The 165821-nt window shown below is 62.3% G+C and carries 145 protein-coding genes, 2 rRNA genes and 2 pseudogenes; 69 read left to right on the forward strand and 80 right to left on the reverse strand.

Annotated elements, in window-relative coordinates:
- Together HHL24_RS17740 and rrf are read left to right on the forward strand one after the other, a co-directional pair.
- Nucleotides 1–167 (forward strand): 23S ribosomal RNA (locus HHL24_RS17740); the annotation flags it as partial.
- A gap of 206 nt (nucleotides 168–373) precedes the next feature.
- A 5S ribosomal RNA gene (gene rrf / locus HHL24_RS17745) occupies nucleotides 374–486 on the forward strand.
- A 134-nt stretch (nucleotides 487–620) separates the two neighbouring features.
- Here rrf and HHL24_RS17750 read toward each other — a convergent pair.
- Nucleotides 621–1622: a LysR family transcriptional regulator gene (locus HHL24_RS17750; RefSeq protein WP_169486741.1), complete on the reverse strand. Its 1002-nt coding sequence runs from the start codon at nucleotides 1620–1622 to the stop codon at nucleotides 621–623.
- Between the two features lie 199 nt (nucleotides 1623–1821).
- Here HHL24_RS17750 and HHL24_RS17755 point away from each other — a divergent pair, with 199 nt between their 5' ends.
- The 3 genes from HHL24_RS17755 (at nucleotide 1822) to HHL24_RS17765 (ending at nucleotide 6080) form a co-directional block, all read left to right on the forward strand.
- A complete protein-coding gene (locus HHL24_RS17755) occupies nucleotides 1822–3987 on the forward strand; it encodes an FUSC family protein (RefSeq protein ID WP_169486742.1) in 2166 nt (721 codons plus the stop codon).
- Between the two features lie 164 nt (nucleotides 3988–4151).
- Nucleotides 4152–4364, forward strand: a complete 213-nt coding sequence (locus tag HHL24_RS17760) for a hypothetical protein (RefSeq protein ID WP_169486743.1) — start codon at nucleotides 4152–4154, stop codon at nucleotides 4362–4364.
- 201 nt (nucleotides 4365–4565) lie between these two features.
- Nucleotides 4566–6080, forward strand: a complete 1515-nt coding sequence (locus HHL24_RS17765; RefSeq protein WP_169486870.1) for an acetyl-CoA hydrolase/transferase family protein — start codon at nucleotides 4566–4568, stop codon at nucleotides 6078–6080.
- 65 nt (nucleotides 6081–6145) lie between these two features.
- Here the strand turns inward: HHL24_RS17765 and HHL24_RS17770 are convergent, their stop codons facing one another.
- On the reverse strand, nucleotides 6146–6400 hold the full coding sequence (locus HHL24_RS17770; protein ID WP_007176844.1) for a GlsB/YeaQ/YmgE family stress response membrane protein: 255 nt from the start codon (nucleotides 6398–6400) through the stop codon (nucleotides 6146–6148).
- Nucleotides 6401–6562: 162 nt separating this feature from the next.
- The gene (locus tag HHL24_RS17775) at nucleotides 6563–7270 is read right to left on the reverse strand and encodes an MgtC/SapB family protein (RefSeq protein WP_169486744.1); all 708 of its coding nucleotides are present in this window, start codon (nucleotides 7268–7270) and stop codon (nucleotides 6563–6565) included.
- Nucleotides 7271–7678: 408 nt separating this feature from the next.
- Between HHL24_RS17775 and HHL24_RS17780 the strand changes: the two genes are divergently transcribed.
- On the forward strand, nucleotides 7679–8458 hold the full coding sequence (locus tag HHL24_RS17780; protein ID WP_407947513.1) for a hypothetical protein: 780 nt from the start codon (nucleotides 7679–7681) through the stop codon (nucleotides 8456–8458).
- A gap of 124 nt (nucleotides 8459–8582) precedes the next feature.
- Here the strand turns inward: HHL24_RS17780 and HHL24_RS17785 are convergent, their stop codons facing one another.
- Nucleotides 8583–9746, reverse strand: coding sequence for a metallophosphoesterase (locus tag HHL24_RS17785; RefSeq protein ID WP_169486745.1), 1164 nt, complete (start codon nucleotides 9744–9746; stop codon nucleotides 8583–8585).
- A 369-nt stretch (nucleotides 9747–10115) separates the two neighbouring features.
- Here HHL24_RS17785 and HHL24_RS17790 point away from each other — a divergent pair, with 369 nt between their 5' ends.
- Nucleotides 10116–10445, forward strand: coding sequence for a hypothetical protein (locus tag HHL24_RS17790; protein WP_169486746.1), 330 nt, complete (start codon nucleotides 10116–10118; stop codon nucleotides 10443–10445).
- 23 nt (nucleotides 10446–10468) lie between these two features.
- Here HHL24_RS17790 and HHL24_RS17795 read toward each other — a convergent pair whose 3' ends face one another.
- Nucleotides 10469–11053: a malonic semialdehyde reductase gene (locus HHL24_RS17795; RefSeq protein WP_169486747.1), complete on the reverse strand. Its 585-nt coding sequence runs from the start codon at nucleotides 11051–11053 to the stop codon at nucleotides 10469–10471.
- 157 nt (nucleotides 11054–11210) lie between these two features.
- Here HHL24_RS17795 and HHL24_RS17800 point away from each other — a divergent pair, with 157 nt between their 5' ends.
- The 5 genes from HHL24_RS17800 to yjfF all read left to right on the forward strand — a co-directional run bounded on the left by HHL24_RS17800 (nucleotide 11211) and on the right by yjfF (nucleotide 17315).
- Nucleotides 11211–11810, forward strand: a complete 600-nt coding sequence (locus HHL24_RS17800; protein ID WP_169486748.1) for an alpha-ketoglutarate-dependent dioxygenase AlkB family protein — start codon at nucleotides 11211–11213, stop codon at nucleotides 11808–11810.
- 562 nt (nucleotides 11811–12372) lie between these two features.
- Nucleotides 12373–13359 (forward strand): ABC transporter substrate-binding protein, encoded by a 987-nt coding sequence (locus HHL24_RS17805; RefSeq protein ID WP_169486749.1) that lies wholly within the window; start codon nucleotides 12373–12375, stop codon nucleotides 13357–13359.
- Nucleotides 13360–13582: 223 nt separating this feature from the next.
- Complete coding sequence (locus HHL24_RS17810) at nucleotides 13583–15193, forward strand: sugar ABC transporter ATP-binding protein (RefSeq protein ID WP_206002906.1); 1611 nt, start codon at nucleotides 13583–13585, stop codon at nucleotides 15191–15193.
- Complete coding sequence (locus tag HHL24_RS17815; protein ID WP_169486750.1) at nucleotides 15190–16221, forward strand: ABC transporter permease; 1032 nt, start codon at nucleotides 15190–15192, stop codon at nucleotides 16219–16221. The genes HHL24_RS17810 and HHL24_RS17815 overlap by 4 nt, the downstream gene beginning before the upstream one ends.
- Nucleotides 16218–17315 (forward strand): galactofuranose ABC transporter, permease protein YjfF, encoded by a 1098-nt coding sequence (yjfF, locus tag HHL24_RS17820; RefSeq protein WP_169486751.1) that lies wholly within the window; start codon nucleotides 16218–16220, stop codon nucleotides 17313–17315. The genes HHL24_RS17815 and yjfF overlap by 4 nt, the downstream gene beginning before the upstream one ends.
- 22 nt (nucleotides 17316–17337) lie before the next feature.
- On the opposite strand, the gene HHL24_RS17825 is transcribed toward yjfF, so the two are convergent.
- The gene (locus HHL24_RS17825; protein ID WP_169486752.1) at nucleotides 17338–18639 is read right to left on the reverse strand and encodes an MFS transporter; all 1302 of its coding nucleotides are present in this window, start codon (nucleotides 18637–18639) and stop codon (nucleotides 17338–17340) included.
- Between the two features lie 78 nt (nucleotides 18640–18717).
- The gene (locus HHL24_RS17830) at nucleotides 18718–19497 is read right to left on the reverse strand and encodes a putative hydro-lyase (protein WP_169486753.1); all 780 of its coding nucleotides are present in this window, start codon (nucleotides 19495–19497) and stop codon (nucleotides 18718–18720) included.
- 172 nt (nucleotides 19498–19669) lie between these two features.
- Here HHL24_RS17830 and HHL24_RS17835 point away from each other — a divergent pair, with 172 nt between their 5' ends.
- From HHL24_RS17835 to HHL24_RS17845, 3 genes are all read left to right on the forward strand, one after another.
- Nucleotides 19670–20608, forward strand: a complete 939-nt coding sequence (locus HHL24_RS17835; RefSeq protein WP_169486754.1) for a LysR family transcriptional regulator — start codon at nucleotides 19670–19672, stop codon at nucleotides 20606–20608.
- Nucleotides 20609–20732: 124 nt separating this feature from the next.
- Entirely contained in the window at nucleotides 20733–20981 is a 249-nt protein-coding gene (locus HHL24_RS17840; protein WP_169486755.1) for an AbrB/MazE/SpoVT family DNA-binding domain-containing protein, read from the forward strand.
- On the forward strand, nucleotides 20975–21295 hold the full coding sequence (locus HHL24_RS17845; protein ID WP_115777726.1) for a type II toxin-antitoxin system PemK/MazF family toxin: 321 nt from the start codon (nucleotides 20975–20977) through the stop codon (nucleotides 21293–21295). Before HHL24_RS17840 ends, HHL24_RS17845 begins: the two co-directional genes overlap by 7 nt.
- Before the next feature lie 34 nt (nucleotides 21296–21329).
- On the opposite strand, the gene mdcH is transcribed toward HHL24_RS17845, so the two are convergent.
- From mdcH to HHL24_RS17885, 8 genes are read right to left on the reverse strand one after another with little or no spacing between them, the layout of a single operon-like run.
- The gene (mdcH, locus tag HHL24_RS17850; RefSeq protein ID WP_169486756.1) at nucleotides 21330–22268 is read right to left on the reverse strand and encodes a malonate decarboxylase subunit epsilon; all 939 of its coding nucleotides are present in this window, start codon (nucleotides 22266–22268) and stop codon (nucleotides 21330–21332) included.
- On the reverse strand, nucleotides 22268–22960 hold the full coding sequence (locus HHL24_RS17855; RefSeq protein WP_169486757.1) for a malonate decarboxylase holo-ACP synthase: 693 nt from the start codon (nucleotides 22958–22960) through the stop codon (nucleotides 22268–22270). The genes mdcH and HHL24_RS17855 overlap by 1 nt, the downstream gene beginning before the upstream one ends.
- Complete coding sequence (gene mdcE, locus HHL24_RS17860) at nucleotides 22960–23775, reverse strand: biotin-independent malonate decarboxylase subunit gamma (protein ID WP_169486758.1); 816 nt, start codon at nucleotides 23773–23775, stop codon at nucleotides 22960–22962. Before mdcE ends, HHL24_RS17855 begins: the two co-directional genes overlap by 1 nt.
- Nucleotides 23772–24647: a biotin-independent malonate decarboxylase subunit beta gene (locus HHL24_RS17865; protein ID WP_169486759.1), complete on the reverse strand. Its 876-nt coding sequence runs from the start codon at nucleotides 24645–24647 to the stop codon at nucleotides 23772–23774. Before HHL24_RS17865 ends, mdcE begins: the two co-directional genes overlap by 4 nt.
- Nucleotides 24644–24958 (reverse strand): malonate decarboxylase subunit delta, encoded by a 315-nt coding sequence (locus HHL24_RS17870; protein ID WP_169486760.1) that lies wholly within the window; start codon nucleotides 24956–24958, stop codon nucleotides 24644–24646. The genes HHL24_RS17865 and HHL24_RS17870 overlap by 4 nt, the downstream gene beginning before the upstream one ends.
- Entirely contained in the window at nucleotides 24946–25872 is a 927-nt protein-coding gene (locus HHL24_RS17875) for a triphosphoribosyl-dephospho-CoA synthase (protein WP_169486761.1), read from the reverse strand. The genes HHL24_RS17870 and HHL24_RS17875 overlap by 13 nt, the downstream gene beginning before the upstream one ends.
- Nucleotides 25873–25874: 2 nt before the next feature.
- Nucleotides 25875–27545 carry a malonate decarboxylase subunit alpha gene (gene mdcA, locus HHL24_RS17880; protein ID WP_169486762.1) on the reverse strand — a complete coding sequence of 557 codons (1671 nt, stop codon included), beginning with the start codon at nucleotides 27543–27545 and terminating at the stop codon, nucleotides 25875–25877.
- Between the two features lie 8 nt (nucleotides 27546–27553).
- Nucleotides 27554–28327 (reverse strand): GntR family transcriptional regulator, encoded by a 774-nt coding sequence (locus tag HHL24_RS17885; protein ID WP_169486763.1) that lies wholly within the window; start codon nucleotides 28325–28327, stop codon nucleotides 27554–27556.
- A gap of 186 nt (nucleotides 28328–28513) precedes the next feature.
- Here HHL24_RS17885 and HHL24_RS17890 point away from each other — a divergent pair, with 186 nt between their 5' ends.
- The 3 genes from HHL24_RS17890 to HHL24_RS17900 all read left to right on the forward strand — a co-directional run bounded on the left by HHL24_RS17890 (nucleotide 28514) and on the right by HHL24_RS17900 (nucleotide 30628).
- On the forward strand, nucleotides 28514–29812 hold the full coding sequence (locus HHL24_RS17890; RefSeq protein ID WP_206002912.1) for an MFS transporter: 1299 nt from the start codon (nucleotides 28514–28516) through the stop codon (nucleotides 29810–29812).
- A 260-nt stretch (nucleotides 29813–30072) separates the two neighbouring features.
- The gene (locus tag HHL24_RS17895) at nucleotides 30073–30366 is read left to right on the forward strand and encodes a type II toxin-antitoxin system Phd/YefM family antitoxin (protein WP_169486765.1); all 294 of its coding nucleotides are present in this window, start codon (nucleotides 30073–30075) and stop codon (nucleotides 30364–30366) included.
- A 10-nt stretch (nucleotides 30367–30376) separates the two neighbouring features.
- On the forward strand, nucleotides 30377–30628 hold the full coding sequence (locus HHL24_RS17900; protein ID WP_169486873.1) for a Txe/YoeB family addiction module toxin: 252 nt from the start codon (nucleotides 30377–30379) through the stop codon (nucleotides 30626–30628).
- Between the two features lie 212 nt (nucleotides 30629–30840).
- Here the strand turns inward: HHL24_RS17900 and HHL24_RS17905 are convergent, their stop codons facing one another.
- Nucleotides 30841–31761, reverse strand: a complete 921-nt coding sequence (locus HHL24_RS17905) for a DMT family transporter (RefSeq protein ID WP_169486766.1) — start codon at nucleotides 31759–31761, stop codon at nucleotides 30841–30843.
- 101 nt (nucleotides 31762–31862) lie between these two features.
- Here HHL24_RS17905 and HHL24_RS17910 point away from each other — a divergent pair, with 101 nt between their 5' ends.
- On the forward strand, nucleotides 31863–32750 hold the full coding sequence (locus HHL24_RS17910; RefSeq protein ID WP_169486767.1) for a LysR family transcriptional regulator: 888 nt from the start codon (nucleotides 31863–31865) through the stop codon (nucleotides 32748–32750).
- A gap of 150 nt (nucleotides 32751–32900) precedes the next feature.
- Here the strand turns inward: HHL24_RS17910 and HHL24_RS17915 are convergent, their stop codons facing one another.
- The 6 genes from HHL24_RS17915 to HHL24_RS17940 form a co-directional block, all read right to left on the reverse strand.
- Nucleotides 32901–33959 carry an ABC transporter ATP-binding protein gene (locus tag HHL24_RS17915; protein WP_169486768.1) on the reverse strand — a complete coding sequence of 353 codons (1059 nt, stop codon included), beginning with the start codon at nucleotides 33957–33959 and terminating at the stop codon, nucleotides 32901–32903.
- 41 nt (nucleotides 33960–34000) lie between these two features.
- On the reverse strand, nucleotides 34001–35605 hold the full coding sequence (locus tag HHL24_RS17920) for an ABC transporter permease (RefSeq protein ID WP_169486769.1): 1605 nt from the start codon (nucleotides 35603–35605) through the stop codon (nucleotides 34001–34003).
- Nucleotides 35606–36637: an iron ABC transporter substrate-binding protein gene (locus HHL24_RS17925; protein ID WP_169486770.1), complete on the reverse strand. Its 1032-nt coding sequence runs from the start codon at nucleotides 36635–36637 to the stop codon at nucleotides 35606–35608.
- Between the two features lie 84 nt (nucleotides 36638–36721).
- Nucleotides 36722–38080 carry an iron uptake transporter deferrochelatase/peroxidase subunit gene (efeB, locus tag HHL24_RS17930; RefSeq protein WP_169486771.1) on the reverse strand — a complete coding sequence of 453 codons (1359 nt, stop codon included), beginning with the start codon at nucleotides 38078–38080 and terminating at the stop codon, nucleotides 36722–36724.
- A gap of 137 nt (nucleotides 38081–38217) precedes the next feature.
- A complete protein-coding gene (locus HHL24_RS17935; protein ID WP_169486772.1) occupies nucleotides 38218–39369 on the reverse strand; it encodes an NHL repeat-containing protein in 1152 nt (383 codons plus the stop codon).
- A gap of 112 nt (nucleotides 39370–39481) precedes the next feature.
- A complete protein-coding gene (locus tag HHL24_RS17940; protein ID WP_169486773.1) occupies nucleotides 39482–41005 on the reverse strand; it encodes a carbohydrate porin in 1524 nt (507 codons plus the stop codon).
- Nucleotides 41006–41584: 579 nt separating this feature from the next.
- Between HHL24_RS17940 and HHL24_RS17945 the strand changes: the two genes are divergently transcribed.
- The 3 genes from HHL24_RS17945 to hutC (HHL24_RS17955) all read left to right on the forward strand — a co-directional run bounded on the left by HHL24_RS17945 (nucleotide 41585) and on the right by hutC (HHL24_RS17955) (nucleotide 44207).
- Entirely contained in the window at nucleotides 41585–42424 is an 840-nt protein-coding gene (locus HHL24_RS17945) for an arylamine N-acetyltransferase family protein (protein ID WP_169486774.1), read from the forward strand.
- A gap of 72 nt (nucleotides 42425–42496) precedes the next feature.
- Nucleotides 42497–43177 carry a methyltransferase family protein gene (locus HHL24_RS17950; protein WP_169486775.1) on the forward strand — a complete coding sequence of 227 codons (681 nt, stop codon included), beginning with the start codon at nucleotides 42497–42499 and terminating at the stop codon, nucleotides 43175–43177.
- A gap of 346 nt (nucleotides 43178–43523) precedes the next feature.
- Nucleotides 43524–44207, forward strand: a complete 684-nt coding sequence (gene hutC, locus HHL24_RS17955) for a histidine utilization repressor (RefSeq protein ID WP_144025849.1) — start codon at nucleotides 43524–43526, stop codon at nucleotides 44205–44207.
- Nucleotides 44208–44244: 37 nt separating this feature from the next.
- Here hutC (HHL24_RS17955) and hutC (HHL24_RS17960) read toward each other — a convergent pair whose 3' ends face one another.
- The 5 genes from hutC (HHL24_RS17960) to HHL24_RS17980 all read right to left on the reverse strand — a co-directional run bounded on the left by hutC (HHL24_RS17960) (nucleotide 44245) and on the right by HHL24_RS17980 (nucleotide 48176).
- Nucleotides 44245–44994, reverse strand: coding sequence for a histidine utilization repressor (gene hutC / locus HHL24_RS17960; protein ID WP_169486776.1), 750 nt, complete (start codon nucleotides 44992–44994; stop codon nucleotides 44245–44247).
- Nucleotides 44991–45860, reverse strand: coding sequence for an amino acid ABC transporter ATP-binding protein (locus tag HHL24_RS17965; protein WP_169486777.1), 870 nt, complete (start codon nucleotides 45858–45860; stop codon nucleotides 44991–44993). The genes hutC (HHL24_RS17960) and HHL24_RS17965 overlap by 4 nt, the downstream gene beginning before the upstream one ends.
- A 19-nt stretch (nucleotides 45861–45879) precedes the next feature.
- The gene (locus HHL24_RS17970) at nucleotides 45880–46542 is read right to left on the reverse strand and encodes an amino acid ABC transporter permease (protein ID WP_169486778.1); all 663 of its coding nucleotides are present in this window, start codon (nucleotides 46540–46542) and stop codon (nucleotides 45880–45882) included.
- 28 nt (nucleotides 46543–46570) lie between these two features.
- A complete protein-coding gene (locus HHL24_RS17975; RefSeq protein ID WP_169486779.1) occupies nucleotides 46571–47221 on the reverse strand; it encodes an amino acid ABC transporter permease in 651 nt (216 codons plus the stop codon).
- A gap of 127 nt (nucleotides 47222–47348) precedes the next feature.
- Entirely contained in the window at nucleotides 47349–48176 is an 828-nt protein-coding gene (locus tag HHL24_RS17980) for a transporter substrate-binding domain-containing protein (protein WP_169486780.1), read from the reverse strand.
- A gap of 274 nt (nucleotides 48177–48450) precedes the next feature.
- On the opposite strand from HHL24_RS17980, the gene HHL24_RS17985 reads away from it, so the two are divergent.
- On the forward strand, nucleotides 48451–49440 hold the full coding sequence (locus HHL24_RS17985) for an isopenicillin N synthase family dioxygenase (protein WP_169486781.1): 990 nt from the start codon (nucleotides 48451–48453) through the stop codon (nucleotides 49438–49440).
- On the forward strand, nucleotides 49437–50897 hold the full coding sequence (locus HHL24_RS17990; protein WP_230417500.1) for an FAD-binding oxidoreductase: 1461 nt from the start codon (nucleotides 49437–49439) through the stop codon (nucleotides 50895–50897). The genes HHL24_RS17985 and HHL24_RS17990 overlap by 4 nt, the downstream gene beginning before the upstream one ends.
- Nucleotides 50898–50916: 19 nt before the next feature.
- On the opposite strand, the gene HHL24_RS17995 is transcribed toward HHL24_RS17990, so the two are convergent.
- The 4 genes and pseudogenes from HHL24_RS17995 to HHL24_RS18010 form a co-directional block, all read right to left on the reverse strand.
- Nucleotides 50917–51564, reverse strand: a complete 648-nt coding sequence (locus tag HHL24_RS17995; RefSeq protein WP_169486782.1) for a hypothetical protein — start codon at nucleotides 51562–51564, stop codon at nucleotides 50917–50919.
- Nucleotides 51565–51937: 373 nt separating this feature from the next.
- Nucleotides 51938–52287 (reverse strand): annotated as a pseudogene (locus HHL24_RS18000) (substrate-binding domain-containing protein); the annotation flags it as partial.
- Nucleotides 52288–52402: 115 nt separating this feature from the next.
- Entirely contained in the window at nucleotides 52403–55813 is a 3411-nt protein-coding gene (locus HHL24_RS18005) for an alpha/beta fold hydrolase (protein WP_169486784.1), read from the reverse strand.
- A 203-nt stretch (nucleotides 55814–56016) separates the two neighbouring features.
- Nucleotides 56017–56808: a hypothetical protein gene (locus HHL24_RS18010; protein WP_169486785.1), complete on the reverse strand. Its 792-nt coding sequence runs from the start codon at nucleotides 56806–56808 to the stop codon at nucleotides 56017–56019.
- A gap of 266 nt (nucleotides 56809–57074) precedes the next feature.
- Here HHL24_RS18010 and HHL24_RS18015 point away from each other — a divergent pair, with 266 nt between their 5' ends.
- Nucleotides 57075–58949, forward strand: a complete 1875-nt coding sequence (locus HHL24_RS18015) for an ATP-binding response regulator (protein ID WP_230417501.1) — start codon at nucleotides 57075–57077, stop codon at nucleotides 58947–58949.
- Nucleotides 58950–59001: 52 nt separating this feature from the next.
- On the opposite strand, the gene HHL24_RS18020 is transcribed toward HHL24_RS18015, so the two are convergent.
- From HHL24_RS18020 to HHL24_RS18035, 4 genes are all read right to left on the reverse strand, one after another.
- Nucleotides 59002–59760, reverse strand: coding sequence for a response regulator transcription factor (locus HHL24_RS18020; RefSeq protein WP_169486786.1), 759 nt, complete (start codon nucleotides 59758–59760; stop codon nucleotides 59002–59004).
- A 367-nt stretch (nucleotides 59761–60127) separates the two neighbouring features.
- Nucleotides 60128–60319 (reverse strand): hypothetical protein, encoded by a 192-nt coding sequence (locus HHL24_RS18025; protein ID WP_169486740.1) that lies wholly within the window; start codon nucleotides 60317–60319, stop codon nucleotides 60128–60130.
- The gene (cydB, locus tag HHL24_RS18030) at nucleotides 60294–61298 is read right to left on the reverse strand and encodes a cytochrome d ubiquinol oxidase subunit II (protein ID WP_169486787.1); all 1005 of its coding nucleotides are present in this window, start codon (nucleotides 61296–61298) and stop codon (nucleotides 60294–60296) included. Before cydB ends, HHL24_RS18025 begins: the two co-directional genes overlap by 26 nt.
- A gap of 36 nt (nucleotides 61299–61334) precedes the next feature.
- Nucleotides 61335–62747, reverse strand: coding sequence for a cytochrome ubiquinol oxidase subunit I (locus HHL24_RS18035; protein ID WP_169486788.1), 1413 nt, complete (start codon nucleotides 62745–62747; stop codon nucleotides 61335–61337).
- Between the two features lie 421 nt (nucleotides 62748–63168).
- Between HHL24_RS18035 and HHL24_RS18040 the strand changes: the two genes are divergently transcribed.
- The 4 genes from HHL24_RS18040 to HHL24_RS18055 all read left to right on the forward strand — a co-directional run bounded on the left by HHL24_RS18040 (nucleotide 63169) and on the right by HHL24_RS18055 (nucleotide 67902).
- Nucleotides 63169–64314, forward strand: coding sequence for a CaiB/BaiF CoA transferase family protein (locus HHL24_RS18040; protein ID WP_230417502.1), 1146 nt, complete (start codon nucleotides 63169–63171; stop codon nucleotides 64312–64314).
- A gap of 168 nt (nucleotides 64315–64482) precedes the next feature.
- Nucleotides 64483–65784, forward strand: coding sequence for a CitMHS family transporter (locus HHL24_RS18045; RefSeq protein WP_169486790.1), 1302 nt, complete (start codon nucleotides 64483–64485; stop codon nucleotides 65782–65784).
- Between the two features lie 104 nt (nucleotides 65785–65888).
- Nucleotides 65889–67055, forward strand: a complete 1167-nt coding sequence (locus tag HHL24_RS18050; protein ID WP_169486791.1) for an acyl-CoA dehydrogenase family protein — start codon at nucleotides 65889–65891, stop codon at nucleotides 67053–67055.
- A gap of 94 nt (nucleotides 67056–67149) precedes the next feature.
- On the forward strand, nucleotides 67150–67902 hold the full coding sequence (locus tag HHL24_RS18055) for an IclR family transcriptional regulator (RefSeq protein WP_169486792.1): 753 nt from the start codon (nucleotides 67150–67152) through the stop codon (nucleotides 67900–67902).
- A 9-nt stretch (nucleotides 67903–67911) separates the two neighbouring features.
- On the opposite strand, the gene HHL24_RS18060 is transcribed toward HHL24_RS18055, so the two are convergent.
- Nucleotides 67912–68199 carry a helix-turn-helix domain-containing protein gene (locus HHL24_RS18060; RefSeq protein WP_169486793.1) on the reverse strand — a complete coding sequence of 96 codons (288 nt, stop codon included), beginning with the start codon at nucleotides 68197–68199 and terminating at the stop codon, nucleotides 67912–67914.
- Nucleotides 68186–68365 (reverse strand): type II toxin-antitoxin system RelE/ParE family toxin, encoded by a 180-nt coding sequence (locus tag HHL24_RS44585; RefSeq protein ID WP_169486794.1) that lies wholly within the window; start codon nucleotides 68363–68365, stop codon nucleotides 68186–68188. Before HHL24_RS44585 ends, HHL24_RS18060 begins: the two co-directional genes overlap by 14 nt.
- 749 nt (nucleotides 68366–69114) lie before the next feature.
- On the opposite strand from HHL24_RS44585, the gene HHL24_RS18070 reads away from it, so the two are divergent.
- The 3 genes and pseudogenes from HHL24_RS18070 to HHL24_RS18080 form a co-directional block, all read left to right on the forward strand.
- The gene (locus tag HHL24_RS18070) at nucleotides 69115–69573 is read left to right on the forward strand and encodes a DUF2844 domain-containing protein (RefSeq protein WP_169486795.1); all 459 of its coding nucleotides are present in this window, start codon (nucleotides 69115–69117) and stop codon (nucleotides 69571–69573) included.
- A gap of 10 nt (nucleotides 69574–69583) precedes the next feature.
- Complete coding sequence (locus HHL24_RS18075; protein WP_230417504.1) at nucleotides 69584–70852, forward strand: DUF3443 domain-containing protein; 1269 nt, start codon at nucleotides 69584–69586, stop codon at nucleotides 70850–70852.
- Between the two features lie 578 nt (nucleotides 70853–71430).
- A pseudogene (locus tag HHL24_RS18080) lies at nucleotides 71431–71574 on the forward strand (alpha/beta fold hydrolase); the annotation flags it as partial.
- A gap of 80 nt (nucleotides 71575–71654) precedes the next feature.
- On the opposite strand, the gene HHL24_RS18085 reads toward HHL24_RS18080, so the two are convergent.
- Nucleotides 71655–72194 carry a DUF2867 domain-containing protein gene (locus HHL24_RS18085; protein ID WP_169486797.1) on the reverse strand — a complete coding sequence of 180 codons (540 nt, stop codon included), beginning with the start codon at nucleotides 72192–72194 and terminating at the stop codon, nucleotides 71655–71657.
- 419 nt (nucleotides 72195–72613) lie between these two features.
- Between HHL24_RS18085 and HHL24_RS18090 the strand changes: the two genes are divergently transcribed.
- The gene (locus HHL24_RS18090; RefSeq protein ID WP_169486798.1) at nucleotides 72614–73456 is read left to right on the forward strand and encodes an NAD-dependent epimerase/dehydratase family protein; all 843 of its coding nucleotides are present in this window, start codon (nucleotides 72614–72616) and stop codon (nucleotides 73454–73456) included.
- A 29-nt stretch (nucleotides 73457–73485) separates the two neighbouring features.
- A complete protein-coding gene (locus tag HHL24_RS18095) occupies nucleotides 73486–74778 on the forward strand; it encodes an MFS transporter (protein WP_169486799.1) in 1293 nt (430 codons plus the stop codon).
- A gap of 199 nt (nucleotides 74779–74977) precedes the next feature.
- On the opposite strand, the gene HHL24_RS18100 is transcribed toward HHL24_RS18095, so the two are convergent.
- From HHL24_RS18100 to garL, 3 genes are all read right to left on the reverse strand, one after another.
- Nucleotides 74978–77176, reverse strand: a complete 2199-nt coding sequence (locus HHL24_RS18100) for a glycoside hydrolase family 28 protein (protein WP_169486800.1) — start codon at nucleotides 77174–77176, stop codon at nucleotides 74978–74980.
- A 273-nt stretch (nucleotides 77177–77449) separates the two neighbouring features.
- A complete protein-coding gene (locus HHL24_RS18105; protein ID WP_230417505.1) occupies nucleotides 77450–78343 on the reverse strand; it encodes a 2-hydroxy-3-oxopropionate reductase in 894 nt (297 codons plus the stop codon).
- A gap of 47 nt (nucleotides 78344–78390) precedes the next feature.
- Nucleotides 78391–79176: a 2-dehydro-3-deoxyglucarate aldolase gene (gene garL, locus HHL24_RS18110; protein ID WP_169486802.1), complete on the reverse strand. Its 786-nt coding sequence runs from the start codon at nucleotides 79174–79176 to the stop codon at nucleotides 78391–78393.
- Between the two features lie 223 nt (nucleotides 79177–79399).
- On the opposite strand from garL, the gene HHL24_RS18115 reads away from it, so the two are divergent.
- Entirely contained in the window at nucleotides 79400–80983 is a 1584-nt protein-coding gene (locus HHL24_RS18115; RefSeq protein ID WP_169486803.1) for an aldehyde dehydrogenase (NADP(+)), read from the forward strand.
- A gap of 137 nt (nucleotides 80984–81120) precedes the next feature.
- Here the strand turns inward: HHL24_RS18115 and HHL24_RS18120 are convergent, their stop codons facing one another.
- From HHL24_RS18120 to kdgD, 3 genes are all read right to left on the reverse strand, one after another.
- The gene (locus HHL24_RS18120; protein ID WP_154566057.1) at nucleotides 81121–81864 is read right to left on the reverse strand and encodes a FadR/GntR family transcriptional regulator; all 744 of its coding nucleotides are present in this window, start codon (nucleotides 81862–81864) and stop codon (nucleotides 81121–81123) included.
- A gap of 198 nt (nucleotides 81865–82062) precedes the next feature.
- Nucleotides 82063–83415 (reverse strand): MFS transporter, encoded by a 1353-nt coding sequence (locus HHL24_RS18125; RefSeq protein WP_169486804.1) that lies wholly within the window; start codon nucleotides 83413–83415, stop codon nucleotides 82063–82065.
- A gap of 261 nt (nucleotides 83416–83676) precedes the next feature.
- Nucleotides 83677–84594 (reverse strand): 5-dehydro-4-deoxyglucarate dehydratase, encoded by a 918-nt coding sequence (kdgD, locus tag HHL24_RS18130; protein WP_169486805.1) that lies wholly within the window; start codon nucleotides 84592–84594, stop codon nucleotides 83677–83679.
- Between the two features lie 215 nt (nucleotides 84595–84809).
- On the opposite strand from kdgD, the gene garD reads away from it, so the two are divergent.
- The 7 genes from garD (at nucleotide 84810) to HHL24_RS18165 (ending at nucleotide 93093) form a co-directional block, all read left to right on the forward strand.
- A complete protein-coding gene (garD, locus tag HHL24_RS18135; protein ID WP_169486806.1) occupies nucleotides 84810–86399 on the forward strand; it encodes a galactarate dehydratase in 1590 nt (529 codons plus the stop codon).
- Nucleotides 86400–86445: 46 nt separating this feature from the next.
- Nucleotides 86446–87288 (forward strand): NAD-dependent epimerase/dehydratase family protein, encoded by an 843-nt coding sequence (locus tag HHL24_RS18140; RefSeq protein ID WP_169486807.1) that lies wholly within the window; start codon nucleotides 86446–86448, stop codon nucleotides 87286–87288.
- The gene (locus HHL24_RS18145; RefSeq protein WP_169486808.1) at nucleotides 87285–88217 is read left to right on the forward strand and encodes an SMP-30/gluconolactonase/LRE family protein; all 933 of its coding nucleotides are present in this window, start codon (nucleotides 87285–87287) and stop codon (nucleotides 88215–88217) included. Before HHL24_RS18140 ends, HHL24_RS18145 begins: the two co-directional genes overlap by 4 nt.
- Nucleotides 88218–88848: 631 nt before the next feature.
- Nucleotides 88849–89841: a TRAP transporter substrate-binding protein gene (locus HHL24_RS18150; RefSeq protein WP_169486809.1), complete on the forward strand. Its 993-nt coding sequence runs from the start codon at nucleotides 88849–88851 to the stop codon at nucleotides 89839–89841.
- A gap of 139 nt (nucleotides 89842–89980) precedes the next feature.
- Nucleotides 89981–90460 (forward strand): TRAP transporter small permease, encoded by a 480-nt coding sequence (locus HHL24_RS18155; protein WP_169486810.1) that lies wholly within the window; start codon nucleotides 89981–89983, stop codon nucleotides 90458–90460.
- A 7-nt stretch (nucleotides 90461–90467) separates the two neighbouring features.
- Entirely contained in the window at nucleotides 90468–91820 is a 1353-nt protein-coding gene (locus HHL24_RS18160) for a TRAP transporter large permease (RefSeq protein WP_169486811.1), read from the forward strand.
- A 73-nt stretch (nucleotides 91821–91893) separates the two neighbouring features.
- Nucleotides 91894–93093, forward strand: coding sequence for a porin (locus tag HHL24_RS18165; protein WP_169486812.1), 1200 nt, complete (start codon nucleotides 91894–91896; stop codon nucleotides 93091–93093).
- A gap of 252 nt (nucleotides 93094–93345) precedes the next feature.
- Here HHL24_RS18165 and HHL24_RS44590 read toward each other — a convergent pair whose 3' ends face one another.
- From HHL24_RS44590 to HHL24_RS18180, 3 genes are all read right to left on the reverse strand, one after another.
- Nucleotides 93346–93579, reverse strand: a complete 234-nt coding sequence (locus tag HHL24_RS44590; RefSeq protein ID WP_329606709.1) for a 4-oxalocrotonate tautomerase — start codon at nucleotides 93577–93579, stop codon at nucleotides 93346–93348.
- Nucleotides 93575–94351: a class II aldolase/adducin family protein gene (locus HHL24_RS18175; protein ID WP_169486814.1), complete on the reverse strand. Its 777-nt coding sequence runs from the start codon at nucleotides 94349–94351 to the stop codon at nucleotides 93575–93577. Before HHL24_RS18175 ends, HHL24_RS44590 begins: the two co-directional genes overlap by 5 nt.
- Before the next feature lie 142 nt (nucleotides 94352–94493).
- Nucleotides 94494–95462 carry an urea transporter gene (locus tag HHL24_RS18180; RefSeq protein ID WP_169486815.1) on the reverse strand — a complete coding sequence of 323 codons (969 nt, stop codon included), beginning with the start codon at nucleotides 95460–95462 and terminating at the stop codon, nucleotides 94494–94496.
- Between the two features lie 308 nt (nucleotides 95463–95770).
- On the opposite strand from HHL24_RS18180, the gene HHL24_RS18185 reads away from it, so the two are divergent.
- Nucleotides 95771–96325 (forward strand): putative glycolipid-binding domain-containing protein, encoded by a 555-nt coding sequence (locus tag HHL24_RS18185; RefSeq protein ID WP_169486816.1) that lies wholly within the window; start codon nucleotides 95771–95773, stop codon nucleotides 96323–96325.
- Here the strand turns inward: HHL24_RS18185 and HHL24_RS18190 are convergent.
- The 10 genes from HHL24_RS18190 to HHL24_RS18235 all read right to left on the reverse strand — a co-directional run bounded on the left by HHL24_RS18190 (nucleotide 96300) and on the right by HHL24_RS18235 (nucleotide 107018).
- On the reverse strand, nucleotides 96300–97322 hold the full coding sequence (locus HHL24_RS18190) for an alpha/beta fold hydrolase (protein WP_169486817.1): 1023 nt from the start codon (nucleotides 97320–97322) through the stop codon (nucleotides 96300–96302). The two genes, HHL24_RS18185 and HHL24_RS18190, sit on opposite strands and share 26 nt — an antisense overlap.
- On the reverse strand, nucleotides 97319–98200 hold the full coding sequence (locus HHL24_RS18195) for a metal-dependent hydrolase (RefSeq protein ID WP_169486818.1): 882 nt from the start codon (nucleotides 98198–98200) through the stop codon (nucleotides 97319–97321). The genes HHL24_RS18190 and HHL24_RS18195 overlap by 4 nt, the downstream gene beginning before the upstream one ends.
- 103 nt (nucleotides 98201–98303) lie before the next feature.
- Entirely contained in the window at nucleotides 98304–99212 is a 909-nt protein-coding gene (locus HHL24_RS18200; RefSeq protein ID WP_169486819.1) for an SDR family NAD(P)-dependent oxidoreductase, read from the reverse strand.
- Nucleotides 99213–99318: 106 nt separating this feature from the next.
- On the reverse strand, nucleotides 99319–100932 hold the full coding sequence (locus tag HHL24_RS18205; RefSeq protein WP_169486820.1) for a flavin-containing monooxygenase: 1614 nt from the start codon (nucleotides 100930–100932) through the stop codon (nucleotides 99319–99321).
- Nucleotides 100933–101187: 255 nt separating this feature from the next.
- Nucleotides 101188–102087, reverse strand: a complete 900-nt coding sequence (locus HHL24_RS18210; RefSeq protein WP_169486821.1) for a mechanosensitive ion channel family protein — start codon at nucleotides 102085–102087, stop codon at nucleotides 101188–101190.
- A 420-nt stretch (nucleotides 102088–102507) separates the two neighbouring features.
- Nucleotides 102508–103509 (reverse strand): sulfonate ABC transporter substrate-binding protein, encoded by a 1002-nt coding sequence (locus HHL24_RS18215; protein WP_169486822.1) that lies wholly within the window; start codon nucleotides 103507–103509, stop codon nucleotides 102508–102510.
- Between the two features lie 188 nt (nucleotides 103510–103697).
- Nucleotides 103698–104564, reverse strand: coding sequence for a MerR family transcriptional regulator (locus HHL24_RS18220; protein ID WP_169486823.1), 867 nt, complete (start codon nucleotides 104562–104564; stop codon nucleotides 103698–103700).
- A gap of 191 nt (nucleotides 104565–104755) precedes the next feature.
- Entirely contained in the window at nucleotides 104756–105367 is a 612-nt protein-coding gene (locus HHL24_RS18225; protein WP_169486824.1) for a GNAT family N-acetyltransferase, read from the reverse strand.
- A gap of 229 nt (nucleotides 105368–105596) precedes the next feature.
- Nucleotides 105597–105872: a hypothetical protein gene (locus HHL24_RS18230; protein ID WP_169486825.1), complete on the reverse strand. Its 276-nt coding sequence runs from the start codon at nucleotides 105870–105872 to the stop codon at nucleotides 105597–105599.
- A 162-nt stretch (nucleotides 105873–106034) separates the two neighbouring features.
- Nucleotides 106035–107018, reverse strand: coding sequence for a LysR family transcriptional regulator (locus HHL24_RS18235; RefSeq protein ID WP_169486826.1), 984 nt, complete (start codon nucleotides 107016–107018; stop codon nucleotides 106035–106037).
- 350 nt (nucleotides 107019–107368) lie between these two features.
- On the opposite strand from HHL24_RS18235, the gene HHL24_RS18240 reads away from it, so the two are divergent.
- From HHL24_RS18240 to HHL24_RS18255, 4 genes are all read left to right on the forward strand, one after another.
- Nucleotides 107369–108565: an ABC transporter substrate-binding protein gene (locus HHL24_RS18240; protein WP_169486827.1), complete on the forward strand. Its 1197-nt coding sequence runs from the start codon at nucleotides 107369–107371 to the stop codon at nucleotides 108563–108565.
- A gap of 69 nt (nucleotides 108566–108634) precedes the next feature.
- Nucleotides 108635–110458 (forward strand): ABC transporter permease, encoded by a 1824-nt coding sequence (locus HHL24_RS18245; protein ID WP_169486828.1) that lies wholly within the window; start codon nucleotides 108635–108637, stop codon nucleotides 110456–110458.
- Nucleotides 110459–110468: 10 nt separating this feature from the next.
- Entirely contained in the window at nucleotides 110469–111311 is an 843-nt protein-coding gene (locus HHL24_RS18250) for an ABC transporter ATP-binding protein (protein WP_169486829.1), read from the forward strand.
- Between the two features lie 18 nt (nucleotides 111312–111329).
- Nucleotides 111330–112070 carry an ABC transporter ATP-binding protein gene (locus tag HHL24_RS18255; protein WP_169486830.1) on the forward strand — a complete coding sequence of 247 codons (741 nt, stop codon included), beginning with the start codon at nucleotides 111330–111332 and terminating at the stop codon, nucleotides 112068–112070.
- A gap of 159 nt (nucleotides 112071–112229) precedes the next feature.
- Here HHL24_RS18255 and sapR read toward each other — a convergent pair whose 3' ends face one another.
- Together sapR and HHL24_RS18265 are read right to left on the reverse strand one after the other, a co-directional pair.
- Nucleotides 112230–113135: a sap1 transcriptional regulator SapR gene (gene sapR / locus HHL24_RS18260; RefSeq protein ID WP_169486831.1), complete on the reverse strand. Its 906-nt coding sequence runs from the start codon at nucleotides 113133–113135 to the stop codon at nucleotides 112230–112232.
- A 113-nt stretch (nucleotides 113136–113248) separates the two neighbouring features.
- Nucleotides 113249–114136: a DMT family transporter gene (locus HHL24_RS18265; protein WP_169486832.1), complete on the reverse strand. Its 888-nt coding sequence runs from the start codon at nucleotides 114134–114136 to the stop codon at nucleotides 113249–113251.
- Between the two features lie 116 nt (nucleotides 114137–114252).
- Between HHL24_RS18265 and HHL24_RS18270 the strand changes: the two genes are divergently transcribed.
- Nucleotides 114253–115692 (forward strand): aminotransferase-like domain-containing protein, encoded by a 1440-nt coding sequence (locus tag HHL24_RS18270; RefSeq protein ID WP_169486833.1) that lies wholly within the window; start codon nucleotides 114253–114255, stop codon nucleotides 115690–115692.
- Between the two features lie 24 nt (nucleotides 115693–115716).
- Here HHL24_RS18270 and HHL24_RS18275 read toward each other — a convergent pair whose 3' ends face one another.
- From HHL24_RS18275 to HHL24_RS18285, 3 genes are all read right to left on the reverse strand, one after another.
- Complete coding sequence (locus HHL24_RS18275; RefSeq protein ID WP_169486834.1) at nucleotides 115717–116796, reverse strand: TAXI family TRAP transporter solute-binding subunit; 1080 nt, start codon at nucleotides 116794–116796, stop codon at nucleotides 115717–115719.
- Between the two features lie 216 nt (nucleotides 116797–117012).
- Complete coding sequence (locus HHL24_RS18280) at nucleotides 117013–118065, reverse strand: zinc ribbon domain-containing protein (RefSeq protein WP_169486835.1); 1053 nt, start codon at nucleotides 118063–118065, stop codon at nucleotides 117013–117015.
- Nucleotides 118066–118493: 428 nt separating this feature from the next.
- Nucleotides 118494–120029, reverse strand: coding sequence for an MDR family MFS transporter (locus HHL24_RS18285; RefSeq protein ID WP_407947514.1), 1536 nt, complete (start codon nucleotides 120027–120029; stop codon nucleotides 118494–118496).
- A 111-nt stretch (nucleotides 120030–120140) separates the two neighbouring features.
- Between HHL24_RS18285 and HHL24_RS18290 the strand changes: the two genes are divergently transcribed.
- The gene (locus HHL24_RS18290; RefSeq protein ID WP_206002909.1) at nucleotides 120141–120944 is read left to right on the forward strand and encodes a TetR/AcrR family transcriptional regulator; all 804 of its coding nucleotides are present in this window, start codon (nucleotides 120141–120143) and stop codon (nucleotides 120942–120944) included.
- An 86-nt stretch (nucleotides 120945–121030) separates the two neighbouring features.
- Here HHL24_RS18290 and HHL24_RS18295 read toward each other — a convergent pair whose 3' ends face one another.
- The 4 genes from HHL24_RS18295 to HHL24_RS18310 form a co-directional block, all read right to left on the reverse strand.
- Nucleotides 121031–122428, reverse strand: a complete 1398-nt coding sequence (locus tag HHL24_RS18295) for a c-type cytochrome (RefSeq protein ID WP_169486836.1) — start codon at nucleotides 122426–122428, stop codon at nucleotides 121031–121033.
- A gap of 14 nt (nucleotides 122429–122442) precedes the next feature.
- Nucleotides 122443–124221 (reverse strand): GMC family oxidoreductase, encoded by a 1779-nt coding sequence (locus tag HHL24_RS18300; protein ID WP_169486837.1) that lies wholly within the window; start codon nucleotides 124219–124221, stop codon nucleotides 122443–122445.
- A gap of 1 nt (nucleotide 124222) precedes the next feature.
- The gene (locus HHL24_RS18305; protein ID WP_230417506.1) at nucleotides 124223–124894 is read right to left on the reverse strand and encodes a gluconate 2-dehydrogenase subunit 3 family protein; all 672 of its coding nucleotides are present in this window, start codon (nucleotides 124892–124894) and stop codon (nucleotides 124223–124225) included.
- A gap of 229 nt (nucleotides 124895–125123) precedes the next feature.
- On the reverse strand, nucleotides 125124–125843 hold the full coding sequence (locus HHL24_RS18310) for a ribonuclease activity regulator RraA (RefSeq protein WP_169486839.1): 720 nt from the start codon (nucleotides 125841–125843) through the stop codon (nucleotides 125124–125126).
- 484 nt (nucleotides 125844–126327) lie between these two features.
- Here HHL24_RS18310 and HHL24_RS18315 point away from each other — a divergent pair, with 484 nt between their 5' ends.
- A complete protein-coding gene (locus tag HHL24_RS18315; RefSeq protein WP_169486840.1) occupies nucleotides 126328–126840 on the forward strand; it encodes a response regulator in 513 nt (170 codons plus the stop codon).
- Nucleotides 126841–126972: 132 nt separating this feature from the next.
- On the opposite strand, the gene HHL24_RS18320 is transcribed toward HHL24_RS18315, so the two are convergent.
- Both HHL24_RS18320 and HHL24_RS18325 read right to left on the reverse strand, forming a co-directional pair.
- Entirely contained in the window at nucleotides 126973–127551 is a 579-nt protein-coding gene (locus tag HHL24_RS18320) for a Fur family transcriptional regulator (RefSeq protein ID WP_169486841.1), read from the reverse strand.
- A gap of 112 nt (nucleotides 127552–127663) precedes the next feature.
- Complete coding sequence (locus HHL24_RS18325) at nucleotides 127664–128290, reverse strand: glutathione S-transferase family protein (protein ID WP_169486842.1); 627 nt, start codon at nucleotides 128288–128290, stop codon at nucleotides 127664–127666.
- A 293-nt stretch (nucleotides 128291–128583) separates the two neighbouring features.
- On the opposite strand from HHL24_RS18325, the gene HHL24_RS18330 reads away from it, so the two are divergent.
- Complete coding sequence (locus HHL24_RS18330) at nucleotides 128584–130278, forward strand: ATP-binding domain-containing protein (RefSeq protein ID WP_169486843.1); 1695 nt, start codon at nucleotides 128584–128586, stop codon at nucleotides 130276–130278.
- A 7-nt stretch (nucleotides 130279–130285) separates the two neighbouring features.
- Here the strand turns inward: HHL24_RS18330 and HHL24_RS18335 are convergent, their stop codons facing one another.
- Complete coding sequence (locus tag HHL24_RS18335) at nucleotides 130286–131248, reverse strand: phosphoribosyltransferase (protein WP_169486844.1); 963 nt, start codon at nucleotides 131246–131248, stop codon at nucleotides 130286–130288.
- A gap of 292 nt (nucleotides 131249–131540) precedes the next feature.
- Between HHL24_RS18335 and HHL24_RS18340 the strand changes: the two genes are divergently transcribed.
- Complete coding sequence (locus HHL24_RS18340; protein WP_169486845.1) at nucleotides 131541–132089, forward strand: molybdopterin-dependent oxidoreductase; 549 nt, start codon at nucleotides 131541–131543, stop codon at nucleotides 132087–132089.
- Nucleotides 132059–133927 (forward strand): ATP-binding protein, encoded by a 1869-nt coding sequence (locus HHL24_RS18345; protein WP_169486846.1) that lies wholly within the window; start codon nucleotides 132059–132061, stop codon nucleotides 133925–133927. The genes HHL24_RS18340 and HHL24_RS18345 overlap by 31 nt, the downstream gene beginning before the upstream one ends.
- Before the next feature lie 103 nt (nucleotides 133928–134030).
- On the opposite strand, the gene HHL24_RS18350 is transcribed toward HHL24_RS18345, so the two are convergent.
- The 3 genes from HHL24_RS18350 to HHL24_RS18360 all read right to left on the reverse strand — a co-directional run bounded on the left by HHL24_RS18350 (nucleotide 134031) and on the right by HHL24_RS18360 (nucleotide 136779).
- The gene (locus HHL24_RS18350) at nucleotides 134031–134885 is read right to left on the reverse strand and encodes a helix-turn-helix domain-containing protein (RefSeq protein WP_169486847.1); all 855 of its coding nucleotides are present in this window, start codon (nucleotides 134883–134885) and stop codon (nucleotides 134031–134033) included.
- A gap of 296 nt (nucleotides 134886–135181) precedes the next feature.
- Nucleotides 135182–136522: a type II toxin-antitoxin system HipA family toxin gene (locus tag HHL24_RS18355; RefSeq protein ID WP_169486848.1), complete on the reverse strand. Its 1341-nt coding sequence runs from the start codon at nucleotides 136520–136522 to the stop codon at nucleotides 135182–135184.
- 2 nt (nucleotides 136523–136524) lie between these two features.
- Nucleotides 136525–136779 (reverse strand): helix-turn-helix domain-containing protein, encoded by a 255-nt coding sequence (locus HHL24_RS18360; RefSeq protein ID WP_169486849.1) that lies wholly within the window; start codon nucleotides 136777–136779, stop codon nucleotides 136525–136527.
- Nucleotides 136780–136983: 204 nt separating this feature from the next.
- Between HHL24_RS18360 and HHL24_RS18365 the strand changes: the two genes are divergently transcribed.
- From HHL24_RS18365 to zwf, 5 genes are all read left to right on the forward strand, one after another.
- Entirely contained in the window at nucleotides 136984–137616 is a 633-nt protein-coding gene (locus HHL24_RS18365) for a C39 family peptidase (protein WP_169486850.1), read from the forward strand.
- A gap of 95 nt (nucleotides 137617–137711) precedes the next feature.
- Nucleotides 137712–137963: a hypothetical protein gene (locus HHL24_RS18370; protein ID WP_169486851.1), complete on the forward strand. Its 252-nt coding sequence runs from the start codon at nucleotides 137712–137714 to the stop codon at nucleotides 137961–137963.
- A 158-nt stretch (nucleotides 137964–138121) separates the two neighbouring features.
- The gene (locus HHL24_RS18375; RefSeq protein WP_169486852.1) at nucleotides 138122–139222 is read left to right on the forward strand and encodes a potassium channel family protein; all 1101 of its coding nucleotides are present in this window, start codon (nucleotides 138122–138124) and stop codon (nucleotides 139220–139222) included.
- Between the two features lie 112 nt (nucleotides 139223–139334).
- Nucleotides 139335–140279: a bifunctional Delta(1)-pyrroline-2-carboxylate/Delta(1)-piperideine-2-carboxylate reductase gene (gene lhpI / locus HHL24_RS18380; protein ID WP_169486853.1), complete on the forward strand. Its 945-nt coding sequence runs from the start codon at nucleotides 139335–139337 to the stop codon at nucleotides 140277–140279.
- A 202-nt stretch (nucleotides 140280–140481) separates the two neighbouring features.
- Nucleotides 140482–141963 (forward strand): glucose-6-phosphate dehydrogenase, encoded by a 1482-nt coding sequence (zwf, locus tag HHL24_RS18385; RefSeq protein ID WP_169486854.1) that lies wholly within the window; start codon nucleotides 140482–140484, stop codon nucleotides 141961–141963.
- Between the two features lie 112 nt (nucleotides 141964–142075).
- Here zwf and icmH read toward each other — a convergent pair whose 3' ends face one another.
- From icmH to tssJ, 3 genes are all read right to left on the reverse strand, one after another.
- Complete coding sequence (gene icmH / locus HHL24_RS18390) at nucleotides 142076–142855, reverse strand: type IVB secretion system protein IcmH/DotU (protein WP_169486855.1); 780 nt, start codon at nucleotides 142853–142855, stop codon at nucleotides 142076–142078.
- Nucleotides 142852–144198, reverse strand: a complete 1347-nt coding sequence (tssK, locus tag HHL24_RS18395) for a type VI secretion system baseplate subunit TssK (protein WP_169486856.1) — start codon at nucleotides 144196–144198, stop codon at nucleotides 142852–142854. The genes icmH and tssK overlap by 4 nt, the downstream gene beginning before the upstream one ends.
- A gap of 108 nt (nucleotides 144199–144306) precedes the next feature.
- On the reverse strand, nucleotides 144307–144933 hold the full coding sequence (gene tssJ, locus HHL24_RS18400; protein WP_169486877.1) for a type VI secretion system lipoprotein TssJ: 627 nt from the start codon (nucleotides 144931–144933) through the stop codon (nucleotides 144307–144309).
- Nucleotides 144934–145295: 362 nt separating this feature from the next.
- Between tssJ and HHL24_RS18405 the strand changes: the two genes are divergently transcribed.
- From HHL24_RS18405 to tssA, 9 genes are all read left to right on the forward strand, one after another.
- On the forward strand, nucleotides 145296–145982 hold the full coding sequence (locus tag HHL24_RS18405; RefSeq protein ID WP_169486857.1) for a tetratricopeptide repeat protein: 687 nt from the start codon (nucleotides 145296–145298) through the stop codon (nucleotides 145980–145982).
- Nucleotides 145983–146019: 37 nt separating this feature from the next.
- On the forward strand, nucleotides 146020–146568 hold the full coding sequence (tssB, locus tag HHL24_RS18410) for a type VI secretion system contractile sheath small subunit (RefSeq protein ID WP_046570773.1): 549 nt from the start codon (nucleotides 146020–146022) through the stop codon (nucleotides 146566–146568).
- A gap of 18 nt (nucleotides 146569–146586) precedes the next feature.
- A complete protein-coding gene (gene tssC / locus HHL24_RS18415; RefSeq protein ID WP_169486858.1) occupies nucleotides 146587–148077 on the forward strand; it encodes a type VI secretion system contractile sheath large subunit in 1491 nt (496 codons plus the stop codon).
- A gap of 72 nt (nucleotides 148078–148149) precedes the next feature.
- Nucleotides 148150–148653, forward strand: coding sequence for an Hcp family type VI secretion system effector (locus HHL24_RS18420; RefSeq protein ID WP_054036475.1), 504 nt, complete (start codon nucleotides 148150–148152; stop codon nucleotides 148651–148653).
- Nucleotides 148654–148738: 85 nt separating this feature from the next.
- On the forward strand, nucleotides 148739–149218 hold the full coding sequence (tssE, locus tag HHL24_RS18425; protein ID WP_054036473.1) for a type VI secretion system baseplate subunit TssE: 480 nt from the start codon (nucleotides 148739–148741) through the stop codon (nucleotides 149216–149218).
- A gap of 128 nt (nucleotides 149219–149346) precedes the next feature.
- Nucleotides 149347–151185, forward strand: a complete 1839-nt coding sequence (gene tssF, locus HHL24_RS18430; protein WP_169486859.1) for a type VI secretion system baseplate subunit TssF — start codon at nucleotides 149347–149349, stop codon at nucleotides 151183–151185.
- Nucleotides 151149–152243, forward strand: coding sequence for a type VI secretion system baseplate subunit TssG (tssG, locus tag HHL24_RS18435; protein WP_169486860.1), 1095 nt, complete (start codon nucleotides 151149–151151; stop codon nucleotides 152241–152243). Before tssF ends, tssG begins: the two co-directional genes overlap by 37 nt.
- Before the next feature lie 35 nt (nucleotides 152244–152278).
- Complete coding sequence (tssH, locus tag HHL24_RS18440) at nucleotides 152279–154954, forward strand: type VI secretion system ATPase TssH (RefSeq protein ID WP_169486861.1); 2676 nt, start codon at nucleotides 152279–152281, stop codon at nucleotides 154952–154954.
- A 68-nt stretch (nucleotides 154955–155022) separates the two neighbouring features.
- A complete protein-coding gene (gene tssA, locus HHL24_RS18445) occupies nucleotides 155023–156132 on the forward strand; it encodes a type VI secretion system protein TssA (protein WP_169486862.1) in 1110 nt (369 codons plus the stop codon).
- 83 nt (nucleotides 156133–156215) lie between these two features.
- On the opposite strand, the gene HHL24_RS18450 is transcribed toward tssA, so the two are convergent.
- From HHL24_RS18450 to HHL24_RS18465, 4 genes are all read right to left on the reverse strand, one after another.
- Nucleotides 156216–157172, reverse strand: a complete 957-nt coding sequence (locus HHL24_RS18450) for an OmpA family protein (RefSeq protein ID WP_169486863.1) — start codon at nucleotides 157170–157172, stop codon at nucleotides 156216–156218.
- A gap of 4 nt (nucleotides 157173–157176) precedes the next feature.
- Nucleotides 157177–158169 (reverse strand): type VI secretion system-associated protein TagF, encoded by a 993-nt coding sequence (gene tagF, locus HHL24_RS18455; RefSeq protein WP_169486864.1) that lies wholly within the window; start codon nucleotides 158167–158169, stop codon nucleotides 157177–157179.
- Nucleotides 158166–162068, reverse strand: a complete 3903-nt coding sequence (gene tssM, locus HHL24_RS18460) for a type VI secretion system membrane subunit TssM (RefSeq protein WP_169486865.1) — start codon at nucleotides 162066–162068, stop codon at nucleotides 158166–158168. Before tssM ends, tagF begins: the two co-directional genes overlap by 4 nt.
- A 267-nt stretch (nucleotides 162069–162335) precedes the next feature.
- The gene (locus HHL24_RS18465) at nucleotides 162336–163181 is read right to left on the reverse strand and encodes a M15 family metallopeptidase (protein ID WP_169486866.1); all 846 of its coding nucleotides are present in this window, start codon (nucleotides 163179–163181) and stop codon (nucleotides 162336–162338) included.
- A gap of 125 nt (nucleotides 163182–163306) precedes the next feature.
- On the opposite strand from HHL24_RS18465, the gene HHL24_RS18470 reads away from it, so the two are divergent.
- Nucleotides 163307–164251, forward strand: coding sequence for a hypothetical protein (locus HHL24_RS18470; protein ID WP_169486867.1), 945 nt, complete (start codon nucleotides 163307–163309; stop codon nucleotides 164249–164251).
- Nucleotides 164252–164382: 131 nt separating this feature from the next.
- On the opposite strand, the gene HHL24_RS18475 is transcribed toward HHL24_RS18470, so the two are convergent.
- Entirely contained in the window at nucleotides 164383–165339 is a 957-nt protein-coding gene (locus HHL24_RS18475; protein WP_169486868.1) for a LysR family transcriptional regulator, read from the reverse strand.
- 314 nt (nucleotides 165340–165653) lie between these two features.
- Between HHL24_RS18475 and HHL24_RS18480 the strand changes: the two genes are divergently transcribed.
- A partial coding sequence (locus tag HHL24_RS18480; protein ID WP_206002919.1) for a helix-turn-helix domain-containing protein occupies nucleotides 165654–165821 on the forward strand: 168 nt, incomplete at its 3' end.

The raw sequence follows: 165821 nt of genomic DNA on the forward strand, positions 1-165821 counted from the left end.
ATAACCGCTGAAAGCATCTAAGCGGGAAACTCGCCTTAAGATGAGATATCCCCGGGGCTTCGAGCCCCTTGAAGGGTCGTTCAAGACCAGGACGTTGATAGGTCAGGTGTGGAAGCGCAGTAATGCGTTAAGCTAACTGATACTAATTGCCCGTAAGGCTTGATCCTATAACCGGTGTGTTTTACGCAATGAGTTAGCGCTTTAGCGCTTACTCAGAGCCACCCCCGAAAGGGGGTAGCACGTGACGGTTGAGATCAGTGTTGTGCCAGAAACAACACAACCCCAACAGCTTTACCCCTGGTGAGCATCACCAGAAACTACTTCTTCCAGATTGGTTGTGCCGCCCACAAAGGCGACACGACAACAAGTCATGCCTGATGACCATAGCGAGTCGGTCCCACCCCTTCCCATCCCGAACAGGACCGTGAAACGACTCCACGCCGATGATAGTGCGGATTCCCGTGTGAAAGTAGGTAATCGTCAGGCTCCCCAGCAGCAGGCAAAAACCCCACCCGAAAAGGTGGGGTTTTTGCGTTTGCGGCCGTAAAAAGCGGCGGCAATGTTGCCGGGAAATCGCCGGCGAGGTTTCTCCCGGCGTCTCTTCGGTTTCAAAATCTGCGTCAGTGTGCAGCGGCGTCCCCATCCCCAATGCTGGGCTCTCCCACAGGCGCCACGCCATCCGCTGCATACATCTGGCCGACTTCCGCAAGTAATGCCTCGTCGCGTGCAATCACCTTCGGCAGATGCGTACGTAAGAACTCAACCCACGTCCGAGTCTTCGCATCGATGAACTTGCGCGACGGATACAACGCGTAAACGTTCATCTTCTGCAGCGTATATTCAGACAACACGCGGACCAGCGTCCCGTCACGCAACCCGGCGATCGCCGCATAAAGCGGCACCATACCAATGCCCATTCCCTCGCGAATCGCGACAATCAGCGATTCCGCGATATTCACATGCACGGGTCCGTTCACTTCCATCATTTCGCTGCCGTTGGGGCCGTCGAGTACCCATTCGTGAGGCGGAAATGCCGGCGTGTGCAGGATCAGACATTCGTGATGCGACAGGTCGCTGGGCTGTTGCGGCGCGCCATGAGTGCGCACGTAAGCAGGCGATGCGCACAGGATGCTGAAAGTTGTACCAAGCGGGAGCGATACGAGGTCGGAATTCGGCAGAGTCGAGGCACCGATCACCGCGACGTCGGCGCTGCCTTCGAATAGATCAGGCATGCGCTGCGACAATGTCAGCTCGACGGTTACTTCGGGATAAAGCGCGCGATACCGCGAGATGGCCGGAAGCACGTAATGCTGGCCGATGCTGGCAAAGCTGTGCATGCGCAACGCGCCGCTCGGGCGTTCGTGCGCGCAACTTGCTTCTTCTTCCGCCGTATCGACATCTGCAAGGATTTGCTGAGATCGCTTCAGGTAACGCTCGCCCGCTGTGGTGAGCGCGAGCCGCCGCGTCGACCGGTTCAGCAGGCGCGTACGCAGATGAGCCTCGAGTTCAGAGACCGCGCGGGACATCGCGCCAGTCGTCGAATTGAGCGACTGCGCGGCGGCGGTAAAACTACCGGCTTCGACCACGCGCACGAACACTCGCATATTTTGTAACGTATCCATCGATCCTTCTATTTCACGGCTGAAGCCGTATTGTCCGCCTGTCCCGCGAGCGCATTGTTGTTTGTTCTGGAAGGGACGTTCCGCGCCAGTCCTATTAATGCGCGCAGCGCATGCTCCTACAATCGGCGCCTTGCCCGCCGGTGTGCGCAGCGTTCACCGGTGCTTCTTTCAGCGACAAACCGGGACGCGTTGCTTTCTGATGAAACGCCAACATGCGATCAAACCGACGCCGGATTCCCGCCGGCAGTGGAGCGTCATGTTGCCAACGCTCAGTCCGGCCATTCGCGACTGGGCGAACAGCGACGGTCTGATCTGGCTGCATCTGCTGAAAACGGTCACCGCGGGCCTGCTGGCGCTGGGCATTGCCATGTTGCTGGATCTCCAGCAGCCGCGAATCGCGATGACCACGGTGTTCGTGCTGATGCAGCCGTTTAGCGGCATGGTGCTCGCCAAGAGTTTCTATCGAATTCTCGGTACCGCGGTGGGTACGATCGCCGCACTGGTGCTCGGCGCGCTGTTCGTCCAGCAGCCTGAGTGGTACATGTTCGGCATGATCGGGTGGGTGAGCGCCTGTATTGCGGCGGCAGTCCGGTATCGGCATTTCAGATGGTACGGCTTTGTGCTGGCAGGTTATACCGCCGCTCTGATCGGCATTCCGAATGTCACGGCGCCTCACGATCTGTTTCTGGCGGCGCTCACGCGCGCGGCGGAGGTGGCGGTTGGCATCGTGTGTTCGAGCGCAGTGAGCGCACTGATCGTGCCGCAGCGCTCCAGCCTGGCATTGCGGCGCGCGCTCCACATTCGATATATCAATTTTACTGCGTTCGCTGCCGACGTGCTGGGTCGTGGAGTCGAGCGGGGCCAGTTTGAAAGGCGCTTTGCGGACCTCGTCGACGAGATCGTCGGCTTTGAGGCGACGCGAACATTTGCAGCTTTCGAAGATCCGGCCATGCGTTCACGCAGCCAGCATCTCGGCCGTCTGAACGGAGAGTTCATGGACGCATGCGCGCGGCTGCATGCGCTGCATCAATTGCTCAAACGTCTGCGCGCAAACGGCCGGAGCCGGATAGTCGACGCCATCACGCCGTACTTTCACGAGCTGTCGACACTGCTGGCGTCCACCCAGGACGCGGACGTTGATACATCACGCGCAGCAACCCATATGCGGCACTTTCAGGCGAGCTTGCCGAGGCGCGTACGCGAAACGAGACGGCCGCTGGAAGCCGCCCCCGCTGAGTCGCTGGCGGACTTCGATACGGCCGCGGAATTGCTATATCGCTTCGTCGACGAATGGATCCGTTACTCCGAGACATACGCGTCTTTGGCGCGGCGCAAGCCGGGAGCCGGGCAGCGTACTGCCGGCCGCTACGTAAGCAAGACGAACGGCTTTGCGGTCGCGTTCACCTTTGCCAGGTCGGCCGCGGTCATGGCGATTGCCGGCTGGTTCTGGATCGCCACCGACTGGCCCAGCGGCGGTCTGGCAGTGATCGGCGCAGCGTTGGCCTGTGCGTTGACGTCTACTGCGCCGAACGCATCGAAAATGGCCGTGCAGATGGCAGTCGGCGCGGTACTGGCGACCATGACCGGCTACCTCTTCACGTGCTACGTGTATCCCAACATCGACGGTTTTCCGCTGCTTTGCGCGACGCTCGCCCCGGTGCTTGCATTCGGCGCCTTCATCGCGTCGCGCAAGCGCGCGGCAGGGTATGGCATCGGCTTTTCGGTGTTCTTCTGCCTGCTCGCCGGGCCGGACAACGTCGTCACGTATGCGCCCGATCTGCTGATCAACAACGGTATAGCGATCACGGCGTCCCTCTTACTTGCAGCGATCGTTTTCGCGGTCGTGTTTCCAGCGGATATGCCGTGGCTCACCGAGAGAATCAAGGGTGATTTGCGCGCGCAAGTCGTGTCTGCGTGCAAGGACGAACTGCCCGGACTCAATCAGCGCTTCCAGTCGAGCACACACGATTTGACCTCGCAGTTGCGCATGCTACTGACTCGCCGCTCCCGACGCCGCCGTGATGCCTTGCGCTGGATGCTCGTCACGCTCGAAGTAGGGCACGCCGTGATCGATCTGCGTAATGAAGCGGCGCGTGCCCGCTATGCGCAAGCGCTTCATTCGCGCTGGAGCAGCAGCCTCGCGCAGACTTGCGATGACCTCGCGCGGCTTTTCGAGCGGCCTGACGCGCGTGCTCTCGAGCGATCGCTCGTATCCGTGCGCTCGGCCACATGGATTGCGCAGGACGTACTGGAAACCGTTCATGCCGACCGCGACAAGCGGCACGACCTGCAGCGCATTCTGAGTTGCCTGCACTTCATCCGCACAGCGTTGCTCGACAAAGACGCGCCTTTCAATGCGCGTTGACCCGTGCGCGTTGGATCAGTCGTGTGCCCCGATCCTTCTGCCAGATGGAAAGATCACTTCCGTCCACCCCCGTTTATCTGCACAGGCGGCGGTCATATAGTTTCATCACTGCCACGCAGTCCCCAAAGTCCTACGGGGTGTAACCGGAAGTACTGGAGAACGAAATGAACGTGTTGAAGATTGCCCTGATTGCCTGCTCTTTGTCCGCTGCTGTTGCTCATGCGCAAACGGCGCCGGCTGCTTCGGAACAACAGGTCGCGCAAGCGAATGCGCGCGCCAATAGCGTCGCCGTGCAAAACCGCGTCGCCCTACCGAAAGCCAAAGCCAAAGAGTGCGTCGGGCCTGTGAGCTTCTGCAATATCTACTTCGGCAGCTAAGCAGCGCCACGAGCAACACCCGCCGTACCTGCAGTACCTGCAGTACCTGTCGCGGGAATCTTGCACGCGACGAAACGCCTGGCCGCGACGCCGTCCCATCGAGACGCCGCGGCTGGTGCGACAATCTGGCTACTGAGCGAAGCACACCGCAGACGTGCGCACCGGTAGACTGGACTGGTGACTATGGAGAGACTCAGTTTCATGTATCAAGACCGGATTCGTTGCTCCGCGCTGCGCGGAAAAATTACTTCAGCCGCCGAGGCGGCGCTTCTGATTAAGGACGGCATGCGCGTTGGCGCCAGCGGCTTTACGCGCGCGGGCGATGCCAAAGCTGTCCCGGTCGCGCTCGCCGAGCGGGTCCGTCAGGAAGGCAAGCCGCTGCAAATTACGTTGATGACCGGCGCATCGCTTGGTCACGACGTGGATCGCATGCTCACCGAGGCGCATGTGTTGGCGCGCCGCTTGCCGTTTCAGGTCGACAAGACCTTGCGTGATGCGATCAATCGCGGTGAAGTGATGTTCGTCGATCAGCATCTGTCTGAAACCGTCGAAATGCTGCGCGCCAATCAACTCGGCAAACTCGATGTCGCCATTATCGAAGCTGCCGCGATCACTGAAACCGGCGGCATTGTGCCGACCACTTCAGTCGGCAACTCGGCCAGCTTCGCGATCCTCGCTGACAAGGTCATCGTCGAAATCAATCTTGCCCAGCCGCTCGCCCTCGAGGGACTGCACGACATCTGGATTCCGGGCCGCAGGCCGAATCGCGAACCGCTGCCGATCGTGCATCCGCAAGACCGGGTCGGCACGCGGGCCATCGAGATCCCGCTCGACAAAATCGCGGCAATCGTCATCACCGATATGGCGGACAGCCCGTCCACGGTGCTGCCCGCGGATGCGGAAACCGAGTTGATCGCCGGCCATCTGATTGAGTTTTTTCAGCACGAAGTGTCGCGCGGGCGCATGCCCCGTCACTTACCGCCGTTGCAGGCAGGCATCGGCACGATAGCCAATGCGGTGCTGGCCGGCTTTGTCGATTCGCCCTTCGACGCCTTCGAAATTTACTCAGAAGTGCTGCAGGATTCGACCTTCGATCTGATGGACGCCGGCAAGGTGACGTTCGCCTCGGGTGCGTCGATCACGTTGTCGGCCGCGCGCCAGGCGCAAGTGTTCGGCGAGCTCGAACGCTATCGCGATCGCCTGGTGCTGCGTCCTCAGGAGGTCAGCAACCATCCTGAAGTGATTCGCCGGCTCGGTCTGATCGCGTTGAATACCGCATTGGAGTTCGATATTTACGGCAATGTGAATTCCACGCACGTCGGCGGCACGCACATGATGAACGGCATTGGTGGCTCGGGTGATTTCGCGCGCAATGCGTCATGCGCGATCTTTGCGACGAAGTCGATGGCGAAGGGTGGGCGTATTTCGAGCGTGGTGCCGATGGTCCCGCACTGCGATCACAACGAACACGATGTGGACGTGGTCGTGACGGAGCAGGGCTTGGCCGATCTGCGCGGACTGGCGCCGCGAGAACGCGCTACGTTGATCATCGAGAACTGCACGCATCCGCTCTATCGCGATCTGCTTCGCGACTACTATCGGGACGCCGTGCAATGGGGTGGGCAAACGCCGCATCGATTGGACCAGGCTTTCGCCTTGCATACGCGGCTGCGTGACACCGGCTCGATGTTGCCGGCAGTAGAGGCGCTTCTCTAAACAATAAGTAGAGACGGCGTCAGGTGGCATTCGCCCCTGACGCCGTAAGACATCAGGTGCAACGCTCAGGTGCCGCGCCGGATGAGCCGGATAAGAAACAGCAGAATGACCGCGCCGATCACAGCGGTAATGATCGAACCGATCCAGCCGCCGCCAAGCGAAATGTGCAGCACACCGGCAAGCCAGCCGCCGATGAATGCGCCGACAATCCCGACGATAATGTCGACGATCAGGCCGAAGCCGCCGCCCTTGACGAGCACGCCAGCCAGCCAGCCGGCGATCGCGCCGATGATGAGCCATGCAATGATGCCGTGTTCCATAATCGAGACTCCATAGTTGAGTGTGAAAAATTCACGGTGACAGAGCTTAGTCGAAGGTTATGGGACAGTCCATATTCAGGACGCGGAATTAACATTGTCTAAATCTATTGCAAGCTAAGTGTAGACGATGCGCGCAAATATGGGGAGCTTACGCATGATGGCTCACTCCGGCGTCGGCTCCGCTTCTTTGGCCGTCCAGCTGACGCTCGATACGCTCTTTTCCATGCTGATGCGGCTCGCCATCTGTTCGAGCTTCGGCTGATCTTTCGGATGCAGCTTTAATGTTGCCGTAACGCGAATGCGTCCCGTATCGTCGTCGACGTCTTCACTCGTCAGGCTCTGGAACGACAGCGGTGTGGAATACATCGAGTTGGATACCGCAGTACGAATGTGAATCTCATCAGCCTCCCGGCACACGATCGTCAGCACATACTCACGTACGAGGTCGGCGTTCGAAACGGGCGTTGCGTTGATCATACGGCTCACTTCACGCAATACCGTATTGGTCAGCAGCACGACCGCGGTGCCGGCAAGAGCCGGGCCGTAATGCCCCGCACCGCACAATACGCCGACTGCCGCCGAGCACCATAAGGTCGCGGCGGTGTTGATCCCCTGAATGGATCCCTTGTCGCGCATGATCACGCCGCCGCCGAGAAAGCCGACGCCAGATACGACATACGCGGCAATCTGCGTGATGCCGGCGGTGCCGTTGCCGGTCAACACGCCGAGCGTAACGAACAGGCAGGCGCCGCTGGCGACCAGCGTGATGGTGCGCAGCCCGGCGCTGCGCTGGCGCATCTGCCGCTCGAGGCCGATCGCGACGCCGCAGCTGAAGGCGGCAAAGAGCCGCAAGACGAATTCAATTGTCATCGGTAAGAAAGGTTGAGGCGCGTGTTCGCACAGTGTGAACCCCACGCGTGACAGCATCAGGTATCCGAAGGTGGAACGCGGGCGCAGTCAGGCGTGACGAGGCATGCGAGCCGGGGCTCGCGACGCAAAAGTCATGGAGCATGCGCAAGGCATCGAGCCGTGCGGCGCTTCACTGGCAGTACGAGGGTAAAAACGACGTGCACCGTCGAGCCTGAAGGCAAGACGGCGACAGGCAAAGGCTGGCGCGGAAATCTTGCCGATCAGGCGATCGGGCGAATCGAAGCTCGACTGGTACTACTGCTACTGTCCAAGATCGTGATTCCGGTTAAATGAATTGGGCGAATTTTAGGCAGTTCTGCAAAGCTAAGTCAAGCCGAGATGAAGCATGGCGGCGGAATGCGTTGTGGGATGCTTGCGGAATTTTCCGCGTCAAGCTCAGAATTTTCCTTGCATAAATACGGACTCCGAATATTGACGGTGTCCATCCCGGAAAACACACTGTTTGCACACTTCGAAACACGTCGTGCGGCTTTGGCGCTCAATCCTCGTTTCACTTCTCACGGTTTCGCCCAGGAATTTTTCGGTTGTCCTTGCGCCATGCGAGGCGCATCCGATCCGCACAACATCGTCTCTTTTCCGCTGTTCACCCAATTTGAGGAATGTATGAAAGATAAGGCTCTTGGCATTATTGCCGGTGCATTGATTGTTGCTGCTCCGCTCGTGTCGTTCGCCGCCGGTCTGCCCGCGCCGTTTGAAGGCAGCAGCACGCTGCAGGCCGATGGTGTCGTGAAGTCGGTCGACCAGGCTAAACATTCGGTGACCGTGCTCGACGCACAGGGCGGTGAAGCTTCGTTCAATATCACCGATACGAGCAACCTGGCGCAGATCAAGCAGGGTGGCAAGGTCCACATCCGGATGATGCGCAACGCCATGGTCAGCGTTACGCGTGGTGCTGACGGCCACGGCACGGCTGCTCAACCGGTACAGCAGAACACCGCACAGAACGTGACCGCCGAAGTTCAGGCCATCGACCACGCGTCCGGCATCATGGCCCTGAAGGGTCCGAATGGCGCGGTGTTTCATATCCAGGGCCGCGAGCCGGCAAAGGTCGCGGGCGTGACGCCGGGTATGCAAGTGTCGGTGGCGTACGCACCGCAGGTCAGCGTGGCCGTGGCGCCTGCACAGTAAGTCTGATTAGCTGAAGCGGCGCGTCAGCGCCGGAGCGCGGATGTCTTTTGCAGACGTCCGCGTTTTTTTCGCGCATGCGAATATGACTTCGGCGAGCCGAATACTTGGCGCCTGGTTGGACGTTTCAATCGGGCTCGCCGGGCACGAGGCGCAATCGCGTGATCTCCGAGGGGGCCCCCAGACGCTTCGGCGGTCCCCAATAGCCGGTGCCGCGACTCGTGTAGACCCACAGGCCGTTCAGCCGTGCGAGACCGGCCGTGAATGGCTGCTGGAAACGCACAAAGAAATTCCACGGGAAGAACTGGCCGCCGTGCGTGTGGCCGGATAGCTGCAGCGTAAAACCTGCTGCTGCGGCTGCTTCGGCAGAGCGCGGCTGGTGCGCGAGCAATACTTTGATCAACACGTCGCCAGGGGCGCCTGCGAGGGCCGCAACCGGGTCGCTGCGATGCAGCGGGTCATGATGGCCCGCTGAGTAATCCGTCACCCCGGCAATCACGGCGCGCGCGCCGTCGTGTTCCACGATCACATGCTCGTTAAGCAGAACGTTCAACCCCAGGCGCCGGAACTCGTCGATCCAGGCGTTAGCGCCGGCGTAATACTCGTGGTTGCCGGTCACGAGGAACGCGCCATGACGCGCACTGAGCCGCGACAGGGGTTGCGTGTGCCTGGTCAGTTGCGGCACGCTGCCGTCTACCACATCGCCGGTGACGGCAATCAGATCTGGCTTCAGACGATTCACCGCGTCGACGATCGCGTCCACATAACGGCCTTTGATGGTCGGGCCGACGTGGATATCGCTGATCTGAACGATCGTGAAGCCGTCGAGCGCGGGCGGCAAATCGTCGATCGGCACCTCGATTGTCACCACCCTTGCGCGGCGCCGTGCGTTGAACAGGCCGACGAGTGTCGAGAGCAGCGCAAGCAACGGTACCGCTGCCGCCGAGCCGATGCGCCAGTGCGCGATTGCAATCGTGTTCGGCCAGATTGCATCGACGGTGAGCAGCGAGGCAAGCGCCAGGTCACGCACGAACGTCAGAACCAGCAGCGACGAGAAGAAGCCCATCGCCAGCAGACCGACCCACGCGAGGCGGTCGCTGAGCGGCTGCTGTTTGATGGTGCGCGCCAGCATCCCGAGCGGTATGAGAAAGATCGACAGCACCAGCCACAACGCGCACAGCCATCGGCCGGAGGCACTGACCGGCATGTCGGGAATCAGACGAAAGCCGACGTAGATATGCAGCAGGATGCCAATCAGGATGATGCGAACAAGAAACGATGAGCGGCGCATAGAGAGGATAGGGGCGGGAAGGGGCCGGCACGAGCGGAGCAACGGCGGCGGCTCGCCAACCGCAAGCATGAAATAGCGGACGAGCCGGATCATTCTACCGAGATGTGCAACCCCTTGCCGACGGGCGCCACAGTTGCTCCCAGGGGCGGCCGTACACATCCGTCTCTGACGCGGATGACAGGTGTCGCCTTGCAGCAATTCCCTTTGCCGCATGTTGCCCGTCCGAGTTGCGGCGACACCCTAATTAAATGGGCTTTGAATTGTGTTCCGGGTGCACTATTCTCGAATAGAACCGGCTTGCCTCAGGGCTATCGCGGGCCAGGGGCGGTTCGTTTTGCCGTCGGTTGAGGGCGCGGCAGGAGACGCATCATGAAACTGCTTGGATCGGGCAATCACGTACGCCACGTACTTCATGGGCACCACGTTGGACGAGAGGGCAGCCACGTCATGCTGCCGCTGGTGGGCATATCGCTGATGGCGCTCGCCTTGTACTTTGGCGTGCGCGACATCGACTTCTCGGAACTGGGCAAAAGCGCGTTATTCGACGTGGTCATGGTCTGCGTTGCGCTCGGCATCGCAGGGCTGTTCGGCGTCGTCGGCGCGTGGTTGCGTTCCAATGGCGACGACGCCAACGAAGGCTTCTGCTTTATCGGTGCGTTGATCGGCGCGGTGGTGTTCTACGTCGCGCTCTTCAGATAACCGGACCGGCGGCCAAAGGCCTGTCAGACGATCCGGGCGGCTTCGTCGAAGGAGAAGCGCGGGCTGCGCGGGAACAGCTTCGACGGGTCGCCGTAGCCCAGATTGATCAGGAAGTTCGACTTCACGGTTGTGCCCGCGAAGAACGCCTCGTCGACCTTGGCGGCGTCGAATCCCGACATCGCCCCGGTGTCCAGACCGAGCGCGCGGGCCGCGAGAATCAGATAGCCACCTTGTAACGTTGAATTGCGAAAGGCCGTATCGGCGATCGCCTTGTCGTTCCCCGCGAACCAGCTGCGCGCGTCGGCATGCGGAAACAGTTTCGGCAGATGCTCGTAGAACGCCATGTCCATCCCGACGACCACCGTGACCGGCGCCGCCATGGTCTTCTCCAGATTGCCCGCCGACAAGGCCGGACGCAGCTTCTCTTTACCTTCGGGCGTTTTCACGTAGACGAAGCGGCCGGGGCTCGAATTGGCCGAGGTCGGTCCGAGCAACACGAGCTCGGTGAGTTGTTTGAGCACGACGTCGTCGATCGGTTTGGCCTGCCAGCCGTTATGTGTGCGCGCTTCGCGAAAGAGCTGATCGAGAGCCTGATCGGAAAGAATCATGGTGGAAATCCGTTGAAGTAGCAGAGTGAGAAAACTGGATGACAGCGGCGGATGACAGCGCAAGCCACAGGCGTGAGTGTCGTCGTCGTTGCCGCCATAATAGCCAGGGTTCTCACTCGCGCACCTATCGCGTGCGCAATCGCATTCAGGCAATCTCATGGCGGACCTTTTCGATGACCTTCCGGCGCCCGACGTGGACTGGTATCCCGAGTGGCTCGCGCCCGAGGTCGCGGCGCACGCTTTGACGCAACTCATCGGCGAAGTGGCATGGCGTCAGGACATGATGGGCACGCCTGCCGGCCGTGTGCCGCTGCCGCGGCTGACTGCCTGGCAGGGCGAGCCGGATGCGGTCTACGTCTACTCCGGAATTCGCAACGTACCGCAACCGTGGACCCGGACCGTCGCCGAGCTGCGGGCCGCTGCGGAGGCAGCCTGCCACGTGCGCTTTAACAGCGTGCTGATCAACCGCTACCGCAGCGGCACCGACAGCATGGGGTGGCACGCGGACCGCGAACCCGAGCTCGGCGCCCGGCCGGTGATTGCGTCGATCAGCCTGGGCGTCGCACGCACTTTCGACTTGCGGCACAACAGGACCGGCGTCGTGCAGTCGTTTTCGCTGAAGGGCGGCAGCATGCTGGTGATGAAGGGCGACACGCAGACTAACTGGCGGCATCGCGTGCCGAAGGAGCCGCGCGTGGCCGGCGAGCGAATCAATCTGACGTTTCGTTGGGTGACGCCGCGCGGAGCAGCCCGCTAGCTTGCTGGTTGGCCGTCGGCCGTTTCATCCTCGGCCCGAAGCCCGAAGCCCGAAGCCCGAAGCCCGAAGCCCGCAGCCCGCAGCCCGCAGCCCGCAGCCCGCAGCCCGAAGCCCGCAGCCCGCAGCCCGAAGCCGAAAGCCCGAAGCCGAAAGCCCGCAGCCCGCAGCCCGCAGCCCGCAGACCGAAGCCCGAAGCCGAAAGCCGAAAGCCGAAAGCCGAAAGCCGAAAGCCGAAAGCCGAAAGCCGAAAGCCGAAAGCCGAAAGCCGGCCACTCACTCACCGCGTGCCCGAACCCATGTCGAGCACTTAAGCGCATAAAAAGCATCTCCAACGCCACGCTCCATCGCCGCCCATGCCCGAAGCGAGCCCCGCAGCATTGCCCACGTCCATGCCACAGCCGATACCGCCCGCTATACCGAAATTGGTATCGCCGACGCGAATCATATGATTGGACGGTTAACGCCCCAGACACTACGCTACATCACGATCCACGCACCGTGAGGGCCGCAAACGCCGGGCGGGTTCGAGGGTCGCCTACACAACAACGATCAGGAGACAGTCATGGCGAATACACGACGCGCCGCATGCCGTGCGTTGGGCGCGCTCGCGCTTTGCTCGAGCATCGGTGCGCTGGCGCTGACAGCGCCGGGCGCTTACGCGCAGGACAAACAGATCACGCTCGGTTTCGCGCAGGTCGGCGCCGAAAGCGCCTGGCGAACCGCCAATACCGAGTCGGTGAAGTCCGCGGCAGCGGACGCGAAGATCAAGCTCAAATTCTCCGACGCCCAGCAAAAGCAGGAAAATCAGATCAAGGCGATCCGCTCCTACATCGCGCAGAAAGTCGATGTAATCGCGTTCTCTCCGGTCGTCGAATCCGGCTGGGAGCCGGTGCTGCGCGAAGCTCAAGCCGCAAAAATTCCGGTGATCCTGACAGACCGCAATATCGATGTGAAAGACACGTCTCTATACGTGACGATGATCGGCTCGGACTTTATGGAAGAGGGCCGGCGCGGCGGTCATTGGCTAGCAGATCACTATAAAAATGATCCAGGGCCCATCAACATTGCCGAACTTCAGGGAACGGTCGGCTCGGCGCCTGCCAACGACCGGCATTCCGGCTTGATCGAAGTGATCAAGAGCGATCCCAAATTCAAGATCATCGCGTCGCAAAGCGGCGACTTCACGCTTGCCGGCGGCAAGCAGGTGATGGAAGCATTTATAAAAACTTATGGAAATAAAATAAATGTAGTTTATGCGCATAACGACGATATGGCGCTCGGCGCCATCCAGGCGATGGAAGAGGCCGGCATGCATCCGGGCAAAGACATCACTGTCGTCTCGTTCGATGCGACCAAGGGCGGCTTCCAGGCGATGGCCGCGGGCAAGATGAACGTCGATGTGGAGTGCAGCCCGCTGCTGGGGCCGCAACTGATGTCAGCGGTCAAGGACGTGGTGGCCGGCAAGCCGCTGCCCAAGCGTATCCTGACGCAAGAGACCGTCTTCCCGATGAGCGTCGCGGCGCAGACTCTGCCGACGCGTAAGTACTGAGGCGGACAGCATTGGGCAGAGTATGGTGGCTAACTGATTAGCGATCCATATGATTTAAGCAGGACACAAGCGAAGTACCGACAGATCGCAGGAGTTTCTCCAGTGGTGCCTGACCGCCTGGCTGCTTTGGCAGCGGGCGGTCTCTTTTCCGCAGAATCAGGTTGCGCCCAACTGAGCCCACTTGAGCCCACCCGACCAACGCACCGCCCATCGAGCGAGGTCTATGACGCATCCCGCATCGGAACCCAATCCGCCGGCCATGAAGGCCATCACAGGCGACACTCGCGCAGGCGTCGCCTCGAATGCACTCGAGCCCATTCTGGCCACCGCCGGTGTCAGCAAGACGTTCCCAGGCGTGAAAGCGCTGCAGCGAGTCGACTTTCGCTTGTTTCCCGGCGAGATCCATACACTGATGGGGCAGAACGGCGCCGGCAAATCCACCCTGATCAACGTGCTGACCGGCGTAGTCGCGCCCGACGCCGGAACGATCCGCCTGGGTGGCGAGATTGTGGCGTTTGCTTCGCCGCAGGAGGCCGAGGCGGCCGGCGTGCGCACGCTGTATCAGGAAGTGAACCTGTGCCCGAACCTCTCGGTGGCGGAGAACATTTTTGCGGGCCGGCAGCCCAAGCGGTTTGGCGCGATCGATTGGCCCGACATCAAGCGCCGTGCGCAGGCTGCGCTTCTTCGACTCGACGTGACGCTCGACGTCACCCGCTCGCTCGACGCCTATCCGATCGCCGTGCAGCAGATGGTGGCGATCGCCAGAGCGCTGTCAGTCGACGCACGCGTGCTGATCCTCGACGAACCGACCTCCAGCCTCGACGACGGCGAAGTCGCGCAGCTTTTTAAAATACTTCGTCATCTTAAGCAATCGGGTATCGCCATTCTGTTCGTCACGCATTTTATCGAGCAGACCTATGCCATCTCCGATCGCATCACGGTAATGCGCAACGGCGAGCGTGAAGGCGAATACCTTGCGCGCGATCTGCCGGCCGATCAACTGGTCGCGAAGATGGTCGGTCACGAGCGCATGAGCGCGCGCTTGCGCGAAGCGGCACATGATGGGCACGCTGCCCATGAAGGGCCTCAGAGCAAGGACGCTGTTCAGCCGTTCGTCGAGTTGCGCGGCGTCGGGCGGCGCGGCACGCTGCAGCCGATCGATCTCGACGTGCAGCCCGGCCAGATCCTGGGGCTAGCCGGTCTACTCGGCTCGGGCCGCACGGAGACTGCGCGGCTGTTGTTCGGGGCGGACCGCGCCGACAGCGGCACCATCCTGATCGAAGGCCGGCCCGTGCGGCTGCGTTCGCCACGCGACGCCGTGCGTCACGGCATTGGCTACTGCGCGGAGGACCGCAAGAAAGAGGGCATCGTCGCCGAACTGTCGATCCGCGAGAACATTCTGCTGGCGCTGCAGGCGCGACGTGGCTGGTGGCGCAAGATCAAACGACATCGCGCGCATGAAATCGCGGACCTGTGGATCGAGCGTCTCGGCATCAAAGCGACGGACGCCGAACAGCCGATCGGGCTGCTCTCCGGCGGCAACCAGCAGAAAGCGCTGCTCGCGCGCTGGCTCGCCACGGACCCCAAACTGCTTATTCTCGACGAACCCACCCGTGGCATCGACGTCGCCGCGAAGTTCGACATCATGGAACGCTTGCTGGCGCTGTGCGCGAACGGTCTGAGCATTCTGTTCATATCGTCGGAGATCAGCGAGGTGCTGCGCGTGAGTCATCGCGTGGCGGTGCTGCGCGACCGCCGCAAGATCGCTGAAGTGGCCGGTAAGGCTTCGAACGAAGACAACATTTATCGACTCATCGCGGGGAGCGGCGAATGAAGCTATCGAACTGGTTCGTGCGCGATGGCACGGAGCGTCCGTTGATCTGGCCATGCGTCACCCTGGTGCTGTTGTGCGCCCTGAACGTGTGGGTAAATCCGCATTTTCTTTCTTTAAGGATGCTAGGTGGCCACCTGTTCGGCGCGCCGATCGACGTATTGAATCGCGCGGCGCCGCTGGTGCTGGTCGCTACCGGCATGACGCTCGTGATCGCCACACGCGGCATCGATATTTCGGTTGGCGCGGTCGTGGCGATTGCCGGGGCCGCCGCGGCCACGATACTCGCAACGCAAGCTGAACCCAGCGCCGGCCTGATCGCGCAGGCCCTGGTAGCGGCATTGATCGTCGGCGTGTTGAGCGGCATGTGGAACGGGCTGCTGGTGTCGTTCGTCGGCATGCAGCCGATCATCGCAACGTTGATCCTGATGGTCGCCGGCCGTGGCATTGCGCAATTGCTGACGGCGGGGCAGATCATTCCGATCGGCGCGCCCGGCTATCTGTTCGTCGGCGGCGGTTACTGGCTTGGCGTGCCGTGTTCTGTGTGGATCGCGAGCGTTGCGGTGCTGGCTACCGCCGTGCTCGTCGAAGGTACCGCGCTCGGGCTCTTCATTCGCGCGATTGGCGTCAATCCGGTGGCGACGCGTCTTGTCGGTCTGCGCTCGAAAGCGCTGGTATTCGCGGTGTACGGCTTCTCGGGATTGACCGCCGCGATGGCGGGTATCCTCATCAGTTCGAACGTGCGCAGCGCCGATGGCAATAACGCGGGCCTGCTGCTCGAACTCGATGCGATTCTGGCGGTGACGCTCGGCGGCACGTCGTTGCTCGGCGGCCGCTTCAGTCTGACGGGCACCGTGCTGGGCGCGCTAATCATCCAGACGCTCACCTACACGACCTATTCGATCGGGGTGCCGCCGGAAGCGACGCTCGTCGTCAAGGCGGCCGTGGTGCTCGCGGTGAGTGTGATCCAGTCGCCCTCGGCGCGCGCGCTCGCCATGTCGCTCTTCACGCAGCGCGGGGTGGCGCGATGAGACGACTCCTCGACGCCTGGGCCCATATCGTCGATCCGCGCACGCTGCCGATCGCCGTCACCATCCTGTTGTTTTGCGCACTGTTCGGTTTCGGCTCGGTGATGTACACCGGCTTTTTCTCGTGGCAAGTGCTGCTCGATCTGCTGGTCGATAACGCCTTCCTGCTGATCGTCGCAATCGGTATGACGTTTGTGATCGTGTCCGGCGGGATCGATCTGTCGGTCGGCTCGGTGGTGGCGCTGACCACGATCGTCGAAGCGGTGCTGTCCGAACATATGCATCTGTCGGTCTGGCTGATCGTGCCGATCGTGTTGCTGATGGGTACGGTGTTTGGCGCGGTGCAGGGTGCACTGATTCACTTCTTCCGCTTGCAGGCGTTCATCGTCACGCTGGCCGGCATGTTCTTCGCACGTGGCTTGTGCTTTCTGATCACGACGCAGTCGATCACGATCAACGATCCGACGTTCCAGAAGATTTCCGCCTTTCGCCTCAATATCGGCGTCGGTTCGGTGACGGCCAATGTGTTGATCGCCCTCGTCACGCTTGTCGCTGCGATCTACGTTGCGCATTTCACGCGTTTTGGCCGTAACGTCTATGCGGTTGGCGGCAATCCGCGCTCGGCGTTGCTGATGGGTTTGCCGGTCGCGCGTACGCGGATCGGCGTGTATGCGCTGAGCGGCTTCTGTTCGGCGCTCGGCGGCGCGGTGTTCACGTTCTATGTGCTATCGGGTTATGGCCTGCAAGGGCAGGGCATGGAACTCGATGCGATCGCGGCAACGGTGATCGGCGGTACCTTGCTGACGGGCGGTGTCGGCTATGTGATCGGCTCGCTGTTCGGCGTCGGCATTCTGGGCACGATCCAGGCGCTGATTACCTTCGACGGCACACTCAGTTCGTGGTGGACCCGCATCGTGATCGGCGCGTTGCTGTGCGCGTTCTGCCTGCTGCAACGGCTGATCGAGCGGCATGCAAAATCGGTGCGACGTCCCGGTGGCACCGGCGCGGTCGTGACGCCAGGCCGCAAGCGCGGGCGGGGCGACGCAGCGGCGTCCGATTCGCATGTGATCGGACGCGCGCCGAAGCAGGCGTCATAGCGCGAACGAGCCGTGTCGTGGCTTAAACGTTGAGTTCACGCCCTCGGGTTTCCGGCAACGTCAGCGCGGCGAGGATCACGACACCGTATGCCACCGCGGCGAATACACCGATGGCGTGACCGAGTGTCATGGTCTGCGAGACGTAGCCGATCAGGAACGGAAACGTCGCGCCGACCGCCCGCCCGACGTTGTAGCAGAACCCTTGGCCGGAGCCGCGAATGCGTGTCGGAAACAGTTCGGTGAGGAACGCGCCCATTCCCGAGAAAATGCCCGACGCGCAGAAGCCGAGCGGGAAACCGAGCACGAGCATCGTGAGGTTATCGAGCGGCAGTTGCGTGTAGATCAACGCGATCGCACACGAGGCCAGCGCGAACGCGATGAAGGCGCGCTTGCGGCCGATTTTGTCGCTGACGTAAGCGCCCGTCAGATAGCCACAGTACGAACCGACGATCACTACGCCCAGATAGCTGCCGGTGCCGATCACGCTCAGATGCCGCTCGGTTTTCAGATACGTCGGCAGCCACGTAGTCACCGCGTAGTAGCCGCCTTGCACGCCGGTTGCGAGAATGGACGCGCGCAGCGTCGTCCAGACGATGTCGCCGCGGAAGATGTCGAGCAGCGAAGGGCGCGTGTGTGCCGCGGCTTGCGCTTCTTTCTGCTGCCGATGCACCGCCGGCTCTTCGACGAAGCGGCGGATCCAGATCACGAACGGCGCCGGCGCGATACCGATCGCGAACAGCACGCGCCACGCGTAAGCGGCCGGTACCCATGAAAACACGGCCATGAACAGCAGCGTCGCCACGCCCCAGCCGATCGCCCAGCCTGCCTGCACCAGACCGACCGCCTTGCCGCGGTCACGCGGACGGATGACTTCGCCGATCAGCACCGCGCCCGCTGTCCATTCGCCGCCGAAGCCGAGCCCCATCAGTCCGCGCGCCCACAGCAACTGCGAGAAGTTCTGCGCCAGCGCGCAAGCCAGCGTGAACACCGCGAACCAGAGAATCGTGATCTGCAAGGTTTTCACCCGGCCGATGCGATCGGACAGCACACCGGCCGCCCAGCCGCCGAGTGCCGAACTCAGCAGTGTGACCGTACCGATGAGACCGGCGTCGCCGCGCGTGATGCCCCATGTCGCAATCAGCGTCGGAATCACGAAGCTCAGGAATTGCGTGTCCATTGCGTCGAGCACGTAGCCGATCTTGCAGCTCCAGAACGCACGCTTTTCGCCGGTGGAAATCTGCCGATACCACGCGAACGGTCCTTTCCCTGTGCCAGGCACGTCGTAGCACTCGGCGTCTGCGGTCAATTGCGCTTCGGTTTTCATGCATGGGCTCCGGTCGTAGTCAGTGGCCGCGTCTTGCCGCGCGGCTTGCGGTTGGGATAAAGGATAAAAACGCCGCGGCTAGAGAACCGCCAGCGTGGTGTTGGGAATGTCGGTGACGAGCATGTGCCCCGGTTTGTGCGCGATCGCAAACGGCAAGCGCGCGCTTTCTATTGCGGCTTGCGGTGTGACGCCACAGGCCCAGAACACAGGTAACTCGTCGCTGCGCACTTCGACTGCATCGCCGAAATCGGGCCGTGCGATGTCGCGAATGCCGATCAGCGAGGGATCGCCGATATGAACCGGCGCGCCATGTACCGCGGGAAAACGGCTGGTGATCTGGATGGCGCGGATCGCGTCGGCGGCTTTCATCGGCCGCATCGAGACCACGCGGTTGCCGCCGAATACGCCTGCGCTCACGTTGCGTACATGCGTTCGATACATCGGCACGTTGACCTGCTGTTCGATATGGCGCAGCGGAATGCCTTCGCGCCGCAACATCTCCTCGAACGAAAACGAGCAGCCGATCGCGAACACCACCAGATCGTCGCGCCACAGTTCGTCGAGACTCCGCACTTCCTCGGCACGTTCGCCGTGGCGGTACACGTAAAACGCGGGGACGTCGTTGCGTATGTCGAGATCGACGCCGAGCGACGGGACCTGCCATCTACCCGGTTCGCCGATGCCGAGCAACGGGCAAGCCTTCGGATTGAGCGTGCAGAAGCGCAGGAAGTCGTCGGCGTATTGGCTGGGCAGGATGGCGAGATTGGCTTGCGCATAGTCGCCGCAGTAGCCCGCAGTCGGCCCGGACAGGCGGCGGCTGCGAATCTGCTGACGAAACTCGGATGGCGTGTAGGACATGAACGGCTCGACTCCAGCTAGGTCCGGGTGACTGATGGAAGCCAGATTAGTAACGCCAAAAATATCCATCCAGCGAGTTATTCTTGTGTTTCGTTAAATTAAACTTAACAGGGCCGCAGCGGTTTTGCGGCGATGATCGAGTGCTTCGGGGGCTGTTGGGAGAGCTAACGTCATGAATACCCGCTTTGTCGAAACGTTTCTGACGCTCGCGCGTCTAGGCAGTTTTCGCGCGACCGCCGCTGCCATGCACGCGACGCCCGCGGCGATTTCGTTGCGCATCAAAACACTTGAAACAGAGTTAGGCGTCGAGTTGATCGAGCGCGACGCGGCGGAGTTTCAACTCACGGCGCATGGCGAACGGCTGCTCGCGCATGCGCGATCGGTGGTGCAGGCCACGCGCTCGCTGCAACTGGCCGCGCAGGACGAAACCCAGGTGATGAAGCGGCTGCGGCTCGGCGTCATCGAAACGGTGGTGCATAGCTGGCTGCCGGACTACATCCGGATGCTGAACGTCGAGTACAACCGCATCGTCGTGGACCTGACCGTCGACTCGAGCGCCGTGCTTGGGCCCCGGTTGCGCGCGGGCGAACTGGATCTCGTCATTCAGGTGGAGGAAACCGGCGAGCAGGAAGCGTCGATCGTTTCGACCTTGCTGGCGAGCTATCCGGTGCGCTGGATCGCGCGCAACGATCTGATTCCGGCGAGCCGTGCGAAACATGTGCAGACGGTATTGCAGAAACCCGTGCTGACGTTCGGCCGTGGCACCGCGCCCCAAGTCGCCGTGGAAACGATCGTGGCGATGCTCGCGAAGCGCGCCGGTGTGCCGCTTGCGGATACCCAGGTGACTTGCATGCCGTCGGTGGCGGTGATCGTGAAACTGTTGCGCGATGGCTATGGAATTGCGGCGGTGCCGGCGCTGTTCGTCGAGCCTTTCCTGAGTAGCGGCGAACTGGGGCAATTGCAAGTGCGTCCGCTGCCGCCGCCGATCGACGTGGCCATGTATTACCGCGACGACGCCGACGTGGGCGTGCTGGCGGCGTCACGTGTCGCGCGTAGTGCATGTGACCGGTATGCGAAGGCGATGGGGCGGCAGTTGATTGAGAGGCGGTGAGGCGGGCGATCAAAAATCACGCAAGACACGTCATTCGTCTTATGCCATTTGCCGTGCTACACTGTAATAACATTGTGTTTACTTTGATGCCCCGACCGTTTAGGATTTCACTTCAGGTTCAGCCATGAAAACGACCATCCGCAGAATGGGTAATTCCCATGGTGTACTGATTCCGAAACCGATCTTGACCCAACTTGGGCTGGAGGGCGAAGTGGATATGCAAGTTGAAGGAAACGCTCTGGTGATAAGGCGTCCGCAGAAAAAAGCGCGTGCGGGATGGGCGGACGCAAGCCGTTCGTTGGCAGCATCGAAAGACGATACGCTGGTGATGGGCGAATTTCCCAACGCCGATGACGCGGGGTTCGAGTGGTAGCGCGCGGCGACGTCTGGCTGGTCGCGTTGGATCCCACCGTCGGCAGCGAGATTCAGAAAACGCGTCCCTGCGTGGTTGTTTCGCCGGCCGAGTTGCACGATCATCTGCGCACGGTGATTGTCGCGCCGATGACCACGGCCGGCCGTGCGGCACCTTTTCGTGTCCCGCTCACATTCTTGCGCAAGAAGGGTTTGATCCTGCTCGATCAGATTCGCACGGTAGACAAGACGCGGCTCGTGAAGCGAGCCGGTGCGGTGTCGGATACGGCGCTATCGAATGCGTTGTCTACGCTGCAGGAAATCTTTGTCGAGTGAGTGATGATGCATGCGTCGGGCGAATGGCCGCGTCCTAACGGCCGTCCCTATCGAGGCGCCGGCGCACAGTAGCGACCAGCTTGTCGAACGAGAAGCTGCTCGCGGCGAGCGCGGTGGTGTCCGGAAAGTTCTCGCGCGTAATGTCCGTCAACACCTGGCCCGGCGGCGCTTCGATCAACACGTGTGCACCCATTTCCTGCATGGCTGTGAGTGCGTCGAACCAGCGCACGGTGTATCGCATATTGGTAGCGAGGTCGTCGCGAATCGCTTGAGCCGTGTACAAAGGGCGGCCGCCGCGATTGCCGATATAGGTGCTTTGCGGCGTGTGAAAAGGTACGTCCTGTGCGTACGCAACGAGTTCGTCTGTTGCCTGCGCGAGCAGTTCGCAATGCGACGGCACGCTCACCGCAAGACGGATGGCTTTGCGCGCGCCTGCCGCCAGAGCGCGTTCGATGAACGCGTCCAGCGCACCATTTGCCCCGGCCATGACGATCTGACGCGGCGCATTCACATTGCCAACATAGACTCGTTGATTGCCCGCATCCGCGTGCTGCGCGGCGAGTGTTTCCACTTGGTGTTCGGTCAAACCCGACACGGCCGCGAGACCGTAGCCCGACGGGTACGCCGTCTCCATCAGTTCGGCGCGCTTTCGAACCATCCGTAACGCGTCGCCAAAGCGAATTGCGCCGCAACTGACCGCCGCTGCATACGCCCCCACCGACAGGCCCGCGCTGATCTCCGGCGTGAGTTGCTCATCTGCCAGTGCGCGCGTGATCGCCACGCCCGCGACGGTCAAACCGACCTGCACGGCTACGGTCGAGCGTTGCGCGTCTGGCGTGTCGAGTGTGAGTACGTTGGTGCCGAGCACCTGAGACGCTTCTTCGAGTGTGTCGGTCACGGCGCGGTGCTGCGGCAGACGGTGCAGGAATCCGTCCGTCTGCGCGCCCTGGCCGGGAAACAGAAGGGCAAGCATCAGGCATTGCCGTGAGCGGGCGCCCACGGATCGGTAACCAGTTGCGGGCCGCGAGCATGGCGCGCCATCACGCGTGCTTTGTCCGCTGCCCACTCGGCGAGCGCAACGCCGCCTGCGGGCGTTTCCAGTTGCGCATCCACGCGAATGCCGGCGCGTTGTGCGATTGCTTGCAGAGGGTTCAGCAACTGAATGGCCGTGTCGTGCGAGAGTTTTTCCGGCGCGCGGATCAGCAGATCGAGATCGCTCGAGAAAGTGACGGTGGGTGCCTGAGTTGCCAGTTCGAAGCCTGCGCTGCCAGTTGGTCCCCAGACGAATCCAGCCAATGCGCCGGCCGTGTCGCGTTGTAATGCGGCAAGGGCCGCGAAAGCCGGTAACGCATTGCGCTCCGCAAGAGGACTGCGTTGCGCTAACGCTTCTGGCGGCACGGCGGTTTCAATGTCGTCCAGATGCACCCACGTGCCGTAACGCTGCGACCGCTCCGCACCGCGCACACCGATCGCCACGAAGCCGTCAGTTGCGAGCGCGCGTCTCACGACTGCATACGGTGCGCGTTCGAAAGACTCACGAACCCACGCCGGTTCGCCGTCGAAGAGTGGCAAACGATGCAAGCGCAGCAGATCATGCGGCCGCCACCGCGCATCGCACGACAACGCGTGATCGGCGGCAAACGGCGGCGCGGCGCAGACCTGCATTACACGGCATCCCATTGTTCGGCGAGACGACGTCGCACTTCGATCGACGCTGCGCGATTCTTTTGAGCCGCCGCCGATTCGAGACGATGCGACAGACCGCGGCTGCCATCGCGCGCGCTGTGAATCTGCTCGGTCAACACCTGACGCACGCGCTCGATTTGCGCGGCATCCGGCGCATCGGCGTCGACGCCTTCGATCAGTTGATCGAGCAGGCCCAGTTTGGCAAACGACGCCATCGAGTACGACATCGGCACAATGGTTTCGCCGAGTGCGTCGAGTGCTTCGACGGTGCGTCGTGTGACCCGGGCTGCCGCTTCCTTGCCCATTGCGTGGACTATCGTGCCGGGCGCGTCGAGTGCGACGATCCGGTTGGCCTGATAACCGTGCGCGAGGAAGGCGCCCGACATGGCCGGCCCGACGATCAGCGCGATCACCGGATGCCCGGCGTCGCGCGCCGATGCATACGCGTCGACCGCAGCAGCGCAGGCGAGGTGAATGCCGAGCATCTCTTCGCGGTAGCCGTACGCCTGACTTTTGACATCGACGATCGCGACGATCGGGCGGCGCGTACCGCTCGCTTCGTCCTGCGTGATGGCCTCGCGCACAGCGCGCGCGAGTTGCCAGCCTTGCTCGAGCCCGACGACGTTATCGGTCGCGCGCGGAAAGCGGTTGCCGGGATCGGGGACGACCGCAATGAAGCGCGCGGTCTCGCCGCCAAGCGACGCATCGCCGCTCCACACGGGCGCCTTACCGGACGGTTCACCGGCTAGCGCATGGAACCAGCGCGCGCCGCGGCTGAGGGTGGTATCGCTCATGCCTGCTCCTTACCGGGGATGTGGGGGTTGTACACGTCACGCATCGTTTCCGGCGTCACGCTGGCCGGGTCGATTCGCGCGAGGCGGTTGAGGAATGTGTCGACCTGTTCGCTGCGATGCACAGCCGGCACGCCTTGCGTGAATGCCGACCGCACGGCGGCGCGCACCGCATCTGCATCGTCATCGACCAGTTGATCGGCGAGCGCGGTCGCAGCCCGTTGTTCGCCGCCGATCAACTGCCACACGCGGCGCCGATCGCTCGCATCGAGTTCTTCGATACCGGCTTCCTGTTCGATCACTTCGGGGCCGTTCATGCCGAGCCGCCCCTGCTTCGTGACGACGAGATACGAGCACAAGGCCGCGGCGAGCGACATTCCGCCAAAGCAGCCGACCATCCCCGCGATCACGCCGACTACCGGCACATGCCGGCGCAACGCGACAATCGCGGCCTGCATCTCGGCGATCACCGCGAGGCCGAGGTTGGCCTCCTGAAGCCGCACGCCGCCGGTTTCGAACAGCACGACAGGGCGGACGATCTTGCCGCGTTCGCAGTCGCGCAAGGCCATTTCGAGCGCGGCGGCGATCTTGCTGCCCGAGACTTCGCCGATGCTGCCGCCCTGGAACGCGGACTCGATCGCGGCGACCACGGCCGGCTCGCCGTCGATGGTGCCGCGCGCGATCACGCAGCCGTCATCCGCCTGGCAGACGACACCTTGCAGCGGCAGCCACGGCGACTCGATCTTGTCGAACGGACCGAGCAGTTCGCGGAACGTGCCGGCGTCGAGCAGCGAGCGGGCCCGTTCGCGCGCGGGCAGTTCAATGAAGCTTTCGCGCAGCATTGGCGCGGGACGGGTGGTGGCGACAGTGTTCATGCGCCGTCTCCCTGTTCCGCCGCTTCGATGGCTTCCGCGAGCCGCAGCGCCACGACGCCGGGTGTCGCGCCGAAGTCGTTGATTTCGATTTGCGCCGCGCCGTCGTAACGGGTGAAGAAGCGGTCGAGCACACTCTTCCAGATGTGGCTGTAACCGTCGACGCTGGTCCGCACGACCACATGCGCGGTCAGCGCAGCGCTGTTTTCCGCCGGCGACAGCAGCACTTCCAGATCGCCCGAACCGACTACGCCGACATGCGCGCGGGTCGTGACAGCGCGTTGCGCCGGATAGTCGAAGGTCAGATGTTCCATGAGGCTGAGTTCCCGCTAGCGTCGTGATGCGCCAGCATGTCGAGAAAGAGGGTGGCGGCGAGCAGATCGGCTGCACCGCCGGGGGATGCGTTGAGCGATAGCAATGCGTGTTCGAGTGCGACGAGGGCGGTGTACCCATCTGGCGTCGAGCTTCCGCCGGCTTGCAGCACGCGGCGCGCGCCTTGTTGTGCAGCGTGCAAACCAGGCAAGCCCGCGCGATGCAGCAGGCAGGTGTCGTCGAGCGACGCCATGATCGAAAGCAGGGCGTCGATGCGCGCGGCGTTTTCGCCGACTCCGTTGGCGCGCGCTGCGAGCAACGCGGGCAAACCGATATCGATGACGTGCGGAAAGCCGTCTTGTGCCTCACGGCGTGCACCGCCTACCTGATAACGCTGCCGCGCGCGCTCGCCGTGACTATCGGAGGGGGCGGCGAAGCGATCCGGGAAGCACGCAATCTGCGCTGCAAGCGTGCCGACGCGCGACGCGTTCAGCGGCGTGGCGTCGCCCGTCATCGACGCACCCGCCACCAGCAGGCCGACGATCCAGATCGCGCCGCGATGCGCGTTGCTGCCACCGGTGGCATGCAGCATGTCCTGTTCGCCGGCGCGGCCGATTTGCGCGAGTTCAGCACGCAAAAGCGCGGATGGTTCACCACGGTGGCGCGCCGCGCGTGCGAGCGCCGCGAAGGTCGGTTCGAGCGCATGCGCCGAGCGCAGCATGGTGGCGAGATCGAGGTCGCGATGCGCACCGCTACCGCGCCGGTCGACCAGCGCGGGTTTCGGCGTGAGTCGCGCTTCTTCGATCAGCGCGGTCACGGCGAAGCGCGCAAGCTGCGCATCTGACGGGGCGGTTCGTACACTAATCGCCAGCCTGGTTGCCGTGACCTCGCGCTCGAGCAAAGCAGCGGGCGCCATCGTTACCAGCTCCTGAAGCGAGCCGGCGGCGCGTACAGTCCGCCCGACCACGTCACCAGATCGTCGATGCTGCGTGCCGCCAGCAGCGAACGCTTTGCTTCGCCGCGACGAATGCCGAGATCTTCCGGATACGCGACGATGCCGCGCCGGCGCAATTCGGCCGTTTTCTCAGGCTTCGCGCGCAGCCCGATCGGCGTCACGCCGGCTACCGCTGCCAGCGCCGCACGCCGCTCGTCGATCCCTTCGGCCTTGTGCAAATGCGCGATGCCTTCCTCGGTGACGACATGGCTCACGTCGTCGCCGTAGATCATCACCGGGGCGATCGGCATGCCGCTTTTCGCACCGACGGCGACCGCATCGAGTTCATCGACGAAGGTCGGCTCGCCGCCTTTCTTGTACGTCTCGGCCATCTGCACGACCAGCTTCTGCCCACGCGAGACCGGACCCTGGTCCTTCAGCAGCTTGAGCCATGCTTCGCTCGAATGACGCCGGCCGCGCGGATCGTGGCCCATGTTCGGCGCACCGCCGAAACCGGCAAGACGTCCGCGCGTGACCGTCGATGAATTCGCGTCTGCGTCGATCTGCAAGGTCGAGCCGATAAACAGATCGACGCCGTATTGACCGGCCAGTTGGCACAGCACGCGGTTCGAGCGCAGGCTGCCATCGTTGCCCGTGAAAAATACGTCGGGGCGCGCCTCGATATAGGCCTCCATGCCGACTTCACTGCCGAAGCAATGGATGCTGTCGACCCAGCCCGATTCGATCGCGGGGATCATGGTGGGGTGCGGATTGAGTGTCCAGTTGCGGCAGATTTTGCCTTTCAGACCGAGCGATTCGCCGTAGGTGGGCAGCAACAATTCGATCGCCGCGGTATCGAAGCCGATGCCGTGATTCAGCGACGTTACGCCGTACGGCTCGTAGATGCCGCGAATCACCATCATCGCGGTGAGCACCTGCAGATCGCCGATATGCCGTGGGTCGCGCGTGAACAGCGGCTCGACGGCGAACGGCCGGTCTGCCTGCACGACCACGTCGACCCACGAACCCGGAATATCGACGCGCGGCAGTTCATCGACGATCTCATTGACCTGCACGATCACGATGCCGTGCCGGAACGCGGCGGCTTCGGCGATGGTCGGCGTGTCTTCGGTGTTCGGGCCGGTGTACAGGTTGCCGTGACGGTCGGCCTTTTCCGCGCACAGCAGCGCGACGTGCGGCGTGAGATCGACGAACATCCGCGCGTACAACTCGACATACGTGTAGATCGCGCCGATTTCCAGTTGACCGTCTTCGAGCAACTGCGCGACGCGCAAACTCTGCGGCCCGGCAAACGAGAAATCGACCTTGTGCGCGATGCCGCGTTCGAACAGCGTCAGATGTTCAGGGCGGCCGATGCTCGAAATCAGCAGATGCACGTCGTGGATCTTTTGCGGATCGACCTTGGCAAACGAACGGGACAGGAAGTCGGCCTGTTTCTGGTTGTCGCCTTCGAGTGCGACGCGGTCGCCCGGTTGAATCAGCGTTTCGAGTGCATCGACGATGCGGTTGGTCGGCAGGATGCCGTCTTCCAGCCACGGTGCAATGGCCGCGAGGCGACGGTTCTTTTCGTCGCGGCGTGTGGTCCAGGAACGTGCGGGGGTGGACGCTTCGGTGGCTTCGGCGGGTCGGTTCATCGGCGGATTCAGCTCCCGGTGGTGGGGCGCGTGCGTTTGGCGCGCGGCTTGGGTTGGTTCGCAAGCGCGGCTTCCGCCTGCGCGCGTTCGGTCAGGAAACGATGCAGCAGGTCACCGGTGCCGAGCAGATGCGCGACGACCAGAGACTGGGCAGCAGGAATGTCACGGCGTTCTACAGCGTCGAGCAAGGCTGCGTGTTCATTGTCCGATTCGCCCTTGTACGACGGCAAGCCGAACTTCAGGCGCAAATACCGTTCGCCGCGCCGATGCAGCGTGCCGATCATGTCCTCGAGTTGCGGACGGGCGGCGGGTGCATACAGGCTCATGTGAAAGGCCACATTGCGCGCGACGTACAACGACGGGTCCGGCTCGCGTTCGGCGGCGCGGCAGAGGCTGGCGGATTCGCGCAGCGTGGCGGCGGTGTGACTCGGAATCGCGAGGCCGATGGCGAGGCTCTCCAGCGCGGAGCGGATCTCATAGATTTCGCGCGCTTCATCCCGCGATAACGGCGCGACGGTGGCGCCTTTATGCACGGCGGCTCTCGTCCAGCCTTCGCTTTCGAGCTGGCGCAAGGCCTCACGCACAGGAATTGCGCTGACCGAGAAATGCCGCGCGATCGCGTCCTGCCGCAACGGCGCACCAGGCGCCAGCGTGCCGTCGACAATCGCCGCGCGCAGCGCCTCCGCGATCACGTGGGACATGCTCTCACGCGGCGCCGCCGCGGGTAGAAGCGGGCTGCGCGCTGGGGCGTCCAGGGGAAAACCATCTATTGCGTCGCTCATAATATCCAATATTATATATGAAATCGCGCGATTTTACAGGCGGGCAAACCCGGAAAATTCTTCACCACCGGGGCCTGTGATGTCTCTTCACGTTATACGAGACACGTCGATCCACTAACAAGCGCGCCATCTCGTCGTTTGCTTTACGTAAGCCATGTATGCCAACCGCAGGGCCGGAGGAGCATGATGAATTCACTAACCGACCGCACGCCGGTCACGCGGCGCCGCACGCCGCTCAATCGTTCGCAGATCGCAGGTTTTTGGGGAGCGTGGGCCGGCTGGACGCTCGACGGGATGGACTCGTTCATCTATGCACTCGTGTTGACGCCGGCGTTGACCGAACTGTTGCCGCGCTCGGGGTACGCCGCGACGCCCGCCAATGTCGGCCTCGCCGGTTCGATTCTGTTCGCGCTGTTTCTGGTCGGCTGGGGGCTGTCGTTCATCTGGGGGCCGCTTGCCGACCGCTTCGGCCGCACCAAGGTGCTGGCGGGCACCATCTTCACGTTCGCCATTTTCACGGGACTCGCCGCGACCTCGCACAACGTGTGGGAGCTCGCCATCTATCGCTTCATTGCCGGAGTCGGCATTGGCGGCGAGTGGGCGTTGGCGGGGACCTATGTGGCCGAGTCATGGCCGGAAGATCGCCGCAAGATGGGCGCCGGGTATCTGCAAACGGGTTACTACGCCGGGTTCTTTCTGGCGGCCGCGCTCAACTACACGATCGGCGTGCATTACGGCTGGCGCGCAATGTTCCTGACCGGCGCGGTGCCGGTGGTCGTCGCGATTCTGGTGCTGCTGCGCGTGAAGGAGTCGGATAAGTGGCAGAAGGCGGAAGCGCGCACCGTGCGCGCCAGCCCGTTGCGCGAAATCCTCGGGCCGAGGTATCGGCGTCGGACATGGGTCGCGTGCATTCTGCTGACGATCGCGATCGTCGGTTTGTGGGCCGGCGCGGTATACGAGCCGTCGGCTGTGATTCAGTTGGCGACGAAGGCCGGCATGGCGAAGAACGATGCGATCAGGACGGCGTCGCTGGCTACCGGCTTGCTGTCGATTGCGACGATTCTCGGCTGTCTCGCGTTACCGCCGCTTGCCGAGCGGATCGGCCGCAAGAAGACACTGGCGATTTACTTCATCGGCATGGCCGTGGCGATTGTCGGCAGTTTCGGTTGGGCGTTCTATCTGCCAAATGGGCTCGCACCGTTTATCGCGTGGCTCTTCGTGCTGGGCTTCTTCGGCGGCAATTTTGCGCTGTTCAGCTTGTGGCTGCCGGAGCAGTTCGAGACCCGCGTACGGGCCACGGCGTTCGCGTTCTGCACGTCGTTCGGGAGGTTTGTCGGGGCGGGTGTCAACTTTTTGCTCGGCGCGGCGGTTCTGCATATGCATACGCTCGGCGTGCCGGTGGCGTTGACGGCGCTGGCGTTTATCGTCGGTTTGTTGGTGATTCCGTTTGCGCCGGAGACGAAGGGGGAGGTGTTGCCGCAGTGAGGTTGGCCGTTTGGCTGCGTGGCGGGCGTGGGCGGCGGCAGGCATGCTTTCTATCAGTTAGACGACGTGTTCCTTCAGCGTTCTGGGTTTGCCGTTCTGTACGATAATCTGTACAATGATTGCCGTGGCGCAGAAGTGTTTTTTATGAACCTTCAGCTCAGCTACCAGCCCCCCAGTGCAAGAAGTCCATTCGGTGGTGGAATCGTCTCTAACTTTTGACAGGAGCGACTGGAGGGAAACCTCTCAGATCGATAAAACGAATGAACGTCCTTACTTATAGCGAGGCGCGTGCCGGCTTTAAGCAAGCGATGGACGACGTCTGCCGCGATCACACGCCCATGCTGATAACCAGACAGGGCGGCGAAAATGTGGTCATGGTTTCGCTCGAGGATTTCAATGCGATGCAGGAGACCTTGTATCTGTTGAGTTCATCGAAGAACGCCCAGCGGCTCGCCAAATCCATCGCCCAGTTGAACGCCGGCGGTGCGACTGCGCGCGAACTGCTGATCGATGAACAAACAGAAAAGCCGCAACGAGGAGGCCGCAAAGGCTGATAGTGTTTTTATGTTTACCGACGAAGCGTGGGACGACTATTTGCATTGGCAAGAGACTGACCGAAAGGTCTTGCGCAAGATCAACACGTTGCTAGAGGAGTGTCGGCGCGATCCTTATCGCGGTACGGGAAAACCGGAGGCGTTAGTTGGGAGCTTAAGCGGGTTCTGGTCGCGACGTATCACGCACGCTGATCGCTTGGTCTACTTGCCGAGAGACGGAAAGATCTACGTGATTGCCTGCCGCTTTCACTACGACGACTGAAACGAAGAACCGGGCGCTGCGCCCGGTTTTCTGTTTAACGCATCAACGCGTGTAGCGCGTGCCATGCGCTACACCCCGCACCGATGCCACCTTGCCGGCACCGTCAGCGTGCGCGGCGCCCGCGGCATGTTGTACACATCTGCGTTGCCGTGCGCCGCAATGAAGTACTTGTGGTCGAACAGGTGAATGGGAGATGCGAGAGGGGGCGAATCTCAATCGGCGTGATGCCGCGCCCGTCCGCCGTAACGCAACATCGAAAGCAGCGGCCAGCCGAGATTCACGCCGAGGCTGGCGATCACGATCAATGCCATGCCCGCGAGTTGCGGCAACGACAGCGCCCGCCCATACACAACGGCATCGACCACGATCGCCGTCAGCGGATAGACGAACAGCAGCACGGCGATGATCGGTGTGGTCAGCTTCGGCAGCGCGCCGTAGATCAGCACATACGACAACCCCGTATGCAGCACGCCCATGCCGACCAGCCAGAACCACTGCATCGGCCCGATATGCACGGCAGTGAGCGGCGCAATGAACGGCAGGCACACCACGCCGACCGCGCATTGCGCGAGCGTCAGCAGATGTGGCCGCAAATTGCCGAGCCCTTTGGCGATCAGCGTGACGCTCGCGTACAGCACCGAGCCCGCCAATGCCTCGCCGATGCCGATCAGATAGCTCGTATGCCCCTGCAGATTCCCGGTGGCCGCGACGCCCGAGGCCAAAACAAGCCCGACGAACGCGGTCGCGATCCAGCCGAGCCGGTCGATTCCGAGGCGCTCATTGAACAGCGCCGCGCCCATCAGCACGACCCAGAACGGCTGCACATGAAACACCACCGTCGCCACCGCAATGCTGGTGCGATGAATCGCGTCGAAGAAACCGACCCATTGCGTGACCATCAACACGCCGGAGATCAGCGCGAGCGCGACGGTGCGCCGCGTGAAATGCGCTCGGGTGAAGAAGCCTTTCCACGCGCAATACGCGGCAAGCGAAAGGAAACCGAACAGGCAGCGAAAGAACACCAGCGTCAGCGCGCCGAGCCGCGCTTCCTCGACGAAGATGCCGAGCGTGCCCATCAAAAGCCCACCGCTGGCCAGCGTAAAGGCGCCTTGTTGACGTTGGGTGAGGGACATGCGAAGCCGCTCCGTAAGGTGGAGACACAAGTATTGCGCGGCTTGCGCGGCACCGGCAAACGAATTAAATTGAGTAATTCCATAAGCCGGATTGATAAATCATGCACCCGGAATTCGACGTCGATTTGCTGCGCACCTTCGTCGCGGTGGTGGAAACGGGCAGCTTCACGAAGGCGGCGACTACCGTGCACCGCTCGCAGGCGGCGGTCAGCATGCAGATCAAGCGGCTCGAAACCATGCTCGGCACCACGCTGTTCGCCCGCAACACGCGCAATCTTTCGCTCACGCGGCCCGGCAATACGCTGCTCGAGTACGCGCGGCGTGTGCTGGCGTTGCATGAGGAGGCGTGGTCGGCGATCGTGCGGCCCGAGGTGACCGGGCGCGTGGTGCTGGGCGCACCGGACGATTACGTGTCGTCGCTGCTGTCGCCGGTGTTGCGGCGCTTTTCGAATCTGTATCCGCACGTGGAGATCGAGATCGTCTGCGCGCAGAGCACGTCGCTCGCGCCGATGCTGGCCGATAACAAGATCGATCTCGCCTTCGTCACGCGCGACCGCCAATTGCGCGGCGAATTCGTGCGCAGCGAGCCGATGGTATGGGTGGGGGCGTCGCTGGATACGCCGGTGCTGGCGGCGTCGCCTCTGCCGGTCGGGCTTTACGAGCCGGGCTGTGTCGCGCGCCAGCATACGCTGGCGGCACTCGACGGTGCGCGTATCCGCTATCGGGCGGCGTTTAGCAGCGCAAGTCTGATGGGTTTGGTGGCGACCGTGGATGCGGGGCTTTCGGTGATCGCGCTCACGCGCTGTAGCGTGCCGCAGCGGCTGGCGATACTCGGCGAAGCGCAAGGCTTGCCGAAGATCGCGCCGCTGGAAATCGTGGTGGCGCGCAGCGCCAAATCGGACCGGCCGACATGCGATTATCTGGCCGCGCAGATGGTGCAGGATTTGTCGCTGCGCAGCCAGCCGCGTGGCTCGGCGGCGGCTCCTTGATGATGTAACGATGGATGCATCGCGGAACGACCGTGCCGAAGCGCGTCGCCTGTCTGCGTTGCCTAAATGCGTGGCTTACTGCGCGGCTTACTGCGTGACGTGACCTGGAGCTCGGCCAAGCGGTTCAGCCGCGTGGCTTGGCTGCGCCGCTCATCCCCGAGCATAAGCCGTAACCTCACCATCCACTGCAAGCCGCACGTTTTCGCCCGGCCGCGGCGACAGATATCCCGGCACCCGAGCGCGCACCACGGTTCGCGCGCCGGACTGCAATTGCAGCGCGACGCCCGCGTCCTGTCCCTGAAAGATCACTTCCTGCACGACGGCGTCATAGGACGTCACGCCATTCGGCATGGTTTCTTCGGCGCGTAACAGGCGGATCTGTTCAGGCCGCACCATGACGTCGACCGCACCGTTGCCCATCGGCGCGCACAGCGGCAAATCGCCGAGCTCGCAGTTGACGCGATCCTGTTTGACCACGCCCGGCAACAACACTGCTTCACCGACGAACGACGCGAGTTCCCGCGTCACCGGCCTGCGGTACAGCGTCTCCGGCGTCGCGGTCTGGATCAGGCGGCCGTTCCACAGCACCGCGACCTCATGGCCGAGCGACAACGCTTCCGATTGATCGTGCGTGACTAGCACCGCAGTCGCGCCGGTCGCGGCCAACGCACTGGCCACCGCCTGGCGCGTTTCGAGCCGCAATGCAGCGTCGAGCGACGAGAAGGGCTCATCGAGCATCACCAGTGTCGGCGACGGCGCGAGCGCCCGAGCCAGTGCGACACGCTGCTGCTGGCCGCCCGACAACTGCTGCGGCGCACGCTCGCCGAAGTTCGCCGGCAAGCCGACCAGCTCCAGCAATTCGGCCACACGATGACGCGCGCGGCGCTGCGTGCGCGGCAAGCCGAACACGATGTTGTCCGCCACGGAAAGATGCGGAAACAGCGCGCCTTCCTGCGGCACATAGCCAATGCGGCGCTGCTCGGAAGGCACATGCAGGTTGTCGCCGGCGACGCAGCGGCCGTCGATTTCGACGCTGCCGCTATCCGCGCGTTCGAAGCCGCACAACAGGCGCAGCAAGGTGGTCTTGCCGCTGCCGGACGGTCCGAGCAGCGCGAGCAGCGTGCCGCGCTCGACGGAGAGATCGATGCCATGCAGCACCGGATGGCCGTCGAACGATTTTTGCAGTCCGCGGATACGAAGTTCGCTCATGAAAATCCGATGTCTAAGAACAGGGCGATGGTGCGCGACATTCAGCTGCGTTCGCCGAGTAGTGCCGATTTGCCGAGCAACGCGAACAGGAGGCCGGAGGCGAACAGCGAAATGCCGGTGAGCAGTGCCGCATAGGGCGCTGCGGCGGCGAACGCCATCGTCGACGTGTCGGCCCAGACTTGGGTCGCGAGTGTTTGCGTGTCGATCGGCGAGAGCAGCAGCGTTGCGTTGAGCTCGGTGACGACCGAAATGAACACCATTGCCGCCGCCGCGCCGAGTCCAGGGCCTGCCAGCGGCAACACCACGCGAAACAAGGTCTGCGACCAGGTCAGGCCGAGCGCGCGGGCAGTCTCTTCGAGGCGTGGCTGCGCCTGCATGAAGGCGGCGCGCACGCTCACCAGCGCCACCGGCATGAACAGCATCGCGTAAGCGATCACCAGCAGCGTCGCGCTTTGATAAAGCGGTTGCAGCGCATGTACCGCGAGCGACACGATGGCCAGCGCGATCACCAGCCCCGGTATGCCTTGCGCGAGAAACACGGTACGTTCGAACAGCGTTGCGAAACGCGTCGGATAGCGCACCAGCAGGAACGCGAGCGGCACCACCAGCAGCGTGGTCAGCAGCGCGGCGGCGAGCCCGAAGCCGAGCGACGAGATTGTCGCGTTGAACAGCAGTTCGGGCGACACGTCGGCCGGTGTGACAGCAGCCGCGCCCGGTTGCGTGAGCCAGTAGCCGATCATGCCAAGCGGCACGCCGAGCGTGGCGATCGCCAGCGCGGCGAAGCCGGCGACGACGATCCAGCGCCATGCGCCGAGGTCGTAGCGCAACACCGCGCGACGTGTGCCGCGATCGACGCGTTCATAACGCGCCGCGCCGCGTACCCGAAACTCGAACGCCAGCACGATCAGGCAGATCACGATCAACAGGCACGCGAGCAGCGAAGCGCCGCCGCCATCGAAACTGGTGCGGTATTCTGCGTAGATTTGCGTGGTGAAGGTGTGAAAGCGCAGCAGCGTAAACGCACCGAATTCGGACAGCACGCCGAGCGCCACCAGCAGCATGCCGCCGAGCAGCGCCGGACGCAGTTGCGGCAGCACGACGCGAATGAACGTGGCCCAGCGGTTGCAGCCGAGCGCGCGCGCGCTTTCTTCGAGCGCCGGGTCCATACTGCGCAACGCCGCGGCCACTGGCAGATAGACGAGCGGGAAATACGCGGAGCTCAGTACCAGCAGCGCGCCGTTGAAGTCCTGCAAATCCAGACTCAGCGACACCCATGCATAGCTTGAAATGAAGGCCGGCATCGCAAGCGGTGCGGCGGTGAGCACGGCCCAGATGCGACGCCCCGGCAAATGCGTGCGTTCGACAAACCATGCGGCCGCCGTGCCGACGACGGCAGAGACGAGGGTGGTGGATACAGTGATCAACAGCGTGTTGACCAGTAGTTCGCCGACGAGTGGCCGGAAGATCAGGTCGACCGCCTCGCCGATACCGAAGCTCGCCGCGCGCCAGAAGGTAAACGCAATCGGCAGCAACACCAGCAAAGCGCTGAGTGCTGCCGCCGCGAACAAACCGCGCGGCGCGCGCAAACGGGCGCGCGCCGGGGCGGGGGTTACAGCCGGAGGCCCGGCTGACACTGCATCGCTCATTTATAGCAAACCTGCCTGGCGCAGCAACTTGCCTGCCTGGCTGTCGTCGCCGAGTTGCTGGATGGTCAGCGCCGGCGGGTTCAGTTCAGTGAACGGCTTCAGGATCGGGTCCGGTGCGACGCCTGCGTGCAGCGGATATTCGAACATGACGTGGCTGTTCGCCATCAGCTTCTGTGCGCGTTCGCTCACCAGATACGCGAGAAACTTCTGCGCGCCGTCCGTGTTGTGCGCGGATTTCAGCACCGCTGCGCCCGACACGTTCACCAGTGCGCCGGCGTCGCCGTTGCCGAAGTGATAGATCGTGCTGCGGGTTTTCGCATCGCCGATTTCAGCGTGCAGACGCGCCCAGTAGTAGTTGTTGATCAGACCCGTCGCGACGCCGCCGCGATTGACGGCGGCCACCACACCTTCGTCGTCGTCGAAAATCTGCGAGTTGGCTTTCAGGCCCTTCAGCCATTCCACCGTTTGCGCTTCGCCCTTCAGCGCGAGCACGGCGCTCACGAGCGGCAGGAAGTCGCCGTCGCTCGGTGCAATACCGACCTTGCCTTTCCATTCCGGCTTGGCCAGATCGAACAGCGACTGCGGCAGTTGCGATGCCTGGATCTTGGTCGTGTTGTAGGCCAGCACGTTTTCGCGCGCGGTCACACCGACCCAGGTGTCATTCGGCGAGTTGAAGCGGGCCGGCACGGTGGAGAGCGTCGAGCCGTCCACTTTGCTCAGCAGACCTTTCTCTTCGAGCAGCATCAACTCAGGCGAGTTTTCCGTGAAGTAGACGTCAGCCGGCGTGGCGGCGCCTTCCGCGACGAGTTGCGCGGCCATGGCCGGGCCTTCGCCGCTGCGGATCTTCACCGAAATGCCTGACTCTTTCTCGAAGTCTTTAGCCAGCAGATTGACGACCTGCTCGTGCTGCGCGCTGTACAGCGTGATCGATGCAGCGTGAGCTGCCGACGGCACGGTTGCGAATGCAGCCAGCGTGAGGGCGGCCGCGCTGCTGACGAGGCGCAGGCGGGTGCCAAACCAGGAATGAGCCATGATCCTAAAGTCCGTTAATGATGTTGTTGTTGATCTTTGATGCGCCGCCTGCCTCGCGGCCGGCGGCTGACTTCGCGGCTTGCATTACGTCTCGAACAGCCCCGCGCCGATATACGAACCCGGCTTCGCGCCCGGCGGCACGGCGAAAATCGCGCTGCCGACGTGCGTCGTGAACTGGTTCATCATGTCGAACTTCGCGAGCTTTTCGTTGATCGGAATGAAGCCCTTGCGCGGGTCGCTCTGGTGAGCGAGGAAAATCAGTCCCGCGTCGTACTCGGTTTCCTGGCGCCATGGCGGCCAGCGCTCGATGTAGAAATTCGTGCCTTCGTTATACGAGTACGAACGGCGCAGAATCTGCGCGCCGTTGTTGCTCGCCTGATTCGACAGACGCACGTGCGAGTTCTCCGGGATTACCGGATTGCCGTCCTTGTCTTCTTCCTTCAGGTCCACCGGATCGAACTCGTTCTTCTTGCCGATCGGCGCGCCGCTGTACTTGTGACGGCCGAACACCTGCTCCTGGAAGCCGACCTCGGTGTTGTCCCAGTGCTCGAGCGTGATGCGGATGCGGCGAAAGACCGTATAGGTGCCGCCTTCCATCCACGGCGCGTCGGGGGTGGCGGCGGCCCAGATGAACTCGTTCATCAACTGCGGCTTGGCGGTCGACGGATTGTTGGTGCCGTCCTTGAAGCCCATCAGATTGCGCGGCGTCTGCCCGCGCGGACCCGACAGGAAACCGGACTGGCCCCAGCGCATCGTCGCCACGCCGGAGGCGAGGCGCGACAGTTGCCGGACCGCGTGGAACGCGACCTGCTGATCGTTCGCGCAGGCCTGAATGAACAGGTCGCCGCCGGTCTTCTCGGCGAGCAGCTGGTCGCCGTTAAAGCGCGGCAGATCGACGAGCGCGGCGGGGCGGCGCGAGGCCAGCCCGTAGCGGTCCTTGCCGTCCTTCGTGAACAGACCCGGGCCGAAGCCGAAGGTGATCGTCAGGCCGCAGGGGCCGAGGCCGAGCACATCGGCGGAATCCGGGGCGCCTTTATTGCTGCCTGCGTCATACCCGCCATTGGCGTTAGTCGCATCGACCGTATTAGGAGGCGTATTAGCCGCGTCGGCCGGCGGCAACGGCGCGGCCGTCTTGCCTTGCGTCATGCGGGCTGCGGCGTCGGTCCAGGCGCGCAGCAGGGCAATCACGTCGTCGCGTTTGTCGGTCGTCAGATCGAGTGCGGCAACGTACGTGTGACTCTGCTGCGGCGTGACGATGCCACCTTGATGCAAGCCGTAAAACGGCTCGACCGCCATCTGCGGATCGGCATTGTGCGCCGGCGTCTTGCCGAGCGCGGCCTGGGCGACGCCGGTCGCACCGAGGCTCGCGCCCGCTGCGACCGCCGCGCTGCCGGCCTTCAGAAAACCGCGCCGTGAGGGCCGCGGGGGTTGATCGTTTGCCATGGTTACTTCACCTTCGGTTGGCCGTGGGGTGTGCCGGGTTTGCGTCCGGCTCTGGGGCCGGGATCGCTTCGCTTATTTGCTTCGTTTATTTGCTTCGCTTATTTGCGTCACTTCTCTGCGTCGCTTATCTGTGTCGCTTACTTGGCCAGAACCAGTGTGTTCACGTCGTCCTGCACGTAATAGAAACCGTCGCCTTCCGGTGTCATCGCCAGACCGAACAGGTCGCCGTTGCCCGGGGGCGATTGTGCCTTATCCGTGTCGATCCAGCGCGCGTAGATCTGCTTGCCGCTGGCAGGGTCGATTTCGACGATCTGGCCATTCAGTGCGTTGGTGACGAGCAGGTGACCGTTCGGTGCGGTGACCATGGCGAGCGGGCGATGCAGCAGACCGTCGGCGGTCAGTTGCCGGCCCACACCCGCGCTGGTGTCGCGCGTCATCGGCTCGTCGATTTCGGTGATGCGGTTGCCGATTGCGTCGGACACATACAGCAGTTTCTGATCACCCGAGAGCGCGAGGCCGGTCGGACCGACGAGGAACACGCCCTTGTCCGCCTGCGCGCCGAAGCCGCTGCCGATCACAGTTTCCTTCTTCACGACCGGCGGCTTGCCGGCCGGCACGTCGAGGTCCAGACGCAGCACGGTGGCCTGCTTGAACACCGGCGGATTGCCGTCCGCGCCGCCCACGCCGAAGCCGGCGTTGCTGACGAACAGCGTCGCGCTCGTGCCGTTGTCGACGACCGCCATGTTGCCCCACGGATCGTTGATGTTCGGGCTGCTGATGGTCGACGTGACCTTGCCATTCGGATCGATCACGATCAGGCAGCCGGCGCCCTTGGTGCCGGTGGTGCCGTCATTGCTCGGCGTGCTGCCGACGATCACGTAGCCCGACTTGAGCATGGTCATCGCGGTCGAGAGACCGATGCCGCCCGGGCACTCCTTCAGATCGCGCGGCACCGTGGCGAACACCGTCATCTGTTTGGTGTCCGGATGATAGTTGATGATCGTGCTGCCGGTGCCTTGCAGATTGGTCGAGTTATTGAAGTTGCCGACCAGCACGTCGCCTTGCTTGACGGTGCCTGCCGTGACCGGCGCAACCACCACCGCGTACGGATTCTGGTCGCCGTTTTCCGGCACGGTGTTGATCAGCGTGGTGTGATGCTTGACGGTTTCGAGGAAACCTTGCGGTTCGGCGTGCGCGACGCCGGCCGTCGCGAACGCGGCGGCGCTGACGGTTGCGGCAATCAGGGCCCGCGCGGCGCGCGGCGAAATAAGGCGCGTGGGGTTGTTCATGAGTGAGCCTCCGTGCCTGCGCACAAAGCGATAGTTGCGGTCATGATCGAAAGCATGGGATTCGATTTGTCTTGAGCGTGCGATTTTGCGTATGTAGTCATGGCAAACGGCATCAGAACGTGATGTTGGTCCGCACGCCGATGACGAACGTGTTGCGCAGCGGCTGCGTCGGATCGCTGGGGTTCTGGCCAGCGCCGGCATTGAACGTGTATTGCGCATCGGCTTGCAACTGCCACCACGGGTTGACCTGATACTGGTAGGTCGCTTCGAGCGTGGTTTCGCTGGTGCGCACGCCGTAGGGGCCGCCGCTGAATGCGAGGTTGTCCTGATCGAGACCGTTCGTGTGGTTGCCGATCTTGATGTAGGTGAGCGCGATGCCGGCGCTATCATTGTCGCGGCCGGCGAACGGGGCTTTCAGTACGATGCCGAGGTTGGCTGCGACGCTTACCAAATTGCGGTCGCCCGGTGCGCCCATCACACGCGCGAAGACGTTGAGGCTGCGCGGCTCGTCCGGATCCGGGCGCCAGATCATCTGGTCGGCTACCGCGTAGAAGCTGTAGTCGCCGTGATGATTCTGCGCAACGCCGGTGCTCGCCGGGTTCGCAAGCGAGAGGCCGGTGTTGTCAAAGCGCTGATCGGCGAAGCTGCCGTTGTTGTACCAGACACCGAGCTTGTAGGTGCCCGGCAAACCGCCGCCGCCCGCACCGACCATTTCGCCGTCGGCCGGCTGGTTGATCGCGTACTGCAACTCGCCGATGAACAGCGTGCCGTTATGCAGGTTGAAGTTGGTGCCGCTCTTGTTGTTCGGGTTGTTGCCGAGCGGATCGCCGTCGAAGACGCCGGCGAGCGCCGTCAACGAAGGCGTGATCTGTCCGCGCACACGCACGCCGAGGTCGGCCAGCGGATAAGCGGGACCGCCGGACGGCATGTCGTAGGACGGCAGGGCAGGCCAGCCGAACATCGTGTTGACGAACAGTGCCGAATTCGTGCTGGTGATGAATTCCTGGTCGATACTTTGCTGACCGATCTTGACGTCGACGCGCTTGTTCAGGAACGACTGCTGATACCACAGCTCCCACAAGCGGGTGGTGTCATCGGCCTCGATGCCGCTCGCCGTATTCAGCGTGCCGAGCTTATTGGCGCTGAGGTTGGCGCCGTGGATCTGCAAGGCGCTGACGTTGAACAGGCCGCCCGGCAAACCGAACGCTTTTTGCGTATCCATCTGCACGGTCGCTGTCGTGAGACCGTCGTAGTCCGCGCCGCGCGCGAGGCCGCCGCGGACGTTGCCGAGCACTTCGCTGGTTTCGGTGAGTGCGAATGTCACGCCGTATTTGCCGAGCCAGGGGCGCAGACCACCGATGTCGCCGAGCATCGTCGAGCGATTCCAGAAGCCGGTCCATTGATTCGTTTGAGTCGCCTGGATGTTCAGGTCGGCTTCGGGCGCTTCCGGTGTGGCATCGGGATTGGCTTCGGCCATGGCTACGCCGGCGGTCAGCGAGGCCCAGGCGAACGCCGTGCAGAGCGCGGCGCGCCGCATCGAAGGCAAACGCGAACGGCGCATGGCGCCGGCGCACGAAACGGAGTCGCGAAGCGCACGTGCTTGACTGGCGGGTCCGTTGGTTCGGGCGAACTTCATCGAAATCCTTATTTGTGTTGTATCGACTGATCTAACCATCGCGGCGCTGCGTTACCGTGCGCCTGCGATTTGCCGCATCGGTTCGCGACGCCAGATGCAGCAGATGGCGAGATCGTACGCATGCGGAATAGGTGCGTCAACACAAATGAGAACGATTCGCATCAATATTACTAGTTTGTATCTCCGAGTTTTACGGACTGCTGTTAAAGGCTGTTTGCATGTAATTTAAAAATAATAAAACCGTAATGTTTTAGTATGAATCTGGTCGTATCGAATCGTGCCGGAGAGAGATGTCGAAGGGCTCGAGGATCCCGAAACGCCAATGTCAGGAGATCGGCCAGATGAATTCATCGTCGCTCTTGCAGGCTGGGCTGAATCCGCAGACGGCGCACAGAGCGCGTCATATATCGCACAATTGGCGCCGGGGCGGCGCCAATAGACCACGATGGGCCACTACGGAAACAGTGAAGGCCGGCGTGCCGGGCAGGCAACAAAAGAAGCTATGATCGTCTTCCGGAGCCGCGCCGCAGTGCGAAGCCCTTAAGTGCCCAGCCCTCAAACCATAGCGGGACGACACCGATGTCACACACAGTGAATCTGGAAAATTACTTCACCCGCATAGGCTACAAAGGCCCGCGCGCGGCGACATTGGAAGTACTCCAGGATCTCCACAAACTGCACCCCAGATCAATCCCCTTCGAAAACCTGAACCCGCTCACGCGCCGCGCGGTGAAACTCGATCTCGAATCCGTCGAACAAAAGCTGATCACGCAAAAACGCGGTGGCTACTGCTTCGAACAGAACGCACTCTTCGCGAACGTCCTGACGCAATTAGGCTTCAAGGTAACACCCCTGCTCGGCCGGGTCCTTTGGGGCCGCGAATCCGGCACGATCCCCCCTCGCACGCATATGGTCTTGCGCGTCGACATCAAAAGCGAAGCATGGATCGCCGACGTCGGTTTCGGCAGCGTGACGCTCACAGCACCGCTGCGCCTGATCGCCGGCACCGCGCAGCCCACGCAGCTAGGCACGTTCCGCCTGGCCGATGCATCGCACGGCGCGCTCTACCTCGAAGTCCAATCTCGCGATGAAACCTGGGCCCGCGTCTATCGATTCGACCTGCATCCGGTCGAATGGATCGACTATGAGACCTCGAACTGGTACACCTCGACCGCACCGGATTCTGTCTTCCTGAACAACCTGATTGTCTGCCGGGTCTTACCGGAATCGCGCCTGACGTTGCTCAACGACCAACTGAACGAACGCGCGGCGGATGGCCAGATCATCAGCGAGCGGCAACTCAAGACCGCAGACGAACTCGCGACCTGCCTGCACGATCAATTCGGTCTGAACACGGGCGACATCGACATTGCAGACGTATTCGGGCGCGTGCGCTCACCCGCGGCGGTGTCCGCCTGAGACAAAAGCGTGACGGGCACCAACCGTCACTAACCATCACCCACCATCAGCCACGAGCGCCACGACCCAACCATGATCACGCGCCTCATCCTGCAAACGGTAGCCTGGCTGGCATGCATGGGCGCGCTGCTGTTCGGCGCCGCGGGCACGCTCGCGTGGCCTGCGGGGTGGTGGTATCTGATCGAGACAGGCGGCCTCAGTCTATGGGTCGGTTTCTGGCTGGCGCGCCATGATCCCGGTCTACTTGCCGAGCGTCTCGCGCCGATCGTTCAGGCGCAACAAAGCCGCTGGGACCGCTTCTTTATGGTGAGCGTGGCGGTGATATGGTGCGCGTGGCTCGTCCTGATGGGACTCGACGCCATGCGCTATCGCTGGTCGGCGCCGTTGCCGGTCTGGCTGGTGAGCCTTGGCTCGCTCTGCATCTTCCTGTGTATTTTCATGTGCCTGATCGTCTTCCGGGCCAATAGCTATGCCGCGCCAGTCGTGAAGATCCAGGCAAGCCGCGGTCATAAAGTCATCGACACCGGCCCGTATGCCCTTGTCCGTCATCCGATGTACTCGGCCGCGCTGCTGTTGTTCATCGGCACGCCATTACTGCTCGGCTCGTGGTGGGGGCTTGCCTGCGTGCCGCTGCTGGTGGTCGGTATCGGCTGGCGCGCGGTGCGCGAGGAGCGCGTACTGGCAGAGCAGCTCCACGGTTATACGGACTACACCTCACGCGTGCGTTACCGCTTCGTGCCGTTCATCTGGTAGGGCGCGCAATGCGCCTACTCCAGGCGTGCAAGCGCGTGAGGCGTCAGCCTGTCTAGACAAAACGCCTTTACGTTGGTGCACTTCGCCGCAATTGGCGCCCACGTCTCATTTTTTCAAAATTTCTTCACAAGCCCTGTCACGCGTTAGTATCTGGGGTTCACCCAATGTCGGTGATGTCGAACAAAGCTCCTTGCGACCGCTTTTTTTTGACTCGAACAGATTTGTCTATACAAATGTGTACCACCCGCGTACCACCCACGAGGTCGACGTGAACACTATTACAAACGCGCAAACCGCAGACACGCAGGACCGCCCTGGTCACACCAAGGAGACACCCGCCAAGGCGATGCCCGCCTACGAGCAGATCAAGCGCTACGTGATCAGGCGCATCAGCGAGGGGGACTGGAAGCCGGGCGGCCTGATCCCATCCGAAACGGAGCTGGTCAAGGAATTCGGCGTCGCGCGCATGACGGTATCGCGCGCACTGCGCGAACTCACCACCGAACGCGTGCTAACCCGCGTGCAAGGTTCCGGCACGTTCGTCGCGCCGCAGCGCTATGAGTCGACGGTGCTGGAAATCCGCAATATCGCCGACGAAATCGCCGCGCGCGGCCATCGTCATTCGGCACGTGTGCTGACGCTCGAACCGAGCGACGATCCGCACGCGCTCGAAGCGCTCGGTCTCGCCAGCGGCCCGGCGTTTCACTCGTGCATCGTGCACAGCGAAGAGGGCGAGCCGATCCAGTACGAAGATCGCTACGTCAATCCGAAGGTGTTCCCCGACTACCTGCAACAGGACTTCACCGTCGAAACCCCGAATCACTACATGGTGCGGCTCGCGCCGATCCAGCGCGCGGAGTTTCGCATCTATGCGCAGAAGCCCGACGCGTATGTGCGGCGGCATCTGATGATGGATATCGGCGAGCCCTGCTTGCAGCTATGGCGCCGCACATGGGTGGGTGATGACGTGGCGACGTCGGTGCAGTTGTGGCACCCGGCATCGCGTTTTCATCTGGCGGGCAACGTGTGAGCGGCACGGCGAGGGCGAGGGCACGGCGCTCGCGCCGCTAGCCCTGGCGCTGCGACAGATCCGGCGTGAACCGGCAACCCAGCCGATACCGTGAGCCCGGATGCACAAAACGCGCGAACGTGACCGAAACGCCGCTCGTCCATGTGCGGCGCATCAGCGTCAGGCACGGCTCGTCGGCGCGAATTTCCAGCAACTCGGCTTCGGCGCGCGTCGGCAGGCCTGCGTCGACGACGTGCTCGACGTCGTGGGCGGGGACGGTCTCGAACAGATACTCGGACGGCCTCGCCGTGGAGAAGTCCTGCTTGAGGAAGTCAGGCGCAGTTGCCGGATTGACGTAGCGGTCTTCGAGCTGCACCGGCAAACCGTTCTCGCGATGCACGCAAATCACATGAAACACGGAAGCGCCAGGCGCAAGCCCTAACGCGTTCGACACCGTCACCGGCGCGGTTTCGCGTTGTGAAAGGACGGTGTCGTAGCTGTATTCGTGACCCCGCGAGCGGATCTCGTCGCCGATATGGGCGATCATCAGCAGCGTCGATTGCGGTTTGGTTTGCGCGACGAAGGTGCCGACGCCGGACACGCGGGTGACAAGGCCTTCATCGGCGAGTTCGCGCAGCGCGCGGTTCACTGTCATGCGCGACACGCCGAGTGTCGTGACCAGGTCCAGCTCGGACGGCAGACGGTCGCCTGCTTGCCGCGCGCCCGATTCGATGATCTGGCGGATGTGGTTTTTGACCTGCTCGTAGCGGGCGGCCGGTGCTGCGTTCTCCACGCGGGCGGTTTTCATTGCGGCTCGACATCGTCAGGACCGCGCGCCCAGAACGCATTGCGGTCGAAGTAGTTTTGCAGGAACTGCCGCAAACGCGGCTGCCCCGCATCGTGAAAGACTTCGCGTGGTTTGCCTTGCACGGCGATGCGCCCCTGGTCGATGAACATCACCTTGTCGGCGACTTGCGCGGCAAAGCCCATTTCGTGCGTGACCACGGCCATCGTCATGCCGTCGCGCGCGAGCTGCTTCATCACCTGCAGCACTTCGCCGACCAACTCGGGATCGAGCGCCGAGGTCGGCTCGTCGAACAGCATGATGTGCGGCTCCATCGCCAGCGCGCGTGCAATTGCAACACGCTGCTGCTGGCCGCCCGAGAGTTTCGACGGGTAGGCATCGCCCTTATGCGCGAGGCCGACTGTTTCCAGCATCGCATTGGCGCGGCGGCGCGCTTCGTCACGCGACAGATGGCGCACGCGCAGCAAGGCTTCCATCACATTGCCGAGTGCCGTCATGTGCGGCCACAGATTGAATTGCTGAAACACCATGCCGACGTTGCGCCGCACGCGATTGATCTCGCCCTGCGACGCTCGCACGCGTTTTCCATTGCGCTCGCTATAGCCGAGCAGTTCGCCTTCGATGCGCACGTCGCCCTGATCGTAGGTTTCGAGCGCGGCGAGACAGCGCAGCAGCGTGCTCTTGCCCGAGCCCGATGGGCCGATGATGCAGACCACTTCGGAGCGGGCGATCTTGAGATCGACGCCACGCAGCACTTCGACTTCGCCGAAGCGTTTCTTCAGGTCGCGCACCTCAATCAGCGGCGCGCCGGTTGACGTATCGAAGGCAGCGGTGGACGCGGAGGAGGGCATGTCGGCGATGGCGTTCATAAGGTGGTCCGGATTCCGTTCATGCCATGAAGCGCGCGATGCGGGTTTCGGCCCACATGCCCACGCGCGAGGTCAGTTCAACCAGCGCGAGATAGCACAGACACAGCACCAGCAGCGTTTCGACGAAAGCGAAGGTGGCCGAGCCGATGCCGGTCAGCACGAACGTGAGCTCGGGGACGGTGACGATCGACAGCACCGCGGTTTCCTTGCTCAGCACGATAATCAGATTGGTCAGCGCGGGCACGATCAGCACCAGCATTTGCGGCACCTGAATGCGCAGGACGGCTTGCCAGCGGGTGAGTCCGAGACAGGATGCCGCTTCGAGATGACCCGGCGGCACCGATTGAAAGCCCGAGCGGAATGCTTCGGCGAAATACGCGCTGCCGTAGAGACCCAAGCCGAGCACGCCGGCCGTCATCGATTCGAGCGTGAGGCCGAAGGAAGGGCCGCCGTAGTACAGCAAAAACAGTTGCACCAGAAATGGCGTGCCGCGAAATAGTTCGATATAGAAGCGCAATACGCCGCGCACCCAGCGTCCGCAAAAGAGCTGTAGCACGGCGATCAGAAAACCGATCAGGATGCCGATCGCCACGCCCGCGGCCCAGGTGCCGAGCGTGGTCGCGAGACCGGCGGCAATCGGCTGCAGATTGTGCGTGATGACGGTGGGGTCGAACTGTTGCATGGCGATTCGATCTCAAGCTCAGGGTCGGTCAGGCGTGCTGCAAACGGTATTCGGCGGCGTGCGCGACGAGTGCCAGGCTTCCGCAGATCACGAAGTAAATCAGCCCGGCGGCGAGGTAGGCTTCGAGCGGCCGATAGGTGCTGGCCGCAATATTCTGCGCGGTACGCGTCAACTCCGCCACACCCACCACCGAGATCAGCGACGAAGCCTTGATCAGCAGCACCATTTCATTGACGAGCGAGGGTAGCGTCAAGCGAAACGCCTGCGGCACCAGAATGCGCCGCAGCATATCGAACGGTGAAAGCCCGAGCATGCGCGCGGCTTCGATATGACCCGGCGGAATGCTGAGGAATCCGCCGCGCAGAATCTCGGCGATATAGGAAGCGGAACACAACGATACGGCGCTGAGCGCCGCGACGATGGGCGATACATTGATCCCGGCAAACGGCAGCAGGTAGTACACCAGCAGCAGTTGCACCAGCATGGGCACGCCGCGAAAAAAGAACACGTAAGCGCCGCCGAACATGCGCACGGCGCGCTTCGGCGAGAGGCGCGCAGCACACACGCCGATCGCGACGAAGAAACCGATCAGGAGACCGGTCAGCGAAATGCCGATGGTGGCGAGCGCCGCATGCAGCAGCAGCGGCAAGCCCTGGAGGAAGACGGTCGTGCTGAACATAAACGTCGCACTCGCTAGAACGGAGAGGGCGATGCGGCTCGTCGAAGAGCGCGCATCGCATACATCAGGAACGCGTGCTGCAAAACATCAGGCCATCGGGTCATCAGGCCGGCGGCGCATCAGTGCATCAATAATTCGGCGTCGGCATCGTCGTCGGCGCATCCATCGCGACGCCGAACCACTTCTTCTGCAAGGTCGCGAGGCGCCCGTCGTTGTGCATTTTCACGAGCGCCGCGTTGAAGGCATCGGCGAGCGGCTTGCTATCCGCGTCTTTACGCAGGCAGTAAGCAAAGTACACTTTCGCGCCGAACGGCGGCTGCACGACGGCGAAGGTTTCGGGGCGTTGCTTGGCGACGTACGCGATGTTGGTCATCGAGTTCGCGACCGCTGCGATGCGGCCGGCGGCGAGGTCGGCGTAGGCCTGATTGTTGTCGACGTATTCGCGGATTTCAGGCGGCTTCGGCAAGGTGGCGACGTAGGTCTTCAACTGGTCGAGCTGGGCCGAGCCTTTGCCCGCGCCGACAGTTTTGCCGGCAATGTCCGACGATTGCTTGACGGAGGCGTCGTTGGCGCGCTTGAGCAGCGCGTCGGTAGCGTCCGCGATCGGCAGGGTGTACGTGTAGCGTTCCATGCGCGCCTTGGTGACCGTCAGCGGGCCGCCTACCATATCGAACTTGCCGGCTTCGAGACCCGGCAGCACGCTCGGCCACGGCAAGTCGATGAAGCGCACCTTCACGCCCATTTCCTTGCCGACCTCGGCGAACAGATCCTTGTTGAAACCCGCTTGCTGGCCGTTTTCAAGGAAGTCGAAGGGCGCGAACTGCATCTCGGTGCCGACCACCAGTTCGCCTGCTTTCTTCACTTTGGCGAACTGGTCTTCCGCGTGGGCGGCGACGCTTGCCGCGCACAACGCCAGCATGACCAAACGACACTTCCAGCCTGCAAGGATGCTCATGGGATTCTCCGGTTGGCAAAGCGGTGTCGCGCAAAAGCGGTTCGCGAGCGGACCCTGCGCGAGTCATGCGAGGCAGTATATACCGCAGTTTCCGCGCGAAATAAATAATCGCGTGAGTAGAGAAAAGCCCTTAAGTGAAGCTCCGCGAAGCAACTTGCGGGGGCGCTTTTGGCGGTATATACAACGGGGATGCACGAGGCGCGCGAGCTTGTCGGGAGTGATTTATGCGCCTCTTTCGTCAGTTGAATCGGCCAGCCTTCCAGGGAGCAGCGCAATGCCCGTAACTCGCATTCCAATCATCGATCTTGCCGGCGTTCGCGCGGGCGACCCGCAGGCTTTGACGCGCGTGGCGCAAGAAATCCGCGAAGCGTGCACAACGATCGGTTTCTTCTACATCGTCAATCACGGCGTGCCGCAAGCGGCAATCGATGCAGCCGAACAGGCGGCACGTACGTTCTTTGCCTTTCCTGTTGAGACGAAGCGGCGCGCGGCGGTCAATCAAAGGCATCGCGGTTTCAACGCGCTCGGCGACGCCACCATGTATCAGGCCAAGCGCGCCGACTACAAGGAGTTCTTCAGCGTCGGTCTCGAGTTGCCGGAGGACGACCCCGATGTGCTCGCGGGCCAAGCGCTGCGTGGTCCGAACAACTGGCCGAATTTCATGCCTGAGTTGCGGCCCGCGCTTTACGGCTATTACGAAGCGGTCGCGGCATGCGGCGCCGATTTGCTGCGAGCGGTGGCGGCGAGTCTCGGCGTCGACGAACATTTCTTCACGCCGCGCTATACGAAGCGGATGCAGCGCACGCAGATGGTCTACTATCCGCCGCAGCCGCCCCAGTCGGATGCGGATCAGTTCGGCGTCGCGCCGCATACCGACTACGGTTGCATTACCTTGCTGTGGCAGGATCAGGTGGGCGGCTTGCAGGTGCGCGAGATCGCCAACGATACGTGGGTCGATGCGCCGCCAATTGAAGGCAGCTTCGTGGTGAACGTCGGCGATCTGCTGGCGCGCTGGACCAATGACCGCTTCCGCTCCACCTTGCATCGCGTGATCAATGCGTCGGGGCGCGAGCGCTATTCGATCGCGACGTTTTATGATCCCACTTACGGTGCGATGGTCGATCCGCTTGAGCTCGGCACGAGCGAGGCCGACCTCAAGTATCAACCGGTCGCCGCGGGTGACTATATCCTCGGGCGGATCAATGATTCGATGGGTTATCGGAAGAAAGCGGCCGTTGAAGCAACGCAAGGAACCACAGCATGACAGATAACAGTTTGGCAAACGGCGCGGCGAGTAGCACCAGCAGTAGGGCAGGCAGCAACGCAATCCACAGCGCAGCGCCGCCTTCCGCAACGCTCGACGCGCTACGTGCCGCGCTCGGTGCTGACGCAGTGCGCGTCGGCGAGCAGATCGGCGAACGCGCGATGACGGACTGGACACGCCACGATCCGACGCGGCCCGCTGCGCTGCTCTTGCCGCGCAACACGGAAGAAGTCTCGCGCGCGCTGGCGATCTGCCACGCAGCGCATCAACCGGTGGTGCCGCAGGGCGGCATGACCGGCCTTGCAGGCGGCGCGATTGCCCGCGCGACCGATATCGCGCTGTCGCTCGAACGGCTCACCGGCGTCGAAGAAATCGATACCGCCTCGGCCACGCTAACCGTGCGCGCCGGCACCACCTTGCAAACTGCACAGGAGGCCGCGGCCGAAGCCGGCTTCGAACTGGCCCTCGATCTCGGCGCTCGTGGCTCGTGCCAGATCGGCGGCAATCTGGCGACCAACGCGGGCGGCAATCGCGTGATCCAGTCAGGCACCGCGCGCGACCAGGTGCTCGGCCTCGAAGTCGTGCTCGCCAACGGCGACGTGCTGACATCGCTCGGCAAGATGGTCAAGAACAATACGGGCTACGATCTGAAACACTGGTTCATCGGTTCGGAAGGCACCCTCGGCGTGATCACGCGCGCGGTGTTGCGGCTCCATCCGCCACGCGCGGCACGCCATACGGCGCTCGTCGCACTCGATGGTTACGACGCCGCCGTGAACCTGCTGCGCCGCCTGTCGACGCGCTTTGGCAACGACATCGGCGCATTCGAGATCATGTGGCCGGATTTCTACGATTTCGGCGTGAAGCTGACGGGCACGCGCTCGCCGTTCGCCGACCCGCACCCGCTCTATGCACTGATCGAACACGCGAGCTTCGACGCGAGCGACGATGGCGAACGCTTCTCTGCAGCGCTGACCGAGGCGCTCGACTCAGAAGCGATCCGCGACGCGGTGATCGCGCAATCTGTCGCTGATGTACACGCGTTATGGGCGATTCGCGAGTGCACCGCCGAGTTTCCGGTGCGGCTGGATGCGATCAACTTCGACGTGAGCTTGCCTATCGGCGAGATCGGTGCTTTCGTCGATCGTTGCCGCGCGGCGCTCGATCAGCGCTGGCCGGGCAACGCGTCGTATTTCTTCGGCCATATCGGCGATTCGAATCTGCATGTCACCGTCGATGGCCATTCGATCCCCGGCATCGATCATCATACGGTGTATGCGTTCGTCTACGAGATGCTCGGGCCGTTGCACGGCTCGGTGTCGGCGGAACACGGGATCGGTTTGCTCAAGCGCGAGTTCTTGCCGATCTCGCGCTCGCCGGCCGAGTTGGCCGCCATGGTGGCGATCAAACGCGCGCTTGATCCGCACGGCATTCTGAATCCGGGCAAGCTGTTTTGAGTGGCACATGCCGCGCGATTTACTGCGGCGCGTCTTCGACGTGCGCCAGCAGTTCGCTGGCGTAGCGCCGGTATAGCCATGACATTGACGCAGCGGCAAGCACAATGAACACGGCATTAAACAGCGTTTGGCCAATCGTCGTGACGGCAAGACCGGGATGCTGACCGAGCGCGGCATGCTTTATGCCGACCACAATGCCGAAGATCACGGAGACGATGACTAACGGCAGGTAGCTCACGATGCCCACGCCGAAAATACTCCACACGTGTCCGCGACTGTCGTTCCACGCCGCGCGCAGCTCGACACGGCTACCCAACGCAATCGCGGGATAGACGAGGCTTAGCCGGGTGAGTACAAACACGAACACGACAATTACCGGCACGTAGATCACGACGGCAAAGGCGTGCGCTGCGCGCACCGCCAGAAAAAGGGCCACGGCCACCACGAGCATGCTTGCCGCGATGCCTAGCCATACCAGCAGATAGCGACCGAGCGGCTTGCCGTTCAGCGGGAGCAACGGCTCTACGCCCTCGCCAATGAGCACGAAGCGATGGACCTTGATCGTCAGCACGCCGTAGAGGATGCCCTGCAAAACGGAGCTGCCCAACCAAAGCAGGGCATTGCCGGGGGATGGGACGGTTGTGATCGCGCCGGTGGGGCCTCTCATATGCGAATCGAATAGCAGCGAAGTGCATGCCAGTACCGCACAGACCCCCAGAAACAACCAGGGCATTGCGGTAATCGCTTGCCACGAACTGCCCCACGTTTTCTTGACGCAAGCCCCGAAGGTTAACTGTTCCATAACTTTCAATGAAATCGCCCTGACTTCTGAAGCCCCCCAGCGTTGCGGATATCGGGGGAGGGCCGGATTTTGTCTTGCAAGGCAATGTGGATGGGATGGAACGCGTTCCGTGTACGCTGAAACGTTAAAGCGGGAATTGCGTGCCGGCCTTTATTGCAGGGCACATTGTGTCTCGAACGCCGGTCAGGCGTCTATACGGACTATTCGGCGTGTGACCCGGCACGCCCCGGCGGATTGGCTAATGCGCTGCGACGGAGTCCAACCCGGTGGATCTAACATCGGCTTGAGCCGCGGGTGAAGCGAGGTAGTCGAGCAGCGCTTTCGCTTCCTGCGGATGCGGTGCGCCGACGGGAATGCCTGCGGCAAAGCGCGTAACCGATTGCACCGACTCCGGAATTTTTCCAACGAAGGTGGCGCCTGGCACCGGCAGCAATTCGCTGACCTGCTGGAATCCCACTCGTAGTCGCCATTGGCCACGACCGACGCGACCGGAATCTTCGGCACCATCTTCGCTTTGGACTTCACCTGATCTTCGATGCCGAGTTTCCTGAAGAGCTCGCGCTCGATATAGACCCCGCTCGCGCTGTCCGGCCGGTTTATCCATACCATACCCGATCCGAAGCCAGAATAGCGACGGGCGCGCAACCGTTGCGCGCGCCTGCCGGATTCTCCGATCCGATAGCAACGCCGCGTCCAACCTTCATCAATGCGCATTCAGATACCTGACAATCACCGGATACACATCCACCGCCGCGTTCTTGCCAAAGATGCAGTCGATATGCCCGTAGCCGGGAATGATGTGTCGTTCGTAAGGCTGCTCGGGGAAATGCTCGACCAGCATGTCGTAGGTAATCAGGGTGCTCTTCGGCAGATAGGTTTCGTTTTTTTCGCCGTGGATGAAGCCGATCGGCAGGCGCATGCCTTCCAGACCTTTCATGCCGTCCGCGCCGCTCAGGTAGACGTCGCTGCCTTCGGCATCGACAACCTTGCCCGCCCGCACCATCGCAGCGAGATGTTTGAAGACAGAGACGTCGTGCACGCCGAGCAGTTCTTGCAGGTTCGAGTGAAGCGTCTCGTTCAATTTTTCATGTTCGTAGAGCAGGCCATAAAGGAAGGTCGCCCGGTGGCAGATTGGACTGCCGCAGCCCTGTTTGTGAGTGATCGGGTAGAGCCGCAGCGCTTCATCGAGCAGGTTATGGGGCCACGACCTGTGCTCCGTAAAAGCGGTCAGATCGAGCACGCCGAGATGTTCCATGATGTCCGGGACATGCAGCCCGCACTTGATCTTTTCGAGCGTGCCCGGCACCGGATGCGCCGAGACCTGCGAGATGACGACCGAGCGCACGCCCTCGAGGCCATACAGCAGCGACATCGTCAACGCCAACCCACCCATGCAATGGGCCAGCACCTGAATGTCCGGCAGGCCGGTCAACTCCCGCACTTTGGCGACCGCGGCCGGAATGTCCTCACGAGCGACCTTGTCGACGTTAGTCGGCACCAGCACGCTCGGCATTTCGATGCTGACGCGCAGATCGACGAGCCACACGTCGTAGCCGGCCGCACAGAGATATTCCACGAGGTTGGTCGTGATCAAATCGGTGGAAAAGATACGGCTCGACACGCCCGAGCCGTGGATCAGCAGCACGGGACGCAGCGGTGTGTTGGGCGGCCCGGCGTAGCGCGTGAGTCGCAACGTGGTCTTATCGGGCGTATCGAAGAAGACCACTTGCGGCGCGGGTGCGCGCAGCGCGCGCTTCAGGCGCGGCGGCGCCTTCGGATCATAAAACTGCAAGGGCGCCGCCACGCCGCCGTACTCGGTGAACAGCACGCCCGCGAAAAATTTGCCGAACTTCAGGGTCCATTCAAGGCGCGTTGTCAGATCGGGTGCGTTGGTGACTTCAAGCGTGCGTTGCTGCTTGAGGAAATTCTCGGGCGTGATGATCAGCGTTGCTTTGCCGATCGCCGGTGCATCTGCTTGCGCCGACTCGCGCATTTCGGCGTAGAGCGTGTTGGTCTGGTCCCATAGATTGATCGGCGACGTACGCGTGATGATCTTCTGTCCACTCAGATAGTAGGTTTTGCCTTCGGTGGAATTGAGCGTCATGCGGTAGTTCATGTTGCGTTCGTCCACGTCCGATTCGTTGACCACGAACAGGTTGAAGGTGCCGTCTGTGATCGTCATCGCTTGCGCGGAGAGCGCGGGGCAGGTCAGCGTGCCAGTGGTGTGGGCCAGATGTTGCGGATTGCTCAGCATATCGGCCAGATCGTCCGATTCGACGGTCAGCGTGAATTCAATCGGACTGGTGGCGGCGTCGACCGTCACCGCCGGCGTATAAGTGCCGATCATCGTTTCGGTGAAGCGCAGGCCGATCTTCTGGGGCGGCGGCGTACCGGCCGTGCCCTTGGCGAGGTAGTCGATCTTCCAGCCTCGCGCGTGCGCAAGCAGCGCGCAATTGCGTTCCGTCAGCGCGGAAATCGTCAACAATGGATTGACGCCGAGCGACATCGGCATGACCGCGCCATCCATCACATACAGGCCTTCGTGCACGGCATCTCCCGTCGTACCGCTGAAGACCCGGCCCTGATGGTCGACGACACCGCGCCCGGCATCCTCGCCCATTCCGCAGCCGCCGAGCGGATGCACGGTGACGGTGCGGTTCTTGAGCATTCGGGTCGAGATCGGGTTGCGCACGTATTTGCCGCCGAGCGGTGCCTGTGCCTTCTCGAGCGTGTCTTCGACAGTGCGGAAGATCGGCTGCTTGCCGGCGTTCGGCCAGTTGATGCGTGGTCTGCCTTTGTCATTCACGCTGATCTGGCCGCTTTCGTCGTCATGCGCCATCACCAGGTAGGTTTGCGTATGGTTGAGGGCGCCGTGATAGGGGCCGCGCAGGAAGCTTTCGATCACGCGGGCGTTGTAGTCTGCCGGTTGCCCGGCGGCGCGCAGCGCGGGAATCTCGACGCCTTCGAGCGGCGCGGCGCCGCCGAGCAGGGCGACCATCGCGGCGCCGATCGGCCCGGCGAGCGAGCCTTCTTCGATCACGAAACCGTCAGTCACGTCAGGGGTGTTGCGATGGTCAATGATGCCGGTAATGGTCGGCCCGACCGGCGGGATGTCGCCCTGCAGGTGTACGCCCCAGCCGACACCGTTGATCACCTCGTCGGTGTTGTACGCGAAGGCCAGTACGTCGCCGTTTCCGGTGAAGTGTTGGCCGAGCATGTCCGAACCGCTCAGCCCCGCTTTGTGCGAGCGCAGCAGCAGGGCGGTCGAACCGATCGTGCCGGCCGACACGATGACGATGTCGGCGCTCACGAACAGATCAGGCGCGTCATAACTCTCGCGGCCCAGCTTTACCTCCTGAAAACGCACGGTCCACTTTTGCGTGGCCGCGTCGCGCAGCACCGAATGCACGGCTGCGCCCGTGAAAATATAGGCGCCGTGCGCGACCGCATCGGGCAGATAGTTCATGTGCGTCGAATTTTTAGCGTCGTAATTGCAGCCCGAGTTGCAATCGCCGCATCCGACGCAGGCTTGCTGCGCAACGCCCGCAGCGTTGATGCGGTCCTCGAAGGTGACGGTGACCGGCGGCGGGTAAAAGCGATCCTCCATACCGAGCGCCTGCGCGGATTGTTTAAGCGCCTGCAGTTTCGGCAATTGCAAAAAATCGCCGGACACCGGCGATGGTTGCAGCATGGCGCGGGCCAGTTCGTAGCCCTTGTCGCGTCCCGCCTGGTCGTCGCGTAGCACCTTGGGCCAGCGGACGTCGTCCCATAACCGCGGGTCGGCTTCGAGCGCGACGTTCGCGTTGATCAGCGACGTGCCGCCCAGTCCGCAGCCCACCACCGCATTCACGTCTTCATTCACGTGCACTTCGAGCAGCGCGAGCGGCGAGCCGACTTGCGCGAGGGCGGTGTTGTATTGCACCTGCGCGGCGCCTTCGAGCGGCGTGCGCGGAAACTCGCCCGCCATGAATTCGCGCCCACGTTCCAGCACGCACACGCTGCGGCCGGCGCGCGCCATACGGCTCGCGGCAATCGCACCGCCGTAGCCTGAACCCACCACTACGACATCGTAATGCGACTGCATGGCCGTCAGGGCGCTCGATAAGCGGTTCATTCAGACCACCTCGTCAGGAAGGGGATGCCGGGTAGGGAACCCGGACTTCGGAGGGAAGACGGCGTGCGGCTGCGGCTTTTTTATCGTAGGCGGTGCGCGATGACAAAAAAAGGCGCATCGTACGTGGCGCGAACGTAACGCGTGCTCGATTTGCGGAAAGGGAAAAACCGCTATCCGCCTACGCTCGGCTCGGGAGGCGGCTTTTAGGCGGCTACTTCATTCATTTCGCTGTCGCTCGATTCGGCGGCGAGCAGGTTCAACGCGAGCAGAATCGCCGCGCGATTGTCGAGGTCGATCTCGATGCCGAGCACGTCGGTCAGCCAGCGGCCGATCTTGGTATTGGAAAATTCGTCGGCGCCGGCCGTCTTTTTCATAGTGACGCCGAGTTTGACGGCGCGATAGTGATACGAGGGCACACGATGCTGAGCCGCGACCGCCGACAGACCGCCTTTGCCTTCCGAGCACCAGCCGAGGCTGCCGGCCAGCACGATGCGCTCCGGCTCGTCGAGGCTGTCGATAAAGGCGCGCGCCGCGAGCCGCACGCGTTGCTCGTCGAGGCCGTATTGCAGCAACACGCTGTCGACGGGGTCTTCCAGCGCTTGCGCGTGCAGGTCGATCTCCTGCACCATGCCTTCGTTTTCCATCGACACATTGCGTTGGTGGCCGGCGCTGCGCAGGCAGTCGATCAGGTAACGGCGAAAATACGCGCACAGCGCATAGCCGTTGGAGGGGGCGCTGTCGGCGCAGGCATGGGTTTCCGTGTGGCCGGGCGCGAGGCGCAGGACTTTCGCGTAAATGAACTGCGCGACCAGTTCTTCCTTGTCCTCGCCGAGTGCCTGCAACTCAAGCGGGTGATAGGTGCGCAACGCCCGCTTGACCAGCTCGACCATCGACACCATTTCGTCGGCGGACAGTTGGGTGCGGCGGCGCCACAGATCGGGCAGGATCGCATCGTCGAGATTGCGGACGAACGCGTGGCTCGGAACTGCGCCCATGAAAACCTCCATAAAGGGTAAGGCGAGGAGCGCGCGGAGCCTTGACTGCAGGCAAGGAAGGGGGTGTTGGAGCTTGTGAGCCGCGCTGGAATGTGAACCCAGTATGGTTTCCGGCAACGGCTTCGCCTATATGGATTAAGTGGTAGCTGATGGGTAAACTGCCGGGTAAACCATCCGGTCAGCATAATTTGCCGTGCCCGACAGCTTTGCATGGGACCGGAGTAAGCGCTGAAGCGCTAACTCCGGTCGACAAAGGAGATCGCCTGATGCGGGCCGACCCGATCCAGCGTGCAATCGACGAAGACCTGGTGCGCGTGCTGTACGCGCAAGATCCGATCGCCTTCTTTTCGCACTGGTTCTCGATCGCGGTGCTGGTGGCGATCTACTGGCCGAACATTCCGTCGCCACGGCTGTTCATCGCGTGCTTCGGGTTTTATGCGGTGGCCAATTGCGGCAGCCTTGCGCTGTGGATCTGCAATCGCCGCTACCCGCACCTGGTCACGCCGCGCGGCTGGATCAACTTGCACGCGGTGCGCGGCGTGCTGCTGTATAGCGCGCCGGGTCTGGCGGTATGGTTCGCGTTTCAGAGCCCGCAAACCGATTTGCCGCTGCTGCACACGGTGATGCTCGTCACGCTGGCGGCCGGCGTGTTCATGTCGAACGGCTTCGATCTGCTGAACTTCTCGACCGCGATTCCGTTTCTGCTGGTTCCGTCGATCGTGCTGCATTTCGGCACGCATACGTTCGATCGCACGATTCTCGCGATCGTCCTCGCGTTCTTCTTCTGCGCGATCAACGTCTATGCGCTGAGTTATCGCAAGCTGTTCCGGCAAGTCGTGCAGGCGCGCGTCGATCAGCAATACCTGGCGGAATCACTGGCGGCGCAAAAGCGTGTCGCCGAAGAAGCCAGTCTCGCCAAAACACGGTTTTTTGCGGCCGCGAGCCACGATTTGCGCCAGCCGCTGCATGCGATCGGCCTGCTGGCGGCTTCGCTCAACGACACGGCGGCGACGCCCCTACAGCATGGGAAGACCGCCGAGCACATCGTTTATAACGTCGAGGCGTTGAATCAGCTGTTCAACCAGGTACTCGATCTCGCGAGGCTCGAAAGCGGTGTGACCCAGGTGATCCGCTTGCATTTCCGACTTTCGGAACTGTTCGAGCGGGTCGGCAGCCAATACCGCCCACAGGCGGCGGCCAAAGGCCTGGCGTTGCGGATCGCCCCCGCTTCGGTGGTCGTGCATGACGATCCGGTGCTGCTCGAACGCATACTGAGCAACCTGCTCTCGAACGCCGTGCGTTATACCGAGCAAGGCGCGATCTGGGTCGGCTATCGCCGAGCGGGGCGTCGATCGGGTGGCTATATCGAGGTGCGCGATTCGGGTATTGGGATTCCGGCCGAGGAACACGAGCGCATCTTCGAAGAGTTCTATCAGGTCGCCAATCCACAGCGCGACGCGCGCCAGGGGCACGGCTTGGGCTTGCCGACGGTGAAGCGCCTGGTCGAGATGCTTGGCGGCGAGTTACAGATGCGCTCGGCGTCAGGTCGCGGCTCGGTGTTCCGCTTTCCTGTGCAGCCGGGCGACGCCGGCGGGATTGTCGCGAGCCTGAACGAAGCGGTGGCGGGCGGTCCATCGGCACAAGGGCGTCGCGTGCTATGCATCGACGACGAACCGTCGATTCTCGAAGGCCTTGCCAGTCTGCTGGGACGCTGGGGTTGCATCGTGCGTGGCGCACGCGACGAGGTCGATGCGCTCGTCGCGCTGGAAGACGGTTTCGTCCCGGATGCCGTGTTATGTGACTACCAGTTGGCCAATCACCGAACCGGCGCGCAAGCGCTGGCGGCCGTGCGCAATGTGCTCGCGCAGGCGGGGCACGATAGCGTGGTGACCTTGCTGATCACGGGCGATATGGCGTCGGCGGAACTGGCAGCGCTGGCCTTACAGGGGATTCCGGTGTTGCACAAACCGGTCACGCCGGCGCGCTTGCGGCGCACCCTGGAAATGCTGTGGCAGCAGGCGGAACTGGATAAAGGGCGGGCGGCGGCTGCGATGGATCCGCGCGCTAGCGATGGCAGACCTGAACCGAACCGTTGGGCGGCGAAGGCGCCGAACTCATCCCAAAGCGAATCGCAAAAGTAGACGGGCGGCCATCGGCGCGAACGCTTTGCCGCCGGCTATCGCAGATCCGTTACTACAGGGTTTTCCCGGCCTCGAGCCAGCCGTTGATTACGGCGATCGCCGTGGAGCGGTTGTGCACGCCGAGCGCCCGGAAGATCACCGACAGATGGACCTTGACCGTTCCTTCCGCAACGCCCAACTCCCGCGCGATCATCTTGTTGGTCCAGCCGCGATGCACCAGCCGCATGATGTCCTGCTGTCGTGGCGACAGGTTCTCCAGCAAATGTTGCTGGTGCGGCTGCAGCGCCTGGATTTGCGCGATCGGTTCGGTGAGCGCGGCGCCGCCCTGAGTCGGGGCTTGGGCGGCGCCCTGAGGGGCAAGCTCGGCCGCCGCGTCGGTGCGCGCAGGTGCGGCTTGCGTCTCACGCGCGCCCAGCAGGCTGAGCGCTTCCATCGGCACATAGGCGCCGCCTGACAAGACCAGTTCGATCGCCTTGAGCATGACGCTGGCGGGTTGCCGCTTGGGCACGAAGCCGAGCGCGCCGGCGGCCAGCACCGCGCGCATTTCGTCGGGCGATTCTTCGGCGGAGAGCACGACGACCGGCAACGCAGGGTTTGCCTTCAACAGCACTTCAAGCGACGAAGCGCCGCTCATGCCCGGCATATGCAGATCGACGATGGCGAGGTCGTGGTCGGCGTCGGGCCGCGCGGCGGCGGCGAGTGTTTCCCAGCTATCGGCTTCGTCGAATTGCGCGTCGGGATCCAGGCCGCGCAACAGCCCTTTGACGCCTTGCCGGATCAGTTCATGGTCGTCGGCCACAAGAAACTTCATGATGTCTCCGCGAGTCGGACCTGCGCGTTGTGGACTACCGCCGCCGTGCTTCTGGTTTTACTGCTGCTGGCTTTACTTCCCGTTTTACTTCTATTCTCGAATCGCGTCATTGCCGGCTACCCCGCGATCATATGCCGATCGGTGGCGCGGCGTGCCTTCCGGCTTGCCGCATTAGTGAACATTTATTTGTATGATCGCCGGCTGGTTCGATGCACCAGCATGTTGGGTAAGGCAGGTCTCCCGCGCATAGGTTCCGGCTTGCTACGAAGACGAGCCGCACGCGCCAATTTTGAAGCCGTCCATGCAGGAATCCGAAGGTTATGCGCACCGGATGAAATCACGCAAACGCATGATTCATTTGACTGCTTTATTTGATTGCAAACAACGTCGCATTCATCAGAAGCTTGAACGCGAAACCGAGCGACATTGCCGAGGCCACGCCGAAGCACCACAGCGCGACGAACCACAACCAGCCGGGCAGTTTGCGAACCGGCGTTTGCGAAGCGCCGCGGGCGGCGTCGGCGCCTGCGTCCTTAATGATAGTGATGTTGGTCGCCATGACGCACCTTGCCACGAAATACCCAATAACCCATCGTCGTATAGGCGATGATGACCGGCAGAATCACCGCTGCGCCGACCAGCGTGAACATCTGGCTCGAGCGCGGCGCGGCGGCTTCCCAGAGCGTCATGCTCGACGGAATCGCATACGGCCACAGACTCACCAGCAAGCCGACATAACCGAGCAGCACCAGCAGGAGCGCCAGCACGAACGGTGTGTTGTGATGCCGCGCACGCACCGCCCGGTGCATGAGGAACGCGCAGACCGCCACGAGGAACGGCACCGGCAACAGACGATAGAACAGGTTGTCGTGGAACCAGCGTTGCGCGATATTCGGATCTTGCAGCGGCGTCCACAGACTAACCATCGCGATGAACCCGAGCAGCACGAGCGTCAGCGGCCACACCACGCGATGCAGACGGCGTTGCAGATCGCCTTCGGTCTTTGCGACCAGCCAGCAGCAGCCGAGCAACGCGTAAGTGATAAGCAGGCCGAGGCCCGTCAGCAGACTGAACGGCGTGAGCCAGCCGAAGGCGTCACCCGCATAGCCGCCGTCGATCACCGGGATGCCTTGCAGGAACGCGCCCAGCACGATGCCCTGAAAGAACGTCGCGCCCGCCGAGCCGCCGATGAACGCTAGATCCCACAGATGTTTTGTGCGCTTGGCCTTGGCACGAATCTCGAACGACACGCCGCGGAAAATCAGGCACACGAGCATGAAGATCAGCGGCAGATACAGCGCGGACAGCACGGTCGAGTAGACCACCGGAAACACTGCGAACAGCGCGGCGCCACCGAGCACCAGCCAGGTTTCGTTGCCGTCCCACACCGGCGCGACGGTATTCATCATCAGGTCGCGTTCTTTCTCATCGGGGAAGAACGGAAAGACGATGCCGATGCCCAGATCGAAGCCGTCCAGCACCACGTACATGAATAGGCCCAGCGCGATGATCGCGGCCCACGCTACGGTTACGTCCATTTTCTTTCTCGCAAACAGGGAGTAAAGCGGGTGAGGTCAGGCGGCGTCGATCATGTGATCGGCGGCGGAGAGCGGGCGGCGCGCGGTCTGATTCGGCGTGTGCTCAGGCACGCCGTGCGGCGTGTGTCCCGGCAGTGCCGGACCCGCGCGCATCAGCTTGAGCATGTAGTAGATGCCGGTACCGAATACGAGGAAGTACACGACCACGAACGCCATCAGCGAAATGCCGACCTGCTGCGTGGTGAGCGGCGACACCGCCTGCGAGGTGCGCATCACGCCGTACACCACCCACGGCTGACGGCCTGCTTCCGTGGTGCCCCAACCTGCCAGCAACGTGATGAAGCCGGTCGGGCCCATCGCGACCGCGACTCGCTGGAACCACTTCGCTTCGAACAGGCGTTCGCGGCGGCGCAGCGCCCATGCGGCCAGAGACATCAGGATCATCAGCACGCCGAGCCCGGCCATGATGCGGAAGCTCCAGAACACCACCGTCGAGTTCGGCCGGTCTTGCGGCGGGAATTCCTTCAGGCCGCGAATCTCGCCGTCCCAGCTATGCGTGAGGATCAGGCTGCCGAGGTGCGGAATCGACACGGCATAGCGCGTGGTCTCCGCTTGCATATCAGGAATGCCGAACAGATTCAGCGCGGTGCCACCTTTCTCGGTTTCCCACAGACCTTCGATCGCGGCGATCTTGGCCGGCTGATACTTGCGCGTGTTCAGACCATGCTGATCGCCGACGAATGCCTGAATCGGCGTGAGGATCAGGAGCAGCCAGAGCGCCATTGAGAACATCTTCTTGACGGCGGGATCGCGCCGGCCGCGCAGCAGATGCCATGCGCCCACCGCCGACACCACCAGCCCCGCAACGATGAATGCCGCCAGCGCCATATGCGCAAGCCGGTACGGGAACGACGGATTGAAGATGATCTTGAACCAGTCGAGCGGCACGACATGGCCGTTCACGACTTCAAAGCCTTGCGGCGTTTGCATCCAGCTATTGGACGCGAGAATCCAGAAGGTCGAGATCAGCGTGCCGATTGCCACCATTAGCGTGGCGCCGAAGTGGGCGCGCGGACTGACGCGCTGCCAGCCGAACAGCATGATGCCGAGGAAGCCCGCTTCGAGGAAGAACGCGGTCATGACCTCGTACATCAGGAGAGGTCCGGTGATGGGTCCGGCGAAACTGGAGAACCCTGACCAGTTGGTGCCGAACTGATAGCTCATCACGACGCCGGAGACGACGCCCATACCGAAGGCCACTGCGAAGATCTTCGACCAGAACAGACAAAGATCTTTGTAGTACGCCTTGCCGGTTTTCAGCCAGCGCCATTCGAGTACGGCGATGAAGCTGGCGAGACCGATGCTGAGCGCCGGAAAAACAATGTGAAACGAGACGGTGAACGCAAACTGAATGCGGGCGAGGTCGAATGCCGAAATTGCGGAGTTCATGAGCGTGAAGTGCTTTAGATGCGTCATGCCCGGAGGCGGACTACGCGCGTCGACCGTTGTCGGTGCGCACTGCGCTGGGCAGATGGCGCAAGAGTAGGGGAAGGCGCGGCTTTTTGCTGCAACGCGACCTGCGTCAAAAAACCGCGTTGTTTTACGCGGTTTTTCGTTTTTGAGACGGCAAAGCCTTGATGGGTATCAAGTTTTCCTTAATACGCGCTTGCGTGTGTTTCTCGTGATCGGTGCGGAACTGCGGCAATAGACCGCGCTGCAACAATGTGGCACCGGTGCGTTCTCGGCCGATTGCATCGGCCTGGTGTTTCCCCGCAACCCGCTTGACTTCAATATTTCCTGCGCATAAAGTTTTATTCGTGCACAGGAATTAACGGTCATGGGCCGTCATCGCCCAATCAGGAGACAAGCCTTGCTCAATCTCACGCCCGGTTCGCTCGAGGGGCTTCGCATCATCGATCTGTCACGCGTGCTGGGTGGTCCGTACTGCACGCAAATCCTCGCCGACCACGGCGCGGAGGTCGTCAAGGTCGAACCGCCTAACGGCGACGAAACGCGCACATGGGGGCCACCGTTCGACGGCGACACAGCCTCGTATTTCGTCGGCGTGAACCGCAACAAGCTTGGTGTGGCGCTCGATCTGACGCAGGAGCCCGACCGTCAGAAACTGCTGACGCTGCTCGAGACCGCCGACGTGCTCGTCGAAAACTTCAAGATCGGCACGTTGGAGCGCTGGGGCCTTGGCTACGACACCTTGCAGACGCGCTTTCCGCGCCTCGTGCATTGCCGTGTGTCCGGCTTTGGCGCGGACGGTCCACTCGGCGCCTTGCCGGGCTACGACGCTGCCGTGCAGGCGCTGACCGGTTTGATGAGCGTGAACGGCGAGGCGGGCGGCGCGCCGCTGCGTATCGGCGTGCCGATCGTCGATCTGGTCACCGGGCTGAACGCGGCGCTCGGCATCCTGATGGCGCTGCGCGAGCGCGAGACGAGTGGACTTGGTCAGTTCGTCGAATCGACACTGTTCGACAGTGCGTTGTCGATCCTGCATCCGCACACGCCGAACTGGTTCTACTCGGGTAAGGAGCCGCAACGCAGCGGCAACGCGCATCCGAACATCACGCCGTACGACATGTTCCACACGGGCAGCGTCGATATTTTTCTGGCGGTGGGCAACAACTCGCAGTTCGCGGGACTGTGCGCTGTGATTGATGCGCAGCCGCTCGTCGACGATCCCCGCTTTGCCAGCAACAAGGAGCGCAGCGCGCATCGCCGCGAATTGCGCGCCGAACTCGAGAAGCGCTTTGCGTCGTGGGAAGGCGAGTTGCTCGCCGACACGCTGATTCGCCGCGGCGTGCCGTGCGCGCCGGTGCTTGGGCTGGGTGCGGCGCTGGAGCATCCGCATACGGCGCATCGCGGCATGCGGGTGGAGATGGGCACGTACAAGGGCATTGCGTCGCCGATCAAACTGAGCCGCACACCGGCCAGTTACCGCAGTACGCCTCCGGCGCTCAATGAGCACGCCGAGCAGGTGTTCGGCAAACCGCCCGCGGACGACTGAAGTTTTCGCATTGCCTCGATAAATCCCGTCGATACAACAAAGCGCGGCCGCGTGCCGCCAAGGAGACAGCATGTGCATTAACCGCGCAGGACGACGCTCGCCGTCGGGTTTCACATCCCGTTTTATAGGGCCCTTTGAGTGGACGTCCAGCACGCAAGGAGCCACACAATGCTCGCGCTGATCGGCACGGTTGCCATCGTCGCGCTGTTCGGGCTGATCATCACGAAGCGCCTGTCGCCGCTGGTCGCGCTGATCATCGTGCCGATCGTGGCGGCGCTCGTCGCCGGCTTCGGGTTGTCGACGGGCAAGTACATCGTGCACGGCGTGCAGAACATCGGGCCGGTAGCCGGCATGTTCGTGTTCGCCATTCTGTTCTTCGGCATCCTGACGGATGCGGGCATGCTCGATCCGATCATCAATGGCGTATTGCGCGTGGTCGGCTGCCATCCGACGCGCATTGTGATGGGTTCGGCGTTGCTCGCGCTGCTGATTCACCTCGACGGATCCGGCGCGGTTACCTTTCTTGTCACGTTGCCGGCGATGCTGCCTTTGTACACGCGCCTCGGCATCGACAAACGGATTCTCGCGTGTGTTGCGTCGATGGCGGCGGGTGTCAATTTTCTGCCGTGGGTGGGGCCGATGCTGCGGGCCTCGGCGGCCTTGCATATTCCCGGCACGGTGATTTTCTATCCGATGATTCCGGTGCAGATCGTCGGCCTGATTTTCGTGTTCGGCACCGCCTATGTGCTCGGCAAACGCGAAGAAAAGCGCCTCGGTCTCGATCGGGCGAGTGCAGCAACGGTCGCGGTCACGCCGCGCGAACTGACGCCCGAAGAACAGGCGCTGCGCCGTCCCGGCCGTTTCTGGATCAACCTCGCGTTGACGCTGATCGTGCTGGTCACGCTGGTGTCGGGCATCGTCGATCCGATGGTGATGTTCATGCTCGGCACGGTGGCCGCGTTGATTATCAACTATCCCGACGTCAAGCAGCAGCGCGAGCGTATCGACGCGCACGCCAAAGCCGCATTGATGATGGCGAGCGTGCTGCTGGCGGCGGGCGCGTTCACCGGCATCATGTCCGGCACCGGCATGCTCACGGCGATGGCGCAGGTGATGGTGCAGCACGTGCCGGTCGAGCACGCGCGCCATATGCCGTTCGTGCTCGGGCTCGTCTCGATGCCTTTGAGTCTGCTGTTTGATCCCGATTCGTTTTACTTCGGCATTCTGCCGGTGCTGGCCGAGAGCGGGAAGATTCTCGGTGTGCCGCCGGTGCAGATGGCGCAGGCCGCCTTGCTCGGTCAGATGACGACCGGTTTTCCGGTTAGCCCGCTCACGCCCGCGACGTTTCTGATCGTCGGCCTGACCGGCGTCGAACTTGCCGAGCACCAGAAGTTCACGATTCCCTTTCTGTTCGCCGCCACGATCATCATGGTGTTGACCGCGGTGCTGGTCGGCGTGTTTCCGCTTTGAGTGCGCTTTGACTGTGTTCGGATAAGCGCAGGTACTAAACAGTAACGACTCAGCAGTATTGACCCAGCAGTAACGACCCAGCAGTGATCACCCAGGACGTTGATATGAATTTCGATCTCACCGAAGACCAGCAATCGATCCAGGCCGCGATCGAAAAGCTCTGCGAAAAATACGACGACGAGTACTGGCTCGCTCGCGATCGCGACGGCGGTTTTCCGCACGACTTTCATCGCACGCTGGCCGATGCCGGCTGGCTCGGTATCGCGATGTCGCCGGAATATGGCGGCTCGGGTCTCGGTATGACCGAGGCCGCGCTCATGATGCGCACGATCAGTGGCTCGGGAGCGGGGTTGTCAGGAGCCTCCGCGGTGCATATGAACATCTTTGGGCTGAACCCTGTACAAGTGTTCGGCAACGAAGAACAGAAGCGCCGCTTTTTGCCGCCGCTGATCGAGGGCCGCGACAAAGCCTGCTTCGCGGTCACGGAACCGGACGCCGGGCTCGACACCACGCATCTGAAGACCCAGGCCGTGCGCGACGGCGACCACTACGTGCTGACCGGCCGCAAGATCTGGATCTCGACGGCCCAGGTCGCGAGCAAGATGCTGATCATCGCCCGTACCACGCCGCTCGAGCAGGCCGCCAAACCGACCGACGGTCTCACGCTGTTCTATACCGACCTCGACCGCGAGCGGGTGGAAGTGCGCGAGATCGAGAAGATGGGCCGCAAGGCGGTCGATTCGAACATGCTGTTCATCGACAATCTGCGCGTGCCCGTTGAAGATCGTATCGGCGACGAAGGCGCGGGCTTTCGCTATCTGCTGCACGGCCTGAACCCCGAGCGCATCCTGATTGCCGCCGAAGCCGTCGGTCTCGGTCAGGTCGCGTTGAAGCGCGCGACGCAGTACGCGAAGGAGCGCGTGGTGTTCGGCCGGCCGATCGGCCAGAACCAGGCGATCCAGCATCCACTCGCCCAAGCCTGGATGCAACTCGAAGCGGCCAACCTGATGGTGTTCAAAGCCGCCTCGCTCTACGATGCCGGCCAGCCCTGCGGCGCCGAAGCGAACGCGGCCAAGTACCTCGCTGCGGAAGCCGCATTCCAGTCATGCCAGACGGCGATCGCCACGCTCGGCGGGATGGGCTATGCGAAGGAATATCACGTCGAACGCTATCTGCGGGAGTGTATGATTCCGAGGCTCGCGCCCGTGAGCCCGCAGATGATCATGTGTTTCATCGCAGAGAAAGTGCTGGGCCTGCCGAAGTCGTACTGAGGCTTCGCTTTGCATGCTTTGTCAGTGAGCGGCGCGTCGTGCCTTGAGGTGTACAACGCAAGGCGGCCCTGAATCAGCGTTTCACCCCACCGCCATGGATGTCAAACTCGTTGCCCGCACGTTAGACCTGTTCGAATTGTTCGCCGCCGAGCAACGGCCGCTGCCGCTCACCGAACTCGCGCGTTTGCTGAACGTGCCGGTGTCGAGTTGTCTCGCGCTCGCTCGCACGCTCGTGAGCCGCGGCTATCTGTACGAGGTCAGAAAACGCGGCGGCTACTATCCGACGCGTCGTTTGCAGATGCTCGCGAGCGCCATCAATGCGGTCGATCCGATCGTGGAGATGGTGCATCCGCGGCTCGTCGAATTGCGCGACGCGAGCGGCGAGACGGCGGTGCTCGGCAAGATCCACGGTACCGCTGTGGTGTATCTCGATGTGGTCGAGTCGACCAAGGCGATTCGTTACACGCGCGCGCCCGGCGAGTTGCGGCCCTTGCACGCGAACTCGATCGGCAAGGCGATTTTCGGTGAGCTCGATGCCGCCGCGCAGCAGTCACTCGGCGCGCAATTGTCGTTCGAACACTTCACCGCTGCGACCGTTGCCGACTTGCCCGCGCTCGTCGCGCAAGCGGCGGCTGCAAAGGCTAACGGCTGGTGCGCCAATCTCGGCGAGAGCGCGCCGGAATTGTCGGCGATCGCGGTCGCTTTGACGATTGGCGGGGACCTGTACGGTCTTTCAGTCGTGGGCCCGACCGAGCGCATACAGAAAGATCAGAAGGCGCATGCCGTCGAATTAATGCGCGTGAAACGGGCGATCGAAGCGCAAGAACAGCAGGAGCCGCAGGAGTAGCGGCGCCGGCTACGCGATCGAGATAAACAGTTGCTTGCCACACGCGGCCGCGTATCGGCGCAACGTGTCGACAGAAGGCGAGTGCTGCCCCGAAGCCAGTGCTCGTTCCAGCCGGGTGATGGCCGGTGCTTTCGTGCCCATGCGCTCGGCGACTTGCGCCTGCGTCAAGCCGGCTTCGCGGCGCGCGGCGAGCATCTGATCGAGCAGCGCGAATTCTTCGCGGTTCAGCCGCTCGTATTCGGCGCGTACTTCGGGATCGGCGAGCGCCCGTTCGCGCATTGCCTTATGGGTTGCCATTTCTGATCTCCAGCAGTCTTTTGCGCGCCACGTCCAGTTCGTTACGCGGCGTGTGTTGCGACTTCTTCACGAAGCTGTGAAGCATGACGATTTTCCGTTCCACGTTCGTGATAACAAATATGTTATTTGTGCGCAAGCAGACCACCTTGCAGTTTGCTGATGTCATTCAGCAAACTGCCAAGGCATTGCCCGGCACGGAATCGAACGACGGAAAGAGGGCGAAGGCAGGACCGCGATGAGCGGTTACGACGGCGTTGGCGCAACTAGCTGTTCGGTTGGATTGAGTCGTGCGGAACGCGATATCCTGGGCCGTGTCGCGTGACCAGCATAGAAAATCCCGCCTGCTTTCCGTTTCACTACCTGCGCGCTGATGACAATGCGGCCCACATTCCGTCTCAATGTTGAGACAGGTTTTGCGGCACTTCGATTCTTGTTCGTTGACGTCTGGCTGCACCTGAATATTCGATAGGAACCCCCGCTCTGGCCTTATGCGCGCTGGACGCGTGGGGTGGCTTGGACGTGACCGCTTAGATACGAAATGAGCATTTCCAACTAAGGTCAAGCCTCTGACATGTAACGGTAGCGAAACATTACGGCGCCTGTCTGGCACTCGTCGACCGCACTGGAACAACGCCGCTTGTCGCGTGGCAAGCATTTGCGTCCTCATGGCACGGTCATTGCTGGATGAGCGTTACAAGCGAATGTGTTGCGGCCCGCATCAAGCCTGAAACAAGCCACGGAAGCGATACCAAAACCTCGCACGCGTGATTATGGAGAGGCCAATGCGTTTTCGACGCAAGCGGCGGGGCCATCGAAAAACAAATCCATAAAAGTCGGACGAATATTTCGCATTACATATTAAATGGAGCTGATGAGGGCGGCCCGTCAGGGTGTTTTCATCTGGAGGGGAGGCTCATGAGAGCGATATATCGTATCGGCATTGCTCGTGCAACGCTCGTGGTGACTTGTGCGCTGTCTTTACCCGCACACGCCGCCCTTGGCGAAAAAGTCAGCAGCGTAGGCAGCGATCAGCTTCGCATGTGTGCCACGGCACACGGCGCCACATCGCAGATCGCGTACACGGTGCATCTGATTACGCTGCCGTCAGGCACCGTGGTGCGCGAGTATGTCGCGGCGAACGGAATCGTGTTCGGCGTCGCGTGGGAAGGCCCGACCTTGCCGAACCTGAAGGCTGCGCTGGGCGAGGCTTTCGATCAATATGTCGCGGCCACCGCGACGCGCCGGGCGACCCCGCTTGCCGTCTCGAACGATGCGCTGGTGGTGTTCTCGGGCGGCCATTTACGTGCGTTCGCGGGTTACGCATATCTGCCTCAAGCGCTCCCCGCTGGCGTCGATGCGAGCGTCATTCAATAGCGGAGCTATCATGCGCGCTGCGGGTTTGCTCCTTAATTCAGATTGGCTTTTAAAGCTGATCGCCGCTACATTGCTTGCAGTGTTGGTGGTCGGATGCGGCGGCGGCGGGAGCAGCAGTTCATCCGGCACGTCGGCACCCGCGCAATCGCTCACGAATATATCTCCCGCGCCCCAAGCGCTAGCCTCTAACGCAGCCGCGGTGACCGTCGATTTCGGCGTAGTCGGTGTGCCGAATATACCCTTCGTCAGCGTCACGCTGTGCGTGCCGGGCACGACGGAGTGTCAAACCATTGATCACGTGCAAGTCGACACCGGCTCCTCGGGGCTACGGGTGTTCGCCGCCCAATTGCCCGTGTCTTTGGCACTGCCGCAGGAGCAGGATGGCGCGGGCAATCCGCTTGCAGAATGCATGCAGTTTTTCGACGGTTATACATGGGGCTCGGTGCGGCTTGCCGACGTGCAGATATCCGGTGAAAAAGCCGCGTCGCTGCCGATTCAGGTGATCGATCAGGACTACAGCGCAACGCCGTCGGACTGCAGCAGTGTCGGCGCGTCGCGGAACACCCCTACAAGTCTGGCGGCCAACGGAGTACTCGGCATTGGCGTGTTCAAGCGCGATTGCGGTCCGGCCTGCGTGCAGAATGCAGTGCCGGCGACCTACTACAGTTGCGTCGGGACCAGTTGCACATCGATCGCTGTCGCCGAAAGCGTGCAGGTTGCCAATCCGATTCCCTACTTCGCGACCGATAACAACGGTTCGATTTTGCGCTTGCCAGCCGCGTCGTCAAGCGGCGAAGCCTCGCTCAGTGGGCAACTGGTGTTTGGCATTGGCACGCAGAGCAATAACGGCTTGGGCAGTGCACAGGTGATCGGAGTCAGTCCGTCCACCGGCACGTTCAGCACAGTGCAAAATGGCACGACCTACTCGAGGAGCATCATGGACAGCGGCTCGACCGGGCTCTTCTTTCAAACCAGTGCGCTACCTATCTGCGCAACGCCAAACAACTCGTTTTACTGCCCTGCATCGACGCAGCAGTTGAGCGCAATGATTGAAGGCGTGAATGGTGCGATCAGTGCTGTCTCATTTTCTGTCGGCAATGCTGCGGAACTCAGGCTGAATGATGCCGGCGATTCGGTGATGCCGCTGCTTGCCGGTCCGGCATTCGCCACCTCGACACTCTTCGTCTGGGGCATGCCATTTTTCTACGGGCGTAACATCTATGCTGCCGTCGAGCAACAATCGACGCCTGGAGGAAAGGGGCCATATATCGCGTACTGAGATACGCCGTGTTCGTCGGCCATCAGTCAGGCGGCCACTGCTATATGCCTGGAGCTGGTAAGTATGGTTCAGCGTTCGAAGTACACCCGCGTCCGACGGGCGCCAGGCATTCGTACCATCGCGATGGTCCACAAAGCGTTCAACTGTTTGCCGGTTTCCCGGGGCGGCTAAATTTGTCTGCGAGCCGCATCAGGACTGGATCTGGTGATCTGTATTGACAGATCGGTTAAGGTCCGGATTTATGGATGTTACGGATGGCTAGCGAAGCAGGGGGATGACATCCTCCTCGATCGAGTCGTCTGCGCGGCACAATTGATCTGCCGGCGAAAACCCTGCGTGTTGCGCTCCTGATCGCTGCGATGAATACGATCATCGTCAGAAGCTGAGGCCATACCCTGCGTGGCAGGGCACTGCTGATTGCTTTCAGATCGCCAGGTTGTTCGCTTACTAGCCGTTGTCGTCGCAAGCATCACCGTGACACCTGGACCGGTCCTCACATGGCAGTCCAGCTGACGCTTATGTTCACGGGCGTCTTCTCCATCGCTTCACTTTACCGCCCCATCTCCAGCAACTTGACAGTGCCGATCGACTCGGCAGGCCGCAAGACGGCGAAGATCGTGAAGAACGCCACGCTGAAGGTCTACCCGGGCGGGCAGCACGGCATGTGCACCGTCGAGGCGGACAAGGTGAATGCCGATCTGCTGGAATTTATCAGCGCGTAATACGCTGACGCGGCGAGTGCGGCCGCGTACGGCGATTGCCTTGCGTCAGCCGCACCCGTGCCTGCCTGCGACGGCGCCGGTCAAGCCGTCGGCCAGCCGATGCGCGCCGCCCGGCTCAAGGATGAGCGAACCACCAGCCGGTGGAACGGTGCAATGGCGAAGATATAGAAACGACCAAGCCCATTGTGGCAATGCACGACGGTGGACAGGATCAAATAGCGCGCGCTGCCCTCGTGCGTAGCGCGCGTTTGCTGCAACACCGAGAGCCGGAAGTCGAGATGGCTGTCGTTCTCGCCGAGGATGATCTCGCGCGCGCTGCGCGTGTAGATTCTGAAGATGTCGACTCGTTCCCTGGCGTCGCGCGAACCTGCCGCGCGCAACTGCTTCGCCGTCTTGATTCCGAAGCGGACGACCAGCGCATCGCGCAGGCTCAAGAGTTTCGCAACCCATCCCGCCTGGTGTGCGAACAGAAAGCGCGCGAGTAATTCGGGATCGTCAATGGCGTCGTCCGGCAAGCGGACGGCGTACGCGTCTGCGAGGTCCGGGGCATCGTACAGGCGGGCCACGCCGGATTCGGCCGGCACAGCGACGGAAAGCACGGAACGGGTGGTGTCTGGCATGGGAAGCCGCTGAGCCGAAAATGGATCGTGGTGGGAAGGGCGACGTCGCCGCGAGCGCGCCGCAGTTCGATGTTGCGCATGCGCGTCAAGTCTACGCGCGTCCGACAACGCGCGCTCGAGCGTCGGTGCCCATCGAGTCAACCGGACGTATGCGCTGGATGGTCCATGACTCGGCGTTAATTTGCATCATTTGTTATACGACGTCATATAAATAAGGCGGGCCGTACGTGATTGTTTATTAAAGATAAATTGCCATGCAATGAAGCCCACTACGGGTAAGTGCCTGGTTGAAATTGACCTCGGGATCGCAGATAGTACGTTATCGTACAACTACGGGGCCATTCTCGGCCCGATGCCGCCACGGCTCAACTGCTTGCCGTCCCCGGCTCTAATCGCGCGCGACGCTGTAAAGGAACCTTATGAAGAAGATTGCCCTGAGTGGGGCCGGCGGCCAGCTCGGCTCAGTAGTACGCGCGGCGTTGGTCGCGCGCGGGATCCCCTTGCGGTCGGCTGCGGGCTCGAGAGCCTTGGTGCCACTGGTGGAAGGCGAGGATGTGATGCATGGCGACTTGCGCGATCCCGCCGTCGTGGATCGCCTGCTGGCGGGTGTCGACGTGCTGATTCACTTCGCCGGCACGAGCGTGGAGCGCCCGCTGCCGGAAATCATCGACAACAACCTGCGCGCGCTGGTCGAGGTGTACGAAGGTGCGCGCCGGCAAGGCGTTCGGCGCGTGGTGTTTGCCAGCTCGAACCATGCGATCGGCATGTATCCCGTCACCGAACATCTCAATCTCGACTGTGCGCTGCGCCCGGACGGTTTCTACGGCCTGAGCAAGGTGTGGGGCGAAGCACTCGCGCGCATGTATTGGGACAAGCACGGTATCGAGAGTATTTGCGTGCGCATCGGCAGTTGTCTCGAACGGCCGACCGAGCAGCGGCACCTGAGCACCTGGTTCGGTCATCGCGACCTGATGCATTTCCTCGATCGCTGTGTCGAGGCAGAGGACGTCGGGTTCATCACCGTATGGGGCGTCTCGGCCAACAAACGTAGCTGGTGGGACAACAGCGACGCCGAGCGCTTGGGTTATCGACCGACGCAGGATGCCGAGGTCTACGCCGAGGAAATACTGGCGCGGCCGAACCCGCTCGATGCCTTGGGTCAGCGTTACCAGGGCGGCAGCTTCGTCGGCATCGACTACTCGCGCGACGAAAATGTGAGTAAGGACAGCGCGAACAAAGGCAGCGCGGGCCAGCCCGTCTGATTAGTTAAGGAATACGAGGAGACGCAGTCATGAAAATCAAGGGCATCCGCTGGTGGATGGTCAGCCTGGTCGCGGCCGGGCTCATCATCAATTACCTCGCGCGCAATACGTTGTCGGTGGCGGCGCCGACGCTGATGAAGGACCTCAACATCACGACCGCGCAGTATTCGCACGTCGTGGTGGCGTGGCAGCTTTGCTATGCCTTCATGCAGCCGGTCGCGGGCTACGTGCTCGACACCGTCGGCACCAAGATCGGCTTTGCCGCGTTCGCGCTGGCCTGGTCGCTGGCCTGTGCCGCGGCGGCATGGTCGACGGGCTGGCGCAGTCTGGCGTTCTTCCGCGGCGTGCTCGGTATCGCCGAAGCGGCGGGCATCCCGGCCGGCGTCAAGGCGACGAGCGAGTGGTTCCCGGCCAAGGAGCGTTCCGTTGCGATCGGCTGGTTCAATATCGGCTCGTCCGTCGGCGCGTTGCTGGCGCCGCCGTTGGTCGTTTGGGCGCTGTTGCACGGTCAATGGCAGTGGGCTTTTCTGATCGTCGGCGTGGCGGGGATTGTCTGGAGTGCGCTGTGGATTTTGCTTTACAAGCACCCGCAGAAACAGAAGCTGTTGAGCGACGCTGAGCGCGATTACATCCTCAGTGGGCAGGAGGCGAAGCACAGCGAAGCCGGCGCGGTCAAACGCAGTTGGGCCTCCATGCTCGGCAGCCGCGACTTCTGGGCAATCGGTATTCCGCGGATTCTTTCCGAGCCGGCCTGGCAGACTTTCAACGCGTGGATTCCGCTGTACATGATGACCGAGCGGCACATGAACCTGAAGGAAGTCGCGCTGTACGCGTGGATGCCTTTTCTGGCTGCGGATATCGGCTGCGTGCTCGGCGGCTACCTCAGCCCGCTGTTTCATAAGTACGCGAAAGTCTCGCTGTTCACGTCGCGCAAGATGGTCTTTGTTGTCGGCGCGCTCTGCATGATCGGGCCGGCCTGCGTCGGGCTGGTGGCGAGTCCTTATGCAGCGGTTGCGCTGCTGTGCGTCGGCGGCTTTGCCCACCAGACCCTGTCGGGTGCGCTGTATGCGATCACCTCCGACATGTTCGGCAAGAACGAAGTTGCCACCGCCACGGGCATGGGCGGCATGGCGGGCTATCTGGGCGCGGCGGCGTTCACGGCGCTGTTCGGCGTGCTGGTCACGCAGATCGGATACAGCCCGTTGTTTGTGGTGCTGGCGGTGTTCGACATCATCGCGGCTGCCGTGGTGTGTCTGCTGGCCCGAAGCGGCGACAGGACAATCGACCCGCGCTGGGTGGCAGCGAGTGCTGCGGCCAAGTAAGTAACGGTTAGGCTTGGGGCCGCGAATCGCGCCGGGTAGTGAACGAGTAGTGAAAATGGCGGCGCCCGAGGGCGCCGCCATTTGTTTTATCTCCCGCTTAGCGCTGATCGACCACCGTCGTGTTGTAAGTCGTCGAACGGCCGGCATAAGACGTCACGCAAGGTCTCCGGCATGGTGCACGCCGGAGACCGCTTGTCCGTCAGCCTACCAGCGAGCTGTTATACGTGACGCCACCGATCACTACGTTGCTGAGCGTGATGGATTTCACGTTGTTCACGAAGACCGGCCCCGGCGTGGTTGTCGTTGCCGGCCCCGTGCAGATCGGCGTCCCAAGGTTGCAGTTCGAGATCGTCACGCCGGTAATCGGCGGCACCGCAGGTACAGGCAGCGGGCCGTTGTAGTCCGCAGCCACCGGACCCTGCGCGACGATCGCCTGGAAGCACGAACCCGACGTCGCGGAGAAACCCGATGTCAGCGTATAGCTCACCGCACCCGACGTGTTGGTCGCGTTCACGTTCGTGATGTTGACGTTGTTGATCGTCGCCGGGTTCCAGCGCACCGCATCGCCCGAGGGGCTGTAATCGCAGTCGAACGTGATCAGGCCGCCCTGGCCGGTAGACGGGTTAGCCGTGAGACCGACCGTGCCCGTACCGGGGACCGAACCCGGATAGCTCGAGCCCAGCGCGCCGCCGCCGTATTTGCCCGTCAGGTTCACGCCGTTGGGCAACGTCACGCCATTGATCCATACGTTGTTGATGAATCCGCCACGGTTCATGTTGGTTTTGAAGCGAAGCGCGATGTTCAGCGGATTGGTCGCCCAATTCGCATTCTCCATCGTCAGATTGCGCGCGTAGACGTTTTCCACGCCCGCGCTCATTTCGCTGCCGATCGTGAGGCCGCCGTGGCCGCTCTGCATCGTGCAGTTCTGGACCACGATGTTCTGCATTGGGCCGTACTGCGTGTCGAGACACTTGCCGGACTTGATGGCGATGCAGTCGTCGCCGGTATTGAACTGAACGTTCTGCACCAGCACGTAATTGCACGCATCCGGATCGAAGCCGTCGTTGTTCGGGCCGATGCTGTCCGCAAACACACCGTCGATCACGACGTTCGTGCAATCGGTGGGATGATGCTGCCAGAACGGCGTGTTCTGCGTGTGGTAGTTCTGAAGCAGCACGTTGTTGCAGCCGATGAACTCGATCATGCACGGCCGCAGAAAGTGGCCCATGCCGAAGACGCGCTGCAGGACCGGCACGCCGAGCTCCGACAGCGCGGGCAGATAGTTCTGATCCTGATTCCAGCCCGAAGCCGTGAGCAGTTTCAGCAGCGTCGTCGTGGTGCCATCCTGATTCGTGAACGACACGTTGGCCTGCGGATTCGTAATCTGGGCAGCAGGCAGACTCGTCAAGGCGATGTTGCCCGGGTAGGATGCGCCGTTTGCCGAGTAGGTGGTGGCGCCGGTGTTGGCGTCAGCTTGCGAAACCGGCGCTCCGCCCGTAGCCGGTTTCACGTAACCGTACTCGCCAGTCGAGCCCTTGAATGTCCACCAACACGACGTGGGCGGCTGGGTGCTCAACTGCATTGGCGTCATCGCCTGACCGTTCAGAACGCAGGTGTTGTCGTCGGCGGTCAGCGCGATGTTGTTCTGCTGGTACGCATAGATCGGCGCGCCGAAGTTCAGACAGTCGTTTGCCTGCCAGCGCGACCAGTACAGATTGCCGTTCGCCGTCGTCGGATACGGACCGTTCTTCGCGTAGTCCGCCGGGTTCGGGCTGAAATAGATGGTGCAACCGGAGCTCAAATGAAAATTTACGTTGCTCAGGAGCACGATCGGGCCGCCGCAATACCAATTGCCGGCAGGCACCACGACGCGACCGCCGCCCGCCGCATGCGCGGCCTGGATCGCGGCATTGAATGCGGAGCACGAATCATACGTCGTGTCCGTCATATCCCACGGCACCATCACGTTCGAGCCGGGGCTTTGCGGCGACGCAGCGGCCTGCGAGCCCGTCACCCATGGAATCGCGCCACCGGGCCAAGCGCTCGCCTGGATCAAGGCGGACGCCAGCAGCGTCCGCGCGCCGTAGCTCGTCACCTGAAAATCAGTAGCCGGGAAAGTCGACGTGGTGATGCCCGCAAGCTTGTTGATGATTGCCGTTGCCTGGCCGGTCGGCCCCCAGATCGGGTCCGCAGCCGCGGTTGGCGTAGTCGATGCAGGCGGCGTGGAGTTTAAAGAGCCGCTGCTGCCGCCACAGGCGGACAGGCCGCCCAGCAGGGTGGCGCCCGCGGACGTTCCCGCGAGCACGATAAACGCTCTGCGTTTTGGTGAATTCGGTTCGTTCTGGCCGGTGACTCTCGATGTTGCCTGCTTGCCGTTGTTTTTATCCTGGGTTGCCACGGATGTCTCCTTGCCCTCTGCGGGCGTTGTGAGTGATCGTCAATGCCTGATGGAACGCGGTTCTTCAAGTCCGTCAACTGAATAAGCGGCGGACATCGAAACGGATTCTCTAGTCGTAAGTCATCCTTAATACTTGTAATAAAAATCCAGGAATGAGCATAAAACTGTTGTCGTTCAGACTGGCCCGCTCAGGCCGTGAATGCGCGGATGCGCCGCTCCCTCTTCTCTATCTGCGTAGAGCGGGTAACGGCGCCTGGAGTCGGGTCTGCGGGTTTAGGCGGTCTGCTGGCCGATTTCGTGATTGGCGAGTATTTCGAGTGCGCGCACCATGGCGGAGTGATCCCACGCCTTGCCGCCATGCGCCACGCAGGCGTTGAAGAGCTGCAGGCAGGTGGCCGTATTCGGCAAGGAGACGCCGAGCGCCTGGGCCGTGGAGAGCGCGAGATTCAGATCCTTCTGGTGGAGCTCGATGCGGAAGCCCGGATCGAAGGCGCGCTTCGTCATCCGTTCACCGTGCACTTCGAGAATGCGAGAGGACGCAAAGCCGCCCATCAGTGCTTCGCGCACGCGCGCCGGATCGACGCCGGCTTTGGAGGCGAGCAGCAACGCTTCGCCGACGGCCTCGATCGTCGCGGCGACGATCACCTGGTTGGCCACCTTGCACACCTGGCCCGCGCCGACGGCACCGATCAGCGTGACGTTCTTGCCCATCATGTCGAAGAGCGGCTTGACGCTTTCGAAGGTCGCTGTTTCGCCGCCCACCATGATGGTCAGCGAGCCGGCCTTGGCGCCGACCTCGCCACCTGAAACCGGTGCATCCAGATAGTCCGCGCCGTGCTCGCGCACGCGGGCCGCGAACTCGCGCGTGGCCATCGGCGAAATCGAGCTCATGTCGACCACGGTTTGTCCCGGGCGCAAGGCGTCGGCGAGTCCCTGTTCGCCAAACAGCACGCGTTCGACGTCCGGCGTGTCCGGCACCATGACGAAGATCACGTCGGCATGTGCAGCTACGGCGGCCGGGCTGTCACACGCGACGGCGCCCGCCTGGATGAGGTCGTCGGGCACACCGCTGCGCGTAAACGCAGCAAGGGCCACGCCGTTCTTGAGAAGGTTGGCGGCCATGGGCTTGCCCATGATGCCGAGTCCGATAAAGCCTGCTTTTTGCATGGAATTCTCCGTGGATGTCATAGCGGCCGTCGTTACTTCCGATCCGCTTATTTCTGCATGAAGTGTTTTTGAACCGTTTGTGCGGCGGCTTTCAGCAGCCCCATATCCGCACAGACCGCGACGACGCGGCAGCCCATCGAGATATAGCGCTCCGCATCGGCCTGGACTGGCGCGAGGATGCCGCTCGGCTTGCCCGCGGCCTGTGCGCGCTCGAAGACGCGAAGAATCGCCTGTTGCACGTCGGGATGGTTCGGATTGCCGAGGTGGCCGTAGGCGGCCGCGAGATCGGACGGTCCGACGAAAACGGCATCGACGCCGTCCACGGCGAGAATCTCGTCAATGTTGTCGACGGCCGTGCGGCTTTCGATCTGAACGATGACGCAGACGTTGTCGTTGGCGATGTCGAAGTAGTCCGGCACGGTCGCATAGCGATTGCCTCGATGGCTCACCGACACGCCGCGGATGCCCTGCGGCGGGTAGCGCGTCGCGGCGACAGCGCGGGCGGCGTCGTCGGCGCTCTCGACAAACGGGATCAGAAAATTCGAGAAACCGCTATCCAGGAGCCGCTTGATGAACACACTGTCATTGGCGGGCGGGCGCACCACCGGCGCGCTCGGGCTGTCCTTGAGCGCCATCAACTGGGGGATCAGCGTCAGAACGTCGTTCGGTGCGTGTTCCGCATCGAGCAGCATCCAGTCGAAGCCGACGATGCCGAGCAATTCCGTGACGATCGGGCTGGCGAGGGAAGCCCAGCACCCGATCAGGGTTTCGCCGCCGCAGACGGCGCGGCGAAAGCTATTGGGCAAGGGCTGGTAAGGCGTGGCGGCTGTCATGGGGATGTCTCCTGGAACTGCAATTGACCGGACAAGCTTCGACGCTTCCCAAACCGAACGTTATAGGTCGTCGTACATCTTGGTTAAGATTAGCATCGGCCCGCCTGCTTGTAACTGCCACGTAAACCCGAATTCCTCGCGGAGTAAGGGTTTCGGGTTGCACGTAGGCCACTCAATGTTGTAGGATGACCTATATCTGAGATGTCCATTCTAGGAAAGCGAAATGTCTATTACCGGCGAAATGCTGATTGGTCGCAAAGCGGTGCGCGGCGAGGAAAAACCCTTGCGCGCGTTCAATCCCACCACGGGAGCCGACATCGCCGAGCCGGTGTTCGGCAGCGGCTCGGTGGAGAATGTCGAGTCGGCCTGCGAACTCGCGCAGAGAGCGTTCGACCCGTACCGGCATCTGCCGCTCGCGGTGCGTGCCGAGTTTCTTGAGCGTATCGCAGATGGCATCACGGCGCTCGGCGACGCGCTGATCCAGCGCGCGCACGAAGAGTCGGGCCTGCCGAAGGCGCGTCTCGAAGGCGAGCGCGGCCGGACGACTGGCCAGCTCAAACTGTTCGCGCAAGTCGTACGCGCCGGCCAATGGCTCGCCGCCACGCTCGATTCGCCGTTGCCCGAGCGCAAGCCTTTGCCGCGCTCCGATCTGCGCATGCAAAAGATTCCGCTCGGACCGGTCGCGGTGTTCGGCGCCAGCAACTTCCCGCTCGCGTTTTCGGTGGCGGGCGGCGATACCGCTGCGGCGCTCGCGGCGGGCTGTCCGGTGGTGGTGAAGGCCCATCGCGCACACCTGGGCACCTCGGAGATGGTCGGCCGTGTGATTCAACAGGTCGCGCAGGACATGGACTTGCCTGAAGGCGTGTTTTCGATGATCGTCGGCGCCGGCAATTCCGTCGGTGAAGCGCTGGTCGCGCATCCGGCGATCAAGGCAGTGGGCTTCACGGGTTCGCGCGCTGGCGGCACGTCGCTGATGCGTGTCGCGGCCGCCCGGGCCGAGCCGATTCCGGTCTACGCGGAAATGAGCAGCATCAACCCGGTGTTCCTCCTATCCAATGCGCTGTCGCAACGCGGTGAGACCATCGCGCGTGGCTTCGTCGATTCGCTGGTGCTCGGCGCAGGGCAGTTCTGTACCAACCCGGGGCTCGCGATCGCCGTCGATAGCGACGCACTCAAAGGCTTCGTTGCAACGGCGTCCGAGGCGCTCGGCGGTAAGCCGGCCCAGACCATGCTCACTGCCGGCATTCACGCGGCCTATGAAGAGGGCGAAGGCAAGCTGGCGGCCACCCGGGGTGTCGAAACGGTTGCGCAAGGCGTTGACGCGACGGGCCCCACGCAAGCGCGCGCGGCTTTGTTCGTAACTGACGCGCTGACCTTCCTGTCCACGCCGGCACTGGAGGACGAGGTTTTCGGGCCGGCGTCGACTATCGTGCGTTGCAAGGACGAGCAGGAAATGCTCGCAGTTGCCGAGCACTTTGCCGGTCAGTTGACCGCCACGGTGCAAATGGATAGCGCTGATCTGGCGGCGGCGAAGAAGCTGGTGCCGATTCTCGAGCGCAAGGCTGGCCGGATTCTGATCAACGGTTTCCCGACGGGCGTCGAGGTTTCACACGCGATGGTGCACGGCGGTCCGTTCCCGGCCACCTCCGATAGCCGGGCGACGTCAGTGGGGACGACGTCGATCGAGCGCTTCCTGCGTCCGGTGTGCTATCAGGACTTCCCGGCGGATCTGCTGCCGGCGTCGCTGGCTGACGACAATCCGCTGGACCTGTGGCGCCGTCGCGATGGCGAGATCACGCGCAGCTAAGCGATGCATGAGTGGCGCATGAGCGGCACATGAGCGGCGCCTAGGTAGGCGCCGCGTAAGACGAAAAAATGGCCGGGATATCCCGGCCATTTTTTCGCGTCCAGCGTGACGAATCAGCGGTCGTTCAGCGCAAAGAATCAGCTATTCGCTTCAGCCGTTTCGTTGGCGCGCCGCAGCCGCTCACGGCTATTGGACAGATGCATACGCATCGCCGCGCGCGCGCCTTCGGCGTCGTGCCGCGTGATCGCCTCGAGAATACTTTCGTGCTCCAGATTGACGAGCGACAGATACGCGTCGGGCTCGGCACGCGCGATTCCCGCCGAGTCGAGCCGGTTGCGCGGGATCAGCGCGCTGCCCATTTGCGTGAGGATGTCGACGAAATACCGGTTGCCGGTTGCACGTGCCACGGAGATATGGAACTGCAGGTCGGCATCGACGCTATCCAGCCCGTTGTGGCGGGTGGCCTCGATCGCATCGAGCGCGGCGCGCATGCGCGCGAGGTCGTCCGGCTTGGCCCGCTGAGCGGCGAGGCCGGCGCATTCCGTTTCGAGGCTGATGCGCAGTTCCAGGATCGACAACACGTCGCGCAAGGTGGTGGCGGGCACCATGTCGATGCCCAGCTTTTCGCGCTGCGGTTCCAGCACAAAACTGCCGATGCCGTGGCGCGTCTCGATGATCTTGCCCGCCTGCAAGCGTGAAATTGCTTCGCGGATGACGGTGCGGCTCACGCTTAACGTGACCATCAGTTGCGATTCGGTCGGCAGTTTGTCGCCGGGCTTCAAGGCGTTAGACGCAATTTGCTCGGTGACGTAGCTGACGACAAACTCGGCAAGATTGCGCGCGCGTCGTGGCGGTGCCGCGGATGCCAGTGGTGTAGCCATCGAAAACGCCCCTTGAATCAGATAGTTGCAGATACTTCCTGCGATCCATTATACCGTCGTCTGACGACTGATTATATAAACGCCGGATCATTTTCGGTATCGACGTCGGATTCGGTGTCGATGCCCGGTTTCAGGCGCCAGGCGGGCAAGCCGCTTTGTTTTGCCGGCGCCCAGAGAAGTACGATAACAGCCTGACTGCTAGCCTTGGCGCAGTTCGACCCGTTTAATGTCTTTCACGATCACGAGGTAGCTGAACACCGTCAGCAAGGCATTCAGGCCGACGAAAACCAGCGCGCCGTTGAACGACCCGGTCTTCGCGACGAGGTAGCCGATCACGATGGGCGTCACGATGCCGGCGACGTTGCCGAACATATTGAAGATAGCCCCCGACAGACCAAGGGCCTCCTTCGGCGACGTATCCGCTACCACGGCCCAACCCAGCGCCCCGATGCCTTTGCCGAAGAACGCGAGCGACATGAGCGCGACGACGATCCAGTCGGTCGAAACGTAGTTGCAGCCGATGATGCACACCGACAGCAGCATGCCGCCGACAATCGGCACCTTGCGCGCGATGGTGAGCGAATGTCCGCGCCGGATCAGTCCGTCGGACAGGATGCCGCCGAGCACGCCACCGGAGAATCCGCAAATCGCGGGCAGCGACGCCACCAGGCCCGCTTGCAGAATCGTCATGCCGCGCGCCTGCACGAGGTAGATCGGAAACCACGTCAGGAAGAAGTAGGTCAGCACGTTGATGCAGTACTGGGCGAGATAGACGCCGAGCAGCATGCGGTTGGTCAGCAGTTGACGTACCAGCGACCAGCCGCCGGCACTGGCGATGTCCGCAGTCCGGACTGCTTTCTTGTGCCCGTTCACCACGCCGCCGCCCTGTTCGATGTAGTCGAGTTCGGCGCGCGAGACACGTGGGTGGTCGGCGGGGTTCTTCATCACCTTCAGCCAGGTGAGGGCGAGCAACAATCCGGTCGCGCCCATGACGAGATAGACCGTGTGCCAGCCGAACGCATGGGTCAGCCATGCCATCAGCGGCGTGAAAATCACCGCCGCGAAGTATTGCGCTGAATTGAAAATAGCGGAGGCGGTGCCGCGTTCGTTCGTGGGAAACCAGCTGGCCACGACCTTGGCATTGGCCGGAAACGCCGGCGATTCCGCCGCGCCCATTGCGAAGCGCAGCACGAACAGCGCGGTGATGGCGGCGGCTGCGCTGCCCAGCAGGCCGATCGAGCTTTGCAGCAACGTAAACAGTGACCACAGAAAAATGCTTGCCGCGTAGACGCGCCGCGCGCCGAAACGGTCGAGCAGCCACCCGGCCGGCAGTTGCGACAGAACATAGGCCCAGCTGAACGCGGAGAAGATGTAACCCATCTTGATCGCATCGAGGCCGAACTCGGCGCGCATCGCGGATCCGGTTACCGAGAGCGTGGCGCGGTCCGCGTAATTGAATGTCGTGATCAGAAAGATCAACAGCAGAATCGTGTAGCGGACTTTGGTTCGTTTCGCAGCGTGGGCGGGGCTCGCCGTGCGGCTCATTTCCATGCTTGTCTCCTGAATCTTTTGCAAGGGAGTGAACTCCCATGGGTCGTGCCGCAATCGGCCGGCCGCCGCGGTCACGGCCCGTCAGGCTGGCGCTTCGTCGTGGGGGCGCCGCGCGGCTACGCCGTAGCGAGTGAGGCCAAAAGCGCTGTCAAAACCACAGTAAAAAAGCGCCCGGCGACGTTGCCGTCCCGGGCGCTCTTTGCGGTGCCGTGTGCGCGAGCCAGGTTCGGCCAGGTTCGCACGGCGTGGCGCCTGACTGCGTTACTGCGCGCCGAGCTTCCTGATCAGCACGTCGAGTTGCGCCATTTCTTCTTCGGTCAGATCGGTCAGCGGTGCGCGCACCGGACCTGCGCTGTGACCAACCAGCTTCGCGCCGGCCTTCACGATGCTGACCGCGTAGCCCTGGCGGCGGTTACGGATCGCCAGATACGGCAGGAAGAATTCGTCGATCAGCTTGCCGACGGTAGCGTGGTCGTCCGCGGCAATCGCGCGGTAGAAATCCATCGCGGTCTTCGGGATGAAGTTGAACACGGCCGACGAGTAGACCGGCACGCCCAGCGCCTTGTAGGCCGCGGCGTAGACTTCAGCGGTCGGCAGGCCGCCGAGGTACGAGAAGCGGTCGCCGAGGCGGCGGCGGATCGACACCATGTTTTCGATCTCGCCCACGCCGTCCTTGAAGCCGATCAGGTTGGGGCAGCGCTCGGCCAGCCCTTCGAGCATGTCGGCGTTAAGCTTGGAGTTCGCGCGGTTGTAGATGATCACGCCCATGTTCGGCACCGACTTGCAGACTTCTTCTGCGTGCGCCGCGATGCCTTCCTGGCAGGCTTCGGTCAGGTAGTGCGGCATCAACAGAATGCCGTTCGCGCCGTGACGTTCGGCTTCCTGGGCATACGCGATCGCCACGCGGGTCGGGCCGCCAGCGCCGGCGAGGATCGGCACCTTGCCTTTGCAGACTTCAGTTGCCGTGCGCACGACGTTCGAGTAGTCGTTATGCGTGAGCGAGAAGAACTCGCCCGTGCCGCCGGCGACGAACAATGCCGAAGCACCGTAAGGAGCGAGCCATTCGAGGCGCTCGGCATAGGTATCGGCGCGGAAATCGCCTTGTTCGTCGAAGTCGGTAACGGGGAAGGACAGAAGGCCTTCGGAAACGATCTGCTTGAGTTCCTGCGGTGTCGTCATGATGAGTATCCAGGGCGTCGAATAGGGTCGGTATGTAGAAATAGAGATTTCTTATACGTCATCGTACAACAACAAATCGACTAACTCAACGGTGTTTTCACGGCATAATGCACGCCATAGGGTAAATACGGAACATCCACGCAATCTTCCATGTTGTAGGATGACGTATGAATGGTTGCTGCAGCAGGCGTGAAACCGCCATAAGGATCGATGCAATGGAACAAACCCCGCTCTACATTCGCGTTCACCCCAATGACAATGTCGCGATCGTCGTCAATGACGGCGGTCTGGGTGAGGGCGCCGTATTTCCCGATGGTCTTGCGCTGCGCGAGCGTGTTCCGCAAGGGCACAAAGTCGCGCTGGCCGATCTCGCGGAAGGCGACGAGGTCATTCGCTATAACGTGGTGATCGGTTACGCGCTCAAGGCTTTGCCGAAGGGCAGCTGGATCAACGAACACGTGATTCGCATGCCGAGTCCGCCCGGACTGGAAGATCTGCCGATCGCCACCATCAAGGCGCCGGAGATGCCGCCGCTGGAGGGCTTCACGTTCGAGGGCTATCGCAATGCCGACGGCTCGGTCGGCTCGCGCAACATTCTGGCGATCACCACCACGGTGCAGTGCGTCGCCGACGTGGTTCAGCACGCGGTCACGCGCATCAAGGCTGAACTGCTGCCGCACTACCCGAACGTCGACGATGTAGTGAGCCTCGGGCACACCTATGGTTGCGGCGTCGCGATCGACGCGCCGGACGCGATGGTGCCAATCCGCACCGTGCGCAACATCAGCCTGAATCCGAACTTCGGCGGCGAAGTGATGATGGTCAGCCTCGGTTGCGAGAAGCTGCAGCCTGAACGGCTGATGCCGCCGGGCACGATTCCGATTGCCGCTGCCGCGAATGTCGCCGAAGTGGCCGACATCGGCGACGTCGAAGCCGATCTGAACGGCGACGTGGTGGTGCTTCAGGACGAAGCGCACGTCGGCTTCCAGTCGATGATCGAGTCGATCATGAGAATGGCCGACGGTCATTTGAAGCGGCTAAACAATCGCCGCCGCGAGACCTGCCCGGCCTCCGATCTGGTGATCGGCGTGCAATGCGGCGGCAGCGATGCATTTTCCGGGTTGACCGCGAATCCCGCCGTGGGCTTTGCCACCGATTTGCTGGTGCGCGCGGGTGCAACGGTGATGTTCTCCGAGGTGACCGAAGTGCGCGACGGGGTCGATCAACTGACGGCGCGAGCGGCCAATGCGGACGTGGCTGCCGCGATCATCCGCGAGATGCAGTGGTACGACGATTATCTGAAGCGCGGCGGCGCGGACCGCAGTGCCAATACCACGCCGGGCAACAAGAAGGGCGGCTTGTCGAACATCGTTGAAAAGGCGATGGGTTCGATCATCAAGTCGGGCAACTCGGCCATCTCCGGCGTGTTGTCGCCCGGTGAAAAGGTCAACCAGAAGGGCTTGATTTACGCCGCAACGCCGGCAAGCGATTTCATCTGCGGCACGCTGCAGGTCGCAGCGGGCATCAACCTGCATGTCTTCACGACTGGCCGCGGCACGCCGTATAGCCTCGCGGAAGTGCCCGTCATCAAGGTCGCGACGCGCTCCGATCTCGCGCGCCGTTGGCATGATCTGATGGATATCAACGCCGGTACCATTGCAACCGGTGCCGCGACGATCGAAGACGTGGGTTGGGAACTGTTCCGCCTGATGCTCGACGTCGCAAGCGGACGTAAAGAGACCTGCGCGGAGAAGCTCAAACTCCACAATGCGTTGACGCTGTTCAATCCGGCGCCGGTGACCTGATCGGTGACCGGATAGTACCGGTAGCAATCACGACAAAGACTGAGATATGACTGACTCGAACCTTGACCGCCCGGCGGCGCAGAAACCTTTCCGCCGTCTTCTGCTCACCGGCGCTGCCGGCAACCTCGGCCAGCAGTTGCGCGGTGCGCTGGCCGCGTGGGCCGATGTGGTGCGCGTCACAGATATCGCGCCGCTGGGCGACGTGGCGGCGCATGAAGAGGCATCGATTGTCGACCTCGCGGATGAAGCCGCCGTTCACGCGCTGCTCGAAGGCGTGGATGCGGTCGTTCATCTTGGCGGCATTTCCGTCGAGGCGCCGGTCGAAGATCTGCTCGAAGCGAATATCCGCGGCCTGTACAACCTCTATTCGGCCGCGCAGAAGCAGGGCGTGAAGCGCATCGTGTATGCGAGTTCGAATCATGCGGTGGGTTTTCATCCAACGACATCGGTGGTCGATATCGACGCGCCACTGCGTCCCGACAGCCTGTATGGCGTGACGAAGTGCTTCGGCGAATCGCTGTCGCGCTATTACTTCGATCGCTTCGGTCTCGAGACGGTGTGCCTGCGGATCGGCTCGTCGTTCGAGCAGCCGAAGAATCCGCGCATGCTCGTTACCTATCTGAGCTTTCGCGACTTTATCGAACTGGTGCGCTGCTCGCTGTTCACCAACCGGGTCGGGCACGCGATCGTTTATGGCGTCTCGGATAACCGGACCAAGTGGGTGGATAACACCAAGGCGGCGTTCCTCGGCTTCCGTCCGCAGGACAGTTCGGTCGAGTTCGAGCATCTTTTTCCGGTCACGGCGCCCACCGCCGAGCTCGACGATCCGACGCAGCATTTCCAGGGCGGCCCGTTCGTGCTGGCCGGTCCGATGGAGCCGAAGCGATGAGCGGCATGGGGAACCCGCGGGTGGAGCGTGTCGAGGCGGCAGGGCAAGCGCCCGCGTCGGTCGGCGAGAGCCCGGTGTGGCGTGCCGCGGAACAGGCGCTCTACTGGGTGGATATTCCGGCGCAAAAGATCGTGCGGCTGCGGCTCGATTCAGGAGAGCGCGCCGAGTGGCAACTGCCGGAGAAGGTGGCGTGCATCGCCTTCGATCATCGCGGCATGGTGCTGGCGGGCTGTGAGACGGGGCTCTTTGCGCTCACGCTGACTGAAGGCGCGCCCCGCGACGGCGAACCGGTGAAGGTGACGGGCAGAAAGCTCGCCGCGCCGCTCTTCGCGTTCGACGATATGCGCTTCAACGACGGCCGTTGCGATCGGCAAGGGCGCTTCTGGTCCGGCACCATGGTGCAGGACATGGCGGCGGCGAATCCGGCGGGCGCGCTCTATCGCTTCGACGAACGCGGCGTGCTGTCGGAGCCGGTCGTCGATGCGTTGATCACGCAAAACGGTCTGGCGTGGTCGCCCGATGGGACCACGATGTATCTGTCGGACTCGCATCCGCTGCGCCGGCAAATCTGGGCATTCGACTACGACATCGAAGCGGGCGAGCCGCGCAATCGGCGCGTATTCGCCGATTTGCATCACTATGCCGGCCGGCCGGACGGCGCCGCAGTGGATGCGGATGGCTGCTACTGGATCTGCGCGAACGACGCAGGCCTGCTGCTTCGCTTTACACCGCAAGGCAAGCTCGATCAGCAGATTGCCGTGCCGGCCGTGAAGCCGGCGATGTGCGCGTTCGGTGGCAGCAATCTGGATACGCTGTTCGTGACGTCGATTCGTCCCGCAACTGGCGCGAGCGAACACGATGGCCATCTCTTTGCCGTTCGCCCCGGCGTAAGCGGGCTGCCCGAGCCGGAATACGCGGGCGAACTCTGAAAAGGCGCTGTGCATGAAACTGGCGTCGGAGTATTAGTACGTCGACGCCCAACAGTTGTAGCTTTTTATTCATCACTCGTCGTACAACATAGTGGCAAAAAAGCCACTTTCGGGTCATCTCCCTCTCTACCAAAAAGATAAATCCACGAGGTGCGGATTTCGCTCGCTTTCCCTTCTGGCATGGTTTTTAGCCACGATGTCAGCCCGGAAACTCTTACGTCCAATCCGCTGTCCTGCGGGTAAATACCGGCTGTACAACTCAAACCGTGTTTTATAGACTTTATATGTCGTCGTACAACGTATGAGCCCAAACAAATTGCTTTCGAGATAGCTTTGGGCCGCTGTACAAAGAGGGCAGTGTTCTCTGCGCGTGTGACCAACTCGCGCGGGGTTCATGCCGATGCAGTCGAAGTAAAGAAGTCGAGTTGTCTGACAGGAGTGCTGAGCATCTGTGCCGGGGACGTCAAACAGGCCAGCACGGCAAATCGCGCGCTACCCGGGAAGGGCAGCGCGTGTGGAGCCGGGAGACGCATCAAAACCATGTCGCATCCGATAGCGGCCCTCCGATAGCGGCCCTCCGATAGCGGCCCTCCGCAATCGATCGGATGATCTAATTTCAAGGAATGTCACGATGAACAAGAAGTTTGCCTCTTCCCGTGTTTCGATGATTGTCGCGGCCTCCGTGCTGGCGTTCAGCACCGTGTCGGCACACGCTCGCGTGTTCCGTGTGTCGGACGTGCATGGCGACACCTATCCGACCAATATGGCCGTGAAGTACATGGGTGAAGAAATCAGCAAGGCAACCGGTGGCAAGGATTCCGTGAAGGTCTTCGGCAACAGCGCGCTGGGTTCCGAAAACGACACGATCGATCAGGTGCGCATCGGCGCACTGGACATGGCGCGTGCAAACGGCGCTGCGTTCAACGAGATCGTCCCTGAATCGATGATTCCGTCGCTGCCGTTCCTGTTTCGCGACATCGACCATTTCCGCAAAGTGATGTACGGCCCGGAAGGCCAGAAGATTCTCGACGCCTTCAAGGCGAAGGGCATGATCGCGCTGACGTTCTATGAGAGCGGCGCGCGTTCGATGTACGCGAAGAAGGCTATCCATTCGCCCGCCGACATGAAGGGCCTCAAGGTGCGCGTGCAGCCGTCGGATCTGATGGTCGACGAAATCAAGGCGATGGGCGGCACGCCGACGCCGATGCCGTTCGCCGAAGTCTATACGGGCCTGAAGACGGGGCTGGTGGATGGCGCAGAAAACAACCTGCCGTCGTACGAAGAGACCAAGCACTTCGAAGTTGCGCAGGTCTATTCCGAAACCCAGCATTCAATGACGCCGGAAGTGCTGGTGTTCTCCAAGAAGGTCTGGGACACGCTGACGCCGCAGGAACAGGACATCATCAAGAAGGCTGCGGCTGACTCGGTGCCTTACTACGAGAAGCTGTGGACCGCGCGCGAAAACGACGCGGCCAAGACGGTCACCAAGGGCGGCGCGACGATCGTCACCGCCTCGCAGATCGACCGTCCTGCTTTCGTGAAGGCGATGCAGCCGGTCTGGGCGAAGTATGAAAAGACCCCGCAAATGAAGCAGCTCGTCGACGAAATCCAGGCAGTCAAATAAGTTCGGAAGTAACGCAGTGGCGAAAGGCCGTGCAGCAAGCGCTGCAGGCCCTTCGCGCCGCGCGGTTTCCTGAGCGGGTGGTAGTTAGCAGGATCCCTGAAGATTAAATATAAGTCCGCCGTATGCAAGGATGGGGTCAATGAGATTCATGAAACGCCCAAATGATTTTCTCTTCCGCGTGCTGGTTGTCGTGGCGTCGGCGAGTCTTGCCGCGCTGTGCCTGTTGGTGATCTACAGCGTTGTGATGCGCTATGTCTTCAGCGATGCGCCGGATTTCGTCGAGCCCATTGCCCTCTTGCTGGTGATTGTGATCGCCATGTTTGGCGCCGCGCTCAAGGTTCGTGAGGGCGGCCATATCGGGCTTGATTCGCTCGTCAAGAAATTGCCGCCGAAAGGTCAAGTGGTCGCGCACGCGTTCCAGCATCTCTGCCTGATCGTGTTGGCCGTGGCGATTTTCTTCGGCTGCTGGCAGATGGCAGAGACGACCATGGACGACAAGATCCCGATTCTGGGTCTTCCGGAAGCGCTTCGCTACGTTATTCCGATCGTTGCCAGTGCCTGCATCGGTTTGTTCTCATTCGAGAACCTGCTGGGGCTTTTCGCACAGAAACAAAAATAGAAGAATCATGGAACTTGCCATCCTCTCAGTTAGTTTCCTCGTTTTCCTCGTATTCGGGGTTCCTGTTTCGTTTGCGCTAGGACTCTCATGCGTTCTGACTTATTTGTATGAAGGCTTGCCGGCGGCCACCGCCATGCAGTCGATGATTTCGGGAATGAACGCGTTTTCGTTCCTAGCAGTTCCGTTCTTCATTTTCTCCGGCGAGTTGATGCTGCACGGCGGTATCGCCGACCGCATCCTGCGTTTCGCGCAGGCCACGGTAGGCCATTTCCGCGGCGGACTCGGCATGGCCAACGTGGTCGCGTGCACGCTGTTCGGTGGCGTGTCCGGTTCGCCGACGGCAGACACTTCCGCCATGGGCGGCGTCGTCATTCCCCTGATGAAGCGCGAAGGCTACAGCGCAGCCTATGCGGTCAATGTGACCACCCATTCGTCGTTGGCGGGCGCGCTGATGCCCACGTCGACGAACATGATCATCTATGCATTCGCGGCCCAAGGCATCACCGGGACCTTGGACGGACACCAGATGAGCGGCGTGTCGATCGGCGATCTGTTGTTTTCTGGTCTTTTGCCGGTTCTGTGGGTGATGGGTTTCGTGCTCATTGCTGCGTACTGGCAGGCCGTCAAGTACGGCTATCCGCGTCGCCCTGACGGTTCGACCGAATTGCAACGCTTTCCCGGCTGGTTCGCGGTGGCTCGCACGTTCCTCGGCGCGTTGCCCGGCTTGATGGTGATCGCGATCATTCTGGTCTGCGTGGCCAAGGGCATTGCCACCGCGACGGAAGCGGCCGCTATTGCCGTGGCTTATTCACTGGTGTTGACCATCGTCGTCTATCGCACGATGACGAGGAAGAAGCTCTTTCATGCGCTGTCCAAGGCGGCTAAAACCACCGGCGTGGTGTTGCTGCTGATCGGTGTCTCGAACATGCTGCGCTACCAGATGGCCTATCTGGAGATTCCCGACGCAATCGAACACATGCTCGACGGTGCAACGAGTCACGCCTGGTTGATGTTGCTTTACATCAACGTCATTCAGATATTCCTCGGCACGTTCGTCGACATGGCCGCGCACATTCTGATCACCACGCCGCTGTTTCTGCCGATGGCAATGCACGCCGGCGTTGGCCCGGTGCAGTTCGGGATCATGATTTTGTTGAACTGTGCATTGGGTCTCGTGCATCCGCCGATCGGTTCGGTGCAGTTCATTGGTTGCGCGATTGGCAATGTGTCGATAGGTGAAACTACCAAGGTGGCGTGGCCTTATTACCTGGCTATCTTCAGCGCGATCAACATTGTGACTTACGTGCCAATGTTTTCAACGTGGTTGCCTAGCCTGATCAATGGCCACCCGGTGTTTTGAATGCTTGATTAAGAGTCGGCGCCGGTGAGGCACTGCCAGCCATGAAGAATAAATTTTTTACAGAGGAGTAGAAATGAAAAAGGCACTAGCAACCTCGGCCCTTGGGTTGGTCGCCCTCGGCGCGCACGCTCAAAGCAGCGTGACGTTGTATGGTATCGTCGACACGGGGATCGGTTATCAGAGCAGCCAGACGTCGCTCGGTTCGACGACGGGCGGTCGCTCGGTCGTCAAGATGATCAACGGCATCTGGGCGGGCAGCCGCTTCGGCCTGAAGGGCGCAGAGGATCTGGGCGGTGGCACGAAGGCGATCTTCCAGTTGGAAGAAGGCTTTAACAGTGCAACCGGTGCGCAGTCCGTCTCCGGTCTGATGTTCAGCCGCCAGGCCTATGTCGGCGTGGCCAATGCCACCTACGGTACGTTCACCGCTGGGCGCCAGTACACGTCGTACTACACGCTGCTGTCGCCTTATAGCCCGACCACGTGGCTGACCGGCGCTTACGGCGCACACCCGGGCGATATCGATTCGCTGGATACGCTGTACCGCGCGAATAACTCGCTGGTGTACACGTCGCCGAACATGTACGGCCTGACGGTGAGCGGTTCGTATTCGCTGGGCGGTGTGGCGGGCAGCACCAATGCCGGTTCGACGATTAGCGGCGCGGTCCAGTACCTGAACGGTCCGTTCGGCATCGCGGCAGGCTACCAGCGCATCAATAACGCGGCGCCGGGCGGCGGTGCGTGGGACGCTAACTCCACGACGTCGAATGCGGGCGCGCAGGCGGGTGTGTCGGGCATCAATAACGGCTACCAGACGGCGCAGGCGCAACAGCGGGTTGCAGTGACGGGCGGCTACGCGTTCAGCTCGCAATGGGACGTCTCGTTCGCCTATTCGAACGTGCAATATATCCCGGGCGTGAACTCGAAGTTCTTCAGCCAGGCGACCTTCAACACGGCTGGCGCAGTGCTGCACTTCAAGCCGCTGACGGCGCTCGATCTGGCTGCTGGCTATAGCTATACGCGCGCAACGGAGTCGAACGGCATTTCGAGCGCGGCTCGCTATCAGCAGTTCAATCTCTCGCAGTACTACAGTCTGTCCAAGCGCACCGGTCTGTACGCGCTGGAAGCCTATCAGCGCGCGAGTGGCCAGACGATCGGAACGAACGGCCGGAGCATCATCGACGCAACGGCTGATATCGGCGACGGCCAGAACGGCGCGCCATCCTCGTCACGCAGCCAGTTCGCGGCAGGTGTGGGCATCATCACCAAGTTCTAATCGTGTAGTGAAGTGGCGGCGTCTGTCGACGCCGTCACGGCGACGCGTTTCAGATATGCGTCGCTCAGAAGTACCGGCTGCGCGCGCAACGCGCGCGGCATTTTCGGCGGCCCCCGGCCTTCGATTCAGTCGTGAAGCCATTTGTCTCTACTACCCGCCGATAGACCCAGTGGAGGCTTTTTCAGCTCACAGGGTGCGAATCCGTGGCGACAATCTGACAGGGTTTAGGCTTTGGCCGACTGTTATGCGCACTCACGCGTCCGGTTCGGACCACAAACGCCCACCTGTCGCCCAGTTTTCGCGTTTGACGTCGGTGAGGATAATGTCCACCGAGTTCGGTTCGACGCCGAGCGATTCGCAGGTCGCTTTGGTGATGGCTTCGACAAACTGGCGTTTTTGTTCCAGCGAGCGGCCTTCGAAGAGTTCGATATGAAACGTGGGCATTGCGCGACTCCGTGATGAGTGAAGTTGGGAAGTGAATTTAATCGCGGTACGTACGATCGAGCCGGTCGAGCTTGCGTAGCAAAGCGGGCCATTCCAGCGCTCCTTCGATCGCACCCCCGTCGTACAGTTGTTCGGCAGTGCGTGCGGCTACGGCATCGCCTGGCACGACGAGCTCACTGCCACATGCTTGCGCCTGCAACTGGATTTCGCAGGCCTTGATCAGCGTCGCCATTAGCACATAGGCTTCGGCGACGGTGCGGCCGGCGGTCAGCGTGCCATGATTTCGCAACAGCATGGCCGGTTTGCCGGCGAGATGCGCGACGAGGCGTTCGCCCTCGGTTGGCGTAAAGGCGAGGCCTTCGTAATCGTGATACGCGAGGTGGCCGTAAAAACGCAGCGCGTGTTGCGAGGCCGGCAGCAAACCGGCCGGTTGAGCGGAGACTGCCACGCCAGCGGTATTGTGCAAGTGCATCACGCAAAAAGCATCGGCGCGTGCCGCGTGCACGGCGGCGTGCAGCGCGAAGCCGGTGGCGTTGACCGGATGCTCGCTCGCGCCGACGATGTTGCCTTCAATATCGATCTTCACCAGGTTCGACGCGCACACTTCGTCGAACGCGAGGCCGAACGGATTGATCAGGAAGTGGCCGGCTTCGCCAGGGACGCTGGCTGAGATATGCGTGTAGACGAGGTCGTCCCAGCCATTGAGCGCCGCGAGGCGGTAGGCGGCGGCCAGGTCGACGCGGGTCTGGTGTTCGGCTTCGGACATCGGCCCCGCCTCGGCGACACGGCCGGCGGGCGTGTGGGTGAACGACATGTCTGTCTCCTGAGATTGCCTGGTGGGCTGTGACTTTGGCCTGAATTTGCGGACTAAATCTGCAGGCTGTGTCTGCGGCCTGAATCATACCCAAACCTGCGGCTTAAGCCCGCGGCTCAAATCTGCCGCTCAAACCCGCCGCCTAACCCGCGCGCCTGATCGATGCAGGCGACCTGGCCGATGCCGATGCCGGCGACGTGGCGCGCCGTTCGCCTTCGGCACGCTCCGCCGGTTCGGGCACTGCCGCACCACGCGTAAGTCGGGCAGTGAGTCGCTGCATGCTCCACGTCGCGAGTACGAACGGCGCCGTCATGGCAGGTAACGCATAGTAAGTGGCCGCCGTTTGCAGAGCGACTGAAAGCGCAACACCGCCGAGCGTCACCGCGATGCCGCAATCGGCCAGCGCGATCGCGGTCAGCGCGCCGTTGAATCCTAACAGGCCCGCGTCGAACGAGCTTGCACTCGCGCCGAGCAGCAGGTGCGCGGCGCTCGCAGAGCCCGCGCCGACCAACGCCCACAGCGCATGCCGCCGTGACGCCGCGGCGATGCCGATCAGCACGAGCAAACCCGGCAGCGCGCCGGACGCAAAGCCGGTTTGCGCGAATCCGGCGAGTACGCCGTTGCTCAATTGCGCTGCGCCGAGCGCGTGCTCGGTGGTGAGGCTCGTTTGCTGAGTGACACGCGTCACCAGCGGAAGCCAAAGCCACGTGACGATCAGACAGGGGCTTGAGAAGCAGCCGAGCCCACGCGCGCGCAGCCAGCGCGACCACGGTTCCAGCAGCCATGCAGTGCCCGTCGCGGCGAGAATCGCCACGGCGGCGGCTGTCGCGTTGTCGGCGATGAAGCTGAACGCGGCGAGACCGGCCAGCGCGCCGTTAAAGCCGTGCAGGCCGGCCCGCGTGTCGTCATCCCCGTAGCCGGCCAATACCGCGCTCACGTTGGCCGCGACCGCACCCATCAGCGCCGCGCATGCGAGGCGCGGATCGCATAGCAGCCACGCGGCGAGCAGGCAGGCGCCGGTGAAAGCGTTGGGCTGCAGCACGATCTGGCCGAGACTACGCAACAAGGTGCGCAAGGCGGCGGATTGTGCTTCGGTTGCGGCAGCGTGCATGGTTTAAGGGGGCGAATTCGATGCGGCGCGACTTTGCCGCGCGCAAGTCAGGCGCACGCAGCGGGTCAGATTGAGAATAAACCGCGAGCATAGGCTACCGGCGCCGCGCCGGGCATCGCCGCCCGTTGATAGTGGCTATTTGCGACACATGCGCACCATGGAACCATGAGCCATGAGGCCATGAGCCGAAACGCCGAAACGCCGAAACGCCGAAACGCCGAAACGCCATGTGTCGGCGAACCGAAAGCTTTCGCGCTACGATAGGAACCCGGCGCGCTTGCCGCGCCGTTCCACAAGGAGACAAGCTGATGCGTGAATTACGGTGGGCATCGGAAGAGGGTGACGGCATCGAACATCTGGCGTTCGACGCGCGCGCGGACGGCTTTGCGGTAGAAAGCGTCGTGGTTGGGCAGCGTTACGGCAAAGCGTATGGCCTGCACTATAAGGTGCACTGCGATACGCAATGGCGCACCACCTATGCGTGGCTAAAGATCGTCGGCGGCGGTGAGCTCGAATTGCGCGGCGACGGCGACGGCCATTGGCGTGATGGCCATGGCCAGGTGTTGAATGCGATCGAAGGCTGCATCGATATCGACATCGCCGCCACGCCCTATACGAACACGTTGCCGATCCGCCGTCTGCAACTGGCCGAAGGCGAGCGCCAGCCGATTTCCGTGGCCTACATTTCGACGCCGGATTTGCAGGTCACGCGTGCTGAGCAGGCGTATTCATGCATCGAGTTGAATCGCGTGTATCGCTACGAAGGCATCTTCCGCAATTTCACCGCGGACCTGACGGTGGATGAAGACGGCCTCGTGATCGACTATCCGACGCTGTTCACGCGCCTGCCGCGCGAGCGTTGACCGTCGAGGTGCCGGGGCCTCCGCTGTCTGCTGGCGGCCGCGCCCGGTGTTGCTCGACAAAGCGTTCGATGCCTGCCGCAATACGCTCGGGTTCGCGCAACACGACCCAATGCCCGGCATCGATTTCAGTGCGGCTATACGCACCGAGCCAGCCTTCGAGTCCAATGGAGAGCTGCGGCCCGACGTAGCGATCGCGCAGCGGCACGATGAATTGCACCGGCGCATGCGCATGGCGTGCGCGCGGATGCAGCAACCTGTCGATGAAATTGGCGCGGTAGAGGTTGAGGCCGTTGATCGCATTGCGCGTTTGCGCAGGATCGCGTTCAGGGCGCACCCGTTCGGTCAGGCGTAGCCATAACGGCCACATGCGTGCGCCGCCCGCGCGCCACACCAGCTCCGGCAGCAACGGCAGGTGAAAGAAGAAGATGTACCAGGATTTGAGCGTCTGCCGAAGACCGCTGCCAAATGGGCGCGTTGCCGCCTGAAGTGGTTTGGGCTGTTCCGCACGATCAGCACCAGCACCAGCACCAGCACCAGCACCAGCACCAGCACCAGCACCAGCACCAGCACCGCCGCCGCGTAAGCCGAACGACGCGTGATCGAGGCACGGCCCGGAGATCGACGTGTACGACGCAATGCGGCCTTTGAAGGCGGGGTCGGTGACCGCTTCCCAGCTTTGAATCGAACCCCAGTCGTGTCCGACCAGGTGAAACGGCCGCGCGCCGCACGTTGCGTCGGCGACGGCCGCGAGATCGGCGGCCAGCCGCTCGAGCCGGTAAGCCGCGCGCGACTCTGGCGCGTCGGATGCGCCCGCGCCACGTACGTCATAGCTGATCACGCGGTAGCGCGCGTCGAGTTGCGCGCGCACCGGTTCCCACACTGCCGCCGAATCCGGATAACCGTGCACGAGCACGATCGGCGGCGCGTCGCGCGGTCCGCTCACGTAGACCGCGAGCCGCACGTCGCCGGCTTCGACCGACAGCGTGTCGCGTATCACGCGGCCGCCCGCACGCCGCGCCGCGCGGCTTTGCGTGCGCTCGGCGTGGCCGCATTGGTCGCGTCGACTGCGGCGACGAGGCCGTCGATGCGCGACAGTTGCGCGCGATTGTCGTGATCCCACGGATGGAAGCCCGGCCGGAAAAAGCTCAGCCATTCACCGGCAATACGCGGAAACACGCCGTGACGCGGGCCGTACAGATATTTCACGACGCGCCACATGCCGCGAATATGGCCGCCGCGTTTGCGATCGGCGATCATCAAACGCAAATGGTAGTCGAACACGATCAGCCAGAACGTCAGCGTGGTGGCGAGCATCGTGCCGGTGCGCAGCAGGTAACGGCCGAGGCCCGGTTTCAGCACGGCATTCCACACGTCGTACGAGACCGATTTGTGCTCCGTTTCTTCAAGCGCATGCCACGTCCACATCTGCGTATAGCCTTCGACCGAACCGCCGATGCGCGAGGCATCTTCCAGCAGCAAGCCGGCCAGCATCGCCGTGTAGTGTTCGAGGCAGACCGTGACCGCGAGTTGATACGAATGCGGCAGGATCTTGCGGCCGAAGTTGAGAATCGCCCACAGCCGCTTGTCGAGCTTATGCGCGGGCAAGCCGGCTTCCTGCAGCAGATCGTTGTATTCGACGTGCTCGCGCGTATGCATCGCTTCCTGGCCGATGAAGCCGAGCACCTGCTTCTTCAGCACGGGGTCGTCGATCTGGTCGCGGTAGTTGCGCACACTGTCCATGAAGAAACGCTCGCCGGCGGGAAAAAGCAGCGAAAGCGCATTGAAGAAGTGTGTCACATGCGAGCCCTGCACGTGCCAATCACAGGCACGTTCCTGCGGTAAGTTGAAACGGAGGTCGCGGCGAACCGGCATCATGGCCTTTCTCCTTATGATCCTTTATGTACTGCTGATTGTGCTGATTGTGCTGACCGGGTTCATTGCCTTGCGCACTGAATGGCATTGAGTGACGGGCGGCGTATCACGCACGCCGGCCGTCCACTTGCGCGGCGCGGCGCGCGCGCTTTTCCGCAATGCGCTTCATGCGGCGTGTTTGCATCACGACCAGCGCCTGATAGGCCGCCGGCAATGTACGCGCCAACCAGTCGGCGGCGCGCGCATCGCGGCCGATCAGCACGCGCCGCTTGTTCTTGCGCACGCCGTCGAGAATCACGCGTGCCGCTTCGTCGGCGGTGGTGATGAAAAACTTCTCGAAGTCGTCCTTGCCTTGCTGTTCAGTTTCCAGCATGAAGCCGACCATGTTCGACGAGATCCGGCTCGATTGCGCGATGCTCGTGCGAATACCGCCCGGATGCACGCAAGTCGCGGATACGCCGCACTTCATCAGATCGAGCTCCTGACGCAACGCTTCGGTAAAGCCGCGCACGGCGAATTTGGTCGCGTTGTAGCCGCTCATGCCGGGCTGCGAGAAGAGGCCGAACACGCTCGACGTGTTGACGATGTGTCCCGCGCCAGACGCCTTGATATACGGCAGAAATGCCTTCGTGCCGTGCACCACGCCCCAGAAATTGATGCCGACGATCCACTCCAGGTCGGCGTACTCCATCCCTTCGATGGTGCTCGACAGCGCTACGCCCGCGTTGTTGAACACGAGGTTCACGCGTTGATGCTGCGCAGCCGTTTCGGCGGCCCAGTCGAACATCGCGGCGCGGTCCGACACGTCGAGCACCCGCGTGGTGATGCGCAGCGGCGAGCCGACGATATGCGGCGCGGCGGCCTGCGCGAGTTGCGCGGTTTCGGCGAGGCTCGTGGCATTGCGGTCAGCGAGCGCGAGGTGGCAGCCTTCGCGCGCCAGCCGGATCGCGAGCGAACGGCCCATGCCCGAGCCTGCGCCGGTGATCGCGGCCACTCTGTCGGTGAAGTTCTTCATTGCTTATCTCCTGTCGACCAGAGTTAGCGCTTTAGCGCCTTACTCTGGTCCCATGCAAAATGGTTGCGGTCCTCTCTGAAGGGTGCCTTGTCGTTGTGCTTTTTTGTCAGGTTGCTTCGGCGGATGTCGTCGTCGCGGTCGTGGCCGCATTGCCGTGCGCATGCACAGGCTGCTGCGAACCCCCATGCCCGCTCAGCGGCTGCGCCGTGGGCGAATACGCGAGGTAGTCGTTCATGCTGAAGGTGCGGGTCGCCTGGCGGAATTTGTAGGCGAATCCTGGCCACAGCGTGGTGTTCTTGCCGGTCTTCGGATCGAGATACCAGCTCTTGCAGCCGCCTGTCGACCAGATCGCGCGGCCGAGTTTTTGCTGGATCTGTTCGTTGTAGGCACGCTCGACATGCGGACGCACTTCGATCGCATCGGTGCGTTCCGTGTTCATCGTCTTCAGTGCCCGCAGAATGTATTCGACCTGCGACTCGATCATGAACACCATCGAGTTGTGGCCGAGACCTGTGTTCGGGCCGACGATCATGAAGAAGTTCGGATAACCAGGCAGTGTCGTACCGAGATACGCATGCGCGCCATCGCGCCACGTATCGACGATATCGACGCCGCCACGCCCACGCACCACGCCGGCCGGAAACGGATCGGCCACCTGAAAACCGGTGCCGAAGATCAGGCAATCGGCCGGATGGCGCGTGCCGTCGGTCGTGATGACCGCGTCTTCTTCCACGCGGGCGATGCCGGCGGTCGTTACCGACACGTTCTGGCGTGACAGCGCCGGGAAGTAATCGTTCGAGATCAGGATGCGCTTGCAGCCCATCGTGTAGTTCGGCGTGAGCGTGGCGCGCAATTGCGGATCGGGCACCTGGCGGTGCAGATGCCGCTCCGCGACTTTCTGCGCGGTCTTCATGAGCGAAGGATGAATCGCAAAGCCGAAGGCGCGCGATTCGAGCATGCAGTAGAGCGCCGAACGCATGATCTTCTGCGTGAATGGCAGATGCTTGAACAACCACTGCTCGAACGGCTTCACCGCGCGGTCGGCCTTCGGCATGATCCACGGCGGCGTGCGCTGGAACAGGTTCAGATGCGAGACGCGCGGCGCGATCTGCGGCACGAACTGGATCGCGCTCGCACCGGTGCCGATGACCGCGACGCGTTTTCCTTCGAGCGAATACGTGTGGTCCCAGTGCTGCGAGTGGAACGCTTTACCCTTGAATGTCTCGATGCCGGGAATGTTCGGGATGGCCGCGCGGGACAGTCCGCCCATGCCTGAAATCAGCACGCGTGCCGACCATTGCTGGCCGTTTGCGAACGTCAGTTGCCAGCGGTGGCGGGATTCGTCGTAGATCGCGGAGGCCAGTTCGTGGCCGAAGCGCAGATGACGCTGGATGCCGAAGCGCTGCGTGCACTCCTCAAGATAAGCACGAATTTCCGGCTGACGCGCGAACATGCAGGTCCAGCGCGGATTCGGGGCGAAGGAGAACGAATAGACGTGGGATTGCACGTCGCAAGCACAGCCGGGGTAGTGGTTGTCGCGCCAGGTACCGCCGACCGACTCGGCCTTTTCGGCGATGATGAAGTCGGTCATGCCGGCTTGCCGTAGCCGGATCGCCATGCCGAGGCCCGCAAAACCGGAGCCGATGATGGCGATATCGGTATCGATGGGCGCGGATGCGTTGGGCGCCGCGTCGTCGAGGGGCATCATGCGTGCGTTCATCCGATCCGTCTCCTTTTGTTCGCTCTTAACTGTTACATTGGTTGATGTAACAATAGAGGCTGTCAACGGATGACGCAAGCAGCGGGTTAGACGGGAAACTCTATGGAGCGGAGAAGGCTGTGGCGCAGGGCTCGGGAGGCTACGGCGCTGGCTGGGGAGGTTCGATACTGATGCAGAACTGCGTGTCGTTCCGCTATGTGAAAAATGCCGGGCGGATTCGCTTCGAAAACCCGTCCGGCTTACCGCTTTAACGCCTTATTGCACTGAAGCCTGCGGCGCGGCAGTCACGCGAGCCGCTGCAGACTCGTCCGTGTCGTTGCTTTGCACGATATGCAGTTCACGTGTGCGGACCGGCAAGCCGCATTGCGCGTCGTTGAGCGTTTGACGGACCTGGCGAGCGAGGTCCCAGCGCATGTCCCAGAACGTGTCGATGTTGGCCCACACGCGGATGTTCAGGACCACGGTGCTGTCGTCGAAACGGGCCACCATCACCTGCGGCGCCGGCTTCTGCAGCGCACGCCGGTCGGCAGCGGCGAGATTGCGCAGCGCGGCCAGCGCCTGATCGACGTCGTCACGCACCGAGATTTCCACTTCCAGATCCAGGCGGCGGGTCGGATTGCGGTTGTAATTGCGGATCGAATTGCTCCACAGCGCGCTGTTCGGCACGTATTCGCAAATGCCGTCGGATTTCGTGAGACGCGTGGTGAACAGGCTGATTTCTTCGACGGTGCCCGAGACATTGCCTGTGCCGGCATCAATCGAATCGCCCACCTTGAACGGCCGCAGCAGTAAAAGCATGATGCCGGCCGCGATGTTTTGCATCGTGCCCTGCAGCGCGAGCCCGATAGCGAGGCCGGCGGCGCCGAGCACGGCGACGATGCTCGCCGTCTGGATTCCCAGTTGCGACAGTGCGCCGATGATCGCGACGACGCGAATGCTCCACAGGCAGGTGTCGCAGATGACCGGACGCAGCGTGGCGTCCATACGCGACTGGCTCGCGAGCAGCCGGTTGAGCGAGCGTGCGACGCGGCGGGCGACCCACCAGCCCACCACCAATATCAATGCGGCCGCGCACAAGTGCATCGAGATCGTGGTGAGTGCGTCCCAAAGGAAGGTCCACTGGTTAGAGTGAATCTGCGTGAGTAGATTCTGCATGGCCTTGACGGTCCTGATTTTCTAGGCGGCGGCGTGTTGTTCGCCGCACGGTTTGTAAGAAGCATGGATGCCGCCGCGTCCGCGTAACACGACTGCAGCGTGAGCGCAACGCAGTGACGAAGAGGTATCCGGAAAATGACGCGAGTAAAGCGTGCGGAGAAGGGACCCTTTCGCAAAAGGAAAGTTCTACCCGTACACCCTTTTTTACAGATTGGGTTCCCGAAGGCGAAAGGGCGGGCGGCGCGCGATAGCGGCGTGAGGGGACGTGTTGTCATGGCCCCGTTATGGATTGAATAACGGGGCCAGTGCAATGTGGCGTTGACCTGAGAAACTATTCCTCAAGCCGCCGCAGCGTCATGACATGATTTGATACGGATGGCGAAGTAATTGGTCGTGCTATGTTTTTTGAACTGCCAACGTCTATTTACCCGCAAGACTGGCTGCCACCTCGCGGTTTTGCCAGACGTTGTCTTTCACTGTGATTTTCTGCGGAATCAGATGCGCGCCGTAAAACGCATCGGCGACGATCTGCTGCGAGCGCACGATCTCGTCGGTCACGGCGGTGGTGCCGTACGGATAGCGGCGCACCCAGGTTTCGACCAGCTTCTGATCCAGACCGACTTTCGGCGCGATCAGCGCGGCGGTGTCGACCGGATGATCGTTCACCCACAGGCCGGTGACGCGCAACTGCCTGAGAACTGCGCCGATCACATCGGGATGCCGCTCGGCGAAGCCGCGCGTGGCCTCATAGAAGTTATAGGGACTGTTTAGATCCGAATAATCGACCAGCGTGCGCGCCTTCAGCGCCTCTTGTGCGGATGCGTAGTAAGGGTCCCAGATCACCCATGCGTCGACGGTGCCGCTTTCGAAGGCGGCGCGCGCGTCCGCGGGCGCCAGATAGACCGGGCGGACGTCTTCGTAACGCAGGCCGGCTTTTTTCAGCGCTTCGAGCAGCAGATAGTTCGAACTCGATCCTTTTTGCAGCGCGACGCGCTTGCCCTTCAATTCCGCCACGCTATGCAGCGTCGAATCGCTTCGGACCAGAATCGCTTCAGCATGACGGCCTGACGGTTCCGCGCCGACGTACACGAAGTTCACGCCACCAGCCTGCGCGAACACTGGCGGGGGCGCCCCGGTATAGCCGAAGTCGAGGCTGTTCGCGTTCAGCGCTTCAAGCAATTGCGGGCCGGCCGGAAATTCGAACCACTTGATGCTGTAGCCGAGCGGCTTGAGTTTTTCGTCGAGCGAGCCTTGCGCCTTGAGGATCGCGAGCAGGCCCGATTTCTGATAACCAATGCGCAGCACGTTGGCCGGCTCGTTGCCGCTGCCAGTGTTGCTGCTCTGCGCGGTCGCGCTCAAGGTGGTGAGCCCCGCTAGCAAGGCGGCGGCGATGTGAAGCGAAATACGGGTATGACGGGCCATGCTGCGAATCTCCATTGCGTTCGATCGATCGAAGATCGTCGCATGGACGTCCCGCAGATCAAACGAAGCAATGCAGATTTGAATATGACGCTCGCGCGAACGCTAAGGGGCATGAAAGCGCCCGCGTAAGCGGCAACAGGAAAGGTGCTTATTGCAACGTGGGTGGCCGCGAGCGGCCGCCTGTCTGGCTATTTTTTGGGTTTATCTTTCTTTGCGGCGGCGCGCTCCACGGCTTTGCTTTCGGACGGATGGCCCAGCTTCTTTTCCATGATCGCCGCGACACGGTCGCCGAGATAATCGCCGGATGCTTCCTCCAGCGCGCGGTTCATTTCGCTTTCGACCAATACCATTGCCAGCGGTCGCACACGCCAGATCGCATCGACCAGGGCGGGGACATCGGCAGGCGGTGGCAGCGCGTCGGCGTCGTAGCGGTCTAGTTGACGGACCACCAGATCGACCAGCGCTTTGGCGACCGCATTGAAATGCGGCCTTGCGACACCCACGGCGTCGAGCAGGTCGGCGAGCGGAATGCCTTCTTTCGCCATGGTCGCGCCGGCGGCCAGCGCCGTGGGGTTGCCGGACACGAAGGAGAGGCCGTTGCGCTCCAGCAAACCCAGATCGACCGCTTTGCCGAGCGCGCTCGGCGAGGCTTTGTCGCCGAACATTTGCAGCAGTTCGATCAGCGAGTATTTTTTCGGCCGTTCGCGCGACCAGCGGCCGCCGATCGCGGTTTCAAGGCCGAGGATCGAACGTAGATCGTGGCCTTCGTCGACGGCCATGATCAGGTCCTGGATGTTCGCGAGCGTGTAGCCGCGCGTGAGCAGATGGTTGATCAGCTTCAGACGCGATACATGCGTGTCGTCATACACGCCGACGCGGCCGCGCTTTTCCGGCGGCGCGAGCAGGCCGCGGTCCTGATAGGCGCGCACGTTGCGCACGGTGGTGTCGGTGACGCGCGCGAGTTCGTCGACCGTGTATTCGTTGCGCGGGGTGTCGCTTGCCGGGACGCTCGGGGCGTCGGGCAAGGGCGGAAAGGGGGGCAGCGTATTGGGCATGGGGGGATTTTAACGCGGTGGCCAACGCGGTGGCTAACGCGGTGGCTAACGCGGCGGCCAGTGCGGCGGCCAGGGCTGCGGCCGCGGTGCCGGCTAAAGCGGCAGTTCGAGGCGTGGGGCCGCGCGGAGCGGCGGGAAAGGGCTGCCTCGCGACAAGCAGCCTTTCCGAGGCCGGGGAGACACGCGGCGCTTTATCCGCGTCCCTGCGCGGCGTCGTCCGGCACGGATGAATCGCCGAGCCCCAAGGTGCGCTGCATCAGCGTGGTGTCGAGCCAGCGGCCATGCTTGAACCCAACTGCCTTCAATGTGCCGGTCAGTTCGAAACCCAGTTGTGCATGCAGGGACAGCGACCCGCCGCTGCCGCCGTCGGCGATCACGGCGACCATCTGGCGCCACGGTCCGGTTTCGCAGCGTTCGATCAGCGCCTGCAATAACACGCGCCCCAGGCCTCGGCCGCGATATGCGTCGCTCACGTAGATTGAATCTTCGATCGTGTTGCGATAGGCGGCGCGCGGCCGGTAAGGCGTCGCGTAGCAATAGCCGGCGACTGCGCCGTCGATCTCGGCCACCATGTAGGGCAACCCGTGACTGCGCACCGACGCGAGCCGCGTGCGCAGGTCGTCGACGGAAGGCGGCATTTCTTCGAACGAAGCGACGCCGGTCAGTACGTGGTGCGCGTAGATCGCCTGGATCGCGGGCAGGTCGGCTTCGGTGGCGTCGCGGATCACGGGCGCGGTGGGCGGCAGGGTGGCGGCCGAGTCGGCTGAATGGGGCGTGGAGGGCGCGGGGCGGGTGGTGCTCATACGTGATCCTGTCGTGGCCAGTGGTTCTGGGGATAGGTTTTACTATGCCCGCCGAGCGCACGAATTTGAAGCGAGTCAAAAATCGCCCCAATCTATAGGGAGTATCAGCGCATCCACGGGTGACCGGCGTGATCCCGCGCCTGGCGTGGAGCGCCACGGCCATGCGGCCGTGGCGGGCCCTACGGATTTTCGTCGCGAAGATGCCCGCGCGTGGCGTGCATTCCGGCGATCAGTTATGCGAGTACGTATCCGGCTGCGTCACATGCTCACGGTGATGCTTTGCCTTGTGCTTCGGCTTGGCCTTGGCCCGCGCATGCGCGGCGGATTGTGGTTGCTGCTGGGCTTGCGGCTGTTGAGCCTGCGCGCCTGGCGCGGGTGCCGGATGGGCATTGCCGGACGGCAGCGTGCTCTGGCCTTCGCCGAAGCGATAAGTCTGCGAGGTTTGCGCGTACGCGGTGGCGGACAGCGTCAGGGCGGCAACCGCGAGGCCAATCGAAAACTTCATGAATCTATCCTCCTTCTGAACGAGCCCGTGAGGATACCGCACTGCGGATCGCGGCGAGCGGGTTGCCGGCTTGCAGGCCAGCGAGGGTGTCGACGGTATCGCTGGTGTCGGTGGCTTCGGTCCCTGCAAATGCGGACGATTGGGTCGGTGACGCGAAGTCGGTCATGTCTGCTCCGGATGTTTGATGCGCGTACGCGAGACGCGCGTTTCGCGCTGTAGCAGCGCATCGTGTTCCTGGGCGGGATGCAGCACGACGCCTTCGAGCAGTTCGCGGGTCGCGCGTTCGATCGATTGCAGCAGCGCGTCGACGGCGGCGCGGCGCGGTTTGCCCGCCGGTGTCACAACGCCGAAGAAAAACGGAATCGCGCAGTCGAGCGGCCGCGCCGTCACGCCTTCAATCGATAGGCCGAGACCGGTGGCGGGATCGACGATCGCGACACCGGCCCCGGCGCGAGCGGCCATCACCGCATTCAAGGATGCATTGGTTTCGAGAAACACGTCGGCGGAAATGCGCGTGGCCGCGAACGCCGCGTCGATTCGATGCCGCAACCGAAACCGGTTCGCCACGGTGACGATGCGCCGCTTCGCCAGATCGCGCAGCGCAATGTGCGGCAGAGCGGCGAGCGGGTCGCCGCTCTGCACGAGCGCCACGCAGGGCGCTTCGGCGATCCAGTGGATGTCGAGTCCCGCATGCCCGATCGGTAAGGTGACCAGACCGATATCCGCGGTACGGGTCAGGATTTCATGCACGACATGTTCCGCCGACAAACTGCGTAACTGGAATTGCGGCGCGTGACCGAGCGGCGGCAGCGAGGCGATGGCGGGCGGCACGATCGACGCAGCCAGTGCGGGTGTGGCCGCCACGCGCAGCGGCTCCGCTTCGCTGAGGCCGATGGCGCGCGCCCGTTGCTCGATGCTCTTGAGCCCGATCAGCGAGCGCTCGACTTCTTCGTAAAGCAGAAACGCACGATGCGTCGGCGTGACACGCGGGCCATTGCGATTGAACAGTGCATAGCCGAGATCCGCTTCGAGCTCCTGGATCTGGCGCGTGACGGCCGGCTGCGAGCGTTCGAGCAAACGTCCCGCACCAGTGATGCTGCCGGCGGACATGACCGCCGAAAACGCTTCGAGTTGATGCAGCTCCATGGCTCGCCCTGGCAATTCGGTCCGCGCATTGTAGGGTCGTCTAAATACGGGATTTATATAATCAATTCCGATATCGACAGCCGAAAAAATGCGAAGCGGATCGGCGGGAGAGTGCGTGGCGTCTCAGGTTTCGTTCTATACGGCGCGTGTCGAAAGAAAGAAAAATCAATGGCATCAAGGCGATGCCTTAGCGTGTCTGCGCATGACCATGAGTCGAGGCTCATCACGTCGTCTTGTGCGCGCAGAGGCAGGTTCGCCAACGTGATAACCATATTCCCAAAACTTCGTTGGGTCGCCGGAATTCACCGTGGTTACATGGCCTCACTTTGAAGATCACAGTTGGGGCAAACATGAAACACGGATCCAAATCGTCGCGGACCAGCTGGTCACGCTGGCTGAAAACGCTGCCGGTGCTCGCCGCCGTGGTGGGCATCGCAGCAAGTTCGCCGGCCTATGCCGGCGCCGCGGCGGGCGAGCCGTATCTGATCGGCGTGAGCGGGCCGCTTACCGGACAGGACGCGCAATACGGCACGCAGTGGAAGCGCGGCTTCGATCTCGCGTTGGAGCAGATCAATAGCGAGGGTGGCATCAAGGGCCGCCCACTCGCATACGACTTCGAGGACAGCCGTGGCGACCCGCGCCAGGCGGTATCGATTGCGCAGAAGTTTGTCGGCGATCCGCGCATTCTGCTGGAGTTAGGCGACCTGTCGAGCACGACCTCGATGGCGGCCTCGCCGATTTATCAGCGCGGACAACTCGTGCAATTCGGCTTCACCAATTCGCACCCTGACTTCACGAAGGGTGGCGACTACATGTGGAGCACGGCGCTTAGCCAGGCCGAAGAGCAGCCGCTGCTCGCGCACTACGCGACAAAAGAACTCGGCTTCAAGCGCATTGCGGTGCTCTATCTGAACACCGACTGGGGCCGCACCAGCAAGGACATTTTCGCGAAGGCTGCCGCGCAGGATGGCGCGCAGGTCGTTGCAGCGGAAGGTTATCAGCCGACCGAAAAAGATTTCCGCGCGACGCTGGTGCGCGTGAACGAAGCGAAACCCGACTCGCTCGTGCTGATCTCGTACTACGCGGACGGTGCGCAGATCGTACGTCAGGCGCGCTCGTCGGGTTTGACGCAACCCATCGCGGCAGTGGGTTCGGTCTATTCGCCGAAGTTTCTCGAACTGGGCGGCGAGGCTGTGAACGGCGTATTCACCGAATCGAATTTCTTCCCCGGCGACAAGCGGCCTGAAGTGCAGGACTTCGTGCAGCGTTATCGCGCGAAGTACAACGGCGAGCCCGATACCTTCGCCGCGCGCGCTTACGACGCGATGATCATCTCGGCGGAAGTCATGCGCCGCTACGGCGTGACTCGTCAGGCGGTGCATGACGGCCTGAAGCAGATCAAGGATGTGCCGAGCCTGATCTTCGGCAAGGTGCAGTTCGATCGAGAGACGCGCCGCGTGGCCGGCGCGCGCAGCGTGTATCTGGTCGTCAAGGACAATCAGTTCACGCAATGGGACGGTGCGAAGCCGCTGGTCGCTTCCAAATAACACCGCCGCAATGCACAAGCAACGCCTAAGCAGCGCTCACGTGTCTGCTTCTCACCGGAACTGAATGCAATGGCTTCATGGCTCGACTACACGATCAACGGACTGATCGTCGGCAATATCTATGCATTGCTGGCGGTCGGCCTGGCGCTGATCTTCGGCGTGTCGCATCTGATCAATTTTGCGCACGGCTCGGTGTACATGATCGGCAGCTTCATCGGCTGGCTGTGTCTGACGCGGTTCGGATTTCCGTTGCCGCTAGCGTTGCTCGCGGTGGTGGTCGGCTGCGGGCTGCTGGGCATCGCGATTGAGCGCATCGGCTTGCGGCCGCTACAGGGCGCGGCGCGCATCGCCCCGTTGCTCGCGACGATCGGCATCAGCTTCGTGCTCGATCAATGCGCGCAGTTGCTGTTTGGCGCCGATCCGCGGCCGGTGCCGAGCACGCTGCCCGATTGGCACTTTCGCCTTGGCGGCGCCACGATCGGCTCGCTGGATCTGCTGATTGCCGGCATCGGCGTGACGGCGGCGGCAGTGCTCTATGTGTTTTTGCGCTTCACGCGTTTGGGTTGGGCTGTACGCGCAACCGCGCAGGACCGGGACGCGGCACAGCAGATGGGCGTCAACGTCAATGGCGTCAATCAGGCGGTGTTTGCGATCGCGTGCGCGCTCGGCGGCGTGAGCGGCCTGCTGGTCGGCATGTACTACAACAGCATCGATCCGGCGATGGGCTTCCAGGCCACGCTCAAGGGCGTGGTGGCGTTGCTGATCGGCGGTCTGGGCAACGTGCCGGGCGCGATTGTCGGCAGCCTGCTGCTGGGTCTGGTGGAGAGCTATGGTGTGGCGATCTTCGGTACCAGCTACCGCGATCTGTTTGCATTCGTGTTGCTCCTGCTGTTTCTGGTGTGGCGTCCCAACGGACTCTTTAGCGGCAGCCGCCGATTGCCGCCCGAGCCGATGACCGGCACTTTCCTGTCCGCGGGCAAAGCGGTGAAAGTGCCGCGCGCCGTGGTGCTTGCTCTCGCGCTGGCTGCGGTTGTGCTGCCGTTCGTTGCCACCTCGTCCTATCTCCTGCAAACCCTCACCAATGCCTGGCTGTACGGAATGTTGGCGTTGAGCCTGACCCTGGTGGCGGGCACGGTCGGACAGATTTCGCTTGGCCATGCCGCACTGCTGGTAATCGGCGCGTACGCATCTGCGTTGCTGTCGACCAACCTCGGCTGGTCGCCGGTCGTGACGATCTTTTGCGCCGGCCTGATCACCGCCGCGCTCGGCACGCTGCTGGTCTATCCGGCATTCCGTTTGCGTGGCCACTACGTGTCGATTGCGACGCTCGGCATCGGCGAAGTTGTGAGCCTCGTGATCCTCAACTGGGACAGTCTGACGCGTGGCCCGCTCGGCATCGCGGGCATCGCGCCGCTGTCGGTATTCGGCTGGACGCCGGACAGCGCGCGTGCGATCTACTGGTTCGCGCTCGGCGTGCTGATCGTGCTGGCGCTGCTGCAAACACGGCTGTTGGGCTCGCATCTGGGCCGCACGCTGCGGGCCATTCGCGAAGACGAGGTTGCTGCGCGCTCGCACGGGATTCGTCCGAATCGTTACAAGGCAATCGCGTTTGCGTTCGGTGGGCTGGCCGCCGGCATCAGCGGTGGGATCGCAGCGCATCTGTATAGCTACATCAACAACCAGACCTTCGACTCGCAAGTGTCGATCCTCGCCTTGACGATGGTGATTCTCGGTGGTCTCGGCAACGTACTGGGTGGCATTGTCGGCGCGGTGGCGCTGATCGGCTTGCCGGAGATTTTCCGCTGGGCTGCCGACTATCGGATGCTGATCTACGGACTGGTACTGCTGTTGCTGGTGCGGTTCAGGCCGCAGGGTTTGCTGGGAACGGTATGACGGAGCGCACATGACACAGACTCTTCTCGATGTGCGCGGCGTGACGCGGCGCTTCGGCGGACTGACCGCGGTGAACGGAGTCGATCTTTCGATTTCGGAAGGCGAACTCATCAGCGTGATCGGACCGAACGGCGCGGGCAAGTCGACGCTGTTCAATCTGATCACCGGGCTCGATACGCCGGACGCGGGCCGTGTGCAATTCGACGGCCGCGACATCACCGGCGTGCGGCCGGAAAAGCTTGCCGCGCTCGGGCTTGCGCGGACGTTTCAACATGGCCGGGTGTTCGGCAATCTGAGCGTGCTCGACAACGTGTTGATCGGCGCGCACGCACGTTTGCGCGTCGCTCGCACGGGTTGGCCGATTGTCGGCGCCATCGCCGAAGTAGCACGCGCACTTATCGGTCCGGCTTCAGTCCGCCGTGAAGATGCGGCGCTGCGCGCCGAAGTGCGCGAGATCATCGCGGGGTTTGGCGAGCGCCTGACGCCGCGCATCGATCATCCGGCGCATAGCCTGTCGTATGCGAACCGGCGGCGTGTCGAGATTGCCCGCGCGCTCGCCTTGCATCCGCGCATCCTGTTGCTCGACGAGCCGACGGCCGGCATGAACGAGTCCGAAACCGCCGAAATGCTGGTGCTGATTCAGCAACTGAAAGCGCGCGGGCTGACCATCCTGCTGATCGAACACAAGCTCGACATGGTGATGCGGCTATCAGATCGCGTGATCGTGCTCGACAACGGCGGGAAAATCGCTGAAGGCTTGCCGCGCGACGTGCGCAACGATCCGCGTGTGATCGAAGCGTATCTGGGTCATCGCAATGTCGGCGGCGCGGCGGCCGTGCGCGTGGCGGCCTGAACTTCTGGAACATCGACGATGAGCGACGCTTTACTGACACTCGAACATATCGAAACGTTTTACGGCCCCGTACAGGTGCATTTCGACGTCAATTTTCAAGTGCGGCGCGGGCAGATCGTGAGTCTGCTCGGCGGCAACGCGAGCGGCAAGTCGACCACGATGAAGCTGATTCTCGGTCTGCACAAGCCGCGCGCCGGCAGCATAACGTTCGAAGGCGAGGCGATCACAGGACTCAGTACGCCGCAGATCGTACGGCGCGGTGTCGGGTCGGTGCCCGAAGCGCGGCGGCTGTTCGGCGACATGACGGTGCGTGAAAATCTGCTGATGGGCGCCTATACACGGCGCGACCGCGTTTTCATCGACGAAGACTACGAGCGTGTGCTGGGTCTATTTCCGCGCGTGAAAGAGCGTCTGACGCAAAAGGCCGGCACGCTCTCCGGCGGCGAGCAGCAGATGCTTGCCATGGCGCGCGCGCTGATGAGTCGGCCGAAGCTGATCTGCATGGACGAACCCACCATGGGTTTGTCGCCGCTCTATGTCGATAAAGTGCTGGAACTGATCGACACGATCAACCGGCAAGGCGTGACGTTCTTCATGGTCGAGCAGAACGCCAGCCTTGCTCTGGAGATCGCGCACTACGGCTATGTGTTGCAGACCGGCCGTGTCGTGCTTGAAGGCACGGCTGAGTCCCTGCTGGGCGACGAGCGGATCCGCGACGCGTATCTCGGCGGCGAGGCGGCGGCCACGACAGCATCCTGACGCAATCAACACGCTTCATCGAGTGCAGCGGGCGGTTTGTGCGGTTGCCGATCCGGTCCCCCGTGCATCGCGCCGCGAAGCAACATGCGCTTGCCACGCGTGGCGCGGCGGCCCCCGGTGAGCCGATCGTCAATCACGTGGCGTATCGCGAAAGCGGCTTCAAAGGTCGAACTGGTCGAATTCGCTTTGCAGTTCGCGGTTACGTGCAACGCGTTCGTCGATGCCTGGCCCAAGCCGTTCGACAATCGCCGAGATCAGCAGATTGAACAGGCACGTGAGCGGCGCCAGCGAATCCCAGAACTGACCGACATCGGTCTTCACCTGCAAAAGATCGCCGTCGAATTCGCGCGCCCACGGACAGTAAATATCGGTGACGAGCGCGAAGGGCAGGCCGCGACGCGTGGCGGCTTCGCAATAGCGGCGCGCGATCATCGAATAGGCGCGCGTATCGGTGATGATCAGATACGGTGACTTGAACTCAGAGTTCAGCGAATCGACATATGAGCCTGACATGCCGTCGGAATAGAACACGCGCGGGCGGATGTACTCGAGGTAGCTGTAAAACGCGTTGCTGATGCCGCGTGTGGACTGAATACCGAGGATATAGACGGCGTCCGCATTCGAGATGCGGTCGGCCACGCGGGCGAACACCGGCGATTGCGCAAGCTGGTAGACATGCTGGATCGCGCCGATTTCAAGTTCGAGCGAGTGGGCGAGCGCCGGGTTAGGGGCGGGAATGGAAGCGTCAGGTCCGCTTGCGGCGGGTGTGGCTTCGTCGTGCTGGCCGGAGGCGCGGCGAAACGCATCGAGCCGGTCGGTGATCAGCCACGGGCGCTCCTGCGCGCCGCGCAGTTCGCGCTTCAGGTCATCGAGGTTCTGGTAGCCGATGCTGCGCAGGAACCGGCCGACCGAAATGCCGCTGGTGCCTGCTTGCTGGGCGATCTGGTCGGCGTTTTCGAGGCCGAGCCGGTCGAGATTCGCCAGCATGTAACTGGCGACGCGTTTGGAGGTCGGCGTGAGTTCGGCAAAGCGGGCTTCGACGGTTTGTGCAAAAGCGGTCGGCATCTTGGTCGCGGCGCGAGTGGTGGGTCGATCGTTGAGATGATGACATATTCAACCGACAGCCGACCCCGCGCGGTCCTAAAAATCAAGGAGCGCACGCGCGGGCGAGACACCGTTCAGACTGCCGGTCGTGCCGGTGCGGTCCGCGAGAAGCGGCGCGCGCCCGCTACACACGCTACCACCACGACGGTCACCAGGATCATCTCGGGCGGCACCTGTTCGTGCAGCAGCAAGCCGGCGAGCAGCAGGCCAAAGAACGGTTGCAGCAACTGCAGCTGCCCGACACCCGCGATGCCGCCGAGCGCCAGTCCGCGATACCAGAACACGAAGCCGATCAGCATGCTGAAGAGCGACACGTACGCGAGGCCCCACAGCGCCGCGTGGCTGACGCCTTCAAACGATGCCGGCCGCGCCCACCAGGCGAGCGGCAGCATCACCGGCAGCGACAGCACCAGTGCCCACGAAATCACCTGCCAGCCGCCGAGATGGCGCGACAGCCGCGCGCCTTCGGCATAACCCAGGCCGCAGACGACGATCGCCGCCAGCATCAGCGCGTCGCCGAGCGGCGATGCGCTGATGCCGTGGCGCAAGGCGAACGCGACCACCGCGCCGCTGCCAAGCGCCGAGAACAGCCAGAACGCCGGCTGCGGGCGCTCGCCGCCGCGCAGCACCCCGAAGATCGCGGTGGACAACGGCAGGAGCCCGACGAACACCACGGCGTGCGCGGCGCTTACGTGGCGCAGCGCGAGGGCGGTCAGGAGCGGAAAGCCGACCACCACGCCGAGCGCGACCACCACCAGCGGAATGAGATCGCGCTTGGCGGGCCGAGCCTGGCGAAACACGAGCAATAGCAATAGACCCAGCGTGCCCGCGATGGTCGCGCGCGCTACCGTCAGAAACACCGGATCGAGGCCCTGCACGGCGATGCGCGTGGCGGGCAGTGAGCCGCTGAAAATCAACACGCCCACCATACCGCTCACCCAACCGTTCGTTGTCTTGTCCATTGAAAGAGTCCATACGCATTGAAAACAGAACTCATAGCATCCGCTTTCAGGCTGTAAAGGGTAAGCTACGGATCAGTACAATTCGTACAAACTGTACCGAACGTGGAGCAGTACAGATGGCGGAAAGCAATAGCAGTCGGGCACCCTCGGGCGCGCCAACCGGCACGCGGGTCGGCACGGTGATGAACAGCTTGCGCGAGCGCATCGCGAGCCGTGCGCTGATGCCGGGTGCGCGCGTGCCGTCGATCCGTGTGATGACCGAGACACTCGGCGTGTCGAAGTCGACCGTGGTGGAAGCGTACGACCGGCTGGTCGCGGAAGGGGTGATCGTCGCTCGGCGCGGTTCCGGCTTTTTCGTGTCCGGCCATGCGCCGCCGCTCGCGCTCGCCGATCTCGGGCCGCGGCTGGATCGCGAGGTCGATCCGCTGTGGCTCACGCGGCAGTCGCTGGAGGCCAGTGCGAAGGTGTTCAAGCCGGGCTGCGGCTGGATGCCGCCTTCATGGCTGCCGGAAGAGGGCGTGCGCCGCGCGTTGCGTGCCGTGGCGCGCGATCCGCAAGCGTCGCTCGCCGAATACGCGAGCCCGTGTGGTTTGCCCGCGCTGCGTCAGCAACTCGCCTGGCGGCTCGCGCAGCACGGCGTGGAAGCGCCGCCCGAGCAGATCGTGCTGACCGACGGCGGCACGCACGCGCTCGATCTTGTCTGCCGTTTTCTGCTCGAACCCGGCGACACGGTCCTGATCGACGATCCGTGCTACTTCAACTTTCAGGCGCTGCTGCGCGCGCACCGCGCCCGCATCGTCGGTGTGCCTTATACGCCGTCCGGGCCCGATCTGGCGGCATTCGAGCGGGCGCTGATCGAGCATCGCCCGCGGCTCTACGTGACCAATTCCGCGATCCACAATCCGACCGGCGCCACGCTTGCGCCGGCCATCGCACATCGGCTGCTGAAACTGGCGGGCGAGCACAATCTGCTGATCGTCGAGGACGATATCTTCGCCGACTTCGAGGACGAACCGGCGCCGCGTCTCGCGGCGTTCGACGGTCTCGCGCGGGTGGTCTCGATCGGCAGCTTTTCTAAAACCCTGTCCGCAGCCGTACGCTGCGGCTACATCGCGGCGCGCAGCGAATGGGTCGAGCCGCTGGTCGATCTGAAGCTGGCTACGTCATTCGGTAACGGCCAGCTTGCGGCAAGCGTCGTGCATCGTCTGCTGGTGGACGGCACCTATCGGCGGCATCTGGAGTCGATGCGTGCGAAGCTCGCGGACGCCATGGGCGAGACGATCAGGCGGCTGGGGTATGCAAGTCTTGAAGTGTGGACACGGCCACGCGCCGGTATTTTCGTGTGGGCGCGCCTGCCGGATGGGCTTGACGCTGCCGACGTCGCGCGTCACGCGTTAGCCGAGAGCGTGGTGTTCGCGCCCGGCAATGTGTTCAGCGCGTCGCAATCGGCGGCCGGCTTCCTGCGCTTTAACGTGTCGCAATGCAACCGGCCGAAGGTGTACGAGGCGCTGCAACGGGCGATGGACGTGTCGGCCGCCTCGAAGGAGCACGCCTGAACGCGTGCTCCTCGCGACGTGACATTACTTGCACAGCAAAAGCAGGCGCTCCTGATCCGTGCAAGAGGAGCGCGGCTTCTGCACCGCTTGCGCGGCGGCGGCCGTCGCGCTGATCGCCGCACTCTTGTTCGCGAGACACGCGCGCAAATGTTTCTCCACCGGGCCGTAGTATTTCCATCCGCGCACGAGCGTCGGCAATTCGAGTTTCACCTGCTTCCACTTCGGATGCCCGTGCTCCTGCAGATTGTCGAAGTTGGCGCAGAGCGAATCCGCAAAGTGATTCAGATTGCCGACGGTATCGCGCAGACCGTAATCGTAGGTGACGAGAAAGGCCTTCACCGTCAACGTGGGGACGTCTTCTTTCAGCCAGTTCGGATAGCTGGTCGCGCGGAGCGTCGCGGGAAAGTACGTCTGTTTCGCACGGGCGGTTTCGGGCGCGTTGGGATCCACCCTCAGAGGGCGGATCTGTTGCAGCAGTTCGGGATTCATGTCGTTGAACAGTTTCGCCGGCTGCCCGACCACGATAATTGCAACGTCCACCTTCTTGACGATCAACGCCGCCAGCGCGTCTTCATTACTCAGGTGCTGGACGTTCTGCTCGGGAATCGCCTGGCCGAACATCAGGTGATAGAGGGTCGTGGCGGTTTGAGCCGTGCCGCTGCCGAGGAGGCCGACGCTGATGCTCTTGTCCTTGATGTCGGCGAAGGTTTTCATCGGCGAGTCCGCGCGCACCACGACGTTAATTTCCTCGTCGTAGAGCGGCATGATGAGCCGTAACGGCCGGATTGCCGTGCCCGCATCCGCATTGCCCGCATTGGCCATGTCGATGTAGGCCTGATACACGTCGGATTGCACCAGCGCGAGCTTCACGCCCGGCTCGAAGCGCATGCGCTGTACGTTTTCGGCCGAGCCCTTCGACGCCATCACTTCCAGGTCGATGCCCGCTGGCTGCGCTACCCATTTCGACAGGTCCTGGCCGATCTGAATATATGTGCCCCGTTCCGGACCGGTGACGATCTTGTAGTGCGCAGGCTCGGCGTGAGCCAACGAAAACATGACCATCAGCACCAGCCCCAGCCATCCCGCCAGAAGTTTCTTCAGCATGGTCTATCTACCTATCGGTCAGGGTTGAACAGCCTCTCGCGTCTGTACGCGCGAAGCACCGGTGAGCCGGCTTGCCATCGCATGTTCAATGCGTTGCGCGTGCCATGTCCGTCTGTTGCCGCTCAGAGAGCATGCGATCGCCCATGCAATCGGGCGTGCCATGATTCAGGCCGTCAGCCAGAAAAATCGGTCTCGCAAGCGGTTATGAAAAAGCGGCTATGAAATTCGGTATCCAAACGATTTATCGCCGACCGGACTTTCTATCGCGGCATGCGGCTTGAGCGGTGCCCAACCCGTCTCGCGAATCACGTCTTCGAGGATCGTCTTCGCGGTGTCGTTGCCGGTGTCGATCGAGAGCGCCTCGTTGGCGTGCTGACGTGCGCAGCTCCACGACTGCTGCGCGACACACGCTTGCGCTGCCTGCAACGCGGCGTCGCGGCGCGCGGTGAGCGGCTTCAATTCCGTTACCAGGCTTTGAGCGTCGCTATTGCCGGGTTGCAGCGTTTGCGCCGCGCCAAGCGCCGCTTGTGCCGCGGACAGATCGTTGGCGCGGAAGGCAAGACGCGCTGCCTGCAGCGCTTGCGCGGCATCGTGGAACTGCGGCGTGGCCGGTTTTACAGGCGCCGCTGCGGCCAACGGCGGTGCGACGGGCATGGACGGGATCGCCGGTGCGGGCTTGGCGGGGATGATGGGGGCAGCGGGCTTACTTGCAGTAGCCGGGCTCGTCGACTGAGAGGGTGTGTAGAGCGCGATCGTGCCGGTCGCCGTTCTGGCGTCCTGAACGTTGTCGGCGGTCTGCTCGGCGTTACTGTTCTGCGACTCGCGGTCGTCGCTGAATAGTGTATAGGCGACATACGCTAGTCCGATTGCGCCAATGGCCGCGATCGCGAGCAGCACCCAGCGCATCGGGAGAGCGCGACGGCCGCCGGAATGCGGCGGATCGGCGAGCGGCGGATCGGCGCGCGGGGGAAGCGTCGCGAGTACCGGCAGTTGCATCGGGGGCTCGATAGGGGCGGCTTCGTCAGCGAGCGCTGTCTGCGCGGTGAGCTCGGTTTCGCTCGGCTGTGCCGGGTCGAAGCCGTTTTTCTGCGCCGTCTTGCTCATGGCGCTGGCGCGGCTGCCGGGAATCACGGGGCGCTTGTGTGGGCCGGCGTCGAGTGGATGCACCGCGCCGCAATACGGACAGTAGTCGACTTGCCGATACAGGGCGCCGCCGCAGCGTTTGCAGGGCATCGGGAAACTATGGCCGAGTATTGTCTGGGTGGACATACTGTGGACCCACCTGTGGAAATCAACGTCGTTACGGCATGCTCCAGATCGTGTTGAGGCAGGAGCAATGTCCGCGGAAACCACGATCCACATGCGCTGGAGAGCCTTGGGACGCAAGTCCTCGCTTGCGGTGCTGCTGCTTGCAATATGTGGCGTTTCGATGAGAACGTCAATCGACGTTCTCACCTACTTCAGGTGCGTGAGGGCACGTTTGCAGGTACGACGAAACACTGCATATGTCGGCAGAACGAGCAGGCGGATCTTTTTTTACGCCGCGCGCGTAGTTATGGCGCGCAGACCATGGTGCGATGGCGGAATCGGCAGAACGGAAGGGCGGCAATGAAAACAGAACGAGGTTGAAGCCCATGGCGTTCGACCTCGTCATCAAGCGCTTGCAGAAAAACGCTTGCAGGAAGCGTGATACGGGATCAGTGCTTGCGCAGCGGATGATCCTTCAGAAGCCACGCGAGTGCGAAGGCCAGGACTACCACGCAGGCCGCCGACAGATACACTGTGTGCAACGCGCCGGCAAACGCCTGCAGATAATCGTCGCGCAACGCTTCAGGCAACTGGTGGATGGCCGCCGGCCCGAGCGCGTGCGGCAATTCGGTGTCGGGCGGAATCAACTTTTCCAGGCGCGCGGCGAGGCCGTTGGAAAACACCGCACCAAAACCGGCCACGCCGATCGAGCCGCCGATCGAACGGAACAGCGTCGCACCCGAAGTGGCCACGCCCATGTGCTTGAATTCGACCGTATTCTGCACGGCGAGAATCAACACCTGCATCACCATGCCGAGGCCGAAACCGAGAATGCCCATGTAGATATACATCACATGAATTGGCGTGTCGATCTGCAGGCGTGCGAGCAGCAGCATGGCGACGGCCACGAGGAACGTGCCGGCGATCGGGAACATGCGGTACTTGCCGATCTTGCTGATCACCCGGCCGGTCACCATCGACATCACGAACAGGCCGCCCATCATCGGCAACATCTGCATGCCGGCTTCCGTAGGCGTTGAGCCTTTGACCACCTGCAAATACAGCGGCAGGAAAGTGACCGAGCCGAACAGCGACACGCCGATGATGAAGCCGATCAGGCTGCTCAGCAAAAACGTGCGCTGTTTAAAGAGCTCGAGCGGCATGATCGGTTCAACGGCAGTGCGCTCCTCGTGGATAAAACCCCAGATCGCCACGAGCCCCATCCCTAACGTGAACCACAACTGCGGCGACGACCACGGCAGGATCGTGCCGCCCTGGCTCGTAAACAGGATGATGCAGGTGAGCGCGCCGGCGAGAAACGCGGCGCCCATGTAGTCGATGGTGTGCTTCACGTGCCGGACGTGCGGTTTGAAGACCGCGCCGATTACAACCAGCGACATGATGCCGAGCGGCAGGTTGATGTAGAAAATCCAGCGCCATGACAGGTGCTCGACGAGAAAGCCGCCGAGCAGCGGCCCGACCACCGTGGCGAGACCGAACACGCCGCCGAATACGCCTTGGTAGCGGCCTCGTTCAGCCGGCGGAATCACGTCCGCGATAGCGGCCATCGTTACGACCAGCAGACCGCCGCCGCCGAGCCCTTGCAGCGCGCGCAGCACGATCAACTGGGTCATATCCTGGGCGATGCCGCATAGCGCGGAGCCGACGAGAAACACGACGATCGCCGTCTGCAGCACGATCTTGCGGCCGAACAGATCGCCGAATTTGCCGTACAGCGGCACGACGATGGTCGAGCTGAGCAGGTAGGCGGTCACCACCCATGACAGGTTGTTGAGCCCGCCGAGTTCGCCGACGATGGTCGGCAGCGCGGTCGAGACGATCGTCTGATCGAGCGCGGCGAGCAGCATGACCAGCAGCAACGCCGGAAACAACAGGCGGATCGGCGGGTGGTCGGTTGCCTGCGCGCCGGGCTGCGTATCTGGTGGCACACCAGGTTGCACATCCGGTTGCACGTCCGGCTGCATGAGCCCGGCGGGTTGGGGCGTTGTCGATTGGTTCATGGCACCACGGCGTTGAAATTAATTAATTCAGGGATTAATATATGCGACATCGCTTCACACGTCAAATTGAATGCAATGGCAAGGTCCCCGTCGAATGAACAGGAAGTGAAACGCGCGCCGCGCAGCACAGCCGCCGTGAAGGTGCGAAAGCTTTCGAAGCCGACGGCGTCAGCCGCTGTGGGCGGCGAATCCGCGAACGCCGCACCCGCACCCGCACCCGCACCCGCACCCGCACCCGCACGGCGCCCCGGCAGGCCTTCGGGCTCGGCGCGCGGCCCGGAGCAGCGCAGCCGCCTGTTGGATGCCGCGCTCGCCTTGTTCGCGCGCCAGGGCATCGTCGACACGACGCTCGGCGAGATCGCCCGCGAGGCGGGTTTCACGCCGGCGATGATGCATTACTACTTCAAGACGCGCGATCAACTGCTCGACGTGCTGATCGACGAGCGCTTCGCTCCGCTACGCGCGGCGTTCGGCGTGCCATTTCAGGAAAATCCCGACGACCCCATGGCGGCAATCACGCAGCTCGCACAGCGTTTGGTGCAGGTGGCGAGCGACCACCCGTGGTTTCCGTCGCTATGGGTGCGCGAAGTGATCAGCGACGGCGGCCTGCTGCGCCAGCGCATGCACGAAAGGTTCGGCGACGCGCATCAGAAGGCGTCGCTGTCAGCCATCGTGCGCTGGCAAAAGGAAGGGCGCCTGAATGCGGGGTTGGAGCCGTCGCTGGTATTCGTCACGCTGCTAGGTCTGACGATTTTGCCGCTGGCCGCCTCGAAGCTGTGGCGTAACGATCCCGTGCGGCGCAATATCGGCAGCGAGGAGATCGCCCGGCACGTGGTGGCCTTGCTCGTGCAGGGCATCGGTCCGGGCAAGGCGGACTGAGGGCGGCACCAGATCATCGTGCGGCGGGAGGCGCTCGGGCGTAACGCCGTCTTGTTGCCCCGGCAGCGCCGGGGCTATCCCTTCAGTTATGGGCCGCGAGGGGCGCTCTGCTGCGGCGCTTGAGCGTGAAGCGTCGCCCGAAGTTTCTTCACCGCCGACTCATCGACCGGCTCTGCCTGATTGCCCCAACTGCCGCGGACGAACGTCAGCACGTCGGCAACCTGCTGGTCGCTGAGCCGCCAGCCGAAATCCGGCATGGCGAGCGGCGCAGGCATTGCGGACGACGACGGCATCTTCGAACCGGTCAGCACGATGTGAATCAGCGAGGCCGGATCAACCGCATTGACGACAGGGTTGCCTGACAGCGAGGGGAAGGTCTGTCCGGCGCCCGCGCCGTCCGAGCGGTGGCAGGCATTGCAGTTGTCGAGGTAGATCGCGGCGCCGCGCGCGTGCAGGTCGCCGGCACGCAGCGCGCGCGTGGCGCTCGCGGCTTCGTCGGCGCTGACGGGCGGCCCCGGGGCGAGGTCTTCGGGCGTGAGGCTCTTCAGATACACCGCGATGGCCTTCAGGTCGGCATCGCTCAGATGTTGCGTGCTGTCGTTCACCACTTCCGTCATGGCGCCGAACGCCGCAGTATGGGCGCCGCGCCCGGTCTTCAGAAACGCCGCCAGTTCCTCCGTCGACCAACCTGCGAGCCCGGTGCCGAGGCCGTCGGCGAGGGATGGCGCGTTCCAGCCGGCGAGCGTGGCGCCGCTCAGGTAGCGTTTGCCGTCCTGCTCGCTGAAGGCTTTTTCCTGACCTGTCGCGCCGTGCGGCGTATGGCATGCGCCGCAATGGCCGAGCCCCTGCACGAGATAGGCGCCGCGATTCCATTCGACGCTCTTCGACGGATCGTTGCGGTAAGGCGTATCGGCTTTCAGATACAGCAGGTTCCAGCCGATCATCAAAGCTCGCACATTGAGTGGAAATGGCAATTGGTTCGGACGCGCGGGTTGATTTACCGGCGCGACGCCCTCCATGAAATACGTGTAGAGCGCGTCCATGTCGTCGCGCGACAGAATCCGGAACGACGGATAGGGCATCGCCGGATAGAGATGCCCGTTGCGTTTCGAGTTGCCGCGGCGCACCGCGTCGTCAAACGCCTGGAAGCTGTAACCGCCGATGCCGGTGTCTTTGTCGGGCGTGATGTTGGTGGAGTAGATCGTGCCGAACGGCGTTTCCATCGGCAGGCCGCCCGCGAATGGCTTGCCGCCCGGTGCAGTGTGGCAGGCGGCGCAATCGCCCACGCGGGCCAGATAGGCGCCGCGCTGCACGAGGCTGTTGGCTGCCGGTGTGCCTGGGGAGGCCCGGGCGGCGGGTGGGATAGGAGCTGTTGTGGTTGCGGCCGCCTGGCCGTATGCAAGGCGCGCCGCCGATAAAAGCGCCAGCGATGCCGCCGCCGTGCAGACCGATATCGTTGTCCGAAGCCGGGGAGAGTTTTTCATGCTCTGCGTCCTCGTCAAACGGCCAGCAGCGCGCCGGGGTTCTTCAGATAGCGCGTGCGAATTGCGTGCGCCGCCCAGTACGCGAGTGCGCCGACCGTGCCGGTCGGGTTGTACGAAAAATTTTGCGGGAACGCGCTGGCGCCGAGCACGAAAACGTTCGGCACGTCCCAGCTTTGCAGATATTTGTTGACCACGCTGCTGTCGGGGCGCTCGCCCATGATCGCGCCGCCGGTAGTGTGGGTGGTTTGATAGGGCCGCACGTCGTATTGATCGCCGATCTTCTTGGTGTTGATCACGAGTTGCTTCGGCTTCATCGCGCGGCCGATTTCCGCCGCGCGTCCGGTGGTGTATTGCGACATCTTGATATCGTTGCTTTTCCAGTTGAAGGTCATGCGCAACAGCGGTTGGCCGTAGGCGTCGCGATACGTCGGATCGAGGTCAAGGAAATTGTCGCGATACGACATTACCGAGCCTTCGGTGCCGATAGTCATCGAGTGCAGGTAGTTTTCCTTCAGCGCGCTTTTCCATTGCGCGCCCCATGACGGTGTGCCCGGCGGCAGCATGGCCTGCTGGATCGGCCTGCCGCCGGTGATATTGGCGGCCGTGTAGGCGCCGCCGATGAAGCCGAGTGGGCCATGATCGAAGTTGTCGCCATTGAATTCGTCGACCGCCTGGCCGCCCGCGCCTGAGCCGGCAAATGGATTCAGGTAGACGTTCTTGTCGAAGAACAACGAGACGCCACCGTTCATCTGATAGGCGTAGTTCTTGCCGACCGTTCCCTGGCCGGTTTGCGGATCGTAGGGACGGCCGATCTTCGAGAGCAGCAGCAGGCGCACGTTGTGCATCTGGTACGCGCAAAGAATGACGAGGTCGGCGGGCTGTTCCACTTCGCGGCCGATGGAGTCGATGTAGGTGACACCCGTCGCTTTCTTGCCGGACGAATCGAGATTCACGCGCGTCACGTGCGCTTGCGTGCGTAACTCGAAGTTCGTCTTCTTGCGTAGCGCAGGGATGATGGTGATCTGTGGCGACGCCTTCGAATACATGTAACAGCCGAAGCGTTCGCAATAGCCGCAGAAATTGCACGCGCCGAGTTGCATGCCGTACGGGTTGGTATAAGCCTGCGACGCGTTCGACGAGGGCGATGGAAACGGCTTGAAACCGAGCGAGCGCGCTGCGTCTGCAAAGAGCGCGGCGGGGAGGTTGTCTTTGAGTGGCGGCAGCGGGTAGTCGCGCTGACGCGGACTCTCGAAAGGATTGCCGCCGGCGCTCGGCTGGCCGCCTATATTGCCGCCTTTGCCCGACACGCCGCATACGTATTCGAACCTGTCGTAGAACGGTTCGAGTTCGTCGTAAGTGATACCCCAGTCCTGGATCGTCATATCCACGGGAATGAAGCGCTTGCCGTAGCGTTGTTCGTAGTGACTGCGCAGCACCAGGTCACTGGCGGTGGCGCGCCAGTGCATGCCGTTCCAGTGCGCACCGGCGCCTCCTACCCCGTTGCCGAGCAGGAACGAACCGAGTTGCCGGTACGGCAGCGCCTGGTCTTGCGCGGTATGACGAACCGTGACGGTTTCAGTCGCGAGGTTCTGCATCAGACCGTAGCGGATGCCGTAGGTCAGTTCGTCGGCAATGCGCGGGTAGGCGAAATCCGGGTTGGTGTCGCGCGCGGGGCCGCGTTCGAGTGCGAGCACGTTGAGCCCGGCCTCGGTGAGTTCCATTGCCATGATGGCGCCGGTCCAGCCGAAGCCGACCAGTACGGCGTCCACGGGTTTCTTTTTGATCGCCGTCATCTCATTCCTCCTTGCCCATGACGCCGACCGGCGCATAGGGATACGGCTGGTTCCGGCCGACAAAGTCCAGGTAGTCGGCCCGCGCGCCGGGAAAGCCGATCATCTTCCAGCTGCCCGCGTGCTTGTTGCCGCCGTGCACGGGGTCGGCGAGATAGCCTTCGATCGTGTTGGCGCGCAGGAAGTCGAAGAAGGTTTTGGCGTCGACGCCGATGAATTCAGGTTCACCTCTGTCCAGTTGATGCAGCACGGCGTCTTGATCGAGATTACTTAGCCCGGCGAAATGATTGCCATGGAGGGCGATGCATAGCGCGTCGGTTTCGGCGATGCCGAGTCGGTAAACTTCGCGCGGCGTCAGACGCGATTGATAGCCGAACTGCGGGGCCGCCTGCCTGAATGGGCCCTGCATGTACCAGCGCGCAGCATGGCCAAATTCGCCTTCCATCTGCCTGTCGATGAATACCGGCACATCGAGTTCGACGGCGCCGGGGCCATTGTCGTCGGAGGGAATCAGGCGGGCGACAGCAGCCTGAATGAAGACCCATTCGTCGGCGCTGAAGTATCTGGGCTTGTGGGATTGATGCGGTGGTTCTGGCGTTTCACTCGACGACGTTTGCTTCGGGTCGCAGGCCGTGAGCGTGACAGCCGCGGGAAGCAATGCAGCCGATTTGAACATGAAGCGACGGCGTGAATTGGATGGCAGGTCAGCCGATTCGTCGTTAATGAAATGTTGAGGATTTCTTCGCATCGTACGTACCGGTCATGTTGGTAACGATAGGTAGATACGAGGAGAAAAGATTAAGTTCAATAAGTACGGTATGCGAAATATAATTACGAAATGGTTTCGATAAAGAGATGAATTTTTTCTTGCGAGAGCTTTGCCTGCTGGTGTAAAAACGTGATGTTTATGTTTTGTTTTTCAGGCGCCACGCCTCATACGCAGCCTTCGTCTTTTCGTTTGGCGGATAAGTGCCGGGCAGCGCGGCGCCGTCACGAATACGCTCGGTGAGAAACGCTTCGAGTTGCTCCTGTTCAGCGGCGGCCTGCGCAACGTCGGCTGCCATTTTGCGTGGGATCACCACCACGCCGTCCGCATCGCCCACGATCACGTCGCCAGGAAACACGGCTACACCGCCGCAGCCGATCGGCACATTGATATCGACCGCATGATGCCGAATCAGATTCGGCGGCGCGCTTGCTCCGGCACAAAACACCGGCATGCCGAGCGCGGCGATCGTCGTGCTGTCGCGTACCGGACCGTCGGACACCATGCCCGCCACGCCGCGCACCTGCAATCGTTGCGAGAGGATCGAACCGAACGAGGCGCTGCCGCGCTCGCCGCGGCAATCCTGCACCAGCACATGACCGGCCGGAATGGTTTCGACACATTTGCGCTGCGCGTACTCGGGATCCGCAAATAGTTCGAGCACGTCGATGTCCTCACGCGAGGGAATGTTGCGCAGCGTGAATGCCGGGCCGACCAGATTCGCGCCACTGTGCGCGGCGAGCGGCGCGACACCTTGCATGAACGTATTGCGCAAGCCGCGCTTGAACAACTGGGTGGTCAGCGTGGCGGTGCTGACATGGCGGAGTGCGTCGAGCGTGGCGGAGTCGAGATCGGACATGGTGTCGGGCGGCCTCAGGTTTTTTGGGGGGTGGGGATGGTGCTCGTCAGCCGTGCTGCATCGCAGCGGTTGAATGCAGCCGCTGCGGTCTTGCGCACACGATGATAGCGCCGCCGTAGATCGTGCGGCAGGCTCGCGCAACCATGCGGACGCAACGGCGAATCTAACAAACGCGCCGAGGCACGCAACATGCTACCTGAGGGATGGATGTGAACGCCGCGCGCGAGACACAACAGCGCGGACGTCGCAAAAGAACAGGAATGTCAGAGAAGATGCCGGGCGGACAAGGCGGTGCACACGGGTTTGCACCAGCGGCCACGGCGAATCGGGTGTCGGCATCGGTTTGCCAGGGCAACGGCGCCGAGGGCCGGTTTTTCATCGGCGTGCAATTTTGGCGCGTTACTGTGCGCACGCGTTGCGCTCAGGCCATGCTTTACAATCGCGGGCCTGTATGCAACTCGACGCATGAAATCGAGTCGGAACCATGGACAGCAATACCGCAGCCGCGCAAATTGGCGGCAAACAGCAGGACGATACGTTGGCCACGTCTGACGGCCTAACCGTTTTTTTAGAGCAACAACAGAACATGAACGGAGCATTGAGACTCGATCAGGCCACGATCGTGCTCGTCGAAGACGACCCGGATAGCCGGGAATCGCTGACCTTGTTACTCGAAGCAGAAGGGGCGCATGTCGTCGCAGTGGCGGATGCGGAAGAGGGCGTCGAAGCGGCGCTGCGGCTGTTGCCTGATGCGGTGGTGTGCGACCTCGAATTGCCGGCCATGGACGGTTTTTATCTGATCCAGCGGTTGCGCGATCACGAAATTCGCGGCGACCATGTGCCTTCGGTGGCCGTAGCGCTCACGGGCCATACCGACGACGCTTATCGCTTACGCAGCATCGGCGAAGGCTTCCAGTATTTCATGACCAAGCCGGCATTGCCGGAAGACCTCGTGACGCTATTGCACAACGCGATCGCCGCTCGCGCGGCGGGCTGAAAGGTTTCGTAGGTGGGCGGCGGTTTCTTGCCGCCATATCTTCAGCGGCAAGCCTTCGCGTGGCAAGACGATCTGCAATCGGTCCGCAATCGGTCTGCAATCAGGCTGCAAATCTGATTGCGGCCGCTACTGCTATTTGGCGGCGGCGACCGGTGTCGCGGCACCGGCGCTGGCCGCTTCCGCTGCCTGACAGGCGGAACACAATCCCTTCAATTCGATTTCATCGCTGGCAAGGCGGTAGCCCGCGTCTTCGATTTGCGCGACGAGCGCCTGGCGCAGCTTGGGCTGATGCAGTTCGGTGACGTTGCCGCATTGCTGACAGACCACCAGAATGCCGTGCTGGCATTGCGTCAGGTCGTGGCAGACGGTGAATGCATTGATCGATTCGATGCGGTGGACGAGCCCAGCCGAGAGCAGAAAGTCGAGCGCCCTGTAAACCGTGGGTGGCGCCGAGCCGGGATGGATCTGGCGCATGTCGTCGAGCAACGAATAGGCTTTGGTGGCGCGCCCGGAATTTAGCAGCAATTCGAGCACTTTACGGCGGATTGGCGTAAGTTTTTCACCGCGTTCGCGGCAATATTCTTCCGCGAGGGTCAGTGCGGCTTCCTGCGATTCACCGTGCCCACCGTGCAGGTGCCCCGGCTCATGATGATGAGCAGAGGCGGCAAGAGTGGCTTTATCGGCGGTCGCGGCGGGCTTGGCGGTCTTCATGCGTCGATTATAAAGGCCATCGCGCTTCGCTGTGACGGTGTCAGGTGCGCTGGCCGGTCGCGGCTGGGCGCCGCGGACGAGGCATGAGGCTGCCGGCTAGCCGCTGGATAGTTTAGGTCAGCGGGAAATCGACGTATTTCTTGAAACCCGGACGCGTCGCAATCCGCGAATACCAACGCTCCAGATTCGGCAGCGGGGGACGTTCGACGCCGTCCAGCCCGAACCAGCGTTTCGCGTACGCGCCGATCACGATATCGGCGAGCGTGAACTTCTCGCCTTCGAGGAAGAAGCGGCCTTGCAGATGATTGTCCAGCAGGCGCCATAGCAAGGTGACCGCGGCGAAGTCGCTAGCGAGCTTGGCGGCGTCGCGCCCGGCGGCCGGCGTACGCACGAGAGCCCAGAACACTGGCTTTTCCGCGGGTTGCAGCGTGGTGAGCGACCAGTCGAGCCAGCGGTCGATGCTCGCGCACAGTTTCGGCTCGGACGGGTACAGGAGGCTCGATTCGCCGTATTGCAGCACCAGATAGCGCAGGATCGAGTTCGATTCCCACAGCACGAAGTCGTCATCGACCAGCGTTGGAATCTTGCCAGTCGGGTTCATTGCCAGATAGTCGGGTTCATTGTTGCGGCCGAATTGCAGGCCCGCGTCGATGCGTTCGTACGGCAGCACCAGTTCGTCGCAGCACCACAAGACTTTCTGTACGTTGACCGAGTTGGCGCGTCCCCAGATCGTAATCATCCGGCAAATCCTTTTTTTACATTGGTAGTTGGCAAGCCGCGCGCGGCGCGCGGCGTTCAGCCAGTAACGATACACGATGCGCATGGGTTTGCGCGCCGCGTGCCTGTAATCTGGCGCGCGAAGTGTTGTCCGCGGCACGCCCCGAAGCGTGACCCGAAGGATGACCCGAAGGATGACCCGAAGCGTTGCCCGAAGCGCCTTGCCGACAGAAGCCCGATTACCGCCCCCGGGCCATGCCGGCAACGCGCGGGCGTTGCGTACAATGGGCGCACCCGAATACGACGAGGCACCGCATGGCCCGCATTGTCCCCGACGACTGGAAGAGCCTCGCCGCCACCGGCGCGGCGGCACGCGAACGCGAAACCCTCGCGCTGCTGGAAGAAGCGCTTCCTGATGGCTACACCGTCTATCACGGCGTGCATTGGACCCGCCTGAATCAGAACTTTTCGGTATTCGGCGAGGCTGACTTCGTGATCGTCAGCCCGGCCGGGCGTGTGATGATCGTCGAACAGAAAACCGGCTTCCTGCGCGAAACGCCCAAGGGGCTCGTCAAGGTCTATCTTCAGACGGAACGCAACGTAGCGATCGCGCTCGCGCACACCGTCGAAACGCTGCACCGGCGCTTCACCGCAGCGTTCGGCGCGGGCACTTATTTCATCGAAGAGCTGCTGTATTGCCCGGACCACATCGTCAAGGATGCGGCGATTGCAGGCGTAAATCCTGCACGGATTGTCGACGCGACGCGTAAGGACCGGCTTGCCGCGATCATTCGCGAAGCCTTGCCGGCCGACGAACCGCGCCTCGCCTGCGCACCGAAAATCCATCACTTTCTCGCCGACGAGCTTGCGCTCACGCCCGACGCCAGCGCACTGGTCGGCCAGGCCGGCACGCTCGTTACGCGTCTGGCGGGTGGCCTTGCGACCTGGGCGCGCCGGCTCGAGTTTTCGCCGTTCCGGCTGCGCGTGATCGGCACGGCCGGCTCCGGCAAAACACAACTCGCGGTGCAGGTGATGAAAGACGCGGTGGCGCGCGGGCAGCGGCCTTTGTACGTGTGTTTCAACCGGCCGCTTGCGGATCACATTGCGCGGGTTGCACCGCCTGAGGCGAAGGTGGCGAACTATCACCAGCTATGCGACTGGATTGCGCGCGACGCGGGCCGCGAGCCGGATTTCCAGTCCGGTGACGTCTTCGATCAGCTTGAAACGATTTTCGCCGAAACGCCGATCGACGCGCGCTGGCAATTCAACGTGCTGATCGTCGACGAAGGCCAGGATTTCCAGCAGCCGTGGGTGGCCGCGCTCGAGCGCCTGTTGCGGCCGGGCGCCGCGTGGTGGTGGCTCGAAGACCCGTTGCAGAATCTGTATATGCGCGAACCGGTCGAGCTGCCCGGCTGGACCACGCTCAAAGAAACCACTAACTACCGCAGTCCGCGCGACATTCTGGATTATGTGCGCGACGTGGTCGGCGCCTCGGTGCCGGTCGCGGCGGGTCTGGCGTCGGGCAGTCCGTTCGACGGCTCCGATATTTCGCTCTCCGTCTACGACGAAGCAAATGCCGCCGAAGGCAGCATCGAGGCGACCAAGCGGGCGATCACGCAGGCGTTGTCGCTCGGCTTTCGCAAGCAGGACATTGCCGTGCTCTCATTTCGCGGCCGCGAAGGCTCGGCGATGACCGCGCAGGATCATCTCGGCCCGCATCGGTTGCGCAGTTTTACGGGTAAGTACGATCTGTTCGGCAACCCGGAGTACCGCGAAGGGGATGTGCTGTTCGAGTCGATCTATCGCTTCAAGGGGCAGGCGGCGCCTTGCGTGATTCTCACCGAAGTCGACTTCGAATCGTTCGACGAGCGTATTGCACGCAAGCTGTTCGTCGGCGCCACGCGTGCGACGATGAAGCTGATTATCGTCGCCTCGCAGCGGGCTGCGCGGCATTTGCATCTGCGTGACGGTAAAGAGGTGAAAGAGGTCAGGGAGTTGAAAGAAGTCTAGCGCTCGATCAAGTCCACGCATGTGCCCCGACCAGCATCCCGGTTTGCGTTAGCGCGTCCCACCAGATCACGCGCAGCAAGGGCGCTTGCTGAGCAATCAGCAACGCCTGCATCGGATCGCTCTCGACAAAATGCGTGACGCCGCCGCGCAATGCCGCAGCAGCCTTGTGAGCGGCGGCGCCGGCGGGACTTTCATCGTGCGTGCCGGGCGTGCGCATCACCAGTTGCATATGACCGAAGCCGTGCCGCGCGAGCCACGCTTCGGTGCGCGCACGATCCAGTTCCGGCCGGCCGGTGATGATCGTACGCACGCGTTGCAGATCGATGCCCGGCAGCACTTCGAACGGCAGCAGCGCGTCGCGTTCGGTGAGCGCCGCGGCCAGATCCTCGTCGTAGCGCGCGAGCGGCACGTCGGGTAGCAGAATGCCGTCGAGGTCAATCGCGTAGGTGGCGTATTCGTGGTCGTCGGCCATGGCGGGCGCAGCGCCCGCTTGGGCGCCCCCCGCTTCAACGCGCTCCCAGTCCTCGCGATAACGCTGGGTGTAGGCCTGGCGTTCCCACGGAAACAGCGCGAAGTAGCCGCGGGCGTCGATTGCGTAATCGGGTTGCGTGCGGCTCAGGTCGTCGACCGCGGCGGTCAGCGTCTTGACGTCGAGGCCATGTTGCTGAAGGAATGTGATGCAATCGGTCAGCGTAAAGCCACGCCCCGCGATGTCCTCGCACAGCAGCACTTTCGAACCCGCGGGCGGGATCGGCAATGTCGAATCCCAGGCGACCATGCGTGACTGGCGGTCGTAGCGCAGAAAGGCGACCGGCGTGCCGGCCGCATGCGAAACCATCAGCGCAAGCGGTGCGCCGCCACGCAGAATGCCGATCGCCATCGTGAAACGCTCCGCCAGCAACGTGGGTTGCAGCGATTCGATCCAGTGATCGAGCTGTTCGTATGTCAGGGGCAAAACCGGCTTGTTCATGACTCGTATGGCGTCGCATTGCGCACGTAAGGAAAGGATCCCGTAGACGGAGAGCGCCGTGCGGCGCAGCGCGGCGGCAGGTCCTCGTTTTTGAGACAAAGAATTTTGGCGATATTATGCATGCCGTTCAAAGATCGCGCGTCGGGTGAAGCGCGTCGCCGGACGGGGTGTGTCGCAAAGACCGCCGGCCCGGCGGGAAAGGGGCGACGGCGTTGCAGGTTCGCCGGCAGATGGAGCCGGTGCAGCGTGGCGTCGCCCGCAAAAATAACAAATGATGGAAAAAGCCAGGTAGATGACCAAGATGAACACAGCGGTGGATGGCAGGAAAGGTGTGGTCAGGAGCGCATGGTGGGGGCTGGGTCTGCTCCTCGCTTTCGCCGCGTGGAGCATGCAGGCACACGCACAGGCAGAGTCGTTGCCGTTATCGCTCGACGTGAAGGGCAAAATCAGCAAGACCAACGATGCGGCGCACCAGTCGTATCACTTCACCGAGGCACAACTGCTCGCGCTACCGGTCCATTCGATTACGACCGCCACCACCTGGACCCCGCGTTCCACCTTCACAGGACCGCTGCTCGCGGATATCCTGAAGGCAGTCGGTGCATCCGGCAGCGCAGTCGAGATCCATACGCTCGACGACTATACCTACACCATTCCGGTGTCGGACTGCGATCGCTACGGCGTGGTCGTTGCGTACAGCATGAACGGCCGGCGCCTGAAGATCAGCGACTTCGGGCCGCTGTTTCTTATCTATCCACGCGACGCGTTCCCCGATGAACTCATGGGTGCGGCGGGCGACTCGAAATTCGTATGGCAGATCAAGGCACTCATCATCAAATAACGCGCCGCCCCTGGCGTCGTGTCCTCTATGTGCTGATCTGGCTGACCGCGCTCGCGGCGCCGGCTGGCGCAATCGGCTATCTGTTGTACGCGAACCTGCTCAATCCGCGGGCGACCGAACCGCTGACCGGTCAGTACGACGGCTTCTATTGGGACGCCGCGCAACTGCAGATCGCCTACGCGCGTTTCGAGAACCAGTTGCTGCTGTATCAATCCGGCGTCGACGACGACTATCAGCGGCTCATGCTGCGCTACCAGTTGCTGCAATCGAAGCTGCATGTGATGGCCGGGTCGACACGCCGGCTGACCACGCAGCTCGCGCTGCTGCAACGGCAAATGGACGAGATCCAGTCGATCGATCGTTTGCTGGGCGAGATTCAGCCTGAGGTGGATGCTTTGCCGAAGGACCGCAACCGCGCCAATCAGATCGTTGTGGAGCTGCGCCAGCATTGGAATGAGGTCAACGATCTCGCGTTGAGCCGCCGTTTCGCCGACGTGGCTGACCGTGAGGCGATGAACCGCGATTTCATCGACAAGCGCCGCATGCTGTTCGCGGGCGGCCTGTTGCTGCTGTTACTGTCGGCAGCCGCGACCACGCTGCTGGTGCTCAACGGCCGGCGCCGCACGCGTCTGATGCATCAGCAGCACGCGGCGCTCGAAGCGGAGCATCAGGCGAGCCGCGCAGCGCGCGAGTCGAGTCTCGCGAAAGACGCGTTTCTTGGCATGATCAGCCACGAACTGCGCACGCCGTTGCATGCGATCGTGTCGTCGATTGAATTGCTGGGTTTCAACTATCACTCCGAGGCCGACCGCAAGGTCATCCAGCGGCTCGAAACCGCAGGGCGGCATCTGGAAGCCCAGATGAAAGACCTGACCGATTACGCGCGCCTCGGCGCCGGCAAGCTCGAACTGCGTCACGAGCATTTCGAGCCGCGCGAGCTGCTGGCTTCGATCGTCGACGAACACGCGATGTCCGCCGCCGCGCGCGGCCTCACGCTGGAAAGCGAGGCGAGCGGCATGAGCGGCTTCGTCGATTCCGATCCGCATCGCATCCGTCAGATCGTCAACAACCTGGTCACCAACGCGATCCGTTACACCGAAACCGGCACGGTGCGCGTGCTACTGAGGCAGCGGCCGGCGGTGTTGATCTTCGTCGTCAGCGATACGGGGCCGGGCGTGCCGCATGCGCAGATCCCGCTGATCTTCCAGGAGTTCACGCAGCTCGACGCGTCGCGCACGCGCCGCTTCGAGGGTGCGGGGATGGGACTCACGATCGTGCAGGGGCTGGTCAGGCTGTTTGGCGGCACCGTCGAGGTGGCGAGCACGGTAGGCGAGGGCACCACCTTCACGGTGACGATCCCGGTCACACCGGTCGCGGCAACCGCGCCGCCCGGCACGGCGGTGCACGCTGAACCGGTCGGCACGCGCCCGTGCGTGCTGATCGTCGACGACAACCGGCTGATTCGCGAGTCGCTCAGCGAGATGATCGCGCACATGGATTTCGACGCGCACGCTGTCTCCAATGCCGACGATGCGCTTGCGTGGCTCGACGCGCGTCGCTGTGACGTGGTGCTACTCGATCTGCATATGCCGGATCGGGACGGTTATGCGTTCCTTGAGGATTTCGCGGCACGCGGCGGGGCGTCGTCGGGTGTTCCGGTGATCGTCGTGAGCGCGTATGCGCCGGAGGCGGATAGCGTGGGTAGTGCGGATAGTGCGGCAGGGGAAGCGGGAGAAACCGGCTTGCAGCCGTTTTTCGAAGCGTTGTTAAAGCCAGTACATTACGAGGAACTGCGCAGCGCGTTGCAGCGTGCTTTGGCTTCGCGGCATACGGTGTGACGTGACGCCTCGGAGGACGCAGATGGAGGAGGGCTCAACCTGAGCACACACCTTCAGCCGCTTGCCGGCGCGTACCGGCGCATAACCGTTACATACCGGCACATCAAGGCCGGTTGAGGCGCTTGGACAGATCGGCGACCAGGATCGCCATGCGCGCGGGCTTTTCATAGCACGCGACGTCGTAATCGCGGATGACCTGGCTGATCTCCGATTCGCTGGCCTTGCCGGTCAGCAATTCGCCGGTCAGCACGAAAATCGGCGCGTCCGGATTTTCCGATGCCCGTATCGCGCGGATCGCCGCCGCCGAGGTCTGCGAGCCGAACAGCCAGTCGATCACAATGCCGTCGAAGACCTGCGTTTGCAGTTGTTCGGCGAACGCGGCGAGGCCGTAGATCGCCACCGCCGCGAAGCCGCTGCGCTCGAGATAGTCGCGCAGATTGTCGGCGGAGGCCTGATCGTCGTCGACCACAGCGATGGTCGGCTTGTCGGTTTCAGCGCGGCGCGGATAGATCTCGATCTTGTGGACTTCGTACGCGCTTTGGTAAAGCGTGCCGTCGTGACGCGCAACGCGCCATTGACCGAGCTTCGGGTACGCGACAAATTCAGGGCGGCTGCCGGGTTCGAGCGCGGCGCCGACCCATGCGGTGCAGGCCAGCTCGATCGCGCCGATGCAGAACACCGCCTCTTGGGCGATGGCGCCGACCATGCCCGGATCGAGCGACTGTGCGCCGAATAGCTGAGCGGCAGGTTCGCCGAACACCTCGGCAACCTTCTTGATCTGCGAGAGGGTCCACGGGCTGTTGCCGCGCAGCTTGCGGTGTCCCTGCGAAAAACTCAGATCGAGGATGCGGCACAGCTCAGTGGTTTGCTGGCGTTTGCCGATTCCATGCCGGCTCATCAACTCGCGCACGCGCTCGGCGACTGCGATGGAGTCAGGTGAGTGTGTTTCGTTGGTCATACTGCGTGTGGATCTGCCTTCTTAAAGGGTGGCTGTGGGGCGTGCGATACGACACGCGCAGCGCAGCCATGCACATTGGATGCGCATCGACGCGGCTACGCAGGGGACAGCAAATGTACCGCAAAAAGTATCGCGGTCTGTGTTTTTGTATGACCGCCGCCGAGGCTGTCGGTGCGAGGTGCGAACGGACACATTCGGCGATCTGTTTATGCTTTTAGCATCGAATGTATTTTACCGATGAAACCGCGCGGCATCTGTAGAGAAATATCTCCGGCGGGCGTATTCCTTATTCGACGCTAGGTTGCTGGCATCGTGCCGAGCTTCGCCGCCGAGCTTTTCAGGCCTTTGAAAATCCGCTCGGCGACCTTGGCCGGAAACCGTTCGGGCAATTCGGCCGAGACCCGCGCGATGACCTCCGGCGTCTGTTCGATCAGCCGCTGGATCAAGGGCTCGGCGTTCGCGCCGTACGAGCATCGCAGCGCCATTGCGTTGAAGTGGCGCCGCTGCACATCGCGGAAGGCGTCGTGTTTGCTGCGCGACCACATTGCCATGGCGAGCTTGGCCTTGAACCATGACCATTGATTCGGGCCGTTGCCCTCCACCGGCCAGATCGACATCACGTCGTAAAGCGGCGTCAGGCGGTACTGGCCGCCCGCCAGCAGGCGAATGCTGAAGTTCTTGGCGTGGCCGTCCGGCGCCGCCAGCATCCAGAACAGGATCTGGCTTGCCAGCAGCGTCTCGATGTCCTGTTGCGCCGCCACCGATTGCTGGAGAATCCGCGCGAGGTCCAGCACGCCCGGACCGCCTTCGTTTTCGTACTTGCGATGCGACGGCACACCGTACACCTGGCAGAAGTCTTCCTGCGGCAGGCGCAGCAGCCATTGCCCGCTCGAATGCAGTTGCCGGTCGAAGCGTTCGACGCTCAGCACCCGTTGCTTGCCGAACGTCATGATCTCGGTGTTGGCCACCGGCAGGCCATAGGCGCGCAGAATTCGCAGACACAGCCATTCGTTTTCGACCGAGGTGCTGAGGTCGGCGAGCTTGTTGCCGACCAGTCCGAGCGGCAACTTGAAAATATGTGTGGTGGGCGTGGCGCCGTGCGGACGTTGCCACTTGCCGTCGTGCCACAGCAGGGCGGTTTTCTCCTGCGCACCGGCGAGTGAGATGCGGAAATCGTCTGCATCGCCGGATGCGCCGGGGGCGGGGTTGCTGACGGTGCGCGCCAGCATGGTTTCGATCTCGCTGTCGGAGAGTGGCGTGCCTTCGATCCGTTCGACGCCGGCCGGCGCGTCGTCAACGGCCAGCAGCTGGACAGCGCCCACACAATCGCGGCCGATGGCTTGCAGCAGGTCGAACGCCTCGAGCGTATCGGTCTGGTAGCGCTGGGCGATGCGCTTTCTGATCGCCTCGCTGTCGGGCAGCAGATTGTCGAAATAGTTGAGCACCCGTGGCCCTTTGTGCGCCCCATTGCTCGGCGCGAACGGCAGCGAGAGCGAAAGCGGCCGCCCCGCGGGCGAGGCGAGCCATGCGGGGTCGTAAGCGAACTCCATGGGACCGCGGGTGGGCAGGCGCCAGACGCCAACGCGCTCACCGTTGGCCCACACTGAAAGCGCCCGCGAATGCGTCTGGCGGCCCATGCTTACCACTCGATCAAAGGCGCCGGCTCAGGCGCCGGCTGGTTCTTGTCGCGTACCTGCAATTGCAGGCCGTAGGCGCCGCACAGCGCCAGCAATTGTGCGAGGGTGAGGGCGGCGGCGTCGGTTTCCAGCGCCGAGATGCGGCTCTGGCTGACGCCGATGCGCGCTGCGGCTTCGGCCTGGGTGAGGCCGGCCTGGCGACGGCCGGCAGTCAGCAGTTGGGCCATCTGGTCCGGCGTGGCGACGAGGTGGATCATGGCAAATTATCCGCGAGACGAATAAATGCATTTTATGCGTCAGACAGATATTTGTCAAATATTCGTCTGACGCATATTCGTCAGATATCTGTCTGGCGAATAAACGACAAATATCTGCGTCACGAATAAATTCCATCTGCCTGGTCCCTGTCGGGATGGCCGTGTAGCATGCTATGAAAACATCTTCTACCGACTGCGCGACTCATGAATCCACCGACGCTACGCCACACCGACGTGCCGTACTACACGCAATGGGGCAGCCCCGACTGGGTGCGCCACATCGTCGAACAACAGGGCGATCCGTGCGACGATCCCTATTGGCAGCGCAGCGGTTTCGCCGACCCGGAGCGTTACCGTTTCTGGGCCAAACGCCTGTGCGGTCTGACCTGCCTCGAATCCGCCCTCGACTACTGGGACATTGAACATGCCCCGCGCGCCGCGCTGCTCGATGAAGCGTTGCGCCACGGCGTGTACCGGCTGCGCGACGACGGCGGCGTCGACGGTTTGATCTACCGGCCGTTCGCCGATTGGATCGGCGAGGCATTCGGCATTCAGGTCGAAGTACTGCCGCAGGCGCCGCTCGAAGAGATCGCCGTGCGCATCGACGGCGACACGCTGGCGATCGTCTCCGTGAGCCCCGAGATCCGCTATCCGGAGCGGCCGAATCAGCGCCAGGGCGGGCATCTGATTCTCCTGCACGGGCGCGATCGCGACGGCGTATGGTTTCATAATCCGTCCGGCATTGCGCCTCACCAGGCGGACGTATATTTGCCGTTCGCGACGATGGCGCGTTTCTACGCAGGGCGTGGCATGACGCTCACCCGCATCGCGCGCTAGACGCGGCAGCAGGCAAGCCGTACGGCGAGCGCACTGATCGGGCCCGTTTTCTGCTGAGGAGCTTCACACCGACCTTTGCGATACTGGAACGAGTCATGAATCGAGTCTATGCCTTGCTCGCAGCCAGCCTTGCCGCGCTTGGCGCCGTCACCGCGGCGAATGCGGCCACCGAGGACGACCAGGCCAAAGCCTGCCGCGGCGACGCGATGCATTTCTGCGCCGCCGACATTCCGAGCAAGGAAAAAATCACCGCCTGTATGAAGCAGCACCTCGACGAACTCAGTCCGGCGTGCCGTGCGATGTTCAAGGGCGGCAAGAAAGACGACGCCAAAGCCGCTTCGCAGTGAAGGCGGTGGCGCGCTGCTGCTTTTCGGTGAATCACTTTCGGTGAATCACTTTCGGTGAGTCACCTTAAACCCCGCGCTGCAGCCGCGTTCCCGCGATCCGGCCCCACGGCGCGCCGGGCGTCGTAGAATCGCTTGTTCCCGATTCCCGGAGTAGCCGCGTGTCTGATCAGCCACACCCGCAGCCACGCCCACGCTTTCGCCTGCCGCGCCGTGCCCGCACGCCCTGGCAGGCGCCGCGCGCCCGCACGCTCTTCACGCGCCCCGCGGCGTCGCCGCAGCGCGTGCTGCTGCAGCGTATCTACCTTGTGCTCGGCCTGTGTGTGCTCGCCTTCGCCGTGCTCTATCTCGACCGCGACGGTCTGCGCGACGCCAACCGCAAGGTGCTCGGCATCGTCGATCTGATGTACTTCACGATGGTCACCGTCGCCACCGTCGGCTATGGCGATATCGTGCCGGTCACCGCCCGCGCGCGGCTCATCGACGCCTTCTTCATCGTGCCGATCCGTATCGTCATCTGGTTCGTGTTTCTGGGAACCGCTTATCAGTTCGTTATTCAACGCGTCATCGAGGAATTCCGCATGAAACGCCTGCAAAAACAACTGCGCGATCACGTCGTGGTGTGCGGCTACGGATTGAGCGGTTCGGTCGCGGTGCGCGAGCTGCTGGAAAGCGGCTTCGCCGCGGAGTCGATCGTCGTCATCGATTCGCAGCAGGAGGCGCTCGAAGCGGCCACGGCGTTGGGCGTGGCGGGCCTGCTCGGTGACCCGTCGCGAGAGGATCTGTTGCAGCAAGCGCAGGTGCGTATTGCCAAGGCGGTGATCATCGCCGTCACCGACGACGCGATCGCGATCCTGCTCACGCTGACCGTGCGCAGCGTCGCGCCGGACACGAAGATCGTCGTGCGGATTCAGGAGCAAACCTACCAACGCCAGCTGCGCCAGGCTGGCGCCGACGTGATCGTTTCGTCGACCAAGATCGGCGGACTGCTGCTCGCCGACGCGGTGGGCAGCAACTACATCGTGCCGTTCGTCAACGATCTGCTGTCGGCGCGCGGCCGTGCCAATCTGATCGAACGTCCGGCGACGGCGCAGGAAGTCGGCCGCTGGAGCAATGCGTTGCCGGGCGCGGTGGTGGTCGGCCTGGTGCGCGCGGGGCGCATGCTGTCGTTCTACGACGACGAGCCGTGCCCGATCGAAGCAGGTGACCTGCTCATGGTGATCCAGTCGTCGCGTCCGCCGAGAGCATCGTCCCTGCGCTAGCTCGCACTGCAACGCGGGCTAGCGGGCCCGCTCGCCGACGTTTTCCATTTTTACGGTTTTCTGGTGCGCTGAATCGAACACACCCTCTCGCAAGGACAGGAAAAGCCCGCTTATGACCCGCCCGACCACGCAGATTTTCGACGTCGCCGCCACCGCGCGGCTGATCCCGTACGCGACACTTGTCGACGCATTGAAGCGCGCGAGCATCGACTATGCGCAGCAACGCATCGCGAGTCCTGAACGGCTCGTCGTGCCGCTCAACGAGGGCGGCATCATGCTGTCGATGCCGGCCACCGCGCCCGATCTCGCGATCCACAAGCTGGTCAATGTCTGCGCGAGCAATAGACCGCGCGGCATCCCGACGATCCACGGCCAGGTGATGGCCTTCGACGCCGATACCGGCGAGACGCTCTTCATTCTCGACGGCCCGACGGTGACCGGACGGCGCACGGCGGCGATGTCGATGCTCGGCGTGCACACTTTTGCGCCGGCCCGGCCGCACGAATTCTTGCTGATCGGCACCGGCACGCAGGCAGTGAACCATCTGGAAGCGATCGGCGAGCTGTTCCCCGACGCGCGCGTGTGGGTGAAGGGTAGTGCGCCCGCGCGGGCCGAAGCGTTTTGCGCCGCACATGGCAGGCACGGCGGCAAGGCGCGCGACCTGCAACCGCTGGCCGACCCTGACGCGGCCATCCCCGATTCGATCGACGTGGTGATCGCGCTGACCACCAGCAAGCAGGCTGTCTACGACGAAGCGGCGCGCGCGGACCGGCTCGTGATTGGCGTCGGCGCGTTCACGCCGGCCATGGTCGAGATCGGCGCGCGCACGATCGCCGGCAGCGCGCTGTTCGTCGACGACGAAGCCGGCGCGAGGCATGAGGCCGGTGATTTCATCCAGGCCGGCGTCGATTGGGCGCGGGTCGGCGGAATTGCCGCAGTGGTGGAAAACGCCGCGTTGTTGCAGCCGAAACAACCGATTGTTTTTAAAAGTGTCGGCTGCGCGGCGTGGGACCTGGCGGCTTGCCGCGTAGCGCGCGAAGCCTTGTCAGGCGGCTGATCGAGGACCGTTTGCAACGCCCGGCGCATGGCGGTTCGCAGGTCCTGGTTGGCATCTTGCGCAAACCTGCGGCACATGTTGCCGTGCAAACAATCTCAAAACGTTGCACCATAGGCGTTTGCCAGAAAAAAACGCCGGTTCGCCGGCGTTTTTTTGCCCTTGTCCTTTGGCTTGACGCCTATCACGACGCTGCGACCGCGCTATGACGACCCAACACGCTTCTGCCACCCCCGACCTGCCGCTCGACATGATCATCTTCGGCGGCACCGGCGACCTGTCGTTTCGCAAGCTGCTGCCCGCGCTCTACATGGCGCATCTGCACTGCAATCTGCCGCCGGACACCCGTATTCTCACGATCGGCCGCAAGCCGTGGTCGCGTGAGGAGTACATCAACGAATTCATGGAAGTGAAGGCGAAACCCTTCATCGAAAAGAAGGCGTTCGATGCCACCGCCTGGGACAAATTTCTCGCGCTGTTCGAGTACGTGCGTATGGACGTCGATTCGGTCGAGGACTACCACCGTCTGAAGGAGGCGTCGCGCGAAGGTGTACGGCGCGTGTTCTATCTCGCGACCTCGCCGGACCTGTTCACGCATATTTGCGACAACCTTTCGGCGGCGGCACTGATCGACGAGAATTCGCGGGTCGTGCTCGAGAAACCGCTAGGCCACGATCTGGCGTCCGCGCAGGAGATCAACACGGCGGTCGGCAAGCATTTCGGCGAAGCGCAGATTTACCGGATCGACCACTACCTCGGCAAGGAAACCGTGCAGAACCTGATGGTGCTGCGCTTTGGCAATGCGATTTTCGGCCCACTGTGGCAGGCGCCGTATATCAAGCGCGTGCAGATCACGGTGGCTGAAGAGGTCGGCGTGGGCAGCCGTGCGGGTTTCTACGATAAGACCGGCGCGCTGCGCGACATGGTGCAGAACCACTTGCTGCAGTTGTTGTGCATCGTCGCTATGGAGCCGCCGGTGTCGCTCAATCCGGATGCGGTGCGCGACGAAAAGCTCAAGGTGCTGCGTTCGCTGCGCCCCATGACGCCCGAGGATATCGCGCGCGATACCGTACGCGGCCAGTACACGGCCGGTGCGGTGAACGGTGAGCCGGTGAAAGGCTATCTCGAGGAAGATAACGTGCCGGCGAATAGCCGCGCCGAGACCTTCGTCGCGTTGCGCGCGCATATCAACAACTGGCGCTGGGCCAACGTGCCGTTTTACCTGCGTACCGGCAAGCGGATGCAGAAGAAGGTGTCGGAAATCGTTATCGAGTTTTCCGAACTGCCGTTCTCGATCATTCCGAGCGGTGGGCGCAACTACGGCAACCGTCTCGTGATCCAGTTGCAGCCGGAAGAGTCGATCCAGTTGCAGATGCTCGCGAAGGAGCCTGGCAGCGGCATGCACATGCTGCCGGTGAATTTGAACCTGGACTTGCAGCAGGCTTTCACCGAGCGTCGCGCGGAAGCGTATGAGCGTTTGCTGATCGACGTGATTCGCGGACGCCTCACGCATTTCATGCGCCGCGACGAACTCGAAGCCGCATGGGCGTGGGCCGAACCGATTCTTGAAGGCTGGAGCAAGTCGGGCGACAAGCCGCGTGGCTATACGGCAGGCACGTTCGGACCGGCTGCGTCGACGGCGCTGATGGCGCGCGAAAACGCGGTGTGGGCGGAAGAATCGCAGTAAGCGGGGGTTAAGCGTCGGCGGTATGTCGACGCTTCGAAGCGCTCGTCTCGCATTGAAAAAAAGCGGCCCGTTTTTACGGGCCGCCTTTTTCGTTGTGTGTTGCCGAACTGATTTACGGCAACGAAATCGTCAGTGTGGACGATTGCGGGCCGAGCTTGACCACCTGCGAATACGGTGCAAGCGTGCGCAACGTCTGATCGCGCAAGTAGGTGTTCAGGCCGAGATAAGCGAGCAGACCGACCAGCGCGAACACCGCGCCGATCGACCACAACGGCACCTCGCGCTTGAGCCGGTGAGCGACCTGATCCGGCAGCGGCCAATGCGGCGCGAACGGTGCGCGCTTGCCCTTCAAATGCGCGATTTCGTCGCCGATGCGCGCGGTCAGATAGGCGAGCTTCTCCGGTCCTTCGAGCAGATACTTGCCCTGGAAGCCGAGCAGCAGACACATGTGGAACACTTCGAGCGACTGCACACGCGCGGCGCCCTGCGCGCGGCATTCCTCGAGATACTGGAAGAATTTCTCGCCTGCCAGTTGCTCGCCGAATAGCACCAGTTGCAGCGGCCGGCGCTCCCATTCCGTGCGGATCTTGAACGTCGACGACAGCACCGACTCGTCGATGGCCGCGCAGAACGCAAACTTGGACGCGTAGACATCTTCCGCCGACGCATTGAGTTTTTTCGCGCCGCGCTCGAAGTCGCCGAGAAACTGCTGGATACGCTGGCTGAATTCGTGTGCGTCGCCGGGCTCGCGGCCGTTCTTCAACAAAAACAGCATGAAGAAGCCGTCGTACAGCAGATCGAGCAGCGAGCGGACCTGGTAGCTCGGCTCGGTCATGGGGGCGGGCGTCGCGGCAGGCGTGCTGCCGCCGAACAGGGAGGGCGCGTAGCTCATGATGTGACGGCGATCAGTTCGAGTTGAAGATCGTTGATGCCCGACGGCGCGTAGATCATTGCCGATTGGGCCTGCAACATGCGGTCATACAATGCGCCGCGCGATTCGCAAGAGAAGTAGCACGCTCCCGGCCGCACCGGAATGGCGGGCGGGACTTGCGGCGTGTAAATGAGGCGCACGCCCGGCATGGCCGAGAGCACCAGCTTGTCGACGTCGTCCGGTGCGCCGACCTTGAAGCGGGCGGGTACGGCTTCGACGAGTTCCGCGGTCGGCATGTCCGCGGAGACGGCGATGTAGAACAGCGTCTTGTCGTCGATCTTGCCCGAGTCGAGGCGGCCCGCATGGAACGACGGACGCACTTCTTCGAGCGCGATCGCGAAGTAACGTGTCGAGATCACGGTTTCGAGCAGATCGCGCAGGATCGTGTCGAGGCGCGCAAAGCCGGGGCCCGGATCGTCATGCCGGTAAGCCGGCAGGTCGGATAATGCATAGCCCTTCGAAAACGTCATCAACTGTCCGGCCAGACGCAGTAATTCCTGAAACAGACGTTCCGGATGCAGCGCGGAATGCTGATACAGATGCGCAAGTGAGGCAAACGCGGCGCTCGCGGTATGCAGCAGCCAGAACGACGCGATGTCGCCTGAACGGAACTCGATAATGTTCTTGGTCGGCTCACGGTGAAAACCATACAGCGCGTTGACCTTGGCCTGCAGCGCGTCGATCAGTTGGCGCAGCCGTTGATGCAGGATCGGCGACGCGTCGATGGCGAGGCACGGCGGCACGAAGGTATCGTCGATTTCAAAACCCGACGTGGCGGTGCGGCGCACGCGCACGAGCGGAACCGACAGCAGCTGGTCGCGCGGCTCGCTATGCGCAATGAGTTTGACGCTGGTCTTCAGGAAGGTGATGTCGGCTTCGGCGGCGTCGGTGAAATGATCGGCCACCGGCGTCTGTTCGCTGACATAACGTGACACGAAACCCGCGTTGCTGTCTTGCGAATAGTTCGCGCCGGTCTCACGCAACGGATGCAGCGCCAGATAAAACGTGAATTCGTTGATGCCGTCGGGCAGGGTGTCGAGCGCGATCGGCGGTGGCAGGTCGTCGGCTTGCGGCGCGGAGTAGAGCGCCCCATCCGGAAACACCAGCGAGAGTTCGCTCACGCGCAGCACATTACTGCCGAGTGCGTCGCGGTCGAATCGCGCCGAACGCACGCCCCAGTTGTATGGCTGGATCGCCTGGATCGATTCGAACAGGCGCGCCTCATGATAGGCGTCCTGACGCTGAAAATGCTGCGGCCTCAGAAACAGGCCTTCCCCCCAGAGCACTTTTGCGGAATAACTCATCTCAAACCTGTTATATGCGTTCAGCGTGTGGCGCGCCCGGAGATAACCGATTCGAACGCCGCATTGTTAATTATCTAAAAACTGTTAAATCGTATTTGTCCGGCATCTTTAACCGCAACTTACCGAAGAAAGCATATTCAGCGGCTGGGCGGGCAATCCCTGTTCAGGTGGGATCACAGTGCCGTTGGTTACCGTCATTGCGCAGTTATGCAGGCCGATCATTATGCCGGATTTCTCCGACTTCGCCGGGTCGAAGGCGAATTTCCAACGTTGCATGGCCGGATCGCGGAATAGAGCGACGATACCGAATGCCTGAGCTTCACGCGAGACTTTTTCGGTGACGACATAACGTTGACCGGGGATCAGTGTTACTTCGCGCACGCCCAGCAGATCGCCGCCCAGTATGGTCTTTTCCTTGTCAGGATCGGTAAAGGCATCGAATGGCGCCTGCTGGAATGAGGTGGGGTCTTTCAGCACGTAAAGCCGCACCACCAGCGCCAATGGGCGTTTGTCATTGGCGGCATTCAGATTCGGCGCGGCGTATAAAGTGAGGCCGACATTGCGTGGCGGCTTTTGCGCGTCCGGCACGTCGGGCTTGCCAATGCCGCTCGCCTGAAAAGCCGCGTTGGCAGCGGCTCCCAGCACCGTCACGCCGGCCGCGCAGCCACCCAGAAGCGCGCACGCCGCGGCGTTTGCAATCAATAGCGATGCATGGCGAACAAGGCGCGAATTCATATACATCGACCGGCTCGGTGCCGTCCCCCATCAAAACATCAATAACGAAATCAATCCCGCAAATTTGCAGCAACGCTATGCCGGGTAATGCCGCTTTATGCAAAGTGCATTGCTCTCCGGCACTCACGTGTTTCCGCCTGGCATACGGAAATTTTTTCCGCTCTGCGCATTGCGACTATTGCGCCAGGAAACAATTTCTGCATGTTTCGTTTAAATCATCCATATGCATTTTTTTTGTGCAATGCTTCTTCACACGAAAGTTGAATTATCGAAAATTGGCCTGTACTATACCCGCGCAGTTGAAGCAAAGCAAAACTCCGGTTTCTCCTTGAATTAAAAAAATCGCACGTCGGTGAAAAACGATGAATGAGCGTCTGTTAGTAAAACTATCTGGGGTAGTGTTGGCATGCGGCATGATTGCCGGTTGCGCGACACAGGGCAACAACACAGCGACCACACCGGAGGCTTTTAATAAGCAACTCGCGGACGCGGATACCGTCGCCAAGGGTGGCGATCAGGATCGCGCCATCGCGCTTTATCAGCAATTATCCAAATCCGATCCGACGCGTGAAGAACCGTGGTCGCGCATTGCGCAGATCCAGTTCACGCAGGGTCATTACGGTCAGGCCATCGTCGCTGCGCAAGAAGCGCTGCAGCGCGACCAGACGGATCGTCAGGCCAAGAGCGTGCTGGCTGTAGCCGGCTTGCGGGTGGCCACGCAATCGCTCGGCGAATTGCGGCAGGATGCGTCGCTCGCGGGTGATGCGAAGTCGGACGCGCAAGCGCTCGCCAAGCAATTGCGCGACACGCTCGGCGAAGCCACGCTGTTCCCACCCGACCCGAACGATAAGCCCGTCGTGAAGAAGAAACGCATCGTTCGTCACGTCGCCAAGGGCAAGGCCACGGATACGCCGGAAGCGACCACCAGTGCCGCGGCACCGGCCGCTGCGGCGGCAGCGGGTGCTGCACCCGCCGCACCGGCGCCTGCCGCGCCCGCCAAAGCCGCACAAAGCGGCGGCGCGTCCGATCCGTTCAGCGCGCTGCGCTGATCCACACGCCTGATCTATCTGCATCCGGGAGCCGACGATGGCGAAGAAAGAAAGTATTCAAAAACGCTTGCAAAAAGTGCGGCCACCTCGCGTTCAACTGACGTATGAGGTCGAGCGCGGCGATGCGATCGAGGTGAAAGAACTGCCGTTCGTCGTCGGCGTGGTTGCCGATCTGGCAGGGCAGTCCGAAGTCGAGCAGCCGAAGCTGCGCGATCGCAAGTTCGTCAACATCGACCGCGACAATTTCGACGACGTGATGAAAGCAATCGAGCCGCGCGCCGCGTTCCAGGTGGAAAACCGCCTGAGCGAAGCCGGCGGCAAATTCGCCGTCGACTTGCGTTTCAAGTCGATGGCCGATTTCAATCCGGATGAGGTGGTCGCGCAGATCGAGCCGCTGCGCCGTCTGCTCGAAGCCCGTTCGAAGCTGGCCGACCTGCGCAACAAGCTGGCCGGCAACGACAAACTCGAAGACCTGCTGAGCGAAGTGCTCAACAACACGCAGCAGTTGCAGACGCTGGCGAAAGACCAGGGCAACGCAGCAGACCAGCACGCCGGCGCGCCGGATCATGACAAGCAGGGCGAATAAGTACGCACGGGGTGTGAGATGAACCAGCAAACGGCAGCAGCCCAACTCGCCACCGCGCAGAGCGGCACGGAATCCACGCTGCTCGACGAAATCGTCGAGAAAAGCCGGGTGGCCAAGTCCGAGTCCGAACACGCGCGCGCGAAAGACCTGATCGGCGAACTCGTACACCAGGTGCTCGACGGCACGGTGGTGGTATCCGACAACCTGTCGGCCACCATCGACGCGCGCGTCGCGGAACTCGACCGCCTGATCTCCGCGCAACTGAGCGCGGTGATGCATGCGCCGCAATTCCAGCGCATGGAAAGCACGTGGCGCGGTCTGGACTACCTGTGCAAGGAAAGCAATACCGGCTCGACAGTCAAGATCAAGGCGCTGCATGCGCCGAAGCGTGACCTCGTGCGCGACTTCAAGAACGCGATCGAATTCGATCAAAGCGCACTCTTCAAGAAGGTTTATGAAGAAGAGTTCGGCACGTTCGGTGGCGCACCGTTCGGTACGATCATTGGCGACTTCGAAGTCACGCGTCAGCCTGAAGACGTGTACTTCATCGAACAGATGGCGCACGTCGCGGCCGCGGCACATGCACCGTTCATCGCATCGGCGTCGCCTGAACTGATGGGTCTCGAAACGTTTGCCGACCTCGGCAAGCCGCGCGATCTCGGCAAGGTGTTCGATACCGTCGAATACGCGAAGTGGAAGTCGTTCCGCGACTCCGAAGACTCACGTTATGTCGGCCTGACCTTGCCGCGCTTTCTCGGCCGCCTGCCTTTCAATCCGAAAGACGGCGCCACCGCGGAAGGCTTCAACTTTGTTGAAGACGTGGACGGCACCGATCACAGCAAATACCTGTGGTGTAACGCAGCGTGGGCATTTGCGGCACGCCTGACGGCCGCATTCGACGACTTCGGCTGGTGTGCGGCGATTCGCGGCGTGGAAGGCGGCGGTCTGGTGGAAGACCTCCCCACCCACACGTTCAAGACCGACGACGGCGAAGTCGCGCTGAAATGCCCGACGGAAATCGCGATTACCGATCGCCGCGAAAAGGAACTGAGCGACCTCGGTTTCATTCCGCTAGTGCACTGCAAGAACTCGGACTACGCCGCGTTCTTCGCCGCGCAATCGGTGCAGAAGCCCAAGAAATACAGCACCGATAGCGCGAATGCGAACGCCGTGCTGTCCGCGCAATTGCAGTACATCTTCTCGGTATCGCGCGTGGCGCACTACCTGAAGGCGATGATGCGCGACAAGATTGGCAGCTTCGCCTCCGCGCAAAACGTCGAAGTATTCCTGAACCGTTGGATCTCGCAGTACGTGCTGCTGGACGACAACGCGACCCAGGAGCAGAAAGCGCAGTTCCCACTGCGCGAGGCATCGATACAGGTCTCGGAGATTCCGGGCAAGCCTGGTGCGTATCGTTCGGTCGCTTTCCTGCGTCCGCACTTTCAACTGGACGAGTTGTCGATCTCTTTGCGGCTTGTCGCTGACCTGCCGAAACCGGCAAATTCATAAACGCAGTCAGAAAACCCGTGCCGGCCGCACGGGGCGGCTGTCAAAACCACCTCTTTGGGGAGTCGATGAGTTATGAAGGACATCTATTTAAAATTCGGCAATCCGGCGATCAAAGGCGAGTCTGCCGATAAAGATCATGCTGGCTGGATCGAAATCGATTCGTGGAGCCACTCGATTACGCAACCGCGTTCGGCAACGGCTTCGACGGCGGGCGGTCACACGTCCGAGCGTTGCGAGCACGCTGACATGCAGTTCACGAAAGACATCGACGTGGTCAGCCCGCTGATCTATCAACACGCATCGGGCGGTACGACGTTCGACGAAGTGACGATCGACTTCATGCGTTCGGACGGCGAGGGCAACCGCATCAAGTACCTGGAAGTGAAGCTCAAGTACGTGATCATCTCGAGCGCCACGCCGAGCGTGGTGGGCGAAGGCCTGCCGACCGAACAGTTCTCGCTGAAGTACGCTGCCGTGCAGTGGAAGTACACGCAGCAGAAGATCGGCGGCAACCAGGGCGGCAACGCGCAAGGCGCGTGGAGCCTGACGAAGAACGACAAGACGTACGCGGTCTGATGCCGGGGCGCATGCGGCGCGCGAGGCGGCAATCCGCTCGCGTATGCCGTGTTCGCCCTGTATCGAACCGGTTTTTCTGACGCTGATGAAACGCTTCGAACCCAGCTTTCTCGACAAGCTGTTCGACGACGAACCGCATCTGCCGGCTTCCCCGGCGATGCGGCAATTGTCGTTGGACGAGTTGAAGGCCACCGTCGCGCGCGACGTCGAGGCGATCCTGAACACCCGGATCGCCCTGACCGAGCACGAGCTGGCGGCGCTGCCGGAATGTCAGCGCTCGGTGCTCACGTACGGCCTGAACGATTTCGCGGGCTTGAGCCTCGCGAGTCACTACGACCGTACGTTTATCTGCAAATCGATTCAACAGGCCATCGCGCGGCATGAGCCGCGCTTACAGCAAGTGGCGGTCACGCTCGAATTGAACGAACAATCCACCAACGCGCTGAACTTTGCGATTCAGGCGTTGCTGGTCGTGCACCCGGCGGAAGAACCGGTGAGTTTCGATGCGATGTTGCAGCCTTCTACGCTGCAATACTCAGTGACGCGCGCACGCGCGAAGCTTTAGTACCTGAATTTAGTGGCTGGGTTTTAGTACCTGTGTTTTAGTATTTTGAGTACCGCTTTGCCGCCACCGTCAACGCGCAACGGTGGCGATAGATTGGGCGGAGAAGGTTCAGGTTCGGGGATAGATCGATGGAAGAATTGCTGCCGTATTACGAGCGCGAATTATCATTTCTGCGGCGCTACTCGCGCGATTTCGCCGAACGCTATCCGAAGATCGCGGCGCGTCTCGCGATGTCCGGCGAGCACTGCGAAGATCCGCACGTCGAGCGGATGATCGAATCGTTCGCGCTGTTGGGCGCGCGGATCAACAAGAAGCTCGACGACGACTACCCCGAATTCACCGAAGCGCTGCTGGAAGTGCTGTATCCGCACTACCTGCGTCCGTTTCCGTCGTGCTCGATCGCGCAGCTGGGCACCTCGGCCGCGCTCAGTCATCTGACCGAACCGGTCCTGGTCGAGCGGGGCACTGAACTCAAGTCGCGCCCGATTCGCGGCGTGCAATGCCGTTTCCGCACCTCCTACGATGTGACGCTGGCGCCGATCCGGATCTCGGAGGCGAAGTACACGTCGGTGGCAACGGCGCCGAGCGCGACCGTCCTGCCGGGCAACGCCACGGCGATCGTGTCGATCACGTTCGAATCGACGGCCGCGCAGCTTGATCTCTCCGCGCTGAAGGTCGGCACATTGCGCACGCACCTGCACGGCGAGCAATCGTTTATCGCGGCGCTGGCGGATTGTCTGTTCGTCAACGCGATGGCCACTTATGTCGAAGCAGACCGGCGCGGCGTGTGGAAGCAACTCCGTGAATCGCCCGTCGTACAAGCCGGTTTCGACGAAGATGACGCGCTGATCGACTATCCGGCCAAATCGCATCCAGCGTACCGGTTGCTGACCGAATACTTCGCGTTTCCCGAAAAATTCAATTTCGCCGATTTCGATCTGGCGGCGATGACGCGCGCGAGCGGTCGCTGCCAGCGCCTGACGCTGCACATCGTACTCAAGGAAGTGCGCAGCGATTCGCACATCGCGCGCCTGTTGGATGCGTTGTCCGCGCATCATTTCCGGTTGTTCTGCACACCGGTCGTGAATCTGTTCGAACAGCACGGCGAGCCGATCCGCATCAGCCATCAGGCAATTTCGTACCCGGTGATCGCTGAAGCGCGCCGCGCGTTCGCGTACGAGGTCTATTCGATCGACTCGGTGAAACTCGTCCGGCAGCAAGCGCATGAAGAATCGGTGATCGAATTCCGCCCGTTCTATTCGCTGCATCACGGCGAAGCGGCGCGTGCGGGGCACTACTGGTTTGCGCGCCGTAACGACTGGGTCGCGCAGAAAAGTCCGGGTTACGAAACCGAAATCTCGATCGTCGATATCGACTTCGAACCGGCTGCGCCGCAAACCGATACGCTCAGTCTCGATTTGACGTGTACCAATCGCGACCTGCCGGCCGGCCTCGCGGTGGGTCTCGAAGGCGGCGATCTGTTTCTGGAAGGCGGCTCGCTGACCGGCAGCATCGCGATGCTGCGCAGGCCGACGCCTAGCGTGCGTTTCGAGCGCGGGCGCGCCTCGCACTGGCGGCTGATTTCGCATCTGGCGTTGAATCATGTGTCGCTTGCCAATAGCGGTCTGTCGGCGCTCAAGGAAATGCTGGTGCTTTACGATTTGCGGCGCACGGCGGTGTCGGCGCGGCATATCGACGGGTTGGTCGGCATCGAGCAGCGCGCAGCGGTGCAATGGCTGCCGGGCAAGCCGTTTGCGACTTTCGTGCGCGGTATCGAGATTCGTTTGACGATCGACGAAGAGCATTTCGTCGGCACGAGTCTCGCGTCGTTCGTGCGGGTGATCGACACGTTTTTCGGGCTGTACGTGCATCTGAACAGCTTTGTGCAACTGGTCGTCGTGTCGAAGCGCACCGGCGAGGAGATTCTGCGATGCAAACCGCGCAGCGGCGAATCGATCCTGGCGTAGTCGAGCAACTTCTCGACGAACCACACCGCTTCGAATTCTTTCAGGCGGTGCGGATTCTCGAGAAGTGGTTCGCGCAGCAAGCGCCGTCGAGTAACGGACATCCCGGCGAAATCGTCGCGCAGCGGATTGCCTTTCGCAATTCGCTGTCGATGTCATTTCCGCCTAGTGAGATTCACAGCGCGCAGTCTTACGACGATGAAGGCGCGGCGCTGAAAGAGAAGTCGCAACGTACCGCCGCGCTCGAAGCGGGTTCGCTCCACAAGGTCGATATCACGCCGGCGTTTTTCGGTTTGCTCGGCGGGCAGGGCGCCTTGCCGCTGCATTACACCGAGCAGATCATCGCGCGCGAGCAGATCAGGCGTGACCGGGCCGCGCGTGAATTCTTCGACGTGTTTTCGAATCGCGCGACAGCGCTGTTCTACGCAGCGTGGAAAAAATACCGGCTGCCGTTTCACTACGAACTGGATCGCGACGAACGCTATCTGCCGCTGTTGCTCGCGCTGGCAGGCGTCGCCGACGACGACACGCGCAACAGTCTGCAAAGCGGCGACGGCGCGCTATTCGACGAAGCGATCGCTGGTTATGCACTAGCCGCGCGGCACCGGCCGGTTTCCGCAGCCTATTTGCAACGCACACTGTCTGAGTACTTCAAGGTACGGGTGCGCGTCGAGCAGTTCGTCGGCAAATGGTACGACGTGCCGCGCGATCAATTGACCGTGCTTGGCGGTGTCAACGCGACGCTCGGCGCAACGGCGCTCGCGGGTGAGCGAGTCTGGCAGCGCGACATGCGCGCGCGGCTCGTGATCGGCCCGCTCGACAAGGCTGACTACGAAGCGTTTTTACCTGGCGCCGAGCGCGCCGTAGCGCTCGAACGCATGCTGACGCTGCTCGCCGGTGTGACCCTCGAATACGAGGTCTCGCTGGTGCTGCGCCGCAAGGAAGTGGGGCCCAGCATGTTGAGCGGCGGTGCGCGTCTCGGCTGGGACGCATTTCTGTGCACCAAAGAAGCAGACAGCGACCGCGCGGATGCCCGCTACGAATTGCACGTGATTCACTGAAGATAACGATAGAACCTGGACCCGGATCGCACGACATGAGCACGTCCCTCAATACCCTGATCGCCAAACTGAATCCGACCTGCCGGCAGGCGGCTTTGCTCGCGGCGAACAACTGTCTCGCGCGCGGTCACTATGAGGTCGACCTCGAGCATCTGTTGCTGGCGCTGCTGGATGAACCGGCGAGCGATGTCACGCTGGTGCTGCGCGCGAGCAGGGTCGATGCGCACGCGTTGCGCGCGGATATCGAGCGCGAATTGCAGCGTCTGAACACCGGCAATACGCGCACGCCGGTGTTCTCGAAGCAGCTGATCGACTTGCTCGAGCAGGCGTGGTTGATCGCGTCGCTCGATTCGCAGATCGGACGGATTCGCTCGGGGCATTTGCTGCTCGCGTTGTTGACGGCGCCGGACCTCGCGCAGTTCGCCGAACGCATGTCGCCGCGGCTGCGCGACGTGCGGGTGACGGACCTGAAGCACAAGTTCGACGAACTGACCGCGGGGTCGCGTGAAGTCGAACGCAGTAACGCCGCAGAGAACGCAGCGGAAGGCGTGAGCGATGCGGCTGCGGGCGACTCAGCGCCCGGTGCGCCCTCTAAAACTCCCGCGCTCGATACCTACACCAGCAATCTCACGCAGCGTGCGCGCGAAGGCAAGATCGATCCGGTGATCGGCCGCGAAGGCGAGATTCGCCAGACCATCGACATCCTGATGCGTCGCCGGCAGAACAATCCGATCATGACGGGCGAGGCAGGCGTCGGTAAAACGGCGGTGGTCGAAGGCCTCGCGCTGCGCATTGCGGCTGACGACGTGCCCGCGCCGCTGAAAGGCGTCGCATTGCATGTGCTCGATATGGGTCTGCTGCAAGCAGGCGCGAGCGTCAAAGGCGAGTTCGAGAACCGCCTGAAGAATGTGATCGACGAGGTGAAGAAGAGCCCGCATCCGATCATTCTGTTTATCGACGAAGCGCACACCATCATCGGCGCCGGTGGCCAGGCCGGGCAGAACGATGCAGCGAATCTGCTGAAGCCGGCCTTGGCGCGCGGCGAGTTGCGCACCATCGCGGCGACCACGTGGAGCGAATACAAAAAGTACTTCGAGAAAGATGCGGCGCTGGCGCGGCGTTTCCAGGTCGTGAAGATCGAGGAACCGAGCGAGACGCTCGCGGCGGCGATGTTGCGCGGCATGGCCGCTTTGATGGAAAAGCACTTCAACGTCCGTGTGCTGGACGATGCGATCACCGAAGCGGTGCGTCTGTCGCATCGCTACATCAGCGGCCGTCAATTGCCGGACAAGGCAATCAGCGTGCTCGACACCGCCTGTGCAAAGGTCGCGCTCGCGCATAGCTCGACACCTGCTGCGATCGACGACACGAAGAAACGACTCGAACGCATCGACACCGAAATTGCTGCGCTGGAGCGTGAAGTGGCGAGCGGCGCGCTGCACGACGAGCGGCTCGTGGAACTGCGCAGCCTGCGCGAAGAAGACGTGAAGGATCTGGCCGAAGACGAGGCGCGCTACGACAAGGAACGCGCATTGGTCACGGAGATCGTTGGCTTGCGTGCTGAAATCGACGCCGGCCGCGTGAGCAGCGCGGACGCGGGGCAGGCCGACAAGGCGCAGCAGGCACGCGAAACGCTGGCCACGCGTGTTGCGGAATTGCACGACTTGCAGGGCGGCCAACCGATGGTCCCCTTGCAGGTCGATGGGCACGTGGTCGCCGAAATTGTCGCTTCGTGGACTGGCATTCCGCTTGGCCGCATGATCAAGGACGAAATCCAGACCGTGCTGAATCTGCAGCCGCTGCTGGGTGCGCGCGTGATCGGTCAGGACCACGCACTCGAAGCGATCGCGCAACGCGTGCGTACTGCTAGCGCGAGTCTCGAAGACCCGAACAAACCGCGTGGCGTGTTCATGTTCGTCGGACCGTCGGGTGTCGGCAAGACCGAAACCGCGCTGGCGCTCGCCGATGTGCTGTACGGCGGTGAACGCAAGATGGTCACGATCAACATGAGCGAGTACCAGGAGGCGCACAGCGTGTCGGGCCTGAAGGGCTCGCCGCCGGGCTACGTCGGTTACGGCGAGGGCGGTGTGCTGACCGAAGCCGTGCGTCGCAATCCGTATTCCGTGGTGCTGCTCGACGAAGTGGAAAAAGCGCACCCTGACGTGCTGGAGATGTTCTTCCAGGTGTTCGACAAGGGCACAATGGACGACGCCGAAGGGCGTGAGATCGATTTCCGCAACACGCTGATCATTCTCACCTCGAATGTCGGCTCGCAGGCGGTGATGCAGGCATGCCTGAACAAAAGCGCTGAAGAACTGCCGGATGCGGACACACTCGCGGAGACGTTGCGCCCGCAACTGTACAAGGCGTTCAAGCCGGCGTTCCTCGGCCGCATGAAAGTGGTGCCGTACTACCCGATCTCCGACGACGTGCTCGCCGAAATCATCGACCTGAAGCTGGAGCGGATTCGCCGCCGCATCGAGTCGAATCACAAGGCGGTGTTCGAATGGGACGAGTCGCTCGTCGACGCTGTGCTGGCGCGCTGCACCGAAGTGGATTCCGGCGCGCGCAATGTCGACCACATTCTGAACGGCACGCTATTGCCTGAAGTCGCGCAGCAGGTGCTGGAGCGCATTGCCAATGGCGCCGCGATCGAACGTATTGCTGTGCGGGCGAGCGACGCGGGTGAGTTCGAATACACCGTGGCGTAACGAGGTATGTCCCTGCTGTCGCCGAATTTTTCAAATGCCGAAGTACCGGATACTTATTGCTTTCTGTCATGTCGACTAATCTGAACACGCTGCTGGCTCCGATCAGCGAAGCCTCGCCTTGTGGCGAAGACCTGCTGTTTTCAGCGGATTTCGACGCGATCCAGCACGCGCGCCGCTTTGAAGACCCGTCGCTGGATCAGGGCGAATGGGTCACGGATATCAAAGAGGCCGACTGGCCATTCGTGGTCGAACGCTCCAGCAACCTGCTACAGACGCAGACCAAGGACTTGCGTCTCGCTGTCTGGCTCACCGAAGCGCTTGCCATCGAAGAGGGTGTGACCGGTCTCACGCAAGGTTATGCGCTGCTGAAGGGGCTATGCGAAAAGTACTGGGATCACGTGCATCCGCTGCCGGAAGGCGACGACACCGAGTATCGCCTCGGCAATGTCGCCTGGCTGATCGGCCGCACCGGCGATCTGCTGCGGGCGATGCCGCTCACGTCGTCGCAAGGCAGCGCGTACAGCACGATCGATTGGGACGTGGCCACGCATGTCGCGCAAGCGGTCAAGCGCGATCCGGATCACGCCGACGATATCGCGCGCGGCAAACCGTCCATCGAGCAGATCGAGGCATCGAAACGCGCCACGCCGCCGGCGTTCTATTCGACGCTGCTAATCGATCTGAAAGCGTTCGAAGCAGCGATGCTCGCACTCGAACAGGAACTGGACCAGCATGCGGCCGATTCGGCACCGAGTTTCCGTCAGGCGAAGGATGCGTATGAGAGCGTCTACCGATTGGCGGAACGCTTCGCGCGCGAACTGGGCGTCAGCGTTGAAGCGTCGCCGCCGAAAGCGCCGAAGCCGGAAGAACACGAACGCGCCGAGCCTACCTTCAAGACTTCACCGCAACGCGAGGAACCCGTGGTGACGGCCATGCCGACCACGATCAGCCCGATTGCAGGAATCCAGAGCCGTGCGCAAGCCGTCGCGCAGTTGCGTGCAGTGGCGAAATTCTTTCGCAGCACCGAGCCGCATAATCCGGCTGCTTACCTCGCTGACAAGGCGGCGGAATGGGCGGATATGCCTTTGCATCAGTGGCTTTCCTCGGTCGTGAAGGACGATGGGTCGCTCGCGCATATTCGTGAGCTGCTGGGCGTGAAGCCCGAGGAAAACAGCTAGAACTTCCTTAGACGCAAACAAAAAGCCTGGCATCGAAATCGGTGCCAGGCTTTTTTCAATCATAAGGTCAAGCAAGTAACAACTCAGGATCCCGCGCGAAATTCAATACGCCGGTTACGCGCCCGCCCGTCGGTCGTATCGTTGGATGCAATCGGCTGATCCGGACCGACCCCTGTGGTCGTCATCTGTTCTGGCGGGATGCCCTTGGCGACCAGATAACCCTTCACCGCATCCGCCCGCGCCTGGCTCAGTGCGATATTCGAGGTGCGATTGCCCGAGTTGTCCGTATGACCGATGATCGCCACCGTCTTCGTCTGCATCTTCGACAACACCGCCGCCATCTGGTCGAGAATCGCGCGGCCTTGCGGCGTGAGTGTCGCGCTGCCCGTCTCGAACTCGATCGTGCGATTCGCTAAAGTCTGATCGAGCAGGCCTTGTTCCGATGCGCTCACACGCAGGCCATTCCTGATCGTGTAGGTCGGATTCAGCGCATTCGCCATATCGCTTGCGAGCTGCTGGCGCTGCGATTCGTTGTGCACTTCGCCTTTCACGTCGATCTGCGTGCCGTCAATCTTCAACTGGCCTTTACTAATCTGCTTCAACTGCGGGCCGATCAGCTTTTGCACGTTGGCGGACCAGTTCGGCGGCGTCGCGACGTCGGCGACTTCGATCTGATCGACCACGTTGGCCGTGCCGTAGGTGTCGCGCAGACGCGCGAGCACTGCCGCCTTGGTCGCTTCATCCGGCACTTTGCCGCCCACCACGACCTGGCCCGGCATTGCGCTGGCAGGCGGCGGCGACGCGCTAATCGCGCCGGTGCCGGCGCCCGTGGTGCCGCTGGCGAGCCCGGCCGTGCTGACTGCAGGGCCGCCATTTCCCGGTTGTGCCGACGAAGGCGCGGGCAAAATCGTCGTGTGGATCGCAATGCCGCTGTTGTCGACCGGCGTGACGCGTGCCGGGCCGTCGTTGTCGGCATGGGCGAGCGCGCTGATCAGAAGGCCCGCTAACAGCGAGGCAATGCGCGTGTGTTTGCTCAACATCGTGTCACGCTCCCGTGAATGCTTCGCGGAACGTGTCGATGCTGACACGCAACGACAGTTGCGGTTGGTCGAGGTAGCTGACGAGCTTGCTGATGCCATGGTCGTTTTGTGCGTGTTCGTCGATCCACTCGGGATCGTCGATATCGATGTTATGTGCCGCGTATGCCTGCGGATCGACCACGCTATGCAGCGTTTTGGCCGAGGCGCCGTTAAAGCCGATGATGAGCCGTTCGCGCTCGGCAATCGTGCCGATAAAAATCGCCAGTTCGAAATCGGCCTGCGAGACGAACGGTGCGATCAGTTCGAGCCAGAATGCGGCGACCAGCGAGCGATAGAACGGATCGTTCGGCAGCGGCAGTGTCAGCCCGCGTTCGAGATGCGATGAGCCGCTTTGCATCACTGGACGCAGCAGCGAACCGAGCGCCAGCATCGCCCCGCGCAAGCGCACCGGATGGCCGCTTGCAAGCAGCATCTGTTCGAGGCCGGCGAGGGTCTGATGCTCGACGAAGTCGTTGAAGGTGCCGTCGTGAGGATTGCCCGGGCCGCCGCCGATTTCGATCGGCACTTGCGTTTCGCCGAGCGCCTGCAGCGCACCAGTCGGCTCGCTCACGCCGAGTAGCGGCTTCATCTGCGAAGCGATGCGCGACCACAGGCGCGCAAAGGCCAGCGGACTGTGCGCCAGGAATGTCAGCGGTTTTTCAACTTCCAGCGCGGTGGCGGCAAGAAATGGAAAGCGCCGCGACGATTGATCCTGGCTTGCCACCATATGCCCGGCAATCGCCAGCTTGCTGCGCGAACCGAGGAACGCGAAGTGCATCGGCTTGGCGTTTTCGTAGACGATCTTCCAGCGCGGATCCTCGGTGAGCAACTCCATGGCCTGGGCGATCCAGCGGTCGAGCGTGGCCAGCAACTGCGGGTTATGCGCGCTTTTGACGAAGTCGCCGCGCGACGGAATCTTGCCGAAGTAGGCGATTTGCGCCTGCACGGTTTGCGTCATTGCGCACCCCCTGTGTTCGAAACCGCGGCGGCGGCCGTCGCCGGCGCGACAGCAGGCGCGGCGCCCGCTGTTCCTGTTGGTCCCGTTAGTCCCGTTGGTCCGGTCCCACCCGCGGCCGTCGCGTTGACCGAATTTGCCGCCGCGCTCACATCCGCCACCGAGGAAGGCAGACGCAAGCCGCGCAGGCTTTGCTGTTGCGGCGCGTCGCTGCTGGCGCTGCCCGAGGCCTGCGACGTGCTGATGATGCGCATGCTGACCGCCACCGTCACGTTGCCTTGCGTCCACGACAGATCGAAGGTGCCGTCCGGACGGCGCTTACGCTGCGCCGAGTTGATCAGCTTCTCCAGGCCGTAGCGGCCCGGCTCGTTGACCAGTTGCAGTGTGCGGCCGTCGAAGGTCGTCGCATTCAGTGTGGCGCCAGGTGAGCCTGACGGATTCGGCCACACGAAGTTGGTCCACTGCGGCGGCGTGTTGCGGTAACGCATTTGCTGACCGTCGATCGCGAGCGTGTATTCCGTGGTGCCGCTGCTCGGCTGCGGCAGGATCTGGAACACGGTCTGCGGTTCGGACGAGCTTTGACCCGACGAGGTCGCGGCTCCCCCTGCAAGCGGCGCCACCCAGCGCGCGAAACCGTTGGTGAAGTCGGGCGTCAGCGCGAGACCCATATCGCCCCATGTGCGTGAAGTCAGCGTGTCGCCGCGGCGCACTGCGAGCGGCCCGAGCGTGGTGCCGACGAACTTGGCGATCGCACCATCCGGCCCGAACACCTGGGCAATTTCGCCAGCGCCGGCTTCGACCTTCGCATCGCCTACAAACGGATACTTGTTCGCGAGCGAGCTCTGGAAGGTCTGATAGACCTGCGCGTTCCACACCTTGTTGACTTCGACGCTGGCCGGCTGGATCACCACCGCATACGCCGCCATCAGCGGACGCACCAGCAGCGGACGCAGGGCCTTGCGTTGCGAATCGGTGAGGCCCGTCAGCATCTGTTCGTCGACGTACTTCAGCGAATCGGCCAGCTCGGAGCCGCTGCCGTCGAGCGTCTGCTGCATCAGTTGACGCGCGCCCGGTCCCGGATCGCCCTGGTTCTTGATCACGTTAAAGCGCGTACGGACCTTCGAGAGCGTGTCCATGTAGCCCTTCAGCATCGAGCCGTTGTCGCCGGAGACGACGATGCGGCCCAGCGCCGAGAACTCCTGGCCGATCGGCCCCATCGGCACTTCCACCGGATTGCCGTTGATGTCGATGTTGGCGTTCAACTGGCCGGTCGGCGCACGCGAGAACCATTGCTTGAACCAGCTGGTCATGCCGCTTTGCGCGCGTTTCAGGTTCGCGTTGAAGAGAGACGGGTTGTCCCACGAAGTCTGGTCGTACGCGGTTTCGAGCACCTTGCGGATCGGCGAATCCTGCGGATCGCCGAGACGGTTCATCGCATCCACCGCCTGGCCGAAGCTGCCGAAGCTCTGCACGGCAATGCCTTGCATGAACTTCTGCCAGTGCATCGCGTACTCGGTCTTGTACATTGCCACAAGTGCTTTCTGGATCTGCTCAGGGCTGCCTTCCAAAGTCAGATCGTCGTGCGCGGAGGTGTTGAGCACCCAGTCCTTGGCCTGCAGTTCCTTGGTCGCGGCGTCACGAATCGCGGGCTGCACGTACTGGAACCACGCTTCACGCGTGAAGGTGCCGGGAATCGCATAGCTGCCGGCCACCAGCGCCGTATTGTTTTCGCCGACGATGCGCGCGATCGTCATCGGCGCGAAACGGGTCGACGCACGCGCCTTGATTTCCTCATAGACGCGTTGGCGAGCCGGCATGCCGCGCACCACACGACGCAGGTTTTCACGGGTCTGGTCGACGAGGCCGAGGTTCTGGTCGATCATCGGCCAGTCGTTGTCGGACACGCGCGACAGATAGAAGGTGATCATGCGCTCGGCGCTGCGGATCATCTCGTCGCGGGGCATGTTGCCGCGATTCGTTTCGAGCCAGCCGCGCCAGAAGCGGGCGACCTGATCGGTCAGGTGAGCGGTTTCCACATGACGCTTGTCGCTGAGCATCAGGTAGGTCTTGAGCGCGTTGTACGCGTCTTCGACGTTGGTCGGCGATGCATCGCTATACAGGCCGCCCTGGCTGTTCGCCGCCATCGCGCTATGCGCCGATACGGGAATCGCGGCGGCGGCGTCCGGATTGCGGTTCAGCGGCGCCAGTTGGTCCGGGTGCGCGTTCACGTCTTTCAGGAACGAGGCAAGATTCTGCGAGACCGGGTCGAGCAGGATCTGGCGCACGCCGTTGTAATACTCGGTGAGCAAATGCTGTTCGAGGCGATCGCCCTGATACAGCCCGAGCGACACCGCCAGCGGCTTGTCGCGGCGGAACTGTTCGAGCTGGTCGATGCGGTCTTCCAGAATGTCCATCGCCTGCAAACGCGATTGCAGGTCGTTGCGGTTCTGCTGCAGGCGCACCACGTTGTCGAGGTCGGCCTTGACGTTGTCGGCGAGCTGCTGATTGCCGATCGTCGACCACGTCCAGCCGCCGAGCGCCAACGCGAGCACCGCGACAAAGCCGAAGAACGTCGCATAGCGCATGCGCGTCTTGGCGGGGCTGGCGAACTGCTTGACGGTCTGCCGGTCGGCGAAGATCACCTTGGAGAACAGATCGCGCAGGAAGAAGCCGTTCTTCGAGAACGCGCTGTGCGGCTTGGGCAGGCTGTCCGCGGAGAGGCCGAAGCGGTTGGCGATGCGCGTGGCAGCGGCACTATTGGTTTCGCCCTCCTGCAACGCGCTGGTGAAGTAGAAGCCGCGGAAAATCGGCTTGTGCTGGAACGGGTTGGCTTCGAACAGCGTGGCGAGGAACGCGCGCAACGCGGGCTTGATCGTCGAAAATTCGAGCGGGAAGCTCAACTGACCCGGCGAGAGCTTGTTGCCACGGTTGATCGACATCTGCGCGACGCTGATTTCTTTCAGGCCGTCGTAGAGCTCTTCAAAGTGCTCATCAAAAAGGCCCACCACGTCGCGCTTTTCGTCCGGTTCGTAGGGCAGGGTGGCGCCCCACACGCGGTCATATTCGTGACGGTCGCTGCCGCTGAAAAACTCGGTGAAGCCCGTGATCAGATCGGCCTTGGTGAATATCACATACACCGGCGCGAAGACTTCGAGCTTCTCGGTCAGTTCCTGCACGCGTTGGCGCAGATTCTTCGCCAGATTGATCGCGAACTCGGGTTTGCTGCTGGTCAACTCGGCAATGCTCGCCGTGACGATAATGCCGTTGATCGGCGCCTTCGGCCGGAAGCGCTTGAGCAAGCCAAGGAAGCCAAGCCATTCGGTGCGGTCTTCTTCGTGCACGGAATAGCGGCCGGCGGTGTCGAGCAGAATGCCTTCAGTCGTGAAGAACCAGTCGCAATTCCGCGTGCCGCCGATGCCGTGAATCACTGCGTTGTTCTTGTCGGCGAAAGGAAATTGCAGGCCGGAATTCAGCACGGCGCTGCTCTTGCCCGCGGCCGGGTTGCCGATCACGATGTACCAGGGCAATTCATACAGCGCCGAGCCGCCGGACATCTGACCGATCTTCGAGGTCTTGATCGTTTTCACCGCATCCACGAGGCGCGTACGCAGCACGTCGAGTTCGGCCTGGCGCGCGGGCGTTGGGGCGGGACCGGTTTCGGTCTGCTTTTCGGCTTGTTGCTCGAGCATTTCGCCGAGCTTGTTGTTCGCGCGCCGCGCGCGCAGGCGGCGCACCACCCAGACCAGCAGCCATAGCGCGATCACGGCGCCGAGCACGATGGCGGGCCATATCAGGTCGATCTGGAAGGTATCGGCGCCGATGAATAAAACAGCAGCGAGCGCGAGCAAGCCGATGATCGAGAGCGTGCGTGTATGGGTCAACACGTTAAGAATGCGTCGCATAAGCCGTTCAGGTCTTGGTGATGTGTGTTGTGGCGCGTGTGTGACAAACAGCATGGCGCGAGCGCGGACAAAGTCTCCCAGCGCCGCGTTTGAAACAAAACGAAAGCATATTCAGGCGAAGGTGAATGCGGCCGGATTGTTAAATCCGCCATGGGATGTCCCACCGATGGCGATTGGACGAATGCCGTTATGTATGCGGCATTGCCGACTTTTGCCAGAAAAATTGATTGAACGCCCCATTGCAACCTCTTTATTGCCCGCTCAGCTTTAATGACCACGCCCCAGGACGAAGCCGGGTTTGTGATATTCAACGTGCCCGAGATCCATCATTTTCCAGCGACCACCCCACGTTAGGCCGACTTGTTCGGCCGTCTGTCCGTATAACTGATAGCCTCGCATGGCCCAGGGATCTTTTTCTGAAATGACGAGCTTGCCGTCGCGCAAAAACGCATTGTCCGCAGCAAGACCGTATTGGTGATAGCTCTGAAACGCCGCGGCATTGGTGACATTGCCCCCCATTTGCGCAAGCCGGTTTTGCCGCTCCGGACTGCGATAACCTTCCAGCAATGCCATTTCATACCCATATTGCTCGTGCATGATTTTGTAAACGAGCAATAAACGCGTTCGAAAATCGGCGTCGAGCAAATTCCAGTCGCGGCTGGCGTCTTTCAGTGCCGGCCGAATCTGCTCCACTTCCTGCGTTGCAAATACCTCAGGCGGCAGCGTCGGCGGGGGCACGAGCTGTTCGCCATTCAATAACGCGGCAATTTTCTCGTCCGGTACCCGTGCAGTGTCATCGAATTGGAATAATTGCCGACCGCGTAAAGCCAATGCCACCAATGGCGGCGTCGCAAGAATACCTGTGGTGGTAAAAATCAGCAAGCGCCGCTTTGCCAGTAACTTTTGCATATCGATTGCGGTCGATTGCGAAATTTTTGCCGAGCGTACTAATTGACCACGAGCACGTGATGCACTTTGCGATGCTCCGCGCATAACACGGACATGAATGGCGAGTGCGGCGCCTAATAAAGAGGCGCGTACCGCTGGCAATAGCAGCATTGCGGCGATCACAACGGCAATGGCGAAATAGGCGAGAAGTACTACGGCAATCAAAGTCGACCCCGGAAATTGGAAACAATTGTATTTTGTAATGCTTGCTCTTAGAATCAGGCCTGCTCGGAGAGGAGCCGGAACGGTATTATCACGGCGAAATAATCCAGGATTCAATGAGACAGTGAATGAGTGCGCCGGAAAGTTCGAATTCCAAAGCCCCACCTAGCCTGTTATCCGATAAGGCTAAGGGTGCCAATAGCAATGGTTCGCGAATTCTCGCGAATCTGGAAGGCCGCGTCGCGCCGCCTACCGATAAACCACGCCGGTCGAAAACGCCGCTCCTGCTGGTCGCCTTGCTGGTGATCGCGGCCGGCGGTTGGGGCGCGTGGCATATGCAGCAGCGTTTGCAGACAGCGTCGTTGGCATCAGCCATGCCCGCCAGTGCCGAGAAAGTTGCCGCGCCGGCTTCCGCCGCCAGCGGTGCGCCGCAGGTCATCGCGAAAGCGGAGGCTCCGGCGGCCGCGTCGTCGCAAGCGGCCACGATCGTTGCTGACGACAGCGACAGCAAGGCGCCAGCGACATCCGCGGGTGCATCCGCAAGCGGTGATGAGAGCCGCTTGTCGCGCGCGCTCGCCGATGGCGCTGAGCCGAGCAACGCGTCTGCACCGGTTGCGTCCGCAACGGCCGCGTCGGCGGCCATGGTGCCCGCGGCAAAGCACGGCAAGAGCTCGACGGCTGTCGCCAGTAATGCGAAACACGAGACGGCGGCGCGCGGCAAGAAGGAAAGCGCGAGCGCAAGCAATCATCACGCGAGCGCGCCGACCGCCATCGCTCAAACGAAGAAATCGCGCCCGGCCGGCAATGCTTCGAAAGATGATTCGGATGCCGATCTATTGGCTGCACTCGTGGCACGTACCAAACCGGCCGATGCGAAAACGGCTGATGGCAACACGGCCACCAAGGTCAGTGCATCGGCTAGCCCTGGGAACGCCAAACTGGCCGAACGCGTGAAAGAGTGCGGGCAACGCGGCTTCTTCGAAGACCAGTTGTGCCGCTGGCGCGTGTGCGACGGACATTGGGGTAAAGACCCCGCCTGTCCGGGCGCGGCGGCGCAGGCACGTCAGCCATAAGTGCAGGTATGTGCCGCGCGTCCTCGTTTTGCGACGCAGACAGTGAATGAATAGGTGGATGTGGATATGAGTGCCGGTGACACTACCGAACTAACGCGTCCGTGGTGTTACGAGCCTGCATGAAACCCGCCTCAGGCGGGATGCAGGCCACGCAACAGCTGACGGACTCGCGACAGGTCCTGATCGACGTGTTCGGTCTGCTCGAACAATTCTGCGAGCCAGTCGACGAAGGCCCGCACGCGTGGCGATACCCGGCGGTTCTTCACATACGCGACCGAGACTGGCATCGGCACGGGCTTCCATTGCGGCAGTACTTCACGCAACAGTCCCGAATCGAGGTAGGGCTGTGCGGCGATCCGCGCCGGTTGGATCAGCCCCAGGCCCTGCAATCCGCAGGTGAGATAGGCCTGCTCGTCGCTGACTTTGACGAAGCCTTTGACCTTGACGTTTTGCGCCTCGCCGTCGACTTCGAAGTCGAAGTCGACTTCCCGGCCGTTATGCGGCGACATGCAATTGACGGCGACGTGTCCGCGCAGATCGTCGATGTCGAGGGGCGTGCCGTGGCGGCCCAGATAGGCCGGACTTGCGCATGTCACGTGTTCGAGGGTGCCTAATTGCCGCGCGACCAGATTGGAATCCGGCAGTTCGCCTAGCTGGATGCCGCAGTCGATGGCTTCCGAGATCAGGTCAACTGTTCGGTTGCTGATGCCGATGGCCAGATCGAGGTTCGGATAGCGGGTGTGGAAGTCGTCCAGTGCCGGCAGGACGATGGCGCTCGCTACCGCGCCGGGCATTTCTATGCGCAGGCGACCGGTCAGGTTATCCGTTGCGTGACGGAGGCTGGCTTCCATTTCGTCGATGTCGGCGAGGATTTGCGCGCAGCGCTCGTAGTAGGCCGCGCCTTCCGGGGTGATGCTCAGGCGCCGCGTCGTGCGGGTCAAGAGGGCGGTGCCTAGCAGGGCTTCCAGGTTCTGGACGATGGTTGTCGCTGTCGCGCGAGGGATGTTGAGGGACTCCGCTGCGCGGGTGAAGCTGTTGGTGTCCACGATTCGGATGAATGTCCGCATTGCAGTTATTCTGTCAATCACGATTCAAACTCCAGTTGGTGAAATAGAGGGTGTTTTTTGCCTTTTGGCGGCGGCATTGGTTGTGTGCCTGCGGCGGTGGTTTTTTGGTTTTTCTTGCTCGCGCTTGTGTTTGTTTGTTTGTCTTCGTTGTGCTGTTTGTCTGTAGGCCTACGGTGTTGGCCTTTCCTTGAATTTTTAGTGGTCTATTAGCGTCGCCCCTGTGCGGGGCAGGCACCTACTTTTCTTTGCCTGCCGTGTATAGACCGGAGACATAGCTGACAGGTGTGCGGGGACATGGTTGACACTTCCGGGTATTAAAACGCCCGGTCCCGACCATGCCCTGGAACGCAAGAGACACCATGAGCCTCAGACAGGAATTTGTTCATCTGGCCAGTCAGGACACGCTGACGATGACCGAGTTGTGCCAGCGCTTTAACATCAGCCGGCAGACCGGCTACAAATGGCTCAGGCGCGGCGAGAACGCGCTGTCAGATCAATCCCGG

It is taken from the genome of Paraburkholderia polaris (genome assembly GCF_012927345.1).
Taxonomy (GTDB): domain Bacteria; phylum Pseudomonadota; class Gammaproteobacteria; order Burkholderiales; family Burkholderiaceae; genus Paraburkholderia; species Paraburkholderia polaris.

Bases quoted from the DNA above. Each gene is read 5' to 3' on its own strand.
- HHL24_RS17750 (WP_169486741.1), bottom strand. From the start codon at position 1,622: ATGGATACGTTACAAAATATGCGAGTGTTCGTGCGCGTGGTCGAAGCC.
- HHL24_RS17755 (WP_169486742.1), top strand. From the start codon at position 1,822: ATGAAACGCCAACATGCGATCAAACCGACGCCGGATTCCCGCCGGCAG.
- HHL24_RS17760 (WP_169486743.1), top strand. From the start codon at position 4,152: ATGAACGTGTTGAAGATTGCCCTGATTGCCTGCTCTTTGTCCGCTGCT.
- HHL24_RS17765 (WP_169486870.1), top strand. From the start codon at position 4,566: ATGTATCAAGACCGGATTCGTTGCTCCGCGCTGCGCGGAAAAATTACT.
- HHL24_RS17770 (WP_007176844.1), bottom strand. From the start codon at position 6,400: ATGGAACACGGCATCATTGCATGGCTCATCATCGGCGCGATCGCCGGC.
- HHL24_RS17775 (WP_169486744.1), bottom strand. From the start codon at position 7,270: ATGACAATTGAATTCGTCTTGCGGCTCTTTGCCGCCTTCAGCTGCGGC.
- HHL24_RS17780 (WP_407947513.1), top strand. From the start codon at position 7,679: ATGCTTGCGGAATTTTCCGCGTCAAGCTCAGAATTTTCCTTGCATAAA.
- HHL24_RS17785 (WP_169486745.1), bottom strand. From the start codon at position 9,746: ATGCGCCGCTCATCGTTTCTTGTTCGCATCATCCTGATTGGCATCCTG.
- HHL24_RS17790 (WP_169486746.1), top strand. From the start codon at position 10,116: ATGAAACTGCTTGGATCGGGCAATCACGTACGCCACGTACTTCATGGG.
- HHL24_RS17795 (WP_169486747.1), bottom strand. From the start codon at position 11,053: ATGATTCTTTCCGATCAGGCTCTCGATCAGCTCTTTCGCGAAGCGCGC.
- HHL24_RS17800 (WP_169486748.1), top strand. From the start codon at position 11,211: ATGGCGGACCTTTTCGATGACCTTCCGGCGCCCGACGTGGACTGGTAT.
- HHL24_RS17805 (WP_169486749.1), top strand. From the start codon at position 12,373: ATGGCGAATACACGACGCGCCGCATGCCGTGCGTTGGGCGCGCTCGCG.
- HHL24_RS17810 (WP_206002906.1), top strand. From the start codon at position 13,583: ATGACGCATCCCGCATCGGAACCCAATCCGCCGGCCATGAAGGCCATC.
- HHL24_RS17815 (WP_169486750.1), top strand. From the start codon at position 15,190: ATGAAGCTATCGAACTGGTTCGTGCGCGATGGCACGGAGCGTCCGTTG.
- yjfF (WP_169486751.1), top strand. From the start codon at position 16,218: ATGAGACGACTCCTCGACGCCTGGGCCCATATCGTCGATCCGCGCACG.
- HHL24_RS17825 (WP_169486752.1), bottom strand. From the start codon at position 18,639: ATGAAAACCGAAGCGCAATTGACCGCAGACGCCGAGTGCTACGACGTG.
- HHL24_RS17830 (WP_169486753.1), bottom strand. From the start codon at position 19,497: ATGTCCTACACGCCATCCGAGTTTCGTCAGCAGATTCGCAGCCGCCGC.
- HHL24_RS17835 (WP_169486754.1), top strand. From the start codon at position 19,670: ATGAATACCCGCTTTGTCGAAACGTTTCTGACGCTCGCGCGTCTAGGC.
- HHL24_RS17840 (WP_169486755.1), top strand. From the start codon at position 20,733: ATGAAAACGACCATCCGCAGAATGGGTAATTCCCATGGTGTACTGATT.
- mdcH (WP_169486756.1), bottom strand. From the start codon at position 22,268: ATGCTTGCCCTTCTGTTTCCCGGCCAGGGCGCGCAGACGGACGGATTC.
- HHL24_RS17855 (WP_169486757.1), bottom strand. From the start codon at position 22,960: ATGCAGGTCTGCGCCGCGCCGCCGTTTGCCGCCGATCACGCGTTGTCG.
- mdcE (WP_169486758.1), bottom strand. From the start codon at position 23,775: ATGAGCGATACCACCCTCAGCCGCGGCGCGCGCTGGTTCCATGCGCTA.
- HHL24_RS17865 (WP_169486759.1), bottom strand. From the start codon at position 24,647: ATGAACACTGTCGCCACCACCCGTCCCGCGCCAATGCTGCGCGAAAGC.
- HHL24_RS17870 (WP_169486760.1), bottom strand. From the start codon at position 24,958: ATGGAACATCTGACCTTCGACTATCCGGCGCAACGCGCTGTCACGACC.
- HHL24_RS17875 (WP_169486761.1), bottom strand. From the start codon at position 25,872: ATGGCGCCCGCTGCTTTGCTCGAGCGCGAGGTCACGGCAACCAGGCTG.
- mdcA (WP_169486762.1), bottom strand. From the start codon at position 27,545: ATGAACCGACCCGCCGAAGCCACCGAAGCGTCCACCCCCGCACGTTCC.
- HHL24_RS17885 (WP_169486763.1), bottom strand. From the start codon at position 28,327: ATGAGCGACGCAATAGATGGTTTTCCCCTGGACGCCCCAGCGCGCAGC.
- HHL24_RS17890 (WP_206002912.1), top strand. From the start codon at position 28,514: ATGAATTCACTAACCGACCGCACGCCGGTCACGCGGCGCCGCACGCCG.
- HHL24_RS17895 (WP_169486765.1), top strand. From the start codon at position 30,073: ATGAACGTCCTTACTTATAGCGAGGCGCGTGCCGGCTTTAAGCAAGCG.
- HHL24_RS17900 (WP_169486873.1), top strand. From the start codon at position 30,377: ATGTTTACCGACGAAGCGTGGGACGACTATTTGCATTGGCAAGAGACT.
- HHL24_RS17905 (WP_169486766.1), bottom strand. From the start codon at position 31,761: ATGTCCCTCACCCAACGTCAACAAGGCGCCTTTACGCTGGCCAGCGGT.
- HHL24_RS17910 (WP_169486767.1), top strand. From the start codon at position 31,863: ATGCACCCGGAATTCGACGTCGATTTGCTGCGCACCTTCGTCGCGGTG.
- HHL24_RS17915 (WP_169486768.1), bottom strand. From the start codon at position 33,959: ATGAGCGAACTTCGTATCCGCGGACTGCAAAAATCGTTCGACGGCCAT.
- HHL24_RS17920 (WP_169486769.1), bottom strand. From the start codon at position 35,605: ATGAGCGATGCAGTGTCAGCCGGGCCTCCGGCTGTAACCCCCGCCCCG.
- HHL24_RS17925 (WP_169486770.1), bottom strand. From the start codon at position 36,637: ATGGCTCATTCCTGGTTTGGCACCCGCCTGCGCCTCGTCAGCAGCGCG.
- efeB (WP_169486771.1), bottom strand. From the start codon at position 38,080: ATGGCAAACGATCAACCCCCGCGGCCCTCACGGCGCGGTTTTCTGAAG.
- HHL24_RS17935 (WP_169486772.1), bottom strand. From the start codon at position 39,369: ATGAACAACCCCACGCGCCTTATTTCGCCGCGCGCCGCGCGGGCCCTG.
- HHL24_RS17940 (WP_169486773.1), bottom strand. From the start codon at position 41,005: ATGAAGTTCGCCCGAACCAACGGACCCGCCAGTCAAGCACGTGCGCTT.
- HHL24_RS17945 (WP_169486774.1), top strand. From the start codon at position 41,585: ATGTCACACACAGTGAATCTGGAAAATTACTTCACCCGCATAGGCTAC.
- HHL24_RS17950 (WP_169486775.1), top strand. From the start codon at position 42,497: ATGATCACGCGCCTCATCCTGCAAACGGTAGCCTGGCTGGCATGCATG.
- hutC (WP_144025849.1), top strand. From the start codon at position 43,524: ATGCCCGCCTACGAGCAGATCAAGCGCTACGTGATCAGGCGCATCAGC.
- hutC (WP_169486776.1), bottom strand. From the start codon at position 44,994: ATGAAAACCGCCCGCGTGGAGAACGCAGCACCGGCCGCCCGCTACGAG.
- HHL24_RS17965 (WP_169486777.1), bottom strand. From the start codon at position 45,860: ATGAACGCCATCGCCGACATGCCCTCCTCCGCGTCCACCGCTGCCTTC.
- HHL24_RS17970 (WP_169486778.1), bottom strand. From the start codon at position 46,542: ATGCAACAGTTCGACCCCACCGTCATCACGCACAATCTGCAGCCGATT.
- HHL24_RS17975 (WP_169486779.1), bottom strand. From the start codon at position 47,221: ATGTTCAGCACGACCGTCTTCCTCCAGGGCTTGCCGCTGCTGCTGCAT.
- HHL24_RS17980 (WP_169486780.1), bottom strand. From the start codon at position 48,176: ATGAGCATCCTTGCAGGCTGGAAGTGTCGTTTGGTCATGCTGGCGTTG.
- HHL24_RS17985 (WP_169486781.1), top strand. From the start codon at position 48,451: ATGCCCGTAACTCGCATTCCAATCATCGATCTTGCCGGCGTTCGCGCG.
- HHL24_RS17990 (WP_230417500.1), top strand. From the start codon at position 49,437: ATGACAGATAACAGTTTGGCAAACGGCGCGGCGAGTAGCACCAGCAGT.
- HHL24_RS17995 (WP_169486782.1), bottom strand. From the start codon at position 51,564: ATGAGAGGCCCCACCGGCGCGATCACAACCGTCCCATCCCCCGGCAAT.
- HHL24_RS18005 (WP_169486784.1), bottom strand. From the start codon at position 55,813: ATGAACCGCTTATCGAGCGCCCTGACGGCCATGCAGTCGCATTACGAT.
- HHL24_RS18010 (WP_169486785.1), bottom strand. From the start codon at position 56,808: ATGGGCGCAGTTCCGAGCCACGCGTTCGTCCGCAATCTCGACGATGCG.
- HHL24_RS18015 (WP_230417501.1), top strand. From the start codon at position 57,075: ATGCGGGCCGACCCGATCCAGCGTGCAATCGACGAAGACCTGGTGCGC.
- HHL24_RS18020 (WP_169486786.1), bottom strand. From the start codon at position 59,760: ATGAAGTTTCTTGTGGCCGACGACCATGAACTGATCCGGCAAGGCGTC.
- HHL24_RS18025 (WP_169486740.1), bottom strand. From the start codon at position 60,319: ATGGCGACCAACATCACTATCATTAAGGACGCAGGCGCCGACGCCGCC.
- cydB (WP_169486787.1), bottom strand. From the start codon at position 61,298: ATGGACGTAACCGTAGCGTGGGCCGCGATCATCGCGCTGGGCCTATTC.
- HHL24_RS18035 (WP_169486788.1), bottom strand. From the start codon at position 62,747: ATGAACTCCGCAATTTCGGCATTCGACCTCGCCCGCATTCAGTTTGCG.
- HHL24_RS18045 (WP_169486790.1), top strand. From the start codon at position 64,483: ATGCTCGCGCTGATCGGCACGGTTGCCATCGTCGCGCTGTTCGGGCTG.
- HHL24_RS18050 (WP_169486791.1), top strand. From the start codon at position 65,889: ATGAATTTCGATCTCACCGAAGACCAGCAATCGATCCAGGCCGCGATC.
- HHL24_RS18055 (WP_169486792.1), top strand. From the start codon at position 67,150: ATGGATGTCAAACTCGTTGCCCGCACGTTAGACCTGTTCGAATTGTTC.
- HHL24_RS18060 (WP_169486793.1), bottom strand. From the start codon at position 68,199: ATGGCAACCCATAAGGCAATGCGCGAACGGGCGCTCGCCGATCCCGAA.
- HHL24_RS44585 (WP_169486794.1), bottom strand. From the start codon at position 68,365: ATGACATCAGCAAACTGCAAGGTGGTCTGCTTGCGCACAAATAACATA.
- HHL24_RS18070 (WP_169486795.1), top strand. From the start codon at position 69,115: ATGAGAGCGATATATCGTATCGGCATTGCTCGTGCAACGCTCGTGGTG.
- HHL24_RS18075 (WP_230417504.1), top strand. From the start codon at position 69,584: ATGCGCGCTGCGGGTTTGCTCCTTAATTCAGATTGGCTTTTAAAGCTG.
- HHL24_RS18085 (WP_169486797.1), bottom strand. From the start codon at position 72,194: ATGCCAGACACCACCCGTTCCGTGCTTTCCGTCGCTGTGCCGGCCGAA.
- HHL24_RS18090 (WP_169486798.1), top strand. From the start codon at position 72,614: ATGAAGAAGATTGCCCTGAGTGGGGCCGGCGGCCAGCTCGGCTCAGTA.
- HHL24_RS18095 (WP_169486799.1), top strand. From the start codon at position 73,486: ATGAAAATCAAGGGCATCCGCTGGTGGATGGTCAGCCTGGTCGCGGCC.
- HHL24_RS18105 (WP_230417505.1), bottom strand. From the start codon at position 78,343: ATGCAAAAAGCAGGCTTTATCGGACTCGGCATCATGGGCAAGCCCATG.
- garL (WP_169486802.1), bottom strand. From the start codon at position 79,176: ATGACAGCCGCCACGCCTTACCAGCCCTTGCCCAATAGCTTTCGCCGC.
- HHL24_RS18115 (WP_169486803.1), top strand. From the start codon at position 79,400: ATGTCTATTACCGGCGAAATGCTGATTGGTCGCAAAGCGGTGCGCGGC.
- HHL24_RS18120 (WP_154566057.1), bottom strand. From the start codon at position 81,864: ATGGCTACACCACTGGCATCCGCGGCACCGCCACGACGCGCGCGCAAT.
- HHL24_RS18125 (WP_169486804.1), bottom strand. From the start codon at position 83,415: ATGGAAATGAGCCGCACGGCGAGCCCCGCCCACGCTGCGAAACGAACC.
- kdgD (WP_169486805.1), bottom strand. From the start codon at position 84,594: ATGACGACACCGCAGGAACTCAAGCAGATCGTTTCCGAAGGCCTTCTG.
- garD (WP_169486806.1), top strand. From the start codon at position 84,810: ATGGAACAAACCCCGCTCTACATTCGCGTTCACCCCAATGACAATGTC.
- HHL24_RS18140 (WP_169486807.1), top strand. From the start codon at position 86,446: ATGACTGACTCGAACCTTGACCGCCCGGCGGCGCAGAAACCTTTCCGC.
- HHL24_RS18145 (WP_169486808.1), top strand. From the start codon at position 87,285: ATGAGCGGCATGGGGAACCCGCGGGTGGAGCGTGTCGAGGCGGCAGGG.
- HHL24_RS18150 (WP_169486809.1), top strand. From the start codon at position 88,849: ATGAACAAGAAGTTTGCCTCTTCCCGTGTTTCGATGATTGTCGCGGCC.
- HHL24_RS18155 (WP_169486810.1), top strand. From the start codon at position 89,981: ATGAGATTCATGAAACGCCCAAATGATTTTCTCTTCCGCGTGCTGGTT.
- HHL24_RS18160 (WP_169486811.1), top strand. From the start codon at position 90,468: ATGGAACTTGCCATCCTCTCAGTTAGTTTCCTCGTTTTCCTCGTATTC.
- HHL24_RS18165 (WP_169486812.1), top strand. From the start codon at position 91,894: ATGAAAAAGGCACTAGCAACCTCGGCCCTTGGGTTGGTCGCCCTCGGC.
- HHL24_RS18175 (WP_169486814.1), bottom strand. From the start codon at position 94,351: ATGTCGTTCACCCACACGCCCGCCGGCCGTGTCGCCGAGGCGGGGCCG.
- HHL24_RS18180 (WP_169486815.1), bottom strand. From the start codon at position 95,462: ATGCACGCTGCCGCAACCGAAGCACAATCCGCCGCCTTGCGCACCTTG.
- HHL24_RS18185 (WP_169486816.1), top strand. From the start codon at position 95,771: ATGCGTGAATTACGGTGGGCATCGGAAGAGGGTGACGGCATCGAACAT.
- HHL24_RS18195 (WP_169486818.1), bottom strand. From the start codon at position 98,200: ATGATGCCGGTTCGCCGCGACCTCCGTTTCAACTTACCGCAGGAACGT.
- HHL24_RS18200 (WP_169486819.1), bottom strand. From the start codon at position 99,212: ATGAAGAACTTCACCGACAGAGTGGCCGCGATCACCGGCGCAGGCTCG.
- HHL24_RS18205 (WP_169486820.1), bottom strand. From the start codon at position 100,932: ATGAACGCACGCATGATGCCCCTCGACGACGCGGCGCCCAACGCATCC.
- HHL24_RS18210 (WP_169486821.1), bottom strand. From the start codon at position 102,087: ATGCAGAATCTACTCACGCAGATTCACTCTAACCAGTGGACCTTCCTT.
- HHL24_RS18215 (WP_169486822.1), bottom strand. From the start codon at position 103,509: ATGGCCCGTCATACCCGTATTTCGCTTCACATCGCCGCCGCCTTGCTA.
- HHL24_RS18220 (WP_169486823.1), bottom strand. From the start codon at position 104,564: ATGCCCAATACGCTGCCCCCCTTTCCGCCCTTGCCCGACGCCCCGAGC.
- HHL24_RS18225 (WP_169486824.1), bottom strand. From the start codon at position 105,367: ATGAGCACCACCCGCCCCGCGCCCTCCACGCCCCATTCAGCCGACTCG.
- HHL24_RS18230 (WP_169486825.1), bottom strand. From the start codon at position 105,872: ATGAAGTTTTCGATTGGCCTCGCGGTTGCCGCCCTGACGCTGTCCGCC.
- HHL24_RS18235 (WP_169486826.1), bottom strand. From the start codon at position 107,018: ATGGAGCTGCATCAACTCGAAGCGTTTTCGGCGGTCATGTCCGCCGGC.
- HHL24_RS18240 (WP_169486827.1), top strand. From the start codon at position 107,369: ATGAAACACGGATCCAAATCGTCGCGGACCAGCTGGTCACGCTGGCTG.
- HHL24_RS18245 (WP_169486828.1), top strand. From the start codon at position 108,635: ATGGCTTCATGGCTCGACTACACGATCAACGGACTGATCGTCGGCAAT.
- HHL24_RS18250 (WP_169486829.1), top strand. From the start codon at position 110,469: ATGACACAGACTCTTCTCGATGTGCGCGGCGTGACGCGGCGCTTCGGC.
- HHL24_RS18255 (WP_169486830.1), top strand. From the start codon at position 111,330: ATGAGCGACGCTTTACTGACACTCGAACATATCGAAACGTTTTACGGC.
- sapR (WP_169486831.1), bottom strand. From the start codon at position 113,135: ATGCCGACCGCTTTTGCACAAACCGTCGAAGCCCGCTTTGCCGAACTC.
- HHL24_RS18265 (WP_169486832.1), bottom strand. From the start codon at position 114,136: ATGGACAAGACAACGAACGGTTGGGTGAGCGGTATGGTGGGCGTGTTG.
- HHL24_RS18270 (WP_169486833.1), top strand. From the start codon at position 114,253: ATGGCGGAAAGCAATAGCAGTCGGGCACCCTCGGGCGCGCCAACCGGC.
- HHL24_RS18275 (WP_169486834.1), bottom strand. From the start codon at position 116,796: ATGCTGAAGAAACTTCTGGCGGGATGGCTGGGGCTGGTGCTGATGGTC.
- HHL24_RS18280 (WP_169486835.1), bottom strand. From the start codon at position 118,065: ATGTCCACCCAGACAATACTCGGCCATAGTTTCCCGATGCCCTGCAAA.
- HHL24_RS18285 (WP_407947514.1), bottom strand. From the start codon at position 120,029: ATGCAGCCGGACGTGCAACCGGATGTGCAACCTGGTGTGCCACCAGAT.
- HHL24_RS18290 (WP_206002909.1), top strand. From the start codon at position 120,141: ATGGCAAGGTCCCCGTCGAATGAACAGGAAGTGAAACGCGCGCCGCGC.
- HHL24_RS18295 (WP_169486836.1), bottom strand. From the start codon at position 122,428: ATGAAAAACTCTCCCCGGCTTCGGACAACGATATCGGTCTGCACGGCG.
- HHL24_RS18300 (WP_169486837.1), bottom strand. From the start codon at position 124,221: ATGACGGCGATCAAAAAGAAACCCGTGGACGCCGTACTGGTCGGCTTC.
- HHL24_RS18305 (WP_230417506.1), bottom strand. From the start codon at position 124,894: ATGTTCAAATCGGCTGCATTGCTTCCCGCGGCTGTCACGCTCACGGCC.
- HHL24_RS18310 (WP_169486839.1), bottom strand. From the start codon at position 125,843: ATGTCCGATCTCGACTCCGCCACGCTCGACGCACTCCGCCATGTCAGC.
- HHL24_RS18315 (WP_169486840.1), top strand. From the start codon at position 126,328: ATGGACAGCAATACCGCAGCCGCGCAAATTGGCGGCAAACAGCAGGAC.
- HHL24_RS18320 (WP_169486841.1), bottom strand. From the start codon at position 127,551: ATGAAGACCGCCAAGCCCGCCGCGACCGCCGATAAAGCCACTCTTGCC.
- HHL24_RS18325 (WP_169486842.1), bottom strand. From the start codon at position 128,290: ATGATTACGATCTGGGGACGCGCCAACTCGGTCAACGTACAGAAAGTC.
- HHL24_RS18330 (WP_169486843.1), top strand. From the start codon at position 128,584: ATGGCCCGCATTGTCCCCGACGACTGGAAGAGCCTCGCCGCCACCGGC.
- HHL24_RS18335 (WP_169486844.1), bottom strand. From the start codon at position 131,248: ATGAACAAGCCGGTTTTGCCCCTGACATACGAACAGCTCGATCACTGG.
- HHL24_RS18340 (WP_169486845.1), top strand. From the start codon at position 131,541: ATGACCAAGATGAACACAGCGGTGGATGGCAGGAAAGGTGTGGTCAGG.
- HHL24_RS18345 (WP_169486846.1), top strand. From the start codon at position 132,059: ATGGCAGATCAAGGCACTCATCATCAAATAACGCGCCGCCCCTGGCGT.
- HHL24_RS18350 (WP_169486847.1), bottom strand. From the start codon at position 134,885: ATGACCAACGAAACACACTCACCTGACTCCATCGCAGTCGCCGAGCGC.
- HHL24_RS18355 (WP_169486848.1), bottom strand. From the start codon at position 136,522: ATGGGCCGCCAGACGCATTCGCGGGCGCTTTCAGTGTGGGCCAACGGT.
- HHL24_RS18360 (WP_169486849.1), bottom strand. From the start codon at position 136,779: ATGATCCACCTCGTCGCCACGCCGGACCAGATGGCCCAACTGCTGACT.
- HHL24_RS18365 (WP_169486850.1), top strand. From the start codon at position 136,984: ATGAATCCACCGACGCTACGCCACACCGACGTGCCGTACTACACGCAA.
- HHL24_RS18370 (WP_169486851.1), top strand. From the start codon at position 137,712: ATGAATCGAGTCTATGCCTTGCTCGCAGCCAGCCTTGCCGCGCTTGGC.
- lhpI (WP_169486853.1), top strand. From the start codon at position 139,335: ATGACCCGCCCGACCACGCAGATTTTCGACGTCGCCGCCACCGCGCGG.
- zwf (WP_169486854.1), top strand. From the start codon at position 140,482: ATGACGACCCAACACGCTTCTGCCACCCCCGACCTGCCGCTCGACATG.
- icmH (WP_169486855.1), bottom strand. From the start codon at position 142,855: ATGAGCTACGCGCCCTCCCTGTTCGGCGGCAGCACGCCTGCCGCGACG.
- tssK (WP_169486856.1), bottom strand. From the start codon at position 144,198: ATGAGTTATTCCGCAAAAGTGCTCTGGGGGGAAGGCCTGTTTCTGAGG.
- tssJ (WP_169486877.1), bottom strand. From the start codon at position 144,933: ATGAATTCGCGCCTTGTTCGCCATGCATCGCTATTGATTGCAAACGCC.
- HHL24_RS18405 (WP_169486857.1), top strand. From the start codon at position 145,296: ATGAATGAGCGTCTGTTAGTAAAACTATCTGGGGTAGTGTTGGCATGC.
- tssB (WP_046570773.1), top strand. From the start codon at position 146,020: ATGGCGAAGAAAGAAAGTATTCAAAAACGCTTGCAAAAAGTGCGGCCA.
- tssC (WP_169486858.1), top strand. From the start codon at position 146,587: ATGAACCAGCAAACGGCAGCAGCCCAACTCGCCACCGCGCAGAGCGGC.
- HHL24_RS18420 (WP_054036475.1), top strand. From the start codon at position 148,150: ATGAAGGACATCTATTTAAAATTCGGCAATCCGGCGATCAAAGGCGAG.
- tssE (WP_054036473.1), top strand. From the start codon at position 148,739: ATGAAACGCTTCGAACCCAGCTTTCTCGACAAGCTGTTCGACGACGAA.
- tssF (WP_169486859.1), top strand. From the start codon at position 149,347: ATGGAAGAATTGCTGCCGTATTACGAGCGCGAATTATCATTTCTGCGG.
- tssG (WP_169486860.1), top strand. From the start codon at position 151,149: ATGCAAACCGCGCAGCGGCGAATCGATCCTGGCGTAGTCGAGCAACTT.
- tssH (WP_169486861.1), top strand. From the start codon at position 152,279: ATGAGCACGTCCCTCAATACCCTGATCGCCAAACTGAATCCGACCTGC.
- tssA (WP_169486862.1), top strand. From the start codon at position 155,023: ATGTCGACTAATCTGAACACGCTGCTGGCTCCGATCAGCGAAGCCTCG.
- HHL24_RS18450 (WP_169486863.1), bottom strand. From the start codon at position 157,172: ATGTTGAGCAAACACACGCGCATTGCCTCGCTGTTAGCGGGCCTTCTG.
- tagF (WP_169486864.1), bottom strand. From the start codon at position 158,169: ATGACGCAAACCGTGCAGGCGCAAATCGCCTACTTCGGCAAGATTCCG.
- tssM (WP_169486865.1), bottom strand. From the start codon at position 162,068: ATGCGACGCATTCTTAACGTGTTGACCCATACACGCACGCTCTCGATC.
- HHL24_RS18470 (WP_169486867.1), top strand. From the start codon at position 163,307: ATGAGTGCGCCGGAAAGTTCGAATTCCAAAGCCCCACCTAGCCTGTTA.